The organism is Pseudomonas sp. S04 (assembly GCF_009834545.1).
Taxonomy (GTDB): Bacteria; Pseudomonadota; Gammaproteobacteria; order Pseudomonadales; family Pseudomonadaceae; genus Aquipseudomonas.
The window spans coordinates 5,745,687-5,970,070 of sequence record NZ_CP019427.1; the positions used below are offsets into that span (position 1 = coordinate 5,745,687).

The window sequence follows — 224,384 nt, forward strand, 5'->3', positions numbered from 1 at the left end:
ACTCCCAGGACCATGACCTGGCCGAAGGTGGCCTGGCCCACGAAGGCCCGACCGCCAGCTTCCTCGGCCTGCCGGGGATTCCCGAAACCGCGGAAACCGTGGCCCTGGCCCGTGACCTGCTGCTGGTGGAGCAAACCGGGGTGCGTGCGCACTTCAGCCAGCTCACCAGTGCCCGCGGCGTAGCCTTGATCGCCCAGGCCCAGGCCCGGGGTTTGAAGGTCACGGCCGACGTGGCGCTGTATCAGTTGATCCTCACTGATGAGGCGTTGATCGACTTCAACAGCCTGTACCACGTGCAACCGCCGCTGCGCACCCGCGCCGACCGCGATGGCCTGCGCGAGGCAGTGAAGTCCGGGGTGGTGCAAGCCATCTCCAGCCATCACCAGCCCCACGAGCGCGACGCCAAGCTGGCGCCGTTCGGCGCCACCGAACCCGGGATCAGCAGCGTTGAACTGCTGCTGCCGTTGGCCATGACCCTGGTCGAAGACGGCCTGCTCGATCTGCCGACCCTGCTGGCACGCCTCAGCGCCGGTCCGGCCGAGGCCCTGCGCCTGCCGGCGGGCAAGCTGGCGGTGGGTGCTGCGGCTGACCTGGTGGTGTTCGACCCGGCCGCCTCGACCGTCGCCGGCGAGACCTGGCTGTCGAAGGGCGAAAACTGCCCGTTCCTCGGCCACAGCCTACCGGGCGTGGTGCGCTACACCCTGGTGGATGGACGGATCAGCCACCAGGCCTGAACCGTGTCGCTCCAATCGCGGGCAGGCGCAGCGCCGCCCGCCCCACAGGCCTGATGCAGCTCCTGTGGGAGCGGGCTTGCCCGCGATGCTTTACTGGAAAGCGCCGCGATTCTGCGCGTTGCGCACCGAAACCTGGTCATTCAGGGTCCAGAAGTCATACAACACCCCCAGAAAGAACAACCCGCCCGTCACCAGGTACAGCAAACCGCTGATCCACTTCCCCTGATACATGCGGTGTACACCGAACACGCCGAGGAACGTCAGCAGAATCCAGGCCACGTTGTATTCGATCGGCCCTGCGGTAAAACGCAGATCCGCCTCACGGTCCATGGCCGGGATCAGGAACAGGTCGATCAACCAGCCGATGCCCAGCAAACCGAAGGTGAAAAACCAGATCGTGCCAGTCACCGGCTTGCCGTAATAAAAGCGGTGCGCCCCGGTAAAGCCGAGAATCCACAGCAGATAACCGATCACCTTGCTGTGGGTGTCCTGGGGTGAAACATCCTGACGATAGGTGTTCATGTAGTCCCTCATATGCCGCGATAGAAAAATAATTTTGTGACTTGTGTGACTTTTTTATGTCGTGCCGACAAGTGGTTTGCCAGCCAGGCACTTCGCGCAAAGCCTTGTACCACCTGACTTGTGTCCGACAATCGAGCCAATTTGCCGCGGCTTCGACGGTTTTGAGCCCCGGTTTGAATCGACCAACGGCCCCGAAAAGGACAAAAAAGCTGTTATAAAGTTGCGCGTTCCTTATATAGAGCCTTGCCTAATGCGTCCATTTTTCAAGACATGGCTAACCATTTGCCTATTATTGCCACTGGCCGCCCACGCCACCAATCGTGAGCAACGTCTTCCAAACGTTAATGGTTACACCCCTAAATCCCATGTTTCTGCTGCTACCAGCAAAAACAAACACAGTGTAAAAGCACCACAACTGAGCAAGGCCAACAGCTCGCTGGTGCCGCCAATGGCCACCAAGCAGAGCAGCGATGTCTTGAGTCGCGCAGTCAATGTGCTCGGCACTCCCTATCGTTGGGGTGGCAGCAGCCCAAGTAAAGGCTTTGATTGCAGCGGCCTGGTGAAATACGCCTTCAATGACGTAGCCGCCGTAGACCTGCCGCGCACCTCCAATGCCATGGCCTCCGGCCACGGGCTGAAAGTCGATCGCAAGGACCTGAAACCCGGCGACCTGATTTTCTTCAAGCTCAAGAGCCGCAGGGTCAATCATGTTGCCATCTACCTGGGCAACGACCGCTTCATCCACGCACCACGCCGTGGCAAGTCGGTCTCCATCGACACCCTGAAGAAGCCGTACTGGGATAACCACTACGTGGTTGCCAAGCGGGTCCTGCCGAAAGAGCCGAACACCATGCGGATTGTTCAGCGCTGAGTTGAGCTCAGTCAAAGCAAGATCAACAGATCGCAGCCGGTGGCATTCCCGCCGGCTGCGATTTTTTGTATTTACAGGCCTTCGGCCGAGCGCGCCCGCTCTCGCGCATGCTCACGGCTGATCAACCCCCTGCCCAGCAGCGACCTCAGGCTCATGTCCAGGGTCTGCATGCCCAGCGCGCCACCCGTCTGGATCGCCGAATACATCTGCGCCACCTTGTTCTCACGGATCAGGTTACGGATTGCCGGGGTACCCAGCATGATCTCGTGGGCCGCCACCCGACCGCCTCCGACCTTCTTCAACAGCGCCTGGGACACCACCGCCTGCAGCGACTCCGAGAGCATCGAGCGGACCATGGCTTTCTCTTCACCGGGAAACACGTCCACCACCCGGTCGACGGTTTTCGCCGCCGAACTGGTGTGCAACGTGCCGAACACCAAGTGCCCGGTCTCGGCGGCGGTGAGGGCCAGGCGAATGGTTTCCAGGTCTCGCATCTCCCCTACCAGGATCACGTCCGGGTCCTCGCGCAGGGCCGAACGCAGCGCAGCCGCGAAGCTGTGGCTATCGCGGTGCACTTCACGCTGGTTGATCAGGCACTTGCGCGGCTCGTGGACAAACTCGATCGGGTCTTCAATGGTCAGGATGTGTTGATGCCGGTGGCTGTTGAGGTGATCGATCATTGCCGCCAGGGTGGTCGACTTGCCGGAGCCCGTGGGCCCGGTGACCAGCACCAGGCCCCGGGGAAGCTCGGCAATACGACGAAACACATCCCCCAGTCCCAGCTCGTCCAGGCTCGGCACCTTCGACGGGATGATCCGTAATACCGCGCCCGGCCCCCGGTGCTGATGGAAGACATTGACCCGAAAACGCGCCACACCCGGCGCCGAGTAGCAGAAGTCGAGCTCCAGTGCCTGCGCGAACTCGACCTGCTGTGGTTCGCTCATGAGCCCATGGATCAGCGCCGTCACCTGGCGGGCATCCTGTGGCGGCAGGTTGATCCGCCGCACATCGCCATCCACCCGGATCATCGGTGGCAGGCCGGTGGACAAGTGCAAGTCGCAGGCGCCCTGTTTGACGCTGAAGGCCAGCAGCTCAGTGATATCCATAGCACTCCTCAATTCCAGTAGAATGCCGCGAACCTCAGACTGCCGGCGTCCCTTGAATGTCCACGATAGCAGACAACATCTCCCAGGTAGCGGCACGCATCCGCAGTGCTGAACAGGCCGCGCAACGTGCCGCCAACAGCGTCCAGCTGCTAGCCGTGAGCAAAACCAAACCCGCCGCCGCAGTCCGCGAAGCGTACGCTGCCGGGGTCCGCGACTTTGGTGAAAACTACCTGCAGGAAGCGTTGGGCAAACAACGGGAATTGACCGACCTGCCCTTGTGTTGGCACTTCATCGGCCCCATTCAATCGAACAAGACGCGAGATATCGCGCAAAACTTCGCTTGGGTGCACTCCGTGGATCGCTTGAAAATCGCACAACGCCTGTCCGAACAACGCCCCGCTGAATTGCCAGCCCTGAACATCTGCATCCAGGTCAACGTCAGCGGTGAAGCCAGCAAGTCCGGCTGCACCCCGGCCGACCTGCCGGCCCTGGCGGCGGCGATCAAGGCCCTGCCGCGCCTGACCTTGCGCGGATTGATGGCGATTCCCGAGCCCACCGACAATCGCGCCGAGCAGGACGCTGCCTTTGCCGCCGTACGCGAGCTGAACACCAGCCTGCAAGACAGCCTCAACCTGCCGCTCGACACACTGTCCATGGGCATGAGCCACGACCTCGAGTCGGCCATTGCCCAAGGCGCCACCTGGGTCCGCATCGGTACAGCCCTGTTTGGTGCGCGCGACTATCAGTAAAAACATCACCAGCCATGAACCCTGGCTGGCACCCCACTTTAAAAGGACCTGACATGAGCAAGACGCGTATTGCCTTTATCGGTGCCGGAAACATGGCCGCCAGCCTGATCGGCGGCCTACGAGCCAAGGGCCTGGACGCCGCGCAGATCCGCGCCAGCGATCCGGGCGCCGAGACCCGTGCGCGGGTGGCCGCAGAGCACGGCATCGAAGTATTCGCCGACAACGCAGACGCCATCGCCGGCGCCGATGTGGTGGTTCTGGCAGTCAAGCCGCAGGCAATGAAAGTAGTCTGCGAAGCACTGCGCCCGAGCCTGCAACCGCAGCAACTGGTGGTCTCGATTGCCGCTGGCATCACCTGCGCCAGCATGAACAACTGGCTAGGTGCCCAGCCGATCGTGCGCTGCATGCCCAACACCCCAGCCCTGCTGCGCCAGGGCGTGAGCGGCCTGTTCGCGACCACCCAGGTGACAGCCGAGCAACGCCAGCAAGCGCAAGACCTGTTGTCGGCCGTGGGCATCGCCCTGTGGCTGGACGAAGAACAGCAACTGGATGCGGTCACCGCCGTGTCTGGCAGTGGCCCGGCATATTTCTTCCTGCTGATCGAAGCCATGACCGCCGCTGGCGAGAAGCTCGGCCTGCCACGGGAAACCGCCGCCCAACTGACCCTGCAAACCGCCCTTGGCGCCGCGCACATGGCAGTTGCCAGTGACGTCGACGCCGCCGAACTGCGCCGCCGCGTCACTTCACCTGCCGGCACCACCGAAGCTGCGATCAAGGCCTTCCAGGCCGGCGGATTCGAAGCCCTGGTGGAACACGCACTGGGTGCCGCTGCACACCGTTCAGCCGAGATGGCTGAGCAACTGGGTCAATAAGGAGCCATACATGATTGGATTGAACACTGCAGCGGTGTACGTGCTGCAAACCCTCGGCAGTCTGTACCTGCTGATCGTACTCCTGCGTTTTGTACTGCAATTGGTACGCGCCAACTTCTACAACCCACTGTGCCAGTTCGCCGTGAAGGCCACTCAACCCCTGCTCAAGCCACTGCGCCGGATCATTCCGAGCGTGTTCGGCCTCGACATGTCGTCGCTGGTCCTGGCGATCCTGGTGCAACTGGCGTTGATGGCCCTGACCCTGCTGCTGACTTACGGCACCACCGGCAACCCGCTGCAACTGCTGATCTGGTCGCTCATCGGGGTCACCGCGCTGTTCCTCAACATCTTCTTCTATGCCCTGATCATCAGCGTGATCCTCTCGTGGGTCGCGCCTGGCAGCCATAACCCGGGTGCCGAACTGGTCAATCAGATCTGCGAGCCGGCCCTGGCGCCATTCCGCAAGATCCTGCCGAACCTGGGCGGCCTGGACATTTCGCCGATCCTGGCGTTCATGGCGCTCAAGCTGATCGACATGCTGGTGATCAACAACCTCGCCGCCATGACGCAGATGCCGGAAATCCTGCGCCTGCTGATCTGATGAGCTATTACCGCTGGGACGGCGCGGACCTGATCCTCGAATGTCACCTGCAACCGGCGGCCCGCAGCGATGATTTCGCGGGCCTGCACGGTGATCGCCTGAAGATCCGCCTGACCGCCCCGCCCGTCGAAGGCAAGGCCAATGCCTACCTGATGGCCTTCCTGGCCAAGGCCTTTGGCGTCTCCAAGAGCCAGGTGAGCCTGCTCAGCGGCGAGCTGAGCCGGCAGAAGCGGGTACGGATCTGCTCACCACAGAAGCTCCCGGACTTGCCGGATCTGGTGCGACAGCCGGGGTGACCGCGTCATCGTTCATCGCGGGCAAGCCACGCTCCCACATGGGAATGCGCCCCCTTGTGGGAGCGTGGCTTGCCCGCGATGGCCGCGCCTCGGTCTGACAGGAAAAATCATCCCCGCCCTTTGCTTGCCGCTGACCACAGCGGTCTTTAGACTTACGCCTCATTTCAACGAGAGCAGGGTCGATGCCAACTGCCTTTCCCGCCGATTCTGTTGGTCTGGTGACGCCCCAAGTGGCGCACTTCAACGAGCCCCTGGCCCTTGCCTGCGGCCGCTCCTTGTCAGCCTATGACCTGATCTACGAAACCTACGGCACGCTGAACGCCACGGCGAGCAACGCCGTGCTGATCTGCCATGCCTTGTCCGGGCACCATCACGCGGCCGGCTTCCACAGCCCCGACGACCGCAAGCCCGGTTGGTGGGACAGCTGCATCGGCCCCGGCAAGCCGATCGACACCGACAAGTTTTTCGTCGTCAGCCTGAACAACCTCGGCGGTTGCAACGGCTCCACCGGCCCCAGCAGCACCAACCCTGAGACCGGCAAGCCATTCGGCGCCGAGTTCCCGGTGCTGACCGTCGAAGACTGGGTCCATAGCCAAGCGCGCCTGGCCGACCGCATCGGCATCACGCAGTGGGCTGCCGTGATCGGTGGCAGCCTGGGTGGCATGCAGGCGATGCAATGGAGCATCACCTACCCCGACCGCATCCGCCACTGCCTGGCCATTGCCTCGGCACCCAAACTCTCGGCACAGAACATTGCCTTCAACGAAGTCGCGCGCCAGGCGATCCTCACCGATCCGGAGTTCCATGGCGGTTCGTTCCAGGAAGCCGGGGTGATCCCCAAGCGTGGCCTGATGCTGGCGCGCATGGTCGGGCACATCACTTACCTGTCGGACGACTCGATGGGTGAGAAATTCGGCCGCGGCCTCAAGAGCGAAAAGCTCAACTACGATTTCCACAGCGTCGAGTTCCAGGTCGAGAGCTACCTGCGTTATCAGGGTGAAGAGTTCTCCGGACGGTTCGACGCCAACACCTACCTGCTGATGACCAAGGCGCTGGACTACTTCGATCCGGCGGCGAACTTCGACGATAACCTGGCGAAAACCTTCGCCGGCGCCAAGGCCAAGTTCTGCGTGATGTCCTTCACCACCGACTGGCGCTTCTCCCCGGCCCGCTCCCGCGAGCTGGTAGATGCCCTGATGGCCGCCAAGAAAGACGTTTGCTACCTGGAGATCGACGCTCCGCAAGGCCACGACGCCTTCCTGATTCCGATCCCGCGCTACCTGCAGGCGTTCAGCAATTACATGAAGCGAATTACGGTGTGAACAAGCCATGAGAGCTGATCTGGAAATCATCCAGGAATGGATCCCCGCCGGCAGCCGCGTGCTGGACCTGGGCTGCGGTGATGGCGAGCTGCTGACCTGGCTGCGCGACAACAAGCAAGTCACCGGCTATGGCCTGGAAAACGACCCGGACAACATTGCCGAGTGCGTGGCCAAGGGCATCAACGTCATCGAGCAGGACCTAGACAAAGGCCTGGGCAACTTTGCCAGCAACAGCTTCGACATCGTGGTCATGACCCAGGCCCTGCAGGCCGTGCATTACCCCGACAAGATCCTCGACGAAATGCTGCGGGTCGGTCGCCAGTGCATCATCACCTTCCCCAACTTCGGGCACTGGCGCTGCCGCTGGTACCTGGCGAGCAAGGGTCGGATGCCGGTTTCGGAGTTCTTGCCGTACACCTGGTACAACACGCCGAACATTCACTTCTGCACCTTCGAAGACTTCGAAGCCTTGTGCAGTGCACGTGAAGCCAAGGTCATTGATCGGCTTGCCGTGGATCAACAGCATCGGCATGGGTGGGCCAGTAAGCTATGGCCTAATCTATTAGGTGAGATTGGCATCTACCGTGTCAGCAGTCCTGGCCTGCAGGATCACCAGGTAGCGGTCTAACCCGTTTTTCAAAGGAGTACGATCATGAGTCGTCTAGCTCTGTTTGCCTTAACCGCTTGCCTGAGCGTCAGCGCCATGGCGGCCGACGTCATCAAGGGCGAGCGCCAGGAAACCTTCGGCGATGTGACGGTGCACTACAACACCTTCAACTCGACCTTCATTCAGCCGGACATCGCCAAGGCCGCCGAACTGATCCGCAGCAAGAACCAGGGCGTGATCAACGTCTCGGTGATCAAGGCCGGCCAGCCCATGGTTGCCAGCGTCACCGGCAGCGTGAAAGACCTGACCAGCAAGACCGTGCCGCTGAACTTCAAGCAAATCACCGAACAAGGGGCGATCTACTACCTCGCCCAATACCCGGTGGACCAGCAAGAAGTCCGCACTTTTGAGATCAAGGTCCAGGCCGGCGACAAGATCAACACCATCAACTTCAACCAAGAGCTCTTCCCCGGCGAATGATCACTTTCACCCAACTCGTACTGGCCAGCCATAACGCCGGCAAACTCAAGGAACTGCAGGCCATGCTCGGCGAATCGGTGCAACTGCGCTCGATTGGCGAGTTCAGCAGCGTGGAGCCTGAAGAAACCGGTCTGTCGTTCGTCGAAAACGCCATTCTGAAGGCCCGTAATGCCGCCCGCATCTCCGGCTTGCCGGCGCTGGCCGACGACTCGGGGCTGGCGGTGGACTTTCTCGGCGGTGCGCCGGGCATCTACTCGGCGCGCTACGCCAACGGCCAGGGTGATACGGCGAACAACGCCAAGCTGCTCGACGTGCTCAAGGACGTCCCGGCCGCCGAGCGTGGCGCCCAGTTCGTCTGCGTCCTGGCCCTGGTGCGCCACGCCGATGACCCGTTGCCGATTCTCTGCGAAGGGCTGTGGCACGGGCGCATCCTCACCCAGGCCAGCGGCGAACACGGCTTTGGCTACGACCCGCTGTTCTGGGTACCGGAACGTGACTGTTCGAGCGCCGAACTGAGCCCGGCCGACAAGAACCTCATCAGCCACCGGGCCCGCGCAATGGATCTGCTGCGCCAGCGTCTGGGCCTGAAATGACCCACAAGCCCTCTGCGTCGCCGCTGATTTTCGGCGGCGCCGCGCCATCGCCACGGGCCGCCCTGCCTACGCTGCCGCCCCTGGCGCTGTACATCCACATCCCGTGGTGTGTGCGCAAATGCCCCTATTGCGATTTCAACTCGCACACCGCCAGCCCGGTGTTGCCGGAAGAAGAGTACGTCGACGCCCTGCTGGCGGACCTCGATCAGGACCTGCACGCAGTCTACGGCCGAGAACTGAGTTCGATCTTCTTTGGCGGCGGCACCCCGAGCCTGTTCAGTGCCGTGGCCTTGGGCCGCTTGCTCAAGGGTGTGGAACAACGCATCCCGTTCGCCAGTGACATCGAAATCACCCTGGAGGCCAACCCGGGCACCTTCGAGCAGGAGAAGTTCGTCGCCTACCGGGCGTTGGGCATCAATCGCCTGTCGATCGGTATCCAGAGCTTCCAGCAGGAAAAACTCCAGGCCCTGGGCCGCATCCACAACGGTGACGAAGCGATTCGCGCCGCTGGCATGGCGCGCCAGGCCGGGTTCGACAACTTCAACCTGGACCTGATGCACGGCTTGCCCGATCAGTCCCTGGACGACGCCCTGGACGACCTGCGCCAGGCCATCGCCCTCAAGCCCACCCACCTGTCCTGGTATCAGCTGACACTGGAACCCAATACGGTGTTCTGGAACCAGCCGCCGACACTGCCGGAAGACGACACCCTGTGGGACATCCAGGAGGCCGGCCAGGCATTGTTGGCCGAGCACGGCTACGCCCAGTACGAAGTCTCGGCTTACGCCCAGGACGGCCGTGCGGCGCGGCATAACCTCAACTACTGGAGCTTTGGCGACTTCATCGGCATTGGCGCCGGGGCCCACGGCAAGCTAAGCCATCCGGACGGGCGCATCGTGCGCACCTGGAAGACCCGCCTGCCCAAGGACTACCTCAACCCGGCCAAAAGCTTCAAGGCGGGCGAGAAAGCCCTGAGCAATGACGAGCTGCCGTTCGAGTTCCTGATGAATGCCTTGCGCCTGACCGAGGGTGTCGAGGCGCGGTTGTACCCGCAACGTACCGGGCTGCCCCTGGAAAGTCTTGCCGAAGGCCGACGCGAGGCCGAACAAAGTGGTTTGTTGCAGGTCGAACCGTCACGCCTTGCGGCGACGCTGCGTGGACAGCTGTTTCTCAATGACTTGCTGCAGAATTTTCTGAGCTGATTATCAGAACTAAGGGAAAACGAATGGATTTGGTACTCGACCTGCTCGCCACCGTCTCTCGCTGGAGCCGCAGTAACCTCTCGGAAATCGCCCTGGCATTAGTGGGCTGCTTGCTGGTGTTGTTTGGCGCGGACTTCAAAGGCTGGGTCGAGCAACGCCTGGGCAACATCGCTGGAGCATTGCGCGTGCCGATGATGGCCCTGCTGTGCGTGATCGGCAGCGGTGCGTCGCTGATCTACGCCACACCCTGGATCGTCAAGGGCCTGAGCCAGTTCAACAACTACAGCCTGGCGCCGGTGTTGCTGGTGGTATTGGTGCTGATCGGCGTCGTAGCCGACCGCCGCTGACCCTGCGCCCTATACAAATCCACTGTAGGAGCGAGCTTGCTCGCGATGGCGGCCTGACAGTCAACTTGGATGTTGAATGTTAGGGCCTCATCGCGAGCAAGCTCGGCTCCTACAGGTTTTACGCCTGTTTTTCGAACTTCAAGTCCCACACACCATGCCCAAGACGTTCGCCGCGGCGTTCGAACTTGGTGATCGGGCGCTCGGCCGGGCGCGGCACGCACTTGCCGTCTTCGGCCAGGTTGCGGTAACCCGGCGCGACGTTCATCACTTCCAGCATGTATTCAGCGTACGGTTCCCAGTCGGTGGCCATGTGCAGCACACCGCCGACCTTCAACTTGCTGCGTACCAGCTCAGCGAAGGACGCCTGGACGATCCGGCGCTTGTGGTGACGGCTCTTGTGCCACGGGTCCGGGAAAAACAGCATCAGGCGATCCAGGCTGTTGTCCGCCACGCAGCGGTTGAGCACTTCGATCGCATCACAATCGTAGACCCGCAGGTTAGTCAGGCCCTGGGTCAGCACGCCATTGAGCAGCGCGCCCACACCTGGACGGTGCACTTCAACCCCGATGAAATCCTGTTCCGGCGCCGCCGCGGCCATTTCCAGCAGCGAGTGGCCCATGCCGAAGCCGATTTCCAGCGAGCGCGGGGCCGAGCGACCGAACACCTGGTCGAAGTCCACCGGCGCATCGGCCAATGGCAGGACGAACAGCGGCGTGCCCTGCTCCAGGCCCTTTTGCTGGCCTTCGGTCATGCGCCCGGCGCGCATCACAAAACTCTTGATGCGGCGGTGTTGGCGCTCTTCGCCTTCTTCCGTCTGGATAGGCGTGTCGTTCGATTCAGTCATCAATGGCTCTTACTTGATCAGACCATCCAGCGGCGAGGAGGCGCTGGCATAGAGTTTTTTCGGCATGCGGCCAGCGAGGTACGCCAGGCGACCTGCGACAATCGCGTGTTTCATGGCTTCGGCCATCAGGATCGGTTGCTGGGCATGGGCAATGGCCGAGTTCATCAGCACCGCCTCGCAGCCCAGCTCCATGGCGATGGTGGCGTCGGACGCGGTACCGACACCGGCATCCACCAGCACGGGCACTTTGGTTTCTTCGAGGATGATCTGCAGGTTGTACGGGTTGCAGATCCCCAGGCCCGAACCGATCAGGCCAGCCAGCGGCATGATCGCGATGCAGCCGATCTCCGCCAGTTGCCGGGCAATGATCGGGTCATCACTGGTGTAGACCATCACGTCGAAGCCTTCCTTGACCAGCGTTTCGGCGGCCTTGAGGGTTTCGATCACGTTGGGGAACAGGGTTTTCTGGTCGGCCAGTACTTCCAGCTTCACCAGGTTGTGCCCACCGAGCAACTCACGGGCCAGGCGACAGGTGCGCACAGCCTCGATCGCGTCGTAGCACCCGGCAGTATTCGGCAGGAAGGTATAGCGCTCTGGCGACAGCACATCGAGCAGGTTCGGCTCGCCCTCGTTCTGGCCCAGGTTGGTGCGGCGCACGGCGAAAGTGACGATCTCAGCGCCCGAGGCCTCGATGGCCAGGCGGGTTTCTTCCATGTCACGGTACTTGCCGGTACCTACCAGCAAACGCGACTGGTAAGTACGACCGGCCAGGACGAAAGGCTTATCGCTGCGAACGTTGCTCATCGGAAATCCTCTGGTGGGGTGAGGGTCTTGCACAATGCGGGTGGGCGCGGTTGTCGCTGCGGGCGACTAGCCGCCACCGATGGCGTGCACCACTTCCACCGAGTCGCCCTCGGTGAGGGTGGTGTCAGCGTGCTGGCTGCGCGGGACGATATCCAGGTTGAGCTCGACCGCCACCCGGCGACCGGTCAGGTCCAGACGGGTCAGCAGGGCCGCAACGGTTTCACCGTCGGGCAGTTCAAGGGATTCGCCGTTCAACTGAATGCGCATGCCGGATGCCGCCATCATTTTTAGGGGCCAGCATTCTAGCCCGATCATGACCTAAAGGTCAGCTACAAGTGTCAGGCGGTTATCTGCAAGCGCCAGGCGGTAATCCCCAGCAGCAGCCAGCCCGCGAGGAATGCCAGGCCGCCAAACGGGGTGACGATCCCCAGCTTGCTGATGCCCGTCAGCGTCAGCAGGTACAGGCTGCCGGAAAACAGCAGGATGCCCACGGCAAAACTAACCCCTGCCCAGGTCACCAGGCGCCCGGGAACCTGCGTGGCCAGCAGCGCGACACCCAGCAACGCCAGGGTATGCACCAGTTGATAAGTGACGCCGGTATGAAAAATCGCCAGGTATTCGCTGCTCAAGCGGCCCTTGAGGCCATGGGCGGCAAATGCACCCAGGGCGACACCGGTAAAACCGAAAAAAGCGGCCAGCATCAAAAAGCCACGCAGCATGGGGAACTCCAGTCAGAATCATTGGGCAGGGTCTGTATAATGGCCCGCTCGACGGGTTCGGCCAAGCCATCTCTATGCTGCCAATATTTGTGCGCCGCTTCATGAAAGCCCTGCTCTGGTTTGCCGGTGGCAGCGTAGTGCTGGTCCTGCTGTTGCGTTTTATTCCGCCACCGGGGACCGCGCTGATGGTCGAGCGCAAGATCGAATCCTGGTTCGATGGCGAACCCATCGACCTGCAGCGTGACTGGCAGTCCTGGGACAACATCAGCGACGACCTGAAAGTCGCGGTGATGGCCGGTGAAGACCAGAAATTCCCCGAGCACTGGGGTTTTGACTTCGGCGCGATCCAGGCCGCGCTGGCCCACAACGAACGCGGCGGCTCGATCCGCGGAGCCAGCACCCTGAGCCAGCAGGTAGCGAAAAACCTGTTCCTCTGGTCCGGCCGCAGCTGGCTGCGCAAAGGCCTGGAAGCCTGGTTTACTGCGCTGATCGAGGTGTTCTGGCCCAAGCAGCGGATTCTCGAGGTGTACCTCAATAGCGTGGAATGGGATGCCGGTGTGTTTGGCGCCGAGGCTGCAGCGCGCCATCACTTCGGCGTCAGCGCCCGCTCATTGAGCCGTCAGCAGGCCAGCCTGCTGGCGGCCGTGCTGCCGAATCCGCGGGTGTATAGCGCCAGCCATCCGAGCGCCTACGTGGCCCGGCGTGCAGGCTGGATTCGCCAGCAGATGAGCCAGTTGGGCGGCGACAGCTACCTGATCGGCCTCAACGATTCACGCCGGGCGCCTTGGGCGCAGTAGCCGAACACATTCTTCCAGACACTGCCCCCACAAGGGCCAAGATGAATCAGGAAAATGGGCACAAACAAAAACGCCCCGATCAATGATCGGGGCGTTTTTGTTTGTGCCGCAGGTTAGGCGGCGATCGACAACTTGAGCTTGTTCATCGCGCTCTTCTCGAGCTGACGGATCCGCTCGGCCGACACGTTGTACTTCTGTGCCAGGTCGTGCAGCGTGGCTTTTTCTTCTGCCAGCCAGCGCTGGTAGAGAATGTCACGGCTGCGGTCGTCCAGTACATCCAACGCCTCGTGCAGGTTGTTGGTGGAGTTGTCGCTCCAGTCCGCATCCTCCAGTTGACGGGCCGGGTCGTACCGGTGGTCTTCCAGGTAGTTGGCTGGCGACTGGAAGGCGCTGTCGTCGTCCGCTTCAGCGGCCGGGTCGAAAGCCATGTCATGGCCGGTCAGGCGGCTTTCCATCTCGCGCACTTCGCGCGGCTCTACACCGAGGCTTTCAGCCACACGATGGACTTCTTCATTGTTCAGCCACGCCAGGCGTTTTTTCTGGCTGCGCAGGTTGAAGAACAGCTTGCGCTGGGCCTTGGTGGTCGCCACTTTGACGATGCGCCAGTTGCGCAGGATGAACTCGTGGATTTCCGCCTTGATCCAGTGCACGGCAAAGGACACCAGGCGTACACCCATTTCCGGGTTGAAGCGCTTGACCGCTTTCATCAGGCCAACGTTGCCTTCCTGGATCAGGTCAGCCTGGGCCAGGCCGTAGCCGCTATAGCTACGGGCGATATGTACAACAAAACGCAGGTGGGCGAGCACCATCTGCCGAGCCGCCCCCAAATCCTGCTCATAGTAGAGACTCTCGGCCAGTTCACGCTCCTGCTCTGGCGTCAGCAATGGAATGCTGTTGACCGTGTGCACATAGGCCTCCAGGTTTGCGCCTGGGACTAGAGCATAAGCAGGTTGCAAAGAAGTGGTCATACGAAAAAACCTCCGACTCACATAACTCGTGCAGTTCAGCACTGCGAAAATTGACCGGAAACCGAAGGACAAGTTCCCCTACACGCTGAAAGGATATACAAGCAAAAAGACACTATTTCGGTGCAAGCTCTCTCAAATGGCGTGCTACCGCAATCCACGCACCGATATAACCCAACAACACCGCACCAAGCAAGAGCGACAGACCATCGGCTACTGGCACACCTGCCAAGGCAAAATTACTGCCATACAGACCGGCTAGCCCGGTGACCGCATCATTCAGCCAGTTCAGGCCAAACGCCAGGACACCCCAGGAAAGAACCCCGGCGCCAAAGCCATAAAGCGCGCCCATATAGAGAAAAGGTCTACGCACATAGCTATCAGTGCCGCCGACCAGTTTAATCACTTCTATCTCGGTGCGGCGGTTTTCAATATGAAGACGAATGGTATTGCCTATCACCAAAAGTAATGCAGAAACCAGCAACACCGTCAGACCGAAGACAAACCGCTCGCCCAGCTTGAGAATGGCTGCCAGGCGCTCGACCCAGACCAGGTCAAGTTGCGCCTGCTGCACCTTCGGCAACTCGGCCAGGCGCTGACGCAAACCTTCCAGGGTCGCCTTGTCGACTTCCTTGGGGGTCACCAGCACTACGCCCGGCAGCGGGTTTTCCGGCAACTCCTTGAGCGCTTCGCCCAGGCCGGACTGCTGCTGGAACTCCTGCAGTGCCTGCTCCCGACTGATGTACTCGGCCTCGGCGACGCCCGGCATGGCCTTGATCTGCTCACGCAGCCGCTCGCCTTCGCTGGCACTCGCATCCAGTTGCAGGTACAGGGAAATCTGCGCCGCACGCTGCCAGGAGCCGCCCAGGCGCTCGACGTTACTCAGCAAAAGTGACAGCCCCATCGGCAAACTCAGGGCAACGGCCATTACCAGGCAGGTAAAAAAGCTGCCGATCGGCTGCTTGCCCAGGCGACGCAGGCTGTCGAGCAGGCTGGCGCGATGGCTTTCGATCCAGGCGCGCAACAGGGTGCGGAAATCCGGGCCATCGTCTTCATCGCGTTTTTTCTTCTGCGGTTGCGGATCGGCGGCCTTGGGGGCCACGCGCTCGGAAACCTTAGGGCTGCGCGTCGCACTCATACCCCGGCCTCCCCGTCGCCGATCAATCGGCCACGTTGCAGGGTCAGCATGCGGTGACGCATGCGGGCAATCAGCGCCAGGTCGTGACTGGCGATCAGCACGCTGGTGCCCAAGCGGTTGATGTCTTCGAACACGCCCATGATTTCTGCCGCCAGGCGCGGGTCGAGGTTACCGGTCGGTTCGTCCGCCAGCAGCAAGGCCGGGCGATGGACGATGGCGCGGGCAATGCCGACGCGCTGTTGCTGGCCGGTAGACAAGTCGCCCGGGTACAGGTCGGTCTTGTCCGAGAGCGCCACCCGCTCCAGGGCCGAATCCACGCGCTTGACGATCTCGGCCTTGGACAGGCCAAGGATCTGCAGCGGCAGCGCGACGTTGTTGAACACCGTGCGATCGAACAGCAACTGGTGGTTCTGGAACACCACGCCGATCTGTCGGCGCAGGAACGGGATCTGTGCATTGCTGATGGTCGCCAGGTCCTGACCGGCCAGCAGCAACTTGCCGGTGGTGGGACGCTCCATCGCCAGCAATAAGCGCAGCAGGGTACTTTTACCGGCACCCGAGTGCCCGGTGACAAACAAGAACTCGCCCCGACGGACTCGAAAGCTCAGCTCATGCAAGCCGACGTGACCGTTCGGATAGCGCTTACCGACCTGTTCGAAACGAATCATGAACGCTCCCGCTCGGCAAACAGTGCCTGGACAAAGGGTTCTGCTTCAAAGGTACGCAAGTCATCGATGCCTTCACCGACACCGATGTAGCGAATTGGCAAACCAAACTGCTTGGCCAGGGCGAAGATCACCCCGCCCTTGGCCGTACCATCGAGCTTGGTCAGGGCCAGGCCGGTCAGGGCGACCGTCTGGTTGAATTGCTTGGCCTGGTTGATGGCGTTCTGCCCGGTGCCGGCGTCGAGTACCAGCAGCACCTCGTGCGGGGCCTCGGCGTCGAGCTTGCCGATGACCCGGCGAACCTTCTTCAACTCTTCCATCAGGTTGTCTTTGGTGTGCAGGCGACCAGCGGTATCGGCAATCAACACATCGATATTGCGCGCCTTGGCTGCCTGCACCGCATCGAAGATCACCGACGCAGAGTCGGCACCGGTGTGCTGGGCGATCACCGCAATGTTGTTGCGCTCGCCCCAGACCTGCAACTGCTCGACTGCGGCCGCGCGGAAGGTGTCACCCGCCGCCAGCATGACTTTCTTGCCTTCGAGTTGCAGCTTCTTGGCCAGCTTGCCGATGGTGGTGGTCTTGCCGGCGCCGTTAACGCCCACCACCAGGATCACGAATGGCTTGTTCTGCGAGGTGATTTTCAGCGGTTGCTCGACAGGCTTGAGCATCGCCGCCAGTTCCGCCTGCAGGGATTTGTACAGGGCATCGGCGTCAGCCAATTCCTTGCGCGCCACCTTCTGGGTCAGGCGCTGGATGATCACCGACGTGGCCTCGACGCCAACATCGGCAGTCAGCAGGCGGGTTTCGATGTCTTCGAGCAGTTCGTCATCAATGATCTTCTTGCCCAGGAACAGGCTGGCCATGCCCTCGCCGATGCTGGCGCTGGTTTTCGACAGGCCTTGCTTGAGGCGGGCGAAAAAGCCGGTCTTGGTTTCTTCGCTGCGCGCAGGCTCTGCGGCCACCGGCTCTGGAACAATCGGGGCAACGGGAGCGGGCGCGACCACAACGGGAGCGGCCACCGGTGCCGGGACCGGGACCGGCTCTAGAGTCGGCTGCGGCACTGGCTCTGGCGCGACGAACGCGGCAATGACCGGTTGCGGCAGGTCCGGCTCGTCAATGACCAGCGGCTCGACCAACGGCTTGGTGTCGACCACCAACAGTTCAACTGCTTGCTGAACCACGGTAGGCGCGGGAATCGGCGGGGTAATGTGCGGCGCCTGTTCGTCTGCAACCAAGGCCACCGGCTCTTCAGGGACCGGCAGGGTCAGCCACGGCGTGTGCACCGGCTCAGGAACAGGTTCTGGTGTAGGGGCTGGCGCAGACGCGAGCTCGACCACCGGCTGCAACACCGGCTCGGCCAATGGCAATACGACAGGGGCTACGGTTTCGACCACCGGAGCGGCTTCTATTACCGGCTCTGGCGCCACCTCAGGCAGTGGCTGTGGCTGTTCGACGACGGGTTCCTGCGGTTTTTTGCGCAGCCACCCGAACAGGCTTTTTTTCTCGCCAGCCGCAGCTGGGTTCTTCTTGTCGTCGTTGGAACCAAACATGGAGGACGGCTATCTCACGGTAGCGACGCGCCAATGGCGCCTCGGCAATTGAATATTCGATGCAGAACAGACTGTGTTTCACTCAGCTTGTTCACGCGCAACATTTTGTCGAGGTGCTCAACGGCACCTCAAAGCTCGACTAACACCAAGGACTAAAACGGTATCTTCGGCGAAAACGCAGAGTTTAGCTGATAAACCCAAAGCTTCTTGCGCAAACCTATACAGCCTACTGACCGATCAATGGCCTCATAGGCGTGGCCGCCAGTAAAACGGATCAGTATCCTAGCACCTCCTCGCCCGCCGACGCTAAGACCAAGCGGGCAGCCCAACAGGTTAAAAAACGAATGAATGCTCTAGCCCGCCGCGCTGCTGGCCTGCTGCTCAGCACAGTTTGTCTGCCCCTCGCAGCCCTGGCTGCCGACCCTCAACCGACCCACGAATTCACCCTCGACAATGGCCTGAAGGTCATCGTGCGTGAAGATCACCGTGCGCCCGTAGTGGTTTCCCAGGTCTGGTACAAGGTTGGCTCCAGCTACGAAACCCCAGGCCAGACCGGTTTGTCCCACGCCCTGGAGCACATGATGTTCAAGGGCAGCGAGAAAGTCGGCCCTGGCGAAGCGTCGCTGATCCTGCGCGACCTTGGCGCCGAGGAGAACGCTTTCACCAGCGACGACTTCACCGCCTACTACCAGGTGCTGGCCCGTGACCGCCTGGCCGTGGCCTTCGAACTTGAAGCCGACCGCATGGCCACCCTGCGCCTGCCGGCCGACGAGTTCAGCCGCGAGATCGAGGTAATCAAGGAAGAGCGCCGCCTGCGCACCGACGACAAACCAATGTCCAAGGCCTATGAGCGCTTCAAGGCCATGGCCTACCCGGCCAGCGGCTACCACACGCCGACCATCGGCTGGATGGCCGATCTCGATCGCATGAAGGTCGAGGAACTGCGCCACTGGTACGAATCCTGGTACGCACCGAACAACGCGACCCTGGTAGTGGTCGGCGACGTGACCCCGGAAGAAGTCAAAACCCTGGCCCAACGCTACTTCGGTCCAATCGCCAAGCGCGCCGTGCCACCGGCGAAAATCCCCCTGGAGCTGTCCGAGCCCGGCGAGCGGCAGATCACCCTGCACGTGCAGACCCAACTGCCGGCCCTGATGCTGGCCTTTAACGTTCCGAGCATTGCCACCACCCAGGACAAACGCTCGGTCAACGCCTTGCGCCTGATTTCCGCCTTGCTCGATGGCGGCTACAGTGGGCGCATCCCGACCCAGCTGGAGCGCGGTGAAGAGCTGGTCTCCGGCGGTTCGTCGAGTTACGACGCCTACACCCGTGGCGACAGCCTGTTCACCCTGTCGGCAACCCCCAACACCCAGAAGCAGAAAACCATGGCCCAGGCGCAAGCCGGCCTGTGGAAACTGCTTGAACAGCTTAAAACCACCGCACCTTCCGCCGAAGAACTGGAACGTGTGCGAGCGCAAGTGATTGCCGGCCTGGTCTACGAGCGTGACTCGATCACCAGCCAGGCCACCGCCATCGGCCAGCTGGAAACCGTCGGCCTGTCCTGGAAACTGATGGACACCGAACTGGCCGAGCTGGAAAGCGTGACCCCGCAAGACATCCAGAACGCTGCCCGCACCTATTTCACCCGCGAACGTCTGAGCGTTGCGCATGTACTGCCACTGCCCCAGGAGAACGCGCATGAGTGAGATCAACAAGTCACGGGTGGCCCTGGTCGCCCTGGCCGTCGTCGCGCTTGCCGCTTCGGCGGTGTTCTACGTGATCCGCCCAGGCGAGATCAACGCCAGCGAAGCCCTCGACAAGGCCAAATCGAGCCAGAAGCTGCAATCGCTGACCGAGCTCGACGGCAAGGCGCCGAGCCGACGCACCCTCGACGTGCAGACCTGGAACACCGCCGAAGGGGCCAAGGTGCTGTTCGTCGCCGCGCCTGAGTTGCCGATGTTCGACCTGCGCCTGATTTTCGCCGCCGGCAGCAGCCAGGATGGCGCCAGACCGGGCCTGGCGATGCTGACCAACGCCATGCTCAACGAAGGCGTGGCCGGCCAGGACGTCAGCCAGATCGCCCAGGGCTTCGAAGGATTGGGGGCCGACTTCGGCAATGGCGCCTACAAGGACATGGCCATTGCCTCGCTGCGCAGCCTGAGTGCCGTGGACAAACGCGAGCCGGCCCTCAAGCTGTTCGCCGAAGTGGTGGGCAAACCGACCTTCCCGGCCGACTCCCTGGCCCGAATCAAGAACCAGATGCTCGCCGGCTTTGAATACCAGAAGCAGAACTCGGCCAAGGTGGCCAGCCTGGAGCTGATGCGTCGCCTGTATGGCCAACACCCCTACGCCCACGCCAGCGACGGTAACGCGCTGAGCATCCCGGACATCACCCTGGCGCAACTCAAGGCCTTCCACGCCAAGGCCTACACGGCGGGCAACGTGGTGATCGCACTGGTCGGCGACCTGTCGCGCAGTGACGCCGAGGCGATTGCCGCCCAGGTGTCCGCCGCCCTGCCCAAGGGCCCGGCGCTGGCGAAAATCGCCCAGCCTGAGGAACCCAAGCCTGGCACCAGCCGCGTCGAGTTCCCGGCCAAGCAGACCAACCTGATGCTCGCGCAATTGGGCATCGACCGTGACGATCCGGACTACGCCGCCGTCTCCATGGGCAACCAGATTCTTGGTGGCGGCGGTTTCGGTACCCGGTTGATGAGCGAAGTGCGGGAGAAACGTGGCCTGACCTATGGTGTGTACTCGGGCTTTTCGCCGATGCAGGCCCGCGGCCCGTTCCTGATCAACCTGCAAACCCGTGCCGAAATGAGCGAAGGCACGCTCAAGCTGGTGCAGGACGTCATGGCCGACTACCTTAAAACCGGGCCGACCCAGAAAGAACTCGACGACGCCAAGCGCGAACTGGCGGGCAGCTTCCCGTTGTCGACGGCGAGCAATGCCGACATCGTCGGCCAACTGGGCGCCATGGGTTTCTACAACTTGCCGCTGAGCTACCTCGAAGACTTCATGCAGCAGTCGCAGAACCTGACTGTCGAGCAAGTTACCGCGGCCATGAACAAACACTTGAGCATGGATAAAATGGTGATCGTTACCGTCGGTCCTACCGTGCCGCAAAAGCCGTTACCGGCCCCTACTGACAAACCTTCCGAGCAGCCGCTCGGGGTTCCGGAGCATTAATGGCCACTCGCCCTAAAAAACCCGTGCACAACGTCCACAACGGTGTGAACCAACTACGCATCATCGGTGGTGAATGGCGCAGCCGCCGCCTGAGCTTCCCCGACGCCCCGGGCTTGCGCCCGACGCCGGACCGCGTGCGTGAGACCCTGTTCAACTGGCTCGCGCCCTATGTCGCCGGGGCCAAGGTACTCGACCCGTTCGCCGGCAGCGGCGCGCTGTTCCTAGAGGCGCTGTCCCGTGGCGCCGCCATGGGCCAGGCGCTGGATGCCAGCAGCCTCGCGGTGTCGAGCCTGAAGGAACACCTGGGCACCCTGCGCTGCACCGTCGGCCAGGTGCAGACCGCCGATGCCCTGCGCTACCTGGAAACCCAGCCAGCGAGCGCCTACGACCTGGTCTTCCTTGACCCGCCGTTCAACCAGAACCTGCTGCCTGCGGTGTGCTCGCTGCTGGAAGAACGCCAGTGGCTGGCCGACGACGCCTGGATCTACACCGAAAGCGAGAACGCACCATCGACCCTCGGCCTGCCGGGAGCTTGGCGCCTGCACCGGGAGCAGAAGTCCGGACGGGTGTACTACGCGTTGTGGCATCGCCTCGTGGAACAATCCGCTTGATACCATGCCTGGGCAGCCAAACCTGGCTGCCCAGGCACTGGCTTCACTCCAGATACATAGTTAACACCAGCCCCCTCTACGCATCGCCGACATTGATTGAGCGTTTTTCACATCAATCAATGAGGATGCACATCCAATGAACATCTACTGCAGCGCCCTGCTGCTCCTGAGTGGGCTGATGCCCATGATGGCGTTCACGGCCAGCGCGTCAACCACCCATGAGTTCAGCCTGGACAACGGCCTGAAAGTCGTAGTTCGCGAGGACCACCGCGCGCCCGTGGCCACCTCCCAGCTGTGGATCAAAGTCGGTTCCAGCCAGGAACCGCCGGGCCAGTCCGGGCTGTCCCATGCACTCGAACACATGCTTTACCAGGGCAGCAGCAAAACCTGCGCCGGTGAAGCCTCGGCCATCCTGGAGCGGCTCGGCGCCGCGGAAAACGCCTTCACCAGCAACGACTACACTGCCTACTACCAAACCCTGGCACCCGATCATCTGGGCGTGGCGTTTGAACTGATGGCCGACCTGATGACCACCGCGCACCTGCGCACCGAATCGTTTGCCACTGAAATCGAAGTGATCAAGCAGGAGCGCCGCGAACGCACCGATGACGCGCCCCAAGGCCTGGCCATGGAGCGGCTGCAGGCCATTGCCTTCCCCTCCAGCGCCCATGCCACGCCGACCATCGGCTGGATGCACGACCTGCAACGGATGAGCGCGACCCAGCTACGCGAGTGGTACCAACGCTGGTACGCCCCCAACAACGCGACCCTGGTCATCGTCGGTGATGTCAGCCTGGGCCAGATAAAACCCTTGGTCGAACGCTATTTCGGCGACATTCCCCGCAAGACCCTGCCCGAGGTGTACGCCCCTCTGGAACTGGCCGAGCCCGGCGAGCGCAAAATCACCTTGAGCCAAGCCATTCATGCGCCGCAATTGCTCATGAGTTTCAACCTGCCCAGCCTGACCACTGCGCCCGACCGGCGTACGGTGCAGGCCTTGCGGTTGCTAGACATACTGCTAGCCGGGTCCAACAGTGCTCGCTTGAAAAAGCACCTGCAATTTAATGAAGTCCTGTTCTCCCAGATATCTTCCGGGTACGACCCGTTCAACCGTGGCGACAGCCTGCTGTTACTCAGCGCTCAACTCAACAGCCACCAGCAGATCACCCTGGACCAGGCTCAGGCGCGTATCTGGCAGGTGATTGAACAACTGAAAACCACGCCTATAGACCCGCAAGAACTGGAGCGCGCGCGCACCTTGCTGATTGCCAGCCAGGTGTACCAGCAAGACTCGATCACCGAGCAAGCCACGCGCATGGGCACGCTGGAAAGCATTGGCCTGTCATGGCGCCTCATGGAAGAAGACATCGAGACACTGAACCAGGTGAGTGCCAAGGATATCCAGCAGGCGGTCGTGACCTATCTGACTCGCCAACGCATGAGCGTGGCGCATCTGCTGCCGGAGAACAGCCATGAATAAGTTCGTAGCTTCGCGTCATGTGCAACCGCTGCTCAGCCTGGTGTTTTGCTGCTGCCTGTCAGCCCAGGCCCAGGCCCAGACACCCACCCCATCGCCCCCTGCCGGGTCGAAACTGCAATCACTGACTCAGTCGCCGGCGGCGCCATCCGCCCCCCGCGCGCTGCAGATCCAGGCCTGGAAAACCGTGACAGGAACCAAGGTGCTGTTTATCCAGACGTCGGAACTGCCGATGTTCGACGTGCTCGTCAGCTTCGCCGCAGGCAGTGCACGGGATCCGCAACACCCGGCCCTGGCCGCCGCCACGTTCAGCCTGTTGAACGAACGCATCCAAGGCAAGAGCCTGGCGCAGATCAAAGAAACCTTTGACGGTCTTGGGGCCCGCTGGGGCATGGGCATCAACCATGATCGCACCTGGTTCTCGTTGCGCAGCCTCAGTGCGCCGCAAAAGCGTGAACCGGCCCTGCAATTGTTCGCGCAGATGCTTGGCCAGCCGCTGCTGGCCGATGACGCTTTGCTGCGAGTCAAGAGCGAGCTGCTGCAGATTATTGAGAGCCAGCAGCAAGACCCGCTGACTCAGGTGGTCCGGGGCATGAGCGGACTGCTTTTCAACGACCACCCCTATGCCCAGTCGGTCTATGGGACGACGCAGGACCTGGCAACCCTCACCCGTGAACAGGTCCAGGCCTTCCACAAAGCCAATTACCACGCCGGCAACACCCAGATCACCCTGGTCGGGGACCTGACCCTGGATCAAGCGCAGGCCCTTAGCGTGCAGATCAGTAACAGCTTGCCCGTCAAGCCTACTGCGCTGGCCGTGGCGGATATCCCGGTCACGCCGCCCACCAGAACCTCGCGGCATATTGAACAAGCCCAGAACCAGACCCACCTGATGCTGGCGCAACCCGGTGTCAGCCGTAAGCACCCCGACTATGTGGCACTCAGGGTGGCCAACCTGATATTCGCCGGTGGCAGCTCGGGATCGCGGCTGATGCAAGAACTGCGCGAGAAACGCGGCCTGACTTACAGCGTGTCCATGGACACTGCCGACAAACAATGGGCCAACCCCACTGTGATCTATGTGCAAACCCAACCGCAATTCAGCGAAGGCACGCTAACCCTGATCAAAAGCCTGTTCCGCGATTACCTGCACACCGGGCCGACCTCGCGGGAACTGGACGACGCCAAGCGCCTGATCCTCGGCAGTACCGCACTGGCCAGTGCCAGCAATGCGCAGATACTCTCCGGACTGTCGGAGATCAGCCGTCATGATTTGCCCTTCGACCTGGATTTTTCCGCGCATCAGGCCCAATCGTTGACGGTCGAGCAAATCAAGGCCGCACTCAACCGGCACTACAACGCTGATCACTGGAGCGTGGTCACGCTGGGGCCGACCACGACCCAGCAAGCCCTGCCAGAACCCGTCGATCGAGCCGGCCTGGGCATGTGTCGCGCTGAAGAGCAGATTGTGGCAAGTTAGTTTTCCAGATGTATCGGCGGAACGAGTACTTCGTTCTGCCACCTTGTCCATCCGCAGCAACGAGATCGTCGTGCCCCAACCCTCCCCAGCACCGGCAAGCCCCTTCACCCCGGCATTTGGCCTCGGCAACCCGCACCTGCAAACCCTGTGGGGGCCGCTGTGGCGCAAGACCACCCACCTGGAGCGGCAGCGCGAACGCCTGTGGCTCGACGACGGCGACTTCCTCGATCTCGACTGGCACGGCCCGCACAGCGTCGACGCGCCCCTCGTACTGGTGTTGCACGGGCTGACCGGCTCCTCCAATTCGCCCTATGTCGCTGGCCTGCAACGTGCCCTCGCCGCACAAGGCTGGGCCAGCGTCGCGCTGAACTGGCGCGGCTGCTCGGGCGAACCAAATCTGCTGCCACGCAGTTACCACTCCGGCGCCAGCGAGGACCTCGCCGCGGCGATCAACCACCTGCGGGCAACGCGGCCCCTGGCCCCGCTGTATGCGGTCGGTTATTCCCTGGGGGGCAACATCCTGCTCAAACACCTGGGCGAAACCGGTAGCGCCAGCCAGCTACAAGGCGCGGTGGCGGTTTCGGTGCCCTTTCGCCTGGATCAGTGCGCCGACCGCATCGGCCAGGGCTTTTCCAAGGTCTACCAAGCGCACTTCATGCGCGAAATGCTCGCGTACATCAAGAACAAGCAGCGCCAGTTTCTCCAGGACGGACGCCACGAAGGCCTGGCGACCCTGGCCAGCCTCGGCTCGCTGGACAAGATGCGCACCTTCTGGGACTTCGACGGTCGGGTCACCGCGCCGCTGCATGGCTACGCCGATGCCCAGGACTACTACCGTCGCGCTTCCAGCCGCTACTTCCTCGGTGAAATCCGCACCCCGACCCTGATCATCCAGGCCGCCGACGACCCCTTCGTCTACCCCCACAGCCTGCCTGAAGCCGGCGAACTGTCGACCTGCACCCGCTTCGAGCTGCAGGCCAAGGGTGGGCACGTCGGTTTTGTCGACGGCACCGTGCGCACCCCGGGTTATTACCTGGAACGGCGCATCCCCCAGTGGCTGGCCCAGCTGGGTCGCGACTAGGACCATGGACAGTCAATCGGGCGAGTCGATCCGTTTCTGGCACACCGACCCCTTGGCCGGGGTCGAACTGTTGTCGGCGCGCTACATCGAGCAACGCTTCGTACCCCATGTGCACGACGGCTTTGTGATCGGCATGATCATGGCGGGCGCCCAGCGCTACCGTTATCGCGGTGCCGAGCACCTGGCCGGCAGCGGCACCCTGGTGGTGATCAATCCGGACGAGCTGCACACCGGGCACAAGGGCACCGAGGATGGCTGGCTGTACCGCGCGTTCTACCCGGACAACGGGCAGATCCTCGGGCTGCTGGCCGAACTCGAATTGCCCTCCCGCAGCTTGCCGGCTTTCGGCGCCACGCTGTATCGCGACCCGGACCTGGTCAGTGGTTTCTGTCAGTTGCACCGTTTGCTGGAAAGCCCGGCCAGCGCCCTGCAACAACAAACCCTGTGGCGGGAAACGATGCTCTCGCTGCTGCAACGCCATGCCGCCGTGGCCACGCCTGGGCAGCCGGGCCGAGAGCACCGCGCGATCGCCAGGGCCAAGGAATTGCTGCATGCGCAACTGGCCGCACCGCCGTCCCTGGAAGCGCTTGCGGCGGCGGTCAACCTGTCGCCCTTCCACTTCGCCCGAGTGTTTCGCCATGCCACCGGCATGCCACCGCACACCTGGCTGATGCAACAGCGCATCGCCCAGGCCCGGGCGTTACTGCGCGAAGGCTGCCTGCCGCTGGCGGTCGCCACACAGCTGGGGTTTGCCGACCAGAGCCATTTGAGCCGGCAATTCAAGAAGGTCTACGGCGTCGGCCCCGGCGCCTACCGCAGCGCCAGAATGATGCCACCCAACCCCTGAGGGAAATCTGCAAGATCATTCAAGACAACTCTTTGCCCCGTCGCGCAAGATGCCGGCACAAGGAGAGTCTCCATGACCCGTCAGCAACTTTTTTCCCGTGGTATCCGCGACAGTTTCGCCATGGCGGTGGGCATCCTGCCGTTCGGCCTGATCTTCGGCACCCTGGCCGGCGCGGCGGGCCTGACGCTGTGGCAGGCGGTCGGCATGTCACTGCTGGTGTATGCCGGCTCCGCACAACTGATCGCCCTCAGCCTGGTGGGCACCGGCGCCAGTGTGCTGGTGATCCTGTTGACCACCTTCATCGTCAACCTGCGTCATGTGCTCTACAGCGCCACCCTGCAGCCCCATGTCGGCCGTCTGCCGCAGCACTGGCGGCTACTCCTGGCCTTCTGGCTGACCGATGAAACCTTTGCCGTGGTCCAGCGGTTTTACCTGCTGCACGGCGACAAGCCCCTGGCGCAGTGGTACTGGCTGGGCGTCGCCAGCTCGCTGTATGCCTGCTGGGTAGGCAGTTCGCTGGCCGGCGTGCTGTTTGGCCAGGCAGTGCCGGACCTGGCGAGCTGGGGCCTGGAGTTCGCGATGCTGGCGACCTTTATCGGGATTGTCGTACCGCTGCTGCGCAACCAGCCGCAAATTGCCGCGGCCCTGGCCGCCGGCGCCGTAGCCCTGGCCACCCTGCACTGGCCCTACAAACTGGGCCTGATGGCCGCGGCGTTCAGCGGGATCGCCGTGGGTGTGCTGCTGGAGCGCCGCCAACTGCAGCAACACCACGCCAGGGAGCTGCGCTCATGAGTTACGGCTGGCTGATTCTGGGAATGATGGCGATCACCTTTGCCCTGCGCTACAGCCTGTTCGCCTGGCCCAACCTGAAGTTCCCGCCACTGGTACGCCAGGGGCTGCACTACGTACCGACGGCGGTACTGACAGCCATCGTGGTGCCAGGCATGTTGTTACCCGATGGCCAGCACTGGGCGCTGACCATGAACAATGCCTACCTGCTGGCAGGGTTGGCAGCCATCGCCATCGCAGCCACCACCCGCCACCTGTTGGCGACCATCGGTGGCGGCATGCTGGTGTTTTTTGGCTTGCGCTGGCTGCTGGGGCAGCTAGCGCTTTAGGCTTAATCGCCGGTGGCAATCGCCCGCTGCGGATCGGTGATCCATTCGCTCCACGAGCCGGCGTACAGCGCCCCCAACGGATAGCCGGCGAGGCACAGGGCAAACAGGTTATGGCAGGCTGTCACGCCCGAACCGCAGTACGCCACCAGTTCACTCGGCGAGCGCTGCGCCAGCTTCTCGGCAAACCGCGGCTGGAGTTGCGCAGCCGGCAGAAAGCGTCCGTCCGGCCCCAGGTTATCGGTGAAGGCCGCACATGACGCGCCGGGGATATGCCCGGCCACCGGATCGATCGGTTCGACCTCGCCGCGAAACCGCGGCAGCCCACGGGCATCGAGCAGGGTCAGCTCCGGCCGAGTGAGGCGTTGCTGCAATTGGTCGGCGCTCAAGACCATGGCCGCATCCGGGGTACCGCTGAACGTGCCACGGGTATTGCCCGGCGCATCCAGGCTCAGCGGCAGGCCGGCGGCGTGCCAGGCCTTGAGGCCACCGTCGAGGATAAACACCCCGTCACGCTTGCCCAGCCACGCCAGCAACCACCAGGCCCGGGCTGCATACGCCCCTGGACCGTCGTCATACAGCACCACCTGGCTGTCATTATCGATGCCCCAGGCTTGCAGGCGCTCGATCAGGGCCTGCGGGTCCGGCAGTGGGTGCCGGCCGGTGACACCCTTGATCACCGGCCCGCTGAGGTCACGCTCCAGATCGGCAAACGAGGCGCCGGCAATATGCCCTTCGGCATAGCTGCGCTGGCCATAATCCGGGTCTTCGAGGGCAAAGCGACAATCCAGGATCACCAGGGCGGCCTGCTCCTTTTTCTGGTCCAGGGCTAGGGGGCTGATCAGTTGCGCGATGGGCATAGCGGGCTCCTGTGAGGTAAGTCTTGGCGCGATCCTACTGCACTTCTTCGAGGGCTTGGCCCAGCGGCACGTAATACTCCTCGAACAAGGCGTCGATTTCCTCGCGCGATTGTTCGGTGACAAACCCGGCTTCCAGCACCAGCACCTGGTACACGCCGCGTTTAATGGCCTGTTCACTGAGGTGGCTGGAGTTTTCTCGGGTGGTACACAAAAAGCGCACCCAGGAGGTCAGGATGATCCAGGCGTTGAGCGTCAGGGATTCGATCTGCACCTTGTCCATGGCGAGGATGCCGGCGGCGACAAAACCGGCGTAGATCGCCGTGCCCTGGATCAGGCAGCGCTGGGAAAACCGTCGATAACGGGCCGCCAGCTCCGGATCATTGTCCAGCAGGTGCTCCAGGTCGCGGTGCAAAAACCGGTAGCGCCACATCGCGTCCAGCAGTTCCTGCAGGTAGTAACGCTTGTCTTCAACCGTGGCAGCACGCCCTTGCGGCGGGCGCAGGAAGCTTTCCACCAGGGCCTCGTACTCACTGAACAACACGGCGATGATCGCCTGCTTGTTGGGGAAGTGGTAGTACAGGTTGCCCGGGGATATCTCCATGTGCGCGGCGATATGGTTGGTGCTGATACTGCGTTCACCCTGCTGGTTGAACAGCTCCAGGCTGTTCTGCACGATGCGCTCGCTGGTTTTTATTCGTGGGGCCATGGCTTGAGCTTTAATTCTGCTGTGCGTTGCGGGCATCTTACGACCTATCCGTCGGCGGATAAATCATCACATCCCGAGGAAGTCATTTGACTTTTTAGAGCATAGACTCTAAAAACTTCTCCATTATAAAAAAACCTGGAGCTACCATGCCCGCCGAAATTGCCTACCTGCAAGACTCCCAGCAGCCATTGAGTGAGCTTCACGACCTGTTTACCGCCCAGCGCCAGGCGTATGCGGCCAACCCTATGCCGCCTGCGGCCCAGCGCCAGCAGTGGCTCAAGGTCTTGAGCGACGTCCTGAGTGACCAGCGCCAGGCCTTGATCGAAGCGATCAGCGCAGACTTCAGCAACCGCAGCGCCGATGAAACCCTGCTCGCCGAACTGATGCCGAGCCTGCACTGCATTCATTACGCCAGCAAACACCTCAAGGGCTGGATGAAAGCCTCGCCACGCAAAGTAGGCGTGGCGTTCCAGCCGGCCAAGGCCAAGGTGGTCTACCAACCGCTGGGGGTCGTCGGGGTCATCGTGCCGTGGAACTACCCGCTCTACCTGGCCATCGGCCCGCTGGTCGGCGCCCTGTCTGCGGGCAACCGAGTGATGCTCAAGCTCAGCGAATCCACGCCGGCCACCGGCGAGCTGCTTAAATTCCTGCTGGCCAAGATCTTCCCTCAGGACCTGGTGACCGTGGTGCTGGGCGAGGCCGATGTGGGCGTGGCGTTTTCCCAACTGCCGTTCGACCACCTGCTGTTCACTGGCGCCACCAGCATCGGCAAACACGTGATGCGCGCGGCGGCCGAGAACCTGACACCGGTGACCCTGGAACTGGGTGGCAAATCCCCGGCCATCGTCTCCCACGACGTGCCGCTCAAGGATGCCGCCGAACGCATCGCCTTCGGCAAAACCCTGAACGCCGGGCAAACCTGTGTCGCTCCGGACTATGTGCTGGTGCCGCAGGACCGGGTTGAATCCTTCGTCGAGGCCTATCGCCAGGCGGTACGTGGCTTCTACCCGACCTTGGCGGACAACCCCGACTACACCGCCATCATCAACCCACGCCAACTGGCGCGACTGCACAGCTACCTGAGTGACGCGAGCGCCAAGGGCGCACAGTTGATCCCGCTGTTCGAGCAAGACCAGGACCGGCGCATGGGCCACAGCGTGCTGCTGAATGTCAGCGACGAGATGATCGTGATGCAGGACGAAATCTTCGGCCCGCTGCTGCCAGTGGTGCCCTACACGACCCTGGACCAGGCATTTGCCTACATCAATCAACGACCACGTCCACTGGCGCTTTACTACTTTGGCTACAACAAGGCCGAACAGAATCGCGTACTCCAGGAAACCCATTCCGGCGGGGTCTGCCTCAACGACACCCTGCTGCACGTTGCCCAGGACGACATGCCGTTTGGCGGTATCGGCGCTTCCGGCATGGGCCATTACCACGGCAGGGAAGGTTTCCTGACATTCAGCAAAGCCAAGGGCGTGCTGATCAAGCAGCGCTTCAACGCGGCCAAGTTGATCTACCCACCCTATGGCAAGTCGATCCAGAAGCTGATCCAGAAACTGTTCATCCGCTGACCCTTCACTGCCGGGTAACAACAATAATGAACCCACGCTTTTGCGATGCCCCCGCGCTGTCACGGCGCGGCCTGCTCAAATTCAGTCTCGGCGCCAGCGCCTTCCTCGCCACCGCAGGCCTGGGCGCCAGCCTCAGCGGTTGCTCGGCCAGCAGCCCGGCCAACGGGTTTGCGATTATCCGCGACACTGACCTGAGTTTTTTGCGGGCGCTGTTGCCGGTGATGCTCGAGGGCGCCGTGGTGGCCGAAAAACTCCCCGCCGCTACCGAACAAACCCTGCGCAGCCTGGACCACGGCCTCGATCACTTGTCGCCAGAAATGCTCAAGCTGACCCAGCAACTGTTTGACGTGCTGGGCATGGCGGTCACCCGCGGGCCACTGACCGGAATCTGGGGCAGTTGGGAAAATGCCAGCAGCGAGGCCATCCGCCACTTCCTGCAACGCTGGCAGAACAGCTCGTTAAGCCTGCTGCGCATGGGCCACAGTTCGATCCTGCAACTGGTGATGATGGCATGGTACAGCCGCGCCGAATCGTGGGCCCATTGCGGCTATCCCGGGCCACCGAAAGTCTGAGATCCAGGCACCTTCACCACCTGATAAATATAAGAGAGCCCCAGATGCCCGTACCCGATCCGTTTCGCGAAGGCATGGCCCGCGGCTGGAAAACCTACAACGGCTCACAACTGGCCAATGACCTGACCCTGGAAGCCGACATCGCCATCATTGGCAGCGGCGCGGGCGGTGGCACCACGGCCGAGATCCTCAGTGCGGCCGGCTACAAGGTGCTGCTGATCGAAGAAGGCCAGCTCAAGACCAGCAGCGACTTCAAGATGCTCGAAGACCAGGCCTACGCCAACCTCTACCAGGAGGGCATCGGCCGCATGAGCAAGGACGGTGCGATCACCATCCTGCAGGGCCGCGCGGTAGGTGGCACGACGCTGATCAACTGGACCTCGAGCTTTCGCACCCCCGAGCCGACCCTCGAACACTGGGCCAGGGAGCATGCCGTCAAGGGCCATAGCCCGGCGGACATGGCGCCCTGGTTCGAAAAAATGGAACAACGCCTCGGCGTCGCACCCTGGCTGGTGCCACCCAATGCCAACAACGAAGTGATCAAGAAAGGCTGCGAGCAACTCGGCTACAGCTGGCACGTGATTCCGCGCAACGTGCGCGGGTGCTGGAACCTCGGTTATTGCGGCATGGGCTGCCCGACCAACGCCAAACAGTCGATGATGGTCACCACCATTCCCGCGACCCTGGAAAAAGGCGGCGAGCTGCTGTACCTGGCTCGCGCCGAACAGCTGTTGATCAAGGACGACCAGGTCACCGGCCTGCTGTGCGTGGCCATGGATGAACGCTGCGTGGCGCCCACTGGTCGCACCATTACCGTCAAGGCACGGCACTATGTGCTGGCCGGTGGCGGGATCAACAGCCCGGGGCTGTTGCTGCGTTCCAAGGCACCCGACCCTCACGAGCGCCTCGGCAAACGCACCTTCCTGCACCTGGTGAACATGTCTGCCGGGCTGTTCGATGAAGTCATCAACCCGTTCTACGGCGCGCCGCAGTCGATTTACTCCGACCACTTTCAATGGCAGGACGGCGCCACCGGCAAAATGTCCTACAAGCTCGAAGTGCCGCCGCTGCACCCGGCGCTGGCCGCGACCCTGCTCGGCGGCTTCGGCGCCGAGAACGCCGCGCACATGCAGCAACTGCCCCATACCCACGCCATGCTCGCCCTGCTGCGTGACGGTTTCCACCCGGACAGCAGCGGCGGCAGCGTCGAGTTGCGCGGCGACGGCACGCCAGTGCTCGACTATCAGGTTTCCGACTACGCCTGGGACGGCCTACGCCGGGCCTTTCACAGCATGGCCGAGATCCAGTTCGCCGGTGGCGCCAAGGCCGTCATGCCGATGCACGCCGATGCGCGCTACGTCAACAGTCTCACCGAAGCCCGCACGTTGATCGACGGCCTGAGCCTGGAGCTGTATCGCACCCGCCTGGGCAGCGCCCACGTCATGGGCGGTTGCGCCATGGGTGAAGACCCGACCCACGCCGTGACCGACAGCCTCGGACGACATCATCAACTGCGCAATCTGTCGGTGCATGACGGCTCGCTGTTCCCCACCAGCATTGGCGCCAACCCGCAACTATCGGTCTACGGGCTGACCGCGCAATTGGCCAGCGCACTGGCCGAACGCCTGCGAAATCCATGAAAAAACTGCATATTCGCCTGGTCTATAGTGCGTTCTTAGCCCAATGGCGACTTGGCCGACCGGGAAGGCTGCGATACCATCCGACTCCCCAACGGATTCCCGCCAGGACGACGCGATGAACCGAGTGTTGTACCCAGGTACCTTCGACCCTATTACCAAGGGCCATGGCGATCTGGTCGAACGCGCCGCGCGCCTGTTCGATCATGTGATCATTGCTGTCGCCGCCAGCCCCAAGAAAAACCCGCTATTCCCCCTGGAACAGCGTGTGGAGCTGGCCCGCGAGGTCACCAAGCATCTGCCGAACGTCGAAGTCGTCGGCTTTTCGACGCTGTTGGCGCACTTCGCCAAAGAGCAGAATGCCAATGTATTCCTGCGTGGTTTGCGTGCGGTGTCGGATTTCGAGTACGAATTCCAGCTGGCCAACATGAACCGCCAGTTGGCCCCGGACGTGGAAAGCCTGTTCCTGACGCCGTCCGAGCGCTATTCGTTTATTTCTTCGACGCTGGTCCGTGAAATTGCAGCCCTGGGCGGCGATATCACTAAATTCGTCCACCCGGCCGTGGCCGATGCTCTTACACTCCGGTTCAAGAAATAGACCCCGACTGTAGGAGCTGGCTTGCCAGCGAAAAACGTCAACGATTACGCAGTGCTATCAGAAAGTACACAGCGCCCTGACGTTTTTCGCGAGCAAGCTCGCTCCTACAGCGTCAATGCGGCACAATTGTGCGCATTAGTTTTCAGATGCCCGGGCCGACGACCCTGGCTGGAGTCCCCAATGTCCCTGATCATCACCGACGATTGCATTAACTGCGACGTCTGCGAACCCGAGTGCCCGAACGCCGCCATCTCCCAGGGCGAAGAGATCTACGTGATCGACCCGAACCTGTGCACCCAGTGCGTCGGCCACTATGACGAGCCGCAATGCCAGCAGGTCTGCCCGGTCGATTGCATTCCGCTGGACGAAGCCCATCCGGAAACTGAAGAGCAGTTGATGGAAAAGTACCGGATCATTACCGGCAAGGCGTAAGGAATCGCGAGCCTGCTCGCGATGAGGCCATAAGCAACCTCACCGCCACATCTGGATCAGCGCTGGCACCTGGGGCAAAACACACTCGCCCGCTGCCCCAGCTTCACCTCGCGAAGTTCTGTCCCGCAGACCTTGCAGCCCTCGCCGCCGCGGCCATAGACGAACAGCTCCTGCTGGAAATAGCCCGGCTGGCCGTCGCCGCCGACAAAGTCGCGCAAAGTGGTGCCGCCGCGCTCGATGGCGGCGGCCAGGATGCGCTTGATCTCGATCGCCAGCTTCAGGTAACGCGCCCGGGAGATGCCCTTGGCCTCGCGGCGCGGGTCGATCCCGGCGGCGAACAGCGCTTCGGTCGCGTAAATATTGCCGACCCCCACCACCACCGCGTTGTCCATGATGAACGGCTTGACCGCCATCGAGCGCCCACGTGACAGTTGAAACAGGCGATCGCCGTCGAACAGGTCCGTCAGCGGCTCCGGCCCCAGGCGCAGCAGCAGTTCGTGGTTGAGCGGGTCAAGGCTCCAGAGCATCGCCCCGAAACGGCGCGGGTCGGTGTAGCGCAGGGCCAGGCCGGACTCCAGCTCGATGTCCACATGCTCATGCTTGGCCGCCGGCAGGCCGATTTCCACCAGGCGTAGATTCCCCGACATGCCCAGGTGACTGATCAAGGTGCCGACCTCGGCGTTGATCAGCAAATACTTGGCACGCCGCTCCACCAGCACAATGCGCTGCCCGGAAAGGCGCACATCGAGGTCTTCGGGGATCGGCCAGCGCAGGCGCCGCTCACGCACCACCACCCGGCTGACGCGCTGGCCTTCCAGGTAGGGCGCAATCCCGCGGCGGGTGGTTTCGACTTCCGGTAATTCAGGCATGGCGTACTCGGCTCAGGAAAGGTCCGGCGCTCAATGGTGCGCGCCGAGTTCACGGATCGTCTGTTTGAGGTTCTCGAAGTCGTAGTCCGAGAGGCCGACATAGTCGAGCACCAGGTGACCGATGCTGTCCCACTCATGGTCTTCGGTCTGGTTGCCCAAGACCCGGTACGAGGCACAGATGTGTTCCGCCATCTTGAGGATCGCCAGCAGGTTCTTCAACTGACTGTTGCGCGAGGACTCGTCACTGAAGATCGCCAGGGCGTTGTGGTGATTGGCGATGGCGTGGCTGACATGTTCCGGCAGGCGCCAGGACTTTGCCGTGTAGTAGCCGACCACCGCATGGTTGGTGTTGAACGCATGGTTTTCCGTGTCCACCACCCGGCAATCGACGCCGGCGTTGGCATAGGCCTGTTCCAGCACCGCCATATAGTTGGGGAAGCGCTTGAGCATCAGCGGCACGCCACAGTCGTGGAACAGCCCCAGGGCATAGGCTTCGTCCACCGCTTGCGAGCCGATGCGCTTGGCCAGGCTGAGGCTGGTCATGGCCACGTCCTGCGCCGTGTCCCAGAAACGGTTGAGGGTGACGATGGTGTCGTCATTCATCTCACCCTTGATCGACTGCGCGTTGATCATGTTGATCACCGAGCGGCTGCCCAACAGGTTCACCGCCCGCTGGATCGAGGCAATCTTGTTGCTCAGGCCGAAATACGGCGAGTTGACGATTTTCAACAACGCGCCGGAGAGACCCGGGTCCTGGGAGATCAGCTTCGCGATCACTTCAAGGTCCGGGTCCGGCATGTACTGTTCCATCTGCAAATCCACCATGATTTGCGGTTGAGGCGGAACGCTGATGCCTTGCAGGGCCTGCTGAATCTGTTCGGAAGATAGCTCTTGGGACATAAGTACTCACTCTGGGCAGGCGGCGATTCTACCCCTTAAGCGCAGGTTGCCGACACCTCAAACCGCTCCCGCAGTCCATCCGGTGAGCCCGCCAACGGCTGCGCAACAGGGTATACTCCCGCTCTTTTTTCTGGAGCGACGTCATGTCCCTGCCAAGCTTGCGCCTCAAAGCCAATGCCGACCGTCGCCTGCGCGCCGGCCACCTGTGGGTCTACAGTAACGAAATCGACGTAGCCGCCACCCCGCTGCACGGCTTCAAGGCCGGCGACCAGGCGATCCTGGAAGCCGCCGGTGGCAAGCCGCTGGGCATCGTCGCCATGAGCCCGAACAACCTGATCTGCGCCCGCCTGCTGTCGCGCGACATCAAGCTGCCACTGGACAAGTCGCTGCTGGTGCACCGCCTGAACGTCGCCCTGTCGCTGCGCGAGCGCCTGTTCGACAAGCCGTTCTACCGCCTGGTCTACGGCGATTCCGACCTGCTGCCGGGCTTGGTAGTCGACCGTTTCGGCGACATCCTGGTGGTGCAGATCGCCTCGGCGACCATGGAAACCCATAAAGACGACGTGATCGCCGCGTTGACCCAAGTGCTCAAGCCGAGCGGCATTCTGTTCAAGAATGACTCCGCCGCGCGCGACGCCGAAGGCCTCGAGCGCTACGTCGACACCGTGTTCGGCCTGGTGCCGGAGTGGGTCGCCCTGGAAGAGAACGGGGTGAAATTCGAAGCGCCGGTCATTCAGGGCCAGAAAACCGGCTGGTTCTACGACCACCGCATGAACCGTGCCCGCCTGGCCCCGTACGCCAAAGGCAAGCGTGTACTGGACCTGTACAGCTACATCGGTGGCTGGGGCGTGCAGGCTGCCGCATTCGGCGCCAGCGAAGTGTTCTGCGTCGACGCCTCGGCCTTCGCCCTCGACGGCGTTGAGCGCAACGCTGCGCTGAACGGCTTTGCCGACAAAATGACCTGCATCGAGGGCGACGTATTCGAAGCCCTGAAAGAGTTGAAAGCCAGCGAAGAACGTTTCGACGTGATCGTGGCCGACCCGCCGGCCTTCATCAAACGCAAGAAAGACATGAAGAACGGCGAAGGCGCCTACCGTCGCCTGAACGAGCAAGCCATGCGCCTGCTCAACAAGGACGGCATCCTGGTCAGCGCCTCGTGCTCGATGCACCTGCCCGAAGATGATCTGCAGAACATCCTGCTGACCAGCGCCCGCCACCTGGACCGCAACATCCAGCTGCTGGAACGCGGCGGCCAGGGCCCGGACCACCCGGTACACCCGGCCATTGCTGAAACCCGCTACATCAAGAGCATCACCTGCCGGCTGCTTCCCAACAGCTGATAACGCAAAACCTATGTAGGAGCGAGCGCCCGCTTGCGGCGCCCGCTTGCGGCGCCCGCTTGCGGCGCCCGCTTGCGGCGCCCGCTTGCGGCGCCCGCTTGCGGCTTGCTCGCTTGCGGCTTGCTCGCGATGGAGGTCAACGATAACGCGGGGAACCTGATACCCCGCGGTGTCATTGAACTCATCGCGAGCAGGCTCGCTCCAGGTGCAGGACACATTCTGATCCACTGCCGAAGCGACAACCTCCCACCCCACGCCTACCGTTTTCTCTTCCCATCACCGAAGAGGACAACGGAATGTCCAACACGCCAAAAGCCCATCGATTACGCACAGGTCGGCACTCGCAATCCGGTCGTATCTATCACCTGACCGCTGTCACCCATGAACGACAACCGATCTTCAATGATTTGTACGTTGGACGCTTGGTAGTGAGTGAATTCAGAAGAGCTCATGAAGCCGGCAATGCCACCTCAATAGCCTGGGTCGTCATGCCGGATCACTTTCATTGGCTGGTTGAATTGCACAACGGTGATTTGCCGAGACTGATGCAAGCAGCCAAATCCAGAAGTGCTCGCGCCATCAACCAGCAAAGAGGTCGCCACGAAACACTATGGCAAAAGGGTTACTTCGATCGGGCCTTGCGTCGCGAGGAAGACCTGAAAGCCATCGCCCGATACATCATCGCCAACCCTTTGCGCGCCGGGCTTGTGACTCGAGTTGGAGACTACCCCCTGTGGGATGCCATGTGGATTTAATACTGTAGGAGCGAGCTCGCTCGCGATGGTGGTCAACGATAACGCGGGGAACCTGACACCCCGCGGCGTTCTCGGGTTCATCGCGAGCGAGCTCGCTCCTACGGGGGTGGTCGCCAAACGTCTTGTGAATGCTTGCAGCCATTCCCTCCAGCCGCCAGCGGTGTAGAATCGGCCCTATTCATCGCCAGTCATCCCCCGGCGGGTTTATGAGCTCAAGCTGAAGCGCGCGGCGATCCCGCAAAGTTCTCGGCAACTTCCGGACACCCGGCTATTTCTGAGTGTTCCAGACGTCAATAGAAGCTCACTTCCCTTTTGATACCTGATTAGCCGCCCGGAGTGCTTCATGCCAGATTACCGCTCGAAAACATCCACCCACGGTCGCAACATGGCCGGTGCTCGCGCTCTGTGGCGCGCCACGGGGATGAAAGATGACGACTTCAAAAAGCCGATCATCGCCATTGCCAACTCCTTTACCCAATTCGTCCCGGGCCACGTGCACCTCAAGGACCTGGGTCAACTGGTTGCCCGCGAGATCGAGCGCGCTGGCGGTGTGGCCAAGGAATTCAACACCATTGCAGTCGATGACGGCATCGCCATGGGTCACGACGGCATGCTCTATTCGCTGCCGAGCCGCGAGATCATCGCCGACTCCGTCGAGTACATGGTCAACGCCCACTGCGCCGACGCGATCGTCTGCATCTCCAACTGCGACAAGATCACCCCCGGCATGCTGATGGCCGCCTTGCGCCTGAACATCCCGGTGATCTTCGTTTCCGGCGGTCCGATGGAAGCCGGCAAGACCAAGCTCGCCTCCCACGGCCTGGACCTGGTTGACGCCATGGTGATCGCCGCCGACTCCAGCGCTTCTGACGAGAAAGTCGCTGAGTACGAGCGCAGCGCCTGCCCGACGTGCGGCTCGTGCTCCGGCATGTTCACCGCCAACTCGATGAACTGCCTGGTTGAAGCCCTCGGCCTCGCGCTGCCGGGTAACGGCTCGACCCTGGCCACCCACAGCGACCGCGAACAGCTGTTCCTGCAAGCCGGGCGCACCATCGTCGAACTGTGCAAACGCTACTACGGTGACAACGACGACTCGGTACTGCCGCGCAATATCGCCAACTTCAAGGCGTTCGAAAACGCCATGACGCTGGACATCGCCATGGGCGGTTCCACCAACACCATCCTGCACTTGCTGGCCGCAGCCCAGGAAGCCGAGATCGACTTCGACCTGAAGGACATCGACCGCCTGTCGCGCCACGTACCGCAACTGTGCAAGGTCGCGCCGAACATCCAGAAGTACCACATGGAAGACGTGCACCGCGCCGGCGGGATCTTCTCGATCTTAGGCTCGCTGGCCCGTGGTGGCCTGCTGCACACCGAGCTGCCGACCGTGCACAGCAAGAGCATGGCCGAAGGCATCGCCAAGTGGGACATCACCCAGACCACCGACGAAGCCGTGCACCACTTCTTCAAGGCCGGCCCGGCGGGCATCCCGACCCAGACCGCATTCAGCCAGTCGACCCGTTGGGAAACCCTGGACGACGACCGTGAAAACGGCTGTATTCGCAGTGTCGAGCATGCCTACTCGCAAGAAGGCGGCCTGGCCGTGCTGTACGGCAACATCGCCCTGGACGGCTGCGTGGTGAAAACCGCCGGTGTCGACGAGTCGATCCACGTGTTCGAAGGTCGCGCCAAAATCTACGAAAGCCAGGACAGCTCGGTGCGCGGCATCCTCGCCGACGAAGTCAAAGAAGGCGACATCGTGATCATCCGTTACGAAGGCCCGAAAGGCGGCCCGGGCATGCAGGAAATGCTCTATCCGACCTCCTACCTCAAGTCCAAGGGCCTGGGCAAAGCCTGCGCCCTGCTCACCGACGGTCGCTTCTCCGGCGGCACCTCGGGCCTGTCCATCGGCCACGCTTCGCCAGAAGCCGCTGCCGGCGGTGCGATTGGCCTGGTGCAGGATGGCGACAAAGTGTTGATCGACATTCCCAACCGCTCGATCAACCTGTTGGTCAGCGATGAAGAACTGGCGGCACGCCGCGTCGAGCAGGACAAAAAAGGCTGGAAGCCGGTTGAAGTGCGCCCACGTAAAGTGACCACCGCACTGAAAGCCTACGCCCTGCTGGCCACCAGCGCCGACAAGGGTGCCGTGCGCAACAAGGCGATGCTCGACGGGCTGTGATCGTTAGCCGTTGAACAAAAAAATACCCCGCCAAGTGCGGGGTATTTTTTTGGACAACATCCGGTCAACTGTAGGAGCGAGCCTGCTCGCGAAAAACCTGAGAGCACCGCGGGGTATCAGGCTTCCAGCGTTATCGTTGACGACCATTGCGAGCAGGCTCGCTCCTACAGTGAAGCAAATCCTTACTGGATTTCCTCCGGCTTGACGATCACCCAGTTCTTGTCCGCCGTCACCGGCAGCCCTTCTTTGGCCTGGGCCGCAGCGTGCTTGGCCATCATGCCGTTGATCTGGGCCATGTATTTGTCCTTGCGGTTGACCCACAGGTGGATGCCGCCCTTGGCCACGTCGACACTGTGAAACAGCATGTAGCCGTCGCTGGTCGGAGTGTCGCCGCCCACCAGCACTGGTTTTTTCCACTCGTCGATGTAGGTCAGGATGGCGGCCTGCTTGCCGGCCATCCAGGTCGCAGGGGTCCACAGGTATGGGGTCAGCTCCAGGCCCAGGTTGGCCTTCTCGTCGTACTTGCCGGCCGTGATCTGCTTGCGCGCGGTGGTCAGCTCGCCGCTTTTGCGGTCCTTGAGCAGCATCGTCACGCCGATCACGTTTTGCGGTTTGACGTTGTAGCCATACTTGGGATCGGAGGCGACCATGCGCACCAGCTCTTCCGAGGCGGCGGTCATCACGTAGACCTCGATGCCGTTTTCCATCAGCTTGTTGTACAGCTCGGCTTGCCCGGTGAAGATCTTCGGCGGGTTGACCTCGATGGTCTTGACCACGTCGCCTTCGTAATAGGTGCTAGGCACCGGCTTGCCGGAGGCCATCAACTCGTCGACGTAGCCCTTGAGTTCCTTGAGGGTGAAACCGGAAAAGACCTGGGCGACCCATGGGTAGCAGACCATGTCATCGAGCTCGCACAGCCGGTAGTAGTAACTGAACAGGCTTTCCTGGTGTTCGGCGGTGTCCTTGAACGGGATCAGCTTCAGGGAGGGGTCCAGCTTCTCGCGGGTGATCAGGCCTTTGTTTTCCATGAACGGCAACAGCGACTCTTCCAGGTCGTAGCGGTAGCTGGTGTTGTCCATGTCGAACACCGCGTAGTTACCCTTGTTGGCGTTGGCCGCGATCATCGCGTCCAGTTGCTTGGCCTGTGCCTCGGGCCAATGTTTGAGATCGGTGGCGAACACCTGGCCGGCAAGGCCCAGGCACATGGCGACGGCTAACACTTGCGTAGCGACTTTCATGTGCATTTCTCCCTGAATGAAAGCCATCGACGCTAACAAATCTGCATGACAGTCCTCGTCTGAGCACGACCGCTTGCGTGCTGATTCCGTCACCGGCATAACCGACAGCGTCAGGCGCTTATTCCAAAAACGACAGTCACCATGCGTTTTTGGTATTAATTTTATAGATATCAAGCTGTTAGGCTTGCCGGTTCGCAATTGCCCCGCGAGGCGATTGGCACAAGTCTTTTTTGGAGTCTCGATGAATCTGCCGCTGATCCTCAATCTGCTGGTGTTCCTGGCCTTGCTGTTTGGCCTGGCACAAACCCGCCACACCACCTGGAGCCTGGCCAAGAAAGTGCTGCTGGCGCTGGTCATGGGCGTGGCGTTTGGCGTGGCCTTGCACACGATTTACGGTGCAGGCAATCCAGTGCTCAAAGCCTCCATCAGCTGGTTCGACCTGGTGGGTAACGGTTACGTGCAATTGCTGCAAATGATCGTGATCCCCCTGGTATTTGCTTCGATCCTCAGTGCTGTTGCCAGGCTGCACAACGCGTCCTCCCTGGGCAAGATCAGCTTCCTGACCATCGGCACCCTGCTGTTCACCACCGCTATCGCGGCGCTGATCGGCATCGGCCTGACCAACCTGTTCGGCCTGACCGCCGAAGGCCTGGTCGCCGGCACCCAGGAAATGGCGCGCCTGCAAACCATCCAGAGCGACTACGCGGGCAAGGTTGCCGACCTGAATGTGCCGCAGTTGCTGCTGTCGTTCATCCCGCAGAACCCGTTCGCCGACCTGGCCCGTGCCAAGCCGACGTCGATCATCAGCGTGGTGATTTTTGCCGCCTTCCTCGGTATTGCAGCCCTGCAACTGCTCAAGGATGACGTGGAAAAAGGTCAGAAAGTGATCAACGCCATCGACACCCTGCAAGCCTGGGTGATGCGCCTGGTACGCCTGGTGATGAAGTTGACCCCCTACGGTGTGCTGGCGCTGATGACCAAAGTGGTCGCCGGTTCCAACCTGCAGGACATCATCAAGCTCGGCAGTTTTGTGGTGGTGTCGTACCTGGGCCTGGGCCTGATGTTTGTAGTCCACGGCCTGCTGGTGGCGCTGGCCGGGATCAACCCGCTGCGCTTTTTCCGCAAGGTCTGGCCGGTACTGACCTTCGCCTTCACCAGCCGCTCCAGCGCCGCGAGCATCCCGCTGAGCATCGAAGCGCAAACCCGCCGCCTGGGGATCCCGCAGTCGATCGCCAGCTTCGCCGCTTCGTTTGGCGCCACCATTGGCCAGAACGGCTGCGCTGGTCTCTATCCGGCGATGTTGGCGGTGATGGTCGCCCCGACCGTGGGCATCAACCCGCTCGACCCGCTGTGGATCGCAACGTTGGTGGCGATTGTGACGTTGAGTTCGGCCGGGGTGGCCGGGGTCGGCGGTGGCGCAACCTTCGCCGCGCTGATCGTGTTGCCGGCCATGGGTTTGCCGGTGTCTTTGGTGGCGTTGCTGATTTCCGTCGAGCCGCTGATCGACATGGGCCGCACGGCGCTGAACGTCAGTGGTTCGATGACAGCCGGGGCGATTACCAGCCAGATCATGCAACAGACGGATAAAGACGTGCTGCTGGCTGATGAGCATGAGGAGTTGGCGCACGCTTGAGTCTTTGAGCGGCTGAGCGGGCCTCATCGCGGGCAAGCCCGCTCCCACATGGGTCTTGGTCGAACACAAATATGTGTTCACCGCAGATCCCTGTGGGAGCGGGCTTGCCCGCGATGCTTTTAGGCTTTCTCCCAGATTTCGAAGCTGTACGCCGGTTTGTCGCCTTCGGCCGGATTCAGCGCATTCGACACCAGTTTCCACTGGTTCAACTCAAACTCCGGAAACCACGCATCACCCTCGGGGCTCAGCGCCACGCGGGTCAGGTACAGCCGATCGGCCTGGGCCAATCCTTGCGCATACAGTTGCGCACCGCCAATCAGCATCAGCTCATCGACACCTTGTTCCAGCGCCCATTCCTGCGCTCGCTCGACGGCGGCTTCCAGCGACGGATAGACCTCGGCACCCTCCAGCTGCAAGTCGGCCTGGCGACTGACCACGATGTTCAACCGCCCCGGCAGTGGGCGACCGAGGGAATCCCAGGTCTTGCGACCCATGATGATCGGCTTGCCCAGGGTAGTGGCCTTGAAGTATTTGAAATCCCCCGGCAAGTGCCAGGGCATGCTGTTGTCGACGCCGATCACGCGGTTTTCACCGAGGGCTGCGATCAGGCTGAGGGGGAGTGTTTTTTTCATGGCGAGGAGGATACCAGAGCCTCGCTTTCCCCGATAAGCGCCACAGCGGTTATGCTCAGCACTCACTTAAGCGACGGGATGACGCGTGACTGATCTGCACACACTCTGGCTAACCGAAACCATCCGTCTGCGCGAGGAACACGCCGGCGCCCTGGAGGATTCGCAAGCCAACCGCCTGGCCCGCAATGCCGGTGGCGACCTGCCCAGCCGCATCCAGGCCCGTGCACACTGGCTGGCCGAACGCGATGGCCTGACCGCGGCCCTGCGCCATTGGCTACAAGGCGCGCGCCTGGCACTGCTGGTCCTGGCCGTGCTGGCGATCCTCAGTGGCGCCGGCCTGGCATTTGCCGCCCTGGGCGATGGCCAGGCTCCGGTCAATGTGTTCTGGGCCCTGGGCAGCCTGCTCGGGCTGAACCTGATTCTGCTGCTCAGTTGGGCCTCGGGGCTGATCCTCGCCGCCGACTACGGCGCCACCCTCGGGCGCCTGTGGCTGTGGCTCAGTGAAAAACTCGCCCGCGATGCCAAGGCCGCCCACCTGGCGCCGGCCCTGCTGCTGTTGCTACAACGGCACAAACTCAATCGCTGGTTGCTGGGCCTGCTGGTCAATGGCCTGTGGCTGGTGGTGATGCTCAGTGCGCTGGTCATGGTCCTGACGCTGATGGCGACCCGGCGCTACGGGTTTGTCTGGGAGACCACCATCCTCAGCGGCGAAACCTTCGTCGCCCTGACCCAGGCCCTCGGTGCCCTGCCTGCACTGCTGGGGTTCAGCGTGCCTACCGAAGAGATGATCCGCGCCAGCGGTGACGCCGCCCTGAACCTTGAAAGCGCCCGCCAAGCCTGGGCCGGCTGGCTGGTCGGCGTGGTGCTGGTGTACGGTGCATTGCCGCGCCTGCTGCTGACCCTGCTGTGCCTGTGGCGCTGGAGCCGTGGCCGCGCGGGCTTGCAACTGGACCTGAAATTGCCCGGCTACGCCCAATTGCGTGAACGCCTGATGCCCAGCAGCGAGCGCCTCGGCGTCAGCGATGCCGCGCCAGAGCGCCTGCATCAGGTCGAAAGCGCGAGCAGCGCCCTGCACAGTGACGGCGCGCTGTTGGTAGCCATCGAGCTGGACGACCAGCGCCCGTGGCCGCCGGCCCTGGCGAAGAACGTCAAGGATGCCGGGATCCTCGACAGCCGCGAGTCGCGGCAAAAGCTTCTCGAACAACTGACCCGCTTCCCGCCAGCCCGCCTGCTGATCGCGTGCGACCCCCGGCGCTCTCCGGATCGCGGCAGCCTGGCGCTGATCGCCGAACTGGCCCAGAGCGCCAGCGCCACCCGTGTCTGGCTGCTGCAGGCACCGCCCGGCCAGGCGTTGGACGCCGACCGCCTGGGGGACTGGCATGCCGCCCTGCAGCAATTGGGCTTGCCCTTCGCCGATTGCGCACCGATGAACTGGCTGGAGTCGGGTCATGACTGATGCTCAACCAAAACCGCTGAAGCTCGCCGTAGTCGGCCACACCAACGTCGGCAAAACCTCCTTGTTGCGCACCCTGACCCGGGATGTCGGCTTTGGCGAAGTGTCCCATCGCCCCAGCACCACCCGGCATGTCGAAGGCGCGCGTTTGTCGGTCGATGGCCAGGCCCTGCTGGAGCTCTACGACACGCCAGGCCTGGAAGACGCGATCGCCCTGCTCGACTACCTCGAACACCTGGAACGCCCCGGCGAACGCCTCGACGGCCCTGAGCGCCTGGCGCGTTTCCTCGACGGCAGCGAGGCGCGCCAGCGCTTTGAGCAGGAAGCCAAGGTGCTGCGCCAACTGCTGGCATCCGACGCCGGGCTGTATGTGATCGATGCCCGCGAACCGGTGCTGGCCAAGTACCGCGACGAACTGCAGGTGCTGGCCAGCTGCGGCAAGCCGCTGCTGCCGGTGCTGAATTTCGTCAGCAGCGCCGACCATCGCGAACCGGATTGGCGTGAAGCCCTGGCGCGCCTGGGGCTGCATGCGCTGGTGCGCTTTGACAGTGTCGCGCCGCCGGAAGACGGCGAACGCCGGCTGTATGAAAGCCTGGCGCTGATGCTGGAGAACTCGCGCGGGCAACTCGAGCGCCTGATCGCCGACCAGCAGGCGCAACGCCTGGCGCGCCAGCAAAGTGCCGCCCGCTTGATCGCTGAACTGCTGATCGACTGCGCCGCCTGCCGCCGCAGCGTGGCCAGTGACGCCGGGCAGGAACAGCAGGCCATCAGCGACCTGCGCAAAGCCGTACGCCAGCGCGAACAGCGCTGCGTCGAGGCGCTGCTCAAGCTCTACGCCTTCCGCCCGCAGGACGCCGCCGCCAGCGATTTGCCGCTGCTGGACGGACGCTGGGGCGATGATTTGTTCAACCCCGAAACCCTCAAGCAACTGGGAGTGCGAGTCGGTAGCGGGATCGCCGCAGGAGCGGCGGCCGGGGCAGGCGTCGACCTGCTGGTGGGCGGCCTGACCCTCGGCGCAGCCGCGCTGGCCGGCGCCATTGCCGGCGGCGCCCTGCAAACCGCACGCAGTTATGGCAGTCGTTTGCTGGGCAAGATCAAGGGCCAGCGCGAGCTGACTGTCGACGACAGCGTGTTGCGCCTATTGGCACTGCGCCAGCGCCAACTGGTGCTGGCCCTCGACCAGCGCGGGCATGCCGCGATGGACAGCATCAAGGTGGATACGCCGCAGGATAAAGACTGGCGCGAAGGTAAGCTGCCCGAAGCCCTGAGCAAGGCTCGGGCGCACCCGCAATGGTCGTCACTCAATCCCCATGGCAAGTTGAGCCAGGCCGAGCGCCAGGAGCAGGTGGAGCTGTTGGCCGAAAAGGTAACTTAACCCTTTGTCACTAGCTTTGTTTAGCGTTTCGCGACTCGCTTTTAGTATGCTGCTCCAACCGCAACGCGAAGGTGAACTCCCTATGCTTGGCCAGATAACGAAATCGGAGAAAATACTGTGAGGCTCGACAAGTTGCGAGTAAAAAACTATCGCTGCTTCGAACAGTTCGAGATCGACTTCGATCCGCATCTGACCATCCTAATTGCTTCCAACGGTGGCGGTAAAACTACCATTCTAGATGCTGCCCGAGTCGCACTATGGCCATTCATCAAAGGCTTCGACCTGGGCAGTCAGACTGGAAAATCTGCCACTATTCAGATAGAAGATGTGCGTCTCACTCAGTTCAGTACTGGCAACATGGAGCCTCAAACGCCGAGCACTATTGAAGCCTATGGAGCATGGGCGGACATGAATGAGCCGAACAATTGGTTACAGCAGCGCGTGAGACTGAAAAAGGGTACCAATACCATCGGCGATACAGGGAGCAAAGCCCTTACGTCCTATGGTAAGTCTCTGCAAGAACAGGTGCGTGGTGATACCAATGTAACGCTGCCAATGGTTACCTACTTAGGGACTTCCCGACTCTGGTTCGAGGGCCGCTTCACCTCTGTTGCGGCCCAAACCACTCTCGACAGAAGCGAGTACTCCCGAACGTCCGGATACCTGAATTGCCTATCCTATTCGTCCAGCTTCAAAACCTTCACCGCTTGGTACGGCTGGATCTATCGCAGCTATCGTGAGGCACAACTAATTGCTCTGGAGCGCAGTACGAAATTGTCCGATACAGGACAACGCTTCGAGCGGGTCATCACGGCCATCAAACATGCCATTGATCTACTAATAAAGGCGCCGACTGGTTGGCACAGCCTTGAGTACAGTGAGAGTCATCACCAGCAATTGGTCATGCACCACCCCGAGCATGGAGTGTTGTCCGTAGACATGCTCAGCGATGGACTGCGCAACACAATTGCCATGGTTGCCGATCTCGCGTTTCGTGCATGCAAACTCAACCCACACCTCGGTGAGCGAGCAGCGCTTGAAACCCCTGGCATTGCCTTGATAGATGAAGTGGATATGTTTCTGCACCCATACTGGCAACAAACAATAATAGGGGGGTTGCGGGCCGCTTTCCCCGCGATGCAATTCATTGTAACGACGCATAGTCCCCAGGTTCTTAGCACCGTACGGCGTGAAAATATCAGGGTGATTGGCAAAGATGCCCACGGCCAAATGGTCGCTTCCCAACCCCTTGCCATGACCTACGGCGAGCCGAGCAACAGCGTTCTCCACAGTGTGATGCAAGTCGATCCGCAGCCGCCAGTTGATGAAAAGCCCGATTTATTAAGACTCACAGAGTGGGTGGACAAGGGTCGGTATGAAGAACAACCAGTAATCGACCTGATGCAGAGACTGATCGCAACGCTTGGCGAACAGCACCCTCAGTTGCAACGACTTCAACGCAGCATTAGACGACAACAGGCGTTGAAGGGATGAGGTCTGTTATTAAGCGTGGATACGGCCCTTTTCAGCTGAACAACTCACATGCTAGTCCGCCAACAACCAGCGATGCGGCAACCACTCGTTGGAGTAGCTTTGGCTATAAGAGCCAAGTTCTGGACCATCTGCTAGAAGAGCAATACGGGCTGTGCTGCTATAGTGAAATCCGGCCTGACCGGGCTGGACTGGGCTTTCACATAGAGCATGTCGAAAACAAGAGCCAGCATCCTCAACGAACCTTTGCTTACGACAATTTGGCAGCTAGTGCACTGGATAGTGTGAGTGATCTGCAGGCGTTCAAGGCGCAACGAGCTGAACTTTTCGGCGGGCACGCGCTTGGCAAATCTAGCGGGGTCGACATGGGCCGCTTCGTCTCGTGTCATCAACCCGACTGTAAGCATTTTTTTGCCTATTTGTCCGATGGGCGTGTAGTCCCTGCTGACGGATTGTCGAGCCAGGAAGAAGAGCGGGCTCGATACACAATCGATTTGCTCAATCTGAATAGCTCCTACCTTCAAGATTTGCGTAAGCGCTGGTGGGACGAGTTAGAAGAGCTTTTCGATGAGCATATTGATCAGACAATGGATCTACATTGCCTCGCGGGTATTGACCTTATCCCCACTGGCGGAAGGCTAAGCCAGTTCTTCAGTATCACCCGGGAATTCTATGGGAGCGTTGCCGAACAAGTACTAGAACAGAATGCCCCCCTCTTACGATAACTGGTTTAGACAGCACTCAGTTCTCCAATGCACAAAACAAGTGCCACCGGATGCACCTACCAAGACCCGAGCTGGTTCACTTTCGCAGAGGATTTCGACCAGCCACATAATTGCTTTGCGAACGGTCACGCAGCGCTCAGCAACTGCAACGCCTTCTCTTTCAGCATGTCCAGGTCGATCACCGGCACCCGCATCTCCTTCGCCTGCTCATCCCACTGGCGCATGCGCAAACTGACAGCGCACAGTGGGTCCTGCTTGAACGCTTCGGCTTCGGCGGGTGTCATCACCCCGCCCTGATATTCCAGCGTGCGACGGCTGGCTTCGCTCAGGCGCTCGTAGTACCCAGGCTCAGTCAGCGTCAGGTAACGCTTGGCTTGCACGTGATACTCCACCAGCCGCGCCATGCGCTCGCCAAAACCCAGGCGACGCAGGTAGTCGGCGCCGAGGCGTTCGTGGCTGACTACCCCGAAGCCGCCCATGTTCTCGGCATTCTCGGTGCAGATGTGCCCGATATCGTGGAAGAACGCCGCCAGCACTACTTCATCGTCGAAGCCCTCGGCCATGGCCAGTTCGGCAGCCTGGGACATGTGCTCGATCTGCGACACCGGCTCGCCGATGTAGTCACTGGCACCGAAGCGCTCGTACAAGCCGAACACCTCGGCAATCACCTGCTCATTGCGATCCATCAGTGCTCCCCCAATATCGCCTTGAGATTACGTTCGGCCATCGCCGGCCCGACACTCATGCCCACACCGGTGTGCATCAACGCCGCATGCACGCCGGGTGCGGCCTGCAGAAACGAAAAGGGCGTAGGCCCTTGAGCACCATAGACGCCCTGCCAGCGCTCGACCACCTGCACCTTGCAACCCAGGGTCTGCTCGGCCAGTTCGAGCATCCAGTCATCCACCTGCTCGGCATTGAACGGCGACGGATCGCTGCCGTAATGGTGGGAGTCGCCGATGATCAGTTCGCCATGGGGCGTCGGGCTGATCAACAGGTGAATGCCCTGTTCATGCAGGTGCGGGGTCTCACGCAGAATCTGCGCCTGCACGGCCTGCGCTTGCGGCAAGTCGGCGAAAGCGCCGTAGTGCACGCAGCTCAATCCGGTGAGCAAGGCGTGTTGCAAGTTGAGGTCGATCAGCGGCCGGGCGCGGAGCATTTGCAAGCGACAGACCTGTGGCTTGAGCGCGGCAATGGGCTCGGCCAGCAGGGTTTGATAGTCGTGACCGGAGCAGACAATGATCTGCTCGCCACTGAAGCTGCCCGCAGTGCTGTGCACCCGCCCGGGTTCGACGTCGCGCACTAGGGTCGAGAAGTGGAACTCGACCGCCAACTCCCGACGCAGGTAGTCGATCAAGGCCGGGATGGCCTCGCGGGAATACAGTTGCTGATCGTCCAGGCCATGCAACGCCGCGCGATGATGGCTGAACTGGCCGCCATACAGGTCACGCAATGCCGCGCCGCGCAGCAGTTCGACGCGGTAACCGTGCTCGATCGCGCGGCCTTCGCAGAAGGCTGATAACAGCTGCTCTTCAGCTTCGGTGCGGGCAAACAAATAGGAGCCGTTGCGCTTGAGCTGCAAACCGGCGAGCTGTGCCCATTGGCCCCAGATCTCGCGACTGGCCTTGGCCAGCTCGAGCATCTGGCCGGGAGGCTGGCCGGTGACCAGGGCCTGGCCAAAGTTGCGCACCGAGGCGCCCAAAGGCGTGGCGCTGCGCTCGAAGACCCTGACCTTGAGGCCACGTTTGGCGGCGGCATAGGCGTGAGACAAACCGAGAATGCCGGCGCCGACGATCAGCAGGTCGTTGTGTTGTGTCATTAAAAGATGTCCTGAATTCAAAGCCGCCTTCGCGGGCAAGCGGGGCGGCGCTCCGCTTGCCCGCGATAGGGCCCCTCAGCCAATAGAGAGCTTACTTGGCTGCCACTTTCTCGGACTTGCCGTCATACCGCTTGCGCCACTCGGTCAGGATCTCATCGCGGTTTTTCGAGGCCCAGGCGAAGTCGTTCTTGATCAGGCGCTGCTCGTAGTCGGCCGGCAGTTCGGTCTGCGGCTTGGCGATGCCAGGCTGGGCGAGCACGGCGAAGTTTTCCTTGTACAGCTCCATTGCCGCGGTGCTTGCGGAGAAGTCGGCGAGTTTCTTCGCAGCCTCTTCATGGGGCGTGCCCTTGATGACCGCGGTGGCTTCGATTTCCCAGCCCAGGCCCTCTTTCGGCAGGACGATGTCCAGCGGTGCGCCCTGGCGCTTCAACTGCACGGCCGGGTATTCGAAGGAAATGCCGATCGGGAATTCCCCGGCCGCCGCCAGCTTGCAGGGCTTGGAGCCGGAGTGAACGTACTGGCCAATGTTCTGGTGCAGGTCGTCCATGTACTGCCAGCCCTGCTTCTCGCCAAAGGTCTGCAGCCAGGCGCTGACGTCAAGGAAACCGGTACCCGAGGACGCCGGGTTGGGCATGACGATCTTGCCTTTGTATTCAGGCTTGGTCAGGTCCTGCCAGCTCACCGGCTTGCTCAGGCCCTGCTTCTCGGCTTCCACGGTGTTGAAGCAGATGGTCGCGGCCCACACGTCCATGCCCACCCAGGCTGGCGGGTTGGCGGCATCGCGGTAGTTGCCGCCGATCTTGCCCAGCTCCTTCGGCGCGTAGCTTTGCAGCATGCCTTGCTGATCGAGGATCGCCAGGCTCGACGCCGCCAGGCCCCAGACTGCATCCGCCTGCGGACGGGCTTTTTCCGCCAGCAGCTTGGCGGTGATGATGCCGGTGGAGTCACGTACCCACTTGATCTCGACATCCGGGTTGGCCGCTTCGAACGCCTGCTTGTAGGTTTTCAGCTGTTCGGCTTCCAGTGCGGTGTAGACAGTCAGTTCGGTTTTCGCCGCGAAGGCGTTCATGCTGAAAGCAGTGAGGACAGCAGCGGCTAGAGCCAAGGGCTTGAACATGGTGCGGTTCCTTTCAGGTGCGGATCAGAGGGTTGTGGGTTGGGTCGATTCAGTTGCCGGGCGCGGTCTGGCGCCAGGCCTGGGAGCGCCGCAGCAAACCGCGCGAAGCCCAGGCCAGGAGCAAGGACACGCCCGCCGAGGTGAACAGGATCAGGGTCGACATGGCGGCCGCGCCGCCGACGTTGCCGGCGTCATCCATGTTCAGCACCGCCACCGCCGCAAGGATGGTGTCGGGGCTGTAAAGGAAGATTGCCGCCGAGACGGTGGTCATGGCCGAGACGAACAGGTAGCGCACGATGTCCAGCAACGCCGGCAGGCAGATCGGCACGGTGACGCGCAGGTAGTGGCGGTACAGCGGCGCCTTGAGCGACAGCGCGGCAGCTTCGAACTCGGCGTCGAGTTGGCGCAGCGCGGTAGTGGCGGTCATTTGGGCGGTGGTCAGGTAGTGCGCAATGGTGCATACCACCAGCAGGGTCATGGTGCCGTAGAACACATGCAGCGGGTTGCCGTTGAGGTTGAAGAAGAATACGTAGCCCAGGCCCAGGACCAAGCCCGGCACCGCCATCGGCACGAAGCTGAGCATGCGCAGCGCCAGGTTCAGGCCACGCTGGCCACGGGTTTTTTCCATCAGGTAGGCGCCGGTGAAAATCAGCCCGCTGCCGATCAACGCCGTGCACAGGGCCATCTTCACGCTATTGCCGTAGGCCAGCCAGCCACCACCGGCGGTGTCGCCAAACTGATAGTGCTTGAGCGACAACGACAGGTTGTACGGCCAGAATTTCACCAGCGAGGAGTACACCGCCATGCCGAACACCAGTAACAGCACAGCGCAGATCACCAGCACGATGCCCAGGTAACAGCCATCACGCAGCCGCGAAGGCGCCGGTTGGAAGACTTGCGCCCGGCCGCTCATGGAGTCGCCATGGCGGCGACGCAACCAGGCATCGACCGCAAAGCTGAGCAGTGCCGGCACCAACAGGACCATACCGATCAGCGCACCGCGACCGAATTGCTGCTGACCGACCACCGCCTTGTAGGCTTCCAGCGCCAACACCTGATAGTCGCCACCGACCACCACCGGTACGCCGAAGTCGGTGATGGTCAGGGTGAACACCAGGCAGAACGCGGCGAAAACGGCCTGGCGGGTCGCCGGCCAGGTGATGCTGCGAAAGGCCCTGGACGGACTGGCGCCCATGCTCGAAGCAGCGTCGAACAGCCGCGCATCCGCCAGGGACAGCGCCGACAGCAGGATCATCAAGGCATGGGGAAAGGTGTAGATCACCTCGCCCAGCACGATGCCCCAAAAACCGTAGATATTGTCCGACAGCAGCCCCCGCAACAGGCCCTGGTTACCGAACAGGTAGACCAGCGCAATACCCGGCAGCATCGACGGCGCCATCAGCGGCAGCAGCGACAGGCCGCGCCAGACAGGCTTGCCGGGAATCAACGTGCGTTGCAGGGCGTAGGCAAACAGGTAGGCCAGCGGGACCACGATGGCCGCGACGCTGAGGGACACTTTCAAGCTGTTACCGAGCAACCAGTGAAAGTTGGCGCTGGTCAGCAGCTCGCGGGCGGCGACCAGGCCACCGCCCTGCCCGGCATCGTTGCTGAAGCCGCGCCAGAAGATCGCCAGCAACGGCATCAACACCGCGACGCTGAGCAGGCACAGGAGCAGGACCTTGCCGCCGAGCACAAAAATCCGATCGCCGATCTGGGCCCGGGAAGTCTGCCGAACCTGCTTGTGCGGAATCGGCAGGGCCATCTGCGCGCTCATCAGGCAAACACCTGCAGGCTGCGCGGAGGCAGGGCGACCATGATGTCCTGGGCACCGAGGCGCTGCATGGCTTCGGGCGCCAGTTCGGCGAGCAACGCATGGCCCGGAAGATGGTTGAGCTCAAAGCTCATGCGGCAGCGATTGCCCAGGAAGGTGATCTCGCGCACCTTGGCCGGGAACAGGTTTTCCTCATGCACCAGCGGGTTGACGCTGACGGCTTCCGGGCGACAGAAGAGCCGGCCGGACGCTGCCTTGCCGCTGTTATCGGCCAGGCGCACGGGCATCCCGCCGACCTGGGCGTGGCTGTCACTGCTGCGCTGGAACGGCAACCAGTTGCCCTGGCCGACGAACTCGGCAACGAATGGGGTAGCCGGGCGGTTATAGATTTCCTGCGGGGTGGCGTACTGCTCGACCTTGCCGTTGTTCATCACGGCAATGCGGTCGGCCATCAGCATGGCCTCGTCCTGGTTGTGGGTCACCATCAGGGTGGTGATGCCCAGGCTGCGCTGCAGCTGGCGCAACTCAGTGCACAGATGCTCGCGAACCCGGGCATCGAGGGCCGACATCGGCTCGTCCAGCAGCAACAGTGAAGGTGCCGGCGCCAGGGCCCGAGCCAGCGCCACGCGCTGTTGCTGGCCGCCAGACAACTGGCCGGGGTATTTCTTTTCGCTGCCGGTCAGGCCCACCAGCTCAAGCATCTGCGCCACACGCTGACGCACTTGCTCGCGGCCACTGCCGGCCAGGCCGTAGGCAATGTTGGCTTCGACGCTGAGGTTGGGGAACAGCGCGTAGGACTGGAACAGAATCCCGTAGTCCCGCGCCTGTGGGGCCAGTAGGGATACGTCACGATCACCCAGGTACAACTCGCCGCTATCCTGGCGCTCGAGGCCGGCAATGCAGCGCAACAAGGTGGTCTTGCCGCAGCCCGAGGGACCGAGCAGGCACACCAGCTCACCGGCCTGCACGTCCAGCGACACGTTATCCAGCGCGGTGAATGCGCCGAAGCGCTTCTCGATACCGCGCACCTTCATCGGGGTGCCGGGAAATACCTGGGCAGTTGCATTCGAGTGGTTCATGGACGGACCTCATCAAGCAGATGTCGGCCATCCTAGGGAGCGAATGCGTAGTTCGTGTGGCAGTGAGGCAAAAACCACTGATAGTGGTATTGGGGGATTTTGGTTCAAGTGAGTCAGCCATCGCTAGCAGGCTGAGCGAGGGGCCGAACGCTCGGGCAGTACCGGCACAAACAAAATCAGGCCGGGGCCATCTCCTGCGCCAAGCCAAGAAACGCCGCCGGCAACCGCGCGTTCTTGCGCTCCTTGAGGCAATACAGGTATTCCGCGATCTGCGGCGCGTTCTCGATGCTCAACACCCGTAGTTGCGGGTCATGGGGCACTTCCTGGCGGGCGATGATGCTGATGCCGATATTGCGCAGCACCGCCTCACGAATCGATTCGCGGCTGCCGATTTCCAGCAGGGGGCCAAAACTCACCCCGGCACTGGCGAGCAATTCTTCGGTCAGGCGGCGGGTGGTCGAGCCGCTCTCGCGCATTAACAAGGTATGCCCGGCCAAGGCGCTCAGCGGCACGTGATCGTGCACCGCCAGCGGATGGTTGCGGTGCACGGCCAGCACCAATGGGTCGGTGCCCAGCACCCGGCGGATCAGGCGGGCGTCTTCCACCAGTTGCGAGGACGCGGCCAGGTCCACCCGGTACTCCTCCAACGCTTCGAGAACCTGCTGGGAGTTGCCGATTTCCACCGAGACGTCCACCTGGGGCAGCCGCTCGCGGAAGGTTTTCACCAAGTCGAGGATGTAGTACGGCGCAGTCGCCGCGATGCGCAATGCACCCTGGACCTGACCACTGTTGCGCAGGAAAAACTCGATGTCGGCTTCCTGCTGCAGCAGCGTCTTGACCATGGGCAGCAGGCGCGCGCCCTCCTCGCTGACGGTCAGGCGGCGCCCGCCGCGGTAGAACAACTCGACCGAATACTGGCTCTCCAGGTGGCGAATCTGGGTGGTCACCGTAGGTTGGCTCAGGCCGAGCTTTTTCGCCGCCAGGGTAATACTGCCCAAACGCGCGACCATGTAAAAAGCCTTCAGCTCGGCACTCAGCACATCAGCCTCTCTTGATTTATTTGCGCAGCAGGCGCAGACCGTTGAACACCACCAGCAGGGCCACGCCCATGTCGGCAAACACTGCCATCCACATAGTGGCCAGCCCGAAGAAGGTTACCCCAAGAAAGATCGCCTTGATGACCAGGGCCAGGGCGATATTTTGCGTGAGGATATGGGAAGTCTGGCGAGACAGGCGGATAAACGCAGGAATCTTGCGCAGATCGTCGTCCATCAAGGCGACATCAGCGGTCTCGATGGCGGTATCGGTACCGGCCGCCGCCATGGCAAAACCGATCTCCGCCCGGGCCAGCGCGGGCGCGTCGTTGATCCCGTCGCCGACCATGCCGACTCGGTGCCCCTGGGCATACAAGGCCTCGATCGCCTTGAGCTTGTCGGTCGGCAGCAAGTCACCCTGGGCCTGGTCGATGCCCACCTGGGCGGCAATCGCCCGTGCCGTGTGCGGGTTGTCGCCGGTCAGCATCAGGGTTTTCACCCCCAGTGCGTGCAACTGCTCAATGGCCTCGCGGCTGGACTCCTTGACCGTGTCAGCGACGGCAAACAGGGCGAGCGGGCCCGAGGCATCAAGCAACAGGACCACGGTCTTGCCTTGTTCTTCCAGGGCGAAGAGTCGCTCTTCCAGCGCTGGCGAGCACAAGCCCAGCTCTTCCACCAGGCGATGATTACCCAGGTGGTAGACCTGGCCGTCGATCTCGCCGCGCACCCCGCGACCGGCCAGGGCTGCGAAGTTATCCACAGCGAGCAGGCTCAAGTGTTTATCCACAGCCGCCTTGGCGATGGCCAGCGATACCGGGTGGTCGGAGCGTCCGGCGAGGCTGGCGGCAAGCACCTGGGCACGGCTCTCGACCGTGGGGTCCAGTGCCAGGTAGTCGGTTTGTACCGGCTTGCCGTGGGTGATGGTGCCGGTCTTGTCCAGGGCCAGGAAGTCGAGCTTGTAGCCGCCCTCCAGGTACACGCCACCCTTGATCAGGATGCCTTTGCGCGCCGCCGCCGCCAGGCCGCTGACGATGGTTACCGGGGTGGAGATCACCAGCGCACAAGGGCACGCCACCACCAGCAGCACCAGCGCGCGGTAAATCCAGTCGAACCAGGCCGCGCCCATGAACAACGGTGGGATCAGCGCTACGCCCAGGGCAAAGACGAATACCACCGGGGTATAGATTTTCGAGAAGCTGTCGACAAAACGCTGGGTCGGCGCACGCGCGCCCTGGGCTTCTTCCACGGCGTGGATGATTCGCGCCAGGGTCGAGTTGTTGGCGGCCGCGGTCACCCGGTACTCCAGCGCACCGGCCTGGTTGATGGTGCCGGCAAACACCTTATCGCCCAGCGTCTTCTCGACTGGCAGGCTTTCCCCGGTAATCGGCGCCTGGTCAATGGTCGAGTTGCCGGCAACTACTTCGCCGTCCAGGCCAATGCGCTCACCCGGACGTACCCGCACCAACGCACCCAGTTCGACACTTTTAGCCTCTCGTTCGACCCACGAACCGTCTGGCTGCTGCACGGTGACCTGTTCCGGGGTCATCTGCATCAGGCCGCTGATGGCGTTGCGCGCGCGGTCGAGGGATTTGGCTTCGATCAACTCGGCCACGGTAAACAGGAACATCACCATCGCCGCTTCCGGCCACTGGCCGATCAGCACGGCGCCAGTCACTGCGATGCTCATCAGGGCGTTGATGTTCAGGTTGAGGTTCTTCAGGGCAATCCAGCCCTTTTTGTAGGTGCCCAGACCGCCGCTGAGGATCGACACCAGCGCGACCAGCGCCACCACCCAGGTCGGCGCAGCGCTGGTGAAGTGGATCACTTCGGCGGCCAGTGCCGTGACGCCGGAGAGCGCCAGCGGCCACCAGGGCTTTTTCACCGGCGCCGCGCGACTGTCATCCGCCTGCGCGCCGTCTTCGATCGGCTCGGCCAGCATGCCGATGGATTTGATCGCCTCGATGATCGGCGCCGTGCTCGGCAGGTCGTGGGTCACGCCCAGCACCCGGTTGATCAGGTTGAACTCCAGTTGCTGCACGCCGGCCAGCTTGCCGAGCTTGTTCTGGATTAGCGTCTGCTCCGTCGGGCAGTCCATGGCCTCGATGCGGAAACGGCTCAGGCGCGCACCGTCGGTGGGCGCCTCGCTGATCCGCACCAGTGCCGGCGCTGCGGCGCTGGAGCAGCAGGAGCCGGCGTGGCTGGCGTGGTCGTGTTTTTTTACCGGCTGAAGTGTTGCCCCATGATTGTGCTCATGCGCAGTACCGGGTTTGTGGGTGTGCTGGGAATCGCTCATCAGGTCGCGTCCATGTAGGTGCCTGTTGCCAAGTAAAGACCCTGTAGCCACTATAGGGTCAAGCACCCATTTGGAGATTGTCGCGATGAAGATCGGAGAACTGGCGAAACTGACCGATTGCGCCGTCGAAACCATCCGCTACTACGAGCGTGAAGGCCTGCTGCCAGAACCGGCCCGCAGCGACGGCAACTACCGCGTCTACACCCAGGCCCATGCCGAGCGCCTGACCTTCATCCGCAACTGCCGCACCCTGGACATGACCCTCGAAGAAATCCGCAGCCTGCTGGGCCTGCGCGACAGTCCGCAGGATCAGTGCGAAAGCGTGAATGCGCTGATCGACGAACACATCCACCACGTCAAGGCACGGATCGACGGCTTGCTCGCCCTGCAGGCGCAACTCATCGACCTGCGCCAACGCTGCAGCGAAGGGCCAGATATCGAACAGTGCGGGATCTTGCAGCGCTTGGAAGTGAGTGGTGGAGTGGTTGCAACGGAAGTCGAACATTCCCACGTAGGCCGCAGCCACGGCCACTAGGAACACCACAAAACACTGTGGGACCGGGCTTGCCCGGGATGGCGGTGGGTCAGGGGCCAAAAATGTTGGCTGTGCCGGCCCCATCGCGGGCAAGCCCGCTCCCACAGGGGTGTTGCGTATTGCTTGTCAGACCGCCATTGGCGCGGTCATCGGCGCGTGGTGTTCGTAACCTTCCAGCGAGAAATCACCCGGCTCGATCAGTTCCAGCCACTCCGGCTGGTACACCCCGGTCTTGGCGAACTCCGGCACACGATCGGCGATTTTCAGGTGCGGCATCGGGAACGGCTCGCGCTTGAGCTGTTCGTTGAGCATGTCCAGGTGGTTTTCGTAGACGTGGGCATCGCCGATGAAATAGGTGAACCAGCGCGGTGTGTAACCGGTCAGGCGACCGATCAGGCTCAGCAACGCGGCGCCTTCGGTTAGGTTGAACGGCGTGCCCAGGCCCAGGTCGTTGGAGCGGATGTAGAGGGTCAAAGAGATCTCTTTGGTCTCGACATTCGGGTGGAACTGGTACAGCAAGTGGCACGGCGGCAGGGCCATTTCATCGAGCTGGGCGACGTTCCAGCCGTGGAACAGGATACGCCGGCTGCCCGGGTCCTTGATGATGGTATCGACGCACTGGCGAACCTGGTCGATGGCCTTGTACAGCACCACGTAGGCCTGGCCGTCTTCTTCGCCTTCGGCAATCTGCCGGTAACCCTGGGCCAGGGTCTGCTCGATGGCGGCCGGGTTGCTCAGGGGGATCTGCTTGTACGCCGGCCACTTGCGCCATTGCACACCGTAGATCTCGCCCAGGTCGTCTGCGCCCTGGCGGAACGGGTTGGCCAGCCACTGCGCGTTTTCGTTGGCATTCTGGTCCCAGACCTTACAGCCCAGGGCGCGGAACTCGGCGGCGTTGTTGACCCCGCGCAGAAAACCGCACATCTCGCCGATGGCCGACTTGAAGGCCATCTTGCGGGTGGTGATCGCCGGAAAACCTTCTTTCAGGTCATAGCGCAGCATCGCACCGGGGAAGCTGATGGTGTTGACGCCGGTGCGGTTGGCTTGCTTGGTGCCGTTCTTGATGACGTGGGCGACCAGATCGAGATATTGCTTCATGTATTACCTGTGTCCTTGAAGGCAGGGCTCGCGGCCCTGCGCTTCGAATATAAAGCGTCAAGCGGCCGGGACAGCCGGTGCCTTGGGTGCGCGGTGATAGGCCAGCCAGATCAGGAACAGTCCGCCAACGATCATCGGGATGCACAATACTTGGCCCATGGTCAGCCAGTTCCACGCCAGGTAGCCCAACTGGGCGTCCGGCACGCGGTAGAACTCGACGATAAAGCGGAAGATACCGTAGAACAGCGCGAACATCCCGGAGACCGCCATGGTCGGCCGCGGCTTGCGCGAGAACAGCCAGAGGATGGCGAACAACGCCACGCCTTCGAGGGCGAACTGGTACAGCTGCGACGGGTGGCGCGCCAGCTGGGCCGGGTCGCTAAACGACGGGAAGACCATGGCCCACGGCACGTCGGTCGGCTTGCCCCACAACTCGGCGTTGATGAAGTTGCCGATCCGCCCGGCACCCAGGCCGATTGGCACCATCGGGGCGACGAAGTCCATTAGCTGGAAGAACGACTTGCCGTTCTTTTTGCCGAACCACAAGGCCGCCAGCATCACGCCGATGAAACCACCGTGGAACGACATGCCGCCCTTCCACACCTCGAAAATCAAGGTCGGGTTGGCGAGGTAGGCACTCAGGTCGTAAAACAGCACATACCCCAGGCGGCCGCCGACGATCACGCCCATCGACATCCAAAAAACCATGTCGGAGAGTTTTTCCTTGGTCCAGGTCGGATCGAAGCGGTTCAACCTGCGTGACGCCAACAGCCAGGCACCGCCGATGCCGACCAGGTACATCAGGCCGTACCAGTGGATTTTCAGCGGGCCAATGGCCAGGGCCACCGGGTCAATCTGCGGGTAAGGCAGCATTGCGACTCCTCGTTAGAGTTGAAACCTAAAATTCCTGGCGCGACCCTGCCACGCCGAGATTAAGCCAGGATTGTGCCCTGCCTCAGAGCAGGAAACTGGTGCCCACGCACAGCAGCAAAGCGGCAAACAGCCTTTTCAGCAATCGCGGCGACAACCGGTGGGCCAGTCGCGCGCCAAAGCGGGCGAAGACCATGCTGGTCAGGGCAATGCCCAGCAGCGCCGGCAAATAAACGAAACCCAGACTATGAGCGGGCAACAGGGGATCATGCCAGCCCAGAATCATGAAACTTAATGCACTTGCCAAGGCGATCGGCAACCCGCAGGCGGACGACGTCGCCACGGCCTGCTGCATCGGCACACTGCGCCAGGTCAGAAATGGCACGGTCAGCGAGCCGCCACCAATCCCGAAGATCGCCGAGGCCCAGCCAATCACGCTACCGGCCACGGTCAGACCGAACTTGCCGGGAACCGTTCGACTGGCCTTGGGCTTGAGCTCCAGGGCCATCTGCACGGCGATCACCAGGGCAAACACACCAATGATCTTCTGCAGGTGCGGACCGGAGATCGCCTCGGCGGTCAGCGCGCCGAAGCCGGCCCCGAGCAGGATCCCCAGGGTCATCCAGGCAAAAATCGGCCAGCGCACCGCGCCTTTGCGCTGGTGTTCACGCACCGCGTTGATCGAGGTGAATATGATGGTGGCCAGCGAAGTGCCGACGGCCAGGTGGGTCAGCACCGACGCATCAAAACCCTGCAAAGTGAAGCTGAACACCAACACCGGCACGATGATGATCCCGCCACCCACCCCAAACAGCCCGGCCAGCACGCCTGCACAGGCGCCCAGCAGCAAATAGAGCAAAAATTCCATGATCGTCCTTGTCCGCTTCGCAAAAAAAGCAGCCGCATGGTAACGGATGCGGGGCCCCAGGCTCCACTGTGGATGACGATGGATCGATGAGCGATGTCTGCGTACAGTGGGCAGAAAAACACACAAGGACCACCTTATGTGCCTGATTGTTTTTGCCTGGCGCCCGGACCACGGCACTCCCCTGATCGTCGCGGCCAACCGTGACGAGTTCTATGCCCGCCCCAGCCTGCCGCTGGCGGCATGGCCCGAAGCGCCACAGGTGCATGCCGGGCGCGACCTGGAGGCCGGAGGCACTTGGCTGGGCATTGGCGCAGACGGACGTTTTGCCGCCCTGACCAACATCCGCAATCCGCACCAGCCGCCGGCGCGTAAATCCCGTGGCGAACTGGTGGCGCGGTTCCTCACCGGCGAATTGCCCATAGACCAGTATTTGGCCGATGTTGTCGGCAGATCGCTGGAGTATGCCGGCTTTAACCTGCTGATCGGCAATCGCCAGGAACTCTGGCACTACAACGCGCAAGAGACCGCGCCGCGCCAACTGACTGCCGGAGTCTACGGTGTGTCCAACGCCGGGCTCGATACCCCCTGGCCCAAGCTGCTCAAGGCCAAGGCGGCGCTGAGCGAAGTACTCGATGATCCGCAGCCGCAAGCGCTGCTGGCTTTGCTGGGCGATCCACAGACGGCACCGTTCGGTGACTTGCCGGATACCGGGGTCGGGCTGGCGACCGAGAGCCTGCTGTCCAGCGTGTTTATTGCCAGTACCACCTACGGCACGCGCGCGAGTACCGCGCTGATTGTCCAGGCGGATGGCTCACGGGTGATGGTGGAGCGCAGTTTCGGGCCGTATGGCGGGCATCTTGGGGAAGTTCAGATCAGGCTTTGAAGTGGTGTGGTGTTGCCTGGACTGGCCCCATCGCGGGCAAGCCCGCTCCCACAGTGGATTTGTGTAGGCCCACTATTTTGTGATCAACACCAAACCCTGTGGGAGCGGGCTTGCCCGCGATGACACCGCCGCAGGTTCAGAGCGGCTTGATCGCCGCCGGATTGGTCATCCGCGCCAAGCCGAGGTTCTTCAGCGCCAGTTGCAGCGAGCTGTGGATAACTTGCGGGTTGTCGATGGTCATCAGCTCGGCCAGCAGGTCCTTGGCCCAGCTGAGGTTGATCTGACGCAGCATCCACTTCACTTTCGGCAGGTTGGTGGCGTTCATCGACAGGCTGTCAAAACCCATCGCCATCAACAGCACGGCCGCAGCCGGGTCGCCGGCCATCTCGCCGCAAATACTCACCGGCTTGCCTTCGGCGTGGGCATCGCGCACCACGGTCTGCAGGGCCTGCAGCACCGCTGGGTGCATGTAGTCGTACAGGTCCGCTACCCGCGGGTTGTTGCGGTCCACGGCCAGCAGGTACTGGGTCAGGTCGTTGGAGCCGACCGACAGGAAGTCCACCTGCCGCGCCAGTTCCTTGGTCTGGTAGACCGCCGCCGGAATCTCGATCATCACGCCCACGGGCGGCATCGGCACATCGGTGCCTTCGTCGCGCACTTCGCCCCAGGCACGGTGAATCAGGTGCAGGGCTTCTTCGAGTTCGTGGGTGCCGGAGATCATCGGCAGGAGAATGCGCAAATTGTTCAGGCCTTCACTGGCCTTGAGCATGGCGCGGGTCTGGACCAGGAAGATTTCCGGGTGGTCGAGGGTGACGCGAATCCCGCGCCAGCCGAGGAACGGGTTGTCTTCCTTGATCGGGAAGTACGACAGTGACTTATCGCCGCCGATGTCCAGGCTGCGCATCGTCACCGGTTGCGGGTGGAAGGCGGCGAGTTGCTCGCGATAGATCGCCAGCTGCTCCTTTTCGCTAGGGAACCGTTGATTGATCATGAACGGCACTTCAGTGCGATACAGGCCCACCCCTTCGGCGCCGCGCTTCTGCGCCCGTGCCACGTCCGCCAGCAGGCCGGTGTTGACCCACAGCGGCATGCGGTGGCCGTCGAGGGTCACGCAGGGCAGGTCGCGCAGGGAGTCGAGCCCCAGCGCCAGTTGCTTCTCTTCTTCGACCACCTCGGCGAATTGCTTGCGCAACACGTCGCTGGGGTTGGTGTAGACCTCGCCCCGATTGCCGTCGACGATCAATTCGATGCCATCGACCTTGGCATACGGCAGGTCGACCAGGCCCATCACCGTCGGGATGCCCATGGCTCGCGCCAGGATCGCGACGTGGGAGTTGCCGGAACCCAGGACCGAGACCAGGCCGACCAGCGTGCCTTCCGGCACCTCGCCGAGCATTGCCGGCGTCAGTTCTTCGCTGACCAGAATGGTCTTTTCCGGGTAGACCAGGTTTTGCTGGCGCTCTTCCTGCAGGTAAGCCAGCAGGCGGCGGCCGAGATCCTTGACGTCCGAGGCCCGCTCACGCAGGTAGGCGTCGTCCATCAGTTCAAAACGGTTGACGTGATCGGTGACCACCTGGCGCAACGCGCCCTGGGCCCATTGGCCGGTCTTGATCACGGTGGTGACTTCGCTGCCCAGCGCAGCATCGTCGAGCATCATCAGGTAGACGTCGAACAGTGCGCGCTCTTCCGGGCGCAACTGGGTCGCCAGCTTGGCCGACAAGGCCCGCATGTCGGCGCGCACACCTTCGATGGCGGTCTTGAACAGGCCCAGCTCGGCGTCGATGTCGGTGATGGTCTTGTCCGGCACCACATCGAGGTCCGCCGGTGGCAGCATGACCACCGCGGTACCGACTGCAGCGCCTGGCGAACCCGGGACGCCGACGAACTTGGCTTCCTGGATGCCCTTGCCCTGGCGCCCCAGACCGCGGATCGAACCGGTGGCCTCGGCGTGGGCAATTACGCCGGCGAGCTGGGCGCTCATGGTCACGAGGAAGGCTTCTTCACCCTCATCGAACTGCCGCCGCTCTTTTTGCTGGATGACCAGGACGCCGACAACGCGGCGGTGGTGAATGATCGGCGCGCCGAGGAACGAGGCATAACGCTCTTCACCGGTCTCGGCGAAGTAGCGATAGCGCGGGTGGTCGGCGGCGTTTTCCAGGTTCAACGGTTCTTCACGCGTGCCCACCAGGCCCACCAGGCCTTCGTTGGGCGCCATGCTGACCTTGCCGATCGAGCGCTTGTTCAAGCCCTCGGTGGCCATCAGCACAAAACGGTTGGTTTCGGGGTCGAGCAGGTAGACCGAGCAGACCTGGCTGCCCATGGCCTCTTTGACGCGCAATACAATAATGCCCAACGCCGCCTTGAGATCCTTGGCGGAGTTAACTTCCTGGACGATCTTGCGCAGCGTATTGAGCATGGCTCGGGGTCGAACTCCGTCGTCAGTCGCGCGTTAGAAGGCGCGGGGCAAGCTCTTTGAGAGCGCGGCGATAAACCTCGCGCTTGAATGTCACCACCTGGCCCAACGGATACCAATAACTGACCCAACGCCAGCCATCGAATTCCGGTTTACCGGTCAAATCCATCCGCACCCGCTGCTCGTTGGAGACCAGGCGCAGGAGAAACCATTTCTGTTTCTGGCCGATGCACAGCGGTTGGCTGTGGGTACGGACCAGACGTTGCGGCAAACGATAGCGCAACCAGCCGCGCGTGCAGGCGAGAATTTCAACATCTTCGCGCTCCAGGCCGACTTCTTCGTTCAGCTCGCGATACAAGGCGTCTTCCGGCGTCTCCTGAGGGTTGATTCCACCTTGAGGAAACTGCCAGGCATCTTGATTGATACGGCGAGCCCATAGCACCTGGCCGGCATCATTCGTCAGAATGATCCCCACATTGGGGCGGAAACCATCGGGGTCGATCACGGCAACAACCTCGCAAACGCATGTCGCCGCATTGTTCCACAAAGGTTGTGAAGGCGGCAACGAAGCTTCCTACCTTATGTGCACTCTTGTGAAAAGACCGTATTCTTAACCCCTTTTTACTGACTTATCAGCGGGTAACTGCAATGCGCCTGGCTTTATTCGATCTGGACAACACACTTTTGGGCGGTGACAGCGATCACGCATGGGGCGATTACCTGTGTGAACGGGAGATCCTCGACCCCATCGCGTACAAAGCGCGCAACGACGAGTTCTACCAGGATTACCTGGCCGGCAAGCTGGACAATGCCGCGTACTTGAACTTCTGCCTGGAAATCCTCGGCCGCACCGAGATGGCCCAGCTCGATGAATGGCACCGCGACTTCATGCGCGACTGCATCGAACCGCTCATGCTGCCCAAGGCGGTGGAGCTGCTGGCCAAGCACCGCGCCGCCGGCGACAAGTTGGTGATCATCACCGCCACCAACCGTTTCGTCACCGCACCGATTGCCGAGCACCTGGGGGTGGAAACCCTGATCGCCACCGAATGCGAAATGCACGAGGGTCGCTACACCGGGCGCAGCACCGATGTACCGTGCTTTCGCGAAGGCAAGGTGACGCGCTTGAATCGTTGGCTGGAGGAGACTGGGTTGTCGCTGGAAGACAGTTATTTCTATAGCGACTCGATGAATGATCTGCCGCTGCTGGAGCAAGTGACCAACCCGGTGGCGGTTGATCCGGACCCGAATCTGCGGGCCGAAGCCGAGAAGCGTGGTTGGCCGGTGATTTCGTTGCGCGGCTGAGAATGCCATCGCGGGCAAGCCCGCTCCCACAGAGGGCTTGGGTGTGCATGCAATCTATGCCACCCGGCAAAACCTGTGGGAGCGTGGTTGGCCGGTGATTTCGTTGCGCGGCTGAGAATGCCATCGCTGGCAAGCCCGCTCCCACAGGGGGCTTGGGTGTGCATGCAATCTATGCCACCCGGCAAAACCTGTGGGAGCGGGGTTGGCCGGTAATTTCGCTGCGCGACTGAGAATGCCATCGCGGGCAAGCCCGCTCCCACAGGGGGCTTGGGTGTGCATGCAATCTATGCCACCCGACAAAACCTGTGGGAGCGGGCTTGGCCGGTAATTTCGCTGCGCGACTGAGAATGCCATCGCGGGCAAGCCCGCTCCCACAGGGGGCTTGGGTGTGCATGCAATCTATGCCACCCGACAAAACCTGTGGGAGCGGGCTTGGCCGGTGATTTCGTTGCGCGGCTGAGAATGCCATCGCGGGCAAGCCCGCTCCCACAGAGGGCTTGGGTGTGCATGCAATCTATGCCACTCGGCAAAACCTGTGGGAGCGGGCTTGCCCGCGATTAGGATCACCTCGGTACCAAGCGGTTAAACCGGCTTGGCGCCCATCAGCCCGGCAATCGCGATCAAGCTGACCAAGCTGACCAACGCCAGGGCAAAGGTGAATCTGCCGCTACCAACCGGCGCCGTGCGCTGGCGATTGAGCCGCGCCAGCAACCAGAAACCACTCAGCGCCGCCACGGTGTAGAGCACACTGGAGGCCAGCAACCAGGTTTGCCCCAGCGGCCAACCAATCAGGTGCACCATCCACCAGCCGGTGAACGGCATGCTCAGCAGCGCCAGGCCCATCAGCAGCCAGACGAACAGCCGTGGCCGTTGCAAGGTGCGCACCGGCGCCGTGGCATCACCATTGCGCTGGGTCCGCCAGACCCAGACCGCCAGGCCCAGAGCACCGGCCAGCAGCAACACGGTTGCCACCATATGAGCCATTTTCAGCGCGGTTAAAGTTTCCATACGTCAATTCCCTCAGGTCCTGTGCATCAGCGTAGCCGTTCAGCCCAGAAACAGCTGGTAGGCCGGATTGTCGCTTTCATCCCAATACGGGTAGCCGATTTCCGCCAACGCCGCCGGCACCAGGTGGCGCTCGTCGTGCGGCACCTGCAGGCCCGCGACCACTCGGCCGTCGGCTGCGCCGTGGTTACGGTAGTGAAACATCGAGATGTTCCAGCGCCCACCGAGCTTGTTGAGGAAGTTGAACAGCGCGCCCGGGCGTTCCGGAAATTCGAAACGCAGGATCACTTCATCGACCACGTGGGCCGCACGACCGCCGACCATGTGGCGAATGTGCAACTTGGCCAGTTCGTTGTCGGTCAGGTCGAGCACCGGGAAACCCTGCTCGCTCAGGCTGGCGATCAGCGCACTGCGCGGATCGTTCTCCGGATGGGTCTGCACGCCGACAAAGATGTGCGCCTCACTGCCGGTGTTGTAGCGGTAGTTGAATTCGGTGATCTGGCGCTTGCCGATGGCTTCGCAGAACGCCTTGAAGCTGCCCGGCTGCTCCGGAATGGTCACCGCGATAATGGCTTCGCGGCCCTCGCCCAGTTCGGCGCGCTCGGCCACATGGCGCAGGCGATCGAAATTGACGTTGGCGCCGGAGTCGATGGCCACCAGGGTCTGCCCGGTGACGCCGCGCAATTCGACGTACTTCTTGATCCCGGCTACGCCCAGGGCGCCGGCCGGCTCGGTGATCGAGCGGGTGTCGTCGTAGATGTCCTTGATCGCCGCGCAGATTTCATCGGTGCTGACGGTGATCACTTCATCGACATAGTCTTTGCAGATATCGAAGGTGTGCTGGCCGATCTGCGCCACGGCAACACCGTCGGCAAAGATCCCCACGGTCGGCAGCACCACCCGCTCGCCGGCGGCCATGGCCGCTTGCAGGCAATTAGAGTCATCCGGCTCGACGCCGATGATCTTGATGTCCGGGCGCAGGTATTTGACGTAGGCCGCGATCCCGGCGATCAGGCCGCCACCGCCCACCGGCACGAAGATCGCGTCCAGCGGACCCGGATGCTGGCGCAGGATTTCCATGGCCACCGTGCCCTGCCCGGCAATGGTGTGCGGATCATCGTAGGGGTGAATGTAGACGTAGCCTTTTTCGTCGACCAGCTTCAGCGAATAGGCCAGGGCCTCTGGGAACGAATCCCCGTGCAGCACTACTTTGCCGCCGCGCGAACGCACGCCTTCGACCTTGATCTCCGGGGTGGTCTTGGGCATCACGATGGTCGCCTTGACCCCCAGCACCTTGGCCGCCAGGGCCAGGCCTTGCGCGTGGTTGCCCGCCGAGGCGGTGACCACGCCGCGCGCACGCTCTTCGTCGGTCAACTGGGTCAGCTTGTTGTAAGCGCCGCGAATCTTGAACGAGAACACTGGCTGCAAGTCTTCGCGCTTGAGCCAGATCTTGTTGCCCAGCCGCTCGGAGAGCTGGCGGGCAGTCTGCAAAGGGGTTTCTACGGCAACGTCATAAACGCGCGAGGTGAGGATCTTTTTGACGTACTGTTCAAGCATCGGAAAGCATCACTGAGCGGGTTGGGCAGGACCACGGAGTCTAACCCGGCTTTTGCCCGGGCGACCACACGAATGCAGAGGTTTTAGCCGGCCATGGCGCTATAATGCCGGCCTTCTGTCCCCCTCATGGCACCTCGGAGCCCGCATGACCCAGGATCAACTCAAACAGGCAGTGGCGCAGGCCGCCGTCGATTTCATCCTTCCCAAACTCGACGACAAGAGCATCGTCGGGGTCGGCACCGGCTCCACCGCCAACTGCTTCATCGACGCCCTGGCCCAGCACAAGGGCGCCTTCGACGGCGCGGTCGCCAGCTCCGAAGCCACCGCCGCGCGCCTCAAGGGCCACGGGATCCCGGTGTATGAGCTCAATACGGTCAGCGACCTGGAGTTCTACGTCGACGGTGCCGATGAAAGTGACGAGCACCTGAACCTGATCAAGGGCGGCGGCGCTGCCCTGACCCGCGAGAAGATCGTTGCGGCCGTGGCCAAGACCTTCATCTGCATCGCCGACGCGAGCAAGCTGGTGCCGGTGCTGGGCAATTTCCCACTGCCGGTCGAAGTGATCCCAATGGCCCGCAGCCACGTGGCTCGCGAGCTGGTGAAACTGGGCGGCGACCCGGTGTACCGTGAAGGCGTGTTGACCGACAACGGCAACATCATCCTCGACGTCTTCAACATGCAGATCACCAACCCGGTGGAGCTGGAGCAGCAGATCAACGCCATCGTCGGCGTGGTCACCAACGGCCTGTTCGCCGCCCGTCCGGCGGACTTGTTGCTGCTGGGCACCAGCGAAGGCGTGAAGACCCTCAAGGCCTGAGGCAGGCGCCACCCTGCTCGCGATAGCGGTATGTCAGGCACCATGGATGTTGGCGGTGCCGGCCTCATCGCGAGCAGGCTTGCTCCTACGTATTGGGTTTCTTGAAGACGTAGAACAGGTTCGGCTCGCTCACCAGGTACAAGGCCCCGTCGTCATCCATGGCGATCCCCTCCGCTTGCGGCACGGTCTTTTGCAGGCCCTGACGCCCCTTGTTCAACGACATGGTGCTTAACGGCCGCCCGTCGATATCCAGCTCCAACACCAGGAACGACTCGTCCGACAGCGCCAGTAAATGGCCGCTGCGCTCATCGTATTGCAGGCTCGAGAGATCGCGCACAAACAGCCCGGCATCACGCTTGGGATTGTTGATCACGTGCACGGCGTAGGATTTCTCCGGGTTGTAATGGGGGAAACCCTGCACTTCATAGATCAGCATCGGGTCGCGTTCCTTGGCGACAAACAAGCGCTTGCCCTTGGAGTCGTAGGCCAGGCCTTCGAACCCCTTGTTGCGGGTCATGTGCACGCCCAGGGTCATCTGCTCGGCATCTGCGGCGTCGAGGAAGGTGGTGTCGTCTTCGAGATGAATCTTGATCAGCCGTTGCTGGCGCTCATCACTGATCACGTAGGTGTCGGCACTGATGAACTCCACGGCTTCCGGGTCGCCAAAGCCGATCAGCGCGACCCGGCGCAGGATGCGCCCGTCGAGGGACATCTCGACCAGTTCGGAATTCTTGTTGGTGACGGTGAACAGGCTTTTACGCACCGGATCAAAGGTCAAGGCCGAGACGTCATCGTCCAGGCCTTCGATCGGCTTCGCCTCGATCACTACTCGATAGTCGTTGAGCGCCATCGAATGCTCACCGGCCGGGTGCAACCAGGCTTGCAGGTTGAACCAGCTGCGCTCGTAAAGGCGGTAGTACTGGCCCAGCATGGCCAACGCCAGCAAGGCGGCGATCAACACGAGCAGGGCAAGGGGCTTGGGGCGGGCAAGTCGGCGCATGGGGCGAGCTCAAAAAGCAATCGGGCGGATGAAATATCACGCGTTGATGAATTCAAGCTTAATGGCATAGGAAGACCCTGTGGGAGCGGGCTTGCCCGCGATGGCGTAGGCACATTCAGCATCAATGTGTCAGATACACCGCTATCGCGGGCAAGCCCGCTCCCACAGGTTCAGTGCTGTGCCGATCAGCGCACGCTGCTGGCGAAGCTGCCGGCACCCGGCAGTTCCAGGACCAGTTCATCCCCGACATTCAGCGGGCCGACGCCCACCGGCGTACCGGTGAGGATCACGTCGCCGGCCTGCAGCGAGAAGCAGCCGGCCATGTGCTGGATCATCGGCACGATCGGGTTGAGCATGGCACTGCTGTTACCGTCCTGGCGGACTTCGCCATTGATGGTCAGGCGAATGCCGATATCAGTCAGGTCGGCAAAGGTGCTGCTGACCACGAACGGCGCCAGCACACAGGCACCGTCGAACGACTTGGCGATTTCCCACGGCAGCCCCTTGGCCTTGAGCTCGGCCTGCTTGTCGCGCAGGGTCAGGTCCAGGGCCGGGGCGAACCCGGAGATCGCATCCAGCACTTCTTCACGGCTTGGCTTGGTCGACAAGGGTTTGCCGATCAACACCGCGATTTCCGCCTCGTAATGCACCGAGCCGCGCTCGGTCGGAATCGCAAAACCACCTTCCAGCGGCACCACGCAACTGCCCGGCTTGATGAACAACAACGGCTCGGTCGGTACCGGGTTATCCAGTTCCTTGGCGTGTTCGGCGTAGTTGCGCCCGATGCACACCACTTTCCCCAGTGGGAAATGAATACGGGTACCGTCGACATACTGGTGCTGATAGCTCATTACCGCCTCCTGCCTTAGGGATTCTTCAGGTACCGCACCTTCAAACAGCGAAGATCTTGCCCGGGTTCATGATGCCGTTCGGGTCGAACACAGCCTTGACGGCTTTCATGTACTCGATTTCCACCGGCGAACGGCTGTAGGTCAGGTAATCGCGCTTGGTCATGCCCACGCCGTGTTCGGCCGAGATCGAGCCGTTGTATTTCTCGACGGTTTCAAACACCCATTTGTTGACCGTCGCGCACTTGGCAAAGAACTCGTCCTTGCTCAGGTTTTCCGGCTTGAGGATGTTCAGGTGCAGGTTGCCGTCGCCGATGTGGCCGAACCAGACGATTTCGAAGTCCGGGTAGTGTTTGCCGACGATCGCGTCGATTTCCTTCAGGAATGCCGGAACTTTCGACACAGTGACCGAAATGTCGTTCTTGTACGGAGTCCAGTGAGAAATGGTCTCGGAGATGTACTCGCGCAGTTTCCACAGGTTTTGCAGTTGGGATTCGCTCTGGCTCATCACGCCATCGAGCACCCAGCCCTGTTCAACGCAGTGTTCGAAGGTTTCCAGGGCGTGGTTGGCCACTTCCTCGGTGGTCGCTTCGAATTCCAGCAGCGCGTAGAACGGGCACTCGGACTCGAACGGCGCCGGCACGTCGCCACGAGCGAGGACCTTGGCCAGGGCCTTGTCGGAGAAAAACTCGAAGGCGGTCAGGTCCAGCTTGCTCTGGAAGGCGTGCAGCACCGGCATGATCGAATCGAAATCGGTGGTGCCGAGGACCATCGCAGTGAGGTTTTTCGGCGCGCGATCCAGGCGCATGGTCGCTTCGACCACAAAACCCAGGGTACCTTCGGCGCCGATGAACAGCTGGCGCATGTCGTAGCCGGTGGCGTTCTTGATCAGGTCGCGATTCAACTCCAGCAGGTCGCCCTTGCCGGTGACCACTTTCATGCCCGCCACCCAGTTGCGGGTCATGCCGTAGCGAATGACCTTGATCCCGCCGGCATTGGTGCCGATATTGCCACCAATCTGACTGGAACCGGCCGAGGCGAAGTCCACCGGGTAATACAGGCCCTTTTCTTCAGCCACGTTCTGCAGATGCTCGGTGACCACGCCTGGCTGGCACACCACGGTGCGATCAGTCAGGTTCACATCGAGGATCTGGTTCATGTAGTCGAACGAAACCACCACTTCGCCATTGGCGGCCACCGCAGCAGCCGACAGCCCGGTACGTCCGCCGGACGGCACCAGGGCAACCTTGTGCTGGTTGGCCCAGCGCACGATGGCCTGGACCTGCTCGGTGGTCTTGGGGAACACGATAGCCGTCGGGGCCGGGGCGAAATGCTTGGTCCAATCCTTACCGTAAGCATTCAGGGAGTCGGCGTCGGTCAACACCTTGCCAGGCTCAACCAGGGTCTTCAGCTCATCAATCAGGGCAGGATTGGTCATCGAAAGAACTCTCGAACAATTCATGGTCATCCTGAGAACGCTTCACGTCGCAGGAATGAGTGTTTAGCGGGGTGCATATGCTAGCATACCGACCCCGCAGGGTAGTGCCCAAAGGCTGTTCTGCGGTGACGGCGTTCCTGCCGTTCGGGTCAGCTCTGGGCTGCTCCCCTCCCTGCCATTTTTCTCCGGGATACAGGTTTACGCAGATGAGCAAGACTTCTCTCGATAAGAGCAAGATCAAGTTCCTTCTTCTCGAAGGCGTCCACCAATCGGCTGTCGACGTTCTCAAGTCGGCTGGCTACACCAGCATCGAGTACCTCACCGGTTCTCTGCCGGAAGCCCAGTTGAAGGAAAAGATCGCTGATGCGCACTTCATCGGCATTCGCTCACGCACTCAACTGACCGAAGAGATCTTCGATCACGCGAAGAAGCTGGTCGCCGTCGGCTGTTTCTGCATCGGCACCAACCAGGTGGATTTGAACGCTGCCCGCGAACGCGGTATCGCCGTGTTCAACGCGCCGTACTCCAACACCCGCTCCGTTGCCGAGCTGGTGCTGGCCGAAGCGATCCTGCTGCTGCGCGGCATCCCGGAGAAGAACGCCTCCTGCCACCGTGGCGGTTGGATCAAGAGTGCGGCCAACTCCTTCGAAATCCGGGGCAAGAAGCTGGGTATCGTCGGCTACGGTTCGATCGGCACTCAACTGTCGGTGCTGGCTGAAGGCCTCGGCATGCAGGTTTACTTCTACGACACCGTGACCAAGCTGCCACTGGGTAACGCCACCCAGGTCGGCAACCTGCACGAGCTGTTGGGCATGTCCGACATCGTCACCCTGCACGTTCCGGAAACCGCTGCGACCCAGTGGATGATCGGCGAGAAGGAAATCCGCGCCATCAAGAAGGGCGGCATCCTGATCAACGCCGCACGCGGCACCGTGGTCGAACTGGACCACCTGGCCGCAGCGATCAAGGACAAGCACCTGATCGGCGCCGCCATCGACGTATTCCCGGTGGAGCCACGCTCCAACGACGAAGAGTTCGAAAGCCCGCTGCGTGGCCTGGACAACGTGATCCTGACCCCGCACATCGGCGGCTCCACCGCTGAAGCGCAAGCCAACATCGGCCTGGAAGTGGCCGAGAAGCTGGTCAAGTACAGCGACAACGGTACGTCGGTGTCCTCGGTCAACTTCCCGGAAGTGGCCCTGCCGGCTCACCCTGGCAAGCACCGCCTGCTGCACATCCACGAGAACATCCCGGGTGTGATGAGCGAGATCAACAAGGTCTTCGCCGAAAACGGCATCAACATTTCCGGTCAGTTCCTGCAGACCAACGAGAAAGTCGGCTACGTCGTGATCGACGTCGACGCCGAGTACTCGGACCTGGCGCAGGAGAAGCTGCAACACATCAACGGCACCATTCGTTGCCGCGTGTTGTTCTAACGCTCAAGCGTCAATAAGAAGGGAGCCCCGCGGGGCTCCCTTTTTTATGCCTGGACGGATTACTTCACCGTCACAGTGATTTTTTCCGAAATGATCGGTGGCTCGAAGGCCATGTGATTCTTGTCGCCCAACTCCAGCTGCAAGGTGTGTGTGCCGGGAGTCAGGGTCAGTTCGGTTTCGGTCTGGGCCTTGCCGAAATGCACGTGCTGGGCGTCGGCCGGAATCACCTGGCCTGCGGCGATCGGGCCGGTGTCGATCAGCAAATGGTGGTGGCCGGTGTTTTTGGTGGCATCGCCCGCCGGAGCCAGCGCTACGCCTTCAATGCCGAACTTGACCTTGAAGGTCTTGTCCACGGTGGCGCCATTTTCCGGGGTGACGATAAACGCCTTGGCCCCAGCCGGGGCGGGGGTCGCAGCGCTGGCCATCATAGAAGCACCGAGTAACAGACTGGCCAAAACAGCACGTGACATAAAGGTTTTCATTCTTTTCTCCAGTTTTACGCTTAATCTTTATGAGTGTGACAACTTCGTGGCGATTCGTTGTCGAAGGACCTCAACACCATAGCAAAGCGCGCCGCAGCAGCGCGCCGCACATAACGAATTCAAGGAGTGACCATGCGCTTTTTGCCTGGCCTGATACTGTTGCTGCCCCTTGTGAGCCCATTGGCTCATGCTGAACTGATTGACGATGTAAACGACCGTGGCGAACTGCGCATTGCGCTGGAAGCCGACACCCCGCCGTTCAACTTCAAGGATGACGGCCGGCTTACCGGCTTCGAAGTCGAGCTCGGCCAACTGCTGGCCAGGGAACTGGATGTACGCGCCGACTTCGTGGTGACCGATTCCACGGACCTGTTGCCAGGCGTCGAGAGCGGCAAGTACGACATCGCCATCAATCACATAGCACTGACCCCGGAACTCAAGGATCGTTTCGATTTCAGCGAACCTTACAGCTATTCCAGTGCACAACTGATCGTGCGCCAGGAAGAACAACGTCCACTTGGCTCCCTCCTGGCCCTCAACGGCAAGGCCCTGGGCGTGGCGCAAGGCAGCCAGTTCGTCGACCAGGCCCGCAGCGTCGAAGGCATCGACCTGCACAGCTACCCCGACGCGCAGCAGCCCCTCAAGGACGTGGCCGACAAACAGCTCGACGCCGCCATCAGCGATCGCCTGCTGATCCCCTATGCCATCCGCGACAGCCGGCTGCCGGTCAAGGAAGGCGCCAAGGTCGGCCCGACCCTGAGCCTGGCGATACCCTTCCAGAAGGGCAACCCGGCCTTCCAGGCCAGCCTCGACCAGGCCCTGCAACGGATCAAGAAAGATGGGCGCCTGATGGCGCTGTCGGAAAAATGGTTCGGCATGGACGCGACCCAGCCGCCAAAACCTTAATTGTCGATGGGTCCTTGTGGGAGCAAGCAGACGGAACGCCGCCCGGCGCGCTCCCACAGCAAATCTGCACAGCCCGTCAGGCAAGGCCAGCCAGCGCAGCCGCAGCTTCAGCCAGTTGCAGTTCGCTGAACACCTGCACCCCATGCCGGGCCAGCAGGGCTGCGGTGACGCCTTCACCGCTGACCTTGACCCCGCTGAAGGTCCCGTCATACGTCAGCAGATTGCCGCAGGACGGGCTGTTGGCCTTGAGCACGGCGATCCGGATGGCGTGCTGCTGCACCAGCGCCAGGGCCTGCTGTGCACCTGACAGGAACTCGGCGCTGACATCCTCGCCTTCAGTGGTGATCACCCGAGCGTGACCGTCCAGCACCTGCGCACCCTGACCGCCGGGAATCTCCGCCGCCGCCCGTGGCGTGGGCAAGCCACCGGCGACTTCCGGGCACAACGCGACCACCCGCCCTTCGGCGATCCACTGCTGCAATTGATCGAACGGGCCGCTGGCCCCACCGTCGTAACGTACGCGGTGGCCGAGCAGGCAGCGGCTGACCAGGATTTTCTGCATCATCAGAACAACTCGTTACCGCGACGACGAAACCAGCCGGTCAATGACAGGCGATCGCGGGTCGCGGGCAGGACTTCGTGGGGCACTTCACCCGACAGGAATACCACCAGGCAACCACCGATGGGTACCACATCGTGCTCCATGCCCTCCTCCAGGTACATGCGCAACTGACCGCCATGCTCCGGCAGCCAAGCGTCGTTGAGGTAGATCACCGCCGAAACCATGCGCCGGTCATCGTCGCGAAAGCGGTCGACATGCTTGAGGTAGAACGCCCCAGGTGGGTACAGCGCGAAATGGCTTTCGAAATCCTCAAGGCCCAGGTACAGGCCGCGATTCATGGCTTCGCGCAGGCTGTCCATCAAGCCCAGGTAAAGGTCGCACGCCTCGACCTGGCCCGGTTCCAGCCACTGGATGTGATCGCCACGGATACCCTCGCGAATCTCCGAAAACGGCCCGCGCCCGACGGCCGCCGGCGCCAGTTCACCTTCGGCCGCACGTTTACGGCACTCAGCCGCCAGTGCTCCGGTCAGAACCTGAGGCAGGAAAATGGGCTGCTGCGACCAGCCGCGCACAGCGAGGTCGTCCACGATACGTAACAGCAGCGGGTGATCGGAGGGTATTTGCATGGCGCGCATAGTATTCCTGCGCCAGCAAATCCGACAGCACCACATAGCGGAGGATCGTCGGATAAGCTGATGAACATGATACGAATTCTCGACAACCTGTGTCTGGCCCCGGAGAATAGTCGCCTGCCGACAGGAGTCCTTATGCGCCGTTTGCTTTTTTCACTGTTGATGCTCTGCACTTTCCCCTCCTGGGCAGACGGCCACGACCAGTTGTACAAGGTCGCCGGTTGGCCCGACCAGCGCGCGCATTTTAGCGATGCCCTCAGCGCCGCCCAGCAACGCTACCAAAGCAGCTTGCCGCCGGCGGTGTTCCAGGCGCTGGTCAATAACAGCAATCAGCGTTTTGCGCCGCAGGCCATGGATCGTCGGGCCGAAGCGCAATTGCGCAAGAACCTCGCCGACCCCAAGCCCGCGCTGGGGTTTTTCCAATCGCCGCTGGGTCGCAAGATCATTGCCGCCGAACTGCTGGCGACCCGGCGCGACCAACTGGCGAAGAACGCCAAGGGCCTGCCGAAAATCGAAGCCAGCGACACCCGTCAGTTGATCATTGGTCATCTGGCCCGTGCACTGCCGGCCCGTGAAGCCGGTGCCGAGGTCAGCCTGGCGATCGCCGGCGTGGCGGCGGACAGCCTGAGCCAGATGATTCCCGGCCTGCTCGGCGGCGGTCAGGCCCAGAGCATGTTGAACGGCCAGCGCCAGCGCCTGATGGAACAGATCGGCAGCGACCTGAACAACACCCTGCTGTATGTCTATCGCGACCTATCGGACGCGGAACTGGAAGAGTTCGCCAGCTTTGCCGAATCGGCCGAAGGCCAGGCGTATTACCAGGCAGCACTGGCCGCGATCCGCGCAGGCCTGGCCGTAGGCCAAAGCACCTCGAACCTGAATCAGTAAAGGTCGATGCCGGCAGGGGCGTTACGGATTACGCCCCTTGATCCGCTTGGTCAGAAACCCGAAGTACTCCTGGCGCAACGCCAGGGTTTCATTGGCCAGATGATGCCGAGCCTCGGGCAGCTTCAACACCTGGGGCCGATCGAACTTGCCCGCCAACACTTCAAGGTTGTGCTGCCAATCCACCGTCATGTCCGCCTGGCCTTGAATGATCAGCGGCCGCCGGTGGCTGCGTGGGGCCGCTTCGATACGCTTGATCCAGCGGGCTAGCGCGCCGACCCAGGCGGTCGGCAGACGCAGCGGTTGCAGCGGGTCGGCTTGCAGGAACGGCAGGAACGCCGGGTCGTTGGAGTTTTCACTGAAGCGCCGGGCGATGCCTTTGACGAAGGGCTTGAGCAGGTAGTAACTCAGGTGCGACCAACCCCAGGCACGCGGCCGCACCAGCGGCGACAGCAGCACCACCTGGCCCTGCGCCGGGCTGTCTTGTCCCTGGTTGAGCACATGATCGATCACGATCGCCCCGCCGGTACTCTGCCCACACAGGTGCCACGGCTGCGGCAAATCGATGGATTGCGCCTCGACGAACAGCCCCTGCAGGGTGTCCTGGTACTCGGCAAAATCGCGGATGCTCGCGCGCTCGCCGCTGGACAGGCCATGCCCCGGCAGGTCGCAGGCAATCACCGCAAACCCCTGGTCCAGCGCCCACTCGATCACATGCCGATAGAGCCCGGTGTGGTCGTAGAAACCGTGAAACAGAAACAGCGTCGCCTTGGCCTGCTCGGGCCACCAGAACTGACTGACCAGCTCATAACCATCGACCTCGAACCGCCCCAGCCTGGTACGCAGGGTACGGCCCGCAAAGTCCAGGCCGTAGAACAGCTGATAGGCCCGGCCCTCCTCCGACAACGGCTGCGCGCAGGCCAGGGCTTGCAGGCTGGCGCGCAAATGATCGGCATTGAAGGTGGCAGGCATATCGGGATTCCAGCGCGAAACGGACTTTATGGGCCTGCGATATTCTTCTGTCGCGGCAAGCATGGCAAGCTACGCGACCTTCGAGGAAGCTTTCCCATGCGCCCGCACGCCCGCACGACACTGCTTGCCACCCTGCTCGCCCTGCTATGCGCCGGCGTCCTGTGGGCGGCCTATGACTGGTTCCAGGGACGCTACCTGCGGGCCTTCAGTTCGCACACGGCGGTGTTTTCCGGTGACCCCTTGCGCCTTCCCGAGCACCTGGCCGGCCCCGGGGCGATTCGCGTGGTGCACTTCTGGGACCCGGCCTGCCCCTGCAACGTCGGTAATCAACAGCACCTCGCCGAACTGCTCGAGCACTACGGGCCACAAGGCGTGCAGTTCTATGCGGTGCAAAAGCCCGGCAGCCAGGGCCAACTGCCCAGCACCTTGAGCAACCTCAAACCCCTCGAACTCCTCCCAGGCTCCGAGCAAGTCCCCGCCAGCCCCGCCGTAGCGATCTGGGACCGCGGCGGCAAACTGGCGTACTTCGGCCCCTACAGCGAAGGCCTGACCTGCAACTCCAGCAACAGCTTTATCGAGCCGATCCTGCAGGCCCTGAGCGACGATCGTCCAGTGAATGCCATCAACACTTTGGCGGTGGGTTGTTACTGTCCTTGGGCCAGTGACGCACCCTAGGGCATTCCGGACTTTTCAAAGTAGTGGCTGCCCGGCGCGCCAGCTCTGTGCTACATGTTGACCGCCCCGACAGGCGGTACCCTGACAAGAACAAGGAGTCACCATGAAACGCGCCCTGAGCTCACTGGCCCTGGTACTCGTGCTGCTGGCCGCCGCAGCCGGCTGGTATGTGTACAGCAAACAACCATCGCGTCAGGGTCAGGTGCAGTTGCAGCACCTGGAGGGCTCCGTGACCGTGCGCTACGACGAACGTGGCATCCCGCACTTGCGTGCCGGCAACGAGATCGACCTGTATCGCGCCCTGGGTTATGTCCAGGCCCAGGACCGGCTGTTCCAGATGGAAATCATGCGGCGCCTGTCCCGGGGTGAGTTGGCCGAGGTGCTCGGGCCCAAGCTGCTGGATACCGACAAACTGTTCCGCAGCCTGCGCATTCGCGAGCGTGCCGAGACTTATGTGGCCGCGCTGGATAAGGAATCTGCGGCGTGGAAGGCCCTGCAGGCCTATCTGGACGGGATCAACCAGTATCAGGACACGCACGCCGCGCCCGTGGAGTTCGATGTGCTGGGCATCGCCAAGCGGCCGTTCACCGCCCAGGACAGTATCAGCGTCGCCGGCTACATGGCCTACAGCTTTGCCGCGGCCTTTCGCACCGAGCCCCTGCTGACCTACGTGCGCGATCAGTTGGGCAACGACTACCTGAATATCTTCGACCTCGACTGGCAGCCCAAAGGCGTGCTGGCCCAGCAACACAGCAGCGCGCCGGCCCTCAGCAGCGCTGACTGGCAAGACCTCAACGCCATTGCCCGCCTCAGCCAGCAGGCACTGGCCGAGCACGGCCTGCCGCAATTCGAGGGCAGCAATGCCTGGGTAGTTGCCGGCAGTCGCACCAAGAGCGGCAAACCGCTGTTGGCCGGCGACCCGCACATTCGCTTCGCGACGCCTTCGGTGTGGTACGAAGCGCAGCTGTCGGCCCCTGGTTTCGAACTCTATGGGCACCACCAGGCGCTGGTGCCGTTTGCCTTCCTTGGCCACAACCTGGACTTCGGCTGGAGCCTGACGATGTTCCAGAACGACGACCTCGACCTGATCGCCGAGAAGGTCAATCCGGACAACGCCAACCAGGTCTGGTACCGCGGCAAGTGGGTCGACCTGATCAACAGCGAGCAACAGATTGCCGTCAAGGGCCAGGCCCCCGTAACCCTGACCCTGCGGCAATCGCCCCACGGCCCGATCATCAACGATGTCCTGGGCGCCAGCGCCGGCAAGACCCCAATCGCGATGTGGTGGGCGTTCCTCGATACCCAGAACCCGATCCTCGAAGGTTTTTACCAACTCAACCGCGCCGACACCCTGGCCAAGGCCCGAGCCGCGTCCGCCAAGGTCCAGGCTCCTGGGTTGAACATCGTCTGGGCCAATGCCAAGGGGGATATCGGCTGGTGGGCAGCCGCGCAACTGCCCAAGCGTCCGGCAGGGGTCAAGCCAGGCTTCATTCTCGACGGCAGCAGCAACCAGGCAGACAAGGACGGCTTCTACCCGTTCAGTGCCAACCCGCAGGAAGAGAACCCGGCCCGTGGCTACATCGTCTCCGCCAACTTCCAGCCATTGTCACCGACCGGCATGGAGATTCCCGGCTACTACAACCTGGCCGATCGCGGTCAACAGCTCAACCTGCAACTGAGCGACAAGAACCTCAAGTGGGACCTGGACAACACCCAGGAGCTGCAACTGGGCACCACGACCGCCTACGGTCAACGCCTGCTGGCGCCGTTGCTGCCGGTATTGCGCGAGGTGGTCAGCGACCCGCAGGAACGCCAGTGGCTGGATCAACTGAACGCCTGGCAAGGTGATTACCCGCTGGAGTCGACTAGCGCCACGCTGTTCAATCAGTTCCTGTTCAACCTGGCCGACGGGGCGCTGCACGATGAACTGGGCGATAGTTTTTTCGACACTCTGCTCACGACCCGGGTGATCGATGCCGCCCTGCCCAGGCTTGCGGCCAACCCCGATTCCCCTTGGTGGGACAACCGCGACACCCTGGGTCAGGAAACCCGTGCCGACGTGGTCAAGGCCGCGTGGCACGCCAGTATCGCCCACCTGAAAACCACCCTCGGCGCAGACGCCACGCAGTGGCAATGGGGCAAGGCCCACACCCTCACCCACGGCCATCCGCTGGGCACGCAGAAACCCCTGGAGCGGATTTTTAACGTCGGCCCGTTCGAAGCCCCGGGCAGTCACGAGGTGCCGAACAACCTCTCGGCGAAAATCGGCCCGGCGCCTTGGACCGTGACCTATGGCCCGTCGACCCGACGCATCATCGATTTCGCCGACCCGGCCCACGGCCTGACCATCAACCCGATCGGCCAGAGCGGCGTGCCGTTCGATGCGCACTATCAAGACCAGGCCGAGGCGTACATCGAGGGTGTCTACCACCAGGCGCATTTCAGCGAGGAAGAAGTGACTGCCAATACTCGCAGCACCTTGAAGCTATTGCCGGCGCGTTGACGCTGCAGGCGCACGGCGGGCAGGCGCAGCCTCTCAAAGCACCGACGAAAAGTTCAGCCGGAACTGCAGCGGCGTCACGCCCAGGCGTCGATTGAACACGCTGCGCATGTGCTGGGCATCGCGAAATCCACACTGGTAAGCGACGGTCTTGAGTGCGGCCCGCGAGCTTTCCAGCATCACCCGGGCGGCGTCCACCCGCGCCTGCTCCACGAACTCGGCCGGGGTCACCCCGGCTTCTCGGGTGAACACCCGGGAGAAATTGCGCGCACTCATGTTCGCCGCCACTGCCAGGTCGACAATGGCCAGGTCGCCCGTAAGGTTCGCCATCACGTAATGCTGGACCCGCGCCACCGGCGAGATTTCCTCGGCATAGGGCGTGAGGAACGGGCTGAACTGCGACTGCCCGCCCGCGCGCTGGGTAAACACCACCAGGCGTTTGGCCACGCTCAAGGCCACCTGCGGACCGTGGTCCCTGGCCAGCAGGTACAGCGACAGGTCGATCCCGGCCGTGACCCCGGCCGAAGTGAACAGCTCGCCGTCCTCGACATACAGCCGGTCGGCCTCGACGCGGGTAGTCGGGCACAGTGCCGCCAACGCCGCGGCATCGCCCCAATGGGTGGTGACCGTCCTGCCGTCGAGCAATCCCGCGCGGGCCAGCAGGAAGGCGCCGTTGCAGATCGAGCCAAAGCGCCGGGCCCGGGCGCTGGCACCGCGCAGCCAATGGTCGAACGCCGGACCAAAATCGACAAAGGGCAATTGCGGCCCACCGGCCACCAGCAGCAAATCGTAGGCCTGCAGCGCCGCGCTGAAGTGCTGGTGAGCCTGCAGGGTCAGGCCGTTGGAACATGGCAGCAGACCCTGTTCGACGCCGATCACCTGTAACTGGTAATGCTCCTCGGGCTCGAGAAAGCGGTTGGCCTCGGAAAACACATCCATGGGGCCGGTCACGTCCAGCGCCTGGACGCCGGAGAACACCACGATGGCAACGGTTTTACTCATGGCAAAATTCGCCTTCCAGGTATTGAAATGAAAATCGGCCATCACACGATCTGTAGCAGCTACAGGCATGCGTAGAACCTGGATTCAAACTTAGCCAATCCAGGCCCAACAAGCGAGGCTGGCGCGATATGCATGCTCATTGGCCGGGATTGCAGCCATGGATCGATTGTCCGGTTTCAGGGGGGCGAACAGACTGGTGACCTCAGCGCCGCCATGGCGCTCACCATGAGGAAACTCCCATGAGCACCACCATTGCCGGCATCAAGATTCCTGACAGCGCATTGGCCAAAGCCACCACCGAGTACATCCGCGACATCGAGTCCGACCTGCTGTACCACCACTCACGCCGGGTATTCCTGTTCGGTGCCTTGAGCGGCGAACGCCAGCAGTTGGCCTACGATCCGCAGTTGCTGTACGTCGGCGCGATGTTCCATGACCTCGGCCTGGTGGCTGGGTATCGCAGTGACGATGAGCGCTTTGAAGTCGACGGCGCCAACGCCGCAGCGGCCTTTCTCAAACCCTATGGCTTGAGCGATGACGACATCGAGCAGGTCTGGCTGTCGATCGCCCTGCACACCACCCCCGGCGTACCCAAACACCTGCGCCCGACCGTCGCACTGGTGACCGCCGGAGTCGAGATGGACGTGCTGGGCCTGGACTACGCGGTCTTTACCAGCACGCAGCGCAGCGCGGTGGTGCATGCCCACCCACGGGGTGAAGGGTTCAAGGAGTGCATCATCTGCGCCTTTGCCGACGGCTTGCGCCATCGTCCTCAGACGACCTTCGGCAACGTCAAGACGGATGTGCTGGTGGATCAGGAGCCGGGGTTCCAGCCGATGAACTTCGTCCAGGTCATCCGCCAATCCCCTTGGGTCTCGTAAACAACGGTGGGTGTATGCGGGATCCGTGAGCAGCAAAAACTACTGAGGGTGTGCAGGAAATGTGAGCACCAAAAACCACTGTGGGAGCGGGCTTGCCCGCGATGGTCGTCAACGATGACGCGCCAAGCCAGGCTTAGCGCGGTGTCCTGACGTCCTTCGCGAGCAGGCTCGCTCCCACAGGGTTGATGGGTGTATGCGGGGTAGAGGGTTGACCACAGGATTGTGGTCAACCCTCCCGACTCAAGCCGCTTCCGGCGCCTGGGCCCGACGTGCGTCCGGCTGTTTCCAGGAGTCGGCAGCACTTTCTTCGATGGCCTGCTGGATCGCCCGCTTGCGGTTTTCTTCGGCGCGGCGGCTGAAGAACCAGACCAGGAACGTGACGATCGACACCGCCAACAGGATCAGGCTGGCCACGGCGTTGATCTCCGGTTTGACCCCCAGGCGCACCGCCGAGAACACTTCCATCGGCAGGGTGGTGGAACCCGGGCCCGAGACGAAGCTGGCCAATACCAGGTCGTCCAGCGACAGGGCAAACGACATCATGCCGCCCGCTGCCAGCGAAGGCGCAATCATCGGGATGGTGATCAGGAAGAACACCTTCCATGGCCGCGCGCCCAGGTCCATGGCTGCCTCTTCGATCGACAGGTCCAGCTCACGCAGGCGTGCCGACACCACCACCGCCACATAGGCGGCACAGAACGTGGTGTGGGCGATCCAGATGGTGACGATGCCCCGCTCCTGGGGCCAGCCAATCATCTGCGCCATGGCCACGAACAGCAGCAACAGCGACAGACCGGTGATCACTTCCGGCATCACCAACGGCGCGGTGACCAGGCCGCCGAACAGCGTACGGCCCTTGAAGTGGGTGATCCGGGTCAGCACGAACGCCGCCAGGGTCCCCAGCGCCACCGCGGCAATCGCGGTGTAGCAGGCGATTTCCAGCGAGCGCACCACTGAGCCCATCAGTTGGCTGTTATCCAGCAGGCCGACGTACCACTTGATCGACCAGCCGCCCCACACCGTCACCAGTTTCGAGGCGTTGAACGAGTAGATCACCAGGATCAGCATCGGCAGGTAGATGAACAACAGACCCACTACCAGCATCAGGCTGGAGAAACGGAAGCGCTTCATTCTTTACCCTCCATTTCCTTGGCCTGACTACGGTTGAACAGGATGATCGGCACAATCAGGATCGCCAGCATCACCACCGCCAGCGCGGACGCCACCGGCCAGTCACGGTTATTGAAGAACTCTTGCCAGAGCACTTTACCGATCATCAGGGTTTCCGGACCGCCCAGCAGTTCCGGGATCACGAACTCACCCACCACCGGGATGAACACCAGCATGCAGCCGGCGATGATGCCGTTCTTCGACAGCGGGATGGTGATTTTCCAGAAGCTGTTGAAGGTGCTCGAACCCAGGTCGGACGCGGCTTCCAACAGGCTGGTGTCGTGTTTTACCAGGTTGGCATAGAGCGGCAGGATCATGAACGGCAGGTAGGAATAGACCACGCCGATATAGACCGCCAGGTTGGTGTTGAGGATCTGCAGCGGCTCATCGATAAAGCCCATGCTCATCAGGAAGCCGTTGAGCAGGCCGTTGTTGCTGAGGATGCCCATCCACGCATACACGCGGATCAGGATCGCGGTCCAGGTCGGCATCATGATCAGCAGTACCAGGACGGTCTGCATTTCCTTGCGCGCACTGGCGATGGCGTAGGCCATCGGGTAGCCGATCAACAGGCACAAAATGGTGCTGATCAGCGCCATCTTCAACGAACCGAGGTAAGCGGCAATGTACAGCTCATCCTCGCTGAGCATCGCGTAGTTGCCCAGGTTGAGCAGCACCTGCAGCTTCTGCTCAACGAAGCTGTAGATCTCGGTGTACGGCGGAATGGCCACGTCTGCTTCGGCGAAGCTGATCTTCAACACGATGAAGAACGGCAACATGAAGAACAGGAACAGCCACAGGAAAGGAACGCCGATGACCAACTGGCGGCCACCGGGAATTATTCGACTGAGTCGACGCTTGAGTTTTCGCATGTTCATGAGCGCAGTACCACGCCGCTGTCGTCTTCCCACCAGACGTAGACCTGGTCACCCCAGGTCGGACGCTGGCCCCGGCGCTCGGCGTTGGCCACGAACGATTGCACCAGCTTGCCGCTCGGCAATTCGACGTAGAACACCGAGTGCCCGCCCAGGTAGGCGATGTCGTGGACCTTGCCGCTCGACCAGTTGTGCTCGCAGGTTGGCATATCGGCAGTGACCAGCAGTTTTTCCGGACGAATCGCGTAGGTCACCGACTTGTCTTGCACCGAGGTGCTGATGCCGTGGCCGACGTAGATGTTGCGGTCCAGGTCCTTGCAGGTAATCAGTGCATGGCCCTCGGCGTCGTCCACCACTTCACCTTCGAAGATGTTGACGTTGCCGATGAATTCGCAGACCAGGCGGCTGGTCGGGGTTTCGTAGATGTCGATCGGGCTGCCGATCTGGGCAATCCAGCCCAGGTGCATGATCGCGATGCGCTCGGCCATGGTCATGGCCTCTTCCTGATCGTGGGTCACCATGACGCAGGTCACGCCGACGCGCTCGATGATCTCCACCAACTCCAGTTGCATCTGCGAACGCAGTTTTTTGTCGAGGGCGCCCATCGGTTCGTCGAGCAGCAGCAGTTTCGGCCGCTTGGCCAGGGAGCGGGCCAAGGCGACACGCTGGCGCTGGCCACCGGAGAGCTGGTGCGGCTTGCGCTTGGCGTACTGGCTCATCTGCACCAGCTTGAGCATCTCGGCCACCCGGGCGTCGACTTCGGCGGCCGGGATCTTGTCCTGCTTGAGGCCGAAGGCGATGTTCTGTGCCACGGTCATGTGCGGGAACAGCGCGTAGGACTGGAACATCATGTTGATCGGCCGCTCGTACGGCGGCATATCGGTGATGTCCACGCCGTCGAGGAAAATCCGCCCCTCGGTCGGACGCTCGAAACCGGCGAGCATGCGCAGCAAGGTCGATTTGCCCGAACCCGAACCGCCGAGCAAGGCGAAGATTTCGCCTTTCTTGATTTCCAGGGACACATCGTCCACGGCAATCGTCTCGTCGAACTTCTTCGTGACCCGGTCGATTTTGACCAGCACCTGTTTAGGTGTCTGGTCGCCCTCGAGGGCTTTCTTGTAGGCGCCGGAGGCAACTGCCATTTACGAAACTCCCAACAAAAAGAGTGCGGTTCGCCCAATACGGGCGAACCCTTGGATAGTTTGAGCCTTTGTCACTATTTACCCGACTTGACCTTGGTCCAGCTGCGGGTCATCAAACGTTGAATGTTCGGTGGCAGCTCGATCGACACGTAGGTCTTGTCGAGGACCGCCTGGGGCGGATACACCGACTCGTCTTCGCGGATCGACTGTTCCATCAATTTGTCCGACCCCGGGTTCGGGTTGGCATAGCCCACGTAATCGCTGACCTGGGCAATCACCTCAGGCTTGAGCAAGTAGTTGATGAAGGCATGGGCTTCTTTGACGTTGGACGAATCCTTGGGAATCGCCAGCATGTCGAACCACAGGGCACCGCCCTCTTTCGGGATCGAGTAGGCGATGTTCACGCCTTTGCCGGCCTCTGCAGCCCGGGCCCTGGCCTGGAACATGTCGCCAGAGAACCCGATGGCCACGCAGATGTCGCCGTTGGCCAGGTCCGCGATGTATTTGGAGGAGTGGAAGTACGTCACGTAAGGCCGCACCGCGAGCAACTTGGCTTCGGCCTTCTTGTAATCGGCAGGGTTGGTGCTATTGGCATCCAGGCCCATGTAGTTGAGGACCGTGGGCATCATTTCATCGGCGGAGTCGAGGAACGCAACGCCACAGCTTTGCAGTTTCTTGATGTTTTGGGGCTCGAATACCGCTGCCCAGGAATCGATCTTGTCGACCCCCAGTACCGCCTTGATCTTGTCGACGTTGTAACCGATGCCGTTGGTACCCCACAGGTACGGCACGGCGTACAAGTTGCCCGGGTCGTTCTGTTCCAGGCGCTTGAGCAGCACCGGGTCGAGGTTGGCGTAGTTGGGCAGTTGCGACTTGTCGAGCTTCTGGAAAGCCCCGGCCTTGATCTGCTTGCCCAGGAAGTGGTTGGACGGCACAACCACGTCATAACCTGTGCGGCCGGCCAGCAACTTGCCTTCCAGGGTTTCGTTGGAATCAAACACGTCATACACCGGCTTGATGCCCGTGGCTTTTTCGAAGTCCGCCAGGGTCGATTCGCCGATGTAGTCCGACCAGTTATAAATATGCACGGTGGGGGCGGCTTGCACACTGACTGCGAGTGTCAGACCGGCGCCAATCAGCATGGTTTTACGAAACAAAGAAATAGGCAAGTGGAGGTCCTCTGAAATAGTTGGGCCCAAGTTGCCCAGCGTTACATGACAGCCATGGCTGCCTGGCAACAAAACCGGCGCGCAACTTACCCTCGATAAACCGATCCAGCAAAACTTTTATGCAGATACACCTGTGGGAGCGAGCCTGCTCGCGATGGTCGTCAACGATAACGATGGGTTCCTGACACCCCGCGGCGCTCTCAGGTTCATCGCGAGCAAACCGCAAGCGGGCACCCGCTCCTACAAGGGTTCTACTTGTTATTTACCCGATTTGATCTTGGTCCAGCTGCGGGTCATGATCCGCTGGGTCGCAGCCGGCAAATCGGCAATCGCGTACAGCTTGGCCAGGACGTCCGCCGGTGGATAAACACCCGGGTCGCCGGTGATGTCTTTATCGACCAGTGGGGTTGCAGCGGCGTTACCGTTCGGGAAGCGTACGGCGTTGGTAATCTCGGCCATGATTTCCGGCTTCTGCAGGAAGGTCATGAACTTGTAGGCGCCTTCGACGTTCTCGGCATCTTTAGGGATGGCGACCATGTCGTAGAAGCTGCCTGCACCTTCTTTGGGAATGTTGTAGCTGACCTTGACCTTGTCACCGGCTTCACTGGCGCGGGTCTTGGCCTGGTAGATGTCGCCCGAGTAACCGATAGCCACGCAGATGTTGCCGTTGGCCAGGTCGGAAATGTACTTGGAGGAGTGAAAGTAACCGATCGAAGGACGCACTTTGAGGAACAGCGCTTCAGCTTCGGCCAGTTGTTTTTTATCCTGGCTGTCGGTTGGGTAGCCCAGGTAATGCAGTGCCACCGGAATCATCTCGGTTGGCGAATCCAGGACGCTGATCCCGCATGCTTTGAGCTTGGCGGCGTTTTCCGGCTTGAAGATCAAGTCCCAGGAGTTGGTCGGTGCGTCGTCACCCAGTGCAGCCTTGACCTTCTCGGCGTTAAAGCCGATGCCGATCGAGCCCCACATGTACGGGAAGGCGTGCTCGTTACCCGGGTCGCTGACCGAAACGGCCTTGAGCAAGTCGGTATTGAGGTTTTTCCAGTTCGGCAGCTTGGACTTGTCCAACTTCTGGTAGACACCGGCCTTGATTTGCTTGGCCAGGAAGTTGTTCGACGGCACGACGATGTCGTAGCCGGATTTGCCTGCCAGCAACTTGGCTTCCAGGGTTTCGTTACTGTCGAAGACGTCGTAGACAACCTTGATGCCCGACTCCGCCTCGAACTTCTTGACGGTGTCCGGCGCAATGTAGTCGGACCAGTTGTAAACGTGCAGTACTTTGTCATCTGCCTGAACCGCGCCCGCCATCACGCCCATCAGGGACATGGCAAGGAGTGTCTTGCCTGCGAGCTTTTTACCGAGTGCCTTCATGCGTAATGCTCCAAATTTTTCTTTTTTGAACCACCTGTTCCGCGCCGAACCCGGGCGACTGGAACCGTGGCTAGTCTGGCAACATCCATGGCGGTCTTTCAAGGAAAGGCCAAGCTTTCTGACCGCTCTGAGCGAAAGTTCATACAACTCCCGCTCAGAGCCTAGCACTTAGCCCTGCAACACACTCAGGGTCAGGTCCAGGCACTTGCGTGCCTTGGCCACCAGTTCATCGATTTCTGCCGGTGTGATCACCAGCGGCGGAGCGATGATCATGGTGTCGCCCACTGCGCGCATGATCAGCCCGTTGTCGAAGCAGAACTGCCGGCAGATCATGCCCACACCCTTGCCTTCGTAACGTTTGCGCGTGGCCTTGTCCTGAACCAGTTCGATTGCCCCCAACAGCCCTACTCCGCGAACTTCGCCCACCAAAGGGTGGTCGTTCAGCTCACGCAGACGCTTTTGCAAATACGGTGCCGTTTCTGCGTGGACGCGCTCGATAATTTTTTCGTCGCGCATGATGCGGATGTTTTCCAGGGCCACTGCTGCTGCCACCGGGTGACCGGAGTAGGTAAAGCCGTGGTTGAAATCACCGCCCTCGTTGAGTACCTCGACCACGCTGTCACGCACGATCAGGCCACCCATAGGGATGTAGCCTGAGGTCAGGCCCTTGGCGATGGTCATCATGTCGGGCTTGAGGTCGTAGAAATCGGAACCGAACCACTCACCGGTGCGGCCGAAACCACAAATCACCTCATCGGCGACGAACAGGATGTCGTACTTGGCGAGGATTTCCTTGATGCGCGGCCAGTAGCTTTCAGGCGGCACGATCACACCGCCGGCGCCCTGGATCGGCTCGGCAATAAAGGCGCCGACGTTGTCGACACCGACTTCGAGAATCTTTTCTTCCAACTGGTTGGCAGCCCAGATCCCGAATTCTTCCGGGGTCATGTCGCCACCTTCACCGAACCAGTAGGGTTGCGGAATGTGCACGATGCCCGGGATCGGCAAGTCGCCCTGTTCGTGCATATAGGTCATGCCGCCCAGGCTGGCGCCGGCCACGGTCGAACCGTGGTAGCCGTTTTTGCGGCTGATGATGACTTTCTTGTTCGGCTGGCCCTTGATCGCCCAGTAGTGGCGAACCATACGCAGCATGGTGTCGTTGCCTTCGGAGCCGGAACCGGTGAAGAACACGTGGTTCATGCCTTGCGGGGCAATGTCGGCAATCGCCTTGGCCAGTTCCAGCACCGGTGGGTGAGCGGTCTGGAAGAACAGGTTGTAGTACGGCAGCTCGCGCATCTGTTTGCTGGCGGCGTCCGCCAGTTCGTCGCGACCGTAGCCGATGGCCACGCACCACAGGCCGGCCATGCCGTCGAGGATCTTGTTGCCTTCGCTGTCCCACAGGTAAACGCCCTTGGCGCTGGTGATGATGCGCGGGCCTTTTTCCTTGAGCTGCTTGAAGTCACTGAACGGCGCCAGGTGATGGTCGTTGCTCAGGCTTTGCCATTCACGGGTTTGCGGGTTGTTGCTAGTCATAAAGCGCTCCTTCCTAGTGAGGTGAGGGTGCGGCTGGTGGGCCGCACCCGGCGTGTCAGACGGCGAATAGCAGGAATTCCCGTTCCCACGAACTGATCACGCGCTTGAAGTTTTCATGCTCGGCCCGCTTGACCGCGACGTAGCCAGTGATGAAGTTGTGACCCAGGTATTTCTCGATGGTCTTGCTGTTTTCCATACGCTCCAGGGCGTCTTCGATGGTCAACGGCAGACGCAGGTTGCGTCGCTCGTAACCACGTCCAACTACCGGGGCGCTTGGGTTGAGGCCTTCGACCATGCCGATGTAGCCGCACAACAGGCTCGCGGCAATCGCCAGGTACGGGTTGGCGTCGGCGCCCGGCAGGCGGTTTTCCACCCGACGGTTCTGTGGCCCCGCATCCGGAACCCGCAGGCCCACGGTGCGGTTCTCTTCGCCCCATTCCACGTTGACCGGTGCCGAGGTGTCCGGCAGGAAGCGGCGGAACGAGTTGACGTTGGGGGCGAACAGCGGCAGCAGTTCAGGGATGAACTTCTGCAGGCCACCAATGTGATTGAGGAACAGCTGGCTCATGGTCCCGTCTTCATTGGAGAAGACGTTCTTGCCAGTCTCGATGTCGATGATGCTCTGGTGCAGGTGCATGGCGCTGCCCGGCTCGCCCGTCATCGGCTTGGCCATGAACGTCGCGGCCACGTCGTGCTTGAGCGCGGCTTCGCGCATGGTGCGCTTGAACACCAGGATCTGGTCGGCCAGGGACAGTGCGTCACCGTGACGGAAGTTGATTTCCATCTGCGCCGTGCCGTCCTCGTGGATCAGCGTGTCCAGGTCCAGCTCCTGCAGTTCGCACCAGTCGTAGACGTCTTCGAACAACGGGTCGAATTCGTTGGCGGCTTCAATGGAGAACGACTGGCGACCGATCTCCGGACGCCCGGAACGGCCGATCGGCGGTTGCAGCGGATAGTCCGGGTCGTCGCTGCGCTTGGTCAGGTAAAACTCCATTTCCGGCGCCACGATCGGCTGCCAGCCCTTGTCGGCATAGAGCTTGAGAACCTTCTTGAGCACGTTGCGCGGCGACAGCTCGATCGGGTTGCCCTGCTTGTCGTAGGTGTCGTGGATCACCTGGGCGGTCGGCTCGATGGCCCAGGGCACGAGGAACACTGCGTTCTGGTCGGGACGGCAGATCATGTCGATGTCGGCCGGGTCGAGCAGCTCGTAATAGATGTCGTCTTCGACATAGTCGCCCGTCACTGTTTGCAGCAGCACACTCTCGGGCAGGCGCATGCCTTTTTCGGCAATGAACTTGTTGGTCGGCGAAATCTTGCCGCGGGTGATCCCGGTCAAGTCGGCGATCATGCATTCGACTTCTGTGATCTTGTGGTCTTTCAACCAATCGGTGAGCTGGTCGAGGTTGTTACTCATAAATGCCTCTGGGCTGAGTGTCCTGACTTCATTAAGAGTCAGGCGATGTTTGACGCATCCGCGTCGCGTTGTCGTGTCTGGGCCATGGCCAAGCCATGCGGGTTAAAGCTTACCTGCCATTGGGGCCTGGTTTGCACACTTGCAGCAAAAGCCGTGCGTGCAGGAACACCAACGCCGGCGCGAATCAATGGGCAGGGAGTGGCAACGCGTGCAGAATCATGAGCAGTTCCCGGCGTACTCGCAGGACCGCTATAGTGAACAGGATCTATATTGGAGGAAGTGCCACTAAAGAGAGGGGCTTCCACAACGTCCAGAATATCGGACGGGGATAGCTGCTCCGGCAACGCCGGCAGGCCCTTGGCCGCCGCGCGGACGGACGTGTCGCCACTGATGTGGCACGCATGCAGACCGATCTGCCTGGAGCAGGTGGTCACGCCGATTGACGGCAGGCGAGACATGAAGCACCCCGGTATTATTGCTGTTATGGGTTTGATTCGAGCTTAGCCTTGTTCATTTTTTTACACAACACCCCCGTAAAAAATACAACACGGCCCGCTCAAGCCTGCGGGCGGCAACGAAGGGAAAGGGATCAAAACGCCCCAAACTGCCTCAAAAATGCCCTTCGAGCGCTTTTTTAGGGCAAAAAAGGCCTCGCTTGACTTCGGCATGCCGTTCGGGTTGACTGGAATCTGAAAAGATCAATGATTGATATTTTTAACAACAAAGGTGTTGCATCATGTCGGTACCCCCGCGTGCCGTTCAGCTTAACGAAGCGAACGCGTTCCTTAAGGAACATCCTGAGGTTCTGTACGTTGACCTTCTGATTGCGGATATGAATGGTGTGGTGCGCGGCAAGCGCATCGAACGCACCAGTCTCCACAAGGTTTACGAGAAAGGCATCAACCTGCCGGCCTCTCTATTTGCTCTGGATATCAATGGTTCGACGGTGGAAAGCACCGGCCTGGGCCTGGACATCGGCGATGCTGACCGAATCTGCTATCCAATCCCCGACACCCTGTGCAATGAGCCTTGGCAAAAGCGCCCTACCGCGCAACTGTTGATGACCATGCACGAACTCGAAGGTGAGCCATTCTTCGCCGACCCGCGTGAAGTACTGGCCAATGTAGTGCGCAAGTTTGACGAAATGGGCCTGACTATCTGCGCCGCCTTCGAACTGGAGTTCTACCTGATCGACCAGGAGAACGTGAACGGTCGCCCGCAACCCCCTCGCTCGCCGGTTTCCGGCAAACGCCCGCACTCGACACAGGTCTACCTGATCGACGACCTCGACGAATACGTCGACTGCCTCCAGGACATCCTGGAAGGTGCGAAGGAGCAAGGCATCCCGGCTGACGCCATCGTCAAGGAAAGTGCTCCGGCGCAGTTCGAAGTCAACCTGCACCACGTTGCCGACCCGATCAAGGCCTGCGACTACGCGGTACTGCTCAAGCGTCTGATCAAGAACATCGCCTACGACCATGAGATGGACACCACCTTCATGGCCAAGCCTTACCCAGGCCAGGCGGGTAACGGTCTGCACGTCCACATCTCGATCCTTGATAAAGACGGCAAGAATATTTTTGCCAGTGAGGATCCCGAGCAGAACGCCGCACTGCGTCACGCGATCGGCGGTGTGCTCGAGACCCTACCGGCGCAGATGGCTTTCCTCTGCCCGAACGTCAACTCCTACCGTCGTTTCGGCGCACAGTTCTACGTGCCGAACTCGCCGTGCTGGGGCCTGGACAACCGCACCGTGGCGATTCGTGTGCCAACCGGTTCCTCCGATGCCGTGCGCATCGAACACCGTGTGGCCGGCGCCGATGCCAACCCGTACCTGCTGATGGCTTCGGTCCTGGCAGGCGTGCACCACGGCCTGGTCAACAAGATCGAGCCTGGCGCACCAGTGGAAGGCAACAGCTACGAGCAGAACGAGCAGAGCCTGCCGAACAACCTGCGCGACGCATTGCGCGAGCTGGACGACAGCGAAGTCATGGCCAAGTACATCGATCCGAAATACATCGATATCTTCGTGGCCTGTAAAGAGAGCGAGCTGGAGGAGTTCGAACACTCCATCTCCGACCTCGAGTACAACTGGTACCTGCATACCGTGTAAGCGGTTGCAGTAAAAAAAACGCCATCGTGCCTAATTGGCCGATGGCGTTTTTTTATGGCCGCCTTTGGCGAATCGTCGGAGCGCCGCCATCGCGAGCAAGCTCGCTCCCACAGGGCCTTGTTTAGCACCCGGATACTGCGTGCATAGCAGATCCTTGCTCGCGATGGCGGCCGACGAGACAACACACAACCCGACTCGTACAATGCCCCCTGCCCTGCAGGAGACTTCAATGACCCGGCCCGCCACTCTTCGTAAACCCCGCGCTCGCAGCCAGGCCCGGATCGACTCAATCCTCGATGCCGCCCGCACGCTGCTGGCCGCCGAAGGCGTGGCCAGTTTGTCGATCTACAGCGTGGCCGAGCGGGCCGAGATTCCGCCATCGTCGGTGTACCATTTCTTCGCCAGCGTCCCGGCGCTGCTCGAAGCCCTGACGGCCGACGTCCACGCCGCGTTCCGCGCCTGCCTGCAAGCACCTATCGACCATGACACCCTCAGTGGCTGGCGTGACCTGTCGCGGCTGGTCGAGCAACGCATGCTGCAGATCTACAGCGAAGACGCCGCCGCCCGCCAGTTGATCCTGGCCCAGCACGGGCTCACCGAAGTCACTCAGGCCGACCGCCAGCACGACCTCGAACTGGGCGACCTGATGCACACCCTCTTCGACCAGCACTTTGCACTGCCAGCGCTGCCCACCGACGTCGACGTGTTTGCCCTGGCCATGGAGCTGGGTGATCGGGTGTATGCGCGCTCGGTGCAGCAGCATGGGCAGATCACCCCGCGCATGGCGGAGGAAGGGATGCGGGTGTTTGATGCGTACCTGGGGTTGTATCTGCCGCCTTACCTGCCTAAACGCGCTGGTAATCCCCCAGCAAGCCCATAAAAAAACCCCGAAGGGCTCACACCCTTCGGGGTTGTTCGTAGCGCACGGCTTACAACTTGGCGATCGAGACCTCGGTGGACTTTACGAAGGCGATCACTTCGCTGCCGATCACCAGTTCCAGCTCCTTGACCGAGCGGGTGGTGATCACCGAGGTGACGATACCGGAAGCGGTTTGCACGTCGATTTCCGACAACACATCGCCTTCGACGATTTCCTTGATGGTGCCTTTGAACTGGTTGCGAACGTTGATGGCTTTGATAGTCATGAGGGTGATTCCTGTCGTGGGAAGAACGATGAGTTATTGAGCCCAGCGCAATTGCGTGGGCAAGGGTGAAACAGGTTCCGGCTCGGGCGGTACGCCCGGCAGGGCCAACACTCGGTTGAGCACTTCGGTTTCCAGCGCTGCCAGTCGATGTGAACCGCGAACCCGAGGGCGCGGCAACTCGACGTGCAGGTCCAGGCCAATCTCGCCCTCCTCGATCAGCAGCACCCGGTCGGCAATCGCCACGGCTTCGCTGACATCGTGGGTCACCAGCAACACGGTAAAACCATGCTGCTGCCACAGGCGCTCAATCAGTTGCTGCATTTCAATCCGGGTCAGGGCGTCCAGGGCACCCAGCGGCTCATCGAGCAACAGCAGGCGCGGCTGGTGGATCAGTGCCCGGGCCAGGGCCACCCGTTGTTTCTGCCCGCCGGACAAGGCCGCCGGCCATTCATCGGCGCGGTCGGCCAGGCCCACTGCTTCCAGGGCATCCAGGGCCTGCTGGCGCCAGTTGCCCTTGAGGCCGAGACCGACGTTGTCGATGACCTTTTTCCAGGGCAGCAAACGCGCCTCCTGGAACATCAGCCGGGTATCCTCCCGGGCCTCGCTGAGCGCTGCCGAGCCCGCCAGCAATTGTCCGTCCGTTGGCTGGTCGAGGCCGGCGAGCAAGCGCAGCAAGGTGCTTTTGCCGCAGCCGCTACGACCGACCACCGCGACGAACTGACCGGCCGGAATATGCAGGTCGATGTCGCGCAGCACTTGCCGCGCACCAAAGGTCTTTTGCAGCTTGCGCACCACCAGGGGAATCCCGCGCAGCAGGCGCGGCGGTTGTTGAGCCGTCATGCTGCATCTCCCTTGGCCACTTGATAGGCCGGATGCCAGCGCAGCCACACCCGTTCCAGGCCTCGGGCCGCGAGGTCGGCCAATTTGCCGAGTACCGCATAGAGCACAATCGCCAGCACCACCACGTCGGTCTGCAGGAACTCCCGGGCATTCATCGCCAGGTAGCCAATGCCGGAGCTGGCCGAGATGGTTTCGGCCACGATCAGCGTCAACCACATGAAGCCCAGGGCAAAACGCACCCCCACCAGAATCGACGGCAACGCACCCGGCAGAATCACCTGGCGAAACAGGCTGAAACCGCTCAAGCCATAGCTGCGCGCCATTTCCACCAGCGCCGGGTCGACGTTACGAATGCCGTGGTAGGTATTGAGGTAGATCGGGAACAACGTGCCCAGGGCCACCAGGAAAATCTTCGCCGACTCGTCGATGCCGAACCACAGGATCACCAGCGGAATCAGCGCCAGATGCGGCACGTTGCGGATCATCTGCACCGAACTGTCGAGCAGGCGTTCACCCCACTTTGACAGGCCGGTGATGAAACCCAGCACCAGGCCGATGCCACCGCCGATGACAAATCCGAGGCCAGCACGCCAGCCGCTGATGGCCAGGTGTTTCCAGATTTCGCCGCTTTGCACCAGGCTCACGCCCGCCTCGATCACCGCGATCGGAGCCGGCAGAATCCGCGTCGACAACCAGCCCGCCGACACCGACAACTGCCACACCGCCAGCAACAGCACCGGCAGGGCCCAGGGCGCGAGACTGTGAATAAGGGTTTGCTTCTTCATGGCGCGCCTCAGCTCTGGGACGCGGCTTTGGGAAGAATGTCGTTGGCAACCATTTCACCGAACGGACTGACGTAACCGCCCGTTTTTGGCAACTCGGGACGTTCGATGTCGAGGTGCGGGAACAGCAGTTCGGCCACCCGGTACGACTCTTCCAGGTGTGGATAACCGGAGAAGATGAAGGTGTCGATGCCCAGGTCCGCGTACTCCTTGACCCGTGCTGCCACGGTCGGGCCATCGCCGACCAGCGCCGTGCCGGCACCACCACGGACCAGGCCGACACCGGCCCACAGGTTCGGGCTGACTTCCAGGTTGTCGCGACTGCCACCGTGCAGCGCAGCCATGCGTTGCTGGCCCACCGAGTCAAAGCGCGCCAACGATGCCTGGGCCCGGGCGATAGTGTCGTCATCCAGATGGGAAATCAGCCGGTCCGCGGCCTGCCAGGCTTCGTCATTGGTTTCGCGCACGATCACGTGCAGGCGAATGCCGAAGCGCACGGTACGGCCCAGCTTGGCTGCCTTCTCCCGAACCTGTGCGATTTTCTCGGCGACCGCGGCCGGAGGCTCGCCCCAGGTCAAGACCATTTCGACCTGCTCGGCCGCCAGGTCCTGCGCCGCTTCGGAAGAGCCGCCGAAGTACAGCGGTGGACGCGGCTGCTGGATCGGCGGATAGAGCAATTTGGCGCCTTTGACGCTGATGTGTTGTCCGTCGTAATCGACGGTTTCGCCTTCCAGCACGCGGCGCCAGATCCGGGTGAATTCCACGGAGGCCTGATAACGCTCTTCGTGACTGAGGAACAAGCCATCGCCCGCCAACTCTTCCGGGTCACCGCCGGTCACCAGGTTGAACAGCGCCCGGCCCCCGGACAAGCGATCCAGGGTCGCCGCCTGACGCGCCGCCACCGTCGGCGAAATGATCCCTGGGCGCAGGGCGACCAGGAACTTCAGGCGCTGGGTCACCGGGATCAGCGAGGCCGCCACCAGCCACGAGTCTTCGCAGGAGCGTCCGGTAGGGATCAACACCCCGCCGAAACCCAGGCGATCCGCCGCCTGGGCGACTTGTTGCAGGTAGCCATGGTCAACGGCGCGCGCGCCTTCGGCGGTGCCAAGGTAATGGCCGTCGCCGTGGGTAGGCAGGAACCAGAAAATATTGAGGCTCATGGAGTGGTCTCCTTGGAAAGTCGGGTTACTGGGTTTTGGCAACGGTCGCCGGCGGCGTCCAGATCACGTCTTTGATGCTCAAGGGTTTAGGGATCAACTTGAGCTGGTAGAAGCTGTCGGCGATTTTCTGCTGCGCCGCGACCACTTCCGGCGTCAGGAAGTGCGCACCGTAGCCCTGGCGTTTCACCGAGGTCAGAGTGATGTCGGCGGGTAGGCCGAGCAGTGGCGCCACCTGTTTGGTCACGTCTTCGGGATTGGCCTGGGACCACTCACCGACAGCGCGGACTTCATCCACCAGGGTCTTGATCACGGCCGGGTGCTGCTCGGCGTAAGGCTTGGTGGCCAGGTAGAATTGGTGGTTGTCGACGATGCCTTTGCCATCACGCAAGGTGCGTGCCTGCAGTTGCTGTTCGGCGGCAGCCTGGTACGGGTCCCAGATCACCCAGGCGTCGACGCTGCCACGCTCGAATGCCGCACGGGCATCGGCTGGGGGCAGGAATACGGTCTGGATGTCGCTGTATTTGAGGCCGGCGTCTTCCAGGGCGCGCACCAGCAGGTAGTGCACGTTGGAGCCCTTGTTGAGCACGACTTTCTTGCCCTTGAGGTCCTGTACCGATTTGATCGCCGAGTCCTTCGGCACCAGGATCGCTTCACTGTGGGGAGCGGGCGGCTCGTAGGCGACATAGAGCAGATCGGCACCAGCGGCCTGGGCGAACACTGGCGGGGTTTCGCCGGTCACGCCGAAGTCGATGGAGCCGACGTTCAAGCCTTCGAGCAGTTGCGGGCCACCGGGGAATTCGGTCCATTGCACGTCGACGCCTTGGGCGGCGAGGCTTTTCTCCAGGGTGCCCTTGGCTTTGAGCAGCACCAGGGTGCCGTATTTCTGATAGCCGATACGTAACGTCTCGGCCTGAGCTTGAGTAATGGCGCCGAAGGACACAGCCGCAGCAAACAGAGCGACCAGACCGCGACGCAAAATGACAGGGCGCATGGCGCTCTCCTTTTTGCAGTGGGGTTGTGGCTGCACCTGCTTGCCCGTTAGCGGGCGAGTAAGGCCAGTACTTCAAACTTCGGGTAGGGCTCAAATGCTCCAGCGAGCACTCAACAAACGTTCATTCAACAGGTGTGGATCGAGCGGCTTCGGACGGCGGGCCATGGCGCTGAAAAACTGCTCCAGGGCCTCGTTCAACCGTTGCTCCAGCTCCGGTGCCAACTTCGCCTGGGCAGTGCCTTCGCCATAGGCGATCTGGTTGTCTTCGGCAAAGATGCCATGCAGCATTTCCTGGGCCTTGAGCGCCGACAGCACCGGCTTGAGGGCGTAATCCACCGCCAGCATGTGGGCGATACTGCCGCCCGTAGCCATTGGCAATACCACCTTGTGGCTCAGGGCGCGCTCAGGCAGCAGGTCCAGCACGGTTTTCAGTGCGCCCGAAAAGGACGCCTTGTAGACCGGCGTGGCGATCAGCAGGCCATCGGCATTGGCAATCTGTTGCAGCAGGTCGATCACCTTCGGGCTGTCGAAGCGGGCATGCAGCAAGTCTTCGGCCGGGAAGTCCCGTACCTGGTAACTCACCACTTCCACCCCCTGTTGTTGCAACCAACGCTGGGAGCGATCCAGCAGCACTCCGGAGCGGGAGCGTTGGCTGGGACTTCCTCCGAGTGAGACGACCAGCATTACCTTGATTCCTTGCATGTAGTGGGCGATTCGCAGCTTGCGATCTCGCGGTGTTGAAGTGACCTTAACAGGTGATTCATATATCTATAAATCATATTTATTCATTTGTTTATACTCAAAATGAATATGCAAGACTGCCTTTACCCGGGCATAAAAAAAGGCCGTCGAAACGGCCTGAAAACCCCTGCATTGTGATTCTGGTTCACGCGGATGCTTGCCGTGGTCGGTCCGGCCCCATCGCGGGCAAGCCCGCTCCCACAGGTTATGCGCGATGCATTGCGTTCCGCTTGCCCACGATGGGTTTATAAGGCGCGCCAGGAGAGCTGGCGAATTACCGATTAGGCTGCGGCGTCAGGCGCAGGTACGGCTTCACCGCGCGGTAACCTTTGGGAAAGCGCTGGGCGATCTCTGCTTCGTCCTTGAGCGAGGGCACAATCACCACTTCATCACCGTCCTGCCAGTTGGCCGGCGTGGCCACCTTGTAATGGTCGGTGAGTTGCAGCGAGTCGATCACCCGCAGGATTTCGTTGAAGTTGCGCCCGGTGCTGGCCGGATAGGTGATGGTCAGCCGAACCTTCTTGTTCGGGTCGATCACGAACAGCGAGCGCACGGTCAGGGTGTCGTTGGCGTTCGGGTGGATCAGGTCGTAGAGGTCCGAGACCTTGCGATCGGCGTCCGCCAGGATCGGGAAGTTGACCAGGGTGTCCTGGGTTTCGTTGATGTCTTCGATCCAGCGGTGGTGTGAGTCCACCGGGTCGACAGACAGGGCAATGGCCTTGACCCCGCGCTGGGCAAATTGATCCTTGAGCTTGGCGGTAAACCCCAGCTCCGTGGTGCACACCGGTGTGAAGTCCGCCGGATGGGAAAAAAGCACGCCCCAGCTATCGCCAAGCCACTCGTGGAAGCGAATGGTGCCGGCGCTGGAATCCTGTTCGAAATCGGGGGCGATGTCGCCCAGTCTGAGGCTCATGGTGCTGCTCCTGATGAGTGCGGAATGAGCCCACTGTGCCTAGAATTTTCTCTAATTAAAAAGAATAAATATTGATTTATTTATAACTTTAAAGAATATTAAATATCTGTTCACTGGACGCCCGCGCCCGCAGCGACCACGCTGCTGCCCAAGGTTCGAGAAGGCCTTGAGTTGCTGTAAAGAGGGAAGCTGGCGGGCACACGGGGGTGGGTCTGCCGGCAAACAAAAGCCCCGCCAGGCGCAATGCCTGGCGGGGCTTTTTTTATCAGTCTGGCGAGCGCTGTTACAACAGCGGGATCGAGTAGCTGACGATCAGGCGGTTTTCATCCTGGTCGCGTTGACCCGGGATGTCGTTGCGCCACATGGCGTTTTTCCAGGTCAGACCCAGGTTCTTCAGCGGGCCCTGCGGAATCACGTAAGCCACGGTCAGGTCGCGTTCCCACTCGCTGGCGCCAGTGGCGTTGACTTTGGTCTGTGGTTTGCTGGTGCCGACGTTACCCGAGGTGTCGATGTCGTCGCCACGCAGGTAGACGATACCCGCGGTCAGGCCAGGTGCGCCCACTTGAGCGAAGTCATAGGAGTAGCGAGCTTGCCAGGTACGTTCGCCAGCACGGGCAAACTTGGCAATCTGCATGTCGGTAGTCAGGTAAGCCGACGAGCCATCACCCTGGTTCAGCCAAGGGAAATCGCTGTCGCCGTTGCTGACCTGGTAACCGCCACCGAAGGTGTGACCGGATACCGTGTACAGCAGCAAGCCGCTGAACAGGTTGTTGTCGACCTTGCCCTTGGTGATGCCAGTGCCGTAGTCACCGGTGGTGTAGTAGGCCGGATCGTTGCCGTTGGCACCGTCATCGCGGCTGTTGAAGTAACGGAAGTCCGACTTCAGCACGCCCGGGCCGATTGCCCAGTTGTGTACCAGGCCCAGGAAGTGTTGCTTGTAGAAATCGTCCAGGTTGCCGTAGTAGTACTGTGCGGTCAGGTCCTTGGTGATCTTGTAGTCACCGCCGCCGTAGATGAACTTGTTGCTGTCGCGACCCGAAGCCGTTGGGCTGTTGGCGCCAGCAATCGACAGTTCTTCGTTGTTGCTGGAGTTACGACCTTTGGCGTGCTCGATCTGACCACCGACCAGGGTCAGGTCCTTGATCTCGTTGGTGGTGATCTGGCCGCCCTGGAAGGTTTGCGGCAGCAGGCGACCGTCGTTGGTCACGATCACCGGCAGTTTTGGCTGCAGGGTGCCGAGTTTCAGTTCGGTCTGGGAGATCTTCGCCTTGGCGGTCAGGCCCAGGCTGGAGAAGTTGTCCACGGCTTCACCGTTGGACTTGCTCGGGAACACTGTGCCGCCGTAGGAATTTGCGTTAGCGCCGTTGGTGCCGCCGCCGGAGTCCAGCTTCACGCCCACCAGGCCGATGGCATCCAGACCGAAGCCCACGGTGCCCTGGGTGTAACCCGAGGTGAAGCGCAGATCGAAGCCTTGGCCCCATTCTTCCTGCTTGTTCTGTGCACCAGCGGCTTTGGTGTTGTTGTCGCGGTTATCGGTGTTGATGTAGAAGTTACGCAGGCCCAGGGTGGCCTTGCTGTCTTCGATAAAACCGGCGGCGCCTGCCTGCTGCGCGACAACCCCTACGGCCACTGCCAGGGCCAAGGTGGACTTGTTCATGTTTCACTCCTCTCGTTTCTAATTTTTGTGTTTCTTGGTCCAGGGTCTGATGCCCCGGATCCACAGATGCGCGATTAGCGCCAGAGCGTGACCGCCAAGTCAATCGTAACAAGGCGTGTCTACGACCAAGGTCTAACCGCATGATTCGGTCTGTTCAGGTTAATGAATTTTTGATAAACCCAAAAAGAATTATTTCATCGTTTTTCATACGATTCGGGAATATAGCAAATCCACACTCGCCGAAGCGACGCAGGGTAGCGACAAAGTGTGTAATTCCTAAAAGGTATTTATCGGAGTGCCCTTAGATCGTTTGTCTGAATAGACCTTAATCAATCGTCAATCACGATCAAAAACGCGACTTCATTGGGCGAAGCGCGCATCATCCAAGGGAATTGTTACAGTTTGTGTATCGATTGAAATATTTTCTCACTCGGGCACACGGCAGCTCGTCAGCCCCGACCTTTGTCAACAAAAGCCGGGGCATCAGCGGGGGGATCAGAGGGCTTTTTCGAAGATTTTCGAATTGCGTTGGTAGTTGTACAGCGAGGCCCGCGCCGACGGCAGGCGCTCAACGCTGCTCGGCACAAAACCGCGCTCGCGGAACCAGTGCGCAGTGCGTGTAGTGAGGACAAACAGGGTCTTGAGGCCTTGGGCGCGGGCCCGGCTTTCGATCCGTTCCAGCAGTTCATCGCCACGCCGGCCGTGCCGGTATTCCGGGTTCACGGCCAGGCACGCCAGCTCGCCGGCATCCGAGTCGGCAATCTGATACAAGGCCGCACAGGCAATGATCATCCCTTCGCGCTCGACCACGCTGAACTGCTCGATCTCGCGTTCCAGCACTTCGCGCGAGCGACGCACCAGGATCCCCTGCTCTTCCAGCGGGCTGATCAAATCCAGCAAACCACCGACGTCTTCGATGGCCGCCTCGCGCAGCAGTTCGAACTGCTCCTGGGCCACCAGCGTACCGCCACCATCACGGGTGAACAGCTCAGTGAGCAGCGCGCCATCTTCGGCATAACTGACGATGTGGCTGCGACCGACACCGGCGCTGCAGGCTTGCGCGGCAGCGTCCAGTAGTTCGGCCTGGTAGTTGGCACCCAGGCGTAACAGGTGAGCCGGTACCTGTTGCGGGCGCAGTTCACGGACCAGACGACCGTGTTCGTCGATCAGCCCCGTTTCGGCGCCGAACAGCAGTAGCTTGTCGGCCCCCAGGTCAATGGCGGCGCGGGTAGCGACGTCTTCGCAGGCCAGGTTGAAGATTTCCCCGGTGGGCGAGTAGCCCAACGGTGACAGCAGCACGATGGAGCGCTCATCCAGCAGGCGGTTGATGCCCTTGCGGTCGACCCGGCGCACTTCGCCGGTGTGGTGATAGTCGACCCCCTCGAGCACGCCGATCGGCCGTGCCGTCACCAGGTTGCCGCTGGCTACCCGCAGGCGCGAGCCCTGCATCGGCGAGGACGCCATGTCCATCGACAGTCGGGCCTCGATGGCGATGCGCAACTGGCCCACGGCATCGATCACACATTCCAGGGTCGCGGCATCGGTAATGCGCATCCCGTGGTGGTAATGCGGGGTCAGGCCGCGCGCGGCGAGGCGGGTTTCGATTTGCGGGCGCGAACCGTGTACCAGCACCAGGCGTACCCCGAGGCTGTGCAGCAACACCAGGTCGTGGACGATATTGCCGAAGTTCGCATGCTCGACGCCGTCGCCGGGCAGCATGACGACAAAGGTGCAATCGCGGTGAGCGTTGATGTAAGGGGAAGCGTGACGAAGCCAGTTGACGTATTCGGGCATAACACCTGCACCTGTAATAAATAACAGCCGAAAAAAGGACGAAGCAAAACGCACAGCGGGCTGGTGGTTATCGTCGGAACAGGCTTGGCGACACGCGCGCTCTCCTCATGAATACGGGTGGTTGGCCCCGGGATTCAAGCCGGGGTCAGGCAGTAATGTTCGATCAGTTGCCGTAATAGATGCACGGTAGGCGTCAAACGTGACATTTCCAGGTATTCCCCCGGCTGGTGGGCGCAGGCGATATCGCCAGGACCGAGCACCAGGGTTTCGCAACCCAGGCGCTGAAGATAAGGCGCTTCAGTGCCGAACGCCACTGCTTCGGCGCTATGCCCGGTGAGTCTTTCAGCCACCTGCACCAGTTCCGAATCCTGCGTCTGCTCAAATGGCGGCACTTCGGGGAACAGCGGTGCGTAGTCGATCTTCACCTGATGACGTTCGGCGACCGGTCCCAACTTCTGTCGAATGGCATCGCGCAGGGCGTTGGGGTCCATGCCGGGCAAGGGCCGCAGGTCGAACTCCAGGGAGCACTGGCCACAGATGCGATTCGGGTTGTCACCACCATGGATGCAGCCAAAGTTGAGGGTCGGTTGCGGCACGCTGAACTGCGGGTTGCGGAACTCGCGCTGCCACAGCAGGCGCAAGCCGCGCAGCTCGCCCATCGCATCGTGCATGGCTTCCAGGGCGCTGTGACCCAGGCGTGGGTCGGAGGAGTGACCGCTTTGCCCGAGGATGTCGATGCGCTCCATCATCACCCCCTTGTGCAGGCGGATCGGCTTGAGCCCCGTCGGCTCACCGATCACCGCCGCCCGGCCCAAGGGTTTGCCGGCCGCCGCCAGGGCGCGGGCACCGGACATCGAGCTTTCTTCGTCGCAGGTGGCAAGAATCATCAGCGGTTGCTTGAACGGCTGGTCGAGCAACGGCAGCACGGCTTCGATGGCCAGGGCAAAAAAGCCTTTCATGTCGCAGCTGCCCAGGCCGACCCAGCGGCCGTCGACTTCGGTGAGTTTCAGCGGGTCGGTCTGCCACAGCGCACCGTCGAACGGCACCGTATCGCTGTGCCCGGCCAGCACCAGACCGCCAGGGCCGGTGCCGAAGGTGGCCAGCAGGTTGAATTTGCCGGGGCTGACCTGCTGGATGTCACAGGCAAAACCCAGGTCGCCGAGCCAGGTGGCCAGCAAATTAATGACCGGCCGATTGCTCTGATCCAGGTGAGCTTGAGTGCAACTGACGGACGGTGCGGCGATCAGTGCAGCGAACTGGTCTTTCATGGATGGCAAAGGCATCGCTGACTCCAACTCCCGGATTGAAGTCCATCATAGAACCATCCGGTCACCGGAATAAACCGTCGCGGCGCGCAGGTTTAGTGAGTGCTGTACACTGCACGGCCTTGGCAGCCACACATTTCCCCGGCTGCGCTCCCGATCCTGGATTTTCCGGCCATGCAGAAAGAAACCGAAATCAAACTCCGCGTCAGCCGCGAAACCCTCGCCGCCCTGCGCGAGCACCCGTTACTGAAAAAACGCAACAAAAGTGGCTGGGAACGCCGTGAGTTGATGAACCAGTACTTCGACACGCCAGAGCGTGACCTGGCCCGTGCCAAGGTTGCCCTGCGCCTGCGCCGCGACGGCGAAGAAGTGATTCAGACCCTCAAGACCCGTGGCCAGAGCATCGCCGGCCTGTCCGAGCGTAACGAATACGACTGGAGCCTGGCCAAAGCCAAGCTCGACGTGAAAAAACTCGACGGCGAATGCTGGCCTGAAGAGCTGGCAGAACTGGACAAAAAAACCCTCAAGCCGATCTTCACCACCGACTTCGTCCGCGAGCGCGCCGAAATCGCCTGGGGTCGCGGCAAGGCCAAGGTGGTCATCGAAGCCGCCCTGGACCTCGGCCACGTGGTAGTCGGCAAGCAGAAAGAAGAAATCTGCGAACTGGAGCTGGAGCTGCGCGAAGGCGAGCCGGCTGCATTGCTGGAACTGGCCGCCGAACTGGCCGCGACCCTGGCGCTGATGCCGTGCGACATCAGCAAGGCTGAACGTGGCTATCGCCTGTTCGACGCCCACAGCTATTCGCTGAGCCTGCCGGCCCCGCAACTGAGCTTCGAACTGCCGCTGGACGACGCCTTCGCCGCGCTGGGCTGGTACCTGCTGGGTAGCAGCCAGCGCCTGGCCGAGCAGTATCGCTTCAATGGTCACTGGCGCTTGCTGCAAGACTGGGTCGAGAGCCTCGCCGAACTGCGCGCCCTGATCGGCAGCCTGGGCCAGGCCGCCCCGCGTCAGTCGACCCACGACCTGCGTGTGGCCCTGGATGCCTTGCTCGAAGACTGGCGTCCGCTGGTGCAGTTCGGCCAGGACGACGAAGACGTGCGCAAGGCCGCACCGGAACAGTTCCTCGAAGAACTCGAAGATCCGCGCTGGGGCCAGTTCTCGCTGAACGCCTCGCGCTGGCTGCTGGCCCGCACCTGGACTGCCGAGCGCAACACCCGCGGCAATCGCCAGGGCGCCGCGCAACTGGGTAACTGGTTGCCGCGCCTGCTGGGTGAAGAAGCCACTTCGCTGCAATTGCAACGCTACCAGCAACAACCCGAAGACCTCGCCGAGCAACTGCCGCGCATCGAGCGCATCCAGGCCTGGTTGCACCATGCCCGCGCAGTGCTGGACATCCCGGAAATGGATCGCCTGTACGGTGAACTGAACAAACTGGCGCAACTGGCCAACGAGCCAATCACCGACGAAGCGCTGGACGCACGCAAGCAGCAGGCGATCGCGGTGTATCAGAACCGTGCGTGGAAAATGCTGTTGCGCATGTAACACCGTCATCGCGAGCCGCCCGCTTGCGGCCGGCTCGCGATGAGGCCCGCACATTCACCAAAAATCTTTACCCCCGCAACACCGGCAAACTGGTCGTCGACTTGATCTGCGATAAGGCCACGATCGAGTTCACTTCCTGGATCCCCGGCACCATCGACAGCTTCTCGAAGAAGAAGCGCTCGTAGGCCTCAATGTCGGCGGTGACGATGCGCAGCAGGAAATCTACCGCGCCCATCAGCACATAACACTCCAGCACCTCGGGAAAACCGCGAATCGCCTCGGTGAATTCGGTGAAGTTGGAGCGCCCGTGAGCGTTGAGTTTGACCTCGGCGAAGATCTGCGTGTTGAGGCCAATCTTCTTGCGGTCAAGCAGCGTCACCTGCCCGCGAATCACCCCCTCCTCCTTCATCCGCTGGATCCTGCGCCAGCAAGGTGACTGCGATAAACCGACCTGCTCGGCAATCTGCGCGCTGGACAGCGAGGCGTCCTCTTGCAATAGCGCGAGGATGCGGCGGTCATAGACGTCCAGCTCACTGTGCATAAAAAAACCCTTGAATACGCCATTGATGAATTGCTTGATTCGATATCAAGCCTATATGCCCCATCATAGATAAGAAATACCCGGCTTCGAATGTAAAAATTCCTCCATTGATCTGGAGACCTACCATGCCCCCACTCGAAGCCGTCAGCACCACCTCTAGCCGCGCCGATGCCTGGCATGCCGGCAACGCCCACTGCTGCGTGCACTACCAGGTGCTCGCCGAAGCCGAACCCGACCTGTTGTGCCGGGCACTGAACCTGTTTGCCCTGCAGTTGCTACTGCCACAAGCCGTCCACATGACCCGCGAGAATGATTTGCTGTCCCTCGATATCGTGATCGACGGCCTGAGCTGGCACCGCGCCGAGGTGCTCGCAGAAAAACTACGTAACTTGATCAGCGTCTGCTCGGTCCAGTTGCAACCGGCTGATTCACAATGGCTTGCACCGGTACAGGCGGCAGGCTGAGGCTCGCGGTAAAACCTCGCAACGCTTGATCGGGCCAGGCTCGAACGGACGGCCCGCACGGGGACTAGGCTTGGCATTCAGAGCTGCCGACACAGCGATCGACAGCGCCGAGTGCAGGGTTATTGCCCAAGGAGTCCGGATGTCCGTTCAATTCGCCCCCCAGGATCGCTGGCTGGATTTCAATCAATTGCTGCGCGACCTGATCGCTCAAGGCGTGATCGGCCAGGCCGCAGCCGAACAGGCTCTGAGCGCACGCCGCAGCGCCGCCAACCATCAGTTGCACCCCTTGGAACTGCTCGCCGATCAACACCTGGCCGACTCCCTGCACGGCGGTCAACCGCTGGACCTCGAACGCTTGACCCAATGGCTGGCGCAGCAGGCCGGCCAGCCCTATGTGCGCATCGACCCGTTGAAAATCCATGTCGCGCGCATCACCCCGTTGATGTCCTATGCCTTTGCCCAACGCCACGCAATTCTGGCGCTGGCAATCGACCGCGAGGCTGTCACCGTGGCCAGCGCGCAGCCCTACGTGCGTAGTTGGGAAGCCGACCTGAGCCATGTCCTGCAACTGCCAATCAGGCGCGTGGTGGCCAATCCGCTGGAGATCCGGCGCTATTGTGTGGAGTTCTATCGCCTGGCCAAATCGGTCATCGGCGCCAGCCATGGGGATCAGCCTCCCACCCCGCAGGGCAACTTCGAACAACTGCTCAACCTCGGCGCCAGTAACCAGGAGCCCGACGCTAATGACGCGCACATCGTCAATATCGTCGACTGGTTGTTCCAGTACGCCTTCCAGCAACGCGCCAGCGATATCCACATCGAACCGCGGCGCGAACAAGGCACCGTGCGCTTTCGCATCGACGGCGTGCTGCACAACGTCTACCAGTTCCCGCCGCAGGTCACCCTGGCAATGGTCAGTCGCCTGAAAAACCTGGGACGGATGAACGTCGCCGAAAAACGCAAACCCCAGGACGGCCGGGTCAAGACCAGGGCGCCAGAAGGCGGTGAAGTGGAATTGCGCCTGTCGACGCTGCCCACCGCCTTCGGTGAAAAACTGGTGATGCGCATCTTCGACCCCCAGGTGCTGCTCCAGGACTTCGATCAACTGGGCTTTGGCGCCGACGACCTGCGCCGCTGGCAGGACATGACCCGCCAGCCCAATGGCATCATCCTGGTTACCGGACCCACCGGCTCGGGCAAGACCACCACGCTCTACACCACCCTCAAGCAACTCGCGACACCCGAGATCAACCTCTGCACCATCGAGGACCCGATCGAGATGCTCGAGCCGGCGTTCAATCAGATGCAGGTCCAGCACAACATTGACCTGAGTTTTGCCAGCGGCGTACGCGCCCTGATGCGCCAGGACCCGGACATCATCATGATCGGTGAAATCCGCGACCTGGAAACCGCCGAGATGGCCATCCAGGCGGCGCTCACTGGACACTTGGTGCTATCGACCCTGCACACCACCGATGCGCCAAGCGCCATCAGCCGTCTGCTGGAAGTGGGCATCGCGCCCTATCTGATCAAGGCCACCGTGCTCGGCGTCATGGCCCAGCGCCTGGTGCGCACCCTGTGCCCGCACTGCAAGGCACCGCTGGCCCTGGACGCCGACACCTGGCACAGCCTGAACCAACTCAGTCGCGTGCCTATGCCCCACCAGGCGTGCCACGCCGTCGGTTGCCTGGAGTGCCGCGACAGCGGCTATCGCGGCCGCGCCGGGGTCTACGAAATCATGCTACTGAGCGCTAGTCTCAAGGCCCTGATCGGCGCCGACAGCGACCTGCCGGCCATCCGCCGCCAGGCCGCCCGGGATGGCATGCGCAGCCTGCGCCTGGCAGGTGCGGAAAAGGTCGCGCAAGGCTTGACCACGGTCGAAGAAGTGTTGCGGGTCACGCCACAGGCTGAACCAAAGTAAAGCGTGTCCGCTGCAAGCTCGCGCCGCTACACTCAGGCCTGCACCTTCATTGATTGAATAGGGACTTTTCATGCAAACCGGTAGCGTACTTTTACTTTTCCTCGGCCTGGTGGTCGCCATTCTGTTCATGGGCTTCAAGGTGGTGCCCCAGGGGTACCAGTGGACCGTGGAGCGTTTTGGCCGCTACACCAACACCCTCAAGCCCGGCCTGAACATCATCATTCCGGTGATGGACCGCATCGGTCGCAAGATCAACGTGATGGAAAGCGTGCTGGATATTCCGCCGCAGGAAGTCATCACCGCCGACAACGCCACGGTACAGATCGACGCCGTATGCTTCTTCCAGGTGGTCAACACCGCGCAGGCGGCCTACGAGGTGAACAACCTCGAACACGCTATCCGCAACCTGCTGCAAACCAACATCCGCACCGTGCTCGGCTCGATGGAACTGGACGCCATGCTCAGCCAGCGCGACGGGATCAATGAAAAACTGCTGCGCACCGTGGATGAAGCCACCGCACCCTGGGGCATCAAGATCACCCGGATCGAGATCAAGGACATCAGCCCACCCGCCGACCTGATGGCGGCCATGTCCGGGCAGATGAAAGCCGAGCGGATCAAGCGTGCGCAAATCCTCGAGGCCGAAGGCCTGCGGGCTTCGGCGATTCTCACCGCCGAGGGCAAGAAGCAGGCGCAAATCCTCGAAGCCGAGGGTAGCCGGCAGGCGGCGTTCCTCGAGTCCGAGGCACGCGAACGACAAGCCGAAGCAGAAGCCCAGGCCACCAAGGTGGTGTCCGAGGCGATCGCCAATGGCAACGTGCAGGCGGTGAACTACTTCGTCGCGCAAAAATACATCGACGCCCTGGGCAAACTGGCCTCGGCCAACAACAGCAAAGTGATCCTGATGCCACTGGAGGCCAGCCAGGTGATCGGCGCGGTCGGCGGTATCGGCGAGATCGTCAAGGCCACGTTCGATTCCAAGAAAGCCTGAGGCACGAGCTATGTGGGCATTCCTGCAACACCTGTCGTTCTGGGACTGGCTGGCATTGGGCACCGTGCTGTTGATCCTCGAAGTGTTCGGCGCCGGGGGTTATCTGCTGTGGATCGGCCTGGCCGCTGCCGCCGTTGGGGTGCTGACTTTCGTCCTGCCCGGCCTGTCTTGGGAACTGCAACTGCTGTTGTTCGGCTTGCTGTCGATCCTCACCGCGCTGTACTGGTGGCATCGCCAGCGCAGCGCAGTACGCGAAAGCGACCAGCCGAACCTCAACCTGCGTGGCCAGGAGCTGATCGGCAGGGTCTTTGTGGTGCATCAGGCGATTGTCGACGGTCACGGCAAGGTCAAGATCGCTGACGGTGTCTGGATGGCCAGGGGGCCGGATACCCCGGTGGGGGCCAAGGTACGTGTAGTGGGCCTGGAAGGGGTGGTGATCCTGGTTGAACAGGTTGATTAGCGGTCACGGAACTCAGGTGAGGTTTTCCGATCCAAACCGCCAGTTAATCTGAACCCACTGGAGTCACCTTACATGCGTGTCAAACTGGCCGCCGCTACCCTTGCCCTGCTCTCCCTGTCTGCCGGGTCCGCTATGGCCGATACTTTCTGGCGCAATGTCATCTCCTCGGGGGCGACCACCGCTTCCACCTACCTGACCTCCAAGGACCACAAGATGGTGCTTGCCGCCCAGGACGACGCCGGGAGCTTCGTGGCCAGTGATGGCAACATTCGTGGCCCGTTCCTCGAGTCGGCGCTGCAAAAAGTCCGTGCCGACAACCCGGGCCTGCAGGCCACCGACATGGAATTGGCCAACGCGATCCTGGCCAGCAACACCCTCGCGCAACAGTAACTCGTTGTCGAAAGCAAAATGCCGCTCGTTCGAGCGGCATTTTTTTGCCTGGCAATCAGCCCTTATCGATACTCATCCAGCGGCACGCAGGCACAAAATAGATTGCGATCGCCGTAGACATTGTCCACCCGATTCACCGTCGGCCAGTACTTGTGCGCCCGGGTGTGGGCATCCGGGGTCACCGCCTGTTCAATGCTGTAGGGCCGCTCCCAGACCCCGGTAACGTCCGCCAGGGTATGGGGCGAGCGCTTCAGCGGGTTGTCGTCGGCCGGCCAGTTACCGTTCTGCACTTCGGTAATTTCCGCGCGGATACTCAACATCGCACCGATAAAACGGTCCAGCTCCGCCTTGGACTCACTTTCGGTGGGCTCGACCATCAAGGTCCCCGCCACCGGGAACGACATGGTCGGCGCATGGAAGCCGTAGTCCATAAGACGCTTGGCCACGTCCTCTTCACTGATCCCGGTCTGGGCCTTGAGCGGTCGCAGATCAAGGATACATTCGTGGGCCACCCGCCCGTTACGCCCACTGAACAGCACCGGGAAGGCGCCAGACAGGTGTTCGGCCAGGTAGTTGGCCGACAGGATCGCCACTTCGCTGGCATCGGCCAGTTGCGGGCCCATCATTGCAATGTACATCCAACTGATCGGCAGGATGCTTGCACTGCCCCAGGGCGCGGCGCTGACTGCAGTGTTCTTCGGGTCCGGCCCATCCAGCGGCACTACCGGGTGATTGGCCACGAACGGCGCCAAGTGCGCGCGCACGCCAATCGGTCCCATCCCCGGACCGCCGCCACCGTGGGGAATGCAGAAGGTCTTGTGCAGATTCATGTGGGACACATCGGCACCGATATCCGCCGGCCGCGCCAGCCCGACCTGCGCGTTGAGGTTGGCGCCGTCCATGTACACCTGACCGCCGTGGCTGTGGATAACTTCGCAGATCGCGCTGATGCCCTCCTCGTACACCCCATGGGTCGAGGGGTAGGTGGCCATCAGGCAGGCCAGCTTGTCAGCGGCCGCTGCGGCTTTGTTCTTCAAGTCGTCAAGGTCGACGTTGCCGGCAGCGTCACACTCGACGATCACCACCTGCATCCCGGCCATCTGCGCCGACGCCGGGTTGGTGCCATGGGCCGATGCCGGGATCAGGCAGATATCGCGCGCACCCTGCTGACGGCTTGCGTGATATTTGCGGATCGCCAACAACCCGGCATATTCGCCCTGAGCGCCGGAGTTGGGCTGCATGCAGATCGCATCGAAACCGGTGATCGCACACAACCAGCGCTCCAGCTCGTCGATCATCAACCCGTAGCCCGTCGCCTGCTCTTTCGGGGCAAAGGGGTGCAGGTTGGCGAAACCTGGCCAGGTAATGGGGATCATCTCGCTGGTGGCGTTGAGTTTCATGGTGCAGGAGCCCAGTGGGATCATCGACTGGTTAAGCGCCAGGTCCTTGTTCTCCAGTTGCTTGAGGTAGCGCAGCATCTCGGTTTCACTGTGGTGCGCGTTGAACACCGGGTGGCGCAAGTAACCACTGGTGCGCAGCAACCCTGCCGGGATGCCCGAGGCCAGCGCCTGCCCATCCAGTTCGGCCACCTGCAGTCCATGGTCGGCACCGAGGAACACGTCGAACAGCTTCGCCACCGTGCTTTCGTCGCAGCTTTCGTCGAGGCTCAGGCCGACCTGGCCGCGACCGAGAATCCGCAGGTTGATCTGCGCCGCCTTGGCCGATTCGATGATTGCCGTCTGGCTGCCGCCGACTTCCAGGGTCAGGGTGTCGAAAAACTGCTGGTTGAGCCGGGTAATGCCGTTGCGCTCAAGGCCGGCGGCGAGGATGCACGTCAGGCGGTGCACCCGTTGCGCAATGCGCTTGAGGCCCTGCGGGCCGTGGTAGACCGCATAGAAGCTGGCAATATTGGCCAGCAGCACCTGGGCGGTGCAGATGTTCGAATTGGCCTTCTCGCGGCGGATATGTTGCTCGCGGGTTTGCAGGGCCATGCGCAGGGCAACATTGCCCCGGGCGTCTTTCGAGACACCGATGATGCGCCCGGGAATCGCCCGCTTGTATTCGTCACGGCTGGCGAAAAACGCCGCATGCGGGCCGCCATAGCCCATGGGCACGCCAAAGCGCTGGGACGAACCGAACACCACGTCGGCGCCCATCTCACCGGGCGGGGTCAGCAACAACAGGCTCAACAGGTCGGCAGCCACGCAGGCCAGGGCCTGTTGGGCGTGCAGGTGGTCGATCAACGGCCGCAGGTCACGAATCTCGCCGTGGGTGTCGGGGTACTGCAGCAGCGCGCCAAACACCTGGTGCCGGGGCAAGTTATCCACAGCGTCGACGATCAGTTCGAAGCCAAACCCCTCGGCCCGGGTCTGCACCACGGAAATAGTCTGCGGATGGCAGTTTTCGTCGACGAAGAACAGATTGCTTTTCGACTTGGCCACACGCTTGGCCAAGGCCATGGCTTCCGCCGCCGCCGTGGCTTCATCGAGCAGCGAAGCGTTGGCCAGCTCCAGGCCTGTCAGGTCGATGGTCAATTGCTGGAAATTGAGCAGCGCCTCGAGCCGGCCCTGGGCGATTTCCGGCTGGTACGGGGTATAGGCCGTATACCAACCGGGGTTTTCCAGCACATTACGCAGGATCACGGCGGGCGTCAGGGTGCCGTGGTAGCCCATGCCGATCAGGCTGGTCCAGACCTCATTCTGTTCGGCATAACCGCGCAGCTTGGCCAGGGCGCTCTGCTCGTCCAGGGCCGGGGGCAGGTCCAGCGGTCGATTCAGGCGAATGCCCGGCGGTACCGTCTGCTCGATCAACTCGACCCGGCTGCCAAGCCCGAGACTGTCGAGCATGGCCTGCTGCTCGGCGGCGTCCGGCCCCAGGTGGCGGCGCAGGAAGGCATGGGGATCGCGTAACTGGCTCAAGCTGGGCAACTGGGACATGACGGGCTCTCTCTTGAATGGCGCTCAGCGTCTGTTCAACTCGGTTCTGGCAGCATAGCTGCCCTGCGCGCACGGTATGGTGTCTTCGGCCAATCGGAGCCATTCTGTGCAGCGCATCACCCACGTCCGCCACTCGGGTCCCCAGATCGCCATGAGCCAACAGCCTTTTCTGCCGTTTTCCAAACCCGTCATCGATGAAGCCACTATTGCCGCCGTAGGCGATGTCCTGCGCTCCGGCTGGATCACCAGCGGGCCCAAGGTCCAGGCCTTCGAAGCCCAGCTGTCCGAGTATTTCGGCGGACGGCCGGTGCGTACGTTCAACTCGGGCACCTGCACCATGGAGATCGCCTTGCGCATCGCCGGGATCGGCGCCGGTGATGAAGTGATCACTACACCCATCTCGTGGGTGGCCACGGCCAACGTGATTCTCGAAGTCGGCGCCACCCCGGTGTTCGCCGACATCGACCCGGTCACCCGCAACATCGACCTGGACCGGCTCGAAGCCGCCATCACCCCGCGCACCAAGGCAATAATCCCGGTGTACCTGGCCGGGTTGCCGCTGGACATGGAGCGCCTGTACGGCATTGCGCGCAAGCACGGCCTGCGCATCGTCGAGGATGCCGCCCAAGCGCTGGGCTCAAGCTGGAATGGGCAGCGCATCGGGGCGACGGGGGACTTCGTGTCGTTCAGTTTCCAGGCGAACAAGAACGTCACCTGCTCGGAGGGCGGCTGCCTGGTGCTGAACAACGCGCAAGAAGCGCGGCTGGCCGAGAAGTACCGTCTGCAAGGCGTGACCCGCAGCGGTTTTGATGGCCTGGACGTGGACGTGCTGGGTGGCAAGTTCAACATGACCGACGTCGCCGCCGCCATCGGCCTGGGCCAGTTTGCCGGGATCGAGGCGATCACCGCCCATCGCCGCATGCTGGCGCAACATTACTTCGCGTGTTTTGGCGGTGATTTCGAGGCCCGGTACGGTGCACAGCTACCGCCGGCCGATTTCACCCAGAGCAACTGGCACCTGTTCCAGCTGGTGCTGCCAGAACGTGCGGATGGCCAACCGGCACGGGCCACGTTCATGGAAAAGATGCAGGCACTGGGAGTTGGCGTCGGCTATCACTACCCGCCGATTCATCTGCTGAGTCTGTACCGCGAGCGCGGTTTCAAGGACGGGATGTTCCCGGTGGCCGAGCGGGTTGGCCGGCTGATCGTGTCGCTGCCGATGTTCACGAGCATGAGCACCGATGATGTCGAGCGGGTTGTCGCGGCGGTAAAAGCAGTTCTACAAAAATGACACTGTGGGTGCTTGCAGGCTGTGCATGCACCCCACAGGTTGGCGTGATTACTCGCCGATGGCCGCCTTGTAGCCAGCCGCGTCGAGCAATTTGTCGAGGTCGGCGCTGTTGCTTGGCTTGAGCTTGAAGATCCACGCACCGTACGGGTCGGAGTTGAGCAGCTCGGGGTTGGCGCTCAGTTCTTGGTTGATCGCGATCACTTCGCCGGCAACCGGGGAGTAGATGTCCGAGGCAGCCTTGACCGACTCCACCACGCCCGCCTGATCGCCAGCGCCGAACGCAGTGCCCACTTCGGTCAGCTCAACGAAGACCACGTCACCCAAGGCTTCCTGGGCATGATCGCTGATGCCCACGGTCACGCTGCCATCGGCTTCCAGACGGGCCCATTCGTGACTTTCGGCAAAACGCAGGTCGGCAGGGATATCGCTCATGTTCTGTGTCCTCAAGAAGAAATGTCAGCGGTATTGGTCCGCCGGAAATAGTTAGATCAAGGTTTTGCCATGACGCACGAAGGTCGGTTTTACCACCCGGACCGGGTACCACTTGCCACGGATTTCCACTTCGGCGCGGTCGGCGGTAGCCATCGGCACCCGCGCCAGGGCGATCGATTTGCTAAGCGTAGGAGAGAAACTACCACTGGTGATCTCTCCTTCGCCAACATCGGCGATACGAACCACCTGGTGCGCCCGTAAAACCCCACGTTCCTCGAGTACCAGGCCGACCAGTTTGTGCTGTACGCCGGCGGCAAGCTCGGCCTCCAACGCGGCCCGGCCGATGAACTGACGAGTGGCCGGTGCCCAGGCGATGCTCCAGGCCATGTTCGAGGCCAGTGGCGAAACATCCTGGTGGATGTCCTGGCCATAAAGGTTCATGCCCGCCTCAAGGCGCAAGGTGTCGCGCGCGCCGAGACCGATGGGCGAAATGCCGGCACCGACCAGATCGTTGAAAAAGCCCGGCGCCTGGCTGGCCGGCATGGCAATTTCCAGGCCGTCTTCGCCGGTATAGCCGGTACGGGCGATGAACCAGTCACCGTCGTACTGGCCTTCGAAGGGCTTGAGTTGCTGGATCAGTGCACCGCGCGCCTGCGTTACCAGCTCGGCAATTTTCTGCCGAGCGTGCGGGCCCTGGATGGCCAGCATCGCCAGTTCGCTGCGCTCGTGCAGTTGCACTTGATAGTCGCCGACTTGCGCCTGCATCCAGGCCAGGTCCTGGTCCCGAGTGGCAGCGTTCACTACCAGGCGGTAACAGTCTTCCAGGCGATAGACGATCATGTCGTCGACCACCCCGCCCCGCTCATTGAGCATGGTGCTGTACAGGGCACGGCCGCAGTTGTGCAGGCGTTCGACATCATTGGCCAGTAAATACTGGAGCCAGGCCTTTGCCTGGGGGCCGCTGACATCGATCACGGTCATGTGGGACACATCAAAAACCCCACAGTCGCGACGCACCTGATGGTGCTCCTCGACCTGCGAGCCGTAATGCAGTGGCATATCCCAACCGCCAAAATCGACCATCTTCGCGCCGAGGGCGAGATGAAGGTCATACAGAGGCGTACGCTGTCCCATGGGTTTCTCCTTCCGGGCGTGGCGAAGGTGCGGACAGGCGCTGGTTGGTTGAAAGCCTTGAAATAGAAGGCTTTCAGTCAATTTCAGGAACCTGGTCTGAAGGACGATCCACACCGAATGCCGCGCATTGTAGCCGCATGATGCAGGACTGGCACCTAACCGATTCGCTGAGCCGAACGCCGGATCAAGCCAATCACCGGTAACAGGCCCACCAGAATCAGGCTCAAGGCGGGCAACGAGGCCCGCGCCCATTCGCCTTCACTGGTCATTTCGAAAATCCGCACAGCCAGCGTGTCCCAGCCAAACGGGCGCATCAGCAAGGTCGCCGGCATTTCCTTGAGCACATCGACGAACACCAGCAGCGCTGCGCTCAGGGTGCCGGGCAGCAACAATGGCAGATACACTTTGAAAAACAGTCGTGGCCCACTCACCCCCAGGCTGCGGGCGGCTTCCGGCAATGAGGGGCGAATCCGCGCCAGGCTGTTTTCCAGCGGCCCGTAGGCCACCGCGATGAACCGCACCAGGTACGCCAGCAGCAAGGCCGAAAGACTGCCCAGCAGCAGCGGTTTACCGGCACCCCCCAGCCAGCTCGACAGGGGCACCACCAGTTCACGGTCCAGGTAACTGAACGCCAGCATGATCGACACCGCCAGCACCGAGCCGGGCAAGGCGTAGCCGATATTGGCCACGCTGATCCCGGAGCGGATCGCCCGGGTCGGTGCCAGGCGCCGGGCGAACGCCAGGAGCAGCGCGACGCTGACGGTGATCAGCGCGGCCATGGCGCCCAGGTACAGGGTGTGCAGGATCAGCCCGGCATACCGCTCGTCGAGATCGAAGCGCCCGCGCTGCCAGAACCACGCCAGCAGTTGCAGCAAGGGAATGACAAATGCGCAGGCGAACACCAGGACACACCAACTGCTGGCCGCCAGCGCCTTGAAGCCATGCAGGTGATAGAGCGCCTTGCCCCGTGGCCGCTCGTTGCTCGCTCGGCTGGCGCCCCGGGCACGGCGCTCGCCGTACAGCAACAGCATCACCACCAGCAGCAACAGGCTGGCCAGTTGGGCCGCGCTGGACAGGCTGAAGAAGCCATACCAGGTCTTGTAGATCGCAGTGGTGAAGGTATCGAAGTTGAACACCGAGACCGCGCCGAAGTCCGCCAGGGTCTCCATCAATGCCAAGGCCACACCGGCACCGATCGCCGGTCGCGCCATAGGCAGGGCCACTCGCCAGAAGGCTTGCCAGGGGGATTGGCCGAGCACCCGCGCCGCTTCCATCAAGCCCTTGCCCTGGGCCAGGAACGCCGTGCGGGCGAGCAGGTAGACGTAGGGATAGAACACCAGCACCAGCACCAGTATCACCCCGCCAGTGGAGCGCACCCGTGGCAGGCGCAGGCCACTGCCGAACCATTCACGCAGCAGGGTCTGTACCGGGCCGGAGAAGTCCAGCAAGCCGACAAATACGAAGGCCAGGACGTAGGCCGGAATGGCAAAGGGCAGCATCAATGCCCAGTCCAGCCAGCGCCGGCCGGGAAACTCGCAAAGGCTGGTGAGCCAGGCCAGACTGACGCCCAGCAGCGTGACGCCAACGCCAACCCCGAGGATCAGGGTCAAGGTGTTGCCCAGCAGACGCGGCATCTGGGTGTCCCACAGATGCGACCAGATCTGCAGGTCGACGCTCTGCCACGACAGCAGCAGTACGCTCAGCGGCAGCAGCACCAGGGCGGCGACAGTGAAAACCAGCGGATACCAGCGACGTTGTGCGGGATGGGCCAAGGGATGTCTCGAAAAAGGCGGGGCCGGGGGAGCGAAGGCTAACAGCTTTGTTTTGTGCAGAGGAGATTGCCCCCCATAGGTCCTGCACAAAACCAGTGGGAGCGAGCTTGCTCGCGATGGCGGTGTGTCATTCAACATCAATGTTGTCTGGCATACCGCCATCGCGAGCAGGCTCGCTCCTACAGATAGCTCGGGGGTGGCCCCCCTTGATAACTCAGTTCCAGCCGGCGCGGTCCATCAGGCGAATCGCTTCGGCCTGGCGCAGGCCAGCCACTTCGACCGGCAGGGTGTCCGGGATGAATTTGCCCCAGGCCTCGACTTCAGCCGACGGCTTGACGTTCGGGTTGGCCGGGAACTCCTGGTTGACGTCGGCGAAGATCTTCTGGGCTTCGGCAGTGGTCATCCACTCCACCAGGGCCTTGGCGGCTTCCGGGTGTGGCGCATGTTTGGTCAGGCCAATGCCCGACAGGTTGACGTGCACGCCACGGTCGGCCTGGTTTGGCCAGAACAGTTTGACCGGCAGTTCCGGCTTCTGCTTGTGCAGGCGGCCGTAGTAGTAGGTGTTGACGATGCCGACGTCGCACTGCCCGGCGGCGATGGCTTCGAGCACGGCGGTGTCATCGGAGAACACGTCAGTGGCGAGGTTGTTGACCCAGCCCTTGATGATTTCCTCGGTCTTGCCGGCGCCATGGGTTTCGATCAGGGTCGCGGTCAACGACTGGTTGTAGACCTTCTTCGCTGTGCGCAGGCACAGGCGACCTTCCCACTTCTTGTCGGCCAGGGCTTCGTAGGTAGTCATTTCCTCAGCCTTGACCCGCTCGGTGGAGTAGGCCAGCGTCCGTGCGCGCAGGCTCAGGCCAGTCCAGGCGTGGGACGCGGCGCGGTATTGCAGGGGAATGTTGGTATCGATCACCTTCGAGGTGAACGGCTGCAGGATGCCCATCTGCTCGGCCTGCCAAAGGTTGCCGGCGTCGACGGTCAGCAGCAGGTCGGCGGTGGCGTTTTCACCTTCGGCCTTGATGCGCTGCATCAGCGGCGCTTCCTTGTCGGTGATGAACTTCACTTTGACACCGGTTTTCTCGGTGTAGGCATCGAAGACCGGCTTGATCAGCTCATCGATACGCGAGGAGTAGACCACAACTTCGTCGGCGGCCTGCGCCGTGGTGCCAATCAGGGTCAGGGCGATGGCTGTCAGTAGACGCTTCGGTGCCAACATGGGAGCGGTCTCTCGATATCAGAAATGAGGCCAAATGATAAGGAGTCACATTTGCCATCTCAACCGATCCCTCTGTGGAGGAGTTACCAGATGTTGCATGGCCTCGCAGAGGCCCGCCCCAACCGCCCCCTCAAGCCTTGGCCAGCTCCGGCAGATCACCGCTCAAGCCCAGCGCCTGGCGCACGAACAGCGCCTTGGCCTCGGGCATCTGGTCGACCAGCTTCAAGCCGGTATTGCGCAACCAGCGCACGGGCAAGGGATCGGCCTGGAACAAGCGCTCGAAGCCTTCCATCGCCGCCATTAACGCCAGGTTGTGGGGCATGCGCCGGCGTTCGTAGCGGCTCAGCACCTTCACATCCGCCAACCGTTCGCCCCGTGCCGCTGCTTGTAACAGCACTTCGGCCAGCACTGCGGCATCGAGGAAACCGAGGTTGACACCTTGCCCGGCCAGCGGGTGAATGGTGTGCGCGGCGTCACCGATCAGCGCCAGGCCTTCGGCCACATAACGCTTGGCGTGGCGCTGGCGCAGGGGCACACAGAGGCGCGGGTCGGCACTCAGCACCTGGCCCAGGCGCCCTTCGAAAGCGCGCGTAAGCTCTGCACAGAAAGCCTGCTCGTCCAGCCCCATCAGGCGCTCGGCTTCGCTGGGGGTGGTCGACCAGACGATCGAGCACCAATCCTGCTGGCCGTCGCGCGCAAGGGGCAGGAAGGCCAGCGGGCCGTAATCGGTAAAACGCTGCCAGGCCGTCATCTGGTGTGGCCGGGAGCTGCGCACACTGGTGACGATGGCGTGGTGCAGATAATCCCATTCCCGGGTCGCCACCCCGGTCAAGCGTCGCACGGCCGAGTTGGCGCCATCGGCGGCGATCACCAAGGGCGCGCGCAAGGTCCGGCCATCGGCCAGGGTCAGCAGCCAATCGTCGCCGGAGCGCCGCATCTGCTCCAGGCGCGCATTGGCCAGCAGGCCCAGGTCGCAGTCGTGCAGGCGGTCGAGCAACGCATCCTGCACCACGCGGTTCTCGACGATATGTCCCAGGACTTCGGCGTGCACGCTGGCAGCAGAAAAGTGAATCTGCCCGGTGCCGCTGCCGTCCCACACCTGCATGTCGCAGTAGGGACTGCTACGGCGTCGCAGCACACCGTCCCACACTCCCAGGCGCTCGAGAATGCGCTGGCTGGCGGCCGACAAGGCACTGACTCGTGGCTCGAAGGCCGATTGCCCATCGAAGGGTTTGACACTCATCGGGCTGCCGTCGAGCAGCAGGACTTCCAGGCCACTGCTCTGGAGGGCCAGTGCCAAGGCACTGCCGACCATCCCGGCCCCGACAATCAGCAGATCTGCGCGCATTTCCATGCTTTAAGCCTGTCTCGCTTGCGGCTTGAGCCGCACGTAAAGGGTTTTTTCGACCCGGGCTACCAAGGTGCCAGCGCCGTCGTGAATGTCATCGCTGATAGGGCGCACCCGCACGCCCGCGCCGAGGTACGGCGGGTAGAAACCCATGAACCAACGCAGCAACCGCGCCTTGCCCAGCCGCCGGGTCAGCCACTTAACCATCGGCCCGGGTTCCCAACCCCATGGCCTGGCGAGCGAACCAGCGCTTGGCCGGCGGTAACAGATCGAGCCCCAGCAGGCCGAGGTTGCGGCCCAGGGACACCAGTGGCTGGGTGCTGCCAAACAAGCGGGTGACCTGGTCGGAGAAACCCACGGTGAGGTTCTGGTCCAGGCGCTGGCGCTCGCGATAGGCCTGCAAGGTGGCGAAGTCGCCCGCCGGCTGGTCACTGCCAAGCAGGGCTTCGGCCAGGGCCTGGGCGTCGCGCAGCGACAGGTTGAAGCCCTGCCCGGCTATCGGATGCAGGCTATGGGCGGCATTCCCGAGCACCGCCAGGTGCGGGCGCACCTGCTCCTCGGCCTCGATCAGCGACAACGGATACAGATGCCGCGCGCCCACTTGTTTGAGCGTCCCCAGGCGATAGCCGAACACGCCCTGCAATTCACTGAGGAAACTGCGTTCATCCAGCTGCGCCAGGCGTTGTGCGTCCATGCCCAGGCGGGTCCAGACCAGCGCACAGCGATTTTCCGGCAGCGGCAACAGGGCCATCGGGCCGTCATCGGTGAACCGTTCGAACGCCATGCCGTTGTGGGCTTCGCTGGGCGTGATGTTGGCGATCAGCGCGCTCTGGTTATAGGGACGCGTCTTGACGCCAATCCCCAACTGCTCGCGCAACCCCGAGCGGCCGCCGTCGGCCAGCACCGCTAGGTCGCAATCCAGGCTGGTTTCATCGTTGAGGGTCAGGCGGTAGCCATCCACCAAGGGTTCCATGCGCGTGACTTCGGCCGGGCAACGCCAGGTGATCACGTCCTTGTCCAGGCCCTGCCACAGGCATTGGCCGAGCCAGGCGTTTTCCACCACGTAACCGAGCGCCGGAACGCCTTCTTCCATGGCGGACAGGCGGGCGGTGGAAAACCGTCCACGGTCGGAGACGTGAATCTGCTTGATTGGCTCGGCCCGGCGGGAGATCTCCTGCCACAGGCCCAGACGCTGGTAGATCTGCCGGGCACCGAAGGACAACGCCGAGGAACGTGCGTCGTAGCTGGGCTGGTAGCTGTCGCCGGGGGCGAAGGGTTCGATCAGCACGATCTTCCAGCCACGGGCCTTGGCCCCGGCCTGCAGCGCCAACGCCAGGCTGGCGCCCACCAGCCCGCCACCGATGATCGCCAGGTTGACCCGGCTCATGCCGCTTGGCCCCGTGCCGCGGCCATCAGGGCCTCGATCTCGGCGACTGTCTTGGGTACGCCACGGGTCAGGATTTCACAGCCTTGCTTGGTTACCACCACGTCATCCTCGATGCGCACGCCAATGCCGCGCCATTTCTTCGCCACCTGCAGATTGTCCGGAGCAATGTAGATGCCCGGCTCGACGGTCAAGGCCATGCCGACTTCCAGCACCCGCCATTCACCGCCCACCTTGTACTCACCCACGTCGTGCACATCCATGCCCAGCCAATGGCCGGCGCGGTGCATGTAGAACGCCTTGTAGGCTTCGCTGGCGATCAGTTCGTCAACGTCGCCCTGCAACAGGCCCAGGTGCACCAGCCCGGCGGTAATCACCTGGACCGTCGCCTCGTGGGCCTGGTTCCAGTGCTTGTTCGGCGCGATCTGGGCAAAGGCCGCTTCCTGGGAAGCCAGCACCAGTTCGTAGATCGCCTTCTGCTCCGCGGTGAACGTGCCGTTGACCGGCCAGGTGCGGGTGATATCGCTGGCATAGCAGTCGATTTCACACCCGGCGTCGATCAATACCAGGTCACCGTCCTTGAGCACCGCGTCGTTCTGCTGGTAATGCAGGATGCAACTGTTGCGCCCGGCAGCGACGATCGAGCCGTAGGCCGGCATTTTCGCCCCACCCTTGCGGAACTCGTAATCCAGCTCTGCTTCCAGGCTGAACTCATGCAGCCCGGCACGGCTGGCCTGCATTGCACGAACATGGGCCTGGGCGGAAATCCGCGCCGCCTCGCGCATCACCTTCACTTCTGCCGCCGATTTATACAGGCGCATGTCGTGCAGCAGATGATCCAGGGCAACAAATTCGTTCGGCGGCTGCGCACCCAGGTGCGCCTTGGAGCGGATCACGTTGATCCAGTCCATCAAATGTCGATCGAATTCCGGATTGCTGCCCATGGCCGAGTAAACCCGGTCGCGGCCTTCGATCAGGCCCGGCAGGATGTCGTCGATGTCGGTGATCGGAAAGGCGTCGTCGGCCCCGAAGTCGCGAATTGCGCCCTCCTGGCCGGCGCGCAGGCCATCCCACAACTCGCGTTCGACGTTGCGTTCACGGCAAAACAGCAGGTATTCGCCGTGCTCGCGGCCAGGCATCAAGACGATGACGGCTTGAGGCTCGGGGAAACCACTGAGGTACTGGAAGTCGCTGTCCTGGCGATACACGTGCTCGACGTCACGGTTGCGGATCGCCACGGCGGCGGCCGGCAGGATTGCGATGCTGTTGGGTTCCATCTGCGCCATCAGCGCCTTGCGCCGGCGCGCGTATTCCGACTTCGGGATATGGATCATGGGCAGATGGGGATCCTTTCTTAGTGCAGCGACGGCTTGGGTGCAGCCGGTACAACCGGTTTTTTGGTCTCGGCGAACAGCAGCAGCGGCGCAACGCGCAGGTATTCCATCACTTCCATATAGTCGCTTTCACCGTCTTCGGACTCTTCCAGGGCGTCTTGCACCTGGGAGATGGCAGCGAGGTCTTGCAGCACTTCACGGGCATCGGTGCTCAGATCCAGGCCGGAGGCATTGACGCCGAAGCCGTGGAGGAAGCCCTGGCACCATTGGCCCAGCGCGGCAGCACGCTCGGTAAGCGGCGCGTCGTCGGTCGGCAGCAGCAGGACTACCGTGACTTCGTCGCCCGTCAACTCGCCCTTGACCATTTCCTGCAGGCCGATCAGCGCGTTGCGTACGTTGTCCGCAGGCTCGGTTTCCAGCAGTTCGGCGACATCCGCCAGCCAGTTGTCGGCATCAAAGCCGACACCGGTGCAACTGCGGCCCAGCAGCACGCCGTGAAGCTCGGCAGGAGAGCAAGGATGGCCGCTGGTGCTCAGCAGGGTGGCAAAGGCGTTATACGGGGAATTCTGATTGGTCATGGGCAGCTAGGCGCCAAGCGGCGCTATGTCTAGAATGAAGGCCTTGTATCCTACATCGACAGACTCGCCAAGACTATTAAAGGCTGTCCGCCAGTTACCGCCCATCAGACAAAAACCGTGGAACGCTATGGAAGACACCGACCTGCAAGCGCTGATGGCCAGACTCGAACTGCTAATTACCCGGGTCGAGCAACTTAAGGGCCAAAACGGACTCTTATTAGCTCAGGAAAAGACCTGGCGCGAGGAACGCGCGCACCTCATTGAAAAAAATGAAATCGCCCGGCGTAAGGTCGAATCGATGATTTCGCGCCTCAAGGCCCTGGAGCAAGACTCATGAGTTCAAGCAATAGCGTTACCGTGCAGATTCTCGACAAAGAGTATTCGATCATCTGCCCACAGGAAGAGCGCAGCAACCTGGTGAGCGCTGCCCGTTACCTGGACGGCAAGATGCGCGAAATCCGCAGCAGCGGCAAAGTCATCGGCGCCGACCGCATCGCCGTGATGGCCGCCTTGAACATCACCCACGACCTGCTGCACAGCCAGGAACGACCGGACGTGCAGGCCAGCGGCTCGACTCGCGAGCAAGTGCGCGACCTGCTCGATCGTGTGGACTTGGTGCTGGCCACCGATCCGGATGTCAGCAAAGGCTGATTCCTCGGGGTGGTTGCGGTATACTCGCGCCACTCCCTGGGGTGCTTGCCAGTTGACGATGTCCCTGAGCCGATTCGCACTACCCTGGAGGTTGCACGTTGGGCTGGTGTGCATGTCCGCTAGACGGAAAGCCTGAAAGCCTACTGCATCTTCCACCTTGAACTTTCGGGTTCAAGGGCTAAGTCAGCAGCGGTTCATCCGGGGAGCCTGATTCAAGCCGATGCCAGCCCATGCTGGCATCGGCTTTATTACGCGACCACCGTGCTGGTGCCCTCGCCACTCGAACAGCCCATGACGATGACCGAACCTGCGCCGCTTTCCCGCCCGCAACTTCGACGCAAGCTGCGCCAGGCCCGCCGCGCACTGAGCGCCAGCCAGCAACGCCAAGCCGCCCACGGGCTGTATCGGCAACTGGCCCAACACGCGCTGTTCCGCCGCGCCAGACACATCTCCCTGTACCTGCCCACCGACGGTGAAATCGATCCGCGCCTGCTGCTGCGTGCGGCACAGCGCCGGGGCAAGGCGACCTACCTGCCGGTGCTCAGCGCCTGGCCACGCACCAAGATGGTGTTCCAGCGCATTCGCCCGGGCGAAAAACTGCGGCCCAATCGTTTCCGCATTCTCGAACCACGGGCCAACCAGGCCCGCCAGCGCAAGGTCTGGACCTTGGACCTGGTGCTGCTGCCATTGGTCGGCTTTGATCAGGAAGGTGGACGCCTGGGCATGGGCGGTGGGTTTTATGACCGCAGCCTGGCTTACCTGGCACGCCGCCAGAGCTGGCGCAAGCCAACGCTGCTGGGCCTGGCCCATGAATGTCAGAAGGTCGCGAAGCTGGATCAGGCGAGCTGGGATGTGCCGTTGCAAGGAACGGTGACTGATCGCCAGTGGTATGTCGCGGGTCCGCTGGCAGCGAACCCTGTTGCGTGAAGATCAGCGCTTGAAGGGTTGAATCTGTTGCGCGAGCTCGAGCGGAGCATCGGTTTTGTTCGCCCACAGGCTCTGCGCGTAGCCGGTAGTCACCACACCCAAACCGAACACTATGACCAGAACCCAGAGTAAATCCGGTTTGCGTTTCATCGATTGCCCCCCTCAAGGCATTTCACACACGATGTCAGCAGCGGTGTCCGTTACAGGCCGTGCTTGCCGCGTCTTGCTTAAAAGTCCGGCATTTTGCGGTAACGTGAGGCGACACGCAAACGCTGGCGTCAACCGACCGTCGGTTTGTCATGTATTTGCCGGAACCCTTTTCCGCCCCCCTCTCCTGGAGCAAAAAAGATGGCCTATTGGCTGATGAAATCCGAGCCCGACGAGCTCTCGATCAAGGGCCTGGAAAAGCTCGGGCAAGCCCGCTGGGATGGGGTTCGCAACTATCAGGCCCGCAACTTCCTGCGGGCCATGGCGGTGGGTGACGAGTTCTTCTTCTATCACTCCAGTTGCCCGGAGCCGGGAATTGCCGGGATCGGCAAGATCGTCGAAGCCGCCTACCCGGACCCGACGGCCCTCGACCCGCAAAGCCACTACCACGACCCCAAGGCCAACGCCGAAAAAAATCCCTGGAGCGCGATTGATGTCGCGCACGTGGACACCTTCGCCAAGGTGCTCAAGCTCGATTACCTCAAGCAGCAAGCAGCATTGGCAGAGATGCCCCTGGTGCAAAAAGGCAGCCGGCTGTCGGTGATGCCGGTCACGGCCGAGCAATGGGCGGCGGTGCTCGCCTTGCGCTGAACAGCAGAACCCGGCGGTCACGCCCGCAGCGGATGCATAAGCCCCCAGTAAGGGTTAGGCTCGCCTTTCATTTGACGGGCATCAAGTCGCCACTGCGCTGAACCCGTCAGACTAGGACGCTACAGTTGCAGGATGCACTCATGTCGACAAACCATCGCTCATCCCGTCTATTTGCCGTTTCGTTAATGGTCCTGCTGGTCGCCGCCGGCGGTTTCGGCTATTGGAAATCCCTGCGCGACCGCCTGCCCGAAGGCCTGAGCATGGGCAATGGGCGGCTTGAAGCCACCGAAGTGCAGATTGCCAGCAAGCTCCCCGGACGCCTCGCCGACGTGCATGTCGACGAAGGCGACAAGGTGCTCAAGGGCCAGTTGCTGGCGCGCATGGACACCCGCACCCTGGAGGCCCAGCGCAACCAGGCCGAGGCCGAGGTACTGCGCGCCCGGCAAAACTACGCGGCGGCCGAGGCCAATGTGCAGTTGCGCCAAAGCGAACTGCTGCTGGCCAACCAGGAAATCAAGCGCTCACGGGAACTGTTCAATCGCGGTTTCGCCAGCCAGCAGATTCTCGACCAGCAGCAGGCTCGCCTGAATACCGGCAACGCTGCAGTCCAGGCCGCCAATGCCCAGGTCGCGGCAGTGCAGGCGGCGATCGGTGCAGCCCAGGCGCAAGTCGCGCAACTGACCAGTGAAATCGAAGACAGCAGCCTGCGGGCCCCCATCGACGGGGTGATCCAGCTGCGCCTGGCGGAACCGGGCGAAGTACTCGGTGCCGGCGGCCGGGTATTGCTGTTGATCGACCCAAACGACCAGTACATGAACCTCTATCTGCCGGCCTCGGTCACTGGGCGCCTGACCGTCGGTGCCGAGGCGCGCATCCTGCTCGACGCCCTGCCCGACCGGCCATTGCCGGCCAGAATCAGTTTTGTCGCGGCCAAGTCGCAGTTCACCCCCAAGGAAGTGGAAACCCGTGACGAGCGGCAAAAGCTGGTGTTCCGGGTCAAGCTCAAACTGACTGACCCGGCCGCCGTGCCCGAGGCCAAACCGGGAATGCCGGGCGCCGGTTATGTGCGCACGGCGACGGTGGACTGGCCGGCCAACCTGCAATGAGCGCCCTGGCGCTGCAGGCCAAAGGCCTGTGCCATGCCTACGGCGCACAACAGGCACTGATCGACATCGCGTTCAGCCTACCCAGCGGCACACGCTGCGGCCTGATCGGCCCCGATGGTGCGGGCAAATCCAGCCTGCTGGGGCTGATTGCCGGGGTGAAGAAGCTGCAACACGGAGACCTGCAGGTGCTGGGCGGCTCTATCGACCAGCGCCGCCATCGCAACAGCCTGTACCCGCGCATCGCCTTCATGCCCCAGGGCCTGGGTGGCAACCTGTACCCGGACCTGTCGATCAACGAGAACATCCGCTTCTTCGCCACCCTGTTCGGCCTGTCGAAGGACGAGTGCGAACAACGCATGCACAGCCTGTTGCTGGCCACCGACCTGGCACGGTTTGCCGAGCGGCCGGCGGGCAAGCTGTCCGGCGGGATGAAGCAGAAACTCGGCCTGTGCTGCGCGCTGATCCATGAGCCGGACCTGCTGATCCTCGATGAGCCGACCACCGGCGTCGACCCGCTGTCCCGCCGGCACTTCTGGGAGTTGGTAGAGGATGTCCGCCGCCAGCGCCCACAACTGACCCTGCTGGTCGCCACCGCTTATATGGAGGAGGCCGAACAGTTCGAGCACTGCCTGATGCTCGACGCCGGCAAGCTGATCGCCGACGGCCTGAGTCGCGACCTGGCAGCCGTGACCCCCAGCGGCAAACTGGACGATGCGTTCACCTACTTTCAAGGTGACCGCAAACGCAGTAGCCAACCGCTGGTTATTCCACCGCGCCCCCACGACAACCTCGACATCGCCATCCAGGCCCACGAACTGACCCTGCGTTTCGGCGACTTCACGGCCGTGAACAAGGTCAGCTTTGCCATCGGTCGTGGCGAGATTTTCGGTTTCCTCGGCTCCAACGGCTGCGGCAAGACCACCACCATGAAGGTCCTCACCGGCCTGATGCCAGCCAGCGAAGGCAGCGCCACGTTGCTCGGCAAACCGGTGGATGCCAAGGACCTGGCTACGCGCAAGCGGGTCGGTTTCATGTCGCAGAGCTTCTCGCTCTACGGCGAACTCAGCGTGCGCCAGAACCTCGAGTTGCACGCGCGGCTGTTCGACTTGCCCAAGGCCGAGAGCGCCACGCGCATCGAGGAACTGATCCAGCGGTTCGACCTGGGCAGCATTGCCGGGCAACAGTCGGGAGCACTGCCGCTGGGCTTGCGACAGCGCTTGTCACTGGCGGTCGCGGTGCTGCACCGCCCGGAAGTGCTGATCCTCGACGAACCGACTTCCGGCGTCGACCCGGCCGCCCGGGATGATTTCTGGCGACTGCTGATCGAGCTGTCCCGCGAGCAAGGGGTGACGATCTTCCTGTCGACCCACTTCATGAATGAAGCCCAGCGCTGTGACCGGATCTCGCTGATGCACGCTGGCAAGGTGCTGGCCTGCGACACCCCGGCGGCGCTGCAGCAGCAGTTTGCTGGAGACACCCTGGAAGACGCCTTCGTCCGCTGCCTGCAAGATGCGCAGGACGCCAGCACGGCAGCGCCAGCCCCGGCAGCGGTCAACGCCGCGACAGCTCCGGCACCCGCGGGCGGCGCCGCATTCAGCCTGCGGCGGTTGATTGCCGTGGCCAGCCGCGAGGGCAAGGAGTTACTGCGCGACAAAGTGCGCCTGGCCTTCGCCCTCGCCGGGGCCTTGTTCATGATGGTGATCTTTGGCTACGGCATCTCCCTGGACGTCGAGAAACTGGCTTTCGCCGTCTACGACCAGGACCAGACCCCGCAAAGCCGCGCTTACCTCGAGGCGTTTCGCGGCTCGCGCTACTTCGCCGAACAAGCGCCTATCCACGATGCCAGGCAATTACACCAGCGCCTGCAACGCTCGGAGATCAAGCTTGCACTGGAAATTCCCCCAGGCTTCGGCCGCGATCTGTACGCCGGGCGTCAACCGGCCGTGGCCGCGTGGCTCGATGGCGGCATGCCGTTTCGTGCAGAGACCAGCCGCAACTACGTCGAGGCGGTGCATCAGGCCAACCTCGAGCAACTGGCCGCACAAAGCAGCCCGGCGCTCAACCAACGCCCAGCGGCCAGACTGGAAACGCGCTTTCGCTACAACCAGGACGTGGTCAGCGTGAACGCCATCGGCCCGGGAGTCATGGCGCTGATCCTGGCTTTCATCCCGGCCATGCTCACCGCGCTGGGCATCGTCCGGGAAAAAGAGCTGGGCTCGATCACCAACTTCTACGCCACGCCGCTGACCCGCCTGGAATTCCTGCTGGGCAAACAGGCGCCCTACCTGGCCGTCAGCCTGGTCAATCTGGGCTTACTGGTGGCAATGAACCGCTGGCTATTCGGCGTGCCGTTCAAAGGCAGCGGCCTGACCCTGGCCTTCGGTGGCCTGCTCTATGTGCTGGCGACCACCAGCATGGGCCTGCTGATTTCGGCGTTCACCCGCACTCAGATCGCCGCCATCCTCGGCACCATGATTATCACCAGCCTGCCGACCATCCAATTCTCCGGCCTGATCGTGCCGCGCTCCTCGCTCGAAGGCGCCGCTGCCCTGATGGGGCAATTGTTCCCGGCCGGCTACTTCCTCGACATCGCCGTCGGCACCTTCACCAAAGCCCTGGATGTGCGCCAGTTGTGGCCACAGTGCCTGGCACTGTTCGGGTTTTTCCTTGGTTTCACCGGGCTGAGCCTGATCATGCTCAAGAAGCAGGAGGTCTGATGCACCAGCTCTCGCACATCCTGCGCTTGGGGCTCAAGGAGCTCACCAGCCTGCGCCACGACAGCGTCTTGCTGCTGTTCTTGCTGTACGCCTTCAGCGTGGCGATCTACATGCCCGCCGCCGGCTCGGTGATCGGGGTCAACAACGCCAGCGTGGCGATCGTCGACGAAGACCACAGTCATCTCTCGCGCCAGCTCGCCGACGCCCTGCAACCGCCGCAGTTCCAGGCTGCCGTGCCGCTGCCTTACGACCAGTTGGACCAAGTCATGGACCGCGGGCAGTACACCTTTGTGATCAACGTGCCGGCCAACTTCCAGGCCGACCTCCTGGCGGGTCGCTCGCCGGCCGTGCAGGTCAACGTCGACGCCACCGCCATGAGCCAGGCCTTCATGGGGGCCGGCTACATCGGGCGGATCTTCCAGCGTGAACTGCTCAACTATGGCGGGCAGCCGGATACGGCCAGCAAGGCACCGGCCCTGCTGACCACCCGCGCACTGTTCAACACCAACCTGGAGGGCGGCTGGTTCCTGGCGGTGATCCAGATCGTCAACAACATCACCATCCTCGCCATCGTCCTGACCGGCACCGCGCTGCTGCGCGAGCGCGAACACGGTACCCTCGACCATTTGCTGGTGCTGCCGCTGACGGCGCTGGAAATCATGCTGGCGAAAATCGGCAGCAACATGCTGGTGGTGGTGCTGTGCACCTGGGTGTCGCTGGAGGTGGTGGTCAAAGGGCTGTTGGGAGTTCCGCTAGCGGGCTCCCTGGGGCTGTTCCTGCTGGTGACTGCGCTGTATCTGTTCGCCAGTACGGCGCTGGGGATATTCCTCGCAACCCTGGCCCGCTCGACACCGCAGTTCGGCCTGCTGGCAATTCCAGTGATCATTCCGATGCTGCTGCTCTCGGGCGGCAGCACCCCGCTGGACAGCATGCCGCAGTGGCTGCAGTGGGTGATGCAGGGCTCGCCCTCCACCCACTTCGTCAGCCTCAGTGCGGCGATCCTGTTCCGCGATGCCGCGCTCGACGTGGTCTGGCCGGACCTGCTGGCACTGGCAGTGATCGGCCTGGCGTTCTTTGCGATTGCCCTGGCGCGGTTTCGCAAGAGCTTGGCGTCCTGACAGACCGCTATCGCGAGCAAGCCGCAAGCGGGCACTCGCTCCCACTATGGCTCTGGGTGCCCACAGATCCCGCATACACGCCACAAAGCCTGTGGGAGCGAGCTTGCTCGCGATAGGGCCAGCCCATTCAACAGGGGCCTTACTGGATGATCAGGTTGTTGAACAACAGATCATCGACCATCGGCTTGCCGGTTTCGTCGTTCATCACTTGCTGGGTCTGCTTCAGGGCTTCCTGGCGCAGTTTTTCCTTGGCTTCGACGTTGTTCATGGTCTCGCTGGTTTGCTGGCCGAACAGCGCCACCAGTTGGTTACGAATCAACGGCTCATTGGCCTTGACCGCCTTGGCGGCCTCCTCGCCGGTGACCCGCAGCGCCACGTCGGCTTTATAGACCTTGAGCCTGGCCGTGCCATCCAGGCCGTAATTGCCCACGAACGGCGGGGTCAGACTGATATAGCTGACCTTCGGCGCTTCGCCCTCTTTGGCTTCCTTGGCTTCTTCGGCCTGCGCTGCCATAGGCAGCGACAAGGCCAGCATCAACATGATCCACGCTTTCACACTTCGCTCCTTATCCGGTTTGCGGCCTAGCATAACCATCCACCCCCCAGCGCCCAAGCGCAAAGCTTATGGGCGGCTATCAGGGTGGGGCATGCTCGTTGACCCCTTGACTCACCCACCTACACTTATCGGCCATCACTCCCAAAGGAATAGCCCTGATGAAAGCCGTGCTGTGCAAAGCCTTCGGCCCTGCCGAATCGCTGGTGCTGGAAGAAGTCGCCAGTCCTGTCGCCAAGAAGAACGAAATCCTCCTGCAAGTGCACGCCGCGGGGGTCAACTTCCCGGACACGCTGATCATTGAGGGCAAGTACCAGTTCAAGCCACCCTTCCCGTTTTCCCCGGGGGGTGAAGCAGCCGGCGTGGTCAGCGCGGTGGGCGAGAAGGTCAGCCACCTCAAGGTCGGCGACCGGGTCATGGCGCTGACCGGCTGGGGCAGTTTTGCCGAGCAGGTCGCGGTGCCGGGCTACAACGTGTTGCCTATCCCTGCGTCCATGGACTTCAACACTGCCGCCGCCTTCAGCATGACCTACGGCACTTCGATGCACGCGCTCAAGCAACGCGGCCACCTGCAGCCGGGGGAAACCCTGCTGGTGCTGGGTGCATCCGGCGGCGTGGGCCTGGCTGCCGTGGAAATCGGCAAGGCCATGGGTGCCCGGGTCATCGCCGCGGCCAGCAGCGCCGAGAAACTGGCAGTGGCCAAGGCCGCCGGTGCCGATGAGCTGATCAACTACAGCGAAACCAACCTCAAGGACGAAATCAAGCGCCTGACTGACGGCCAGGGCGCCGACGTGATCTACGACCCGGTCGGCGGCGACCTGTTCGACCAGGCCATCCGGTCCATCGCCTGGAACGGCCGCCTGCTGGTGGTCGGTTTCGCCAGCGGGCGGATCCCTGAATTGCCGGTGAACCTCGCCCTGCTCAAGGGCGCTGCTGTGGTCGGAGTATTCTGGGGTTCGTTCGCCCAACGCCAACCCCAGGACAACGCGGCGAACTTCCAGCAACTGTTCGGCTGGTTTGCCGAAGGCAAGCTCAAGCCGCTGGTGTCGCAGGTCTATCCCCTGGCCAACGCGGCCCAGGCCATCAATGACCTGGGCCAGCGCAAGGCGGTGGGCAAGGTGGTGGTGCAGGTTCGCTGAGTCGGGGCGCGCGCTGTACAGCTGACAACGCTGTACAGAGCGTACCGGCTAAAGCACCTTGCGAATCTCCTCCGGCAGGAACCGGAAGAACCTGGATGCGGGGTAATCCAGGCAGCGCCTGGCAATGCTCAGCACCTGGCGGTTCAGCCTTTTAATCATTGCCAGGCGCTCTGCCGTCGTCCATTGATGCTGGAAAAAGCCACTCGACAAGTAAGCCCGGGTGTATCGGAACGCTGCGAGGTCGACCCACAGGTAATCGGCGGTATGGGCGAAACCCGGGTTGATCTCTCGGCATTTCACCTCTTTGAGCCATTGGTTGAGGCCGGTCGAATCATCCAGGTGAAACTGCATCGGCGCTATGACTTCCAGTTCAGCCGGCTTCTCGCCCCCCACCGTCCAGGGCTTGAAGCGCCACTGCTCGATCGCCTCTTGGCTTACCGCACTGAGATCCGGGTGAACACTTTGGAGGATCCTGACCCCGCTCACCGAACCATCGGCCTGCACCGTAAAACCTACCCGTACCTCACCGTTGATCCCAGCCCTATGCAGTGCCCGGGGATAAACCGGTTTGGGCGTGTTCTCTGGAATCAGGAACAATTGCGCGGCCAAACCGTCACTCGAAATACACCAGACCAAAAGCAAACCTAACCAACGCATGACACCCTCCGCGATCTCCGGGCCACTGTTGGCACCTGCGCAAAAGGTTAAGGCGAAGGGCTTTGCCGCCCTATCCCCCAACTTCCGACAGCTTCGCGGGATGTCTCCCAAATCATTGCCGTTTTTTACCAGGCAACCGCCGGAGTTCGCCTCCGGGGAAATCTCCTACACCGCCCTCCAGTTACATACCCGCTGCAGTGGCCCTGCTGGTGGCGGTGTTTGCCTTCATCGTGATGCGCGACACCCCGCAATCCGTGGGCTTGCCGCCCATCGAGCAGTACAAGAACGACTATCCCCACGGCTACGATGCCAGCCATGAAGAAGAATTCAGCGCCAAGGAAATCTTCGTCAAATAAGTGCTGCGCAACAAAATGCTCTGGTACATCGCCCTCGCCAACGTATTTGTCTACCTGCTGCGCTATGGCGTGCTGGACTGGGCTCCGACCTACCTCAAGGAAGCCAAGCACTTCACCGTCGACAAGACGTCCTGGTGTCCATCGGCTTCCTGATCTACGGCCCGGTGATGCTGATCGGCTTGCAGGCGCTGGAGTTGGCACCGAAAAAAGCCGCAGGTACGGCGGCGGGCTTCACCGGACTGTTCGGTTACCTGGGCGGCTCGGTCGCCGCCAGTGCGGCCATGGGCTACACCGTCGACCACTTCGGTTGGGATGGCGGGTTTGTGCTGTTGATCGGTGCGTGCCTGCTGGCCATGGCGTTCCTGGCGCCAACCCTGCGCCACAAGCAAATCGCCAGTCAGGGCCGCGAAGCCATCGCCTGATCCCTGGATGACCCACAACGCTTGAGCCGCGCCTCCAGATTCCGGTCTGGCATGGCGTGGCTGCGCAGGGCGCTGGCGGTCTGCTCGACATAATCGCGCGTGCTGCCATAGCGTCCGCTGGCACTTTCAAAGACCTGGCTGAGCACATGGTCCGGCAAGTTGCCGGCATAGCTGGGCAGGTGTCGCTCCAGGACAAAACCCAATGCCTGAACCTTGCTGCCATCTTCCAGGCGGCAGTTGAGCCAGTGTGGGCGGTACGACGGGACCGGCATTTCGCGCTGCCACAGGGCAAACAACGATGCTTGCAGTTGCTCCTCGGGCAAGCGGTAGGCAAAACCACTGCATGAACCGCCGCGATCCAGGCCAAATACCAGCCCTGGCAACTCCGGCGTGCCCCGGTGTTCGTGGGACCACAGGTACAAACCACGATGGTAGCCATGCACTCGACCGCGCACCCGCTCGACCGCCGAGCATTCGGGGCGCCAGATCAACGAGCCGTAGGCGAACAACCAGACCGGTCCACCCTGATGGCGGGCCATGGTGCTTTGCATGGAGTGGAGCAATTGCTCGTGCGTCAGCTGCGGCCCCAGATCGAGCCGCGGAGGGTAAGCCAGATTGAGAAAATCAGATTCAATGGCTGTCATGGCGAATAGCGTTCAGCTCCCCGCGGGTAAACAATTACTTAATAGAACGCACCGCTGTAACAATAAGGCACATTTGTTTTAAGACAGTTTATAGAGCATGGCACCGAAATTAATCCAGCGCCTGAATGACATATAGCCTATCGGTATTTATCCGTTTGAATAAATACCGAAGGGCTATATAGGGAGTTATAACGAAGTTTCGAACTCAATTGCGTCGCTCAAGAGCGCGGATCAAGATCGCGGCGCATATGCAAATACGTCGGCGCGCATCTGGTGGGCGTCCATACCCGCCTCGACCAAGGCATCCAGCGTGCCATAGACCATCGCCGGCGAGCCGCTGGCGTAGACATGCAGGGGCTTGAGGTCCGGGAAATCCTCACAGACCGCTTGATGCAACATGCCGCAGCGCCCTTCCCAGCCACACAGGTCGCTGACCACCTGGTGCAGGAACAGATTGGGCAACTTCAGCCATTCGTCCCAGTGCTCCATCTGGTAGAAATCTTCCGGGCGACGCACGCCCCAGTACAGGTGCACCGGGTACTTGAAGCCTTTGGCCCGGCAATGTTCGAGCAGGCTGTGGATCTGCCCCATGCCGGTACCCGCCGCAATCAGCACCAGCGGGCCCTCCGGTAACTCGGCCAGGTGGGTATCGCCGAATGGCAGCTCGACCCGGGCCATGCGGTTGCGTTGCAACTGCTCGATCAGGCTCAGGGCACTGGCTTCGCGGGCGAGCACGTGGATTTCCAGGTCACGCCCCGAGTGGGGCGCCGAGGCCAGGGAAAACGCCGACTTCTCGCCGTTTTCCCGTTCGATCATCAGGTACTGGCCGGCGTGATAGCGCGGCGGCTTGCCTGCCGGTGCGCGCAAGCGTACCCGCCAGGTATCGCCACCCACGTCCACGCACTCAATTACCTGACACGACACGCTGCGCACCGGCAGTTCTCCCAGCGCAAGGACGCCATCCCACAACACGATGCAGTCTTCCAGCGGCTCTGCAATGCAAGTGTAGAACTCGCCGTGGTCGCGCACATGACCGCTCTGCTCGACCCGGCCTTCGACCAGCAACGCCGCGCACACGTGGCAATTGCCATTGCGGCAGCTCTGCGGGCAGTCGTAGCCCAGGCGCCGCGCCCCATCGAGGATCCGCTCGCCGGGCAGTATCTCAAGCACTGCTCCGGACGGCTGCAAGGTTACACGCATCAATCTATTCCTAACTGATTCCAGATGGCATCGATCCGGCGCGTCACCGCCTCATCCTTGACGATAACCCGGCCCCACTCGCGGGTGGTTTCACCAGGCCATTTATGCGTGGCATCGAGCCCCATCTTCGAGCCCAGGCCGGAAACCGGCGAGGCGAAGTCGAGGTAATCGATCGGCGTGTTATCGATCATCACCGTATCGCGCTTGGGGTCCATGCGCGTGGTGATGGCCCAGATCACGTCGTTCCAGTCGCGGGCGTTGATATCGTCGTCAGTGACGATAACGAACTTGGTGTACATGAACTGTCGCAAAAACGACCAGACACCCAGCATTACCCGCTTGGCGTGGCCCGGGTACTGCTTCTTGATGGTCACCACCGCCATGCGGTACGAGCAACCTTCGGGTGGCAGGTAGAAGTCGGTGATCTCCGGGAACTGCTTTTGCAGGATCGGCACGAATACTTCATTGAGCGCCACGCCAAGAATCGCCGGCTCGTCTGGCGGCCGGCCGGTGTAGGTGCTGTGGTAGATCGGCTTGACGCGGTGGGTGATGCGCTCGACCGTGAACACCGGGAAGCTGTCGACTTCGTTGTAATAGCCGGTGTGGTCGCCATAGGGACCTTCGTCGGCCATTTCACCCGGATGGATCACGCCTTCGAGGATGATCTCGGCCGTGGCCGGCACTTGCAGGTCGTTGCCACGGCACTTCACCAGCTCGGTGCGGTTACCGCGCAGCAGCCCGGCGAACGCGTACTCGGACAGGCTGTCCGGCACGGGCGTCACCGCGCCGAGAATGGTCGCAGGGTCTGCCCCCAGGGCCACGGACACCGGGAACGGCTGGCCCGGGTGCTTCTCGCACCATTCGCGGTAGTCCAGCGCGCCGCCACGGTGGCTCAGCCAGCGCATGATGACCTTGTTGCGGCCAATCACTTGCTGGCGATAGATGCCCAGGTTCTGGCGGTCCTTGTTCGGCCCCTTCGTGACCGTCAGGCCCCAGGTGATGAGCGGGCCGACGTCGCCCGGCCAGCAGGTCTGCACAGGCAGCATCGCCAGGTCGACGTCGTCGCCCTCGATGACCACTTCCTGGCACACCGCGTCCTTGACCACCTTGGGCGCCATGGCAATGATCTTGCGGAAGATCGGCAGCTTCGACCAGGCGTCCTTGAGCCCCTTCGGCGGCTCTGGCTCCTTGAGGAAGGCCAGCAGCTTGCCGATTTCGCGCAGTTCGCTGACCGCTTCGGCGCCCATGCCCAGCGCCACGCGCTCAGGTGTGCCAAACAGGTTGCCGAGCACAGGGATGTCGTAGCCGGTGGGGTTCTCGAACAGCAACGCCGGCCCTTTGGCCCGCAGGGTGCGATCGCAAACCTCGGTCATTTCCAGCACAGGGGACACTGGAACCTGGATGCGCTTGAGTTCGCCGCGCTGTTCCAGGCCGCTGATAAAGTCGCGCAAGTCGCGATACTGCATGCGTTAGCCTCGCTTGGCCGTGGCGTTCGGGGGCATGAGTTTAGCGCCGAACCCGACGGTTCAAAATAGTGACAGCTCAGATCATGAAAAGTCAGATAGCAAAAAGCCGGGTTTCCCCGGCTCTTGCGGTCCCGCTCGACTTACTTGCGCTTCATCGACAGGAAGAACTCATCGTTGGTCTTGGTCTGTTTCAGCTTGTCGACCAGGAACTCGATGGCAGCCACTTCATCCATAGGATGCAGGAGCTTGCGCAGGATCCACATACGCTGCAACTCGTCGTCGGCAGTCAGCAACTCTTCGCGGCGGGTGCCGGAACGGTTGATGTTGATGGCCGGGAAGACGCGTTTTTCAGCGATCTTGCGGTCCAGGGGCAGTTCCATGTTGCCGGTACCCTTGAACTCTTCGTAGATCACTTCGTCCATCTTCGAGCCGGTTTCAACCAGCGCGGTGGCGATGATGGTCAGCGAGCCGCCTTCTTCGATGTTCCGTGCCGCGCCGAAGAAACGTTTTGGCTTCTCCAGGGCGTGGGCATCGACACCACCGGTCAGGACCTTGCCGGAGCTCGGGATCACGGTGTTGTAGGCACGCGCCAGACGAGTGATCGAGTCGAGCAGGATGACCACGTCTTTCTTGTGCTCAACCAGGCGCTTGGCCTTCTCGATAACCATTTCGGCAACCTGCACGTGGCGGGTTGGCGGCTCGTCGAACGTCGAGGCAACCACTTCGCCGCGCACGGTGCGCTGCATTTCGGTTACTTCTTCCGGACGCTCGTCGATCAGCAGCACGATCAGGTGAACTTCCGGGTTGTTACGGGCGATGTTCGCTGCAATGTTTTGCAGCATGATCGTTTTACCGGCTTTGGGCGGTGCAACGATCAGACCGCGCTGGCCTTTGCCGATCGGGGCGCACAGGTCGATGACACGACCGGTCAAGTCTTCGGTGGAACCGTTGCCGGCTTCCATCTTCATGCGCACGGTCGGGAACAGCGGGGTCAGGTTCTCGAAGAGAATCTTGTTCTTCGCGTTCTCCGGACGATCGAAGTTGATCGTGTCGACCTTGAGCAGTGCGAAGTAACGCTCGCCTTCCTTTGGAGGGCGGATCTTGCCAACGATGGTGTCACCGGTGCGCAAGTTGAAACGGCGGATCTGGCTCGGCGAGACGTAGATATCGTCTGGGCCGGCGAGATAGGAAGCGTCTGCAGAGCGCAGGAAGCCGAAGCCGTCCTGGAGGATCTCCAGCACGCCATCACCGGAGATTTCCTCGCCGCTTTTCGCGTGCTTTTTCAGCAGGGAGAAAATCACGTCCTGCTTGCGCGAACGGGCCATATTTTCTATGCCCATCTGTTCGGCCAATTCGAGCAGTTCGGTAATCGGCTTTTGCTTGAGTTCAGTCAGATTCATATAGGAATGACGTAATCATTTATGGAGGGGGGGAAATTAAGCTTTTGGCTTAATGAGGCCGCGCCGCAGAGAAGGCGACAGGATCGCGTACTTATTCGAAAAGGAGTGCGTCGGCGACGGCTAGCAGGGGGCAATGGAGAAACCAGTGCGGGGCCGAATGTACCACCTGAGTTTCGGAGCGTCTAGCCCTCAATAACGAAAAGCCCCGCAATTTGCGTAATGCTGTTCACTTAAGCATTTGAGCTCACGCCGGGCTTCCTAGAAAATCCGATGCCAGACCTCTGGCATCGGATTTTTTATGTCTGTTCAACAGGACCTGCTCGACCTCGACGACCTTTTTAACTTCTGCGACCTGAGCACCTTCACCCAAAACATTCCCATCGAGTGGGTAGCGTCTGCGCTCGACCTCTCCAGTCAGGCGACCATTCGCCGGCGGCGCCTGCCCGCTGATCAAGTGCTGTGGCTAGTGCTTGGCATGGCGTTATTTCGTGACGAGCCGGTTCACGAGGTGGCCAGGCGTTTGAACATCTGCGCCCAAGGCCTGGCCTCTGACCATTTGCTGGCGCGCAGTGGTGTAACCGAAGCTCGTAAACGGCTCGGCGCCGATCCTGTTGAGTGGTTGTTCCGTAAGACCGGCAACCATTGGGGCGCAGAGCGCTATGACGATGATGCCTGGCATAATTTGCAGGTTTTCGCGGTGGACGGTGCGCTTTTTCGCACCCCGGATACGCCCGAGCTTCGAGATCACTTCGGGTCGGGAAACACCCCCAGCGATCGCCAGACACCGTTTCCGATGCTGCGCCTGGTGGCGCTAATGAATGTGCGTTCGCACGTGATCCTAGATGCACAATTGAGCCCCTACCGACGCAGTGAAATGCGCCTGGCCGACGAGTTTTTGCAGCAGATTCCCGACCACTCGGTGACGCTGTTCGACAAAGGGTTCTGGGGCGCGGAGCTGCTGTTGAGCCTAAGTAGAACGGGCACCAGCCGTCATTGGTTGATCCCGGCAAAAAAGGGACTGGTCTGCGAGGAAGTGGCCCGCTACAACCAGCGCGACCGTTTGGTGCGTATGAAAGTCTCGCCACAGGCCAGAAAGCGAAATCCGACTCTTCCCTCGCACTGGGAGGTACGCGAAGTCAGCTATGAAATTCAAGGCAAAGTGAAAACCGTCATGACGTCCTTGCCGGCCAAGACCTACACCACTAAGGCTGTTGCCAAACTTTATCAGGAGCGTTGGGAGATCGAGTTGGGTTTCAGGGACATCAAGAGTTCAATGCAACAGAACGCAATGACCTTGCGCAGCAAAAAAATCGAGCTGATCTATCAGGAAGTGTGGGGGCTGTTGCTGGCTTACAACGTGATTCGCCGGGAAGCGAGCCAAGCGGCGGTGGCGTTTGGTCGAGCGCCTTCGGACATCCGTTTCAAACCGGCCTGTCAGTACATCGCCGTGCAATTGATCGTGATGGCAGCAGCCAATCCAGTTTCAGCGACAGGGAGACGCTTGGCGGAACTGAGGGCAGGTATCGGGGGATTGTTTCTGGATCACCGCCCCAGGCCTTCGAGGCCAAGGACGGTGAAGATTTCAAAGACCCGGTTCCCAGTGGACCGTAAGGCTGCTCCGCTTAAGTGAACAGCATTACGCAATTTGCGGGGCTTTTCGGGTACCACCTGCAACGACGCTTAGATGTTGGCGTCGAGGAAGGCAGCCAGTTGCGACTTCGACAGCGCACCGACCTTGGTGGCTTCGACGTTGCCGTTCTTGAACAGCATCAGCGTCGGAATACCACGCACGCCGTGCTTGGCCGGGGTTTCCTGGTTTTCGTCGATGTTCAGCTTGGCAACGGTCAGCTTGCCTTTGTAGGTCTCAGCGATTTCGTCCAGGACCGGAGCGATCATCTTGCATGGACCGCACCACTCAGCCCAGTAGTCGACCAGTACAGCACCTTCGGCCTTGAGTACGTCAGCTTCGAAGCTAGCGTCGCTAACGTGTTTGATAAGATCGCTGCTCATGGAAGTCTCCAGGTTGTAAGCAAAAAAACGTGGCCCATCATAGCCGCCCTTCCCTCGTTCAGGAAGCCGCAGTTGATTGAGTCTCGCTATGGTGTTGCGTGAGTTTGGGTATAGCTCAACTCCGGCGGCGGCGGGAGCCAGGGACGCAATTTGGCGACGCCCAGCAGGATTTGGCGGTTCGCCGACCGCCCGTCGCGTGCATTGCCTGAGTCCATGTGAAAGCGAGCCTGCTCGCGATTGCCCCCACAGCGCTCACCCACACAACTGAGTTGGATCAATGCTTTAAACACTGCGCGTTGGCGGCAGCGATTGATCGTGGCACGATGGTCGGGTTATCGACCGAGACCTCTAGACCATGCCCCAATCCCAAGCCAAGAATCTGTCCCTGATCGCCGCTATCGACCTGGGCTCGAACAGCTTCCATATGGTCGTGGCCAAGGCTCACCACAATGAGATCCGCATTCTCGAGCGGCTCGGCGAAAAGGTGCAACTGGCGGCCGGGATCGACGAGGCGCGCCAACTCAACGAAGAATCCATGCAGCGCGGGCTCGATTGCCTCAAGCGTTTTGCCCAACTGATCAACGGCATGCCCCTGGGTGCGGTGCGGATCGTCGGCACCAACGCCCTGCGTGAAGCGCGCAACCGTGGCGAATTCATCCGCCGCGCCGAAGAAATCCTCGGCCACCCGGTCGAAGTCATCTCCGGGCGAGAAGAAGCGCGCCTGATTTACCTGGGCGTTTCCCACACCCTCGCCGACACTCCGGGCAAGCGCCTGGTCGCCGACATCGGTGGCGGCAGTACCGAATTCATTATTGGCCAGCGCTTTGAGCCGCTGCTGCGCGAAAGCCTGCAAATGGGCTGCGTGAGCTTCACCCAGCGCTACTTCAAGGACGGCAAGATCACCCCGGCACGCTACGCCCAGGCGTACACCGCAGCGCGCCTGGAGATCATGAGCATCGAACACGCCCTGCACCGCCTGACCTGGGATGAGGCCATCGGCTCCTCGGGCACCATTCGCGCCATCGGCCTGGCCCTCAAGGCCGGCGGCCACGGCGCGGGCGAGGTCAATGCCGAAGGCCTGGCCTGGCTCAAGCGCAAGCTGTTCAAGCTGGGCGACGCCGAGAAGATCGACTTCGAAGGCATCAAGCCTGACCGTCGGGCGATCTTCCCGGCCGGCCTGGCGATTCTCGAAGCCATCTTCGACGCCCTTGAACTGCAGCGCATGGACCATTGCGACGGTGCCCTGCGCGAAGGCGTGCTGTACGACCTGCTGGGCCGCCATCACCACGAAGACGTCCGTGAGCGCACCCTGAGCTCGCTGATGGACCGTTACCACGTCGACCTGGAGCAAGCCGCTCGGGTTGAACGCAAGGCCCTGCACGCGTTCGACCAGGTGGCGGTGGACTGGGAGCTGGATGACGGTGTGTGGCGCGAGCTACTGGGCTGGGCCGCCAAGGTCCATGAAGTCGGCCTGGATATCGCTCACTACCATTACCACAAGCACGGCGCCTACCTGATCGAGCACTCCGACCTCGCCGGCTTCTCCCGCGAAGACCAACTGATGCTGGCGCTGCTGGTACGTGGTCACCGACGCAACATTCCCAAGGACAAGTTTGCCGAGTTCGGCGACGAAGGCATCAAGCTGATCCGCCTGTGCGTGCTGCTGCGCTTCGCGATCCTGTTCCATCACATCCGCGGCACCCAGACGATGCCCCAGGTCACCCTGCACGCCAACCGCGACAGCCTGGAAGTGCAGTTCCCGGAACAGTGGCTGGACGACAATCAGCTGACCCAGGCCGACTTCGCCCTGGAGGCCGAGTGGCTGGCGCGGATCGGGTTCACCCTCAACGTGCGCTGAGGCATGGCCTGAGCGGTGCAGAAACAAAAATGGCGATCCCCAGGGATCGCCATTTTTTTGCCTGCTACCTGTCGATCAACTGCTGACCGGCAAGATCGGGCTACCCAGACGCTCGAGCAACGTCGCCTGCGCACTGCGCGGGTTCTGGTTGCCGGTCGGGGTGTTGCGGATGTACCGACCGTCCGACTGCAGGCTCCAGCTGTGGGTGTTGTCGCTGAGGTACAGCTCCAGCTCTTTCTTGACCCGGGTCAGCAGTTTCTTGCCTTCTACCGGGAAGCAGGTCTCAACCCGTTTATCCAGGTTGCGCTCCATCCAGTCGGCACTGGACAGGAACATCTGCTCCTCGCCGCCATTGAGGAAGTAGAACACCCGCGTGTGCTCGAGGAAGCGACCGATGATCGAGCGCACGTGAATGTTGTGCGAGACCCCGGCGATGCCTGGCCGCAGGCAGCACATGCCACGCACCACCAGGTCGATGCGCACCCCTGATTGGCTGGCCTTGTACAGCGCGCGGATGATCTTCGGATCGGTCAGCGAGTTGAACTTGGCAATGATATGTGCCGGCTTGCCGTCGAGCGCAAACTGGGTTTCGCGGGCAATCATGTCGAGCATGCCCTTCTTCAGGGTAAACGGCGCATGCAGCAGCTTCTTCATGCGCAGCGTCTTGCCCATGCCGATCAACTGGCTGAATAGTTTGCCGACGTCTTCGCACAAGGCATCGTCGGACGTCAGCAAGCTGTAGTCGGTATACAGGCGGGCGTTGGCGGCGTGGTAGTTACCGGTACCCAGGTGCGCGTAGCGGACGATTTCGCCAGCCTCGCGACGCAGGATCAGCATCATCTTGGCGTGGGTCTTGAAGCCGACCACACCGTAGATCACCACCGCACCGGCAGCCTGCAAGCGGCTGGCCAGTTGCAGGTTGGACTCTTCATCAAAGCGCGCACGCAGCTCGATCACCGCCGTGACTTCCTTGCCGTTACGCGCGGCGTCGACCAGGGCATCGACGATTTCCGAGTTGGCGCCGGAACGGTACAGGGTCTGGCGGACCGCCAGCACATGCGGGTCCTTGGCAGCCTGGCGCAGCAGGTCGACCACCGGGGTGAACGACTCGAACGGGTGCAGCAGCAGAATGTCCTGCTTGCTGATCACGCTGAAAATGTTCTCGCTGTTCTGCAGCAGTTTCGGGATCTGCGGGGTGAACGGCGTGTATTGCAGCTCGGGGTGACTGTCCAGGCCGGTGATGCTGAACAGGCGCGTCAGGTTGACCGGGCCGTTGACCTGATACAACTCGGTCTCGTGCAGGTTGAACTGCTTGAGCAGGTAGTCGGACAGGTGTTTCGGGCAAGTGTCGGCCACCTCCAGGCGCACCGCATCGCCGTAGCGCCGCGAGAACAGCTCGCCGCGCAGGGCGCGGGCCAGGTCTTCGACATCTTCGGTGTCGACCGACAGGTCGGCGTTACGGGTCAGGCGGAACTGGTAGCAGCCCTTGACCTTCATGCCCTGGAACAGGTCGTCGGCGTGCGCATGGATCATCGACGACAGGAACACATAGTTATCGCCGGTGCCGCCGACTTCTTCCGGCAGCTTGATGACCCGTGGCAGCAAACGTGGTGCCGGGATGATCGCCAGGCCGGAGTCACGACCGAAGGCGTCGATGCCCTCGAGCTCGACGATGAAGTTCAGGCTCTTGTTCACCAGCAATGGGAACGGGTGCGTCGGATCGAGGCCGATCGGGGTGATGATCGGTGCGATCTCGTCGCGGAAATAGCGGCGCACCCAGGTCTTGATCTTGGTGTTCCAGTGACGCCGACGGATGAAGCGGACCTGATGTTTCTCCAGCTCCGGCAACAGGATGTCGTTGAGGATGGCGTACTGGCGATCGACATGGCCGTGCACCAGTTCGCTGATGCGGGCCAGCGCCTGATGCGGCTGCAGGCCGTCGGCACCGGCTTGTTCGCGGGCGAAGGTGATTTGTTTCTTCAGCCCGGCGACACGAATCTCGAAGAACTCGTCCAGGTTGCTGGAGAAGATCAGCAGGAACTTCAGCCGCTCCAGCAAGGGATAGGACTCATCCAGCGCCTGTTCCAGCACGCGGATGTTGAACTGCAGTTGCGACAGCTCGCGATGGATGTACAGGCTGCTGTCATCCAGGCCCGGGATCGCGATGGCCGGCGCCGCAGGGGCGGCGTCGGCGACCACCACCGGCGGCGCTGCGACCGGTTCACGTTCCGGCAGCGCTTCGGGGGTGGATTCAACGACGGGCTCGACCACGGGCTGAGCTTCGTTTACAGCAACTTCAGTGAGTCCTTCGGTATTCATCGCGTGTTCCTGGGAGGGCTATTTTTGCTCTCGTAACAATTGAGCGGCACGTACGGCAAAGTAGGTGAGGATGCCATCAGCACCGGCGCGTTTGAAAGCGGTCAGGGATTCAAGAATCACCCCTTCGCTCAACCAGCCATTCTGGATTGCCGCCATGTGCATGGCGTATTCACCGCTGACCTGATAGACAAAGGTCGGCACTTTAAATTCTTCTTTGACTCGATAAAGAATATCCAGGTACGGCATGCCTGGCTTGACCATGACCATATCCGCACCTTCTGACAAGTCGCTAGCCACTTCATGCAAGGCTTCGTTGCCGTTGGCCGGGTCCATCTGGTAGGACGCCTTGTTTGCCTTGCCCAGGTTCAGGGCCGAGCCGACTGCATCGCGAAACGGACCGTAGTAGGCACTGGCGTACTTGGCCGAGTAAGCCATGATCCGCACGTTGACATGACCGGCCAGCTCCAGCGCTTCGCGGATCGCCTGGATCCGTCCATCCATCATGTCCGAGGGGGCCACCACCTGGGCACCTGCCGCAGCATGGGACAAAGCCTGGCGGACCAATGCATCGACGGTGATGTCGTTCTGCACGTAGCCTTCTTCATCAAGGATACCGTCCTGGCCGTGGGTGGTGAACGGGTCCAGTGCGACATCGGTGATCACCCCCAGCTCCGGGAACCGTGCACGCAGGGCGCGGGTAGCGCGCTGGGCAATGCCGTCCGGATTCCAGGCCTCGGCGGCGTCCAGGGACTTGAGCTCGCTCGGGGTCACCGGGAACAGCGCGATGGCCGGGATGCCAAGTTCTACCCACTGGGCCGCTTCCTCGAGCAACAAGTCGATGGTCAGGCGCTCTACGCCCGGCATCGAGGCCACCGCTTCGCGACGGTTCTCACCGTCCAGCACAAACACCGGCAGAATCAGGTCGTTGCTGGTCAGGACATTTTCCCGCACCAGACGGCGTGAAAAGTCATCGCGACGGTTGCGACGCAGGCGGGTTGCAGGAAACAAACGGTTGGCGGGGGTAAAGCTCACGGCAGACTCCTGAGCCCGCGCTGGCGGGCGAGCGTGACAGTTATAAGCGCTCATTATGACCGTCGTATGACAGTTGTGTGCACCCCTGTGACCAGTAGCCGCATTCATTGTCCTTGTAGGAAATGTTCACGTCGAGACACATTTGGATACTTTCCTCCCTGAGCCCGAAGGGTTAGGCTGCGCGTTCATTTCGCCAGCACCCAGACAATGCTCCAACAATTCCTGCATGATTTTGGCTACTTTGCCCTCTTTCTAGGCACGTTCTTCGAAGGCGAAACCATCCTGGTTCTTGCGGGATTCCTCGCGTTCCGCGGATACATGGACATCAATGTGGTGGTGGTCGTGGCGTTCCTCGGCAGCTATGCCGGTGACCAGCTGTGGTACTTCCTGGGACGCAAGCACGGGCGCAAGCTGCTGGCGCGCAAACCACGCTGGCAAATGATGGGCGACCGGGCGCTGGAGCATATCCGCAAGCACCCGGACATCTGGGTCCTGAGCTTTCGTTTCGTCTACGGCCTGCGCACGGTGATGCCGGTGGCCATCGGCCTTTCGGGATACCCGCCGGGACGCTACCTGATCCTCAACGGCATCGGCGCGGCGATCTGGGCTACCGCGCTGGCGGCTGCCGCCTATCATTTTGGCGCAGTGCTCGAAGGCATGCTGGGCAGCGTCAAGAAGTACGAGCTATGGGTGCTTGGCGCCCTGCTGGTGCTGGGCGCCGTCCTGTGGCTGCGTCGCCGTTTCAAGAACGCTCGCCTGGCCCGCCAGGTCTATGCCGACGAGCAGGCCTTGATCGCCGAAAAGGCCAAGAACGAGCCTACGACGCCAGCCGAGTGAACGACTTTTGGCAAGCGTACAGCGCAATCCCACTCAGCACACTGTAAGCGCTCAGGCCGACCCAGATCAGATTGCTGGCCGGCCATAGCCCCGCCAGCGGTGCCAGCCATACCAGCGGTAGGTTCGATAGCAGCCGCAGCAGTTCCAGCCTGAGCGCCTGCGGGCGATTCTCCAGGGCCATGCCCAGCACAAACAGACCGAACGCCAGCGCGCCCCAACCCAGCAGCAACGCGCTGCCGGGCAGGTGTTGCTCACGACCCAGCAGGTAACTGCCCAAGGCAACGTACACACAGAACTGCAGGGCTACGTACAATTGCTGGCGCCCGGCCAATGGCACCTCGAACTTGCGGAACTGGCTCAACTGCGGCTTGTGCAACGGGTACTTGGCGGCAACGTCCGCTGGCCGCCAGCCGGTACGCATGAACCAGATCCGCAGCTTGTCCCATAGCCGCTCGGCGCGCCGCGCATCGGTCCACAACTGCGCGTAGAACTGCACGTTCGCCCACAACGGATTCCAGCTGGCCAGCGGCGTGGTCACGCCAAAAATCACCGGCTCGTTGTCGTCCTCTTCCTGATAAGAACCAAACAGCCGGTCCCAAATAATGAACACCCCGCCATAGTTGCGATCCATGTAGAGAGCGTTCTGTGCATGGTGAGCACGATGATTGGATGGGGTCACGAAGAACCACTCGAACCAGCCCAGCTTGGGAATGTGCCGGGTGTGGACCCAGAACTGGTACAGCAGGTTCAGCGCCGCGACACTGACAAACACCAGCAGGGGCACGCCGAGCACTGCCAGCGGCAGATAGAAGATCCAGCCCAGCAGGAACCCGGTGCTGGTCTGGCGCAGCGCCGTGGACAGGTTGTAGTCCTCGCTTTGATGGTGCACCGAATGCGCCGCCCAGAGGATGTTGCGCTCATGGCCACAGCGGTGCAGCCAGTAGTAGCACAAGTCATAGAGGACAAAGGCCGACACCCAGGTCCACGGGTTGTCCGCCGACAGTTCGAACAGCGCCAGGTGCTCGAGGGCAAAGGCGTAGGTCAGCAGGCCCACGCCCTTGGTCAGCAGCCCGGTGGTGGTCGACAACACGCCCGTGCTGAGGCTGTTGATCGCGTCCGCCAGGCGGTAATGACTGACTCCCCGCCAACGGTCGGCCAGCAGCTCGATGGCAATCAGCACGAAGAAAAACGGCACCGCATACAAAATGAAATTCATGACGCGACCCGTGGGCAGTGGTTGTCCAGAGATTAGGCCCAGACACGCAGCAACCCTATGGCAACGAGCGACAAATTAGTGGACATTTAGCGCCATGAACCTGGAGAAGAACCCATGAGCAAAAAAGTTGCAGTGATACTTTCCGGCTGTGGCGTCTATGACGGCGCCGAGATCCACGAAAGCGTGATTACCCTGCTGCGCCTGGACCAGCGTGGCGCACAGGTGCAGTGTTTTGCCCCGAACATCACCCAGTTGCATGTGATCAATCACCTGACTGGCGAAGAAATGCCCGAGTCGCGCAATGTGCTGGTGGAGTCGGCTCGCATCGCCCGTGGCCAGGTCAAGGACCTGCGTGACGCCAACGCCGAGGACTTCGATGCGCTGATCGTTCCCGGAGGGTTTGGCGCCGCCAAGAACCTTTCCAACTTTGCCATCGAAGGCGCGGGCTGCAGCCTGCAACCAGAAGTCCTGGCCCTGGCCGAGGCTTTTGCCGAAGCCGGCAAGCCGGTGGGCCTGATCTGTATTTCCCCGGCCCTGGCGGCGAAGATCTACGGTCCCGGCGTCACTTGCACCATCGGCAACGACGCCGATACCGCTGCGGCGCTGACCAAGATGGGCGCCACCCACACCGACTGCGCCGTCACCGACATCGTCGAAGACAAGGCGCGCAAACTGGTGAGCACCCCGGCCTACATGCTGGCGCAGTCGATCAGCGAAGTGGCTTCAGGTATCAACAAGCTGGTGGACCGGGTGCTCGAACTGACCCACGAAAACGACGCCTGACCTACCCCGCAGCAGGAGCTGGCATGCCAGCGCAAGGGGCCTGAGTGGCAACGTTCAGGCCTGGCGGCTGAGCCGGGTCAGGATCCGGTCCAGCGCATTGGCGAACGCCTGTTTTTCCCGTTCGCCGAACGGCGCCGGACCGCCACTCATCTGCCCCTGTTCACGCAGGTCGGTGAACAGATTGCGCACCGCCAGGCGGTCGCCCATGTTCTGTGCATCGAACTCCTTGCCGCGCGGGTCCAGCGCGGCAACGCCCTTTTTCACCAGGCGGTCGGCCAGCGGCACATCGCTGCAGATCACCAACTCGCCGGGCACGGCATGCTCCACCAGGTAGTCGTCTGCCGCATCCGGGCCGCTGGGCACCACGATCAACTTGACCAGCGCCAGGCCCGGCTTGGTCTGCGGCTGCCCCGCCACCAGCAGCACCTCGAACTGACGCTTGAGGGCAAACTTCACTACCAGATCCTTCGCCGCCCTGGGGCAGGCATCGGCATCGATCCAGACTCGCATTGTGTTTTCCTCTGTTGAAAGCATCGCGGGCAAGTCAAATGCTGGTTACGAAACCGGCATGCGCCGCTTCTCGGCCATACGACTGCGGCTGTACAACACGACAATCGCCAGGATCGCCACTGCCTGCGCACCGAGCGAATAGGCATCAGCGTGAATCCCCAACCAGTCGAAGTCAAAGAATGGCACCGGACGCGTGCCAAAGACCCCGGCTTCCTGCAAGGCTTTCACACCATGCCCGGCAAACACCACCGACAAGGCGCAGAGCAGCCCGGCATTGATGCCGAAGAACAGGGCCAGGGGCAATTTCGCCGAGCCGCGCAAAATCACCCAGGCCAGGCCGATCAGCAGCACCAGCGCGGTTGCACCACCCGCCAGCACCGCGTTATGCCCGGCCGGGCCGGCTTGCAGCCACAGGGTTTCGTAGAACAGGATCACTTCGAACAGCTCGCGGTACACCGAGAAAAACGCCAGGACCGCAAAACCGAAACGCCCACCTCCACCCACCAGGCTGCTCTTGATGTAATCCTGCCAGGCCGCCGCATGGCGACGGTCGTGCATCCAGACACCCAGCCATAGCACCATGACGCTGGCGAACAGGGCGGTCGCCCCCTCGAGCAGTTCGCGCTGGGCGCCACTGACATCGATCACATAGGCGGCCAACGCCCAGGTGGCAAGACCGGCCAGCAAGGCCAGGCCCCAGCCGACGTTGACACTGCGCACCGCCGACTGCTGGCCAGTGTTACGCAGGAACGCGAGGATCGCCGCCAGTACGAGGATCGCCTCCAGGCCTTCGCGCAACAGGATCAACAGGCCAGAGATGTAGCTCAGCGACCAGCTCAAGCCATCGCTGCCCAGAAGGCTGGCGGACTCCTTGAGCTTGGCTTTGGCGGTATCCAGGCGCTGCTGGGCCTGCTCCACCGGCAAACCGTCCTGCAGCGACTGACGGTAGGCCATCAGCGACTTTTCGGTGTCTTTGCGCACTGTGGCGTCGACGTTATCCAGCGAGCTCTCGACCAGCTCGAACCCCTCCAGATACGCCGCCACCGACAGGTCGTAGGCCTGGTCGTGGTCGCCGGCACGGTAGGCGGCGATGCTCTTGTCCAGGGTCGCGGCGGTGTAGTCGAGCAACTGCCCCGGGCCACGCTTGACTTGCGGAGGCTGGGCCCGTTGCGCACGGAAGGTGGCCGCCGCTTCAGGTCCGTCGGCCGCCAGCACTTCGGCCGGCGTCTGGCGCGCCAGATCGGCCAGGTTGTAGGTCTGCTGGTTTTTCACCGCCGCCGGGTCGACGCTGAAACTAGCGATGTAAGTGGCCAGGTCCCAGCGCTGACGCTCGTCCAGTTGATCGGCGAACGCCGGCATGTCGGTGCCTTCGATGCCCTGCCCAAGGGTGCTGTAGATCGCGTAGAGACTCAGGCGGTCCTGGCGCGAGCTATCCCGCAGGTTCGCCGGCGCGGGCTCCAGGCCGACCCCGGCGGGGCCATCGCCAGCACCGCTGGCGCCATGGCACACCGAGCAATGCTGGGCATACAACGGTGCACCGCGCACGGGGTCGGGGGTAATGATCGGCGCTTGGCTGACCTCGTAGGCCACCGCCAGCTTCGCACCCAACTGCCGCGCCTGGCGGGCGACACTCACACCGTCCTGGCGCTCGGCGACCGCCTTGCTCAGTGCGAGCACGCCCTGCTCCAACTCAGGCTTCTGCGGCCTGGCCGGCAATCCCGCGATAAAACCCTGCAGCGCCCGCAGAAACTCGACCTGCTCCTGATACTCGGCGGCATCGATCACCTTGCCTGCCTCGACCGCCGCCGGGTAATCGGCGCCAATGTAATCGAGTACGTGCAGGGCCTGGGGAGCGCCTTCCACGGTGTCGGCCAGCAGATTGAAACTGCACAGCGATAACCACGGGAGCACCAGCCAGGCCAGAAAACGGGACGGGGCAGTCATGAATGAATCTCAATTGGAAATACGAAGTTACATATTGTTCACTTCGAATGAGTTTCACTCAAGCTTTGTCGCGCTTTGGGCGTTTTATCCCGCGCAGAAATGAAAAAGGCGACCCCTCGGGGTCGCCTTGCCGGGTGCCGGACGGCTTACACCACCGCTTTACGCAGAGTCGCCATAAACGCCGCAGCACCAATGAACAAACCAGCAAAGGTACGGTTCATGCGTTTCTGTTGCTTGGGAGTACGCAGCAGGCGCAGCACCTTGGACGCGAGGCCCGTGTAGCCGGCCATCACCACCAGGTCGACGCAGATCATCGTCGCCCCCAGGATCAGGTACTGCGCCACCAGCGGTGCGTGCGGGTCAATGAACTGTGGCAGTACCGCCAGCATGAACACCAACGCCTTGGGATTGCTGACGTTCACCAGGAAACCGCGGAACATCAGGGCCAAGGGCTTGCCGATCGGGCGAACCGCCGCATCATCGTTCAGGTCGCTGGGCAGCGCTTGCCATTGCTTGACGGCGAGAAACACCAGGTAGGCAACACCAAACCACTTGATCACATAAAACGCAGTGGCCGACGTCGCGAGAATCGCCCCGACCCCGGCCGCGACGATTGCAATCTGCAAGGCCAGGCCCAGTTGCAGGCCCAGGGCGTTCCAGTAACCGCGCCAGAACCCGTAGCGCAAACCGCTGGACATCGACGCGATGGCGCCGGCGCCCGGAGAAAGGCTGATCACCCAGCAGGCGGCAAAAAACGCCAGCCATGTTTCAAGCACCATCGCACACCTCGACTCAAGCTTCTTGTCAGGCGTCTAAGCTAATGCGCCAGCCGGCGAATGACTATCGATTTTTTGCAGGAAGTGGCCGCTGCCGACCAGCGTGTCGGCTATTTTTCAAAGCCACTGGAAGGCAGTACGTCGCTACCGCGCCAGCGGCGCACCGAGCGCTGGAAGAACAGGCTGTTGGGCACTTGCACCATGGCGCTACCGGTGCCCAGTTCCTCGGCCTCGATCAACGTGGTGTACAGCAGGTTGATCGCCACCACTCGACCCTTGACGCCGGGCTTGTCGGTGGTGTCCACCAACTCGACCACATCCCCCAGGCGAAACGGCCCGACGGTGAAGATCAGAATCGCGCAGAGCAGGTTCGACAGCACACTCCACATGGCGAAGAACGCCACCGCGGCGACCGCGACAAAGCCGGATAGCGCGGTCCACAGCACCGTGGCGGAAACCCCCAGGCGCTCGAGGACAAAGATCAGCGCACTGCCCATGATCAGCCAACGCAGGCCGCCGCGCAGCGGCATCAGCAACTGCGGCGGAAACGGGTAACGCTCACCCAGACGAGTCAGGCCTTTCGCCACGAAGCGCTGCGTCAGGTAACCCGCCAACAGGATCAGCAGGATCTGCACGCCGAGCCAGATCGGCTCGACCCACACGGCCGGCAATGGCAGCTTGAAGGCTTCCATCACGACAACGCCTCCAGCTCCGCCTGCATGCCTTCCAGCAGTTCCAGGGCTTGCATCCAGGCTTCTTCAAGCTCGGCTTCACGGACTTTCAATTTGGCCTGCTCGGCCAGCAAGTCACGCAATTCGTTCTTGCGCGCCGGCTCGTAGATATCGCTGTCGCCCAGACTGGTGTCAACCTTGGCCAGTTTCTCGTGCAGCTTGCCCAGCTCGGCTTCCAGCTTGTCGGCTTCGCGCTTGTGCGGTGCCAGTTGCTGGCGCAACGCCGCGGCTGCCTGGCGCTGGGCCTTCTTGTCGGTCTTGTCCGGGTTGACCGGGGTGTTGCTCACCGGCGCGTTGCGCTGGCGATACTCGACCAGCCAGCGGGCGTAGTCTTCCAGGTCGCCGTCGAACTCCTCGACCTTGCCATCGGCCACCAGGAAAAAGTTGTCGGTGGTGCTTTTGAGCAAGTGACGGTCGTGGGAGACCACCAGTACCGCACCACTGAATTCCTGCAGGGCCATGGTCAGCGCCAGGCGCATTTCCAGGTCCAGGTGGTTGGTCGGTTCGTCGAGCAGCAGCAGGTTCGGCCGCTCCCAGGCGATCAGGGCCAGCGCCAGGCGAGCTTTTTCGCCGCCGGAGAAGTTCAGCACCGGCTCGTCGATCCGTGCACCACGGAAGTCGAAGCCGCCGAGGAAATCGCGCAGGGTCTGCTCGCGCTCGGTTGGCGCCAGGCGCTGCAAGTGCAGCAACGGGCTGGCCTTGGCATCCAGCGAGTCCAGTTGGTGCTGGGCAAAGTAACCCACCACCGTGTTCTCGCCACGGGTCAGGCGGCCTGCCAGCGGCTCGAGCTCACCGGCTAGGTTCTTGATCAGGGTCGACTTGCCCGCACCGTTGGGGCCGAGCAGGCCGATCCGGGCGCCGGGGGTCAGTTGCAGCTTGACCTTCTCCAGGATGGTCTTGTCGCCATACCCCAGGCGGGCGTCGGACAGGTCGATCAGTGGGCTGGAGATCTTTGTCGACTCGCGGAACACGAAGTCGAACGGCGAATCGACGTGGGCCGCGGACAACTCCTCCATCCGCTCCAGCGCCTTGATCCGGCTCTGGGCCTGGCGGGCCTTGGTGGCCTGGGCCTTGAAACGGGCGATGTAGCTTTCCATGTGCGCCCGCTGAGCCTGCTGCTTCTCGTAGGCCTGTTGCTGCTGCGCCAGACGTTCGGCACGGGCCCGTTCGAACGCCGTGTAGCCACCGCGGTACAGGGTGATCTTGCGCTGATCGACGTGGGCCACGTGATCGACCACCGCATCGAGGAAGTCACGGTCGTGGGAAATCAGCAGCAGGGTGCCGGGGTAGCTCTTTAGCCACTCTTCGAGCCAGATGATGGCGTCGAGGTCCAAGTGGTTGGTCGGCTCATCGAGCAGCAACAGGTCCGATGGACACATCAATGCCTGCGCCAGGTTCAGACGCATCCGCCAGCCACCGGAGAAATCTCCGACCTGACGGTCCATCTGCTCGTTGGTGAACCCCAACCCGGCGAGCAATTTGCGTGCACGGGCGTCGGCGGTATAGCCGTCGGCGCTATCGAGTTCCGAATGCAGGCGCGCCAGGGCGGCACCATCATGGGCCGCTTCGGCTGTCGCCAGGTCGCGCTGGACCTCGCGCAGGCGCAGGTCGCCATCGAGCACGTAGTCGACCGCCAGGCGTTCGAGCGTCTCGATTTCCTGGCGCATGTGGGCGATACGCCAATCGGCCGGCAGGAAGCAGTCACCCGAATCCGGGTGCAGCTCGCCCCGGATCAAGGCGAACAGGCTCGATTTGCCGGCGCCGTTGGCACCGATGAGGCCGGCTTTGTGGCCGGCGTGCAGGGTCAGCTCGGCGTCTTCTAGCAGACGTTGCGGGCCACGCTGTAAAGTCAGGTTCTGAAGTCGAATCATAATGGCGGCGGAGTCTACCAGCTTCGCTCGCAACTAGCGCGAGTAGCACTATGTCCTCTGACCTGTGGAGCTTTTCCCTCGACACCTATGCACGACCTGGCGTGGAGGACGCGTGCCTGCGATTGCAAGGCGCCGGGGCCAATGTCTGCCTGCTGCTCTGCGCGGCCTGGCTCGGTGCACGGGGTGTCGCCTGCACCCGCCAACGCCTTCTAGACCTTCAGCAAGTCGCCTTGCCCTGGTCCCGCGACGTGGTGGAGCCCCTCCGGCAATTGCGCACGTCATGGAAAACTGCCGCGGCAGCTGACCCACAGCTCGCGACTCTGCGCGCGCAGGTCAAGGCACTGGAGCTTGCAGCCGAGCGGCAACTGTTGGGGCGTCTGGAAAGTTCGGCACAGGACTGGCCGGCAGCTCAAGCGAACGACTTGGCCGCGTGGCTGGAAGGATTGGCGACGGACGCCGCCAACCTTGATCGCGACGCGCTGCAGCAGCTGCGCGTCGCGTTGACCTCGGCTTAGGAAGCGCTGGTCGGGGTGTTGGTGGTGCTGTTGGTGGCGGCTGGCGCGGTGCTGGTCACTGCGACCGGCGCTGACGCTGGCGCAGCGGCTGGCGTGGGGGTCGCCGGTTTGGCAGCCACGGCAGCGGTGGCAGGCTTGGCAGCAGCCGGTTTCGCGGCCACCGGCTTTTTCACCGCAGGCTTGGCGGCGGGCTTGGCCGCTACTGGCTTGGTTGCAGGTTTTGCTGCTGGCTTGGCAGGTGCCTTGGCAGCAGGCTTGGCGGCTGGTTTAGCAGCCGGCTTGACCGCTGGTTTAGCGGCAACCGGTTTGGCTGCTGGCTTGACGGCCGGTTTCGCGGCAGCGGTTTTCGCTACTGGCTTGGCGGCCGGTTTTGCGGCGGCGGTTTTCGCGGCAGGCTTGGCGGCGGCTGGTTTTGCCACTGGCTTGGCTGCTGGTTTGGCCGCAGCAGTTTTCGCCACTGGCTTGGCCGCTGGTTTGGCTGCAGCGGTTTTTGCCACTGGCTTGGCCGCTGGTTTGGCGGCTGCAGTTTTAGCCGGGGTCTTGGCTGCAGGCTTGGCCACAGTTTTAGCTGGAGCCTTGGTCGCTGCCGGTTTGGCCGCAGGTTTTTTTGCCGCCGGTGCTGGCTTGGCCGAACGCTGGGTCAAGACCTTGCCAACGGCCTCTTTCACCCGGCCTACACCCTGGGCCAGTTTCAGGCTTTCCTGGGCATCGCGTTTGAGATTGAGGATGTAGTTGCGCGTCTCGGATTGACGGTCCTTGAGCGCGTCGAGCAGGTCTTCAAGTTCCTTGACCGCACCCTTGGCCTTGGCCTGTGCCTTGGACTTGCCGGCCGCCGCAGCGTCCTGCAATTTGGTGCGCGATTTGTGCAGTTTTTCCTGAGCTTTTCCGCGTTGCTTTTCCAGCTTGGCGAGCAGTTTTTCAGCATCAGCCAAGGCTTGTGAACAAGCATTTTCCAAATGTTCGAGCAGGCTGCCCGAAAGCTGTTGGAGTAAGTGCAACGGAGTATTTACAGGCTTCTTATTGGCCGACATGGGTTACCTCCTGGCTGACGTGAGTGCGGCTCATACTAGACCTCTGCTGCTACCGCCGCTAGGGCATGTTGACAGTATCGATTGCCGTGGGTTGCACGGAACTGAAAATGTTCCGCCTGCACCTCAAAGCAGTTCACCGACCGAGGCATTCTCACTGGCATAATCCTGCGCATTCCACGCTGGAGAATGCTCATGTCGCGTCTGCTTTTTTTACCCCTGTGCCTGATTTTTTCAATGGCGCAGGCTGCTGAAAAAAAACCTGGGGATGAGGCTCATGATCTCGCCTACAGCCTCGGTGCGAGCCTGGGTGAACGCCTGCGCCAGGAGGCTCCCGACCTGCAGATCCAGGCACTGATCGAAGGTTTGCAACAGGCCTATCAAGGCAAGCCGCTGGCGCTCGACGACCAGCAGATCGAGCGGATCCTGACCGAGCACGAAGCACGGATGAGCGAGCAGCCAGGCGTACCGCAAAGTGAAGTTGCCCTGCAAACGGAGCAGCGTTTTCTGGCTAGCGAAAAGTCCCGCCCGGGCGTGCGCGAACTGGCGGACGGCATTCTGCTGACCGAGCAAGTTGCCGGCAGCGGCGCCAAGGCCGGTCCCCATGGCAAGGTCCAGGTTCGCTACGTTGGCAGGCTACCCGACGGCACGGTGTTCGATCAGAACGAGCAGCCACAATGGTTCAGTCTCGACAGCGTGATTCATGGTTGGCGCACCGCCCTGCAGCAAATGCCGGTGGGGGCAAAATGGCGCCTGGTGATTCCTTCGGTGCAGGCCTATGGTGCCGACGGCGCCGCAGACCTGATCGCCCCGTTTACACCCTTGGTATTTGAAGTGGAGCTGCTCGGCGTCTCCGGCTGATCAATCCGCGAAAACGCAAAACGGCGCGCCATGCGCACCGTTTTGGAGGTTACCAACCGCTCAAGGTTCAGGCTTGTGCCGGAGCCTCTTCCTTGTGGGCGGTGTGCAGCACTTCGATCAGGCAGTCTTCCAGTTCGAAGCGCTCGTGGAGCAAGCCACCCAGCTCCTTGAACTTCTCGGCAACACACTTGCCGGCATCGCACAGATCATTGAACGCCAGCAGCTTTTCAGTGATGACGTCGATGCGTGGGTAGAGGGTTTCAGCCAACTCCAGACCGCGCTTGTCGCCAAACGCCTTGGCCTCGCCGGTGAGCTGTTCGTAGATCTCGAAATGGCCGGCAGAGACGTAGTCGACCAGGACCCCGCAGAACTCCTGTAAAGGCTGTCGATTGTCGCCCAGCGCCTCGGGCTTGGCACCGAGAGCATCATAGGCCCGAACCAGCTCGTGACGCTCCTGCAACCAGCGATCGATCAGCAGGTGCACTCCACCCCAGCGTTCCTGAGCATTCTGACAACTTTCGAGCATGGTGATCTCTCTTCCCTTTTGGGTAATGCCACCCGCGCTGGCCGCAAGACTTGAGGATCAAGGTTCGGCCAGGCAAGGCACCATCGAGCAACATGAATCCAATGACGCGTGCGGGCCAGATTATGCTCGCACGCCAACTGCTTCAAGGTACGCAGGAGATAAAGTTCATACAAGTGTTTAATCCGTTGTCCAGCCCGGGTGCGACGACTCGCCGCTGGACGGTCGCTGACAGGCATACCAGACCAGGCGGAGGGTTTGGTACGCGGCGAGAATCAGCACCGCGAAAAAAAACATCAAGCTCCACTCGGCGATGCTCAGGCCGAACAGCGACCAGGAAATATGCGCACAATCGACAGTGCCATCGAACATTCGCTTGAGCAGGCACAACAACGGAGTGTCGGGTGAATAGCCCAGGGCTTCTGGCGCACAGGCCACCAATTGCTTGACCGGGTCACTTTGCAACAGCACCTGGCGCCACGCAATGGCCGTGCCCGCGCCGGCACAGGTCAGGCCCGCCAGCCAGTACACGACGCTGCCCAGGCGCTGAGGGCCGTGCAAAGCAGCACTCATGCAGACCAGCGTGAACAGCAGCAGACAGACCCGCTGCAGCATGCACAGGCCACAAGGCTCGAGCCCGATGGCGTACTCCAGATAATACGAAGCGCCCAAGGCCATGGCGCCAGCAAGGAACGCCATGAAGAACAAGGAGCGTGAGCAGGCCAAAGACATGGCTTATCCGTAGAAGAAGGGACAGGCCATTACGGTAGAGGAAAGCGCTGAGGCCTTTCAAGGCGGGGGGGGCGTGGAGACTTCGACAAGAACGTAGGGAAATGCCAACAGCCGCAGCAGGACTCCATGTAGCCCACTGTAAGACTGCGCCTACAGCGCGAAGATCGAGGTGTAATCCGGCCTTCGTGACACGGCAGGTCCGCCCCTTTTGGACGGCCCTGCCTGACTCCATCCTACGCGCGAACGGGAACCGGTAACGGTGAAGCCAACAGGCGCTCATCCAGCAGCCCCAGCCCTTCCTGGAAGAGTTGATTGCTGCGGTCGGTATCACCCAGTTGAGCCAACAGCCGCGCCAGCTCGGCACAGGCTTCCGGATTGCGCTGCAGACACAGGCTGCTCTCCAGATAGTCTCGCGCCTTGCCCCACAGGCTGGTCTGCAGACACAGGCGGCCGAGAGTCAGCAACAGGCTCGGATCGTCGGGGTGCTGCTTCAGCCAACCCTCGGCAGTCTGCAACTGGCGCGCCGGATCACTACCGCGCAACAACCCATACAGGCGCGCCAGGTGGCTGTCGTATTGACGTTTGAGGGCTGCCCGCAGGACCTCTTCGGCTTCGACCTCGGCGCCCAGCTGACGCAACTGCTCGGCATAGGCCAGCACCAGTTGTGGTTCCTGGCGTTGGGCCGAAGTCAGTTGCTGCCAGGCGCGATTGAGCGATTGCAAGCCCACGGCCCCACCCTCTTCCTGGCGCGCCGCCAGGGTCAGGTTTTCACCCCAGGCCCGCCGCTCCAGCTCAGCCAGTTCACTGGCCGGCAAGACCTTGTCCTTGCGCAGCTCGGGCAACAGGCGGATCACCGAGGACCAGTCGCCACGTTGCTGATGCAGGCGCTGCAATTGGCGCAACACTTGAACACTGTGGGGATGACGTTCGTGCATGGCCAGCAGCGTGGCCATGGCGCCGTCGGTATCGCCACGGTCGGTCTGCAATTGCGCGTGGCTCAGGGCAATCGCCAACTCGGCCTGGGGCTGGCGCTCCAGGGCGCGCTCCAGCAGGTTGTCGCTTTCTTCATAGCGCCCCAGCTCATTGGCTGCCCGGGCAGCACCCAGGTAGTAGAGCAGCGGCTGGCGCTCGGCTTCGGCGGCCCGCTGCAGGTGGCGTTGGGCGCTCGCCCAGCGGCCTTCGGCGAGATCCAGCTGACCGTGTTCGATCGCCACCTGAACCCGCCGACTGCGGTTGCGGTTCGACCAGGGGTTGACTACACCGCTGGAGACCGCCACCAACTCGACCAGGGCCTTGATCCCCCACAGCACCAGCCAGATCAGCGCGACCAGCAGCAAGGTCGCCCACAGGCTCGACTCATAACGGAAGGTCTTGTAGGCGATCAGTACGTATCCTGAGTGCTGGGCAATCGCCAGCCCCAAAGCGCCAGCGGCGGCGATCACCAGGAACACAATCACATAGAGACGTTTCATGGGCTGGTCTCCGGCGTGACGCCCGCAGCGGCCTTGGCTGCAGGTTTGACCGACTCCTCGGCATTCACGTTACGCCGCTCCAGATAACCCTGGACCGCGCTCAAGGTGGTCGCCAGATCAGGGGTCAGCACCGTGACCGGCTGCTGGCTCAGTTCGTTGAGCTGTTCAAGCATCACCTGGCTTTGCGGGTTGTCCTGATTGAAGCTGCCTTTGAGCACATCCCGTGCCTCGGTCAGCGCCTGGCTGTAGACCGGCGCCTGACCGTTGAGCGCGGCCCATTGCGCCTGCTCGATCGCCAGGCTCAAGGCCAGGCGGACTTGGGTCAGGCTCTGGCCGGCAAGCAACGGACGGATGTTTTTGTCGGCATTAAAATCGATGCGGATGTAGCGCGAGACTTGATCCCACCACTGCGCCCAGCGACTGGCCCCATCGCCATCGGCGGTCAGGCCGAGCAGCGAGTCGCCGCGGTCGTGGTACTCGGGCGCCAGTTCGGTGAGCTCGGCGACCTGGTCACGCAAGGCGCCCAGCTTCAGGAACAACCCGGTGCGGTCCGGCTGCTCGGTGCTGCGCAACGCTGCCAGGCTCTTGGCGAGCTGCTCGCGGGCCGCAAAGGCACCGGGATCATTCTGCTCACGAAGGATTTCGTCAGCACCCTGGACCAATGCCCGGGCGCTGCTGATGTCTTGCAGGGCGGATAAACGCAGGCTGGCCAGGCGCAACAAATGTTCGGCCTCGGCCAAACGCCAGTCCTTGCGACTGGCCCCCAGCACGGTTTCCAATCGCTGGTTCAAGCGCTGCTGGTCGCCTTGCAACTGGGTGACCAGGCGCTGCCGGGCGTCCAGTTCGTCGGCGCCCGGCAATTGCTCCAGGCGTGTCGTCAGGCGTTGCTCATTGAGCTTGAGGCCTTGCGCCTGGTCGCTCAGTGCCTGCAATTGCGCCACTTGTTGCTGGGTGTTGACCTGCAGGCTGCGCATCTGCCAGACGCCCCAGCCGCCAACGGCCACGCCCGCGGCGCCCACCAACAACGCCAGAATCGCCAGCCCGTTACCCCGGCGTGGCTCTGGGCTGTTCACAGTTTCAACCGGCGCCTCGAGCGCGGGCTGGACGTCATCTTTAGGCAAGGCTGTTTCGCTCACGTATCCATCCTTTGCATTAGAGAACGGGTCGGGTTGCTCCCAACGCCGTTAGCAAGGCCGTGGCACTGGCACCACGACAATCCACAACTGTTCGGGCGCCTGCCGCCCGTGCCATCTCGGCGACACGCGGGCTCGGCACAAACAAGGGCAACTGCGCCAACGCCGGCCAGGCATCACCGGCCATTTGGTGCAGGTGCGCAAAACCCTGTCCACTGCTGACCACCAGGCCGTTCAAGCGTTCCGCTTGAATCCGCTCCGGCAAGGCCGCCTCGGCATACTGCGGCAAGTCGCGCCGGTACACCTCCAGGTAATCGACACTAGCACCTTGCTCGCGCAAACGCTCAGCCAGCAGCTCGCGCCCACCCTCGCCGCGCAGGATCAACACGCGCGCGGCGGGCTGCGCGATCGCCTCACGCAACTGCCTGACCTGCAGCAACGCTTCGCTGTCATCGCCCTCCAGCGGAAAGCTGACATCCAGGCCGTGTGCCTGCAGAACCTGGGCCGTCGCCGCGCCGACGCTGAACCACGATAAGCGTGGTAACGGCGACCAGCGTTGCTCGAGCAGGGCCAGGCCCATTTTGGCCGCCGGCTTGCTGACCACTATCACCGCGCAGTAACGGTCGAAACCGTCGATCACCGCACGCATTGTGTCAGTCAATGCCAGGGGTGCCATTTCCAAAAGCGGCAAGCTGCTGCTGAAAATCCCCTGTTCGGCCAGCAGGCTCGCCAGTGCCGCCGAATCCTCTGCCGGACGCGTCAGCAGCAGGCGCCAGCCGGTCACTCGTGACCTGCCTCACCGTAGACCGCTTTCAGAATGTCATCGGCACCCTGGCGCAGAAGGTCTTCGGCCACTTGCACACCCAAGGCCTCGGCAGCGGCGCGCGGCGCACGGGCCTCGGCACTGAGCAACAGGCCACCGTTCGGATCGCCGACCAGGCCACGCAACCACAGCTGTTCGCCTTCAAGCACGGCGTAACAGGCGATCGGCACTTGGCAACCACCATTGAGGTGCTTGTTCAGGGCGCGCTCGGCAGTGACCCGGGTAGCAGTGTCCTGGTGATGCAGAGGCGCCAGCAGCGCGTGAATCTCGCTGTCGGCGCTGCGGCACTCAATGCCCACGGCGCCCTGGCCACCGGCCGGCAGGCTGTCGTCGACGCTGATCGAGTCGCTGATGCGGTCTTCGAAGCCCAGGCGAATCAGCCCCGCGGCGGCGAGGATGATCGCGTCGTACTCGCCGGCATCCAGCTTGGCCAGGCGCGTGTTGACGTTGCCCCGCAGGAAGCGGATCTGCAGGTCCGGACGACGGGTCAGCAGTTGCGCCTGGCGACGCAGGCTCGAAGTGCCGACCACACTGCCCTGGGGCAACGCGTCGAGGCTGGCGTAGGTGTTGGAGACAAAGGCATCGCGCGGGTCTTCGCGCTCACAGATGCAGAACAGGCCCAGGCCTTCGGGGAAGTCCATGGGCACGTCTTTCATCGAGTGCACGGCAATGTCGGCTTCGTTTTCGAGCAGCGCGGTTTCCAGTTCCTTGACGAACAAGCCCTTGCCACCGATCTTCGACAGGGGCGAATCAAGCAGCTTGTCGCCGCGACTGACCATGGGCACGAGCGTCACGATCAGGCCGGGATGAGCCTGCTCCAGACGAGCTTTGACGTATTCGGCCTGCCACAAGGCCAGGGCACTTTTGCGGGTAGCGATGCGGATTTCGCGAGGGGACATGGATCAATCCGTACTGAATAGATACGGCGGATAATAACAGCTCAGCCAAATTCGCTTTGACTTGTATCAGAAACAGCGCGGCCTCCCTGGCCTCCCTGGCCTCGCTTGCCTGCGAAAAGGCCGCGTAATCGTTGCCCGACACGTTCTACAGCTGTTGCATCATCTTGCGTACACCGGCGACATGGCGCCGGCTGACAATCAGCGCATCGCCGTTGAGGCCTTTGAGAAACAGCTGGAAATGCCCCAGTGGCGTACGTTGCAGACGCTCGATACGCTCGCGGGCCACCAGCGCATTGCGGTGGATGCGCACGAAACGGTCGCCAAATTCGTCTTCGAGGGCCTTGAGGGGTTCATCCAGCAGCACTTCGCCGCCTTCGTGGCGCAAGGTCACGTATTTGTGGTCGGCAATGAAATAGACCACTTGCCCCAGCGGAATCAGCTCGATGCCTTTGCGGGTACGGGCGCTGATATGGCTGCGTGGCCCGCTGCCGCTTTCGGCCGCCGGGCGGGTCAGAGCCGCGAGCTGTACCCGGTTGGGCCGCTCGGCCTTTTTCAGGGCTTCGAGCAGTTGCTCCGAACGCACCGGCTTGACCAGGTAGCCCACTGCGCTGGCTTGCAGGGCCTCAATGGCAAATTCATCCTGGGCTGCGCAGAACACCACCGCTGGTGGCGTTTCACGCTCGCATAAGCGGGCAGCGACTTGCAGCCCGTCCAGGCCGGGCATACGGATATCGAGCAGCACGATGTCAGGTTTCAGGCTGTCGATCAGGGTCAACGCCTCATCGCCATTGGTGGCGCTGGGCTCCAGGACACTGTATCCCTCGAGTTCGCCGACCATACGGTTCAGGCGCTCGCGGGCTAGGGGTTCGTCATCAACGATCAGGACATTCATATTGCGCTGGATTCCTGCGTGAGTCTCGCACAAGGATAGCGTAGACAGGTGAAGTGACATCCGTCACCGCGATCCACGCTAAGACTAGCGCGAGCGCCAAAAAGTGCCGCACGTCGGACAGCAATATTTATCGGTGCCGGTGCAGACGCGTTCGAAATCAGTCCTGGCCAGGCATCACCGCAGGGAATGTTGGTAGCCAATATGAACACCCCGCTCGTTGGTTTTCGGCCTGGCGTCTGAGCCCTGCGCGTATCGTTCGCGCGGCTCCTAACGTGCAACTGTAGACGCTCGCCGTGCCAAAAGTGGGCAATTGACAAATATCGTTGCGCATTCGTGGCGGCGACCTCTTGAGTATGGCCCTCCATCAGGAAAAAACGTATCGACCAGCGTCAACGACACGATTGGCAACCCTGTTATTATCCGCCGCAGGTTTTTACGCCATTCTCCTTCAGCCGATCACGAGCGAATTCATGAGCACTGACAAGACCAATCAGTCCTGGGGCGGCCGCTTCAGTGAACCCGTCGACGCCTTCGTCGCCCGCTTCACCGCCTCCGTCACTTTCGACCAGCGCCTGTATCGCCACGACATCATGGGCTCCGTCGCCCACGCCACCATGCTGGCCAAGGTCGGCGTGCTGACCGACGCCGAGCGCGACAGCATCATCGACGGCCTGCGCACCATCCAGGGTGAAATCGAGGCCGGTACCTTCGACTGGCGCATCGACCTCGAAGACGTGCACATGAACATCGAAGCGCGCCTGACCGACCGCATCGGCGTCACCGGCAAGAAGCTGCACACCGGCCGCAGCCGTAACGACCAGGTAGCGACCGATATCCGCCTGTGGCTACGCGACGAAATCGACCTGATCCTGGCTGAAATCACTCGCCTGCAAACAGGCCTGCTGGAGCAGGCCGAGCGCGAAGCCGAGACCATCATGCCGGGCTTCACGCACCTGCAGACCGCGCAGCCAGTGACCTTCGGACATCACCTGCTGGCCTGGTTCGAAATGCTCAGCCGTGACTACGAGCGCCTGGTCGACTGCCGCAAGCGCACCAACCGCATGCCGTTGGGCAGCGCCGCGCTGGCTGGCACTACCTACCCGATCGACCGCGAGCTGACCGCACAACTGCTGGGCTTCGACGCCGTGGGCGGCAACTCGCTGGACAACGTCTCGGATCGCGACTTCGCCATCGAATTCTGCGCCGCCGCGAGCATCGCCATGATGCACCTGTCGCGCTTCTCCGAAGAACTGGTGCTGTGGACCAGTGCGCAGTTCCAGTTCATCGATCTGCCTGATCGCTTCTGCACCGGCAGCTCGATCATGCCGCAAAAGAAAAACCCCGACGTTCCGGAACTGGTGCGCGGTAAGAGCGGCCGGGTGTTCGGCGCACTGATGGGCTTGCTGACCCTGATGAAAGGCCAGCCCCTGGCCTACAACAAGGACAACCAGGAAGACAAGGAACCGCTGTTCGACGCTGCCGACACCCTGCGCGACTCGCTGCGGGCCTTCGCCGACATGATCCCGGCGATCAAGCCAAAACACGCCATCATGCGTGAAGCGGCCCTGCGCGGTTTCTCCACCGCAACCGACCTCGCCGACTACCTGGTACGCCGCGGCCTGCCGTTCCGTGACTGCCACGAAATCGTCGGTCACGCCGTGAAGTACGGCGTGGAAAGTGGCAAGGACCTGGCGGAAATGAGCTTGGAAGAGCTGCGCAAGTTCAGCGACCAGATCGAGCAGGACGTATTTGCCGTGTTGACACTGGAAGGTTCGGTCAATGCCCGTAACCACATTGGCGGCACTGCACCGGCTCAGGTGAAGGCGGCGGTGATTCGCGGCCAGGCGCTGTTGGCCAGTCGCTAAATCGCTGGAAGCTTCGCTGGCGACGCCCGCTTGCGGCTCGCCAGCGAAGCTTCACTTCTTTGAAGCGATCATCGCCAAAAATGCAGGCATCCCCGCCTCTTTGTCGGCATTGATGCGCTGCGCAATAGGCGTTTCCTGCAAGCGCTCCAGCAATGCCCTGGCCGCCGGCAGCTCTGCCAACAGGTCCAGCTCGAACAGTTTTTTCCCCACCGCACAGGCCAGGCTGACGCTGTACAGGAAGTACAGGTCGGCGATGCTCAGGCTGTCACCCGCCACGTAGGGAGCAAACTTGCCGTGCCGCCCCAGGGACGCAATACCCAGCAGCAGCTCGCCCTTGGCTTTTTCCTTGATCGCGTCAGGTACCGGCATACCAAAAAACGCCTCGGCGAAACACGCGCGGGCCGGCAGTTCGATGTACAACTCGATTTCCTTGGCCAGTGCCAGCACCTGGGCCCGCTCGAACGGCGCCCTGGGTAACAGCACAGTGCCTCCCTGGGTGTCTTCGAGGTACTGCAGGATCACGCTGGTTTCGTTGATAAATCCCTGTTCGACCCCCAGCACCGGCACTTTGCCGCGCGGGCTGATCGCCAACGCCTCCGGGCTTTGACCGGCATAAAAGGCGACCTCCTCGAATGCCAGGCCCTTCTCCAGCAAGGCGTGTTTGACCATGTTGTAGTAATTGCTGACGGAAAAACCATAAAGCTTGAGCATCACAAAGCCTCCAGGCCGTGCAGGGGGTTGGCAGCGACTGTTATAGATCCTCAGGGGCACTCTCGCCAGCAGCATCACGGCGCTGAATGCAGGTAAACTGCTGGCCTTACCTTGAGGAGCCTGCCATGAGCGAGCTGACCCCCGGCACCAATACGAACGACGACATCGACGACGAAGAGTTCGCCGAGAACACCCTGGTCGAAGCCATCGAAAACCAGATCGCAAGCGACAACCCGCCCGCAGCCAAAGCCACCTTCAACAAACTGACCCTGGTGGGTTACGAGCGCGAGGAAATCCTCAGCCTGATGGCCCACGTGCTGGCGGTGGAAATCGACGCGATCCTCGAAGAAGACCGCGCGTTCGACACCCAGTGGTACGAAGCTGCCCTGCGTGCCCTACCCGAGCTGCCGCCGGAAAAGAAATAAGAATCACCCGGGCGGGCGAAAAGCCCGCAGCCAACACTGGACAGCTCGCCCGAGTGCGTTCACCTTAGGGGCGCTACAGTCATATTCCTAGAAAGTCTGGAGTCCTTATGTCGCTTACCCCTGAGCTGGTTGCCGAACTGGAAATCCTTGCACTCTTCAACCTGGACAGTTCCCAGGAAGGTTTGAAAATTCATCAGACCGCTGCCCCGAAAGCTATTGCTGCCGCACAACGCCTGTTCGAAAAAGAATTGATCGATCAACCCGATGGCGGGTATCTGACCAGCCTGGGGCGTGACGCCGCGCAGAATGTGCAGACTGTACTGACCATCCTGTCCGTCGAAGAAACCGCATAACGACACCGGTATCGCCCACGGGAACCCCTGCATCGGGATTTCCGCGGGCAGACTGTCGCCAACCGATAGATGTTTGGCGCCAGAAATCAACAATCAGCTTAAAAGTCCTGTGCGCGAGGCTGTAGACTGCCCCAGCACCTGAAACTTTCCCACGTTCGTTGACTGCGAGCCGGTTTGAGCTGACATGACCCGCACCCATGAAATCCGCCCCGACCTGGACGAGGGAATCGATCGCAAGGTTCTCAGCCAGTTGCGCGCACGCTTCCTCACGCTCAATAACGGCCGCATGGCCCGGGCCATGGAAGGGTTAACACCGCGCCAGCAAATGGTCCTCAAGCTGCTGCCGCTGTTTTTCCATGTCAATCATCCCCTGTTGCCGGGCTACGTCTCGAGCAGCACCCCCGCCGGCGTGGCGAATTTCGAACCTGATGCCGGCACCCTCGCGGAAGCGCAGCGCCTGACCCGATCCTTTTCCTACAAGGCCCGTCGCGGCAACCCGCCACAGCCGATTCACGGTCTGTTCCTGATGGGCAGCCTCGGCACCCTGGCCCAGGCCGATCAGAGCGATATGGACCTGTGGATCTGCCACGCCCCGGACCTTCGCGCGGACGAACTCGCTGAACTGGGAAAAAAGGCTCAGTTGCTCGAAGCCTGGGCCGCCAGCCAGGGCGCCGAGGCCCATTGCTTCCTGATCGAGCCACAGCGGTTTGTCCGCGGCGAGCGCGATAGCCAGCTCAGCTCCGAAGACTGCGGCACCAGCCAGCACTATCTGCTGCTGGACGAGTTCTATCGCACTGCGATCTGGCTTGCCGGGCGCACGCCAATCTGGTGGCTGGTACCGGTGTATGAAGAGCCCGGCTACGAGCTGTACACCCACACCCTGTTGTCCAAGCGTTTTGTGCGCGCCGAGGAGACCCTCGACCTCGGTCACCTGGCCCACATTCCGCCCGGGGAATTCATCGGCGCCGGGCTCTGGCAACTGTTCAAAGGCATCGAGTCGCCCTACAAGTCGGTGCTCAAGTTGCTGCTGATCGAGGTCTACGCCAGTGAGCATCCGCAGGTCGAATGCCTGAGCCTGCGCTTCAAGCAAGCGGTGTTCGCCAACCGCCTGGAGCTGGACGAACTCGACCCCTACATCATGGTGTACCGCCGTATCGAGCAATACCTCAACGCCCGGGGCGAAACGGAACGCCTGGAGCTGGTGCGACGCGCCTTGTACCTCAAGGTCAACCGCAAGCTCACCGGCACCAGCGCTCAACGCAACAGCCGCTGGCAGAGCCAGCTCCTGCAACGGCTGGCCGAGGAGTGGCGCTGGGACCATCGACAACTGGCATTGCTCGACAGCCGCAGCCAGTGGAAGGTCCGCCAGGTCAGTGCCGAGCGTCGGGCCCTGGTCAACGAGCTCAACTACAGCTATCGCTTCCTCAGCCAGTTTGCCCGCACTGAACGCAGCGTCAGCCTGATCAACAAACGCGACCTCAATGTACTCGGCCGCCGGCTCTATGCGGCCTTCGAACGCAAGGCCGACAAGGTCGAGTTCATCAACCCGGGCATTGCCCCGGACCTGGCCGAAGACACCCTGACGCTGGTGCAGTCGGCCAACAAAAAAGCCCCCGGGCAGACCCATTGGGGCCTGTACAACGGCAGCCTGGGTAACCTGGAGTGGGAACACTTCGCGCCGCTCAAACGCAACAGCCACCTCCTCGAGTTGCTGACCTGGTGCCACCGAAACGGCGTGATCGACAGCAGCACCCGCCTGGCGCTGCACCCAGGCAACAGCGACCTGAGTGAGTTCGAGCTGTTCAACCTGCTGGGCAGCCTGCAGCAGACCATCGCCCTGCCCCTGGCCAGCGTCGACGAGGAGCAACTGCTGCGTGCCATCGAGCCAGCCGAGGTGCTGATTCTGGTGAACGTGGGCATCGACCCACTCAAGCATCACCGCGACCTGAACATCCTGATGACCACCGAGCGCACCGACTCGCTGAGTTATGCCGGGGTCCGTGAAAACCTGGTACTGACCCTCGACCAGGTCACGCTCAACAGCTGGAATGAAGTGCTGGTCAATCGTCATGACGGGCCCCACGCCCTGCTCGACTGCCTGCGCGATTACCTCAACCACTTGCCCCAAGGCCCCCGGCAGCCGCGCCTGCGGGTCCAGTGCTTCTGCCACAACCGCGCACAGTTCATTGCCCGGCGGGTCGAGGAAATCTTCGACACCGCGCAGCACCTGTTGCTGAGCGACCTCAACCAGCGCTACCTGATCCAGGTCCAGCAGCACTACCACGTGCTGGAGCTGGTACCCGGCCAGGTCCGGCATATGGCCCTGGGCACCCTGCCCGCCCTGCTCGATTACCTGGGCCAGGAACAGACCGCCTACAGCCCACTGCACCTGGACCCAATGGCCCTGGAAGAGCACGACCTGGCGCTGATCCTGCCCATGGGCCAGCCCGGCTGCATTCAAGTGTTCTACCGCGTCGGCGACAGCGGGGCCGAGCTGTATGTGCTGGATGAGTTCAACACCCTGTGGTACCAGCGCCAGCCCTATCACGATGACAACAGCCTGCTGGTACCCCTGCAGCGGTTCGTGCAGTCGATCCTGTTTCGCCGCGACGCCATGCTGCCCATGGACGCCACGCAGCCGCTGCCGCAGCTGGACATCCACTACTACCAGTTACTGCCCGCGGGCACTGGGCGGGCCCGCCGGGTAGAACCGCAGCCAGCACCGCAGATCCCCGCCGACAGGCCGTTCTATGACGTGCAGGCGATTGTCGGCAAAGCTGTGCCAGGGAAGGTGCAGGTCACCCTGTATTGCAATCAACGGGAGTACAGCGAACTGGAGTACGGCGATCAGTTGTTTGCCGTGGTGGCGCGGGAGATAGTCGGGCGTCGCCGGGAGATGCAGCCCTATCGCTGCTATATCACCGACCTGGATCTTTCAGGGCTGTTGGCTGACAGCCCCGGCTCGAGCAATCTGTACCTGCGCTACAAGGCAGACCTGGAGCGCGCTTTGAACAAGGCGCTCGAACAGGTTTGAAGCCTTCTCAGAGGGAGAAATCGCCGCCATTGGCTGGCTGGTTCTCGACTTCGAGCAGGGTCAGCTTCAGGGTCTTGCCACCCGGTGCTGGCCAGTCGATGTGCTGGCCAACCTTCAGGCCCAGCAGTGCACTGCCGACCGGCGCAAGAATGGAAATCTTGCCTTCATCGGCATTCGCGTCCTTGGGGTAGACCAGGGTCAGGTGATAGTCCTTGCCGCCGCTTTCTTCACGGCAATGAACACGCGAGTTCATGGTTACGACATCGGCAGGCACCTCATCGTGACCGACCAGAGTATCGGCGCGATCCAGTTCGGTTTGCAGCGCGATCACGCCCGGCAGCGTGTCATCCAGGCTGTCGATCAGGCGCTCCAGACGTTGTACGTCCAGACGGGTAAGAGTGATGGAAGGTACGGTCATGATTCAGGCAGACTCCTTTCTTCTGCACGAAAAAAGCAAAACCCCGCCATAAAACAGGCGGGGTTTTCACGCGCCTCGATGGGTTGAGGCGTAACCGGACACTATCACAGCTCAAAAAATATACAAGCCGGTCGCGGCAGGTGGCGCCTACCGAGCGACGTGGGCGCGGCGATTGTGCGCCTGGGCGCAAATCACCCGGCGTCGTTCATCGTCCGCCGAACGCCATTCACGAATATCTTCGACATGGCGGAAACAGCCCTTGCAGACTTTTTCCTCATCCAGCCGGCAGACATTGGTGCAGGGCGATGGCACGGCCGGGCTGACATTACTGTACAGCGGCTTGGGCGCACGAACGGGGGCAGGTTCAGTCACGCTGTCAGAGACCTTCGAAGTCGAGCTCGGCATCGGCTTGCTGCTTGACGATGCGCTCGAGCATTTCGCCCAGTTGCTCTTCGCTCTTGTCACACATCCAGCGCTCGCTTTCTTCGTCGTAGTCGAAGTGGAACCCGCCGGACACCGCTGCCAGCCACAACTGGCGCAGTGGCTCCTGGCGGCTGAAGATCAACTGGCTGCCGCTTTCGAACTTGACGGTCAGGACCCCAGCCGAACTTTCCAGATCAACATCCAGGCCGCTGTCGTCGAAAATATCTTCCAGTGTCTGCTGGGTGGCATCGACCAGGTCGTGGAAACGGGCTTCAGTCAAACTCATTGCGGCAACCTCAAAAAGTGTCTACTTACGCTCAAGCGCCGCAAGATACGGACGCGCCCCGGCGATTGCAAAGGATACCGACCAAGCACCGGGCAAGGTGGACCAATAACCGCCTGCCATTGTCTGCTCGATCGCAAGCCACGGGCAAAGGCCCGCCGGACGGGTGGCCCGTCGCATAGGCAAGCTGCCGGGTGGCCGGTATACTCCGGCGCAATTAACGCATTCTCAAGGATTTCGCCATGAAGCGCCTGATCTCTTCCCTTGCTGCGCTCGCTTCGCTCGTCGCTTTTACCTGCCTGTTATCGGCCTGCGGTCAAAAAGGCCCGCTGTACCTGCCCGATGACAGCAAGCCTGCAGATGAACAGGCCAAATCGTCGCAGTCCAAAGCGCACGAACACAGCAACAGCACCTACTAAGGGAACATCATGGACGCTTTTAACTACCGTGACGGTGAGCTGTTCGCGGAAGGTGTTGCCTTGTCCGCCATCGCCGAGCGCTTTGGCACCCCCACCTATGTCTACTCCCGTGCGCACATCGAAGCCCAGTACCTGGCGTATGCCGATGCCCTGGCTGGCACCCCGCACCTGGTCTGCTTCGCGGTCAAGGCCAACTCCAACCTGGGCGTACTGAATGTCCTGGCGCGTCTGGGCGCCGGTTTTGACATCGTCTCCCGTGGCGAGCTGGAACGGGTCCTGGCTGCAGGCGGTGCGGCCGACAAGATCGTATTCTCCGGCGTGGGCAAGACCCGCGACGACATGCGCCGCGCCCTGGAAGTCGGCGTGCACTGCTTCAACGTCGAATCCACCGACGAACTGGAGCGCCTGCAAGTGGTGGCCGCCGAGCTGGGTGTGCGTGCACCGATCTCGCTGCGCGTGAACCCGGACGTCGATGCCGGCACCCACCCGTACATCTCCACCGGCCTCAAAGAAAACAAGTTCGGCATCGCCATCGCCGACGCCGAAGACGTCTATGTGCGCGCCGCCCAACTGCCGAACCTGGAAGTGGTCGGCGTCGATTGCCACATCGGTTCGCAACTGACCACCCTGCCCCCCTTCATTGATGCCCTCGACCGCCTGCTGGCGCTGATCGACCGCCTCAGCGATTGCGGAATCTACCTGCGCCACATCGACTTGGGTGGCGGCCTGGGTGTGCGTTATCGCGATGAGGAGCCACCGCTGGCTGCCGACTACATCAAGGCCGTGCGCGAACGTATCGACGGTCGCGACCTGGCGCTGGTGTTCGAGCCGGGCCGCTTCATCGTCGCCAACGCCGGCGTGCTGCTGACCCAGGTCGAGTACCTCAAGCACACCGAACACAAGGATTTCGCCATCGTCGACGCGGCCATGAACGACCTGATCCGCCCGGCGCTGTACCAGGCCTGGATGGACGTCACGGCCGTGCGCCCACGCGACACTGCGGCACGCGCCTACGACATCGTCGGCCCGATCTGCGAAACCGGTGACTTCCTGGCCAAGGATCGTCAACTGGCGCTGGAAGAAGGCGACTTGCTGGCCGTGCATTCGGCCGGTGCCTACGGGTTTGTCATGAGTTCCAACTACAACACCCGCGGCCGTTGCGCCGAAGTGCTGGTGGACGGTGATCAGGCATTCGAAGTGCGTCGCCGCGAGACGGTAGCCGAGTTGTTTGCTGGCGAAAGCCTGCTGCCGGAGTAAACCCATGCTGCTGCGTTTTACCAAGATGCACGGCCTGGGCAACGACTTCATGGTCCTCGACCTGGTCAGCCAGCACGCGCACATTCTGCCCAAGCACGCCAAGCAATGGGGCGACCGCCACACCGGTGTCGGCTTCGACCAGTTGTTGATTGTCGAAGCACCGAGCAACCCGGAGGTGGATTTCCGTTACCGGATCTTCAACTCCGACGGTTCCGAAGTGGAGCAATGCGGCAATGGCGCGCGCTGCTTCGCCCGCTTTGTGCTGGACAAGCGCCTGACGGCCAAGCGCCAGATCCGCGTCGAGACCAAGAGCGGCATAATCGAACTCGATATTCGCAATGACGGTCAGATCAGCGTCAACATGGGGGCACCGCGCCTGGTGCCAGCGGACATTCCGTTCCAGGCCGACGCGCAAGCCAACAGCTACCCGGTCGAGGTCGACGGCCAGACCGTCGAGTTGGCCGCGGTGTCCATGGGCAACCCGCACGCCGTGCTGCGCGTGAACGACATCAACAACGCGCCGGTGCATGCACTGGGGCCGAAGATCGAACATCACCCGCGCTTTCCGGCACGGGTCAACGTCGGTTTCCTCCAGGTCATCGACCGCAATCGTGCGCAGTTGCGCGTTTGGGAGCGGGGCGCCGGGGAAACCCAGGCCTGCGGTACCGGCGCCTGTGCCGCTGCAGTGGCCGCGATCAGCCAGGGGTGGATGGATTCGCCGCTATTGATCGACCTGCCCGGCGGGCGCTTGTCCATTGAATGGGCAGGTCCTGGCCAACCGGTGATGATGACCGGTCCGGCAGTACGCGTATACGAAGGACAAGTGCGTCTTTGAGTGAGCTAAATCCATGACTGATCAGCCCAAGGTTCCAGCCCCGCAGCCCGACGAATGCCCTTCCGAGAGCCTGGAGGCGGCGGCGATTGCCGCGTACCTTGAGGCTCATCCGGATTTCTTCGTCGAGCACGAAGAACTGCTCCCGGCCCTGCGCATACCGCACCAGCGTGGCGATACCATCTCGCTGGTCGAGCGGCAGATGAAAATCCTGCGCGAACGCAACATCGAGATGCGCCACCGTCTTTCGCAGTTGATGGATGTCGCCCGCGACAACGATCGGCTGTTCGACAAGACCCGCCGCCTGATCCTCGCCCTGATGGACGCCAACAGCCTGGATGACCTGGTCATCAGTGTTGAAGACAGCCTGCGCCAGGACTTCCAGGTACCCTTTGTCAGTCTGATCCTGTTCAGCGACGAGCCCTTGCCGGTCGGCCGCTGGGTCAGCGACGCCGAAGCGCACAAGGCCATTGGCGGGTTGCTGTCCGAAGGCAAAAGCGTCAGCGGCACCCTGCGCGAGCATGAACTGGACTTCCTGTTTGGCGAAGAACAACGCCTGCAGATCGGCTCCACGGCCGTGGTTGCCATCAGTCACCAGGGCCTGCATGGCGTGCTGGCCATCGCCAGCCGCGATCCGCAGCACTACAAGAGTTCGGTCGGCACCCTGTTCCTCAGCTACATCGCCGAAGTCATGGGCCGCGTATTGCCACGGGTCAACAGCACCCTGCGCTCGGTGCGCTGACCATGGAACGGCAACTGGACGCCTACTGCGAGCACCTGCGCAGTGAGCGTCAGGTGTCGCCGCACACGCTTGAAGCCTACCGCCGTGACCTGAACAAGGTCCTGGCACACTGCGAGAAACTGCACATCGGCAGTTGGAGCGCGCTGGACATCCAGCGCCTGCGCGGCCTGGTCGCGCGTCTGCATGCCCAGGGCCAGTCCTCGCGCAGCCTGGCGCGCTTGCTGTCGGCCGTGCGCGGGCTCTATCACTACCTGAACCGCGAAGGCCTGTGCGACCACGACCCGGCCAACGGCCTGGCCCCGCCCAAAGGCGAGCGACGCCTGCCCAAGACCCTCGACACCGACCGCACCCTGCAACTGCTCGAAGGGGCCGTCGAGGACGACTTCCTGGCCCGTCGCGACCAGGCGATTCTCGAGCTGTTCTACTCCAGTGGCCTGCGTCTGTCGGAGCTCACCGGCCTGAACCTCGACCAGCTCGACCTCGCGGATGGCCTGGTGCAAGTGCTCGGCAAGGGCAGCAAGACCCGGGTGCTGCCCATCGGCAGGAAAGCCCGCGAGGCCCTGGAGTGCTGGCTGCCCTTGCGCGCCCTGGCCAATCCGCCGGACGATGCGCTATTCGTCAGCCAAAAAGGCCGACGCCTCGGTTCACGCGCCGTGCAACTTCGGATCAAGGCCGCAGGCGAGCGGGAGCTGGGGCAGAACCTGCACCCGCACATGCTCAGGCACTCCTTCGCCAGCCACGTGCTGGAGTCTTCCCAGGACTTGCGCGCCGTGCAGGAGTTGCTTGGCCACTCGGACATCAAGACTACCCAGATCTACACCCACCTGGACTTCCAGCACCTGGCCACGGTCTACGACAGCGCCCACCCTCGGGCCAAACGCATCAAGGGCGATGAGCAATGACAATCCAACTGATCACCTTCGACCTCGACGACACCCTGTGGGACACCGCCCCGGTGATCGTCAGCGCGGAAGCCGTACTGCGCCAGTGGCTGGCCGAGCACACGCCGGTCCTGGGCGCCTTGCCGGTCGAGCATTTGTGGGCCATCCGTGAACGGGTACTGGGCCTCGAACCGCAGCTCAAACATCGCATCAGCGCCTTGCGCCGCCGGGTGTTGCTGCACGCCCTGGAAGAAGCCGGCTACGCCCACCCACAGGCAAGCGAACTTGCCGAACAGGCCTTCGAAGTCTTCCTGCACGCACGGCACCAGCTCGAGATATTCCCCGAGGTGCAACCGACACTGGAGATCCTGCGCAACCGCTACGCCCTGGGCGTGGTCACCAACGGCAACGCCGACGTACGCCGCCTGGGGCTGGCCGATTACTTCAAGTTTGCCCTGTGCGCCGAAGACATCGGCATCGCCAAGCCCGATGCCCGCCTGTTCCACGAAGCCCTGCAGCGCGGTGCAACCACTGCCGCCAATGCGGTGCATGTCGGCGATCATCCCGGTGATGACATCGCCGGGGCCCAGCAAGCGGGGTTGCGCGCAATCTGGTTCAACCCGGCGGGCAAGGCATGGGAAGCAGACCAGGCACCGGATGCCGAGATTCGTTGCCTGACAGAACTGCCGGAGTTGCTGGCACGCTGGTCGGAGCTGCGTTAAGCCCCTGCTTGTGGTATTGACGGTGGCGAGGACTGCGTCCTCGAACGCAGCCTCGCGGGCTAGGCAGCTGCTACGGGGGATTGGAGGGCAGTTCACGTAAGGGCGAAACCCTAAGCAGCCGTTACCGCAGCAACGGATCCACCCACCACCACCCATAAAAAAGCCCGCAGCGACGGCGGGCTTTTTCAGCAAACACAGTGCAGACCCTTAGATAGGCCGGCTGCCGTACTTGTTATCAGGCTTCTTTGGTGGATCGGCCACCACGTTGGCCTCGACTTCCTGAACCTTGCCGCCTTTGGCCAGGAACTCTTCCATCGCGCGGGCCAGAGCATCACGCTCCTTGTTCTTGGCTTCAACGCTCGGCAGCTCGTCTACCGACACCGCAGCCTTGGCCTTGCCTTTGGCGGTCGGGGCCGGCGTATCGTCGCCACCATCGTCGTCAGCAACGTCTTCCGCCGCAGCTTCAAGGCCTTCTTCGGCCTCGTCTTCGTCGCCTACTTCGAGGTCGTCGTTTTCCAGATCATCGTCGCTCATGTTCTACCTCATGACTTGCGAAAAGCAGATTAGTTATAGCCCAGCTTCGTCGTCTGTCGACGACTGCCAGAAAAAATTCAAAATCCACTGGTAACCAGCGGTTTATGCCCCTTCACCGTGCACGGTGGCGAGGACTTTACGAGCACCGCCATGATCACGGTGCTCGCCCAGATAAACACCTTGCCAGCTACCTAACGCCAATCGGCCCGCCGTGATCGGCAAACTCAATTGACAGCCTAGCAAACTGGCCTTGAAGTGCGCCGGGAGGTCGTCCAGGCCTTCGTCGTTATGCTCATAACCGGTTGCGCCTTGTGGGATCAACCGGTTGAAAAACCGTTCGAAGTCGCGACGTACCGCCGGATCGGCGTTCTCGTTGATGGTCAACGACGCCGAGGTATGCTGCAGCCACAAGTGCAACAGACCGACCCGGCATGCCTTGAGTTCAGGCAGGCCGGCGAGTAACTCGTCCGTTACCAGATGAAAGCCCCGGGGCTTGGCCCGCAGGGTAATCAGAGTCTGTTGCCACATACAGTTCTCCGCACGTTCGGGGCGCATTCTAGCGCGCTCTGGGAAAAAACAAAGACCCTAATATTCGCGCCATGCTGTAAGCCATCGCCCCTGGAAAAACCGCTGCGGAAAACCCCGGCAAAGCTGTCAGAAAAATCCTTTCAGCCTAGGCCTGAGTGACAAATCCAGAACAAAAAAATGCCCGGCAAGCCGGGCAAGTTTTTTTCCGCGCATGCTTACAGGTTGTAGCCGCGCTCGTTGTGTTGTGCCAGGTCCAGGCCGACTGCCTCTTCCTCTTCGGTCACGCGCAGACCCATGACGGCGTCCAATACCTTGAGGATGACGTAGGTGACGATCGCGGTGTAGATCACCGTGAAACCCACGCCTTTGCACTGAATCCAGACTTGTGCAGCGATGTCGGTCACGGTGCCGAAGCCACCCAGCGACGGTGCAGCAAATACGCCGGTGAGGATCGCACCGAGAATACCGCCAATACCGTGCACGCCGAAGGCGTCGAGGGAATCGTCGTAGCCCATTTTGCGTTTCAGGGTCGTAGCGCAGAAGAAGCACACCACGCCGGCCGACAAGCCGATCACCAGGGCGCCCATCGGGCCCACGGTGCCAGCGGCTGGAGTAATGGCCACCAGGCCGGCAACCACACCCGAGGCGATGCCCAGGGCGCTAGGTTTGCCGTGGGTCAGCCACTCGGCCAGCATCCAGCCCAGGGCAGCGGCAGCGGTTGCGATCTGGGTTACCAGCATCGCCATGCCGGCAGTACCGTTGGCCGCCGCGGCGGAACCGGCGTTGAAGCCGAACCAGCCAATCCACAGCATGGCCGCGCCCATCAAGGTGTAACCGAGGTTGTGCGGAGCCATTGGGGTGGTCGGGAAACCCTTGCGCTTGCCCAGCACCAGGCAGGCCACCAGACCGGCGATACCGGCGTTGATGTGCACCACGGTGCCGCCTGCGAAGTCCAGGACGCCCCAGTCCCACATCAGGCCACCGGGGCCGGACCAGACCATGTGCGCGATCGGTGCGTACACCAGGGTGAACCACACACCCATGAAGATCAGCATTGCGGAGAACTTCATCCGCTCGGCGAAGGCACCGACGATCAGCGCCGGGGTGATGATGGCGAAAGTCATCTGGAAGGTGATGAACACCGCTTCAGGGAACAGTGCCGCCGGCCCTGTCAGGCTCGCCGGGGTGACACCGGCGAGGAACGCCTTGCCCATGCCGCCGAAGAACGAGTTGAAGTTGACGACGCCCTGCTCCATGCCCGCGGTGTCGAACGCAATGCTGTAGCCATAAATGACCCACAGGATGCTGATCAGACCGGTAATGGCGAAGCACTGCATCATCACGGAAAGAATGTTTTTGGAGCGCACCATGCCGCCGTAGAACAGCGCAAGGCCGGGAATGGTCATGAACAGCACCAAGGCTGTCGCGGTCAGCATCCAGGCGGTATCGCCGGAGTTGAGGACTGGAGCCGCCACTTCGTCTGCCGCCATGGCCAGGCTGGGCATTACGAGGGACAACAGGGCTCCTAGCCCTGCGAATTTACGCAGAGTCATATTGTTTTCTCCTGGGGCGTTGGGGTTGTGGCGGCTTAGATCGCGTCGGTATCGGTTTCGCCGGTACGGATGCGAATAGCCTGTTCCAGATTGACCACGAAAATCTTGCCGTCACCAATCTTGCCGGTGTTGGCCGCCTTGGTTATCGCCTCGATAACCCGGTCCAGATCCTTGTCGTCAATGGCGACATCGATCTTCACCTTGGGCAGGAAATCGACCACGTACTCCGCGCCGCGATACAGCTCGGTGTGACCCTTCTGCCGACCGAAGCCTTTGACCTCAGTGACGGTAATGCCCTGCACGCCGATCTCGGACAGTGCCTCGCGGACGTCATCCAGTTTGAACGGCTTGATGATGGCAGTGACTAGCTTCATGAAAACTCTCTCCCGAATTGGTGGACTTGCCCCAGGAAAACAAACCCGACTCAAGTCTAAGCGCAGTGCCTGGCTTTGTAACGCATCGTCGGCCGTACCTGCCCGACTGACGCCAGTTAACCGCTGCCGACGAAACTCCCCGTTTCGCCTGCCGCACTGCATTCGTCACAGCGACTGCATCAGTGCATGGGTTACTCAAGCCTTAGCAGAAAGCTTGCCATCTCCAGAAAAACCACTGATTTCAATCTCTTGCCTTTAAACCCAGGCCATTGCAGAAATGCGCGCCCAGAGATACGCACAATAACGGTGCGCCGACAGACGGACCGATGCGCGAAAAGCGTGCGCCGCACCGGGATAAATGAGCCTGAACACTGCGTGATACACTGCCCGCCATCAGTTTAAGGACTCCCTACATGCTCGCGCCCAAAGACCTCCTCGACGCCCTGAGCGGCCACGCCTCCCGCCTGTTCAGCGGCGACACCCCGCTGCCCAAAAGCGAAATCGAAAGCCAGTTCAAGGCCCTGCTGCAAAGCGGCTTCAGCAAGCTGGACCTGGTCAGCCGGGAAGAATTCGACAGCCAGATGATCGTCCTGGCCCGCACCCGGGCACGCCTGGAAAGCCTTGAAGCGAAAGTCGCGGAGCTGGAAGCCAGGCTCAATCCGCCTGCCGAGTAATTCCCTGCCCCTTGTGGGCACTGGCTGATCACACTGTGGGAGCCTGCTCGAGATGGACATCAACGATAACGCGTCAAGCCTGACTCAACGCGTCGCCCTCGAGTTCTTCGCGAGCAAGCTCGCTCCTACACGAACGCCGCGCAGGCCACCGGCAACATCCTGCGAACGTTTGGCGCGTCTCGCGCGGTGCTAAAACACCCCCTCGCAACTACCCTTGAACAACCGCAGGAAGCGGCTCTTTTTCGTTCAAGGAATGCTCATGTCCCTGTCCATCGTCCACAGCCGCGCCCAGATTGGCGTGGAGGCACCGGCTGTCACTGTCGAAGTCCACCTGGCCAATGGCTTGCCATCACTGACGATGGTCGGCTTGCCCGAAGCGGCGGTGAAAGAGAGCAAGGACCGGGTGCGCAGCGCGATCATCAATTCGGGCCTGCAGTTTCCAGCGCGGCGCATCACCTTGAATCTCGCTCCCGCCGACTTGCCCAAGGACGGTGGGCGCTTTGACCTGGCGATTGCCCTGGGGATTCTTTCGGCCAGCGTGCAGGTGCCAACCCTGACCCTGGATGACGTGGAGTGCCTGGGGGAACTGGCGCTTTCCGGTGAGGTGCGGGCGGTTCGCGGCGTGTTACCGGCCGCCTTGGCGGCGCGCCAGGCCGGGCGGGCGCTGGTGGTGCCCTGGGCGAATGCCGAGGAAGCTTGCCTGGCCTCCGGGCTCAAGGTGCTCGCGGTGCATCATTTGCTGGAAGCGGTCGCTCACTTCAACGGCCATACCCCCATCGAGCCTTACCGCTCCAACGGTTTGCTCCATGCCAGCAAGCCCTACCCCGACTTGAGCGAAGTACAAGGCCAGGCCGCCGCCAAGCGGGCCCTGCTGATAGCCGCGGCGGGCGCCCATAACCTACTGTTCAGCGGGCCACCCGGGACCGGGAAAACCCTGCTGGCCAGTCGCTTGCCCGGATTACTGCCACCGCTGACGGAAAGTGAGGCCCTGGAGGTGGCGGCGATCCAGTCGGTCGCCAGCGGTGTGCCGTTGAGTCATTGGCCGCAACGTCCTTTCCGCCAGCCCCATCACTCGGCGTCCGGCCCGGCGCTGGTAGGCGGCAGTTCAAAACCCCAGCCCGGGGAAATCACCCTCGCCCACCACGGCGTGCTGTTTCTCGACGAGCTGCCGGAGTTCGATCGCAAGGTGCTGGAGGTATTACGAGAGCCGCTGGAATCTGGCTATATCGTGATTTCCCGCGCCCGGGACCGAGTGCGTTTCCCGGCGCGTTTCCAACTGGTGGCGGCCATGAATCCCTGCCCCTGTGGCTACCTGGGCGAGCCCAGCGGTCGCTGCTCCTGCACCACGGAGATGGTCCAGCGTTACCGGCACAAGCTCTCCGGCCCGTTGCTCGACCGCATCGACCTGCACCTGACCGTCGCCCGCGAGACCACTGCACTCAATCCCGCCACCCAGCCGGGCGACAACTCCGCCCGTGCTGCCGAGCGCGTTGCCATGGCTCGCGAGGTTCAGCAGCAGCGCCAGGGCTGCGCCAACGCCTTCCTCGACCTGCCGGGGCTGCGCCGGCATTGCCAGTTGTCCACAGTGGACGAGCGCTGGCTGGAAAGCGCCTGCGAACGCCTGACCCTGTCGCTCAGGGCGGCCCATCGACTACTCAAGGTCTCCCGGACCCTGGCCGATCTCGAACAGGCGCAGGGCATCAGCCGCGAACACCTGGCTGAAGCACTGCACTATCGGCCGGCCAATCAATAACCCCGCTGCCGACTCAGTCCAGACGCTCGACGTCCGGCAGCTCCATGGCCTGTGCCTCGCCTTGCAGGAAGTCGCTGAGCCGCCGCAAACGCTCACCACCCGGACGGGTTTTCGGCCAGACCAGGTAGTAATTCAGGCCACTGGCAACGGCGGTCGGCCAGGGCAGGCTCAGGCGTCCCTGCGCCACATCCTCGGCCACCATCAATAGGTCGCCCATGGACACACCATAGCCACGTGCCGCGGCGATCATCCCCAGTTCCAGGGTATCGAACACTTGCCCGCCCTTGAGCGACACCTGCTCGGAGAGCCCCATGCGCTCCAGCCAACTGCGCCAGTCGCGACGATCAGGGGTGGGGTGCAGCAGTTCGGTACTGGCCAGCCGCTCGAGATCCCAGGGCTGATCGTTGAGCAGATTCGGCGCACCGACCGGTATCAACAGCTCCGGGAACAGGTAACTGGCTTCCCAGTCCGGTGGAAAATGCCCATTGCTCAGCAGTACCGCACAGTCGAAGGGTTCATGATTGAAATCCACCGAGTCGACGTCCATCCAGGCGCTGGTCAGTTGCACTTCATTGCCCGGCTGCAGATGCCGAAAGCGACTAAGCCGCGCCAGCAACCAGCGCATGGTCAGGGTCGAAGGAGCTTTCATGCGCAAGATGTCATCTTCGCTGCGCAAGGTGTTGCAGGCGCGCTCCAGTGCACCAAAACCTTCACGCACTCCGGGCAGCAACAGGCGAGCGGCCTCGGTCAATTGCAGGTTGCGACCACTGCGTTGAAACAGTCGGCAGGCAAAGTGCTCTTCCAGCGTACGAATATGCCGGCTGACGGCGCTCTGGGTAATCGACAGCTCTTGCGCGGCACGGGTGAACGAACTGTGCCGCGCCGCAGCCTCGAAAGCACGCAGGGCATACAGAGGAGGAAGACGACGGGACATTGGGAAAGCTCCTATAGCGCAATGGGCAAACCCTAGCAGAAACTCGCCAGCATGAGTTTTAATCATGCCAGTGATCGTTTTTATCCCTTTGTGCATTCGTCTGAGAGCGCCGAGAATCAGCGGCTCCCCCTTATTTCCAGGAAACACGCGTGATGACCATGCAGCATCCAGCACGTACCGAATTGCGGGCCATCCTACGGCTGGCGGGGCCGTTGATCGCCTCGCAGTTGGCGCACATGCTGATGGTGCTCACCGACACCTTGATGATGGCCAAAATCAGCCCCGAGGCGCTGGCGGGTGGTGGCCTGGGAGCGGCGACCTATTCGTTCGTGTCGATTTTCTGCATCGGCGTGATCGCCGCGGTCGGCACGCTGGTCTCGATCCGCCAGGGCGCGGGCGACATTCCCGGTGCGGCACGCCTGACCCAGGCCGGGCTATGGCTGGCCTGGCTGATGGCATTGGTCGCGGGCCTGCTGTTGTGGAACCTCAAACCGGTGTTGCTGTTGTTCGGCCAGACGGCCAGTAACGTCGAGATGGCCGGCCAGTTCCTGCTGATCCTGCCGTTTGCCCTGCCTGGCTACCTGAGCTTCATGGCGTTGCGCGGCTTCACCAGCGCCATCGGCCGGGCCACTCCGGTGATGGTCATCAGCGTCATCGGCACCCTGGCCAACTTCCTGCTCAACTACGCGCTGATCACCGGGATGTTCGGCCTGCCGAAAATGGGCCTGGTGGGGATCGGCCTGGTGACCGCGATCGTGGCCAACTGCATGGCCCTGGGCCTGGCCTGGCACATTCGCCGGCACCCGGCGTACGAGGCGTACCCATTGCGCGCAGGCCTGTCCCGGCCCAATCGCCAGTACCTGCGGGAGTTGTGGCGCCTGGGCCTGCCGATTGGCGGAACTTATGCGGTCGAGGTCGGGCTGTTCGCCTTCGCGGCCCTGTGCATGGGCACCATGGGCAGCACGCAACTGGGTGCCCACCAAATTGCCCTGCAAATTGTCTCGGTGGCGTTCATGGTGCCGGCAGGGCTGTCCTATGCCATCACCATGCGCATCGGCCAGCATTACGGCGCCGGGCAACTGCTCGACGCACGCCTGGCCGGACGGGTCGGGATTGGCTTTGGCGCGGTGGCGATGCTGGGTTTCGCCATGGTGTTCTGGCTGCTGCCCAATCAACTGGTCGGTTTGTTCCTGGACCACAACGACCCACAGTTTGCCGACGTCATCCAACTGGCCGTCAGCCTGCTGGCCGTGGCCGCATGGTTCGAGCTGTTCGACGGTGTGCAGACCATCGCCATGGGCTGCATACGTGGCCTCAAGGACGCCAAGACCACCTTTCTGGTGGGCCTGGGTTGCTACTGGCTGATCGGCGCACCGGCCGCCTGGTGGATGGCCTTCCACCTGCACTGGGGGCCGACCGGCGTCTGGTGGGGCCTGGCCCTGGGGCTGGCCTGCGCGGCTGTGAGCCTGACGCTGGGGTTCGAGTGGAAGATGAAGCGGATGATCCGGCAAGAGCCGGCGCCGCAAGCTGATTTCCAGATGTCTCAGCCGGACTGACCTGCCTGTGGGGCGAGCTCAGTTGACGATTTCCAGCACTGTCTGCTGGCTGGAGCCGAAGGTCAGGTACTCCACCAGTTCAGACAGCGGCAACGGCTTGCTGATCAGGTAGCCCTGCACCTGGTCGCAACCGAAGCCACGTAATAGCTCAAGCTGCTCCGGGGTTTCGACGCCCTCGGCGACGACTTCCAGATGGAGGTTGTGGGCCAGGTTGATCATCGCGTGGACCAGCTTGCGATTCTCTTCACGCCCTTCCATGCCACCGACAAAGCTCTTGTCGATTTTCAGCAAGGCGATCGGCAGGCTGTTGAGGTGCACGAACGAGGAGAACCCGGTGCCAAAGTCGTCCAGGGAAAACCGCACGCCGAGTCGACCCAAGGCATCCATGGTCTGCTGGACCAGATCACTGCGCCGCATCACCGCGGTTTCGGTGAGTTCGAACTCCAGCCACTGCGCATCGACTCCCCGCTCGGTGATCAAGCGGCTCAAGGTCGAGAGCAACTGGCTGTCCTGGAACTGGCGGAACGACAGATTGACCGCCATGTGCAACGGCGGTAGGCCGCGCTCGCGCAACGCCTGCATGTCCCGCAGGGCGCGGGAGATGACCCAGTAACCGAGCGGCACGATCAGCCCGCTCTGCTCGGCCAGCGGCACGAACTCACTGGGCGGCAACAAGCCACGTTCAGCATGCCGCCAGCGCACCAGGGCTTCGAGGCCGACAATTTGCCCGTCATCCAGGTTCAGCCGTGGCTGGTAATGCAGCTCCAGCTCATCGCGGCGCAAGGCTCGGCGCAACTCGCTTTCCAGGTCAGCCATGCTGCGGGCGTTGCGGTTGATCCGCTCGTTGAAGATATGGAAGGTGCAACCCTGGGTGCTCTTGGCCTGCTGCATGGCGATATGGGCATGCCACATCAGCGGGTCGGCACCGGCCTGGGCACGCGCGTGGGCAATCCCCAGGCTGGCGCCGATCAACAGGCTTTCACCGTCGATCCAGTAGGGTTCGGACAAGGCTTCGGTGATGCGCTCGGCCATCCACTCGGCGCGTTGCGGCGCGCGGCGGGTGTCGATGAGCAAGGCAAATTCGTCACTGCCCAGGCGCGCCAGTTGATCACCGGCCTCAAGCTGGCTTTTGAGCCGCGCGACCACCTGCAGGATCAATCGGTCGCCGGCCTGATGGCCCAGGGCGTCGTTGGCGTAGCGAAAATTGTCGAGATCCAGGTGCCCCAGCGCCAGGCCCCGGCCGTCGTTTTCCGCCAGGCGCGTGGCTAGCAAGGTCTGGAAGCCCTGGCGATTGGCGATGCCGGTCAAGGGGTCCTGTTCGGCAAGACGTTGCAAGGTGTTTTCCAGCACCCCGCGTTCACGCACATGCCGCAGGCAACGCCGCAGGATGCCGGCATCCAGCGCATCGCGCACCAGCCAGTCGCTGACACCGTCCGGTGGGTTGAGGGGTTCATGTTCGAGCAGCAACACCGTCGGCAGGCTGCACCGCCCAGGTTCCGGTTGCAGAGCAGGAATAGTCAGCAGGACCGCAGAGCGATTATCGGTAAATAGACTGCTCACCGACTCCCAGGTCGGTGCACTGATCAGCACAGCCGAGCTCCCCATCGGAGCCAGACACTCGCGCAACAACGCTGCCCATACTGGCTCTTCGGCCAGCAGCAGCAAACGCAAGGGTTCGACAGGCGTAGACAAGCTAGCTCCCTAGACTCTGCAAAGATGTTGGCGGTGGCATTATGACGCACAGCTGAACAATGACAAATGTCATTGATTCTCAATCATAAATTTGTGCCACTTCAGAGATCGAACATTAGACGCAAATTCTCCCTGCATCCTGCGCGAAAGTAACAAAACCGGCAAATACAGATCGAGTGCTACGTCACAAGTCGGAGAGAGGCGGCAGAATCCGTGCATCCTGTTAAAATGCCCGCCCTTTTCGCAAACGACTCCTTTTTCCGCCATGTCCCGACTCAATCCCCGGCAGCAAGAAGCCGTGAGCTACGTCGGCGGCCCTCTTTTGGTGCTCGCCGGCGCTGGCTCCGGCAAGACCAGCGTGATCACCCGCAAGATTGCGCATCTGATCCAGAACTGCGGCATCCGCGCCCAGTACATCGTCGCCATGACCTTTACCAACAAGGCGGCGCGCGAGATGAAGGAGCGCGTCGGCACCCTGCTCAAGGGCGGTGAAGGCCGCGGCCTGACGGTGTGCACCTTCCACAACCTGGGGCTGAACATCATCCGCAAGGAGCATGTGCGCCTGGGCTACAAGCCCGGTTTCTCGATCTTCGACGAGACCGACGTCAAAGCCCTGATGACCGACATCATGCAGAAGGAATACTCGGGCGACGACGGCGTCGACGAGATCAAGAACATGATCGGCGCCTGGAAGAACGACCTGATCCTGCCGCCCGAGGCGCTGGAAAATGCGCGCAATCCAAAGGAACAGACCGCGGCCATCGTCTACACCCACTACCAGCGCACGCTCAAGGCGTTCAACGCGGTGGACTTCGACGACCTGATCCTGTTGCCGGTCAAGCTGTTCCAGGAACACGCCGATATCCTCGAAAAGTGGCAGAACAAAGTTCGCTACCTGCTGGTGGACGAATATCAGGACACCAACGCCAGCCAGTACCTGCTGGTGAAGTTGCTGATCGGCAAGCGCAACCAGTTCACCGTGGTGGGCGACGACGACCAGTCGATCTACGCCTGGCGCGGCGCCCGTCCGGAAAACCTGATGCTGCTCAAGGACGACTACCCGTCCTTGAAAGTGGTGATGCTGGAGCAGAACTACCGCTCCACCAGCCGCATCCTGCGTTGCGCCAACGTGCTGATCTCCAACAACCCCCACGAGTTTGAAAAGCAGCTGTGGAGCGAGATGGGCCACGGTGACGAGATCCGCGTGATCCGCTGCCGCAACGAAGACGCCGAAGCCGAGCGCGTGGCCGTGGAGATCCTCAGTCTGCACCTGCGTACCGACCGCCCGTACAGCGATTTTGCGATCCTGTACCGGGGTAACTACCAGGCCAAGCTGATCGAGCTGAAGTTGCAGCACCACCAGGTGCCGTATCGCCTGTCCGGCGGTAACAGCTTTTTCGGACGCCAGGAAGTGAAGGACCTGATGGCCTACTTCCGGCTGATTGTGAACCCGGATGACGACAACGCCTTCCTGCGCGTGATCAACGTCCCGCGCCGGGAAATCGGCTCGACCACCCTGGAAAAACTCGGCAACTACGCTACCGAACGCAAGATTTCGATGTACGCCGCCACCGACGAGATCGGCCTGGGCGAGCACCTGGATAGCCGCTTCACCGACCGCCTGGCGCGCTTCAAGCGCTTCATGGACAAGGTCCGCGAGCAGTGCGCCGGCGAAGATCCGATTTCGGCCCTGCGCAGCATGGTCATGGACATCGACTACGAAAACTGGCTGCGCACCAACAGCTCCAGCGACAAGGCCGCCGACTACCGCATGGGCAACGTCTGGTTCCTGATCGAGGCGTTGAAGAACACCCTCGAGAAGGACGAAGAAGGCGACATGACCGTGGAGGATGCCATCGGCAAGCTGGTCCTGCGTGACATGCTCGAACGTCAGCAGGAAGAGGAAGACGGCGCCGAAGGCGTGCAGATGATGACTTTGCACGCCTCCAAGGGCCTGGAATTTCCCTACGTATTCATCATGGGCATGGAGGAGGAAATCCTCCCGCACCGCTCCAGTATCGAAGCCGACACCATCGAGGAAGAACGGCGCCTGGCCTATGTCGGGATTACCCGCGCACGCCAGACCCTGGCCTTCACCTTCGCCGCCAAGCGCAAGCAGTACGGCGAGATCATCGACTGCTCCCCGAGCCGGTTCCTCGATGAGTTGCCGCCGGACGACCTGGCCTGGGAAGGCAATGACGACACCCCGACCGAAGTCAAAGCCGTGCGCGGTAATACCGCATTGGCAGATATACGCGCGATGTTAAAGCGCTAGAATCGACTACTTTTTAATCTACTTTCGGCGCCCGTCGCGCCACCAGAGGAAGCTGTTGTGGAAGCACTGCACAAGAAAATTCGCGAAGAAGGCATCGTGCTTTCCGACCAGGTCCTGAAAGTCGACGCCTTTCTGAACCATCAGATCGACCCGGCGTTGATGAAGCTGATCGGCGACGAATTCGCCGCGCTGTTCAAGGATTCGGGGATCACCAAGATCGTCACCATCGAAGCCTCGGGCATCGCCCCGGCTATCATGACCGGCCTGAACCTGGGCGTTCCGGTGATCTTCGCCCGCAAGCACCAGTCCCTGACCCTGACTGAAAACCTGCTGTCGGCGACCGTTTACTCGTTCACCAAGCAGACCGAAAGCACCGTGGCCATCTCCCCGCGCCACCTGACCAGCAGCGACCGCGTGTTGATCATCGACGACTTCCTGGCCAACGGTAAGGCGTCCCAGGCCCTGATTTCGATCATCAAGCAGGCAGGCGCCACCGTGGCCGGCCTGGGCATCGTGATCGAAAAGTCGTTCCAGGGCGGCCGTGCCGAGCTGGACTCCCAAGGCTACCGCGTGGAATCCCTGGCCCGGGTCAAATCCCTGGCAGGCGGCGTAGTGACGTTCATCGAGTAATGCCCCCGGCTCGCTCCCACCAGTGTTCGGTGGGGGCTGCTACTGCGCCGTGGCCTTCAAGCCTGCCAGCAGCAAGCGCTGATACAGATCCTCCTTCAAGCCCTCAGGCGTCGTCAGTTGCATGCGCGCCAGGTGCTGCGGGTACTCCGACGCCTGCGGCGCATCCAGCGCGGCCTTGCCCAACTGGAGGATCTCGGTCAGCTTGAATTTGCTCTTGAGCCAGTTCAACGCCCGCAACAAGTCCCGTTCCTCGCTGGAAAAATCACTGCCCAACGGATACTCCGGGAACAACTGTGGGTGCCGTGCGGCGATGGCCTGCAAGCGCTGCGGGGTGTTGTCGGTGAAGCGCTCTTGCAGGCGGAAATCCTTGGCCAGCTTGCCGGCTTTCTGCGCCTGCTCGATCAAGCCCGGCTGGAAACGTGAATCGCTGATGTTCAGCAGCAATTCGATGACCTTGGCATCGGTTTGACCGCGCAGGTCGGCGATCCCGTACTCGGTGATCACGATGTCGCGCAAGTGGCGCGGGATCGTGCAGTGGCCGTACTGCCAGACGATGTTGGAGCTGATGTCGCCGCCCGACTCACGGCAACTGCGCAGAATCAGGATCGAGCGCGCGCCCTCCAGGGCATGGCCCTGGACGACAAAGTTGTATTGTCCGCCGACCCCACTCAGCACTCGCCCATCCTCCAGTTGGTCCGCTACCCCGGCCCCCATCAGGGTCATGGTGAAGGCACTGTTGATGAAGCGTGCATCCTGGCGCTGCAGGCGCTTGAGCTGCTCCTGCCCGTACAGCTCGTTGATATAGCTGATGGCGGTCATGTTGAATTCGCCGAGCTGGTCCTGGGGCAGATCGCGCAGGCGTTGGTAGAAGCTGCGCGGGCCGAGGAAAAATCCACCGTGAATCGACACCCCGCCCTGCGCCACCGACTCATCCAGGGTGCCGGCATTGGCCTGCTGTTGCAGGGCAACGTCGGGGTAAACCTTGCGCCGCACGATGCCGGCGTCAGACAACGCCAACAGGCCGTTGACGAACATTTCGCTGCAACCGTACAACCCTTTGGCAAAAGGCTCGACGCCCCCTTCGCGACTGATCAGGGGTGCCCAGTAGTGCGCGTCGAGGTCGGTCAGCAGCGCGCGGTAATGCTCGTTGTCCGCTTGCCGCGCGAGCAACGCGGCGGTCAGCGCATCGCCCATGGAGCCAATGCCGATCTGCAGGGTGCCACCGTCGCGCACCAGGGTGCTGGCGTGCAAGCCGATGAAATGATCCTGGAAACCCACCGGCATGTTGGGGGTGGAAAACAGGGTACTGCGCTCCTCCTCGTCGATCAGCCAGTCGAACGTCTCGCGGTCGACTTCTGAATCACCGGGCATGTACGGCAGGTCGCTGTGCACCTGGCCGAGCATCAGGATGGTTTCACCCGCCGCCCTGCGCTTGGCAATCATGGGCAGCAGGTCGAGGGTGATATCGGGATTGCAGCTCAGGCTCAGGCGGCCAGGGTGCTGTGGGTCGTGGGCCACCAGTTGCGCCACCAGGTTCAAGCCGGCGGCGTTGATATCCCGGGCGGCGTGGCTGTAATTGCTGCTGACGTAGTCCTGCTGTGCCGAAGCGCTGTGCAGCAAGCTGCCAGGCTGCATGAAAAACTGCTGGATGTGGATGTTTGCGGGCAGTTGGTCTTTACGCAGGTCAGCGAGGAAGTCCAACTCCGGGTAGTCGCCAAACACGCGCTCGATGAAAGGCTCCAGGAACCGTCGCTGCAGGCCGTCGCCCAGGGGCGGACGACCCAGGCTCAAAGCGGTGTAGACCGTCAGCTGGCGCTCGGGCAGTTGGGCGATGCGTTGATAGAGCGCGTTGACGAAGCGGTTGGGTTTGCCTAATCCCAACGGCATGCCGAGGTGGATGTGCGCGGGTAACCGCGCCAGTACTTCATCGACTGCCTGCTCGATTGAAACGGACTGCACCATCAGACCCCTCCCGACCTATCCATGAATGACGCTAACCCGAGCTTGCCGGGTCTTGCGTGCCATGACCAGTCTTGAGGTCAAATCCCAGGCACAAAAAAGCCGCTCGCAAGCGGCTTTTTTTGCTGAAGACGGCGGCTTATTTCAGGCCGGACATCTTCTGGATGGCGCCTTTGAGGTCATCATCGGAGCAGTCTGCGCAGGTGCCTTTAGGAGGCATTGCGTTGATCCCGGTAATGGCCTTGGCCAGGATGCCGTCAAGGCCGCCCTGGTGATCGGCACGCTCTTTCCAGGCTGCAGTGTCACCGATTTTCGGTGCGCCCAGCAGGCCACTACCGTGGCAAGCGTTGCAATGTTTGGCAATAATCTCATCCGGGGTTTTCGCCCCGCCGCCGCCTGCCGAAGCAGCGACTTCCATCCCCTTGCACTCCTGACCTTGCACACAGACCTGGCCGACTGGTTCAAGGCGCTTGGCAATATCGTCGTTGGTCGCAGCTTGAGCGCTGACTGCCCAAAGGGCCAATACGGTTGCTGGTGCGGCCAGCATTTTCATAATTAGGTTCACGCGTACACCCTCAATGGTGGCTAGTCACGCCCACGGCCACGGTTTCGCAGGCGGGCGCAAGTATAACGGTTAGCCCGCCACACTGAAACAACCCTAAAGTCCTAGGGGTATTAAGTCATGGCGAAATACTGCTCGGGCGCCTCGAAAAACCTTGGCGGACGCCTCTTTTCTTAGAAATTGGCTGGTGTGGCTGCGCTGATTAGTCGCGCAGGCGCATCAAACGGATTGCGGAAACGATGTGGCTTGGTGCTTTCAAAATAGTAGCTGTCACCGGCTTCGAGCACGAAGGTCTCAAGCCCGACCACCAATTCCAGGCGCCCTTCGAGCAGAATCCCGGTTTCCTCCCCTTCGTGGGTAAGCATCTCTTCACCGGTATCGGCACCCGGTGGATAGATCTCGTTGAGGAAGGCGATTGCACGGCTCGGATGGGCCTTGCCCACCAGTTTCATGGTCACCGCGCCATCGGAGATATCGATCAGCTCGTTGGCTTTATAGACGATCTGCGTTGGTTTTTCCTGGAGGATCTCTTCGGAAAAGAACTCGACCATGGACATGGGGATGCCGCCAAGCACCTTCCTCAGCGAACTGATGGAAGGGCTGACACTGTTTTTCTCGATCATGGAAATGGTGCTGTTGGTCACACCCGCGCGTTTGGCGAGCTCACGCTGGGAAAGACCTTTTAGTTTGCGGATCGATTGCAGTCGTTCACCGACGTCCAATGCATTTGCCTCCCAGGATTCAGGTTATGTAAATATTGAGCGTTATCATGGCGACAGCGTTCAGTATTTACAACACTTGAGCCCAGGTCCGGTTCGCCAGCGCCCCAGCGGCTGTACCCCGCGGCCCGTCAGGCCTCGGAATAGAGCCGTGGCACCCGACGCAGGTTGCAGAAGATCTGGTAAGGAATGGTGCCCGCAGCCATCGCGATATCGCTGGCGAGGATGTTTTTGCCCCATAACTCGACCGTCGAACCCAGGCCAGCCTGGGGCACATCGGTCAAATCGATACACAGCATGTCCATCGACACACGCCCCAACAACTGACTGCGCTGCCCCGCCACCAGCACCGGCGTACCGGTCGGCGCCTGCCGCGGATAACCGTCGGCATAGCCCATGGCGACCACACCCAGGCGCATGGGTTTTGGCGTGATGTAACGGGCGCCATAACCCACGGGTTCGCCGGCCGGCAATTCGCGCACACTGATGACTTTCGACTCCAGGGTCATCACCGGCTGTAAACGCGCGGCCACAGAGTTGGCTTCCTCGAACGGGGTGGCGCCATACAGCATGATGCCGGGGCGCACCCAGTCGCTGGGCACCTGCGGCCAACCCAGCACGGCCGGCGAGTTACGCAGGCTGACCTGCGCCGACAAGCCCTGGCGCGCAGCTTCAAATACCGCGACCTGCTCGCCTGCACTGCTGCTATCGAGCTCATCGGCGCGGGCGAAGTGGCTCATCAGCACGATTTTCGCGACCTTGCCGCTGGCCAGCAGCCGTTGATACGCCGCCTGATAATCCGCAGGATGCAGGCCGACGCGGTGCATGCCCGAGTCCAGCTTGAGCCAGACGGTGATCGGCTTGCGCAGCGTCGCCTGCTCGATCGCTTCGAGCTGCCACAACGAATGCACCACACACCACAAATCCTGCTCGACGATCAGCGACAGCTCATCGGCTTCGAAAAAGCCTTCGAGCAGCAACACCGGCGCACGGATGCCAGCAGCGCGCAGCTCCAGGGCTTCTTCGATGCAGGCTACGGCAAACCCATCGGCATCCGCTTCCAGCGCCTGGGCACAGCGCACTGCGCCATGGCCATAGGCATCGGCCTTGATCACCGCGAGGGCGCGCGCCCCCGAGACTTCACGGGCCAGTTGGTAGTTGTGACGCAGGGCTTGCAGATCAATCAGGGCACGAGCAGGACGCATGGCGGCAGGCTTCCAGGCGGTTGGCGGGGAGGGAAGAAAAAACCGGCGCTGAAGACAGTATGAACCGCCAACAGCACCGGCAGAGGGATCGTTTACGGCAGAGCGGCGACTATCGACACTTCTACCAGGATTTCTGGTTCGCACAGCTTGGCTTCCACCGTCGCCCGCGCTGGCGCGACGTTTTTCGGCAGCCAGCTGTCCCAGACACTGTTCATGCCCTGGAAGTCGGCATCGATGTCTTTCAGGTAGATCGTCGCCGACAGTAACCGGGTCTTGTCGGTACCGGCCAGATCGAGCAAACGCTCGATGTTGGCCAGGGTCTCGCGGGTCTGCTGTTCAACTCCGGCGTTCATGTCGTCGCCGACCTGTCCTGCCAGGTACACCGTACCGCTGTGGACTACGATCTGGCTCAAACGCTCATTGGTGAGCTGGCGCTGGATTGACATGTTTTGCAGACTCCTGGTGGGTGTTGCCATAGCGAGAAATATCGAGGCCTTCGGCGCTGATCTGCGGCGTTTTCTTGGCCATCAGATCGGCGAGCAGGCGGCCGGAGCCACAGGCCATGGTCCAGCCGAGCGTGCCGTGACCGGTGTTCAGGAACAGGTTCTTGAACGGGGTGGCACCAACAATCGGCGTGCCATCCGGCGTGGTCGGACGCAGGCCGGTCCAGAAACTGGCTTGCTGCAGGTCGCCGCCCTGAGGATAGAGATCGTTGACGATCATCTCCAGCGTTTCACGCCGACGCGGGTTCAGCGACAGGTCAAAACCGGCAATCTCCGCCATGCCACCGACGCGGATGCGGTTGTCGAAACGGGTGATCGCGACCTTGTAGGTCTCGTCGAGAATGGTCGAGGTCGGAGCCATGGCCGGATTGGTGATCGGCACGGTCAGCGAGTAACCCTTGAGCGGATACACCGGGGCCTTGATGCCCAACGGCTTGAGCAACTGCGGCGAGTAACTGCCCAGCGCCAGCACGTAGCGGTCGGCGGTTTCCAGCTTGCCGTCAATCCACACACCGTTGATCCGGTCACCGGCGAAGTCCAGGCGCTGGATGTCCTGACCGAAGCGGAATTCAACGCCCAGCTTGATCGCCATTTCCGCCAGGCGGGTGGTGAAGATCTGGCAGTCGCCGGTCTGGTCGTTCGGCAGGCGCAGGGCACCGGCCAGGATGTCGGTGACGCTGGCCAGGGCCGGTTCGACGCGGGCAATGCCGGCGCGGTCGAGCAGCTCGAACGGCACACCGGACTCCTTGAGTACAGCGATGTCCTTGGCGGCGCCATCCAGTTGCGCCTGGGTACGGAACAGCTGGGTGGTCCCCAGGCTGCGGCCTTCGTAGGCGATACCGGTTTCGGCGCGCAATTCGTCGAGGCAGTCACGGCTGTACTCGGACAGGCGGACCATGCGCTCCTTGTTCACCGCATAACGGCTGGCGGTACAGTTGCGCAGCATCTGCGCCATCCACAGGTACTGGTCGATATCGGCGGTGGCCTTGATGGCCAGCGGGGCGTGGCGCTGCAACAGCCACTTGATGGCCTTGAGCGGCACACCCGGAGCAGCCCATGGCGACGCATAGCCCGGCGATACCTGGCCGGCGTTGGCGAAACTGGTTTCCATGGCAGCGGCCGGTTGACGATCCACGACCGTCACTTCAAAGCCGGCCCGAGCCAGATAGTAGGCACTGGCGGTACCGATTACGCCGCTACCCAAGACCAGAACGCGCATTTTTTTATCCCTCATCGCGGCAAACCGCTGACGTTGTTGTGTACAAGCAATGATGAGCGCAGTGTAAAAAACATTTGCCAGTGCTTTTCACTATATAAGTGCCTATATTTGGCGACAATTCTCGGCAATTTGGCTTTTCACGGAGGCGCATCCCCTATGCGGACCAACACTCAAACCAAACGTGAGCTGGACAAGATCGACCGCAACATCCTGCGCATCCTCCAGGCTGACGGGCGCATTTCGTTTACTGAGCTGGGGGAGAAGGTCGGCCTGTCGACCACGCCCTGTACCGAGCGGGTGCGGCGCCTGGAGCGCGAAGGGATCATCATGGGCTACAACGCCCGGCTCAATCCGCAACACCTCAAGGGCAGCTTGCTGGTGTTCGTCGAGATCAGCCTGGACTACAAGTCCGGTGACACCTTCGAAGAGTTCCGCCGCGCGGTGCTGAAACTGCCGCACGTACTGGAATGCCACTTGGTATCCGGGGACTTCGACTACCTGGTGAAGGCACGGATTTCCGAGATGGCCTCGTACCGCAAATTGCTCGGCGATATCCTGCTCAAACTGCCCCACGTGCGTGAGTCCAAGAGCTACATCGTGATGGAAGAGGTGAAGGAGAGCCTGAGCTTGCCGATTCCGGATTGAGGCCTGTGGTAAGTGTCCGTGCGCTGTGACCTACACCAAAACCTGTCGGTTAGCAGCCATGTACTCGAACACCTGCGCCTCGACCCGTGGGTGGATCAACTCCACCGGTCCGCGACCGTTGGGGCATGGCAGGGTCTTGGTGGTGCCGAACAAGCGACAGATCAGCGGCCGCTCGCCATACACGGTGCAGCCATTGGGACCCAGGTGTACGCAGTTCAGCTCGTCCAGGGCGGCATCCTGCTCGGCGCGAGTCTTGCGCGGCAGGCGGGACATTTCTTCCGGCGACGTGGTGACCGGACCACAGCAGTCATGACAGCCGGGCACGCACTCGAACGAGGGAATCTGCTGGCGCAGGGTACGAACGGTCTCGCGGTTGCAGCTCATCGAAACAAATACCCCTAAGGTGAACAAGGTCGGATTTTGCCCTAAAAGCCCTGCGCCAGACAGCAACAACCGACCAGTGTTGCCCAGGCAGAAAGGTCCGGCTTATGCTCCGTAAAATTTACTCAACACCCGATAATCAGGATCAACCCATGACTGCCCGTGTTCAGCCGCCTGTCCCGAGCACCCATATCGCCTCCTATTACGCCGCCAGCAGCCTGCCGCAGCCGGATCATCCGGTACTTGCCGGTGAGCAACTGGCCGACGTGTGCGTGGTGGGCGGTGGTTTTTCCGGCCTGAACACAGCCATTGAACTGGCCCAGCGCGGTCTTCGCGTGGTGCTGCTGGAAGCACACAAAATCGGCTGGGGCGCCAGCGGACGTAATGGCGGGCAGTTGATTCGTGGTGTCGGCCATGGCCTGGACCAATTCAGCAATGTGCTGGGGGCCGAAGGCGTACGCCAGATGAAACTGATGGGCCTGGAGGCGGTGGACATCGTTCGCCAGCGGGTCGAGCAGTTCCAGATCCCCTGCGACCTGACCTGGGGCTACTGCGACCTCGCCAACAAACCCCGCGACTTGGAAGGTTTCGCCGCGGACGCGGACGAACTGCGCAGCCTCGGTTATCGCCACACCACCCGCCTGCTGCAAGCGCACGAGATGCACAGCGTGGTGGGCTCAGACCGCTACGTGGGCGGACTGATCGACATGGGCTCGGGGCACCTGCACCCGCTGAACCTGGCCCTGGGTGAAGCCGCTGCCGCCCAGCAACTGGGGGTCCGTCTGTTCGAGCAATCGGCAGTGACCCGCATCGACTACGGGCCCGAGGTCAAGGTCCACACCGCGCAAGGTTCGGTCCGCGCCAAGACCCTGGTGCTGGGCTGCAACGCCTACCTCAATCACCTCAACCCGCACCTGAGCGGCAAAGTGCTGCCCGCCGGCAGCTACATCATCGCCACCGAACCCTTGAGTGAAGAGCAGGCCCACGCCCTGCTGCCGCAGAACATGGCCGTGTGCGACCAACGCGTGGCGCTGGACTACTACCGGCTTTCGGCAGACCGACGCCTGCTGTTCGGCGGCGCCTGCCACTATTCGGGCCGCGATCCGGCGGACATCGGCGCCTACATGCGACCGAAGATGCTGGAGGTTTTCCCGCAATTGAGCGCGGTGAAGATCGACTATCAGTGGGGCGGCATGATCGGCATCGGCGCCAACCGCCTGCCCCAGATTGGCCGGCTCAAGGACCAGCCGAATGTGTATTACGCCCAGGCGTACTCCGGACACGGGGTGAATGCCACTCACCTGGCCGGCAAACTACTGGGTGAAGCCATCAGCGGCCAGCACAGCGGCGGTTTCGACCTGTTCGCCAAAGTACCGCACGTGACCTTCCCGGGCGGCCGCTACTTGCGCTCGCCATTGCTGGCCCTGGGGATGTTGTGGCACCGACTCAAAGAGCTGGCCTGATCCGAAGAGCCGCTCAAAGCTGCCAGAACGGCTTCAGCCCCTCTTCCCTCGCCTGCTCACGACTCAAGCCGACATCGCGCAGTTGTTCCGGGGTGAGTTCGAGCAGGGTCTTGCGCGTGTGCAGACGGTGCCACAGCAAACCCCAGCGCCCCAGGCAGGACGGGGCATTGCGGATCGCCGTCGGCATGCCCTGGTCGTGCCCTGCCACCAGTTCCTGACTGTGTAACGTCAGCCGCACATCGCTCAAGCCGTTCATTTTTAGTGCTCCTGTTTACTTGGGTAGCCAGAGATTCCATGATGCGCGGGCAGGCAAAACCATTACAGATTCAATGGACCTGTATTACCTCCATACAGATTTGCTGAATTAACCGCTGAATGATGGTTTTTTTCCTGATCTGTACTGGTCCCTCCTCTCACACCGAGGCTGAAACATGACGCTGTACGTCAACCTCGCCGAATTGCTCGGCACGCGCATCGAACAGGGCTTCTACCGGCCCGGTGACCGTCTGCCTTCCGTGCGGGCCTTGAGTGTCGAGCATGGGGTCAGCCTGAGCACGGTGCAGCAGGCCTATCGGGTGCTGGAGGACAGCGGGCTGGCGCGGCCCAAGCCCAAGTCCGGCTACTTTGTCCCTGTGGGGCGGGAACTGCCCGAACTGCCGGCGGTAGGCCGCCCGGCCCAGCGCCCGGTCGACATCTCCCAGTGGGACCAGGTGCTGGAGCTGATCCGCGCCGTGCCACGCAAGGACGTGGTGCAACTGGGCCGCGGCATGCCGGATATCACCACACCGACCATGCAGCCCCTGCTGCGCAGCCTGGCGCGGATCAGTCGGCGCCAGGACATGCCGGGGCTGTACTACGACAATATCTACGGGGTGCTGGAACTGCGCGAGCAGATCGCCCGCCTGCTGCTCGATTCAGGCAGCCAACTGAGCGCCAGCGACCTGGTGATCACCACGGGCTGCCACGAAGCGTTGTCCACCAGCATTCGCGCCATCTGCGAACCAGGCGACATCGTCGCGGTGGACTCGCCGAGCTTTCACGGCGCCATGCAGACCCTCAAGGGGCTGGGTATGAAGGCCCTGGAGATTCCCACCGACCCCCTCACCGGGATCAGTCTCGACGCCCTGGAACTGGCCCTCGAGCAGTGGCCGATCAAAGCCATACAGTTGACCCCCAACTGCAACAACCCGCTCGGCTACATCATGCCGGAGTCGCGCAAACGTGCGCTGTTGACCCTGGCACAACGGTTTGACGTGGCGATTATCGAAGACGATGTGTATGGCGAACTGGCCTACACCTACCCTCGACCGCGCACCATCAAGTCCTTCGATGAAGACGGTCGCGTGCTGCTCTGCAGTTCGTTCTCCAAGACCCTGGCACCTGGGCTGCGGATTGGCTGGGTCGCTCCCGGACGGTACCTGGAGCGGGTGCTGCACATGAAATACATCAGCACCGGCTCGACCGCGCCACAACCGCAAATTGCCATCGCCGAGTTTCTCAAGGGCGGGCATTTCGAGCCGCATCTACGGCGAATGCGTAACCAATACCAGCGCAATCGCGACCTGATGCTCGATTGGGTCAGCCGCTACTTTCCCCTCGGCACCCGCGCCAGCCGCCCCCAGGGCAGCTTCATGCTGTGGGTCGAACTGCCGGAAGGGTTTGATACGCTCAAGCTCAATCGGGTGCTGCTCGACCAGGGCGTACAGATCGCCGTTGGCAGTATTTTCTCCGCCTCAGGCAAGTACCGTAATTGCCTGCGCATGAACTACGCAGCCAAACCCACGGCTCAGGTCGAGGAAGCGGTGCGTAAGGTGGGTGCAGCGGCGATCGCCCTGCTGGCCGAGGCCAGCTAGTTCATCTGGGAACTCGATGCCCGAGAGCTTCCCAGGCGCCATCGGCACGCCGCGACGACTTCGCCAGCCGTGCCATACTCCCTACCTGCCCATCTGCAGGAACATTCGACTTGCGCCGAAAAAACGCCCTGCTCTGCCTGATGCTCGCCGCGTTGCTGAGCAGTTGCGCCTCGCTCAACGTGCCCCGCGAGCCTAGCCAGGCATTGCCTGCTGCCGAGTCCTCTTTCGGGCGCTCGATCCAGGCCCAGGCCGCCCCCCATGAAGGGCGATCCGGATTTCGCCTGCTATCGGACAGCAGCGAAGCCTTCGCCGCCCGTGCCGAGTTGATCCGCAATGCGCAGCGCAGCCTCGACCTGCAGTACTACATCGTCCACGACGGTATCAGTACCCGACTGCTGGTCAGCGAACTGCTCAAGGCCGCTGACCGAGGCGTGCGCGTGCGCATCCTGCTCGACGACCTCACCAGCGATGGCCAGGTCCAGACCATTGCCACACTGGCCGCTCACCCACAGATTCAGATTCGCCTGTTCAATCCGCTGGAATTGGGCCGCAGCACCGGCGTCACTCGCACCATGGGCCGCCTGCTCAATCTCTCGCTGCAGCACCGGCGCATGCACAACAAGCTGTGGCTGGCGGACAACAGCGCCGCCATTGTCGGCGGGCGCAACCTGGGCGACGAGTACTTCGATGCGCAGCCCAAGCTGAATTTCACCGACATCGACCTGCTGGGTGTCGGACCCGTCGCTGAGCAGCTCGGCCACAGCTTCGATCAGTACTGGAACAGCGCCCTGAGCAAGCCGATCGATGAGTTTGTCTCCAGCCAGCCCACGGCCAAGGACCTGGCCGAGACCCGCGCGCAGCTGCAAGCGTCCCTGGACGAAAGCCATCGGCAAAACCAGGCCCTGTACCAGCAGTTGAAGGCCTACCAGACCGATCCGCGCCTGGACCTCTGGCGCAGCGAGCTGATCTGGGCCTGGAACCAGGCGTTGTGGGACGCTCCGAGCAAAGTGCTGGCCAAGGGTGAGCCGGATCCGCAACTGCTACTGACCACCCAACTGGCCCCCGAACTGCAAGGGGTGAGCAAAGAGCTGATCATGATCTCAGCCTACTTTGTGCCCGGCCCACCCGGACTGGTGTATCTCACCGGGCGGGCCGATGCCGGAGTGTCCGTCAGCTTCCTGACCAACTCGCTGGAGGCCACCGATGTGCCCGCCGTCCACGGCGGCTACGCCCCTTACCGCAAGGCGCTGCTGGAGCACGGCGTGCAACTGTTTGAACTACGCCGGCAACCGGGCGAAGGCGGCGGTAGCGGGCCAAGCCTGTTTCGCAGTTCCAGCTACCGCGGCTCCGAATCCAGCCTGCACAGCAAGGCGATCATCTTCGATCGCCAAAAGGCGTTCATCGGCTCATTCAACTTCGACCCGCGCTCGGTGCTGTGGAACACCGAAGTCGGGGTGCTGGTCGACAGCCCGGCGCTTGCCGAGCGTGTTCGTGAACTCGCCCTGGAAGGCATGGCGCCTCCTCTCAGCTATGCGGTGCGGTTACAAGAGGGCCAACTGGTCTGGGTCACTGAAGACGATGGCAAGCTGCACACCCTGACTCGCGAGCCGGGAAACTGGTGGCGCCGCTTCAATGCCTGGTTCAGCGACACCCTGGGCCTGGAGCGGATACTGTAAACCCGGATCTCAGATCGGCGCCGCCGCCTCGCCAAACGCCCCTTGGCGCAGCAACAACAACACCAGGCCAAAGGCCCCGGCCGCCATCAGTAATGGCAAGGCGTGTCCGCTGACCCACTGACTGCCGGCACCCGCTGCAAGCGGGCCAATCAAGCAACCGATACCCCAGAGTTGGGCGATGTGGGCGTTGGCCCGCACCAGCGCATCATCGCGATAACGCTCGCCCACCAGAATCAGCGACAAGGTGAACAAGCCGCCGGCACTGGCACCGAACAGCACCCACAGCGGCCAGATCAGCAAGGTATCGAGCAACAGCGGAATCGCCAGGCTCGACAGCATCAGAATCACCGCGCAGCCGGCAAACAAGGTGCGCCGCGACAGATAGTCCGCGAGGGCGCCAATGGGCAATTGCAGCAACGCATCGCCGACTACCACGGTGCTGACCATGGCCAGGGCAATTTCTGCGGTGAACCCCTGTTGCAGGCAATACACCGGAAGCAGGGTCAGGATCATCGCCTCGAACGCAGCAAACAACGACACCGCCCAAGCGATCGCCGGCAGGCCACGGCAGAAACCCAACAGGTCACTGAAGGTCACACTCAGGGCTTCGCTGCTCGGTGCCCCGCTACGCCCCATCAAGACCAGCGGCGAAGTCACCAGCAGCGCGACCCCGACCCAGAAACCGATATCGTTGTCGGTGCCCAGCACCCCCAGCAACAACGGTCCAGCCAATTGACTCAAGGCATAGCTGCAGCCATACAGCGCCACCAGCCGGCCACGCCATTGCTCAACCACCAACTGGTTGATCCAGCTCTCGCCGAGAATGAACACGATGGTCAGGATGACCCCGATCATCAGCCGCAGTACCAGCCACACCGGGTAGCTGGGCAACAACGCCAGCAGGCCAATGGAGAGGGCTCCGGCCCACAAGCACAGGCGCATCAGGTTAGCCGTACCCAGGCGAGCCGCCAGGTGGCTGGAGATCTTCGCCCCCAGCAGGACGCCAATTGCCGGCATGGCCGCCATCACCCCGATTGCAAACGCGCCATAACCCCAGCTTTCCAGGCGAAACGACACCAACGGCATGCTCACGCCCAGGGCGAGGCCGACACTCAGGACCGAGGCCAGAACGGCGAAATAAGTCGCCCAACGCATGTTCCACGCTCCTGTGGATATTCTTATGTGTGGCACAAAGCAATGTGGGAGCGAACCCGCTCGCGATGGCGGCGCAACATTCAACACGACGTCGACTGTCATACCGCTATCGCGAGCAAGCTCGCTCCCACAAGGGATCTACGTCGTTCAGGGAGCCAGGCTCCCTGAAAGGCTTACAGCTTGATCCAGGTCGCCTTCAGCTCGGTGTACTTGTCGAACGCGTGCAGCGACTTGTCACGGCCGTTGCCCGATTGCTTGAATCCGCCGAACGGTGCGGTCATGTCGCCGCCATCGTACTGGTTGACCCACACGCTACCGGCGCGCAGTGCCTTGGCGGTCAGGTGAGCCTTGGAAATGTCCTTGGTCCATACCGCTGCGGCCAGGCCATACGGCGTGTCGTTGGCGATCTGGATAGCCTCCTCGGCGGTATCAAAGGTGATGACCGACAGTACCGGGCCGAAGATTTCTTCCTGGGCAATCTTCATGGCATTGCTCACGCCGTCGAAAATCGTCGGCTCCACGTAGGTGCCACCGGTTTCCTCGAGGATGCGCTTGCCGCCCGCCACCAGCTTGGCGCCGTCGGTATGCCCAGACTCGATGTACGACAGCACGGTGTTCATTTGCTGGGTATCGACCAACGCACCCACGGTGGTAGACGGGTCCAGCGGGTTGCCTGGCTTCCAGGTTTTCAGGGCCTCGATCACCAGTGGCAGGAACTTGTCCTTGATCGAACGCTCGACCAGCAGGCGTGAACCGGCGGTGCAGACTTCGCCCTGGTTGAAGGCAATTGCGCCAGCAGCGGATTCGGCGGCGGCCTGCAGGTCCGGCGCATCGGCAAACACGATGTTCGGGCTCTTGCCGCCGGCTTCCAGCCAGACGCGCTTCATGTTCGACTCGCCGGAGTAGATCATCAGTTGCTTGGCGATCTTGGTCGAACCGGTGAACACCAGGGTATCGACATCCATGTGCAGGGCCAGGGCCTTGCCCACGGTGTGGCCGTAGCCTGGCAGTACGTTGAGCACGCCTTTGGGGATACCGGCCTCGACGGCCAGGGCCGCGATGCGGATGGCGGTCAGCGGGGATTTTTCGGACGGCTTGAGGATCACCGAGTTACCGGTGGACAGCGCAGGACCGAGTTTCCAGCACGCCATCATCAGCGGGAAGTTCCACGGCACGATAGCGCCCACCACGCCCACAGGCTCACGGGTCACCAGGCCCAGTTGATCATGAGGGGTCGCGGCCACTTCATCGTAGATCTTGTCGATCGCTTCACCGCTCCAGCTCAGCGCCTGGGCGGCACCAGGAACGTCGATGTCCAGGGAGTCGCTGATCGGCTTACCCATGTCCAGGGTTTCCAGCAGGGCCAGTTCCTGGGCATTTTGCTTGAGCAGGCCGGCGAAGCGGATCATCACGGCCTTGCGCTTGGCCGGGGCCAGGCGAGACCAGACACCGGAATTGAACGTGGCGCGGGCATTGTCCACGGCGCGCTGGGCGTCGGCGGCATCACAGCTGGCAATCTTGCCCAGCAGACGGCCATCGACCGGGCTGATGCACTCGAAGGTCTCGCCGGAGACCGCATCGGTGTATTCGCCATTGATGTAGGCGCGGCCTTCGATTTTCAGGTCGCGGGCACGTTGTTCCCAGTCGGCACGAGTCAGGGTGGTCATACGAGTGTCCTCCTCTTATTGAATACGACACCCGCGTTCTTCGCGGGCGCTGTCAGGAATTCTGCCCGGCCAGCCTTGCAATCGGCCCTAGGCACCCGCCACCCTAAACCAGCCACACCTCAAGTTTCAATATATTTGACACAAGGCCGGCAAACGACCTTGCGATGTTCATTTTAATAAACATAGACTCGGGGCTTTCCAAGCAAACACGGGGGGATTACCAGAATGAGCATCCAGGACATCGTCGATTTCAGCCAGGCCGGCACCGCCGCCGAACGCTACCGCCCGGACGCGGCCAAAATTCTCAAGGGCGACCCTGAGCAGACCGTCTACAACCACTACAACAGCCCGTGCGGCCAGCTCAATGCCGGGGTCTGGGAAGGCGCAGTCGGTCAGTGGACGGTGAATTTCACCGAACACGAATACTGCGAAATCGTCCAAGGGGTTTCGGTGTTGCGCGACACCGACGGCAATGCCAAGACCCTGCGCACCGGTGACCGATTTGTCATCCCGGCCGGGTTCCGTGGCACCTGGGAAGTCCTGGAAACGTGCCGAAAGATCTACGTGGCGTTTGAACAAAAGCCATAAATAAATACCGCATAACGGGTCATGGCCGGGAGGAGGATCGAGCCGTCCCCAGGGACACATGAAAAGGCTTGCATCTCGCGATACCGGCCTTTCCAACAGGAGCGCACAGGACGTGCCTCAATCCAGACCTACAACGCAAGGAGGCAACATGCCAGATACTCCAGACTCATGCGACGTCACCATCGCTGAGTACACCATCGGCCAGACCTACACCCTTCAGTTGCTCGAGGAAGTGCGAGCCCTGGCCAATGGCGCACCGGTGCGGGTCACCGGCCCTCGCCATGCATCAGACCGCAAGCGAGTCCCGCGACGGATCAGCCTGCTGACCAATGCCGACAATGTCATCGTCAGCATTCAGTGCGGTTGAGCAACTGAAGCTTTTCCCAGGCCCACAAAAAAGGCCCGTATCTTGCGATACGGGCCTTTTTCTCAAGAGGGAAAAATCAATTACTTGATTTTGCCTTCCTTGTAGATCACGTGCTTGCGAACAACCGGATCAAATTTCTTGATCTCGATTTTGTCCGGAGTAGTGCGCTTGTTCTTGTCGGTAGTGTAGAAGTGACCAGTACCGGCGCTCGAAATCAAACGAATCAATTCACGCATGATTAGCTCCCTTAGATCTTGCCAGCTTTGCGGATTTCGGCCAGCACGACAGTGATGCCACGCTTGTCGATGATACGCATGCCTTTGGCAGATACGCGCAGACGCACGAAACGTTTCTCTTCTTCAACCCAGAAGCGATGATGCTGCAGGTTCGGCAGGAAACGACGACGGGTTTTGTTGTTTGCGTGGGAAATGTTATTCCCAGTCACCGGACCCTTACCGGTAACTTGACATACTCTCGACATGCCTCAGCCCTCTAAAACCACATGCCCAACCCGGCATGGGTTGGCCGCTTAATCTCTCAGTCATTTGGCGCCAGGCGCCGCGTTTCTTTAGAGGTCTTACCGGCTACACCTACAGTGAAGGAACCGGGCCCCTAGAAAAGAGCGCTGCTTTATACCAGAAAGACCCCATAGCAACAACTATTGGTGTGAAGAGAGTTTTCAAAAACCCCGGAATTACGGCGCCAGACGCCTTGGATAAAGGCTATCGATGGTAGCGACCGCTCGTCGCAGAGCATCGCCCTGCTCCCCCATATGGAGGGTACCGGCACGCCACCTTACGCTAATTCGCTGCGCCCGAAGCGCAATAAACAGCGAAAATACGTACCGTCGAGCAGGACACAAAACAAAAAGGGGATAGTCATTTGCCGGGCAGGCCACTAGGGTAAGCCTTTTCCAGACTGCACTCGCAGATGGGCCTTCGATCTGCAAAGGAATCCACACATGCGCCTCGCTGCCCTACCGCTGTTGCTTGCCCCACTCTTGCTGAGCCCTTTGGCCCAGGCTGCCGCCCTGAGCGTCTGCACCGAGGCCAGCCCGGAAGGGTTCGATGTCGTTCAATACAACTCGCTGACCACCACCAACGCCTCGGCCGACGTGTTGATGAATAGCCTGGTGGACTTTGACACCGCCAGTGGCAAGGTCGTGCCGAGCCTGGCCGATAGCTGGGAAGTCTCGGCCGACGGCCTGACCTATGTCTTCAGGCTGCGCCCGGAGGTGAAGTTCCATCGCACCGAGTACTTCACCCCGACGCGTACCTTGACCGCCGAAGACGTGAAGTTCAGCTTCGACCGTATGCTGGACCCCGCGCAGCCATGGCACAAAATCGCCCAGAGTGGCTTCCCGCACGCCCAATCCATGCAGTTGCCTGCGCTGATCAAGAAAATCGACGCACTCGACCCGCTGACCATTCGTTTCACCCTTGACCACCCCGACTCGACCTTCCTCGCCACGCTGAGCATGGGTTTCGCCTCGATCTACTCGGCTGAATACGCCGATCAGTTGCTCAAGGCTGGCACACCCGAGAAACTCAATAACCAGCCGATCGGCACCGGGCCGTTCATTTTCGGGCGCTTCCAAAAAGACGCATCGATCCGCTACAAGGCCAACCGCGACTACTTCGCCGGCAAGCCCGCGATCGACACCCTGGTGTTCGCCATCACCCCGGACGCCAACGTGCGCCTGCAGAAGCTGCGGCGCAACGAGTGCCAGATCGCCCTGTCGCCCAAGCCGCTGGACGTCCAGGCTGCCGCCAAGGAGCCGAACCTCAAGATCGAGAGCACGCCGGCCTTCATGACCGCCTTCGTCGCCATCAATAGCCAGCATCCGCCGCTGGACAAACCGGAGGTGCGCCAGGCGATCAATCTGGCCTTCGACAAGGCCAGCTACCTCAAGGCCGTGTTCGAGGACACCGCCCAAGCCGCCAACGGCCCTTACCCGCCCAACACCTGGAGCTATGCCAAGGACCTGCCGGGCTACCCGAAGGACCTCACCAAGGCCCGCGCGCTGATGGCCAAGGCAGGACTCAAGGACGGCTTCAAGACCACGATCTGGACCCGCCCTTCCGGCAGCCTGCTCAACCCCAACCCAAGCCTGGGCGCTCAATTATTGCAGGCTGACCTGGCGGAAATAGGGATTCAGGCAGAAATACGCGTGATCGAATGGGGCGAACTGATTCGTCGGGCCAAAGCCGGCGAGCACGACCTGCTGTTCATGGGCTGGGCCGGTGACAACGGCGATCCAGACAACTTCCTGACCCCGCAATTCTCCTGCGCGGGCGTGAAGTCCGGGACCAACTTCGCACGATACTGCGATCAAGGCCTGGACAAGCTGATCAACGCCGGCAAGACCACCACCGAGCAGGGCGTGCGCACCAAGCTCTACGAACAGGCCCAGGGGCAGATCCAGCAGCAGGCGCTGTGGCTACCCCTGGCCCACCCGACCGCCTATGCCCTGACCCGCAAGGATGTCCAGGGTTACTCGGTCAGCCCGTTCGGCCGCCAGGACTTCTCGAAAATCAAACCGTAGGAGCAGCCGGGCGGCACTCCGCTTGTTCGCGAATTTAGTTTATCGCGAGCAAGCTTTGCTCCTGCATGGCCATGGATGGGGGGCGCATTCGGCACCTAGATCCACCCATACTCGGCCATCGACAACGGATCACCATCACCCACGATGAAATGGTCGAGCACCCGCACATCGACCAACTCCATCGTCTCCTGCAAACGCTTGGTCAGCACCCGGTCGGCCGGGCTCGGCTCGGCGTTTCCCGAGGGGTGGTTGTGACACAGGATCAACGCCGCCGCGTTGTGCGCCAGGGCGCGCTTGACCACCTGGCGCGGATGCACGCTAGTGGTGTCGATCGAGCCGCGAAAGAGGATTTCGAATGCCAGGACCCGATGCCGGGAATCGAGGAACAGGCAGGCAAACACTTCATGGGGCTCATGCCGCAGCATGGCCTTGAGGTAGTTGCGCACCTCGATCGGACTCTTGAGTACGGATGCCTGGCGCAGGTGCTCGGCCAAATGCCGACGCGCCATCTCCAGCACCGCCTGCAACTGGGCGAATTTCGCCGGCCCCAGCCCCAACTGGCCGACAAACGTTTGCTGGTCCGCCTCCAGCAAGTTACGCAAGCCGCCAAACTGCTGCAGCAAGTGCCTGGCCAGGTCCACCGCGCTTTTCCCGGCGACCCCGGTGCGCAGAAAGATCGCCAGCAATTCGGCATCGGACAGACTCGCCGGCCCCAGCCCCAGAAGTTTCTCCCGCGGCCGCTCTGTCGTCGGCCAATCTCGAATGCTCATAGCACCTCCCTGTCGATGGGCGCCGCTGTTCCCTAGCGGTCGCTGTGATATCGTAGCCCATCTTTTTTGCGGGCGATTGTTCCCTGGGGAGGGGGTTTCGCCACGTATGTCACCAACGAATTGAAAGGCAGACCTATGCAGCGGCTGTATCGGAAACGCATCGTTCTGGGCGTCGGCGGCGGCATTGCTGCCTACAAGAGCGCCGAACTGGTTCGCCGCCTGATCGACCAGGGCGCCGAAGTGCGCGTGGTCATGACCCGCGGCGGCAGCGAGTTCATCACCCCGCTGACCATGCAGGCCCTCTCCGGGCACCCGGTGCACCTGGACCTGCTGGACCCTGCGGCCGAAGCCGCGATGGGCCACATCGAGCTCGCCAAGTGGGCTGACCTGGTGCTGATCGCCCCCGCCACGGCGGACCTGATCGCCCGTCTGGCCCAAGGCATCGCCAACGACCTGCTGACCACCCTGGTGTTGGCCACCGACGCCACCGTGGCTCTGGCGCCGGCCATGAACCAGGCGATGTGGCGCGACCCGGCCACCCAGGCCAATACCCAGTTGCTTGAAAGCCGCGGCTTCAAGGTCTTCGGCCCGGCCTCGGGCAGCCAGGCCTGCGGCGACGTCGGCATGGGCCGCATGATGGAGGCCGATGACCTGGCCCAGTGCGCCGCCGATTGCTTCCAGCGCCAGGCGCTGACCGGTCGGCACGTGCTGATCACTGCCGGTCCGACCCAGGAAAACATTGACCCGGTGCGCTACATCACCAACCACAGCTCCGGAAAAATGGGCTTTGCCCTGGCCGAAGCTGCGGTGGAAGCCGGCGCCCGTGTGACCCTGATCACCGGCCCCGTGCACCTGCCGACTCCGGACCGGGTGACGCGCATCGACGTGGTCAGTGCCCGCGACATGCTGGCCGCCTGCGAGGCCGCTATCCCTTGCGACCTGTTCATCGCGTCTGCTGCGGTTGCGGACTACCGGCCGGAAGTCGTCGCCCCGCAAAAACTCAAGAAAGACCCTACAACTGGCGACGGCTTCGTCCTGCAAATGGTCCGTAACCCTGACATTCTGGCCACCATTGCCACCCGACCTGATCGTCCGTTCAGCGTCGGATTCGCCGCCGAAACCGAACACCTGCTCGATTACGCCGCACGCAAGCTCAAGGACAAGAACCTCGACCTGATCGTCGCCAACGACGTGGCCAACCCCAGCATTGGCTTCAACAGCGAGGAAAACGCCTGCAGCGTGATCGACCGTGAGTTGCACGCCACCCTTTTTGCCCAGACCAGCAAGGGCAAGATTGCCCGCCAGCTGATCACTTTTATCGCCGAACGTCTGAACCAGGTTTAATTCGTATGCACGCTTTGCAAGCCAAGATCCTCGACCCACGCATCGGCAGCGAATTTCCGCTGCCCCAGTACGCCACTCCCGGTTCCGCCGGCCTTGACCTGCGGGCGATGCTGGAACAGGACACCGTCATCAAGCCGGGAGAAACCCTGCTGATCCCTACTGGCCTGTCGGTATACATCGGCGATCCGGGCCTGGCCGCGTTGATCCTGCCGCGCTCGGGCCTGGGCCACAAACATGGCATCGTGCTGGGTAATCTGGTCGGTCTGATCGATTCCGATTACCAGGGGCCACTGATGGTGTCCTGCTGGAACCGTGGCCAGACCGACTTCAACATTGTGGTGGGTGAGCGGCTGGCCCAGTTGGTGCTGGTACCGGTGGTGCAGGCGCACTTCGATCTGGTTGAAGAGTTCGTTGAAACCGAACGCGGCACCGGTGGTTTCGGCCATTCCGGCAGCCACTGATAACACCAGTGCCAGGACCGGGCGCTCTGCACGGCCCTGGCACTACGCTTTGCATTTCAGGATGAACCTTGCACAGACGCCAACTGCAGGATCTGGCGAGCGAATTCAAGACAACAGTCGACTGCACAAGTGCCAGCCCCATGGCATGGCACTTGTGCACCACGAACTCTGTACCGAAAACGCCGTCAAAGCCTTCAGTTTGAACCCGTCGACGAACCTCTCGTCGGCCCGTCCAGCAACCTTTGAGTTGGAGCAACCCCAGTGATGAGCAACACAACCCGCGTCGCCCCTGCATTTCCCGACAGCATCTTTCGCGCCTACGATATCCGTGGCGTGGTCCCGCAGACCCTGACCGCTGAAACGGCCTACTGGATCGGTCGCGCCATCGGCGCCCAGACCCTGGCCCAGGATGAGCCGAACATCAGCGTCGGTCGTGACGGCCGCCTGTCCGGTCCGGAACTGGTCGAGCAACTGATCCAGGGCCTGGCCGATGCCGGCTGCCATGTCAGCGACGTCGGCCTGGTGCCAACCCCGGCGCTGTACTACGCCGCCAACGTCCTCGCGGGCAAGTCCGGGGTGATGCTCACCGGCAGCCATAACCCGTCGGACTACAACGGCTTCAAAATCGTGATCGCTGGCGACACCCTGGCCAACGAACAGATTCAGGCCCTGCACCAGCGCCTGAAAAGCAACAACCTGACTAGCGGCCAAGGCAGCATCACCAAGGTCGAGATTCTCGATCGCTACAGCGCCCAGATTGTCCAGGACATCAAGCTCGCACGCCGCCTGAAAGTGGTGGTTGACTGCGGTAACGGCGCTGCCGGCGTGATTGCCCCACAGCTGATCGAGGCCCTGAATTGCGAAGTGATCCCGCTGTTCTGCGAAGTCGACGGCAACTTCCCCAACCATCACCCGGACCCGGGCAAACCGGAAAACCTGGTGGACCTGATCGCCAAGGTCAAGCAAACCAATGCCGACCTGGGCCTGGCCTTCGACGGTGATGGTGACCGTGTCGGCGTAGTGACCAATACCGGCGACATCGTGTTCCCGGACCGCCTGCTGATGCTGTTTGCCAAGGACGTGGTAGCACGCAACCCGGACGCCGAGATCATCTTCGACGTCAAATGCACCCGTCGCCTGACCCCGCTGATCAAGGAGTACGGCGGTCGACCACTGATGTGGAAAACCGGTCACTCGCTGATCAAGAAAAAAATGAAGCAGACCGGCGCCCTGCTCGCTGGCGAAATGAGCGGGCACATCTTCTTCAAGGAGCGCTGGTTCGGTTTCGACGACGGCATCTACAGCGCCGCTCGCCTGCTGGAGATCCTCAGCCAGGAGAAATCCACGGCCCAGGAACTGTTCGAGACCTTCCCGAACGATATTTCTACGCCGGAAATCAATATCCATGTGACCGAAGAGAGCAAATTCAGCATCATTGATGCACTGCACGACGCCCAGTGGGGCGACGGCGCCGACCTGACCACCATCGACGGTGTACGGGTCGACTACGCCAAGGGCTGGGGCCTGGTTCGCGCCTCCAACACCACACCGGTGCTGGTGCTGCGCTTCGAGGCCGACGACGAGGCCGAATTGCAGCGCATCAAGGATGTGTTCCACGCTCAACTGAAACGTGTCGCACCTGACCTCCAACTCCCGTTTTGATTATTTGAAGCGCCTTTTACACAAGTGCCGGAGCCCTGAATGACCCTCGAACGCGAAGCCGCCGCCAACACCGCCAAGGTCCTGTCCGAAGCGCTGCCTTACATTCGCCGCTATGTCGGCAAGACGCTGGTGATCAAATACGGCGGCAACGCGATGGAAAGCGAGGAGCTGAAAACCGGCTTCGCCCGCGACATCGTGATGATGAAAGCCGTGGGCATCAACCCGGTGGTAGTGCACGGTGGCGGCCCGCAAATCGGTGACCTGCTCAAGCGCCTGTCGATCGAGAGTCATTTCATCGACGGCATGCGCGTGACAGACGCCCAGACCATGGACGTGGTGGAGATGGTCCTCGGCGGTCAGGTCAACAAGGACATCGTCAACCTGATCAACCGCCATGGCGGCAGCGCCATCGGCCTGACCGGCAAGGACGCCGAGCTGATTCGCGCGAAGAAGCTCACCGTTACACGCCAGACGCCGGAGATGACCCAACCGGAAATCATCGACATCGGGCAAGTGGGCGAAGTGGTCGGGATCAATACCGATCTGCTCAACCTGCTGGTCAAGGGCGACTTCATCCCGGTGATCGCGCCAATCGGCGTGGGGGCCAACGGTGAGTCGTACAACATCAACGCCGACCTGGTGGCCGGTAAAGTGGCCGAAGCGCTGAAAGCTGAGAAGCTGATGCTGCTGACCAACATCGCCGGCCTGATGGACAAGTCAGGCACTGTGCTGACTGGCCTGACGACCCAACAGGTCGACGAACTGATCGCCGACGGCACCATCTACGGTGGCATGCTACCGAAGATCCGTTGCGCGCTGGAAGCGGTTCAGGGCGGCGTGGGCAGTTCGCTGATCATCGATGGCCGGGTACCCAATGCGATCCTGCTGGAAATCTTCACCGATACCGGCGTGGGCACCCTGATCAGCAATCGCAAGCGTCCTTAAGCGCTGGCACCTGCAAAAAGACCCCGCTCAGCCTGGCTGAGCGGGGTCTTTTTTTGCCTGCGGTCCTACAGGGCGGCGTATCAGACGCCGAACTGCGCGCGGTAGGCTTCTACGGCTGGCAGATGCTGCTTGAGCTGAGGATCATCGGCCAGGAACTCCAGGACCTGGTTCAACGAAACGATGCTGATCACCGGAATCGCGAAGTCACGCTCCACTTCCTGGATCGCCGACAGTTCGCCATTGCCGCGCTCCTGACGGTTGAGGGCGATCAACACGCCAGCGGCCTTGGCACCGTCCTGGGAAGCGATGATCTGCATCACTTCACGGATCGCGGTGCCCGCGGTAATCACGTCGTCGATGATCAGCACTTCGCCGGTCAGCGGCGCGCCAACCAAGCTACCGCCCTCGCCGTGGGCCTTGGCTTCCTTGCGGTTGAAGCACCATGGCAGGTCACGGTCGTGGTGTTCAGCCAGGGCCACTGCGGTGGTGGCCGCCAACGGGATGCCCTTGTACGCCGGACCAAACAGCACGTCGAAGGCAATACCGCTCTCGACAATGGCCGCCGCATAGAAGCGACCCAGCTGCGCCAAGGCGCTGCCGGAGTTGAACAGGCCGGCATTAAAGAAGTAAGGGCTGGTGCGCCCGGACTTCAGGGTGAACTCACCGAAGCGCAAAACGCCGCGATCGATGGCAAAACGAATGAAATCGCGCTGATACGCTTGCATGCAAAAAACCCCAAATACCACGGATTTAGCTAATTAGCTTGACGCCGTGTATCATACACGCACGCGATTTTTGGGGCCATTTATGCGGATCATCAGTGTGAACGTCAATGGTATTCAGGCGGCAGTCGAGCGCGGTTTGCTCAGTTGGCTGCAAGCCCAGAATGCCGACGTCATCTGCCTGCAGGACACCCGCGCCTCCGCCTTTGAACTGGACGATCCAGCCTTCCAACTGGATGGCTACTTCCTTTATGCCTGCGATGCCGAAGTCCCCGCCCAAGGTGGCGTGGCTTTGTATTCGCGGCTGCAACCGAAGGCTGTCATCAGCGGTCTCGGTTTCGAGACGGCCGACCGCTACGGGCGCTACCTGCAAGCCGATTTCGACAAGGTCAGCATCGCGACCTTGCTGCTCCCTTCGGGGCAGAACGGCGATGAAGACTTGAACCAGAAGTTCAAGCTAATGGACGATTTCGCCCGTTATCTGGATAAACAGCGGCGCAAGCGGCGCGAGTACATTTATTGTGGCTCGCTGTACGTGGCGCAACAGAAGCTGGATATCAAGAACTGGCGCGACAGCCAGCAATCCCCGGGCTTCCTGGCACCTGAGCGTGCCTGGATGGACGAGATTGTCGGCAACATGGGTTATGTCGACGCCCTGCGCGAAGTCAGCCGTGAAGGCGACCAGTACAGCTGGTGGCCAGACAACGAACAGGCTGAGATGCTCAACCTGGGCTGGCGCTTCGACTACCAGCTGTTGACCCCAGGCCTGCGCCGCTTTGTTCGCAGTGCACGCCTGCCACGTCAACCGCGGTTCTCGCAGCACGCACCGCTGATCGTGGACTACGACTGGACGCTGACCATCTAGGCGTCGTTTCGCAAGACACAAAAAAGCCGACAGCGATGTCGGCTTTTTTGTGGGAGCGGGATTGCCCGCGATGAGGCCATGACCTTCAGCCCATGTGCTGCCTGCCAGATCGCTATCGCGGGCAAGCCCGCTCCCACCGGCAACGCACCTGGTTATTATTTGATCAGTCGCCAGGTGAACGGGTAGCGATACACCTGCCCCTCATTGGCCTTGACTCCGGCAATGATGGTCAGCACCAACGCGCCAATGGCCAATAGGCCAAACAAGAAGAAGCCGATCACCACCACCATCAACAGCAGGCAGATTGCCGAGGCAATGGCCACGCTGATCTGGAAATTCAGCGCCTCCTTGCCCTGGTCGTCGATGAACGGGTCCATCTCACGCTTCATCTGCCACAGAATCAGCGGGCCGATCAGCGAGCCGAAGGGCACCCAGATCCCCAGCAAGGCCGAGAGATGACAGAACATCGCCCACTGGCGAACCTCACGGCTCGGCACGGGCAGCGGCAGTTGCTCATCACTCATGACACTCTCCTTGCTGGCGACCGGAACAATCAGTCAGCCAGCGCAGCCTGTTGCAGGTCGAAAATCTCGGCCATGCCTTTTTTCGCCAGTTCCAGCATCGCGGTCAGCTCTTCAGGCTGGAACGGCGCGCCTTCGGCGGTGCCCTGCACTTCGATGAAACCACCGGTGCTGGTCATCACCACGTTCAGGTCGGTCTCGGCTGCCGAATCTTCCAGGTAGTCCAGGTCCAGCACTGGCTCGCCCTGGTACATGCCCACCGACACGGCTGCGATCATTTGCTTGAGCGGGTCGCCGCCTTTCAGGCCGCCACGCTTCTTGATCACTTTCAAGGCATCGACCAAGGCCACCATGGCGCCGGTGATCGAGGCAGTACGAGTACCGCCGTCGGCCTGGATCACGTCGCAATCGACGTACAGGGTCACATCGCCAAGTTTCGACATATCCAGCGCAGCGCGCAGCGAACGGCCGATCAGGCGCTGGATTTCCAGGGTGCGGCCGCCTTGCTTGCCACGGCTCGCTTCACGCTGGTTACGTTCACCGGTGGCGCGCGGCAGCATGCCGTACTCGGCGGTCAACCAGCCCTGGCCCTGGCCCTTGAGGAAGCGCGGTACGCCGTTCTCGACGCTGACGGTGCAGATCACCTTGGTATCACCGAACTCGACCAGTACAGATCCCTCGGCATGTTTGGTGTAGTTGCGGGTGATGCGGATCGAGCGAAGCTGATCGGCAGCGCGACCACTTGGACGTTTCATAGGGGATACCTGTACGAAGGACGGAAATCTGCCGAGCATTATAGGGCGGCCGGGCACGCCTGGGCACTTCTAAAAAAAACCGGCGACGAGCGAGGGCTCTGCAGCGCACGCTGCGACGAGCTGCAGCGCTTTGTCGCACGCCTCGTTTGGGAGCTCCCGCTGCACTGCGCTACAATCGCGCGCCTTTGTTGCCTGTGGGCTTTAATTCATTCAAGCAGGTCCGCCGAACCCCGGGGTTCGCTAGCGACCTGCATCGCGAGGTACCGCCATGGTGCACAGCATGACCGCCTTTGCCCGCGTCGAAAAAGCCGGCAGCCAGGGCACCCTGAGCTGGGAGTTGCGCTCGGTCAACAGCCGCTATCTGGAACCGCACCTGCGCCTGCCAGAGTCCTTCCGCGACCTCGAAGGCAACGTGCGCGAGGCTCTGCGCCAGGGCCTGTCGCGAGGCAAGCTCGAATGCACCCTGCGTTTTACCGAAGAAACCGCCGGCAAGGCGCTGCAGGTTGACCGCGAGCGCGCCGCGCAACTGATCGCCGCCGCCGAAACCATTGCCAGCCTGATCAGCAATCCCGCGGCACTCAACCCGCTGGAAGTGCTGGCCTGGCCGGGAGTCCTGGTGGCCGATGCCAGCGACCCGCAAGCGCTGAATGCCGAGGCGCTGGCGCTGTTCAACCAGGGCCTCAAGGAGCTCAAGGCTGGCCGCGAGCGCGAAGGCGCGGAGTTGGCGCGACTGATCAGCGAGCGCCTGAGCGCCATTGAAGAAGACGTCGTGACCCTGCGCGAACTGGTCCCGCAGATGCTCGCCACCCAGCGCCAGAAAGTCCTCGACCGCTTTGCCGACATGCAGGCCGAACTCGACCCGCAGCGCCTGGAGCAGGAAATGGTCATGCTCGCGCAAAAGAGCGACGTTGCCGAGGAACTGGACCGCCTGAGCACCCACATCATTGAAGTTCGCCGCGTCCTCAAGTCCGGCGGCGCCGCCGGCCGGCGCCTGGACTTCCTGATGCAGGAGCTCAACCGCGAAGCCAACACCCTGGGCTCCAAAGCTTTCGACCCGCGCAGCACCCAGGCTGCGGTCAACCTCAAAGTGTTGATCGAGCAAATGCGCGAACAAGTGCAGAACATTGAGTAAGGCAACCCCGACATGACCCACAGCACCGGCACCCTGTACATCATTTCCGCCCCCTCGGGCGCAGGCAAGAGCAGCCTGGTCAAGGCCCTGACGGACGCCGACCAGCGGATCCGCGTCTCGGTCTCCCACACCACCCGCGCCATGCGCCCCGGTGAAGAGAACGGGGTGAACTATCACTTCGTCGAGCGCAGCGAGTTCGTGAAGATGATCGAGCACGGCGACTTCCTCGAGCGCGCCGAGGTGTTCGGCAACCTCTACGGCACCTCGCAAAGCCACCTGCAGCAGACCCTGGACGAAGGCCATGACCTGATCCTGGAAATCGACTGGCAAGGCGCCGAGCAAGTGCGCAAATTGATGCCGCAGGCCCGCTCGATCTTCATCCTGCCGCCGTCCCTGCAGGCATTGCACCAGCGCCTGACCAATCGCGGCCAGGACAGCGACGAGATCATTGACGGCCGGATGCGCGAAGCCGTCAGCGAAATGAGCCACTACGTCGACTATGACTACCTGATCATCAACGACGATTTCGCCCACGCCTTGCACGATTTGCAGGCGATCTTTCGCGCCAATCAGCTGCATCAGAAGCGCCAGCAGCAGCTTCACGGCAAACTTCTGGCCGAATTGCTCGGTTAAACAGCACTTCCCAAAACCGCTGCAAGGGCTTTACATTGGCACTTGCAGCGCGTTGAAGAGCTTGGTTAAAAAATCAGCGCTTCCCTAATCGCTGGTGATTTTTTAAACTGTTGAGTCCGCTCGCCCAACCGGGCAGCGCGCATATTGCATTCGCTCCGAGGAATACCATGGCCCGCGTAACCGTTGAAGACTGCCTAGAACACGTGGAAAACCGCTTTGAGCTGGTCATGCTCTCTACCAAGCGTGCCCGTCAACTGGCCACCGGCGGCAAAGAGCCACTGGTCCAGTGGGAAAACGACAAGCCTACCGTTGTCGCCCTGCGTGAAATCGCCGAAGGCCTGATGAGCTACGAGTTCATCGCCAATGCTGAAATCGTCGAAGACGAACCGCTGTTCGCAGCGTTCGAGGACGAGTCCAACGAGGCCGTCTAAGCCTATGCCTGGTCGACGTAGCACGGCGCGGGATCACAGCCATCGGCAGGAGTCATCATGCCGAGCATAGACGCCCTCGCCGATCGCTTATCGACCTACCTCGGCAATGACCAGGTCAACCTGGTCCGCCGAGCGTATTTCTACGCCGAACAAGCCCACGACGGCCAACGCCGCCGCAGTGGCGAGGCGTACGTCACGCATCCTCTTGCCGTGGCCAATATTCTTGCCGACATGCACATGGACCATCAGAGCCTGATGGCGGCAATGCTGCATGACGTGATCGAAGACACCGGTATTGCCAAGGAAGCGCTGCAAGCGCAGTTCGGCGAAACCGTGGCCGAATTGGTCGATGGGGTCAGCAAACTGACCCAGATGAATTTCGAGACCAAGGCTGAGGCCCAAGCGGAAAACTTCCAGAAGATGGCCATGGCCATGGCGCGCGACATTCGCGTGATCCTGGTCAAGCTGGCCGACCGCCTGCACAACATGCGTACGCTGGAAGTGCTGTCCGGTGAAAAACGCCGGCGCATCGCCAAGGAAACCCTGGAAATCTATGCCCCCATTGCCAACCGGCTGGGCATGCACGCCATCCGCATAGAGTTCGAAGACCTCGGCTTCAAGGCCATGCACCCAATGCGTTCCGCGCGGATCAACCAGGCCGTTAAACGCGCCCGGGGCAACCGCAAGGAAATCGTCAACAAGATCGAAGAGTCCTTGAGCCACTGCCTGGCCATCGATGAAATCCAGGGCGAAGTCAGCGGCCGACAGAAACACCTCTACGGCATCTACAAAAAAATGCGCGGCAAACGTCGGGCCTTCAACGAGATCATGGACGTCTACGCGTTCCGGATCATCGTCGACAAGGTCGATACCTGCTACCGCGTGCTAGGCGCTGTACATAATTTGTACAAACCACTGCCGGGGCGCTTCAAGGATTACATCGCAATCCCCAAGGCCAACGGCTACCAGTCGCTGCACACCACGCTGTTCGGCATGCACGGCGTACCGATCGAGATCCAGATCCGTACCCGTGAAATGGAAGAGATGGCCAACAATGGCATCGCCGCGCACTGGCTGTACAAGTCCAGCGGTGACGAGCAGCCAAAAGGCACCCATGCCCGCGCCCGCCAGTGGGTCAAGGGCGTGCTGGAAATGCAGCAACGCGCCGGCAACTCGCTGGAATTCATTGAAAGCGTGAAGATCGACCTGTTCCCGGACGAGGTCTACGTATTCACGCCCAAAGGCCGGATCATGGAGCTGCCCAAAGGCTCCACGGCGGTCGACTTCGCCTACGCGGTGCACACCGACGTCGGCAACAGCTGCATCGCCTGCCGGATCAACCGCCGCCTGGCACCGCTGTCCGAGCCCCTGCAAAGCGGCTCCACGGTCGAGATCGTCAGCGCCCCGGGCGCTCGACCGAATCCGGCGTGGCTCAACTTTGTAGTCACCGGCAAGGCACGCACCCACATCCGCCATGCCCTGAAACTGCAACGCCGTTCCGAATCCATCAGCCTCGGCGAACGCCTGCTGAACAAGGTGCTCAACGGCTTTGACAGCTCGCTGGAAAAAATCCCGGCCGAGCGGGTCAAGGCCATGCTCGCCGAGTACCGCCTCGAACTGATCGAAGACCTGCTCGAAGACATCGGCCTGGGCAATCGCATGGCCTATGTCGTGGCCCGCCGCCTGCTGGGCGAAGGCGAACAACTGCCCAGCCCGGAAGGTCCGCTGGCGATCCGCGGCACCGAAGGCCTGGTGCTCAGCTACGCCAAGTGCTGCACGCCGATTCCGGGCGACCCGATCGTCGGCCACCTGTCCGCGGGCAAAGGCATGGTCGTGCACCTGGACAACTGCCGCAACATCAGCGAAATCCGCCACAACCCGGAAAAATGCATCCAGTTGTCTTGGGCCAAGGATGTCACCGGCGAATTCAACGTCGAGCTGCGCGTCGAACTGGAACACCAGCGCGGCCTGATCGCCCTGTTGGCCAGCAGCGTCAATGCCGCCGACGGCAACATCGAGAAAATCAGCATGGACGAACGCGATGGTCGCATCAGCGTGGTTCAACTGGTGGTCAGCGTACACGACCGCGTGCACCTGGCCCGCGTGATCAAGAAACTGCGCGCCCTGACCGGGGTGATCCGCATCACCCGCATGCGTGCATAGCTCGCTAACGTAGCCAAGCCATTACAAGGAGTCATCAATGACCAAGACAGTTATCACCAGCGACAAGGCCCCAGCCGCTATCGGCACTTATTCCCAGGCGATCAAGGCCGGCAACACCGTCTACATGTCCGGCCAGATCCCGCTCGACCCAAAAACCATGGAACTGGTTGAAGGCTTCGAAGCCCAGACCGTCCAGGTGTTCGAGAACCTCAAGGCAGTAGCAGAAGCTGCCGGCGGTTCCTTCAAGGACATCGTCAAGCTGAACATCTTCCTCACCGACCTGAGCCACTTCGCCAAGGTCAACGAGATCATGGGCAAGTACTTCGACCAGCCTTACCCTGCCCGCGCCGCCATCGGCGTGGCTGCCCTGCCAAAGGGCTCCCAGGTTGAAATGGACGCCATTCTGGTAATCGAGTAACACGCGCGGCGTTACCTGACAGGTAACGCCGACCCCGCTCCCAAAGGATTTCCTCATGCGCAAAGCGCTAGCTCTCTCGTTGCTTGCGGTGCTGCTCGGCGGCTGTGCCAGTGACCCTGCCGACCGCGACATCAGCGGCACCTGGATCAACCAGGCGGCTATCGATGCCGCAGCCAAGGGCGTTCCGCTGCGTGAAGCCCTGCAAGCCAATGGCCCGAACCTGGAATGGGACATCAACACCAAGGCCAGCCAGGCGCGCTACACCAATGGCTTTGAAAACATCGAAGGCAAGATCCTCGGCGAACAATCCGGCACCTGGAAGATCGAGGTGTACGGCAGCTCCGGCAGCGAATTGAAACGCGATGGCAAACAACTGCAACAAGCGGCCAACGACAATGAGCCGGAGCAGACGTTTGACCTGCCCAAGGAAGCCGTTCCCGTAGGCGCCCCGCTGGGTGCCAGCTTTGAGCGTGCACTTTATTCGGCCTACCTGGGCGGTGGCTGGAAGATCGTCAACGGCCCTGGAGAAGGCAATACTGTGCAGTTCCAGGCCGACGGCTCAGTGCAGGGTTTGCCGGGTGCCGATCGCTACGCCTTGTGCCTGGCCGGTGATTGCGCGTCGATGAGCGGTGGCAATGACACCATCTGGCTGCAACTCAACGAGCAGGGCAACCCATGGATCTTTACCCGCAAGGGCGATGACATGGAGATTTTCCAGGCGGTCAACGGCGCACAGGCCGATGAAAAGCCGTCGTTCTCCCCTGGCACCCGCCAGTGGACCCTGGAAAAGCAGTAAGCCGCCAGGAAACGGTGGGAGCGAGCCTGCTCGCGTTGAACTCAGGGCTAACGCATGGACTCAGGCAGCGCGCGTAATCGATGACGTGCATCGCGCGCAGCCGCAATCCCGCCCGGCTCGCTCCCGCCTCAGGCCTTGCCCGCCAGAATCGCCGCATAGCCCTCGCGATAAGTCGGATACCGGGGCTTCCAGCCCAACGCCTTCGCCCGCGCATTACTGCAACGCTTGCTGCCGGTACGCCGCACGCTGGCGTCTTCGGCCCACTCCGTCACTCCCAGGTATTCGCGCAGCCACATCACCACCTCGGCCAACGGGGCGGGTGCATCGTCGACGCCAATGTAGCAATCGTCCAGCGCCACACCCTGATGGTTGGCATCGAGCAGGAACGCCAGCAACCCAGCCGCATCGTCGGCGTGAATTCGGTTGCCATACAACGGCGGGTCCACGGCCACACGATAGCCACGACGCACCTGAGTCAACAGCCACTCGCGGCCCGGACCGTAAATTCCGGTCAAGCGCACCACGCTGGCCGGGATGCCGCTGCCCAGTGCTATCTGCTCGGCCTCCAGCATCACCCGCCCGGAATACGCCGAAGCCTTGGCCGGAGCGGTTTCATCGACCCAACCACCGTCCTGCTGCTCGTAGACACTGCTGCTGGAGACAAACAGCAAGCGCTCGGGCACTTGGCCGTAGTCGTCCAGCCAGCCCAGCACGTGCTGCAGGCCCTGCACATAGGCCGCGCGATAGCCCGCCTCGTCGTGATCGGTGGCTGCCGCGCAATACACCAGGTAGTCCACAGCCCCGACGGGCCAGGTCTCTGGGCAATCTTCGTTGAACAGATCACCGGCGACCCCGATCACCCCAGCCGGCAGGTTGGCAATGCTGCGACGCAACCCATAGACCTGCCAGCCTTTTGCCAGCATTTGCTCAGCCAGACGGCCGCCGACATCACCACAACCGGCGATCAATACACTAGGCGCGGACATCAATTCACTCCCCTGATAAAGGCACAGACTAGCCTCGACAATGGACGAGCGGCTAGTAATAGAAGAAAAAAAGAGACGCTATTACTTCTGTTAACAAGAATTAATTGCAATAATGCCCGCCACTTTGTTCTCGGCCCCACGAGGCCTGGAAGGACATTAACCCTCTTTTTCTCTCAGGTCCGGCCAGCATGACACGCAATCCACTCTCCGCTTCGCCAACCACACCCGTCCGCCCGTTGCGCGCCTTGAGCGCCGTAGCCGCACTGGTGTTCAGTCTCCTGCTGGCCCCCACCGCAGCGTTCGCCGATGAGCCAACCTCCGCCACTGCGCCAGCCGCAGCAGTAGCACCTGCACCGGCCGCCGACGCCGCCCATGGCAACGCCGACCACGCAGCGCCAACCGTGACGCCGGTCGCTACCGACCCGGCACTGGCTAGCGACGCACCTACCGCTGACGAGCCTGAAGTCCTGGAAGCCGACAACACCTTGGGCATGGCCCATGACCTGTCGCCGTGGGGCATGTACCAGAACGCCGACATTATCGTGAAGATCGTGATGATCGGCCTGGCCATCGCCTCGGTCATCACCTGGACCATCTGGATCGCCAAGGGCTTCGAGCTGATGGCTGCCAAGCGTCGCCTGCGCAGTGAAATCACTCACCTGAAAAAGGCCACCACCCTCAAGGAAGCCAGCGCTACCGCCACCAAGGCCGGGACCCTGGCCAACCTGCTGGTCCATGACGCCCTGGAAGAGATGCGCCTGTCGGCCAACAGCCGTGAAAAGGAAGGCATCAAGGAACGTGTCAGCTTCCGCCTGGAGCGCCTGGTCGCGGCCTGCGGTCGCAACATGAGCAATGGCACCGGCGTGCTGGCCACCATCGGCTCCACCGCTCCCTTCGTCGGCCTGTTCGGCACCGTGTGGGGCATCATGAACAGCTTCATTGGCATCGCCAAGACCCAGACCACCAACCTCGCCGTGGTCGCCCCCGGCATCGCCGAAGCCCTGCTGGCAACCGCGCTGGGCCTGGTGGCGGCGATTCCTGCCGTGGTCATCTACAACGTCTTCGCCCGCTCCATCGCCGGCTACAAGGCTCAGGTCTCCGACGCCTCCGCTGAAGTCCTGCTGCTGGTCAGCCGCGACCTCGATCACCTGCCAAGCGAGCGCTCCTCGCAGCCGCATATGGTCAAAGTAGGGTAATCAGCCATGGGCTTGCATTTGAAGGAAGGCGCGAGCGACGACCTCGCCGAGAACCACGAAATCAACGTTACGCCGTTCATCGACGTAATGCTGGTGCTGTTGATCATCTTCATGGTGGCGGCCCCGCTGGCCACCGTGGACATCAAGGTTGACCTGCCCGCCTCCAGCGCCAAGCCGGCGCCGCGACCGGAGAAACCGGTGTTCCTCAGCGTCAAGGCCGACCAACGGCTGTA

Annotated in this window: 219 protein-coding genes, 1 other RNA gene and 3 pseudogenes (2 of these 223 cut by a window edge); 105 read left to right on the forward strand and 118 right to left on the reverse strand. The window is 61.9% G+C overall.

Features of this window, described 5'->3' with window-relative positions:
• Positions 1-734, forward strand: the 3' portion of a protein-coding gene (locus PspS04_RS25770; protein ID WP_095164514.1) for a dihydroorotase. Its footprint begins 538 nt before the window's first position; only the last 734 of its 1,272 coding nucleotides appear in the window; its start codon lies off the left edge, out of view; it ends in the stop codon at positions 732-734.
• 90 nt (positions 735-824) lie between these two features.
• Here the strand turns inward: PspS04_RS25770 and PspS04_RS25775 are convergent, their stop codons facing one another.
• Positions 825-1,256, reverse strand: coding sequence for an NINE protein (locus PspS04_RS25775; RefSeq protein WP_095164516.1), 432 nt, complete (start codon positions 1,254-1,256; stop codon positions 825-827).
• A gap of 250 nt (positions 1,257-1,506) precedes the next feature.
• On the opposite strand from PspS04_RS25775, the gene PspS04_RS25780 reads away from it, so the two are divergent.
• Positions 1,507-2,127 (forward strand): C40 family peptidase, encoded by a 621-nt coding sequence (locus PspS04_RS25780; RefSeq protein ID WP_095164518.1) that lies wholly within the window; start codon positions 1,507-1,509, stop codon positions 2,125-2,127.
• A 71-nt stretch (positions 2,128-2,198) separates the two neighbouring features.
• Here PspS04_RS25780 and PspS04_RS25785 read toward each other — a convergent pair whose 3' ends face one another.
• Entirely contained in the window at positions 2,199-3,233 is a 1,035-nt protein-coding gene (locus tag PspS04_RS25785; RefSeq protein WP_095164520.1) for a type IV pilus twitching motility protein PilT, read from the reverse strand.
• Positions 3,234-3,289: 56 nt separating this feature from the next.
• Here PspS04_RS25785 and PspS04_RS25790 point away from each other — a divergent pair, with 56 nt between their 5' ends.
• The 10 genes from PspS04_RS25790 (at position 3,290) to PspS04_RS25835 (ending at position 10,302) form a co-directional block, all read left to right on the forward strand.
• Entirely contained in the window at positions 3,290-3,982 is a 693-nt protein-coding gene (locus tag PspS04_RS25790; RefSeq protein WP_095164522.1) for a YggS family pyridoxal phosphate-dependent enzyme, read from the forward strand.
• A 53-nt stretch (positions 3,983-4,035) separates the two neighbouring features.
• Positions 4,036-4,854 carry a pyrroline-5-carboxylate reductase gene (gene proC, locus PspS04_RS25795; protein WP_095164524.1) on the forward strand — a complete coding sequence of 273 codons (819 nt, stop codon included), beginning with the start codon at positions 4,036-4,038 and terminating at the stop codon, positions 4,852-4,854.
• 10 nt (positions 4,855-4,864) lie between these two features.
• On the forward strand, positions 4,865-5,455 hold the full coding sequence (locus tag PspS04_RS25800) for a YggT family protein (protein ID WP_095164526.1): 591 nt from the start codon (positions 4,865-4,867) through the stop codon (positions 5,453-5,455).
• Complete coding sequence (locus PspS04_RS25805; RefSeq protein WP_095164528.1) at positions 5,455-5,751, forward strand: DUF167 domain-containing protein; 297 nt, start codon at positions 5,455-5,457, stop codon at positions 5,749-5,751. Before PspS04_RS25800 ends, PspS04_RS25805 begins: the two co-directional genes overlap by 1 nt.
• Positions 5,752-5,933: 182 nt before the next feature.
• Positions 5,934-7,073, forward strand: a complete 1,140-nt coding sequence (gene metX / locus PspS04_RS25810) for a homoserine O-succinyltransferase MetX (protein ID WP_095164530.1) — start codon at positions 5,934-5,936, stop codon at positions 7,071-7,073.
• Positions 7,074-7,080: 7 nt separating this feature from the next.
• Positions 7,081-7,701 carry a methionine biosynthesis protein MetW gene (gene metW, locus PspS04_RS25815; RefSeq protein WP_095164532.1) on the forward strand — a complete coding sequence of 207 codons (621 nt, stop codon included), beginning with the start codon at positions 7,081-7,083 and terminating at the stop codon, positions 7,699-7,701.
• A 24-nt stretch (positions 7,702-7,725) separates the two neighbouring features.
• Positions 7,726-8,160 carry a DUF4426 domain-containing protein gene (locus PspS04_RS25820; protein ID WP_159998394.1) on the forward strand — a complete coding sequence of 145 codons (435 nt, stop codon included), beginning with the start codon at positions 7,726-7,728 and terminating at the stop codon, positions 8,158-8,160.
• Positions 8,157-8,753 carry an RdgB/HAM1 family non-canonical purine NTP pyrophosphatase gene (gene rdgB / locus PspS04_RS25825; protein WP_159998396.1) on the forward strand — a complete coding sequence of 199 codons (597 nt, stop codon included), beginning with the start codon at positions 8,157-8,159 and terminating at the stop codon, positions 8,751-8,753. Before PspS04_RS25820 ends, rdgB begins: the two co-directional genes overlap by 4 nt.
• A complete protein-coding gene (hemW, locus tag PspS04_RS25830) occupies positions 8,750-9,955 on the forward strand; it encodes a radical SAM family heme chaperone HemW (protein WP_159998398.1) in 1,206 nt (401 codons plus the stop codon). Before rdgB ends, hemW begins: the two co-directional genes overlap by 4 nt.
• A gap of 23 nt (positions 9,956-9,978) precedes the next feature.
• Positions 9,979-10,302: a DUF3392 domain-containing protein gene (locus PspS04_RS25835; protein WP_095164539.1), complete on the forward strand. Its 324-nt coding sequence runs from the start codon at positions 9,979-9,981 to the stop codon at positions 10,300-10,302.
• A gap of 118 nt (positions 10,303-10,420) precedes the next feature.
• Here PspS04_RS25835 and trmB read toward each other — a convergent pair whose 3' ends face one another.
• The 4 genes from trmB to PspS04_RS25855 all read right to left on the reverse strand — a co-directional run bounded on the left by trmB (position 10,421) and on the right by PspS04_RS25855 (position 12,669).
• Complete coding sequence (gene trmB, locus PspS04_RS25840; RefSeq protein ID WP_159998400.1) at positions 10,421-11,146, reverse strand: tRNA (guanosine(46)-N7)-methyltransferase TrmB; 726 nt, start codon at positions 11,144-11,146, stop codon at positions 10,421-10,423.
• Between the two features lie 9 nt (positions 11,147-11,155).
• Complete coding sequence (locus PspS04_RS25845) at positions 11,156-11,950, reverse strand: thiazole synthase (protein ID WP_095164543.1); 795 nt, start codon at positions 11,948-11,950, stop codon at positions 11,156-11,158.
• A gap of 66 nt (positions 11,951-12,016) precedes the next feature.
• Positions 12,017-12,217, reverse strand: coding sequence for a sulfur carrier protein ThiS (gene thiS, locus PspS04_RS25850; RefSeq protein ID WP_162530216.1), 201 nt, complete (start codon positions 12,215-12,217; stop codon positions 12,017-12,019).
• Positions 12,218-12,288: 71 nt separating this feature from the next.
• Positions 12,289-12,669 (reverse strand): DUF423 domain-containing protein, encoded by a 381-nt coding sequence (locus PspS04_RS25855; RefSeq protein ID WP_159998402.1) that lies wholly within the window; start codon positions 12,667-12,669, stop codon positions 12,289-12,291.
• A gap of 74 nt (positions 12,670-12,743) precedes the next feature.
• Between PspS04_RS25855 and mtgA the strand changes: the two genes are divergently transcribed.
• Positions 12,744-13,466 carry a monofunctional biosynthetic peptidoglycan transglycosylase gene (gene mtgA, locus PspS04_RS25860; protein ID WP_159998404.1) on the forward strand — a complete coding sequence of 241 codons (723 nt, stop codon included), beginning with the start codon at positions 12,744-12,746 and terminating at the stop codon, positions 13,464-13,466.
• 113 nt (positions 13,467-13,579) lie between these two features.
• On the opposite strand, the gene rpoH is transcribed toward mtgA, so the two are convergent.
• From rpoH to ftsY, 4 genes are all read right to left on the reverse strand, one after another.
• Positions 13,580-14,434, reverse strand: coding sequence for an RNA polymerase sigma factor RpoH (rpoH, locus tag PspS04_RS25865; protein ID WP_095164548.1), 855 nt, complete (start codon positions 14,432-14,434; stop codon positions 13,580-13,582).
• Between the two features lie 112 nt (positions 14,435-14,546).
• Positions 14,547-15,569 (reverse strand): permease-like cell division protein FtsX, encoded by a 1,023-nt coding sequence (ftsX, locus tag PspS04_RS25870; RefSeq protein ID WP_159998406.1) that lies wholly within the window; start codon positions 15,567-15,569, stop codon positions 14,547-14,549.
• A complete protein-coding gene (gene ftsE / locus PspS04_RS25875; protein ID WP_095164552.1) occupies positions 15,566-16,237 on the reverse strand; it encodes a cell division ATP-binding protein FtsE in 672 nt (223 codons plus the stop codon). Before ftsE ends, ftsX begins: the two co-directional genes overlap by 4 nt.
• Positions 16,234-17,787: a signal recognition particle-docking protein FtsY gene (gene ftsY, locus PspS04_RS25880; protein ID WP_159998408.1), complete on the reverse strand. Its 1,554-nt coding sequence runs from the start codon at positions 17,785-17,787 to the stop codon at positions 16,234-16,236. Before ftsY ends, ftsE begins: the two co-directional genes overlap by 4 nt.
• 344 nt (positions 17,788-18,131) lie before the next feature.
• Between ftsY and PspS04_RS25885 the strand changes: the two genes are divergently transcribed.
• The 9 genes from PspS04_RS25885 (at position 18,132) to PspS04_RS25925 (ending at position 27,590) form a co-directional block, all read left to right on the forward strand.
• Complete coding sequence (locus tag PspS04_RS25885) at positions 18,132-19,493, forward strand: M16 family metallopeptidase (RefSeq protein WP_159998410.1); 1,362 nt, start codon at positions 18,132-18,134, stop codon at positions 19,491-19,493.
• Positions 19,486-20,976, forward strand: coding sequence for a M16 family metallopeptidase (locus tag PspS04_RS25890; RefSeq protein ID WP_159998412.1), 1,491 nt, complete (start codon positions 19,486-19,488; stop codon positions 20,974-20,976). The genes PspS04_RS25885 and PspS04_RS25890 overlap by 8 nt, the downstream gene beginning before the upstream one ends.
• Positions 20,976-21,587 (forward strand): 16S rRNA (guanine(966)-N(2))-methyltransferase RsmD, encoded by a 612-nt coding sequence (rsmD, locus tag PspS04_RS25895; RefSeq protein WP_095164560.1) that lies wholly within the window; start codon positions 20,976-20,978, stop codon positions 21,585-21,587. Before PspS04_RS25890 ends, rsmD begins: the two co-directional genes overlap by 1 nt.
• Before the next feature lie 136 nt (positions 21,588-21,723).
• A complete protein-coding gene (locus PspS04_RS25900) occupies positions 21,724-23,067 on the forward strand; it encodes a M16 family metallopeptidase (RefSeq protein WP_159998414.1) in 1,344 nt (447 codons plus the stop codon).
• A complete protein-coding gene (locus PspS04_RS25905) occupies positions 23,060-24,544 on the forward strand; it encodes a M16 family metallopeptidase (protein ID WP_159998416.1) in 1,485 nt (494 codons plus the stop codon). The genes PspS04_RS25900 and PspS04_RS25905 overlap by 8 nt, the downstream gene beginning before the upstream one ends.
• Positions 24,545-24,614: 70 nt before the next feature.
• A complete protein-coding gene (locus PspS04_RS25910) occupies positions 24,615-25,625 on the forward strand; it encodes a hydrolase (RefSeq protein WP_159998418.1) in 1,011 nt (336 codons plus the stop codon).
• A gap of 4 nt (positions 25,626-25,629) precedes the next feature.
• Complete coding sequence (locus PspS04_RS25915) at positions 25,630-26,472, forward strand: AraC family transcriptional regulator (RefSeq protein WP_159998420.1); 843 nt, start codon at positions 25,630-25,632, stop codon at positions 26,470-26,472.
• Positions 26,473-26,544: 72 nt separating this feature from the next.
• Positions 26,545-27,264, forward strand: a complete 720-nt coding sequence (locus PspS04_RS25920) for an AzlC family ABC transporter permease (RefSeq protein WP_159998422.1) — start codon at positions 26,545-26,547, stop codon at positions 27,262-27,264.
• The gene (locus PspS04_RS25925) at positions 27,261-27,590 is read left to right on the forward strand and encodes an AzlD domain-containing protein (protein WP_095164570.1); all 330 of its coding nucleotides are present in this window, start codon (positions 27,261-27,263) and stop codon (positions 27,588-27,590) included. Before PspS04_RS25920 ends, PspS04_RS25925 begins: the two co-directional genes overlap by 4 nt.
• Positions 27,591-27,592: 2 nt before the next feature.
• On the opposite strand, the gene PspS04_RS25930 is transcribed toward PspS04_RS25925, so the two are convergent.
• Together PspS04_RS25930 and PspS04_RS25935 are read right to left on the reverse strand one after the other, a co-directional pair.
• On the reverse strand, positions 27,593-28,447 hold the full coding sequence (locus tag PspS04_RS25930) for a sulfurtransferase (protein WP_159998424.1): 855 nt from the start codon (positions 28,445-28,447) through the stop codon (positions 27,593-27,595).
• 34 nt (positions 28,448-28,481) lie between these two features.
• Positions 28,482-29,153, reverse strand: a complete 672-nt coding sequence (locus tag PspS04_RS25935; RefSeq protein WP_095164574.1) for a TetR/AcrR family transcriptional regulator — start codon at positions 29,151-29,153, stop codon at positions 28,482-28,484.
• A gap of 146 nt (positions 29,154-29,299) precedes the next feature.
• Here PspS04_RS25935 and PspS04_RS25940 point away from each other — a divergent pair, with 146 nt between their 5' ends.
• From PspS04_RS25940 to PspS04_RS25960, 5 genes are all read left to right on the forward strand, one after another.
• Positions 29,300-30,730, forward strand: a complete 1,431-nt coding sequence (locus tag PspS04_RS25940) for a coniferyl aldehyde dehydrogenase (protein WP_159998426.1) — start codon at positions 29,300-29,302, stop codon at positions 30,728-30,730.
• Positions 30,731-30,756: 26 nt separating this feature from the next.
• Positions 30,757-31,302 (forward strand): twin-arginine translocation pathway signal protein, encoded by a 546-nt coding sequence (locus PspS04_RS25945; protein WP_159998428.1) that lies wholly within the window; start codon positions 30,757-30,759, stop codon positions 31,300-31,302.
• 44 nt (positions 31,303-31,346) lie between these two features.
• On the forward strand, positions 31,347-32,942 hold the full coding sequence (locus PspS04_RS25950; protein WP_159998430.1) for a GMC family oxidoreductase: 1,596 nt from the start codon (positions 31,347-31,349) through the stop codon (positions 32,940-32,942).
• Positions 32,943-33,057: 115 nt separating this feature from the next.
• Positions 33,058-33,537 (forward strand): pantetheine-phosphate adenylyltransferase, encoded by a 480-nt coding sequence (coaD, locus tag PspS04_RS25955; RefSeq protein WP_040071510.1) that lies wholly within the window; start codon positions 33,058-33,060, stop codon positions 33,535-33,537.
• A gap of 180 nt (positions 33,538-33,717) precedes the next feature.
• Complete coding sequence (locus PspS04_RS25960) at positions 33,718-33,969, forward strand: YfhL family 4Fe-4S dicluster ferredoxin (protein ID WP_038358877.1); 252 nt, start codon at positions 33,718-33,720, stop codon at positions 33,967-33,969.
• A 56-nt stretch (positions 33,970-34,025) separates the two neighbouring features.
• On the opposite strand, the gene mutM is transcribed toward PspS04_RS25960, so the two are convergent.
• Both mutM and PspS04_RS25970 read right to left on the reverse strand, forming a co-directional pair.
• Complete coding sequence (gene mutM, locus PspS04_RS25965) at positions 34,026-34,838, reverse strand: bifunctional DNA-formamidopyrimidine glycosylase/DNA-(apurinic or apyrimidinic site) lyase (protein ID WP_095164595.1); 813 nt, start codon at positions 34,836-34,838, stop codon at positions 34,026-34,028.
• Between the two features lie 30 nt (positions 34,839-34,868).
• Positions 34,869-35,738: an HDOD domain-containing protein gene (locus PspS04_RS25970; RefSeq protein WP_095164599.1), complete on the reverse strand. Its 870-nt coding sequence runs from the start codon at positions 35,736-35,738 to the stop codon at positions 34,869-34,871.
• 143 nt (positions 35,739-35,881) lie between these two features.
• Between PspS04_RS25970 and PspS04_RS25975 the strand changes: the two genes are divergently transcribed.
• From PspS04_RS25975 to ilvD, 3 genes are all read left to right on the forward strand, one after another.
• Entirely contained in the window at positions 35,882-37,078 is a 1,197-nt protein-coding gene (locus PspS04_RS25975) for a class I SAM-dependent rRNA methyltransferase (RefSeq protein WP_095164601.1), read from the forward strand.
• Between the two features lie 296 nt (positions 37,079-37,374).
• A complete protein-coding gene (locus PspS04_RS25980; RefSeq protein ID WP_095164603.1) occupies positions 37,375-37,833 on the forward strand; it encodes an REP-associated tyrosine transposase in 459 nt (152 codons plus the stop codon).
• Positions 37,834-38,176: 343 nt separating this feature from the next.
• Positions 38,177-40,018, forward strand: coding sequence for a dihydroxy-acid dehydratase (ilvD, locus tag PspS04_RS25985; RefSeq protein ID WP_159998432.1), 1,842 nt, complete (start codon positions 38,177-38,179; stop codon positions 40,016-40,018).
• A gap of 182 nt (positions 40,019-40,200) precedes the next feature.
• On the opposite strand, the gene PspS04_RS25990 is transcribed toward ilvD, so the two are convergent.
• Positions 40,201-41,256, reverse strand: coding sequence for a haloacid dehalogenase-like hydrolase (locus PspS04_RS25990; protein WP_159998434.1), 1,056 nt, complete (start codon positions 41,254-41,256; stop codon positions 40,201-40,203).
• A gap of 241 nt (positions 41,257-41,497) precedes the next feature.
• Between PspS04_RS25990 and PspS04_RS25995 the strand changes: the two genes are divergently transcribed.
• Positions 41,498-42,889: an L-cystine transporter gene (locus tag PspS04_RS25995; RefSeq protein ID WP_159998436.1), complete on the forward strand. Its 1,392-nt coding sequence runs from the start codon at positions 41,498-41,500 to the stop codon at positions 42,887-42,889.
• 119 nt (positions 42,890-43,008) lie between these two features.
• Here PspS04_RS25995 and PspS04_RS26000 read toward each other — a convergent pair whose 3' ends face one another.
• Entirely contained in the window at positions 43,009-43,521 is a 513-nt protein-coding gene (locus PspS04_RS26000; RefSeq protein WP_159998438.1) for a dihydrofolate reductase, read from the reverse strand.
• 85 nt (positions 43,522-43,606) lie between these two features.
• Here PspS04_RS26000 and PspS04_RS26005 point away from each other — a divergent pair, with 85 nt between their 5' ends.
• The 4 genes from PspS04_RS26005 to PspS04_RS26020 all read left to right on the forward strand — a co-directional run bounded on the left by PspS04_RS26005 (position 43,607) and on the right by PspS04_RS26020 (position 48,565).
• Complete coding sequence (locus PspS04_RS26005) at positions 43,607-44,977, forward strand: DUF2868 domain-containing protein (RefSeq protein ID WP_159998440.1); 1,371 nt, start codon at positions 43,607-43,609, stop codon at positions 44,975-44,977.
• Positions 44,970-46,349, forward strand: a complete 1,380-nt coding sequence (locus PspS04_RS26010; protein WP_159998442.1) for a DUF3482 domain-containing protein — start codon at positions 44,970-44,972, stop codon at positions 46,347-46,349. Before PspS04_RS26005 ends, PspS04_RS26010 begins: the two co-directional genes overlap by 8 nt.
• 117 nt (positions 46,350-46,466) lie before the next feature.
• Positions 46,467-47,843, forward strand: coding sequence for an AAA family ATPase (locus PspS04_RS26015; RefSeq protein WP_159998444.1), 1,377 nt, complete (start codon positions 46,467-46,469; stop codon positions 47,841-47,843).
• Positions 47,840-48,565: a retron system putative HNH endonuclease gene (locus PspS04_RS26020; protein WP_159998446.1), complete on the forward strand. Its 726-nt coding sequence runs from the start codon at positions 47,840-47,842 to the stop codon at positions 48,563-48,565. The genes PspS04_RS26015 and PspS04_RS26020 overlap by 4 nt, the downstream gene beginning before the upstream one ends.
• A 125-nt stretch (positions 48,566-48,690) precedes the next feature.
• Here the strand turns inward: PspS04_RS26020 and PspS04_RS26025 are convergent, their stop codons facing one another.
• The 7 genes from PspS04_RS26025 to PspS04_RS26055 form a co-directional block, all read right to left on the reverse strand.
• On the reverse strand, positions 48,691-49,251 hold the full coding sequence (locus tag PspS04_RS26025; RefSeq protein ID WP_159998448.1) for a phosphonate degradation HD-domain oxygenase: 561 nt from the start codon (positions 49,249-49,251) through the stop codon (positions 48,691-48,693).
• Positions 49,251-50,384: a TIGR03364 family FAD-dependent oxidoreductase gene (locus PspS04_RS26030; RefSeq protein WP_159998450.1), complete on the reverse strand. Its 1,134-nt coding sequence runs from the start codon at positions 50,382-50,384 to the stop codon at positions 49,251-49,253. Before PspS04_RS26030 ends, PspS04_RS26025 begins: the two co-directional genes overlap by 1 nt.
• Positions 50,385-50,475: 91 nt before the next feature.
• Positions 50,476-51,501, reverse strand: coding sequence for a putative 2-aminoethylphosphonate ABC transporter substrate-binding protein (locus PspS04_RS26035; RefSeq protein ID WP_159998452.1), 1,026 nt, complete (start codon positions 51,499-51,501; stop codon positions 50,476-50,478).
• A gap of 49 nt (positions 51,502-51,550) precedes the next feature.
• Entirely contained in the window at positions 51,551-53,275 is a 1,725-nt protein-coding gene (locus PspS04_RS26040; protein ID WP_159998454.1) for a putative 2-aminoethylphosphonate ABC transporter permease subunit, read from the reverse strand.
• A complete protein-coding gene (locus PspS04_RS26045; RefSeq protein WP_159998456.1) occupies positions 53,275-54,351 on the reverse strand; it encodes a putative 2-aminoethylphosphonate ABC transporter ATP-binding protein in 1,077 nt (358 codons plus the stop codon). The genes PspS04_RS26040 and PspS04_RS26045 overlap by 1 nt, the downstream gene beginning before the upstream one ends.
• A 176-nt stretch (positions 54,352-54,527) precedes the next feature.
• Positions 54,528-55,391 carry a LysR family transcriptional regulator gene (locus PspS04_RS26050; protein ID WP_095164633.1) on the reverse strand — a complete coding sequence of 288 codons (864 nt, stop codon included), beginning with the start codon at positions 55,389-55,391 and terminating at the stop codon, positions 54,528-54,530.
• A 16-nt stretch (positions 55,392-55,407) separates the two neighbouring features.
• Entirely contained in the window at positions 55,408-57,678 is a 2,271-nt protein-coding gene (locus PspS04_RS26055) for a heavy metal translocating P-type ATPase (protein ID WP_159998458.1), read from the reverse strand.
• Positions 57,679-57,763: 85 nt separating this feature from the next.
• On the opposite strand from PspS04_RS26055, the gene cadR reads away from it, so the two are divergent.
• Positions 57,764-58,213 (forward strand): Cd(II)/Pb(II)-responsive transcriptional regulator, encoded by a 450-nt coding sequence (gene cadR / locus PspS04_RS26060; RefSeq protein ID WP_095164637.1) that lies wholly within the window; start codon positions 57,764-57,766, stop codon positions 58,211-58,213.
• A gap of 126 nt (positions 58,214-58,339) precedes the next feature.
• Here the strand turns inward: cadR and PspS04_RS26065 are convergent, their stop codons facing one another.
• From PspS04_RS26065 to PspS04_RS26075, 3 genes are all read right to left on the reverse strand, one after another.
• Positions 58,340-59,311: a thymidylate synthase gene (locus PspS04_RS26065; RefSeq protein ID WP_095164639.1), complete on the reverse strand. Its 972-nt coding sequence runs from the start codon at positions 59,309-59,311 to the stop codon at positions 58,340-58,342.
• Positions 59,312-59,368: 57 nt separating this feature from the next.
• The gene (lgt, locus tag PspS04_RS26070; protein ID WP_159998460.1) at positions 59,369-60,184 is read right to left on the reverse strand and encodes a prolipoprotein diacylglyceryl transferase; all 816 of its coding nucleotides are present in this window, start codon (positions 60,182-60,184) and stop codon (positions 59,369-59,371) included.
• A gap of 82 nt (positions 60,185-60,266) precedes the next feature.
• Complete coding sequence (locus PspS04_RS26075) at positions 60,267-61,049, reverse strand: sulfite exporter TauE/SafE family protein (RefSeq protein ID WP_095164642.1); 783 nt, start codon at positions 61,047-61,049, stop codon at positions 60,267-60,269.
• 136 nt (positions 61,050-61,185) lie between these two features.
• On the opposite strand from PspS04_RS26075, the gene PspS04_RS26080 reads away from it, so the two are divergent.
• Positions 61,186-61,932 (forward strand): NRDE family protein, encoded by a 747-nt coding sequence (locus PspS04_RS26080; protein ID WP_095164644.1) that lies wholly within the window; start codon positions 61,186-61,188, stop codon positions 61,930-61,932.
• A gap of 136 nt (positions 61,933-62,068) precedes the next feature.
• Here PspS04_RS26080 and ptsP read toward each other — a convergent pair whose 3' ends face one another.
• Together ptsP and PspS04_RS26090 are read right to left on the reverse strand one after the other, a co-directional pair.
• On the reverse strand, positions 62,069-64,348 hold the full coding sequence (ptsP, locus tag PspS04_RS26085) for a phosphoenolpyruvate--protein phosphotransferase (RefSeq protein WP_095164646.1): 2,280 nt from the start codon (positions 64,346-64,348) through the stop codon (positions 62,069-62,071).
• A gap of 22 nt (positions 64,349-64,370) precedes the next feature.
• Positions 64,371-64,850, reverse strand: coding sequence for an RNA pyrophosphohydrolase (locus tag PspS04_RS26090; protein ID WP_095083604.1), 480 nt, complete (start codon positions 64,848-64,850; stop codon positions 64,371-64,373).
• Between the two features lie 143 nt (positions 64,851-64,993).
• Between PspS04_RS26090 and PspS04_RS26095 the strand changes: the two genes are divergently transcribed.
• Positions 64,994-65,650: an HAD family hydrolase gene (locus PspS04_RS26095; RefSeq protein WP_159998462.1), complete on the forward strand. Its 657-nt coding sequence runs from the start codon at positions 64,994-64,996 to the stop codon at positions 65,648-65,650.
• Positions 65,651-66,232: 582 nt separating this feature from the next.
• On the opposite strand, the gene PspS04_RS26100 is transcribed toward PspS04_RS26095, so the two are convergent.
• Positions 66,233-66,658 carry a DUF2269 family protein gene (locus PspS04_RS26100; protein ID WP_095164648.1) on the reverse strand — a complete coding sequence of 142 codons (426 nt, stop codon included), beginning with the start codon at positions 66,656-66,658 and terminating at the stop codon, positions 66,233-66,235.
• A gap of 39 nt (positions 66,659-66,697) precedes the next feature.
• Entirely contained in the window at positions 66,698-68,212 is a 1,515-nt protein-coding gene (gene ilvA, locus PspS04_RS26105; protein WP_095164649.1) for a threonine ammonia-lyase, biosynthetic, read from the reverse strand.
• Positions 68,213-68,357: 145 nt separating this feature from the next.
• Between ilvA and rpiA the strand changes: the two genes are divergently transcribed.
• Positions 68,358-69,029 carry a ribose-5-phosphate isomerase RpiA gene (rpiA, locus tag PspS04_RS26110; protein ID WP_095164650.1) on the forward strand — a complete coding sequence of 224 codons (672 nt, stop codon included), beginning with the start codon at positions 68,358-68,360 and terminating at the stop codon, positions 69,027-69,029.
• 85 nt (positions 69,030-69,114) lie between these two features.
• Here the strand turns inward: rpiA and PspS04_RS26115 are convergent, their stop codons facing one another.
• From PspS04_RS26115 to PspS04_RS26125, 3 genes are all read right to left on the reverse strand, one after another.
• Positions 69,115-70,029: an SdiA-regulated domain-containing protein gene (locus tag PspS04_RS26115; protein WP_159998464.1), complete on the reverse strand. Its 915-nt coding sequence runs from the start codon at positions 70,027-70,029 to the stop codon at positions 69,115-69,117.
• A gap of 185 nt (positions 70,030-70,214) precedes the next feature.
• Positions 70,215-70,880 (reverse strand): fumarylacetoacetate hydrolase family protein, encoded by a 666-nt coding sequence (locus PspS04_RS26120; RefSeq protein WP_095164652.1) that lies wholly within the window; start codon positions 70,878-70,880, stop codon positions 70,215-70,217.
• Positions 70,881-70,920: 40 nt separating this feature from the next.
• A complete protein-coding gene (locus PspS04_RS26125) occupies positions 70,921-72,315 on the reverse strand; it encodes an FAD-binding oxidoreductase (protein ID WP_095164653.1) in 1,395 nt (464 codons plus the stop codon).
• 206 nt (positions 72,316-72,521) lie between these two features.
• Between PspS04_RS26125 and serA the strand changes: the two genes are divergently transcribed.
• Positions 72,522-73,751 carry a phosphoglycerate dehydrogenase gene (serA, locus tag PspS04_RS26130; RefSeq protein ID WP_095164654.1) on the forward strand — a complete coding sequence of 410 codons (1,230 nt, stop codon included), beginning with the start codon at positions 72,522-72,524 and terminating at the stop codon, positions 73,749-73,751.
• Between the two features lie 59 nt (positions 73,752-73,810).
• Here serA and PspS04_RS26135 read toward each other — a convergent pair whose 3' ends face one another.
• Positions 73,811-74,233 carry a DUF4399 domain-containing protein gene (locus PspS04_RS26135; RefSeq protein WP_095164655.1) on the reverse strand — a complete coding sequence of 141 codons (423 nt, stop codon included), beginning with the start codon at positions 74,231-74,233 and terminating at the stop codon, positions 73,811-73,813.
• A 132-nt stretch (positions 74,234-74,365) separates the two neighbouring features.
• On the opposite strand from PspS04_RS26135, the gene PspS04_RS26140 reads away from it, so the two are divergent.
• A complete protein-coding gene (locus PspS04_RS26140; RefSeq protein WP_095164661.1) occupies positions 74,366-75,139 on the forward strand; it encodes a transporter substrate-binding domain-containing protein in 774 nt (257 codons plus the stop codon).
• A 76-nt stretch (positions 75,140-75,215) separates the two neighbouring features.
• Here PspS04_RS26140 and PspS04_RS26145 read toward each other — a convergent pair whose 3' ends face one another.
• Positions 75,216-75,701: a DUF523 domain-containing protein gene (locus PspS04_RS26145; RefSeq protein WP_095165192.1), complete on the reverse strand. Its 486-nt coding sequence runs from the start codon at positions 75,699-75,701 to the stop codon at positions 75,216-75,218.
• 2 nt (positions 75,702-75,703) lie between these two features.
• Complete coding sequence (locus PspS04_RS26150) at positions 75,704-76,336, reverse strand: 2OG-Fe(II) oxygenase (protein WP_162530217.1); 633 nt, start codon at positions 76,334-76,336, stop codon at positions 75,704-75,706.
• 132 nt (positions 76,337-76,468) lie between these two features.
• On the opposite strand from PspS04_RS26150, the gene PspS04_RS26155 reads away from it, so the two are divergent.
• Positions 76,469-77,221: a DUF2059 domain-containing protein gene (locus PspS04_RS26155; protein WP_095164665.1), complete on the forward strand. Its 753-nt coding sequence runs from the start codon at positions 76,469-76,471 to the stop codon at positions 77,219-77,221.
• A gap of 21 nt (positions 77,222-77,242) precedes the next feature.
• Here the strand turns inward: PspS04_RS26155 and PspS04_RS26160 are convergent, their stop codons facing one another.
• A complete protein-coding gene (locus PspS04_RS26160) occupies positions 77,243-78,190 on the reverse strand; it encodes an alpha/beta hydrolase (protein WP_159998466.1) in 948 nt (315 codons plus the stop codon).
• Positions 78,191-78,286: 96 nt separating this feature from the next.
• Here PspS04_RS26160 and PspS04_RS26165 point away from each other — a divergent pair, with 96 nt between their 5' ends.
• Complete coding sequence (locus PspS04_RS26165) at positions 78,287-78,865, forward strand: DUF6436 domain-containing protein (protein ID WP_159998468.1); 579 nt, start codon at positions 78,287-78,289, stop codon at positions 78,863-78,865.
• Positions 78,866-78,968: 103 nt separating this feature from the next.
• Entirely contained in the window at positions 78,969-81,368 is a 2,400-nt protein-coding gene (locus tag PspS04_RS26170; RefSeq protein ID WP_159998470.1) for a penicillin acylase family protein, read from the forward strand.
• 33 nt (positions 81,369-81,401) lie between these two features.
• Here PspS04_RS26170 and PspS04_RS26175 read toward each other — a convergent pair whose 3' ends face one another.
• A complete protein-coding gene (locus PspS04_RS26175; protein ID WP_159998472.1) occupies positions 81,402-82,367 on the reverse strand; it encodes a GlxA family transcriptional regulator in 966 nt (321 codons plus the stop codon).
• Positions 82,368-82,606: 239 nt separating this feature from the next.
• Here PspS04_RS26175 and PspS04_RS26180 point away from each other — a divergent pair, with 239 nt between their 5' ends.
• Positions 82,607-83,248, forward strand: a complete 642-nt coding sequence (locus PspS04_RS26180; RefSeq protein ID WP_159998474.1) for an HD domain-containing protein — start codon at positions 82,607-82,609, stop codon at positions 83,246-83,248.
• 240 nt (positions 83,249-83,488) lie between these two features.
• Here PspS04_RS26180 and PspS04_RS26185 read toward each other — a convergent pair whose 3' ends face one another.
• From PspS04_RS26185 to PspS04_RS26220, 8 genes and pseudogenes are all read right to left on the reverse strand, one after another.
• Entirely contained in the window at positions 83,489-84,379 is an 891-nt protein-coding gene (locus PspS04_RS26185; protein WP_095164687.1) for an ABC transporter permease subunit, read from the reverse strand.
• On the reverse strand, positions 84,376-85,257 hold the full coding sequence (locus PspS04_RS26190; protein WP_174244642.1) for an ABC transporter permease subunit: 882 nt from the start codon (positions 85,255-85,257) through the stop codon (positions 84,376-84,378). The genes PspS04_RS26185 and PspS04_RS26190 overlap by 4 nt, the downstream gene beginning before the upstream one ends.
• 35 nt (positions 85,258-85,292) lie before the next feature.
• Entirely contained in the window at positions 85,293-86,435 is a 1,143-nt protein-coding gene (locus PspS04_RS26195; protein ID WP_095164689.1) for an ABC transporter ATP-binding protein, read from the reverse strand.
• A gap of 74 nt (positions 86,436-86,509) precedes the next feature.
• Positions 86,510-87,604, reverse strand: coding sequence for a polyamine ABC transporter substrate-binding protein (locus tag PspS04_RS26200; protein ID WP_159998476.1), 1,095 nt, complete (start codon positions 87,602-87,604; stop codon positions 86,510-86,512).
• A gap of 258 nt (positions 87,605-87,862) precedes the next feature.
• Positions 87,863-88,975, reverse strand: a complete 1,113-nt coding sequence (locus tag PspS04_RS26205; protein WP_095164692.1) for a polyamine ABC transporter substrate-binding protein — start codon at positions 88,973-88,975, stop codon at positions 87,863-87,865.
• Positions 88,976-89,143: 168 nt separating this feature from the next.
• The gene (locus PspS04_RS26210; protein WP_159998479.1) at positions 89,144-90,508 is read right to left on the reverse strand and encodes an aspartate aminotransferase family protein; all 1,365 of its coding nucleotides are present in this window, start codon (positions 90,506-90,508) and stop codon (positions 89,144-89,146) included.
• Positions 90,509-90,563: 55 nt separating this feature from the next.
• Positions 90,564-91,922: a glutamine synthetase family protein gene (locus tag PspS04_RS26215; RefSeq protein ID WP_095164694.1), complete on the reverse strand. Its 1,359-nt coding sequence runs from the start codon at positions 91,920-91,922 to the stop codon at positions 90,564-90,566.
• Between the two features lie 161 nt (positions 91,923-92,083).
• Positions 92,084-92,380, reverse strand: a pseudogene (locus tag PspS04_RS26220) (gamma-glutamyl-gamma-aminobutyrate hydrolase family protein); the annotation flags it as partial.
• Positions 92,381-92,658: 278 nt separating this feature from the next.
• Here PspS04_RS26220 and PspS04_RS26225 point away from each other — a divergent pair.
• Together PspS04_RS26225 and PspS04_RS26230 are read left to right on the forward strand one after the other, a co-directional pair.
• Complete coding sequence (locus PspS04_RS26225) at positions 92,659-94,035, forward strand: glutamine synthetase family protein (protein ID WP_095081821.1); 1,377 nt, start codon at positions 92,659-92,661, stop codon at positions 94,033-94,035.
• A 229-nt stretch (positions 94,036-94,264) separates the two neighbouring features.
• The gene (locus PspS04_RS26230; protein WP_095164695.1) at positions 94,265-94,915 is read left to right on the forward strand and encodes a TetR/AcrR family transcriptional regulator; all 651 of its coding nucleotides are present in this window, start codon (positions 94,265-94,267) and stop codon (positions 94,913-94,915) included.
• A 49-nt stretch (positions 94,916-94,964) separates the two neighbouring features.
• On the opposite strand, the gene PspS04_RS26235 is transcribed toward PspS04_RS26230, so the two are convergent.
• From PspS04_RS26235 to argE, 10 genes are all read right to left on the reverse strand, one after another.
• On the reverse strand, positions 94,965-95,180 hold the full coding sequence (locus tag PspS04_RS26235) for a TOBE domain-containing protein (RefSeq protein WP_003213899.1): 216 nt from the start codon (positions 95,178-95,180) through the stop codon (positions 94,965-94,967).
• 33 nt (positions 95,181-95,213) lie between these two features.
• The gene (ssuB, locus tag PspS04_RS26240; RefSeq protein WP_095164696.1) at positions 95,214-96,020 is read right to left on the reverse strand and encodes an aliphatic sulfonates ABC transporter ATP-binding protein; all 807 of its coding nucleotides are present in this window, start codon (positions 96,018-96,020) and stop codon (positions 95,214-95,216) included.
• On the reverse strand, positions 96,017-96,805 hold the full coding sequence (ssuC, locus tag PspS04_RS26245; protein WP_159998483.1) for an aliphatic sulfonate ABC transporter permease SsuC: 789 nt from the start codon (positions 96,803-96,805) through the stop codon (positions 96,017-96,019). Before ssuC ends, ssuB begins: the two co-directional genes overlap by 4 nt.
• Before the next feature lie 8 nt (positions 96,806-96,813).
• Positions 96,814-97,962 carry an FMNH2-dependent alkanesulfonate monooxygenase gene (ssuD, locus tag PspS04_RS26250; RefSeq protein ID WP_095164698.1) on the reverse strand — a complete coding sequence of 383 codons (1,149 nt, stop codon included), beginning with the start codon at positions 97,960-97,962 and terminating at the stop codon, positions 96,814-96,816.
• 25 nt (positions 97,963-97,987) lie between these two features.
• Positions 97,988-98,953, reverse strand: a complete 966-nt coding sequence (locus PspS04_RS26255) for a sulfonate ABC transporter substrate-binding protein (RefSeq protein WP_159998485.1) — start codon at positions 98,951-98,953, stop codon at positions 97,988-97,990.
• 90 nt (positions 98,954-99,043) lie between these two features.
• Positions 99,044-99,637: an NADPH-dependent FMN reductase gene (ssuE, locus tag PspS04_RS26260; RefSeq protein ID WP_159998487.1), complete on the reverse strand. Its 594-nt coding sequence runs from the start codon at positions 99,635-99,637 to the stop codon at positions 99,044-99,046.
• Positions 99,638-99,968: 331 nt separating this feature from the next.
• Entirely contained in the window at positions 99,969-100,607 is a 639-nt protein-coding gene (locus PspS04_RS26265) for a peroxiredoxin (protein ID WP_159998489.1), read from the reverse strand.
• Between the two features lie 283 nt (positions 100,608-100,890).
• Entirely contained in the window at positions 100,891-102,264 is a 1,374-nt protein-coding gene (locus PspS04_RS26270; RefSeq protein WP_159998491.1) for an OprD family porin, read from the reverse strand.
• Between the two features lie 495 nt (positions 102,265-102,759).
• Entirely contained in the window at positions 102,760-104,058 is a 1,299-nt protein-coding gene (gene argA, locus PspS04_RS26275) for an amino-acid N-acetyltransferase (RefSeq protein ID WP_095164703.1), read from the reverse strand.
• Between the two features lie 134 nt (positions 104,059-104,192).
• The gene (gene argE / locus PspS04_RS26280; protein ID WP_159998493.1) at positions 104,193-105,341 is read right to left on the reverse strand and encodes an acetylornithine deacetylase; all 1,149 of its coding nucleotides are present in this window, start codon (positions 105,339-105,341) and stop codon (positions 104,193-104,195) included.
• Between the two features lie 156 nt (positions 105,342-105,497).
• Between argE and PspS04_RS26285 the strand changes: the two genes are divergently transcribed.
• On the forward strand, positions 105,498-106,865 hold the full coding sequence (locus PspS04_RS26285) for a CYTH domain-containing protein (RefSeq protein WP_095164705.1): 1,368 nt from the start codon (positions 105,498-105,500) through the stop codon (positions 106,863-106,865).
• Between the two features lie 67 nt (positions 106,866-106,932).
• Here the strand turns inward: PspS04_RS26285 and PspS04_RS26290 are convergent, their stop codons facing one another.
• On the reverse strand, positions 106,933-107,406 hold the full coding sequence (locus PspS04_RS26290) for an Lrp/AsnC family transcriptional regulator (protein ID WP_095164706.1): 474 nt from the start codon (positions 107,404-107,406) through the stop codon (positions 106,933-106,935).
• 125 nt (positions 107,407-107,531) lie between these two features.
• Between PspS04_RS26290 and PspS04_RS26295 the strand changes: the two genes are divergently transcribed.
• The 5 genes from PspS04_RS26295 (at position 107,532) to PspS04_RS26315 (ending at position 111,632) form a co-directional block, all read left to right on the forward strand.
• Positions 107,532-107,870 (forward strand): hypothetical protein, encoded by a 339-nt coding sequence (locus PspS04_RS26295; RefSeq protein WP_159998495.1) that lies wholly within the window; start codon positions 107,532-107,534, stop codon positions 107,868-107,870.
• Positions 107,871-108,009: 139 nt separating this feature from the next.
• Complete coding sequence (locus PspS04_RS26300) at positions 108,010-109,791, forward strand: GspE/PulE family protein (RefSeq protein ID WP_159998497.1); 1,782 nt, start codon at positions 108,010-108,012, stop codon at positions 109,789-109,791.
• A gap of 70 nt (positions 109,792-109,861) precedes the next feature.
• Positions 109,862-110,782 (forward strand): SPFH domain-containing protein, encoded by a 921-nt coding sequence (locus PspS04_RS26305; protein WP_159998499.1) that lies wholly within the window; start codon positions 109,862-109,864, stop codon positions 110,780-110,782.
• A gap of 10 nt (positions 110,783-110,792) precedes the next feature.
• Positions 110,793-111,242, forward strand: coding sequence for an NfeD family protein (locus PspS04_RS26310; protein WP_159998501.1), 450 nt, complete (start codon positions 110,793-110,795; stop codon positions 111,240-111,242).
• A gap of 72 nt (positions 111,243-111,314) precedes the next feature.
• On the forward strand, positions 111,315-111,632 hold the full coding sequence (locus tag PspS04_RS26315; protein WP_159998503.1) for a DUF2388 domain-containing protein: 318 nt from the start codon (positions 111,315-111,317) through the stop codon (positions 111,630-111,632).
• A gap of 62 nt (positions 111,633-111,694) precedes the next feature.
• Here PspS04_RS26315 and gcvP read toward each other — a convergent pair whose 3' ends face one another.
• Entirely contained in the window at positions 111,695-114,568 is a 2,874-nt protein-coding gene (gene gcvP, locus PspS04_RS26320) for an aminomethyl-transferring glycine dehydrogenase (protein ID WP_159998505.1), read from the reverse strand.
• Between the two features lie 151 nt (positions 114,569-114,719).
• Here gcvP and PspS04_RS26325 point away from each other — a divergent pair, with 151 nt between their 5' ends.
• Positions 114,720-115,859: a DegT/DnrJ/EryC1/StrS family aminotransferase gene (locus PspS04_RS26325; protein ID WP_159998930.1), complete on the forward strand. Its 1,140-nt coding sequence runs from the start codon at positions 114,720-114,722 to the stop codon at positions 115,857-115,859.
• 48 nt (positions 115,860-115,907) lie between these two features.
• Here PspS04_RS26325 and gcvH read toward each other — a convergent pair whose 3' ends face one another.
• The 9 genes from gcvH to PspS04_RS26370 form a co-directional block, all read right to left on the reverse strand.
• Positions 115,908-116,291, reverse strand: a complete 384-nt coding sequence (gene gcvH / locus PspS04_RS26330) for a glycine cleavage system protein GcvH (RefSeq protein ID WP_159998507.1) — start codon at positions 116,289-116,291, stop codon at positions 115,908-115,910.
• 51 nt (positions 116,292-116,342) lie between these two features.
• Positions 116,343-117,425, reverse strand: coding sequence for a glycine cleavage system aminomethyltransferase GcvT (gene gcvT / locus PspS04_RS26335; protein ID WP_159998509.1), 1,083 nt, complete (start codon positions 117,423-117,425; stop codon positions 116,343-116,345).
• Positions 117,426-117,580: 155 nt separating this feature from the next.
• The gene (locus PspS04_RS26340) at positions 117,581-119,197 is read right to left on the reverse strand and encodes an ABC transporter permease (protein ID WP_095164720.1); all 1,617 of its coding nucleotides are present in this window, start codon (positions 119,195-119,197) and stop codon (positions 117,581-117,583) included.
• A 214-nt stretch (positions 119,198-119,411) separates the two neighbouring features.
• On the reverse strand, positions 119,412-120,413 hold the full coding sequence (locus PspS04_RS26345) for an extracellular solute-binding protein (protein ID WP_159998511.1): 1,002 nt from the start codon (positions 120,411-120,413) through the stop codon (positions 119,412-119,414).
• A 130-nt stretch (positions 120,414-120,543) separates the two neighbouring features.
• Entirely contained in the window at positions 120,544-121,761 is a 1,218-nt protein-coding gene (locus tag PspS04_RS26350) for a 2-octaprenyl-3-methyl-6-methoxy-1,4-benzoquinol hydroxylase (RefSeq protein WP_174244643.1), read from the reverse strand.
• 9 nt (positions 121,762-121,770) lie between these two features.
• Positions 121,771-121,968 (reverse strand): hypothetical protein, encoded by a 198-nt coding sequence (locus tag PspS04_RS26355; protein WP_095164725.1) that lies wholly within the window; start codon positions 121,966-121,968, stop codon positions 121,771-121,773.
• Positions 121,961-123,148, reverse strand: a complete 1,188-nt coding sequence (gene ubiH, locus PspS04_RS26360) for a 2-octaprenyl-6-methoxyphenyl hydroxylase (RefSeq protein ID WP_095164727.1) — start codon at positions 123,146-123,148, stop codon at positions 121,961-121,963. Before ubiH ends, PspS04_RS26355 begins: the two co-directional genes overlap by 8 nt.
• The gene (gene pepP, locus PspS04_RS26365) at positions 123,145-124,479 is read right to left on the reverse strand and encodes a Xaa-Pro aminopeptidase (RefSeq protein ID WP_095164729.1); all 1,335 of its coding nucleotides are present in this window, start codon (positions 124,477-124,479) and stop codon (positions 123,145-123,147) included. The genes ubiH and pepP overlap by 4 nt, the downstream gene beginning before the upstream one ends.
• 20 nt (positions 124,480-124,499) lie before the next feature.
• On the reverse strand, positions 124,500-125,057 hold the full coding sequence (locus PspS04_RS26370; RefSeq protein ID WP_159998515.1) for a YecA/YgfB family protein: 558 nt from the start codon (positions 125,055-125,057) through the stop codon (positions 124,500-124,502).
• A 127-nt stretch (positions 125,058-125,184) separates the two neighbouring features.
• Here PspS04_RS26370 and PspS04_RS26375 point away from each other — a divergent pair, with 127 nt between their 5' ends.
• The 4 genes from PspS04_RS26375 to PspS04_RS26390 all read left to right on the forward strand — a co-directional run bounded on the left by PspS04_RS26375 (position 125,185) and on the right by PspS04_RS26390 (position 126,635).
• Positions 125,185-125,394 (forward strand): TIGR02449 family protein, encoded by a 210-nt coding sequence (locus PspS04_RS26375; protein ID WP_058413757.1) that lies wholly within the window; start codon positions 125,185-125,187, stop codon positions 125,392-125,394.
• Positions 125,391-125,708, forward strand: a complete 318-nt coding sequence (locus PspS04_RS26380) for a cell division protein ZapA (RefSeq protein WP_095164733.1) — start codon at positions 125,391-125,393, stop codon at positions 125,706-125,708. The genes PspS04_RS26375 and PspS04_RS26380 overlap by 4 nt, the downstream gene beginning before the upstream one ends.
• Before the next feature lie 30 nt (positions 125,709-125,738).
• Positions 125,739-125,917: non-coding RNA, 6S RNA (gene ssrS, locus PspS04_RS26385), on the forward strand.
• 88 nt (positions 125,918-126,005) lie between these two features.
• Complete coding sequence (locus tag PspS04_RS26390; RefSeq protein ID WP_095165195.1) at positions 126,006-126,635, forward strand: 5-formyltetrahydrofolate cyclo-ligase; 630 nt, start codon at positions 126,006-126,008, stop codon at positions 126,633-126,635.
• Between the two features lie 3 nt (positions 126,636-126,638).
• On the opposite strand, the gene PspS04_RS27550 is transcribed toward PspS04_RS26390, so the two are convergent.
• Positions 126,639-126,785: a hypothetical protein gene (locus PspS04_RS27550; protein ID WP_174244601.1), complete on the reverse strand. Its 147-nt coding sequence runs from the start codon at positions 126,783-126,785 to the stop codon at positions 126,639-126,641.
• A gap of 198 nt (positions 126,786-126,983) precedes the next feature.
• Here PspS04_RS27550 and PspS04_RS26395 point away from each other — a divergent pair, with 198 nt between their 5' ends.
• The 4 genes from PspS04_RS26395 to PspS04_RS26410 all read left to right on the forward strand — a co-directional run bounded on the left by PspS04_RS26395 (position 126,984) and on the right by PspS04_RS26410 (position 132,374).
• On the forward strand, positions 126,984-127,433 hold the full coding sequence (locus PspS04_RS26395) for an EVE domain-containing protein (RefSeq protein ID WP_095164737.1): 450 nt from the start codon (positions 126,984-126,986) through the stop codon (positions 127,431-127,433).
• Positions 127,434-127,573: 140 nt separating this feature from the next.
• On the forward strand, positions 127,574-128,539 hold the full coding sequence (locus PspS04_RS26400) for an HlyD family secretion protein (RefSeq protein ID WP_159998517.1): 966 nt from the start codon (positions 127,574-127,576) through the stop codon (positions 128,537-128,539).
• On the forward strand, positions 128,536-131,256 hold the full coding sequence (gene rbbA / locus PspS04_RS26405) for a ribosome-associated ATPase/putative transporter RbbA (protein ID WP_159998519.1): 2,721 nt from the start codon (positions 128,536-128,538) through the stop codon (positions 131,254-131,256). The genes PspS04_RS26400 and rbbA overlap by 4 nt, the downstream gene beginning before the upstream one ends.
• Complete coding sequence (locus PspS04_RS26410; protein WP_095164743.1) at positions 131,256-132,374, forward strand: ABC transporter permease; 1,119 nt, start codon at positions 131,256-131,258, stop codon at positions 132,372-132,374. Before rbbA ends, PspS04_RS26410 begins: the two co-directional genes overlap by 1 nt.
• Before the next feature lie 139 nt (positions 132,375-132,513).
• On the opposite strand, the gene PspS04_RS26415 is transcribed toward PspS04_RS26410, so the two are convergent.
• Entirely contained in the window at positions 132,514-132,930 is a 417-nt protein-coding gene (locus PspS04_RS26415) for a flagellar basal body-associated protein FliL (RefSeq protein ID WP_095164745.1), read from the reverse strand.
• Between the two features lie 158 nt (positions 132,931-133,088).
• Here PspS04_RS26415 and PspS04_RS26420 point away from each other — a divergent pair, with 158 nt between their 5' ends.
• Positions 133,089-134,066 (forward strand): NADPH:quinone oxidoreductase family protein, encoded by a 978-nt coding sequence (locus tag PspS04_RS26420; protein WP_095164747.1) that lies wholly within the window; start codon positions 133,089-133,091, stop codon positions 134,064-134,066.
• A 48-nt stretch (positions 134,067-134,114) separates the two neighbouring features.
• On the opposite strand, the gene PspS04_RS26425 is transcribed toward PspS04_RS26420, so the two are convergent.
• Positions 134,115-134,723 carry an energy transducer TonB gene (locus PspS04_RS26425; RefSeq protein WP_159998521.1) on the reverse strand — a complete coding sequence of 203 codons (609 nt, stop codon included), beginning with the start codon at positions 134,721-134,723 and terminating at the stop codon, positions 134,115-134,117.
• Positions 134,724-134,905: 182 nt separating this feature from the next.
• Between PspS04_RS26425 and glpT the strand changes: the two are divergent.
• A pseudogene (glpT, locus tag PspS04_RS26430) lies at positions 134,906-135,501 on the forward strand (glycerol-3-phosphate transporter); the annotation flags it as partial.
• On the opposite strand, the gene PspS04_RS26435 reads toward glpT, so the two are convergent.
• From PspS04_RS26435 to rho, 4 genes are all read right to left on the reverse strand, one after another.
• Positions 135,477-136,145, reverse strand: coding sequence for a gamma-glutamylcyclotransferase (locus PspS04_RS26435; protein WP_095164755.1), 669 nt, complete (start codon positions 136,143-136,145; stop codon positions 135,477-135,479). The pseudogene glpT and the gene PspS04_RS26435 overlap by 25 nt on opposite strands.
• Before the next feature lie 231 nt (positions 136,146-136,376).
• Complete coding sequence (locus PspS04_RS26440; RefSeq protein WP_095164756.1) at positions 136,377-137,345, reverse strand: CDP-6-deoxy-delta-3,4-glucoseen reductase; 969 nt, start codon at positions 137,343-137,345, stop codon at positions 136,377-136,379.
• A complete protein-coding gene (gene ubiD, locus PspS04_RS26445; protein ID WP_095164758.1) occupies positions 137,345-138,811 on the reverse strand; it encodes a 4-hydroxy-3-polyprenylbenzoate decarboxylase in 1,467 nt (488 codons plus the stop codon). The genes PspS04_RS26440 and ubiD overlap by 1 nt, the downstream gene beginning before the upstream one ends.
• Positions 138,812-138,951: 140 nt before the next feature.
• Complete coding sequence (gene rho, locus PspS04_RS26450; protein WP_025216061.1) at positions 138,952-140,211, reverse strand: transcription termination factor Rho; 1,260 nt, start codon at positions 140,209-140,211, stop codon at positions 138,952-138,954.
• Between the two features lie 298 nt (positions 140,212-140,509).
• Here rho and PspS04_RS26455 point away from each other — a divergent pair, with 298 nt between their 5' ends.
• Positions 140,510-141,841 carry an IS4 family transposase gene (locus tag PspS04_RS26455; protein WP_159993239.1) on the forward strand — a complete coding sequence of 444 codons (1,332 nt, stop codon included), beginning with the start codon at positions 140,510-140,512 and terminating at the stop codon, positions 141,839-141,841.
• A gap of 50 nt (positions 141,842-141,891) precedes the next feature.
• Here PspS04_RS26455 and trxA read toward each other — a convergent pair whose 3' ends face one another.
• Complete coding sequence (gene trxA, locus PspS04_RS26460; RefSeq protein ID WP_003206727.1) at positions 141,892-142,221, reverse strand: thioredoxin TrxA; 330 nt, start codon at positions 142,219-142,221, stop codon at positions 141,892-141,894.
• Between the two features lie 355 nt (positions 142,222-142,576).
• Between trxA and ppx the strand changes: the two genes are divergently transcribed.
• Positions 142,577-144,079, forward strand: a complete 1,503-nt coding sequence (gene ppx / locus PspS04_RS26465; RefSeq protein ID WP_095164760.1) for an exopolyphosphatase — start codon at positions 142,577-142,579, stop codon at positions 144,077-144,079.
• A 75-nt stretch (positions 144,080-144,154) separates the two neighbouring features.
• On the opposite strand, the gene ppk1 is transcribed toward ppx, so the two are convergent.
• Positions 144,155-146,398, reverse strand: a complete 2,244-nt coding sequence (gene ppk1 / locus PspS04_RS26470; RefSeq protein WP_095164762.1) for a polyphosphate kinase 1 — start codon at positions 146,396-146,398, stop codon at positions 144,155-144,157.
• An 18-nt stretch (positions 146,399-146,416) separates the two neighbouring features.
• The gene (gene hemB, locus PspS04_RS26475) at positions 146,417-147,430 is read right to left on the reverse strand and encodes a porphobilinogen synthase (RefSeq protein WP_095164764.1); all 1,014 of its coding nucleotides are present in this window, start codon (positions 147,428-147,430) and stop codon (positions 146,417-146,419) included.
• 207 nt (positions 147,431-147,637) lie between these two features.
• Between hemB and PspS04_RS26480 the strand changes: the two genes are divergently transcribed.
• A complete protein-coding gene (locus tag PspS04_RS26480; RefSeq protein ID WP_159998523.1) occupies positions 147,638-148,267 on the forward strand; it encodes a DedA family protein in 630 nt (209 codons plus the stop codon).
• Here PspS04_RS26480 and PspS04_RS26485 read toward each other — a convergent pair.
• Positions 148,248-149,483 (reverse strand): sterol desaturase family protein, encoded by a 1,236-nt coding sequence (locus PspS04_RS26485; protein WP_159998525.1) that lies wholly within the window; start codon positions 149,481-149,483, stop codon positions 148,248-148,250. The genes PspS04_RS26480 and PspS04_RS26485 overlap by 20 nt on opposite strands.
• 114 nt (positions 149,484-149,597) lie before the next feature.
• On the opposite strand from PspS04_RS26485, the gene elbB reads away from it, so the two are divergent.
• On the forward strand, positions 149,598-150,266 hold the full coding sequence (gene elbB, locus PspS04_RS26490) for an isoprenoid biosynthesis glyoxalase ElbB (RefSeq protein WP_095164770.1): 669 nt from the start codon (positions 149,598-149,600) through the stop codon (positions 150,264-150,266).
• A gap of 54 nt (positions 150,267-150,320) precedes the next feature.
• Here the strand turns inward: elbB and PspS04_RS26495 are convergent, their stop codons facing one another.
• From PspS04_RS26495 to PspS04_RS26515, 5 genes are all read right to left on the reverse strand, one after another.
• Positions 150,321-150,776 (reverse strand): YaiI/YqxD family protein, encoded by a 456-nt coding sequence (locus tag PspS04_RS26495; protein WP_095164772.1) that lies wholly within the window; start codon positions 150,774-150,776, stop codon positions 150,321-150,323.
• Positions 150,777-150,821: 45 nt separating this feature from the next.
• Positions 150,822-152,720, reverse strand: a complete 1,899-nt coding sequence (locus tag PspS04_RS26500; protein WP_159998527.1) for an FTR1 family protein — start codon at positions 152,718-152,720, stop codon at positions 150,822-150,824.
• A gap of 146 nt (positions 152,721-152,866) precedes the next feature.
• On the reverse strand, positions 152,867-153,499 hold the full coding sequence (locus PspS04_RS26505; RefSeq protein WP_095164777.1) for a LysE family transporter: 633 nt from the start codon (positions 153,497-153,499) through the stop codon (positions 152,867-152,869).
• 107 nt (positions 153,500-153,606) lie between these two features.
• Entirely contained in the window at positions 153,607-154,188 is a 582-nt protein-coding gene (locus PspS04_RS26510) for a mechanosensitive ion channel family protein (RefSeq protein WP_095081887.1), read from the reverse strand.
• Positions 154,188-156,098 carry an ATP-binding cassette domain-containing protein gene (locus tag PspS04_RS26515; protein WP_159998529.1) on the reverse strand — a complete coding sequence of 637 codons (1,911 nt, stop codon included), beginning with the start codon at positions 156,096-156,098 and terminating at the stop codon, positions 154,188-154,190. The genes PspS04_RS26510 and PspS04_RS26515 overlap by 1 nt, the downstream gene beginning before the upstream one ends.
• A 50-nt stretch (positions 156,099-156,148) precedes the next feature.
• Here PspS04_RS26515 and PspS04_RS26520 point away from each other — a divergent pair, with 50 nt between their 5' ends.
• Positions 156,149-156,613 carry a TIGR02444 family protein gene (locus PspS04_RS26520; protein WP_159998531.1) on the forward strand — a complete coding sequence of 155 codons (465 nt, stop codon included), beginning with the start codon at positions 156,149-156,151 and terminating at the stop codon, positions 156,611-156,613.
• On the opposite strand, the gene PspS04_RS26525 is transcribed toward PspS04_RS26520, so the two are convergent.
• Complete coding sequence (locus tag PspS04_RS26525; protein ID WP_159998533.1) at positions 156,610-157,644, reverse strand: AlgP family protein; 1,035 nt, start codon at positions 157,642-157,644, stop codon at positions 156,610-156,612. The genes PspS04_RS26520 and PspS04_RS26525 overlap by 4 nt on opposite strands.
• Positions 157,645-157,836: 192 nt before the next feature.
• Between PspS04_RS26525 and PspS04_RS26530 the strand changes: the two genes are divergently transcribed.
• Positions 157,837-158,502 (forward strand): FKBP-type peptidyl-prolyl cis-trans isomerase, encoded by a 666-nt coding sequence (locus PspS04_RS26530; protein WP_159998535.1) that lies wholly within the window; start codon positions 157,837-157,839, stop codon positions 158,500-158,502.
• A 67-nt stretch (positions 158,503-158,569) separates the two neighbouring features.
• Here the strand turns inward: PspS04_RS26530 and rsd are convergent, their stop codons facing one another.
• The 7 genes from rsd to PspS04_RS26570 all read right to left on the reverse strand — a co-directional run bounded on the left by rsd (position 158,570) and on the right by PspS04_RS26570 (position 164,976).
• Positions 158,570-159,028 (reverse strand): sigma D regulator, encoded by a 459-nt coding sequence (rsd, locus tag PspS04_RS26535; protein ID WP_095164787.1) that lies wholly within the window; start codon positions 159,026-159,028, stop codon positions 158,570-158,572.
• Positions 159,029-159,205: 177 nt separating this feature from the next.
• Positions 159,206-159,757, reverse strand: coding sequence for a disulfide bond formation protein B (locus tag PspS04_RS26545; RefSeq protein ID WP_159998538.1), 552 nt, complete (start codon positions 159,755-159,757; stop codon positions 159,206-159,208).
• A 233-nt stretch (positions 159,758-159,990) separates the two neighbouring features.
• Positions 159,991-161,229 (reverse strand): heme biosynthesis protein HemY, encoded by a 1,239-nt coding sequence (locus tag PspS04_RS26550; protein WP_159998540.1) that lies wholly within the window; start codon positions 161,227-161,229, stop codon positions 159,991-159,993.
• Complete coding sequence (locus PspS04_RS26555) at positions 161,226-162,365, reverse strand: uroporphyrinogen-III C-methyltransferase (RefSeq protein WP_159998542.1); 1,140 nt, start codon at positions 162,363-162,365, stop codon at positions 161,226-161,228. The genes PspS04_RS26550 and PspS04_RS26555 overlap by 4 nt, the downstream gene beginning before the upstream one ends.
• 16 nt (positions 162,366-162,381) lie before the next feature.
• The gene (locus tag PspS04_RS26560; RefSeq protein ID WP_159998544.1) at positions 162,382-163,146 is read right to left on the reverse strand and encodes a uroporphyrinogen-III synthase; all 765 of its coding nucleotides are present in this window, start codon (positions 163,144-163,146) and stop codon (positions 162,382-162,384) included.
• Positions 163,143-164,084, reverse strand: coding sequence for a hydroxymethylbilane synthase (gene hemC, locus PspS04_RS26565; RefSeq protein WP_159998546.1), 942 nt, complete (start codon positions 164,082-164,084; stop codon positions 163,143-163,145). Before hemC ends, PspS04_RS26560 begins: the two co-directional genes overlap by 4 nt.
• 145 nt (positions 164,085-164,229) lie before the next feature.
• Entirely contained in the window at positions 164,230-164,976 is a 747-nt protein-coding gene (locus PspS04_RS26570) for a LytR/AlgR family response regulator transcription factor (protein WP_159998548.1), read from the reverse strand.
• A gap of 470 nt (positions 164,977-165,446) precedes the next feature.
• On the opposite strand from PspS04_RS26570, the gene argH reads away from it, so the two are divergent.
• A complete protein-coding gene (gene argH / locus PspS04_RS26575; RefSeq protein ID WP_159998550.1) occupies positions 165,447-166,841 on the forward strand; it encodes an argininosuccinate lyase in 1,395 nt (464 codons plus the stop codon).
• A gap of 51 nt (positions 166,842-166,892) precedes the next feature.
• Here argH and PspS04_RS26580 read toward each other — a convergent pair whose 3' ends face one another.
• Positions 166,893-167,552 carry a glutathione S-transferase family protein gene (locus PspS04_RS26580; protein ID WP_159998552.1) on the reverse strand — a complete coding sequence of 220 codons (660 nt, stop codon included), beginning with the start codon at positions 167,550-167,552 and terminating at the stop codon, positions 166,893-166,895.
• A gap of 125 nt (positions 167,553-167,677) precedes the next feature.
• Between PspS04_RS26580 and PspS04_RS26585 the strand changes: the two genes are divergently transcribed.
• The 3 genes from PspS04_RS26585 to PspS04_RS26595 all read left to right on the forward strand — a co-directional run bounded on the left by PspS04_RS26585 (position 167,678) and on the right by PspS04_RS26595 (position 171,364).
• Positions 167,678-167,977: a hypothetical protein gene (locus tag PspS04_RS26585; protein WP_095164803.1), complete on the forward strand. Its 300-nt coding sequence runs from the start codon at positions 167,678-167,680 to the stop codon at positions 167,975-167,977.
• Between the two features lie 107 nt (positions 167,978-168,084).
• Complete coding sequence (locus PspS04_RS26590; protein ID WP_095164804.1) at positions 168,085-168,330, forward strand: TIGR02647 family protein; 246 nt, start codon at positions 168,085-168,087, stop codon at positions 168,328-168,330.
• A gap of 184 nt (positions 168,331-168,514) precedes the next feature.
• The gene (locus PspS04_RS26595; protein ID WP_159998554.1) at positions 168,515-171,364 is read left to right on the forward strand and encodes a class I adenylate cyclase; all 2,850 of its coding nucleotides are present in this window, start codon (positions 168,515-168,517) and stop codon (positions 171,362-171,364) included.
• Between the two features lie 7 nt (positions 171,365-171,371).
• Here PspS04_RS26595 and rnk read toward each other — a convergent pair whose 3' ends face one another.
• The 3 genes from rnk to cyaY form a co-directional block, all read right to left on the reverse strand.
• Positions 171,372-171,782 carry a nucleoside diphosphate kinase regulator gene (gene rnk, locus PspS04_RS26600; protein WP_095164808.1) on the reverse strand — a complete coding sequence of 137 codons (411 nt, stop codon included), beginning with the start codon at positions 171,780-171,782 and terminating at the stop codon, positions 171,372-171,374.
• A gap of 147 nt (positions 171,783-171,929) precedes the next feature.
• Entirely contained in the window at positions 171,930-172,154 is a 225-nt protein-coding gene (locus PspS04_RS26605; protein WP_095164809.1) for a DUF1289 domain-containing protein, read from the reverse strand.
• A gap of 4 nt (positions 172,155-172,158) precedes the next feature.
• Positions 172,159-172,491 carry an iron donor protein CyaY gene (gene cyaY, locus PspS04_RS26610; protein ID WP_095164811.1) on the reverse strand — a complete coding sequence of 111 codons (333 nt, stop codon included), beginning with the start codon at positions 172,489-172,491 and terminating at the stop codon, positions 172,159-172,161.
• Positions 172,492-172,730: 239 nt separating this feature from the next.
• Here cyaY and lptM point away from each other — a divergent pair, with 239 nt between their 5' ends.
• From lptM to PspS04_RS26640, 6 genes are read left to right on the forward strand one after another with little or no spacing between them, the layout of a single operon-like run.
• Positions 172,731-172,907 carry an LPS translocon maturation chaperone LptM gene (gene lptM / locus PspS04_RS26615; RefSeq protein ID WP_159998556.1) on the forward strand — a complete coding sequence of 59 codons (177 nt, stop codon included), beginning with the start codon at positions 172,731-172,733 and terminating at the stop codon, positions 172,905-172,907.
• Positions 172,908-172,916: 9 nt separating this feature from the next.
• Entirely contained in the window at positions 172,917-174,164 is a 1,248-nt protein-coding gene (lysA, locus tag PspS04_RS26620) for a diaminopimelate decarboxylase (protein ID WP_095164815.1), read from the forward strand.
• A gap of 4 nt (positions 174,165-174,168) precedes the next feature.
• Positions 174,169-174,999, forward strand: coding sequence for a diaminopimelate epimerase (gene dapF, locus PspS04_RS26625; RefSeq protein ID WP_095164817.1), 831 nt, complete (start codon positions 174,169-174,171; stop codon positions 174,997-174,999).
• 13 nt (positions 175,000-175,012) lie between these two features.
• A complete protein-coding gene (locus PspS04_RS26630) occupies positions 175,013-175,738 on the forward strand; it encodes a DUF484 family protein (RefSeq protein ID WP_095164819.1) in 726 nt (241 codons plus the stop codon).
• Positions 175,739-175,740: 2 nt separating this feature from the next.
• On the forward strand, positions 175,741-176,640 hold the full coding sequence (gene xerC / locus PspS04_RS26635; protein ID WP_159998558.1) for a tyrosine recombinase XerC: 900 nt from the start codon (positions 175,741-175,743) through the stop codon (positions 176,638-176,640).
• Positions 176,637-177,341 (forward strand): HAD family hydrolase, encoded by a 705-nt coding sequence (locus tag PspS04_RS26640; RefSeq protein ID WP_159998560.1) that lies wholly within the window; start codon positions 176,637-176,639, stop codon positions 177,339-177,341. Before xerC ends, PspS04_RS26640 begins: the two co-directional genes overlap by 4 nt.
• A 207-nt stretch (positions 177,342-177,548) precedes the next feature.
• Here PspS04_RS26640 and sutA read toward each other — a convergent pair whose 3' ends face one another.
• From sutA to glnK, 4 genes are all read right to left on the reverse strand, one after another.
• Complete coding sequence (sutA, locus tag PspS04_RS26645; protein WP_095164825.1) at positions 177,549-177,875, reverse strand: transcriptional regulator SutA; 327 nt, start codon at positions 177,873-177,875, stop codon at positions 177,549-177,551.
• Between the two features lie 102 nt (positions 177,876-177,977).
• Positions 177,978-178,403 carry a secondary thiamine-phosphate synthase enzyme YjbQ gene (locus PspS04_RS26650; protein ID WP_095164827.1) on the reverse strand — a complete coding sequence of 142 codons (426 nt, stop codon included), beginning with the start codon at positions 178,401-178,403 and terminating at the stop codon, positions 177,978-177,980.
• A 215-nt stretch (positions 178,404-178,618) separates the two neighbouring features.
• Positions 178,619-179,956 (reverse strand): ammonium transporter, encoded by a 1,338-nt coding sequence (locus PspS04_RS26655; protein WP_095164829.1) that lies wholly within the window; start codon positions 179,954-179,956, stop codon positions 178,619-178,621.
• 35 nt (positions 179,957-179,991) lie between these two features.
• Positions 179,992-180,330 (reverse strand): P-II family nitrogen regulator, encoded by a 339-nt coding sequence (gene glnK / locus PspS04_RS26660; protein WP_095164831.1) that lies wholly within the window; start codon positions 180,328-180,330, stop codon positions 179,992-179,994.
• Positions 180,331-180,743: 413 nt separating this feature from the next.
• Between glnK and PspS04_RS26665 the strand changes: the two genes are divergently transcribed.
• Positions 180,744-181,004, forward strand: a complete 261-nt coding sequence (locus PspS04_RS26665) for an accessory factor UbiK family protein (protein ID WP_159998562.1) — start codon at positions 180,744-180,746, stop codon at positions 181,002-181,004.
• Between the two features lie 259 nt (positions 181,005-181,263).
• Positions 181,264-182,757 (forward strand): YifB family Mg chelatase-like AAA ATPase, encoded by a 1,494-nt coding sequence (locus PspS04_RS26670; protein ID WP_159998564.1) that lies wholly within the window; start codon positions 181,264-181,266, stop codon positions 182,755-182,757.
• A gap of 13 nt (positions 182,758-182,770) precedes the next feature.
• Here the strand turns inward: PspS04_RS26670 and PspS04_RS26675 are convergent, their stop codons facing one another.
• Positions 182,771-183,691, reverse strand: coding sequence for a LysR substrate-binding domain-containing protein (locus tag PspS04_RS26675; RefSeq protein WP_095164837.1), 921 nt, complete (start codon positions 183,689-183,691; stop codon positions 182,771-182,773).
• 158 nt (positions 183,692-183,849) lie between these two features.
• On the opposite strand from PspS04_RS26675, the gene PspS04_RS26680 reads away from it, so the two are divergent.
• The gene (locus PspS04_RS26680; protein WP_095165196.1) at positions 183,850-185,247 is read left to right on the forward strand and encodes a NorM family multidrug efflux MATE transporter; all 1,398 of its coding nucleotides are present in this window, start codon (positions 183,850-183,852) and stop codon (positions 185,245-185,247) included.
• A gap of 18 nt (positions 185,248-185,265) precedes the next feature.
• Here PspS04_RS26680 and PspS04_RS26685 read toward each other — a convergent pair whose 3' ends face one another.
• The gene (locus tag PspS04_RS26685) at positions 185,266-186,939 is read right to left on the reverse strand and encodes a putative bifunctional diguanylate cyclase/phosphodiesterase (RefSeq protein WP_159998566.1); all 1,674 of its coding nucleotides are present in this window, start codon (positions 186,937-186,939) and stop codon (positions 185,266-185,268) included.
• Positions 186,940-187,204: 265 nt separating this feature from the next.
• Here PspS04_RS26685 and rep point away from each other — a divergent pair, with 265 nt between their 5' ends.
• Both rep and PspS04_RS26695 read left to right on the forward strand, forming a co-directional pair.
• The gene (gene rep, locus PspS04_RS26690; protein WP_095164841.1) at positions 187,205-189,214 is read left to right on the forward strand and encodes a DNA helicase Rep; all 2,010 of its coding nucleotides are present in this window, start codon (positions 187,205-187,207) and stop codon (positions 189,212-189,214) included.
• Positions 189,215-189,271: 57 nt separating this feature from the next.
• Positions 189,272-189,844, forward strand: a complete 573-nt coding sequence (locus tag PspS04_RS26695) for a xanthine phosphoribosyltransferase (protein WP_095081958.1) — start codon at positions 189,272-189,274, stop codon at positions 189,842-189,844.
• A 39-nt stretch (positions 189,845-189,883) separates the two neighbouring features.
• Here PspS04_RS26695 and PspS04_RS26700 read toward each other — a convergent pair whose 3' ends face one another.
• From PspS04_RS26700 to dadA, 6 genes are all read right to left on the reverse strand, one after another.
• Positions 189,884-191,806, reverse strand: coding sequence for an acetyl-CoA hydrolase/transferase C-terminal domain-containing protein (locus PspS04_RS26700; RefSeq protein ID WP_159998568.1), 1,923 nt, complete (start codon positions 191,804-191,806; stop codon positions 189,884-189,886).
• A 136-nt stretch (positions 191,807-191,942) separates the two neighbouring features.
• Positions 191,943-192,356 carry a c-type cytochrome gene (locus PspS04_RS26705; RefSeq protein ID WP_095164845.1) on the reverse strand — a complete coding sequence of 138 codons (414 nt, stop codon included), beginning with the start codon at positions 192,354-192,356 and terminating at the stop codon, positions 191,943-191,945.
• A gap of 182 nt (positions 192,357-192,538) precedes the next feature.
• Complete coding sequence (locus PspS04_RS26710) at positions 192,539-193,087, reverse strand: cupin domain-containing protein (protein ID WP_019694258.1); 549 nt, start codon at positions 193,085-193,087, stop codon at positions 192,539-192,541.
• A 128-nt stretch (positions 193,088-193,215) separates the two neighbouring features.
• On the reverse strand, positions 193,216-194,289 hold the full coding sequence (gene alr, locus PspS04_RS26715; RefSeq protein ID WP_159998570.1) for an alanine racemase: 1,074 nt from the start codon (positions 194,287-194,289) through the stop codon (positions 193,216-193,218).
• A gap of 92 nt (positions 194,290-194,381) precedes the next feature.
• Positions 194,382-194,735, reverse strand: coding sequence for a RidA family protein (locus PspS04_RS26720; protein ID WP_095164849.1), 354 nt, complete (start codon positions 194,733-194,735; stop codon positions 194,382-194,384).
• Positions 194,707-196,011 (reverse strand): D-amino acid dehydrogenase, encoded by a 1,305-nt coding sequence (gene dadA / locus PspS04_RS26725; protein WP_095164851.1) that lies wholly within the window; start codon positions 196,009-196,011, stop codon positions 194,707-194,709. The genes PspS04_RS26720 and dadA overlap by 29 nt, the downstream gene beginning before the upstream one ends.
• A gap of 156 nt (positions 196,012-196,167) precedes the next feature.
• On the opposite strand from dadA, the gene PspS04_RS26730 reads away from it, so the two are divergent.
• Entirely contained in the window at positions 196,168-196,656 is a 489-nt protein-coding gene (locus PspS04_RS26730) for an Lrp/AsnC ligand binding domain-containing protein (protein WP_003177284.1), read from the forward strand.
• A gap of 30 nt (positions 196,657-196,686) precedes the next feature.
• Here PspS04_RS26730 and PspS04_RS26735 read toward each other — a convergent pair whose 3' ends face one another.
• Complete coding sequence (locus tag PspS04_RS26735; protein ID WP_095164853.1) at positions 196,687-197,040, reverse strand: YkgJ family cysteine cluster protein; 354 nt, start codon at positions 197,038-197,040, stop codon at positions 196,687-196,689.
• Positions 197,041-197,189: 149 nt separating this feature from the next.
• On the opposite strand from PspS04_RS26735, the gene PspS04_RS26740 reads away from it, so the two are divergent.
• Positions 197,190-198,500: an NAD(P)/FAD-dependent oxidoreductase gene (locus tag PspS04_RS26740; protein ID WP_095164855.1), complete on the forward strand. Its 1,311-nt coding sequence runs from the start codon at positions 197,190-197,192 to the stop codon at positions 198,498-198,500.
• Between the two features lie 13 nt (positions 198,501-198,513).
• On the opposite strand, the gene PspS04_RS26745 is transcribed toward PspS04_RS26740, so the two are convergent.
• Positions 198,514-198,756, reverse strand: coding sequence for a DUF1127 domain-containing protein (locus PspS04_RS26745; protein ID WP_095164856.1), 243 nt, complete (start codon positions 198,754-198,756; stop codon positions 198,514-198,516).
• Between the two features lie 175 nt (positions 198,757-198,931).
• Between PspS04_RS26745 and PspS04_RS26750 the strand changes: the two genes are divergently transcribed.
• Together PspS04_RS26750 and PspS04_RS26755 are read left to right on the forward strand one after the other, a co-directional pair.
• Positions 198,932-200,353 carry an aminotransferase-like domain-containing protein gene (locus tag PspS04_RS26750; protein WP_159998572.1) on the forward strand — a complete coding sequence of 474 codons (1,422 nt, stop codon included), beginning with the start codon at positions 198,932-198,934 and terminating at the stop codon, positions 200,351-200,353.
• Positions 200,354-200,493: 140 nt separating this feature from the next.
• Positions 200,494-202,029: a phospholipase D family protein gene (locus PspS04_RS26755; protein WP_159998932.1), complete on the forward strand. Its 1,536-nt coding sequence runs from the start codon at positions 200,494-200,496 to the stop codon at positions 202,027-202,029.
• Positions 202,030-202,038: 9 nt separating this feature from the next.
• Here the strand turns inward: PspS04_RS26755 and PspS04_RS26760 are convergent, their stop codons facing one another.
• A complete protein-coding gene (locus tag PspS04_RS26760; protein WP_095164862.1) occupies positions 202,039-203,184 on the reverse strand; it encodes an MFS transporter in 1,146 nt (381 codons plus the stop codon).
• A gap of 173 nt (positions 203,185-203,357) precedes the next feature.
• Entirely contained in the window at positions 203,358-204,851 is a 1,494-nt protein-coding gene (locus tag PspS04_RS26765; RefSeq protein WP_095164864.1) for an aldehyde dehydrogenase, read from the reverse strand.
• Positions 204,852-205,076: 225 nt separating this feature from the next.
• On the opposite strand from PspS04_RS26765, the gene PspS04_RS26770 reads away from it, so the two are divergent.
• Both PspS04_RS26770 and PspS04_RS26775 read left to right on the forward strand, forming a co-directional pair.
• Complete coding sequence (locus PspS04_RS26770) at positions 205,077-205,439, forward strand: cupin domain-containing protein (protein ID WP_159998574.1); 363 nt, start codon at positions 205,077-205,079, stop codon at positions 205,437-205,439.
• A gap of 148 nt (positions 205,440-205,587) precedes the next feature.
• Positions 205,588-205,806: a peptidase inhibitor gene (locus PspS04_RS26775; protein WP_159998576.1), complete on the forward strand. Its 219-nt coding sequence runs from the start codon at positions 205,588-205,590 to the stop codon at positions 205,804-205,806.
• 80 nt (positions 205,807-205,886) lie between these two features.
• Here PspS04_RS26775 and rpmG read toward each other — a convergent pair whose 3' ends face one another.
• Together rpmG and rpmB are read right to left on the reverse strand one after the other, a co-directional pair.
• Positions 205,887-206,042, reverse strand: coding sequence for a 50S ribosomal protein L33 (rpmG, locus tag PspS04_RS26780; RefSeq protein WP_007894709.1), 156 nt, complete (start codon positions 206,040-206,042; stop codon positions 205,887-205,889).
• 11 nt (positions 206,043-206,053) lie between these two features.
• Positions 206,054-206,287: a 50S ribosomal protein L28 gene (rpmB, locus tag PspS04_RS26785; RefSeq protein WP_007894701.1), complete on the reverse strand. Its 234-nt coding sequence runs from the start codon at positions 206,285-206,287 to the stop codon at positions 206,054-206,056.
• A 480-nt stretch (positions 206,288-206,767) separates the two neighbouring features.
• On the opposite strand from rpmB, the gene PspS04_RS26790 reads away from it, so the two are divergent.
• Positions 206,768-208,351, forward strand: a complete 1,584-nt coding sequence (locus PspS04_RS26790; RefSeq protein ID WP_159998578.1) for an ABC transporter substrate-binding protein — start codon at positions 206,768-206,770, stop codon at positions 208,349-208,351.
• A gap of 95 nt (positions 208,352-208,446) precedes the next feature.
• Here the strand turns inward: PspS04_RS26790 and radC are convergent, their stop codons facing one another.
• Positions 208,447-209,121, reverse strand: a complete 675-nt coding sequence (radC, locus tag PspS04_RS26795; protein WP_159998580.1) for a RadC family protein — start codon at positions 209,119-209,121, stop codon at positions 208,447-208,449.
• Positions 209,122-209,256: 135 nt separating this feature from the next.
• Between radC and coaBC the strand changes: the two genes are divergently transcribed.
• The 4 genes and pseudogenes from coaBC (at position 209,257) to argB (ending at position 213,533) form a co-directional block, all read left to right on the forward strand.
• Positions 209,257-210,465, forward strand: a complete 1,209-nt coding sequence (gene coaBC / locus PspS04_RS26800) for a bifunctional phosphopantothenoylcysteine decarboxylase/phosphopantothenate--cysteine ligase CoaBC (RefSeq protein WP_159998582.1) — start codon at positions 209,257-209,259, stop codon at positions 210,463-210,465.
• A gap of 5 nt (positions 210,466-210,470) precedes the next feature.
• Positions 210,471-210,926, forward strand: a complete 456-nt coding sequence (gene dut / locus PspS04_RS26805; RefSeq protein ID WP_095081992.1) for a dUTP diphosphatase — start codon at positions 210,471-210,473, stop codon at positions 210,924-210,926.
• 255 nt (positions 210,927-211,181) lie between these two features.
• Positions 211,182-212,588: pseudogene (locus PspS04_RS26810) on the forward strand (phosphomannomutase/phosphoglucomutase); the annotation flags it as partial.
• A 39-nt stretch (positions 212,589-212,627) separates the two neighbouring features.
• Positions 212,628-213,533, forward strand: a complete 906-nt coding sequence (argB, locus tag PspS04_RS26815) for an acetylglutamate kinase (RefSeq protein ID WP_095164880.1) — start codon at positions 212,628-212,630, stop codon at positions 213,531-213,533.
• Between the two features lie 80 nt (positions 213,534-213,613).
• Here argB and pyrE read toward each other — a convergent pair whose 3' ends face one another.
• Positions 213,614-214,258, reverse strand: coding sequence for an orotate phosphoribosyltransferase (gene pyrE / locus PspS04_RS26820; protein WP_159998584.1), 645 nt, complete (start codon positions 214,256-214,258; stop codon positions 213,614-213,616).
• Between the two features lie 82 nt (positions 214,259-214,340).
• Here pyrE and PspS04_RS26825 point away from each other — a divergent pair, with 82 nt between their 5' ends.
• Positions 214,341-215,120 (forward strand): exodeoxyribonuclease III, encoded by a 780-nt coding sequence (locus PspS04_RS26825; protein ID WP_003176915.1) that lies wholly within the window; start codon positions 214,341-214,343, stop codon positions 215,118-215,120.
• A gap of 155 nt (positions 215,121-215,275) precedes the next feature.
• Here the strand turns inward: PspS04_RS26825 and PspS04_RS26830 are convergent, their stop codons facing one another.
• Positions 215,276-215,644 carry a DUF4870 domain-containing protein gene (locus PspS04_RS26830; protein WP_095164884.1) on the reverse strand — a complete coding sequence of 123 codons (369 nt, stop codon included), beginning with the start codon at positions 215,642-215,644 and terminating at the stop codon, positions 215,276-215,278.
• A gap of 29 nt (positions 215,645-215,673) precedes the next feature.
• On the reverse strand, positions 215,674-216,396 hold the full coding sequence (gene rph, locus PspS04_RS26835; RefSeq protein WP_095164885.1) for a ribonuclease PH: 723 nt from the start codon (positions 216,394-216,396) through the stop codon (positions 215,674-215,676).
• A 268-nt stretch (positions 216,397-216,664) separates the two neighbouring features.
• Between rph and PspS04_RS26840 the strand changes: the two genes are divergently transcribed.
• From PspS04_RS26840 to PspS04_RS26865, 6 genes are all read left to right on the forward strand, one after another.
• Positions 216,665-217,528 carry a YicC/YloC family endoribonuclease gene (locus PspS04_RS26840; protein WP_095164887.1) on the forward strand — a complete coding sequence of 288 codons (864 nt, stop codon included), beginning with the start codon at positions 216,665-216,667 and terminating at the stop codon, positions 217,526-217,528.
• Between the two features lie 12 nt (positions 217,529-217,540).
• Complete coding sequence (gene gmk, locus PspS04_RS26845; protein WP_095164889.1) at positions 217,541-218,161, forward strand: guanylate kinase; 621 nt, start codon at positions 217,541-217,543, stop codon at positions 218,159-218,161.
• 167 nt (positions 218,162-218,328) lie between these two features.
• The gene (gene rpoZ, locus PspS04_RS26850) at positions 218,329-218,592 is read left to right on the forward strand and encodes a DNA-directed RNA polymerase subunit omega (RefSeq protein WP_003177259.1); all 264 of its coding nucleotides are present in this window, start codon (positions 218,329-218,331) and stop codon (positions 218,590-218,592) included.
• Positions 218,593-218,649: 57 nt separating this feature from the next.
• Complete coding sequence (spoT, locus tag PspS04_RS26855) at positions 218,650-220,755, forward strand: bifunctional GTP diphosphokinase/guanosine-3',5'-bis pyrophosphate 3'-pyrophosphohydrolase (RefSeq protein WP_095164892.1); 2,106 nt, start codon at positions 218,650-218,652, stop codon at positions 220,753-220,755.
• A 37-nt stretch (positions 220,756-220,792) separates the two neighbouring features.
• Entirely contained in the window at positions 220,793-221,173 is a 381-nt protein-coding gene (locus PspS04_RS26860; protein WP_003229509.1) for a RidA family protein, read from the forward strand.
• A gap of 55 nt (positions 221,174-221,228) precedes the next feature.
• Positions 221,229-221,969 (forward strand): hypothetical protein, encoded by a 741-nt coding sequence (locus PspS04_RS26865; protein ID WP_159998586.1) that lies wholly within the window; start codon positions 221,229-221,231, stop codon positions 221,967-221,969.
• Positions 221,970-222,097: 128 nt separating this feature from the next.
• Here PspS04_RS26865 and PspS04_RS26870 read toward each other — a convergent pair whose 3' ends face one another.
• Positions 222,098-222,955, reverse strand: a complete 858-nt coding sequence (locus PspS04_RS26870; protein WP_159998587.1) for an SDR family oxidoreductase — start codon at positions 222,953-222,955, stop codon at positions 222,098-222,100.
• A 188-nt stretch (positions 222,956-223,143) separates the two neighbouring features.
• Here PspS04_RS26870 and exbB point away from each other — a divergent pair, with 188 nt between their 5' ends.
• Positions 223,144-224,151 carry a tonB-system energizer ExbB gene (gene exbB, locus PspS04_RS26875; RefSeq protein ID WP_159998589.1) on the forward strand — a complete coding sequence of 336 codons (1,008 nt, stop codon included), beginning with the start codon at positions 223,144-223,146 and terminating at the stop codon, positions 224,149-224,151.
• A 6-nt stretch (positions 224,152-224,157) separates the two neighbouring features.
• Positions 224,158-224,384: the 5' portion of a TonB system transport protein ExbD gene (exbD, locus tag PspS04_RS26880; RefSeq protein WP_095164900.1), read on the forward strand. Its footprint extends 202 nt past the window's final position; the window shows 227 of its 429 coding nt (coding positions 1-227); it begins with the start codon at positions 224,158-224,160; its stop codon lies off the right edge, out of view.

What these genes read in the sequence shown, in the direction of transcription:
- PspS04_RS25775 (WP_095164516.1), bottom strand. Translation starts at nt 1,256, where the DNA reads ATGAACACCTATCGTCAGGATGTTTCACCCCAGGACACCCACAGCAAG.
- PspS04_RS25780 (WP_095164518.1), top strand. Translation starts at nt 1,507, where the DNA reads ATGCGTCCATTTTTCAAGACATGGCTAACCATTTGCCTATTATTGCCA.
- PspS04_RS25785 (WP_095164520.1), bottom strand. Translation starts at nt 3,233, where the DNA reads ATGGATATCACTGAGCTGCTGGCCTTCAGCGTCAAACAGGGCGCCTGC.
- PspS04_RS25790 (WP_095164522.1), top strand. Translation starts at nt 3,290, where the DNA reads ATGTCCACGATAGCAGACAACATCTCCCAGGTAGCGGCACGCATCCGC.
- proC (WP_095164524.1), top strand. Translation starts at nt 4,036, where the DNA reads ATGAGCAAGACGCGTATTGCCTTTATCGGTGCCGGAAACATGGCCGCC.
- PspS04_RS25800 (WP_095164526.1), top strand. Translation starts at nt 4,865, where the DNA reads ATGATTGGATTGAACACTGCAGCGGTGTACGTGCTGCAAACCCTCGGC.
- PspS04_RS25805 (WP_095164528.1), top strand. Translation starts at nt 5,455, where the DNA reads ATGAGCTATTACCGCTGGGACGGCGCGGACCTGATCCTCGAATGTCAC.
- metX (WP_095164530.1), top strand. Translation starts at nt 5,934, where the DNA reads ATGCCAACTGCCTTTCCCGCCGATTCTGTTGGTCTGGTGACGCCCCAA.
- metW (WP_095164532.1), top strand. Translation starts at nt 7,081, where the DNA reads ATGAGAGCTGATCTGGAAATCATCCAGGAATGGATCCCCGCCGGCAGC.
- PspS04_RS25820 (WP_159998394.1), top strand. Translation starts at nt 7,726, where the DNA reads ATGAGTCGTCTAGCTCTGTTTGCCTTAACCGCTTGCCTGAGCGTCAGC.
- rdgB (WP_159998396.1), top strand. Translation starts at nt 8,157, where the DNA reads ATGATCACTTTCACCCAACTCGTACTGGCCAGCCATAACGCCGGCAAA.
- hemW (WP_159998398.1), top strand. Translation starts at nt 8,750, where the DNA reads ATGACCCACAAGCCCTCTGCGTCGCCGCTGATTTTCGGCGGCGCCGCG.
- PspS04_RS25835 (WP_095164539.1), top strand. Translation starts at nt 9,979, where the DNA reads ATGGATTTGGTACTCGACCTGCTCGCCACCGTCTCTCGCTGGAGCCGC.
- trmB (WP_159998400.1), bottom strand. Translation starts at nt 11,146, where the DNA reads ATGACTGAATCGAACGACACGCCTATCCAGACGGAAGAAGGCGAAGAG.
- PspS04_RS25845 (WP_095164543.1), bottom strand. Translation starts at nt 11,950, where the DNA reads ATGAGCAACGTTCGCAGCGATAAGCCTTTCGTCCTGGCCGGTCGTACT.
- thiS (WP_162530216.1), bottom strand. Translation starts at nt 12,217, where the DNA reads ATGCGCATTCAGTTGAACGGCGAATCCCTTGAACTGCCCGACGGTGAA.
- PspS04_RS25855 (WP_159998402.1), bottom strand. Translation starts at nt 12,669, where the DNA reads ATGCTGCGTGGCTTTTTGATGCTGGCCGCTTTTTTCGGTTTTACCGGT.
- mtgA (WP_159998404.1), top strand. Translation starts at nt 12,744, where the DNA reads ATGCTGCCAATATTTGTGCGCCGCTTCATGAAAGCCCTGCTCTGGTTT.
- rpoH (WP_095164548.1), bottom strand. Translation starts at nt 14,434, where the DNA reads ATGACCACTTCTTTGCAACCTGCTTATGCTCTAGTCCCAGGCGCAAAC.
- ftsX (WP_159998406.1), bottom strand. Translation starts at nt 15,569, where the DNA reads ATGAGTGCGACGCGCAGCCCTAAGGTTTCCGAGCGCGTGGCCCCCAAG.
- ftsE (WP_095164552.1), bottom strand. Translation starts at nt 16,237, where the DNA reads ATGATTCGTTTCGAACAGGTCGGTAAGCGCTATCCGAACGGTCACGTC.
- ftsY (WP_159998408.1), bottom strand. Translation starts at nt 17,787, where the DNA reads ATGTTTGGTTCCAACGACGACAAGAAGAACCCAGCTGCGGCTGGCGAG.
- PspS04_RS25885 (WP_159998410.1), top strand. Translation starts at nt 18,132, where the DNA reads ATGAATGCTCTAGCCCGCCGCGCTGCTGGCCTGCTGCTCAGCACAGTT.
- PspS04_RS25890 (WP_159998412.1), top strand. Translation starts at nt 19,486, where the DNA reads ATGAGTGAGATCAACAAGTCACGGGTGGCCCTGGTCGCCCTGGCCGTC.
- rsmD (WP_095164560.1), top strand. Translation starts at nt 20,976, where the DNA reads ATGGCCACTCGCCCTAAAAAACCCGTGCACAACGTCCACAACGGTGTG.
- PspS04_RS25900 (WP_159998414.1), top strand. Translation starts at nt 21,724, where the DNA reads ATGAACATCTACTGCAGCGCCCTGCTGCTCCTGAGTGGGCTGATGCCC.
- PspS04_RS25905 (WP_159998416.1), top strand. Translation starts at nt 23,060, where the DNA reads ATGAATAAGTTCGTAGCTTCGCGTCATGTGCAACCGCTGCTCAGCCTG.
- PspS04_RS25915 (WP_159998420.1), top strand. Translation starts at nt 25,630, where the DNA reads ATGGACAGTCAATCGGGCGAGTCGATCCGTTTCTGGCACACCGACCCC.
- PspS04_RS25920 (WP_159998422.1), top strand. Translation starts at nt 26,545, where the DNA reads ATGACCCGTCAGCAACTTTTTTCCCGTGGTATCCGCGACAGTTTCGCC.
- PspS04_RS25925 (WP_095164570.1), top strand. Translation starts at nt 27,261, where the DNA reads ATGAGTTACGGCTGGCTGATTCTGGGAATGATGGCGATCACCTTTGCC.
- PspS04_RS25930 (WP_159998424.1), bottom strand. Translation starts at nt 28,447, where the DNA reads ATGCCCATCGCGCAACTGATCAGCCCCCTAGCCCTGGACCAGAAAAAG.
- PspS04_RS25935 (WP_095164574.1), bottom strand. Translation starts at nt 29,153, where the DNA reads ATGGCCCCACGAATAAAAACCAGCGAGCGCATCGTGCAGAACAGCCTG.
- PspS04_RS25940 (WP_159998426.1), top strand. Translation starts at nt 29,300, where the DNA reads ATGCCCGCCGAAATTGCCTACCTGCAAGACTCCCAGCAGCCATTGAGT.
- PspS04_RS25945 (WP_159998428.1), top strand. Translation starts at nt 30,757, where the DNA reads ATGAACCCACGCTTTTGCGATGCCCCCGCGCTGTCACGGCGCGGCCTG.
- PspS04_RS25950 (WP_159998430.1), top strand. Translation starts at nt 31,347, where the DNA reads ATGCCCGTACCCGATCCGTTTCGCGAAGGCATGGCCCGCGGCTGGAAA.
- coaD (WP_040071510.1), top strand. Translation starts at nt 33,058, where the DNA reads ATGAACCGAGTGTTGTACCCAGGTACCTTCGACCCTATTACCAAGGGC.
- PspS04_RS25960 (WP_038358877.1), top strand. Translation starts at nt 33,718, where the DNA reads ATGTCCCTGATCATCACCGACGATTGCATTAACTGCGACGTCTGCGAA.
- mutM (WP_095164595.1), bottom strand. Translation starts at nt 34,838, where the DNA reads ATGCCTGAATTACCGGAAGTCGAAACCACCCGCCGCGGGATTGCGCCC.
- PspS04_RS25970 (WP_095164599.1), bottom strand. Translation starts at nt 35,738, where the DNA reads ATGTCCCAAGAGCTATCTTCCGAACAGATTCAGCAGGCCCTGCAAGGC.
- PspS04_RS25975 (WP_095164601.1), top strand. Translation starts at nt 35,882, where the DNA reads ATGTCCCTGCCAAGCTTGCGCCTCAAAGCCAATGCCGACCGTCGCCTG.
- PspS04_RS25980 (WP_095164603.1), top strand. Translation starts at nt 37,375, where the DNA reads ATGTCCAACACGCCAAAAGCCCATCGATTACGCACAGGTCGGCACTCG.
- ilvD (WP_159998432.1), top strand. Translation starts at nt 38,177, where the DNA reads ATGCCAGATTACCGCTCGAAAACATCCACCCACGGTCGCAACATGGCC.
- PspS04_RS25990 (WP_159998434.1), bottom strand. Translation starts at nt 41,256, where the DNA reads ATGAAAGTCGCTACGCAAGTGTTAGCCGTCGCCATGTGCCTGGGCCTT.
- PspS04_RS25995 (WP_159998436.1), top strand. Translation starts at nt 41,498, where the DNA reads ATGAATCTGCCGCTGATCCTCAATCTGCTGGTGTTCCTGGCCTTGCTG.
- PspS04_RS26000 (WP_159998438.1), bottom strand. Translation starts at nt 43,521, where the DNA reads ATGAAAAAAACACTCCCCCTCAGCCTGATCGCAGCCCTCGGTGAAAAC.
- PspS04_RS26010 (WP_159998442.1), top strand. Translation starts at nt 44,970, where the DNA reads ATGACTGATGCTCAACCAAAACCGCTGAAGCTCGCCGTAGTCGGCCAC.
- PspS04_RS26020 (WP_159998446.1), top strand. Translation starts at nt 47,840, where the DNA reads ATGAGGTCTGTTATTAAGCGTGGATACGGCCCTTTTCAGCTGAACAAC.
- PspS04_RS26025 (WP_159998448.1), bottom strand. Translation starts at nt 49,251, where the DNA reads ATGGATCGCAATGAGCAGGTGATTGCCGAGGTGTTCGGCTTGTACGAG.
- PspS04_RS26030 (WP_159998450.1), bottom strand. Translation starts at nt 50,384, where the DNA reads ATGACACAACACAACGACCTGCTGATCGTCGGCGCCGGCATTCTCGGT.
- PspS04_RS26035 (WP_159998452.1), bottom strand. Translation starts at nt 51,501, where the DNA reads ATGTTCAAGCCCTTGGCTCTAGCCGCTGCTGTCCTCACTGCTTTCAGC.
- PspS04_RS26040 (WP_159998454.1), bottom strand. Translation starts at nt 53,275, where the DNA reads ATGAGCGCGCAGATGGCCCTGCCGATTCCGCACAAGCAGGTTCGGCAG.
- PspS04_RS26045 (WP_159998456.1), bottom strand. Translation starts at nt 54,351, where the DNA reads ATGAACCACTCGAATGCAACTGCCCAGGTATTTCCCGGCACCCCGATG.
- PspS04_RS26055 (WP_159998458.1), bottom strand. Translation starts at nt 57,678, where the DNA reads ATGAGCGATTCCCAGCACACCCACAAACCCGGTACTGCGCATGAGCAC.
- cadR (WP_095164637.1), top strand. Translation starts at nt 57,764, where the DNA reads ATGAAGATCGGAGAACTGGCGAAACTGACCGATTGCGCCGTCGAAACC.
- PspS04_RS26065 (WP_095164639.1), bottom strand. Translation starts at nt 59,311, where the DNA reads ATGAAGCAATATCTCGATCTGGTCGCCCACGTCATCAAGAACGGCACC.
- lgt (WP_159998460.1), bottom strand. Translation starts at nt 60,184, where the DNA reads ATGCTGCCTTACCCGCAGATTGACCCGGTGGCCCTGGCCATTGGCCCG.
- PspS04_RS26075 (WP_095164642.1), bottom strand. Translation starts at nt 61,049, where the DNA reads ATGGAATTTTTGCTCTATTTGCTGCTGGGCGCCTGTGCAGGCGTGCTG.
- PspS04_RS26080 (WP_095164644.1), top strand. Translation starts at nt 61,186, where the DNA reads ATGTGCCTGATTGTTTTTGCCTGGCGCCCGGACCACGGCACTCCCCTG.
- ptsP (WP_095164646.1), bottom strand. Translation starts at nt 64,348, where the DNA reads ATGCTCAATACGCTGCGCAAGATCGTCCAGGAAGTTAACTCCGCCAAG.
- PspS04_RS26095 (WP_159998462.1), top strand. Translation starts at nt 64,994, where the DNA reads ATGCGCCTGGCTTTATTCGATCTGGACAACACACTTTTGGGCGGTGAC.
- PspS04_RS26100 (WP_095164648.1), bottom strand. Translation starts at nt 66,658, where the DNA reads ATGGAAACTTTAACCGCGCTGAAAATGGCTCATATGGTGGCAACCGTG.
- ilvA (WP_095164649.1), bottom strand. Translation starts at nt 68,212, where the DNA reads ATGCTTGAACAGTACGTCAAAAAGATCCTCACCTCGCGCGTTTATGAC.
- rpiA (WP_095164650.1), top strand. Translation starts at nt 68,358, where the DNA reads ATGACCCAGGATCAACTCAAACAGGCAGTGGCGCAGGCCGCCGTCGAT.
- PspS04_RS26115 (WP_159998464.1), bottom strand. Translation starts at nt 70,029, where the DNA reads ATGCGCCGACTTGCCCGCCCCAAGCCCCTTGCCCTGCTCGTGTTGATC.
- PspS04_RS26120 (WP_095164652.1), bottom strand. Translation starts at nt 70,880, where the DNA reads ATGAGCTATCAGCACCAGTATGTCGACGGTACCCGTATTCATTTCCCA.
- PspS04_RS26125 (WP_095164653.1), bottom strand. Translation starts at nt 72,315, where the DNA reads ATGACCAATCCTGCCCTGATTGATGAGCTGAAGACCCTGGTTGAGCCT.
- serA (WP_095164654.1), top strand. Translation starts at nt 72,522, where the DNA reads ATGAGCAAGACTTCTCTCGATAAGAGCAAGATCAAGTTCCTTCTTCTC.
- PspS04_RS26135 (WP_095164655.1), bottom strand. Translation starts at nt 74,233, where the DNA reads ATGAAAACCTTTATGTCACGTGCTGTTTTGGCCAGTCTGTTACTCGGT.
- PspS04_RS26140 (WP_095164661.1), top strand. Translation starts at nt 74,366, where the DNA reads ATGCGCTTTTTGCCTGGCCTGATACTGTTGCTGCCCCTTGTGAGCCCA.
- PspS04_RS26145 (WP_095165192.1), bottom strand. Translation starts at nt 75,701, where the DNA reads ATGCAGAAAATCCTGGTCAGCCGCTGCCTGCTCGGCCACCGCGTACGT.
- PspS04_RS26150 (WP_162530217.1), bottom strand. Translation starts at nt 76,336, where the DNA reads ATGCGCGCCATGCAAATACCCTCCGATCACCCGCTGCTGTTACGTATC.
- PspS04_RS26155 (WP_095164665.1), top strand. Translation starts at nt 76,469, where the DNA reads ATGCGCCGTTTGCTTTTTTCACTGTTGATGCTCTGCACTTTCCCCTCC.
- PspS04_RS26160 (WP_159998466.1), bottom strand. Translation starts at nt 78,190, where the DNA reads ATGCCTGCCACCTTCAATGCCGATCATTTGCGCGCCAGCCTGCAAGCC.
- PspS04_RS26165 (WP_159998468.1), top strand. Translation starts at nt 78,287, where the DNA reads ATGCGCCCGCACGCCCGCACGACACTGCTTGCCACCCTGCTCGCCCTG.
- PspS04_RS26170 (WP_159998470.1), top strand. Translation starts at nt 78,969, where the DNA reads ATGAAACGCGCCCTGAGCTCACTGGCCCTGGTACTCGTGCTGCTGGCC.
- PspS04_RS26175 (WP_159998472.1), bottom strand. Translation starts at nt 82,367, where the DNA reads ATGAGTAAAACCGTTGCCATCGTGGTGTTCTCCGGCGTCCAGGCGCTG.
- PspS04_RS26180 (WP_159998474.1), top strand. Translation starts at nt 82,607, where the DNA reads ATGAGCACCACCATTGCCGGCATCAAGATTCCTGACAGCGCATTGGCC.
- PspS04_RS26185 (WP_095164687.1), bottom strand. Translation starts at nt 84,379, where the DNA reads ATGAAGCGCTTCCGTTTCTCCAGCCTGATGCTGGTAGTGGGTCTGTTG.
- PspS04_RS26195 (WP_095164689.1), bottom strand. Translation starts at nt 86,435, where the DNA reads ATGGCAGTTGCCTCCGGCGCCTACAAGAAAGCCCTCGAGGGCGACCAG.
- PspS04_RS26205 (WP_095164692.1), bottom strand. Translation starts at nt 88,975, where the DNA reads ATGAAGGCACTCGGTAAAAAGCTCGCAGGCAAGACACTCCTTGCCATG.
- PspS04_RS26210 (WP_159998479.1), bottom strand. Translation starts at nt 90,508, where the DNA reads ATGACTAGCAACAACCCGCAAACCCGTGAATGGCAAAGCCTGAGCAAC.
- PspS04_RS26215 (WP_095164694.1), bottom strand. Translation starts at nt 91,922, where the DNA reads ATGAGTAACAACCTCGACCAGCTCACCGATTGGTTGAAAGACCACAAG.
- PspS04_RS26225 (WP_095081821.1), top strand. Translation starts at nt 92,659, where the DNA reads ATGTCGGTACCCCCGCGTGCCGTTCAGCTTAACGAAGCGAACGCGTTC.
- PspS04_RS26230 (WP_095164695.1), top strand. Translation starts at nt 94,265, where the DNA reads ATGACCCGGCCCGCCACTCTTCGTAAACCCCGCGCTCGCAGCCAGGCC.
- PspS04_RS26235 (WP_003213899.1), bottom strand. Translation starts at nt 95,180, where the DNA reads ATGACTATCAAAGCCATCAACGTTCGCAACCAGTTCAAAGGCACCATC.
- ssuB (WP_095164696.1), bottom strand. Translation starts at nt 96,020, where the DNA reads ATGACGGCTCAACAACCGCCGCGCCTGCTGCGCGGGATTCCCCTGGTG.
- ssuC (WP_159998483.1), bottom strand. Translation starts at nt 96,805, where the DNA reads ATGAAGAAGCAAACCCTTATTCACAGTCTCGCGCCCTGGGCCCTGCCG.
- ssuD (WP_095164698.1), bottom strand. Translation starts at nt 97,962, where the DNA reads ATGAGCCTCAATATTTTCTGGTTCCTGCCTACCCACGGCGACGGCCAT.
- PspS04_RS26255 (WP_159998485.1), bottom strand. Translation starts at nt 98,953, where the DNA reads ATGCGCCCTGTCATTTTGCGTCGCGGTCTGGTCGCTCTGTTTGCTGCG.
- ssuE (WP_159998487.1), bottom strand. Translation starts at nt 99,637, where the DNA reads ATGCTGGTCGTCTCACTCGGAGGAAGTCCCAGCCAACGCTCCCGCTCC.
- PspS04_RS26265 (WP_159998489.1), bottom strand. Translation starts at nt 100,607, where the DNA reads ATGAGCCTCAGACTGGGCGACATCGCCCCCGATTTCGAACAGGATTCC.
- PspS04_RS26270 (WP_159998491.1), bottom strand. Translation starts at nt 102,264, where the DNA reads ATGAACAAGTCCACCTTGGCCCTGGCAGTGGCCGTAGGGGTTGTCGCG.
- argA (WP_095164703.1), bottom strand. Translation starts at nt 104,058, where the DNA reads ATGCCCGAATACGTCAACTGGCTTCGTCACGCTTCCCCTTACATCAAC.
- argE (WP_159998493.1), bottom strand. Translation starts at nt 105,341, where the DNA reads ATGCCTTTGCCATCCATGAAAGACCAGTTCGCTGCACTGATCGCCGCA.
- PspS04_RS26285 (WP_095164705.1), top strand. Translation starts at nt 105,498, where the DNA reads ATGCAGAAAGAAACCGAAATCAAACTCCGCGTCAGCCGCGAAACCCTC.
- PspS04_RS26290 (WP_095164706.1), bottom strand. Translation starts at nt 107,406, where the DNA reads ATGCACAGTGAGCTGGACGTCTATGACCGCCGCATCCTCGCGCTATTG.
- PspS04_RS26295 (WP_159998495.1), top strand. Translation starts at nt 107,532, where the DNA reads ATGCCCCCACTCGAAGCCGTCAGCACCACCTCTAGCCGCGCCGATGCC.
- PspS04_RS26300 (WP_159998497.1), top strand. Translation starts at nt 108,010, where the DNA reads ATGTCCGTTCAATTCGCCCCCCAGGATCGCTGGCTGGATTTCAATCAA.
- PspS04_RS26305 (WP_159998499.1), top strand. Translation starts at nt 109,862, where the DNA reads ATGCAAACCGGTAGCGTACTTTTACTTTTCCTCGGCCTGGTGGTCGCC.
- PspS04_RS26310 (WP_159998501.1), top strand. Translation starts at nt 110,793, where the DNA reads ATGTGGGCATTCCTGCAACACCTGTCGTTCTGGGACTGGCTGGCATTG.
- PspS04_RS26315 (WP_159998503.1), top strand. Translation starts at nt 111,315, where the DNA reads ATGCGTGTCAAACTGGCCGCCGCTACCCTTGCCCTGCTCTCCCTGTCT.
- gcvP (WP_159998505.1), bottom strand. Translation starts at nt 114,568, where the DNA reads ATGTCCCAGTTGCCCAGCTTGAGCCAGTTACGCGATCCCCATGCCTTC.
- PspS04_RS26325 (WP_159998930.1), top strand. Translation starts at nt 114,720, where the DNA reads ATGAGCCAACAGCCTTTTCTGCCGTTTTCCAAACCCGTCATCGATGAA.
- gcvH (WP_159998507.1), bottom strand. Translation starts at nt 116,291, where the DNA reads ATGAGCGATATCCCTGCCGACCTGCGTTTTGCCGAAAGTCACGAATGG.
- gcvT (WP_159998509.1), bottom strand. Translation starts at nt 117,425, where the DNA reads ATGGGACAGCGTACGCCTCTGTATGACCTTCATCTCGCCCTCGGCGCG.
- PspS04_RS26345 (WP_159998511.1), bottom strand. Translation starts at nt 120,413, where the DNA reads ATGTTGGCACCGAAGCGTCTACTGACAGCCATCGCCCTGACCCTGATT.
- PspS04_RS26350 (WP_174244643.1), bottom strand. Translation starts at nt 121,761, where the DNA reads ATGCGCGCAGATCTGCTGATTGTCGGGGCCGGGATGGTCGGCAGTGCC.
- PspS04_RS26355 (WP_095164725.1), bottom strand. Translation starts at nt 121,968, where the DNA reads ATGGTTAAGTGGCTGACCCGGCGGCTGGGCAAGGCGCGGTTGCTGCGT.
- ubiH (WP_095164727.1), bottom strand. Translation starts at nt 123,148, where the DNA reads ATGAGCCGGGTCAACCTGGCGATCATCGGTGGCGGGCTGGTGGGCGCC.
- pepP (WP_095164729.1), bottom strand. Translation starts at nt 124,479, where the DNA reads ATGATCCATATCCCGAAGTCGGAATACGCGCGCCGGCGCAAGGCGCTG.
- PspS04_RS26370 (WP_159998515.1), bottom strand. Translation starts at nt 125,057, where the DNA reads ATGACCAATCAGAATTCCCCGTATAACGCCTTTGCCACCCTGCTGAGC.
- PspS04_RS26375 (WP_058413757.1), top strand. Translation starts at nt 125,185, where the DNA reads ATGGAAGACACCGACCTGCAAGCGCTGATGGCCAGACTCGAACTGCTA.
- PspS04_RS26380 (WP_095164733.1), top strand. Translation starts at nt 125,391, where the DNA reads ATGAGTTCAAGCAATAGCGTTACCGTGCAGATTCTCGACAAAGAGTAT.
- PspS04_RS26390 (WP_095165195.1), top strand. Translation starts at nt 126,006, where the DNA reads ATGACCGAACCTGCGCCGCTTTCCCGCCCGCAACTTCGACGCAAGCTG.
- PspS04_RS27550 (WP_174244601.1), bottom strand. Translation starts at nt 126,785, where the DNA reads ATGAAACGCAAACCGGATTTACTCTGGGTTCTGGTCATAGTGTTCGGT.
- PspS04_RS26395 (WP_095164737.1), top strand. Translation starts at nt 126,984, where the DNA reads ATGGCCTATTGGCTGATGAAATCCGAGCCCGACGAGCTCTCGATCAAG.
- PspS04_RS26400 (WP_159998517.1), top strand. Translation starts at nt 127,574, where the DNA reads ATGTCGACAAACCATCGCTCATCCCGTCTATTTGCCGTTTCGTTAATG.
- rbbA (WP_159998519.1), top strand. Translation starts at nt 128,536, where the DNA reads ATGAGCGCCCTGGCGCTGCAGGCCAAAGGCCTGTGCCATGCCTACGGC.
- PspS04_RS26410 (WP_095164743.1), top strand. Translation starts at nt 131,256, where the DNA reads ATGCACCAGCTCTCGCACATCCTGCGCTTGGGGCTCAAGGAGCTCACC.
- PspS04_RS26420 (WP_095164747.1), top strand. Translation starts at nt 133,089, where the DNA reads ATGAAAGCCGTGCTGTGCAAAGCCTTCGGCCCTGCCGAATCGCTGGTG.
- PspS04_RS26425 (WP_159998521.1), bottom strand. Translation starts at nt 134,723, where the DNA reads ATGCGTTGGTTAGGTTTGCTTTTGGTCTGGTGTATTTCGAGTGACGGT.
- PspS04_RS26435 (WP_095164755.1), bottom strand. Translation starts at nt 136,145, where the DNA reads ATGACAGCCATTGAATCTGATTTTCTCAATCTGGCTTACCCTCCGCGG.
- PspS04_RS26440 (WP_095164756.1), bottom strand. Translation starts at nt 137,345, where the DNA reads ATGCGTGTAACCTTGCAGCCGTCCGGAGCAGTGCTTGAGATACTGCCC.
- ubiD (WP_095164758.1), bottom strand. Translation starts at nt 138,811, where the DNA reads ATGCAGTATCGCGACTTGCGCGACTTTATCAGCGGCCTGGAACAGCGC.
- rho (WP_025216061.1), bottom strand. Translation starts at nt 140,211, where the DNA reads ATGAATCTGACTGAACTCAAGCAAAAGCCGATTACCGAACTGCTCGAA.
- PspS04_RS26455 (WP_159993239.1), top strand. Translation starts at nt 140,510, where the DNA reads ATGTCTGTTCAACAGGACCTGCTCGACCTCGACGACCTTTTTAACTTC.
- trxA (WP_003206727.1), bottom strand. Translation starts at nt 142,221, where the DNA reads ATGAGCAGCGATCTTATCAAACACGTTAGCGACGCTAGCTTCGAAGCT.
- ppx (WP_095164760.1), top strand. Translation starts at nt 142,577, where the DNA reads ATGCCCCAATCCCAAGCCAAGAATCTGTCCCTGATCGCCGCTATCGAC.
- ppk1 (WP_095164762.1), bottom strand. Translation starts at nt 146,398, where the DNA reads ATGAATACCGAAGGACTCACTGAAGTTGCTGTAAACGAAGCTCAGCCC.
- PspS04_RS26480 (WP_159998523.1), top strand. Translation starts at nt 147,638, where the DNA reads ATGCTCCAACAATTCCTGCATGATTTTGGCTACTTTGCCCTCTTTCTA.
- PspS04_RS26485 (WP_159998525.1), bottom strand. Translation starts at nt 149,483, where the DNA reads ATGAATTTCATTTTGTATGCGGTGCCGTTTTTCTTCGTGCTGATTGCC.
- elbB (WP_095164770.1), top strand. Translation starts at nt 149,598, where the DNA reads ATGAGCAAAAAAGTTGCAGTGATACTTTCCGGCTGTGGCGTCTATGAC.
- PspS04_RS26495 (WP_095164772.1), bottom strand. Translation starts at nt 150,776, where the DNA reads ATGCGAGTCTGGATCGATGCCGATGCCTGCCCCAGGGCGGCGAAGGAT.
- PspS04_RS26500 (WP_159998527.1), bottom strand. Translation starts at nt 152,720, where the DNA reads ATGACTGCCCCGTCCCGTTTTCTGGCCTGGCTGGTGCTCCCGTGGTTA.
- PspS04_RS26505 (WP_095164777.1), bottom strand. Translation starts at nt 153,499, where the DNA reads ATGGTGCTTGAAACATGGCTGGCGTTTTTTGCCGCCTGCTGGGTGATC.
- PspS04_RS26510 (WP_095081887.1), bottom strand. Translation starts at nt 154,188, where the DNA reads ATGGAAGCCTTCAAGCTGCCATTGCCGGCCGTGTGGGTCGAGCCGATC.
- PspS04_RS26515 (WP_159998529.1), bottom strand. Translation starts at nt 156,098, where the DNA reads ATGATTCGACTTCAGAACCTGACTTTACAGCGTGGCCCGCAACGTCTG.
- PspS04_RS26520 (WP_159998531.1), top strand. Translation starts at nt 156,149, where the DNA reads ATGTCCTCTGACCTGTGGAGCTTTTCCCTCGACACCTATGCACGACCT.
- PspS04_RS26525 (WP_159998533.1), bottom strand. Translation starts at nt 157,644, where the DNA reads ATGTCGGCCAATAAGAAGCCTGTAAATACTCCGTTGCACTTACTCCAA.
- PspS04_RS26530 (WP_159998535.1), top strand. Translation starts at nt 157,837, where the DNA reads ATGTCGCGTCTGCTTTTTTTACCCCTGTGCCTGATTTTTTCAATGGCG.
- rsd (WP_095164787.1), bottom strand. Translation starts at nt 159,028, where the DNA reads ATGCTCGAAAGTTGTCAGAATGCTCAGGAACGCTGGGGTGGAGTGCAC.
- PspS04_RS26545 (WP_159998538.1), bottom strand. Translation starts at nt 159,757, where the DNA reads ATGTCTTTGGCCTGCTCACGCTCCTTGTTCTTCATGGCGTTCCTTGCT.
- PspS04_RS26550 (WP_159998540.1), bottom strand. Translation starts at nt 161,229, where the DNA reads ATGAAACGTCTCTATGTGATTGTGTTCCTGGTGATCGCCGCCGCTGGC.
- hemC (WP_159998546.1), bottom strand. Translation starts at nt 164,084, where the DNA reads ATGTCCCCTCGCGAAATCCGCATCGCTACCCGCAAAAGTGCCCTGGCC.
- PspS04_RS26570 (WP_159998548.1), bottom strand. Translation starts at nt 164,976, where the DNA reads ATGAATGTCCTGATCGTTGATGACGAACCCCTAGCCCGCGAGCGCCTG.
- argH (WP_159998550.1), top strand. Translation starts at nt 165,447, where the DNA reads ATGAGCACTGACAAGACCAATCAGTCCTGGGGCGGCCGCTTCAGTGAA.
- PspS04_RS26580 (WP_159998552.1), bottom strand. Translation starts at nt 167,552, where the DNA reads ATGCTCAAGCTTTATGGTTTTTCCGTCAGCAATTACTACAACATGGTC.
- PspS04_RS26585 (WP_095164803.1), top strand. Translation starts at nt 167,678, where the DNA reads ATGAGCGAGCTGACCCCCGGCACCAATACGAACGACGACATCGACGAC.
- PspS04_RS26590 (WP_095164804.1), top strand. Translation starts at nt 168,085, where the DNA reads ATGTCGCTTACCCCTGAGCTGGTTGCCGAACTGGAAATCCTTGCACTC.
- PspS04_RS26595 (WP_159998554.1), top strand. Translation starts at nt 168,515, where the DNA reads ATGACCCGCACCCATGAAATCCGCCCCGACCTGGACGAGGGAATCGAT.
- rnk (WP_095164808.1), bottom strand. Translation starts at nt 171,782, where the DNA reads ATGACCGTACCTTCCATCACTCTTACCCGTCTGGACGTACAACGTCTG.
- cyaY (WP_095164811.1), bottom strand. Translation starts at nt 172,491, where the DNA reads ATGAGTTTGACTGAAGCCCGTTTCCACGACCTGGTCGATGCCACCCAG.
- lptM (WP_159998556.1), top strand. Translation starts at nt 172,731, where the DNA reads ATGAAGCGCCTGATCTCTTCCCTTGCTGCGCTCGCTTCGCTCGTCGCT.
- lysA (WP_095164815.1), top strand. Translation starts at nt 172,917, where the DNA reads ATGGACGCTTTTAACTACCGTGACGGTGAGCTGTTCGCGGAAGGTGTT.
- dapF (WP_095164817.1), top strand. Translation starts at nt 174,169, where the DNA reads ATGCTGCTGCGTTTTACCAAGATGCACGGCCTGGGCAACGACTTCATG.
- PspS04_RS26630 (WP_095164819.1), top strand. Translation starts at nt 175,013, where the DNA reads ATGACTGATCAGCCCAAGGTTCCAGCCCCGCAGCCCGACGAATGCCCT.
- xerC (WP_159998558.1), top strand. Translation starts at nt 175,741, where the DNA reads ATGGAACGGCAACTGGACGCCTACTGCGAGCACCTGCGCAGTGAGCGT.
- PspS04_RS26640 (WP_159998560.1), top strand. Translation starts at nt 176,637, where the DNA reads ATGACAATCCAACTGATCACCTTCGACCTCGACGACACCCTGTGGGAC.
- sutA (WP_095164825.1), bottom strand. Translation starts at nt 177,875, where the DNA reads ATGAGCGACGATGATCTGGAAAACGACGACCTCGAAGTAGGCGACGAA.
- PspS04_RS26650 (WP_095164827.1), bottom strand. Translation starts at nt 178,403, where the DNA reads ATGTGGCAACAGACTCTGATTACCCTGCGGGCCAAGCCCCGGGGCTTT.
- PspS04_RS26655 (WP_095164829.1), bottom strand. Translation starts at nt 179,956, where the DNA reads ATGACTCTGCGTAAATTCGCAGGGCTAGGAGCCCTGTTGTCCCTCGTA.
- glnK (WP_095164831.1), bottom strand. Translation starts at nt 180,330, where the DNA reads ATGAAGCTAGTCACTGCCATCATCAAGCCGTTCAAACTGGATGACGTC.
- PspS04_RS26665 (WP_159998562.1), top strand. Translation starts at nt 180,744, where the DNA reads ATGCTCGCGCCCAAAGACCTCCTCGACGCCCTGAGCGGCCACGCCTCC.
- PspS04_RS26670 (WP_159998564.1), top strand. Translation starts at nt 181,264, where the DNA reads ATGTCCCTGTCCATCGTCCACAGCCGCGCCCAGATTGGCGTGGAGGCA.
- PspS04_RS26675 (WP_095164837.1), bottom strand. Translation starts at nt 183,691, where the DNA reads ATGTCCCGTCGTCTTCCTCCTCTGTATGCCCTGCGTGCTTTCGAGGCT.
- PspS04_RS26680 (WP_095165196.1), top strand. Translation starts at nt 183,850, where the DNA reads ATGCAGCATCCAGCACGTACCGAATTGCGGGCCATCCTACGGCTGGCG.
- rep (WP_095164841.1), top strand. Translation starts at nt 187,205, where the DNA reads ATGTCCCGACTCAATCCCCGGCAGCAAGAAGCCGTGAGCTACGTCGGC.
- PspS04_RS26700 (WP_159998568.1), bottom strand. Translation starts at nt 191,806, where the DNA reads ATGGTGCAGTCCGTTTCAATCGAGCAGGCAGTCGATGAAGTACTGGCG.
- PspS04_RS26705 (WP_095164845.1), bottom strand. Translation starts at nt 192,356, where the DNA reads ATGAAAATGCTGGCCGCACCAGCAACCGTATTGGCCCTTTGGGCAGTC.
- alr (WP_159998570.1), bottom strand. Translation starts at nt 194,289, where the DNA reads ATGCGTCCTGCTCGTGCCCTGATTGATCTGCAAGCCCTGCGTCACAAC.
- PspS04_RS26720 (WP_095164849.1), bottom strand. Translation starts at nt 194,735, where the DNA reads ATGTCAATCCAGCGCCAGCTCACCAATGAGCGTTTGAGCCAGATCGTA.
- dadA (WP_095164851.1), bottom strand. Translation starts at nt 196,011, where the DNA reads ATGCGCGTTCTGGTCTTGGGTAGCGGCGTAATCGGTACCGCCAGTGCC.
- PspS04_RS26730 (WP_003177284.1), top strand. Translation starts at nt 196,168, where the DNA reads ATGCGGACCAACACTCAAACCAAACGTGAGCTGGACAAGATCGACCGC.
- PspS04_RS26735 (WP_095164853.1), bottom strand. Translation starts at nt 197,040, where the DNA reads ATGAGCTGCAACCGCGAGACCGTTCGTACCCTGCGCCAGCAGATTCCC.
- PspS04_RS26740 (WP_095164855.1), top strand. Translation starts at nt 197,190, where the DNA reads ATGACTGCCCGTGTTCAGCCGCCTGTCCCGAGCACCCATATCGCCTCC.
- PspS04_RS26745 (WP_095164856.1), bottom strand. Translation starts at nt 198,756, where the DNA reads ATGAACGGCTTGAGCGATGTGCGGCTGACGTTACACAGTCAGGAACTG.
- PspS04_RS26750 (WP_159998572.1), top strand. Translation starts at nt 198,932, where the DNA reads ATGACGCTGTACGTCAACCTCGCCGAATTGCTCGGCACGCGCATCGAA.
- PspS04_RS26755 (WP_159998932.1), top strand. Translation starts at nt 200,494, where the DNA reads ATGCTCGCCGCGTTGCTGAGCAGTTGCGCCTCGCTCAACGTGCCCCGC.
- PspS04_RS26760 (WP_095164862.1), bottom strand. Translation starts at nt 203,184, where the DNA reads ATGCGTTGGGCGACTTATTTCGCCGTTCTGGCCTCGGTCCTGAGTGTC.
- PspS04_RS26765 (WP_095164864.1), bottom strand. Translation starts at nt 204,851, where the DNA reads ATGACCACCCTGACTCGTGCCGACTGGGAACAACGTGCCCGCGACCTG.
- PspS04_RS26770 (WP_159998574.1), top strand. Translation starts at nt 205,077, where the DNA reads ATGAGCATCCAGGACATCGTCGATTTCAGCCAGGCCGGCACCGCCGCC.
- PspS04_RS26775 (WP_159998576.1), top strand. Translation starts at nt 205,588, where the DNA reads ATGCCAGATACTCCAGACTCATGCGACGTCACCATCGCTGAGTACACC.
- rpmG (WP_007894709.1), bottom strand. Translation starts at nt 206,042, where the DNA reads ATGCGTGAATTGATTCGTTTGATTTCGAGCGCCGGTACTGGTCACTTC.
- rpmB (WP_007894701.1), bottom strand. Translation starts at nt 206,287, where the DNA reads ATGTCGAGAGTATGTCAAGTTACCGGTAAGGGTCCGGTGACTGGGAAT.
- PspS04_RS26790 (WP_159998578.1), top strand. Translation starts at nt 206,768, where the DNA reads ATGCGCCTCGCTGCCCTACCGCTGTTGCTTGCCCCACTCTTGCTGAGC.
- radC (WP_159998580.1), bottom strand. Translation starts at nt 209,121, where the DNA reads ATGAGCATTCGAGATTGGCCGACGACAGAGCGGCCGCGGGAGAAACTT.
- coaBC (WP_159998582.1), top strand. Translation starts at nt 209,257, where the DNA reads ATGCAGCGGCTGTATCGGAAACGCATCGTTCTGGGCGTCGGCGGCGGC.
- dut (WP_095081992.1), top strand. Translation starts at nt 210,471, where the DNA reads ATGCACGCTTTGCAAGCCAAGATCCTCGACCCACGCATCGGCAGCGAA.
- argB (WP_095164880.1), top strand. Translation starts at nt 212,628, where the DNA reads ATGACCCTCGAACGCGAAGCCGCCGCCAACACCGCCAAGGTCCTGTCC.
- pyrE (WP_159998584.1), bottom strand. Translation starts at nt 214,258, where the DNA reads ATGCAAGCGTATCAGCGCGATTTCATTCGTTTTGCCATCGATCGCGGC.
- PspS04_RS26825 (WP_003176915.1), top strand. Translation starts at nt 214,341, where the DNA reads ATGCGGATCATCAGTGTGAACGTCAATGGTATTCAGGCGGCAGTCGAG.
- PspS04_RS26830 (WP_095164884.1), bottom strand. Translation starts at nt 215,644, where the DNA reads ATGAGTGATGAGCAACTGCCGCTGCCCGTGCCGAGCCGTGAGGTTCGC.
- rph (WP_095164885.1), bottom strand. Translation starts at nt 216,396, where the DNA reads ATGAAACGTCCAAGTGGTCGCGCTGCCGATCAGCTTCGCTCGATCCGC.
- PspS04_RS26840 (WP_095164887.1), top strand. Translation starts at nt 216,665, where the DNA reads ATGGTGCACAGCATGACCGCCTTTGCCCGCGTCGAAAAAGCCGGCAGC.
- gmk (WP_095164889.1), top strand. Translation starts at nt 217,541, where the DNA reads ATGACCCACAGCACCGGCACCCTGTACATCATTTCCGCCCCCTCGGGC.
- rpoZ (WP_003177259.1), top strand. Translation starts at nt 218,329, where the DNA reads ATGGCCCGCGTAACCGTTGAAGACTGCCTAGAACACGTGGAAAACCGC.
- spoT (WP_095164892.1), top strand. Translation starts at nt 218,650, where the DNA reads ATGCCGAGCATAGACGCCCTCGCCGATCGCTTATCGACCTACCTCGGC.
- PspS04_RS26860 (WP_003229509.1), top strand. Translation starts at nt 220,793, where the DNA reads ATGACCAAGACAGTTATCACCAGCGACAAGGCCCCAGCCGCTATCGGC.
- PspS04_RS26865 (WP_159998586.1), top strand. Translation starts at nt 221,229, where the DNA reads ATGCGCAAAGCGCTAGCTCTCTCGTTGCTTGCGGTGCTGCTCGGCGGC.
- PspS04_RS26870 (WP_159998587.1), bottom strand. Translation starts at nt 222,955, where the DNA reads ATGTCCGCGCCTAGTGTATTGATCGCCGGTTGTGGTGATGTCGGCGGC.
- exbB (WP_159998589.1), top strand. Translation starts at nt 223,144, where the DNA reads ATGACACGCAATCCACTCTCCGCTTCGCCAACCACACCCGTCCGCCCG.